The 230,686-nt window shown below is 57.8% G+C and carries 214 protein-coding genes, 7 tRNA genes and 1 pseudogene (1 of these 222 running past the window's edge); 111 read left to right on the top strand and 111 right to left on the bottom strand.

What is annotated here, in order from left to right:
* The first annotated feature begins 78 nt into the window (after window positions 1–78).
* The 3 genes from HY010_22690 (at window position 79) to HY010_22680 (ending at window position 2,687) form a co-directional block, all read left to right on the top strand.
* A complete protein-coding gene (locus HY010_22690; GenBank protein ID MBI3478545.1) occupies window positions 79–642 on the top strand; it encodes an NAD(P)H-dependent oxidoreductase in 564 nt (187 codons plus the stop codon).
* Between the two features lie 59 nt (window positions 643–701).
* Complete coding sequence (locus tag HY010_22685; GenBank protein ID MBI3478544.1) at window positions 702–1,877, top strand: beta-lactamase family protein; 1,176 nt, start codon at window positions 702–704, stop codon at window positions 1,875–1,877.
* Between the two features lie 141 nt (window positions 1,878–2,018).
* On the top strand, window positions 2,019–2,687 hold the full coding sequence (locus tag HY010_22680) for a DUF2306 domain-containing protein (GenBank protein ID MBI3478543.1): 669 nt from the start codon (window positions 2,019–2,021) through the stop codon (window positions 2,685–2,687).
* Window positions 2,688–2,872: 185 nt separating this feature from the next.
* On the opposite strand, the gene HY010_22675 is transcribed toward HY010_22680, so the two are convergent.
* The 3 genes from HY010_22675 to HY010_22665 all read right to left on the bottom strand — a co-directional run bounded on the left by HY010_22675 (window position 2,873) and on the right by HY010_22665 (window position 5,012).
* Window positions 2,873–3,223 carry a hypothetical protein gene (locus HY010_22675; protein MBI3478542.1) on the bottom strand — a complete coding sequence of 117 codons (351 nt, stop codon included), beginning with the start codon at window positions 3,221–3,223 and terminating at the stop codon, window positions 2,873–2,875.
* 104 nt (window positions 3,224–3,327) lie between these two features.
* Window positions 3,328–3,404 (bottom strand) — tRNA-Pro (locus HY010_22670).
* Between the two features lie 144 nt (window positions 3,405–3,548).
* Window positions 3,549–5,012, bottom strand: a complete 1,464-nt coding sequence (locus HY010_22665; protein ID MBI3478541.1) for a sigma-54-dependent Fis family transcriptional regulator — start codon at window positions 5,010–5,012, stop codon at window positions 3,549–3,551.
* Between the two features lie 112 nt (window positions 5,013–5,124).
* On the opposite strand from HY010_22665, the gene HY010_22660 reads away from it, so the two are divergent.
* Window positions 5,125–5,853, top strand: coding sequence for a class I SAM-dependent methyltransferase (locus tag HY010_22660; GenBank protein MBI3478540.1), 729 nt, complete (start codon window positions 5,125–5,127; stop codon window positions 5,851–5,853).
* Window positions 5,854–5,858: 5 nt separating this feature from the next.
* On the opposite strand, the gene HY010_22655 is transcribed toward HY010_22660, so the two are convergent.
* Window positions 5,859–7,061 carry a glycosyltransferase family 2 protein gene (locus HY010_22655; GenBank protein ID MBI3478539.1) on the bottom strand — a complete coding sequence of 401 codons (1,203 nt, stop codon included), beginning with the start codon at window positions 7,059–7,061 and terminating at the stop codon, window positions 5,859–5,861.
* Window positions 7,062–7,185: 124 nt separating this feature from the next.
* Here HY010_22655 and galE point away from each other — a divergent pair, with 124 nt between their 5' ends.
* Both galE and HY010_22645 read left to right on the top strand, forming a co-directional pair.
* On the top strand, window positions 7,186–8,154 hold the full coding sequence (galE, locus tag HY010_22650) for a UDP-glucose 4-epimerase GalE (protein ID MBI3478538.1): 969 nt from the start codon (window positions 7,186–7,188) through the stop codon (window positions 8,152–8,154).
* Window positions 8,155–8,251: 97 nt separating this feature from the next.
* Window positions 8,252–8,683, top strand: a complete 432-nt coding sequence (locus HY010_22645; protein MBI3478537.1) for an SMI1/KNR4 family protein — start codon at window positions 8,252–8,254, stop codon at window positions 8,681–8,683.
* Window positions 8,684–8,736: 53 nt separating this feature from the next.
* Here the strand turns inward: HY010_22645 and HY010_22640 are convergent, their stop codons facing one another.
* Window positions 8,737–9,138: a ribonuclease HI family protein gene (locus tag HY010_22640; GenBank protein MBI3478536.1), complete on the bottom strand. Its 402-nt coding sequence runs from the start codon at window positions 9,136–9,138 to the stop codon at window positions 8,737–8,739.
* A 672-nt stretch (window positions 9,139–9,810) separates the two neighbouring features.
* Here HY010_22640 and HY010_22635 point away from each other — a divergent pair.
* From HY010_22635 to HY010_22625, 3 genes are all read left to right on the top strand, one after another.
* On the top strand, window positions 9,811–10,461 hold the full coding sequence (locus HY010_22635; GenBank protein ID MBI3478535.1) for a tetratricopeptide repeat protein: 651 nt from the start codon (window positions 9,811–9,813) through the stop codon (window positions 10,459–10,461).
* Window positions 10,462–10,503: 42 nt separating this feature from the next.
* Window positions 10,504–11,169: a hypothetical protein gene (locus HY010_22630; GenBank protein MBI3478534.1), complete on the top strand. Its 666-nt coding sequence runs from the start codon at window positions 10,504–10,506 to the stop codon at window positions 11,167–11,169.
* Window positions 11,170–11,357: 188 nt separating this feature from the next.
* Window positions 11,358–13,679, top strand: coding sequence for a hypothetical protein (locus HY010_22625; GenBank protein MBI3478533.1), 2,322 nt, complete (start codon window positions 11,358–11,360; stop codon window positions 13,677–13,679).
* Between the two features lie 67 nt (window positions 13,680–13,746).
* On the opposite strand, the gene HY010_22620 is transcribed toward HY010_22625, so the two are convergent.
* From HY010_22620 to HY010_22590, 7 genes are all read right to left on the bottom strand, one after another.
* The gene (locus HY010_22620) at window positions 13,747–15,558 is read right to left on the bottom strand and encodes a hypothetical protein (GenBank protein ID MBI3478532.1); all 1,812 of its coding nucleotides are present in this window, start codon (window positions 15,556–15,558) and stop codon (window positions 13,747–13,749) included.
* The gene (locus HY010_22615) at window positions 15,555–16,529 is read right to left on the bottom strand and encodes a 6-bladed beta-propeller (protein MBI3478531.1); all 975 of its coding nucleotides are present in this window, start codon (window positions 16,527–16,529) and stop codon (window positions 15,555–15,557) included. Before HY010_22615 ends, HY010_22620 begins: the two co-directional genes overlap by 4 nt.
* A 116-nt stretch (window positions 16,530–16,645) precedes the next feature.
* Complete coding sequence (locus HY010_22610) at window positions 16,646–18,487, bottom strand: hypothetical protein (protein MBI3478530.1); 1,842 nt, start codon at window positions 18,485–18,487, stop codon at window positions 16,646–16,648.
* Window positions 18,488–18,500: 13 nt separating this feature from the next.
* Entirely contained in the window at window positions 18,501–19,553 is a 1,053-nt protein-coding gene (locus tag HY010_22605; protein MBI3478529.1) for a peptidyl-prolyl cis-trans isomerase, read from the bottom strand.
* A 67-nt stretch (window positions 19,554–19,620) separates the two neighbouring features.
* Complete coding sequence (locus HY010_22600; protein MBI3478528.1) at window positions 19,621–20,622, bottom strand: hypothetical protein; 1,002 nt, start codon at window positions 20,620–20,622, stop codon at window positions 19,621–19,623.
* A 550-nt stretch (window positions 20,623–21,172) separates the two neighbouring features.
* Window positions 21,173–22,399, bottom strand: a complete 1,227-nt coding sequence (locus tag HY010_22595; GenBank protein ID MBI3478527.1) for an SMP-30/gluconolactonase/LRE family protein — start codon at window positions 22,397–22,399, stop codon at window positions 21,173–21,175.
* On the bottom strand, window positions 22,396–23,871 hold the full coding sequence (locus HY010_22590) for a hypothetical protein (protein ID MBI3478526.1): 1,476 nt from the start codon (window positions 23,869–23,871) through the stop codon (window positions 22,396–22,398). The genes HY010_22595 and HY010_22590 overlap by 4 nt, the downstream gene beginning before the upstream one ends.
* A gap of 533 nt (window positions 23,872–24,404) precedes the next feature.
* Here HY010_22590 and HY010_22585 point away from each other — a divergent pair.
* Genes HY010_22585 through HY010_22575 form a run of 3 tightly spaced genes read left to right on the top strand, consistent with a single transcriptional unit; the run spans window position 24,405 to window position 28,419 of the window.
* Window positions 24,405–25,886 (top strand): cytochrome c biogenesis protein ResB, encoded by a 1,482-nt coding sequence (locus HY010_22585; GenBank protein MBI3478525.1) that lies wholly within the window; start codon window positions 24,405–24,407, stop codon window positions 25,884–25,886.
* 24 nt (window positions 25,887–25,910) lie between these two features.
* Entirely contained in the window at window positions 25,911–27,311 is a 1,401-nt protein-coding gene (gene ccsA / locus HY010_22580) for a cytochrome c biogenesis protein CcsA (GenBank protein ID MBI3478524.1), read from the top strand.
* Window positions 27,304–28,419 (top strand): HAMP domain-containing protein, encoded by a 1,116-nt coding sequence (locus HY010_22575; GenBank protein ID MBI3478523.1) that lies wholly within the window; start codon window positions 27,304–27,306, stop codon window positions 28,417–28,419. The genes ccsA and HY010_22575 overlap by 8 nt, the downstream gene beginning before the upstream one ends.
* 78 nt (window positions 28,420–28,497) lie before the next feature.
* On the opposite strand, the gene HY010_22570 is transcribed toward HY010_22575, so the two are convergent.
* From HY010_22570 to HY010_22560, 3 genes are all read right to left on the bottom strand, one after another.
* Window positions 28,498–29,196 (bottom strand): pirin family protein, encoded by a 699-nt coding sequence (locus HY010_22570; protein MBI3478522.1) that lies wholly within the window; start codon window positions 29,194–29,196, stop codon window positions 28,498–28,500.
* Window positions 29,197–29,385: 189 nt separating this feature from the next.
* Window positions 29,386–29,844 carry a hypothetical protein gene (locus HY010_22565; protein ID MBI3478521.1) on the bottom strand — a complete coding sequence of 153 codons (459 nt, stop codon included), beginning with the start codon at window positions 29,842–29,844 and terminating at the stop codon, window positions 29,386–29,388.
* 148 nt (window positions 29,845–29,992) lie between these two features.
* Window positions 29,993–30,328: a zinc ribbon domain-containing protein gene (locus HY010_22560; protein MBI3478520.1), complete on the bottom strand. Its 336-nt coding sequence runs from the start codon at window positions 30,326–30,328 to the stop codon at window positions 29,993–29,995.
* A 285-nt stretch (window positions 30,329–30,613) separates the two neighbouring features.
* Here HY010_22560 and HY010_22555 point away from each other — a divergent pair, with 285 nt between their 5' ends.
* Genes HY010_22555 through HY010_22545 form a run of 3 tightly spaced genes read left to right on the top strand, consistent with a single transcriptional unit; the run spans window position 30,614 to window position 33,892 of the window.
* Window positions 30,614–31,777 (top strand): beta-propeller fold lactonase family protein, encoded by a 1,164-nt coding sequence (locus HY010_22555; protein ID MBI3478519.1) that lies wholly within the window; start codon window positions 30,614–30,616, stop codon window positions 31,775–31,777.
* Between the two features lie 50 nt (window positions 31,778–31,827).
* Complete coding sequence (locus tag HY010_22550) at window positions 31,828–33,432, top strand: multicopper oxidase family protein (protein ID MBI3478518.1); 1,605 nt, start codon at window positions 31,828–31,830, stop codon at window positions 33,430–33,432.
* 49 nt (window positions 33,433–33,481) lie between these two features.
* On the top strand, window positions 33,482–33,892 hold the full coding sequence (locus HY010_22545; protein ID MBI3478517.1) for a hypothetical protein: 411 nt from the start codon (window positions 33,482–33,484) through the stop codon (window positions 33,890–33,892).
* Window positions 33,893–33,905: 13 nt separating this feature from the next.
* Here the strand turns inward: HY010_22545 and HY010_22540 are convergent, their stop codons facing one another.
* The gene (locus tag HY010_22540) at window positions 33,906–35,504 is read right to left on the bottom strand and encodes an FAD-dependent thymidylate synthase (GenBank protein ID MBI3478516.1); all 1,599 of its coding nucleotides are present in this window, start codon (window positions 35,502–35,504) and stop codon (window positions 33,906–33,908) included.
* Between the two features lie 92 nt (window positions 35,505–35,596).
* Here HY010_22540 and HY010_22535 point away from each other — a divergent pair, with 92 nt between their 5' ends.
* Window positions 35,597–36,061 carry a GNAT family N-acetyltransferase gene (locus HY010_22535; GenBank protein MBI3478515.1) on the top strand — a complete coding sequence of 155 codons (465 nt, stop codon included), beginning with the start codon at window positions 35,597–35,599 and terminating at the stop codon, window positions 36,059–36,061.
* Here the strand turns inward: HY010_22535 and HY010_22530 are convergent.
* From HY010_22530 to HY010_22520, 3 genes are read right to left on the bottom strand one after another with little or no spacing between them, the layout of a single operon-like run.
* The gene (locus HY010_22530) at window positions 36,053–36,928 is read right to left on the bottom strand and encodes an OmpA family protein (GenBank protein ID MBI3478514.1); all 876 of its coding nucleotides are present in this window, start codon (window positions 36,926–36,928) and stop codon (window positions 36,053–36,055) included. The genes HY010_22535 and HY010_22530 overlap by 9 nt on opposite strands.
* Window positions 36,925–37,704 (bottom strand): flagellar motor protein, encoded by a 780-nt coding sequence (locus HY010_22525; protein MBI3478513.1) that lies wholly within the window; start codon window positions 37,702–37,704, stop codon window positions 36,925–36,927. The genes HY010_22530 and HY010_22525 overlap by 4 nt, the downstream gene beginning before the upstream one ends.
* A gap of 8 nt (window positions 37,705–37,712) precedes the next feature.
* Window positions 37,713–37,976 (bottom strand): flagellar FlbD family protein, encoded by a 264-nt coding sequence (locus HY010_22520; protein MBI3478512.1) that lies wholly within the window; start codon window positions 37,974–37,976, stop codon window positions 37,713–37,715.
* A gap of 269 nt (window positions 37,977–38,245) precedes the next feature.
* On the opposite strand from HY010_22520, the gene HY010_22515 reads away from it, so the two are divergent.
* From HY010_22515 to HY010_22490, 6 genes are all read left to right on the top strand, one after another.
* Window positions 38,246–40,210, top strand: coding sequence for a hypothetical protein (locus tag HY010_22515; GenBank protein ID MBI3478511.1), 1,965 nt, complete (start codon window positions 38,246–38,248; stop codon window positions 40,208–40,210).
* A 69-nt stretch (window positions 40,211–40,279) separates the two neighbouring features.
* Window positions 40,280–40,678: a hypothetical protein gene (locus HY010_22510; protein ID MBI3478510.1), complete on the top strand. Its 399-nt coding sequence runs from the start codon at window positions 40,280–40,282 to the stop codon at window positions 40,676–40,678.
* 2 nt (window positions 40,679–40,680) lie between these two features.
* Window positions 40,681–42,123: a flagellar filament capping protein FliD gene (gene fliD / locus HY010_22505; GenBank protein MBI3478509.1), complete on the top strand. Its 1,443-nt coding sequence runs from the start codon at window positions 40,681–40,683 to the stop codon at window positions 42,121–42,123.
* 4 nt (window positions 42,124–42,127) lie between these two features.
* Complete coding sequence (fliS, locus tag HY010_22500; GenBank protein MBI3478508.1) at window positions 42,128–42,595, top strand: flagellar export chaperone FliS; 468 nt, start codon at window positions 42,128–42,130, stop codon at window positions 42,593–42,595.
* Entirely contained in the window at window positions 42,595–42,945 is a 351-nt protein-coding gene (locus HY010_22495; protein ID MBI3478507.1) for a hypothetical protein, read from the top strand. Before fliS ends, HY010_22495 begins: the two co-directional genes overlap by 1 nt.
* A gap of 246 nt (window positions 42,946–43,191) precedes the next feature.
* Window positions 43,192–46,812 carry a hypothetical protein gene (locus HY010_22490; GenBank protein ID MBI3478506.1) on the top strand — a complete coding sequence of 1,207 codons (3,621 nt, stop codon included), beginning with the start codon at window positions 43,192–43,194 and terminating at the stop codon, window positions 46,810–46,812.
* An 82-nt stretch (window positions 46,813–46,894) separates the two neighbouring features.
* Here HY010_22490 and HY010_22485 read toward each other — a convergent pair whose 3' ends face one another.
* The 4 genes from HY010_22485 to HY010_22470 form a co-directional block, all read right to left on the bottom strand.
* A complete protein-coding gene (locus tag HY010_22485) occupies window positions 46,895–47,647 on the bottom strand; it encodes a glucose 1-dehydrogenase (GenBank protein MBI3478505.1) in 753 nt (250 codons plus the stop codon).
* A 157-nt stretch (window positions 47,648–47,804) separates the two neighbouring features.
* Window positions 47,805–48,248 carry an SRPBCC family protein gene (locus HY010_22480; protein ID MBI3478504.1) on the bottom strand — a complete coding sequence of 148 codons (444 nt, stop codon included), beginning with the start codon at window positions 48,246–48,248 and terminating at the stop codon, window positions 47,805–47,807.
* Between the two features lie 19 nt (window positions 48,249–48,267).
* Window positions 48,268–49,113: a rhomboid family intramembrane serine protease gene (locus tag HY010_22475; protein ID MBI3478503.1), complete on the bottom strand. Its 846-nt coding sequence runs from the start codon at window positions 49,111–49,113 to the stop codon at window positions 48,268–48,270.
* An 85-nt stretch (window positions 49,114–49,198) separates the two neighbouring features.
* Window positions 49,199–50,602 carry a M20/M25/M40 family metallo-hydrolase gene (locus tag HY010_22470; GenBank protein MBI3478502.1) on the bottom strand — a complete coding sequence of 468 codons (1,404 nt, stop codon included), beginning with the start codon at window positions 50,600–50,602 and terminating at the stop codon, window positions 49,199–49,201.
* Between the two features lie 86 nt (window positions 50,603–50,688).
* Between HY010_22470 and HY010_22465 the strand changes: the two genes are divergently transcribed.
* From HY010_22465 to HY010_22450, 4 genes are all read left to right on the top strand, one after another.
* On the top strand, window positions 50,689–50,904 hold the full coding sequence (locus HY010_22465; GenBank protein MBI3478501.1) for a hypothetical protein: 216 nt from the start codon (window positions 50,689–50,691) through the stop codon (window positions 50,902–50,904).
* Window positions 50,905–50,975: 71 nt separating this feature from the next.
* Complete coding sequence (locus tag HY010_22460; GenBank protein ID MBI3478500.1) at window positions 50,976–51,347, top strand: carboxypeptidase regulatory-like domain-containing protein; 372 nt, start codon at window positions 50,976–50,978, stop codon at window positions 51,345–51,347.
* A gap of 55 nt (window positions 51,348–51,402) precedes the next feature.
* The gene (locus tag HY010_22455; GenBank protein MBI3478499.1) at window positions 51,403–51,768 is read left to right on the top strand and encodes a carboxypeptidase regulatory-like domain-containing protein; all 366 of its coding nucleotides are present in this window, start codon (window positions 51,403–51,405) and stop codon (window positions 51,766–51,768) included.
* A 235-nt stretch (window positions 51,769–52,003) separates the two neighbouring features.
* Complete coding sequence (locus HY010_22450) at window positions 52,004–52,582, top strand: LemA family protein (GenBank protein ID MBI3478498.1); 579 nt, start codon at window positions 52,004–52,006, stop codon at window positions 52,580–52,582.
* 80 nt (window positions 52,583–52,662) lie between these two features.
* Here the strand turns inward: HY010_22450 and HY010_22445 are convergent, their stop codons facing one another.
* Together HY010_22445 and HY010_22440 are read right to left on the bottom strand one after the other, a co-directional pair.
* A complete protein-coding gene (locus HY010_22445; GenBank protein MBI3478497.1) occupies window positions 52,663–53,760 on the bottom strand; it encodes a hypothetical protein in 1,098 nt (365 codons plus the stop codon).
* A 96-nt stretch (window positions 53,761–53,856) separates the two neighbouring features.
* Window positions 53,857–55,683, bottom strand: coding sequence for a 30S ribosomal protein S1 (locus HY010_22440; protein MBI3478496.1), 1,827 nt, complete (start codon window positions 55,681–55,683; stop codon window positions 53,857–53,859).
* A 357-nt stretch (window positions 55,684–56,040) separates the two neighbouring features.
* Between HY010_22440 and HY010_22435 the strand changes: the two genes are divergently transcribed.
* From HY010_22435 to HY010_22420, 4 genes are all read left to right on the top strand, one after another.
* Window positions 56,041–56,532, top strand: a complete 492-nt coding sequence (locus HY010_22435; GenBank protein ID MBI3478495.1) for an HIT domain-containing protein — start codon at window positions 56,041–56,043, stop codon at window positions 56,530–56,532.
* A 131-nt stretch (window positions 56,533–56,663) separates the two neighbouring features.
* A complete protein-coding gene (locus HY010_22430) occupies window positions 56,664–56,918 on the top strand; it encodes a hypothetical protein (GenBank protein ID MBI3478494.1) in 255 nt (84 codons plus the stop codon).
* Between the two features lie 78 nt (window positions 56,919–56,996).
* The gene (locus tag HY010_22425) at window positions 56,997–58,148 is read left to right on the top strand and encodes a class I SAM-dependent methyltransferase (GenBank protein MBI3478493.1); all 1,152 of its coding nucleotides are present in this window, start codon (window positions 56,997–56,999) and stop codon (window positions 58,146–58,148) included.
* Between the two features lie 115 nt (window positions 58,149–58,263).
* On the top strand, window positions 58,264–59,358 hold the full coding sequence (locus HY010_22420; GenBank protein ID MBI3478492.1) for a glycosyltransferase: 1,095 nt from the start codon (window positions 58,264–58,266) through the stop codon (window positions 59,356–59,358).
* 44 nt (window positions 59,359–59,402) lie between these two features.
* On the opposite strand, the gene HY010_22415 is transcribed toward HY010_22420, so the two are convergent.
* On the bottom strand, window positions 59,403–61,505 hold the full coding sequence (locus HY010_22415) for a prolyl oligopeptidase family serine peptidase (GenBank protein ID MBI3478491.1): 2,103 nt from the start codon (window positions 61,503–61,505) through the stop codon (window positions 59,403–59,405).
* Between the two features lie 276 nt (window positions 61,506–61,781).
* Between HY010_22415 and HY010_22410 the strand changes: the two genes are divergently transcribed.
* Window positions 61,782–63,335, top strand: coding sequence for a hypothetical protein (locus HY010_22410; GenBank protein ID MBI3478490.1), 1,554 nt, complete (start codon window positions 61,782–61,784; stop codon window positions 63,333–63,335).
* A 27-nt stretch (window positions 63,336–63,362) separates the two neighbouring features.
* On the opposite strand, the gene pgeF is transcribed toward HY010_22410, so the two are convergent.
* Window positions 63,363–64,148 carry a peptidoglycan editing factor PgeF gene (gene pgeF, locus HY010_22405; protein ID MBI3478489.1) on the bottom strand — a complete coding sequence of 262 codons (786 nt, stop codon included), beginning with the start codon at window positions 64,146–64,148 and terminating at the stop codon, window positions 63,363–63,365.
* A gap of 241 nt (window positions 64,149–64,389) precedes the next feature.
* Here pgeF and HY010_22400 point away from each other — a divergent pair, with 241 nt between their 5' ends.
* Complete coding sequence (locus HY010_22400; protein ID MBI3478488.1) at window positions 64,390–66,450, top strand: family 20 glycosylhydrolase; 2,061 nt, start codon at window positions 64,390–64,392, stop codon at window positions 66,448–66,450.
* On the opposite strand, the gene HY010_22395 is transcribed toward HY010_22400, so the two are convergent.
* Window positions 66,447–67,850, bottom strand: coding sequence for an FAD/NAD(P)-binding protein (locus HY010_22395; GenBank protein MBI3478487.1), 1,404 nt, complete (start codon window positions 67,848–67,850; stop codon window positions 66,447–66,449). The two genes, HY010_22400 and HY010_22395, sit on opposite strands and share 4 nt — an antisense overlap.
* 274 nt (window positions 67,851–68,124) lie before the next feature.
* Between HY010_22395 and HY010_22390 the strand changes: the two genes are divergently transcribed.
* Window positions 68,125–68,421 (top strand): antibiotic biosynthesis monooxygenase, encoded by a 297-nt coding sequence (locus HY010_22390; GenBank protein MBI3478486.1) that lies wholly within the window; start codon window positions 68,125–68,127, stop codon window positions 68,419–68,421.
* Window positions 68,422–68,596: 175 nt separating this feature from the next.
* The gene (locus tag HY010_22385; protein ID MBI3478485.1) at window positions 68,597–69,205 is read left to right on the top strand and encodes a DNA starvation/stationary phase protection protein; all 609 of its coding nucleotides are present in this window, start codon (window positions 68,597–68,599) and stop codon (window positions 69,203–69,205) included.
* A 109-nt stretch (window positions 69,206–69,314) separates the two neighbouring features.
* On the opposite strand, the gene HY010_22380 is transcribed toward HY010_22385, so the two are convergent.
* Complete coding sequence (locus HY010_22380) at window positions 69,315–69,716, bottom strand: MerR family transcriptional regulator (GenBank protein MBI3478484.1); 402 nt, start codon at window positions 69,714–69,716, stop codon at window positions 69,315–69,317.
* Between the two features lie 524 nt (window positions 69,717–70,240).
* Between HY010_22380 and HY010_22375 the strand changes: the two genes are divergently transcribed.
* The 3 genes and pseudogenes from HY010_22375 (at window position 70,241) to HY010_22365 (ending at window position 72,034) form a co-directional block, all read left to right on the top strand.
* Complete coding sequence (locus tag HY010_22375; GenBank protein ID MBI3478483.1) at window positions 70,241–70,516, top strand: oxidative damage protection protein; 276 nt, start codon at window positions 70,241–70,243, stop codon at window positions 70,514–70,516.
* A gap of 164 nt (window positions 70,517–70,680) precedes the next feature.
* Window positions 70,681–71,313, top strand: a pseudogene (locus HY010_22370) (UDP-2,3-diacylglucosamine diphosphatase).
* Complete coding sequence (locus HY010_22365; protein ID MBI3478482.1) at window positions 71,306–72,034, top strand: glycosyltransferase; 729 nt, start codon at window positions 71,306–71,308, stop codon at window positions 72,032–72,034. Before HY010_22370 ends, HY010_22365 begins: the two are co-directional and overlap by 8 nt.
* Before the next feature lie 83 nt (window positions 72,035–72,117).
* Here HY010_22365 and HY010_22360 read toward each other — a convergent pair whose 3' ends face one another.
* From HY010_22360 to HY010_22350, 3 genes are all read right to left on the bottom strand, one after another.
* Entirely contained in the window at window positions 72,118–72,618 is a 501-nt protein-coding gene (locus tag HY010_22360; protein ID MBI3478481.1) for a hypothetical protein, read from the bottom strand.
* Between the two features lie 98 nt (window positions 72,619–72,716).
* On the bottom strand, window positions 72,717–74,174 hold the full coding sequence (locus tag HY010_22355; protein MBI3478480.1) for an AMIN domain-containing protein: 1,458 nt from the start codon (window positions 74,172–74,174) through the stop codon (window positions 72,717–72,719).
* Window positions 74,175–74,255: 81 nt separating this feature from the next.
* A complete protein-coding gene (locus HY010_22350; protein ID MBI3478479.1) occupies window positions 74,256–74,588 on the bottom strand; it encodes a PilZ domain-containing protein in 333 nt (110 codons plus the stop codon).
* A gap of 96 nt (window positions 74,589–74,684) precedes the next feature.
* On the opposite strand from HY010_22350, the gene HY010_22345 reads away from it, so the two are divergent.
* On the top strand, window positions 74,685–75,266 hold the full coding sequence (locus HY010_22345) for an aminodeoxychorismate/anthranilate synthase component II (GenBank protein MBI3478478.1): 582 nt from the start codon (window positions 74,685–74,687) through the stop codon (window positions 75,264–75,266).
* Window positions 75,267–75,298: 32 nt separating this feature from the next.
* Here the strand turns inward: HY010_22345 and trpE are convergent, their stop codons facing one another.
* The gene (gene trpE / locus HY010_22340; protein MBI3478477.1) at window positions 75,299–76,804 is read right to left on the bottom strand and encodes an anthranilate synthase component I; all 1,506 of its coding nucleotides are present in this window, start codon (window positions 76,802–76,804) and stop codon (window positions 75,299–75,301) included.
* Window positions 76,805–76,864: 60 nt separating this feature from the next.
* Here trpE and HY010_22335 point away from each other — a divergent pair, with 60 nt between their 5' ends.
* From HY010_22335 to amrA, 8 genes are all read left to right on the top strand, one after another.
* Complete coding sequence (locus tag HY010_22335; protein ID MBI3478476.1) at window positions 76,865–77,695, top strand: class I SAM-dependent methyltransferase; 831 nt, start codon at window positions 76,865–76,867, stop codon at window positions 77,693–77,695.
* Between the two features lie 19 nt (window positions 77,696–77,714).
* Entirely contained in the window at window positions 77,715–79,028 is a 1,314-nt protein-coding gene (locus tag HY010_22330) for an MFS transporter (protein ID MBI3478475.1), read from the top strand.
* Between the two features lie 72 nt (window positions 79,029–79,100).
* On the top strand, window positions 79,101–80,366 hold the full coding sequence (locus HY010_22325; protein MBI3478474.1) for a Glu/Leu/Phe/Val dehydrogenase: 1,266 nt from the start codon (window positions 79,101–79,103) through the stop codon (window positions 80,364–80,366).
* Window positions 80,367–80,546: 180 nt separating this feature from the next.
* Entirely contained in the window at window positions 80,547–81,353 is an 807-nt protein-coding gene (locus HY010_22320; protein ID MBI3478473.1) for a hypothetical protein, read from the top strand.
* Between the two features lie 11 nt (window positions 81,354–81,364).
* Window positions 81,365–81,682: a helix-hairpin-helix domain-containing protein gene (locus HY010_22315; GenBank protein MBI3478472.1), complete on the top strand. Its 318-nt coding sequence runs from the start codon at window positions 81,365–81,367 to the stop codon at window positions 81,680–81,682.
* 106 nt (window positions 81,683–81,788) lie between these two features.
* A complete protein-coding gene (locus tag HY010_22310) occupies window positions 81,789–82,214 on the top strand; it encodes a DUF937 domain-containing protein (GenBank protein MBI3478471.1) in 426 nt (141 codons plus the stop codon).
* A 348-nt stretch (window positions 82,215–82,562) separates the two neighbouring features.
* Window positions 82,563–83,213 carry a CDP-diacylglycerol--glycerol-3-phosphate 3-phosphatidyltransferase gene (gene pgsA, locus HY010_22305; protein ID MBI3478470.1) on the top strand — a complete coding sequence of 217 codons (651 nt, stop codon included), beginning with the start codon at window positions 82,563–82,565 and terminating at the stop codon, window positions 83,211–83,213.
* Window positions 83,197–83,784, top strand: coding sequence for an AmmeMemoRadiSam system protein A (gene amrA, locus HY010_22300; protein MBI3478469.1), 588 nt, complete (start codon window positions 83,197–83,199; stop codon window positions 83,782–83,784). Before pgsA ends, amrA begins: the two co-directional genes overlap by 17 nt.
* Window positions 83,785–84,175: 391 nt before the next feature.
* Here amrA and HY010_22295 read toward each other — a convergent pair whose 3' ends face one another.
* Complete coding sequence (locus tag HY010_22295) at window positions 84,176–85,120, bottom strand: hypothetical protein (protein MBI3478468.1); 945 nt, start codon at window positions 85,118–85,120, stop codon at window positions 84,176–84,178.
* Window positions 85,121–85,336: 216 nt separating this feature from the next.
* Between HY010_22295 and aroE the strand changes: the two genes are divergently transcribed.
* Window positions 85,337–86,896, top strand: a complete 1,560-nt coding sequence (aroE, locus tag HY010_22290) for a shikimate dehydrogenase (protein MBI3478467.1) — start codon at window positions 85,337–85,339, stop codon at window positions 86,894–86,896.
* A gap of 270 nt (window positions 86,897–87,166) precedes the next feature.
* Entirely contained in the window at window positions 87,167–87,913 is a 747-nt protein-coding gene (locus HY010_22285) for a GvpL/GvpF family gas vesicle protein (protein ID MBI3478466.1), read from the top strand.
* Window positions 87,914–88,038: 125 nt separating this feature from the next.
* Here the strand turns inward: HY010_22285 and HY010_22280 are convergent, their stop codons facing one another.
* The gene (locus HY010_22280) at window positions 88,039–88,962 is read right to left on the bottom strand and encodes a LysR family transcriptional regulator (protein MBI3478465.1); all 924 of its coding nucleotides are present in this window, start codon (window positions 88,960–88,962) and stop codon (window positions 88,039–88,041) included.
* Between the two features lie 99 nt (window positions 88,963–89,061).
* Here HY010_22280 and HY010_22275 point away from each other — a divergent pair, with 99 nt between their 5' ends.
* The 9 genes from HY010_22275 (at window position 89,062) to HY010_22235 (ending at window position 101,860) form a co-directional block, all read left to right on the top strand.
* Window positions 89,062–89,631: a DUF4142 domain-containing protein gene (locus HY010_22275; GenBank protein ID MBI3478464.1), complete on the top strand. Its 570-nt coding sequence runs from the start codon at window positions 89,062–89,064 to the stop codon at window positions 89,629–89,631.
* 552 nt (window positions 89,632–90,183) lie between these two features.
* Window positions 90,184–93,366: a cadherin-like domain-containing protein gene (locus tag HY010_22270; GenBank protein ID MBI3478463.1), complete on the top strand. Its 3,183-nt coding sequence runs from the start codon at window positions 90,184–90,186 to the stop codon at window positions 93,364–93,366.
* Window positions 93,367–93,454: 88 nt separating this feature from the next.
* Entirely contained in the window at window positions 93,455–95,173 is a 1,719-nt protein-coding gene (locus HY010_22265; protein MBI3478462.1) for a peptidase U62, read from the top strand.
* Window positions 95,170–96,843: a peptidase U62 gene (locus HY010_22260; GenBank protein MBI3478461.1), complete on the top strand. Its 1,674-nt coding sequence runs from the start codon at window positions 95,170–95,172 to the stop codon at window positions 96,841–96,843. Before HY010_22265 ends, HY010_22260 begins: the two co-directional genes overlap by 4 nt.
* An 80-nt stretch (window positions 96,844–96,923) precedes the next feature.
* Window positions 96,924–98,357: a M20/M25/M40 family metallo-hydrolase gene (locus HY010_22255; GenBank protein MBI3478460.1), complete on the top strand. Its 1,434-nt coding sequence runs from the start codon at window positions 96,924–96,926 to the stop codon at window positions 98,355–98,357.
* 228 nt (window positions 98,358–98,585) lie between these two features.
* A complete protein-coding gene (locus HY010_22250; GenBank protein MBI3478459.1) occupies window positions 98,586–98,951 on the top strand; it encodes a TraR/DksA family transcriptional regulator in 366 nt (121 codons plus the stop codon).
* 116 nt (window positions 98,952–99,067) lie between these two features.
* Window positions 99,068–99,502 carry a hypothetical protein gene (locus HY010_22245; protein MBI3478458.1) on the top strand — a complete coding sequence of 145 codons (435 nt, stop codon included), beginning with the start codon at window positions 99,068–99,070 and terminating at the stop codon, window positions 99,500–99,502.
* Window positions 99,503–99,836: 334 nt separating this feature from the next.
* Entirely contained in the window at window positions 99,837–100,913 is a 1,077-nt protein-coding gene (locus HY010_22240; protein MBI3478457.1) for a hypothetical protein, read from the top strand.
* A 221-nt stretch (window positions 100,914–101,134) separates the two neighbouring features.
* Window positions 101,135–101,860 (top strand): tetratricopeptide repeat protein, encoded by a 726-nt coding sequence (locus HY010_22235; protein ID MBI3478456.1) that lies wholly within the window; start codon window positions 101,135–101,137, stop codon window positions 101,858–101,860.
* Between the two features lie 14 nt (window positions 101,861–101,874).
* Here HY010_22235 and HY010_22230 read toward each other — a convergent pair whose 3' ends face one another.
* Both HY010_22230 and HY010_22225 read right to left on the bottom strand, forming a co-directional pair.
* A complete protein-coding gene (locus HY010_22230; protein MBI3478455.1) occupies window positions 101,875–103,017 on the bottom strand; it encodes an aminotransferase class V-fold PLP-dependent enzyme in 1,143 nt (380 codons plus the stop codon).
* Window positions 103,018–103,066: 49 nt separating this feature from the next.
* Window positions 103,067–103,939 (bottom strand): alpha/beta hydrolase, encoded by an 873-nt coding sequence (locus HY010_22225; GenBank protein ID MBI3478454.1) that lies wholly within the window; start codon window positions 103,937–103,939, stop codon window positions 103,067–103,069.
* A 75-nt stretch (window positions 103,940–104,014) separates the two neighbouring features.
* Between HY010_22225 and HY010_22220 the strand changes: the two genes are divergently transcribed.
* Window positions 104,015–105,163, top strand: a complete 1,149-nt coding sequence (locus tag HY010_22220; GenBank protein MBI3478453.1) for a glycoside hydrolase family 5 protein — start codon at window positions 104,015–104,017, stop codon at window positions 105,161–105,163.
* Between the two features lie 7 nt (window positions 105,164–105,170).
* Here HY010_22220 and HY010_22215 read toward each other — a convergent pair whose 3' ends face one another.
* From HY010_22215 to crcB, 3 genes are all read right to left on the bottom strand, one after another.
* Window positions 105,171–106,595 (bottom strand): MATE family efflux transporter, encoded by a 1,425-nt coding sequence (locus HY010_22215; protein MBI3478452.1) that lies wholly within the window; start codon window positions 106,593–106,595, stop codon window positions 105,171–105,173.
* A gap of 229 nt (window positions 106,596–106,824) precedes the next feature.
* A complete protein-coding gene (locus HY010_22210) occupies window positions 106,825–107,154 on the bottom strand; it encodes a DUF190 domain-containing protein (GenBank protein MBI3478451.1) in 330 nt (109 codons plus the stop codon).
* A gap of 1 nt (window position 107,155) precedes the next feature.
* Window positions 107,156–107,506, bottom strand: coding sequence for a fluoride efflux transporter CrcB (crcB, locus tag HY010_22205; protein MBI3478450.1), 351 nt, complete (start codon window positions 107,504–107,506; stop codon window positions 107,156–107,158).
* A gap of 377 nt (window positions 107,507–107,883) precedes the next feature.
* Between crcB and HY010_22200 the strand changes: the two genes are divergently transcribed.
* The gene (locus HY010_22200) at window positions 107,884–109,035 is read left to right on the top strand and encodes a hypothetical protein (protein ID MBI3478449.1); all 1,152 of its coding nucleotides are present in this window, start codon (window positions 107,884–107,886) and stop codon (window positions 109,033–109,035) included.
* A gap of 120 nt (window positions 109,036–109,155) precedes the next feature.
* On the opposite strand, the gene HY010_22195 is transcribed toward HY010_22200, so the two are convergent.
* Together HY010_22195 and HY010_22190 are read right to left on the bottom strand one after the other, a co-directional pair.
* Window positions 109,156–110,850, bottom strand: a complete 1,695-nt coding sequence (locus tag HY010_22195; protein ID MBI3478448.1) for a 30S ribosomal protein S1 — start codon at window positions 110,848–110,850, stop codon at window positions 109,156–109,158.
* A gap of 101 nt (window positions 110,851–110,951) precedes the next feature.
* Window positions 110,952–111,197 carry a hypothetical protein gene (locus HY010_22190; protein ID MBI3478447.1) on the bottom strand — a complete coding sequence of 82 codons (246 nt, stop codon included), beginning with the start codon at window positions 111,195–111,197 and terminating at the stop codon, window positions 110,952–110,954.
* Window positions 111,198–111,370: 173 nt separating this feature from the next.
* On the opposite strand from HY010_22190, the gene HY010_22185 reads away from it, so the two are divergent.
* The 4 genes from HY010_22185 (at window position 111,371) to fabD (ending at window position 114,235) form a co-directional block, all read left to right on the top strand.
* Window positions 111,371–111,922, top strand: a complete 552-nt coding sequence (locus HY010_22185) for a DUF177 domain-containing protein (GenBank protein MBI3478446.1) — start codon at window positions 111,371–111,373, stop codon at window positions 111,920–111,922.
* A 97-nt stretch (window positions 111,923–112,019) separates the two neighbouring features.
* Window positions 112,020–112,205 (top strand): 50S ribosomal protein L32, encoded by a 186-nt coding sequence (gene rpmF / locus HY010_22180; GenBank protein MBI3478445.1) that lies wholly within the window; start codon window positions 112,020–112,022, stop codon window positions 112,203–112,205.
* A gap of 26 nt (window positions 112,206–112,231) precedes the next feature.
* Window positions 112,232–113,257, top strand: a complete 1,026-nt coding sequence (gene plsX, locus HY010_22175; GenBank protein MBI3478444.1) for a phosphate acyltransferase PlsX — start codon at window positions 112,232–112,234, stop codon at window positions 113,255–113,257.
* 24 nt (window positions 113,258–113,281) lie between these two features.
* Window positions 113,282–114,235, top strand: coding sequence for an ACP S-malonyltransferase (gene fabD / locus HY010_22170; protein ID MBI3478443.1), 954 nt, complete (start codon window positions 113,282–113,284; stop codon window positions 114,233–114,235).
* A 29-nt stretch (window positions 114,236–114,264) separates the two neighbouring features.
* Here the strand turns inward: fabD and HY010_22165 are convergent, their stop codons facing one another.
* Window positions 114,265–114,726, bottom strand: coding sequence for a hypothetical protein (locus tag HY010_22165; GenBank protein MBI3478442.1), 462 nt, complete (start codon window positions 114,724–114,726; stop codon window positions 114,265–114,267).
* Between the two features lie 89 nt (window positions 114,727–114,815).
* Here HY010_22165 and HY010_22160 point away from each other — a divergent pair, with 89 nt between their 5' ends.
* The 11 genes from HY010_22160 to HY010_22110 all read left to right on the top strand — a co-directional run bounded on the left by HY010_22160 (window position 114,816) and on the right by HY010_22110 (window position 123,280).
* Window positions 114,816–115,343: a chemotaxis protein CheX gene (locus HY010_22160; protein MBI3478441.1), complete on the top strand. Its 528-nt coding sequence runs from the start codon at window positions 114,816–114,818 to the stop codon at window positions 115,341–115,343.
* A gap of 202 nt (window positions 115,344–115,545) precedes the next feature.
* Window positions 115,546–116,280 carry a flagellar hook basal-body protein gene (locus HY010_22155; GenBank protein MBI3478440.1) on the top strand — a complete coding sequence of 245 codons (735 nt, stop codon included), beginning with the start codon at window positions 115,546–115,548 and terminating at the stop codon, window positions 116,278–116,280.
* A 43-nt stretch (window positions 116,281–116,323) separates the two neighbouring features.
* A complete protein-coding gene (gene flgG, locus HY010_22150; GenBank protein MBI3478439.1) occupies window positions 116,324–117,115 on the top strand; it encodes a flagellar basal-body rod protein FlgG in 792 nt (263 codons plus the stop codon).
* A gap of 10 nt (window positions 117,116–117,125) precedes the next feature.
* Window positions 117,126–117,764: a flagella basal body P-ring formation protein FlgA gene (locus tag HY010_22145; GenBank protein MBI3478438.1), complete on the top strand. Its 639-nt coding sequence runs from the start codon at window positions 117,126–117,128 to the stop codon at window positions 117,762–117,764.
* Window positions 117,765–117,789: 25 nt separating this feature from the next.
* Window positions 117,790–118,470 (top strand): flagellar basal body L-ring protein FlgH, encoded by a 681-nt coding sequence (locus HY010_22140; protein MBI3478437.1) that lies wholly within the window; start codon window positions 117,790–117,792, stop codon window positions 118,468–118,470.
* Window positions 118,471–118,488: 18 nt separating this feature from the next.
* The gene (locus HY010_22135) at window positions 118,489–119,619 is read left to right on the top strand and encodes a flagellar basal body P-ring protein FlgI (GenBank protein ID MBI3478436.1); all 1,131 of its coding nucleotides are present in this window, start codon (window positions 118,489–118,491) and stop codon (window positions 119,617–119,619) included.
* Window positions 119,619–119,936, top strand: a complete 318-nt coding sequence (locus tag HY010_22130; GenBank protein ID MBI3478435.1) for a rod-binding protein — start codon at window positions 119,619–119,621, stop codon at window positions 119,934–119,936. The genes HY010_22135 and HY010_22130 overlap by 1 nt, the downstream gene beginning before the upstream one ends.
* Before the next feature lie 108 nt (window positions 119,937–120,044).
* Complete coding sequence (locus HY010_22125) at window positions 120,045–120,368, top strand: flagellar biosynthesis anti-sigma factor FlgM (GenBank protein ID MBI3478434.1); 324 nt, start codon at window positions 120,045–120,047, stop codon at window positions 120,366–120,368.
* 175 nt (window positions 120,369–120,543) lie between these two features.
* On the top strand, window positions 120,544–121,011 hold the full coding sequence (locus HY010_22120; protein ID MBI3478433.1) for a hypothetical protein: 468 nt from the start codon (window positions 120,544–120,546) through the stop codon (window positions 121,009–121,011).
* Window positions 120,999–122,363 (top strand): flagellar hook-associated protein FlgK, encoded by a 1,365-nt coding sequence (gene flgK, locus HY010_22115; GenBank protein MBI3478432.1) that lies wholly within the window; start codon window positions 120,999–121,001, stop codon window positions 122,361–122,363. The genes HY010_22120 and flgK overlap by 13 nt, the downstream gene beginning before the upstream one ends.
* 29 nt (window positions 122,364–122,392) lie before the next feature.
* Window positions 122,393–123,280 carry a flagellar hook-associated protein 3 gene (locus HY010_22110; GenBank protein MBI3478431.1) on the top strand — a complete coding sequence of 296 codons (888 nt, stop codon included), beginning with the start codon at window positions 122,393–122,395 and terminating at the stop codon, window positions 123,278–123,280.
* Here HY010_22110 and HY010_22105 read toward each other — a convergent pair.
* The 20 genes from HY010_22105 to HY010_22010 all read right to left on the bottom strand — a co-directional run bounded on the left by HY010_22105 (window position 123,248) and on the right by HY010_22010 (window position 142,495).
* A complete protein-coding gene (locus HY010_22105; GenBank protein ID MBI3478430.1) occupies window positions 123,248–123,988 on the bottom strand; it encodes an alpha/beta hydrolase in 741 nt (246 codons plus the stop codon). The genes HY010_22110 and HY010_22105 overlap by 33 nt on opposite strands.
* A gap of 46 nt (window positions 123,989–124,034) precedes the next feature.
* Window positions 124,035–125,528: a pyruvate kinase gene (gene pyk, locus HY010_22100; protein ID MBI3478429.1), complete on the bottom strand. Its 1,494-nt coding sequence runs from the start codon at window positions 125,526–125,528 to the stop codon at window positions 124,035–124,037.
* A gap of 159 nt (window positions 125,529–125,687) precedes the next feature.
* Window positions 125,688–126,641 (bottom strand): YihY/virulence factor BrkB family protein, encoded by a 954-nt coding sequence (locus HY010_22095; protein ID MBI3478428.1) that lies wholly within the window; start codon window positions 126,639–126,641, stop codon window positions 125,688–125,690.
* A gap of 73 nt (window positions 126,642–126,714) precedes the next feature.
* Entirely contained in the window at window positions 126,715–130,902 is a 4,188-nt protein-coding gene (rpoC, locus tag HY010_22090) for a DNA-directed RNA polymerase subunit beta' (protein MBI3478427.1), read from the bottom strand.
* A gap of 216 nt (window positions 130,903–131,118) precedes the next feature.
* The gene (gene rpoB / locus HY010_22085; protein MBI3478426.1) at window positions 131,119–135,585 is read right to left on the bottom strand and encodes a DNA-directed RNA polymerase subunit beta; all 4,467 of its coding nucleotides are present in this window, start codon (window positions 135,583–135,585) and stop codon (window positions 131,119–131,121) included.
* 432 nt (window positions 135,586–136,017) lie between these two features.
* Window positions 136,018–136,398: a 50S ribosomal protein L7/L12 gene (gene rplL, locus HY010_22080; GenBank protein ID MBI3478425.1), complete on the bottom strand. Its 381-nt coding sequence runs from the start codon at window positions 136,396–136,398 to the stop codon at window positions 136,018–136,020.
* 249 nt (window positions 136,399–136,647) lie between these two features.
* Window positions 136,648–137,181, bottom strand: coding sequence for a 50S ribosomal protein L10 (locus HY010_22075; GenBank protein ID MBI3478424.1), 534 nt, complete (start codon window positions 137,179–137,181; stop codon window positions 136,648–136,650).
* Window positions 137,182–137,267: 86 nt separating this feature from the next.
* On the bottom strand, window positions 137,268–137,981 hold the full coding sequence (locus tag HY010_22070; protein MBI3478423.1) for a 50S ribosomal protein L1: 714 nt from the start codon (window positions 137,979–137,981) through the stop codon (window positions 137,268–137,270).
* A 136-nt stretch (window positions 137,982–138,117) separates the two neighbouring features.
* Window positions 138,118–138,549, bottom strand: coding sequence for a 50S ribosomal protein L11 (gene rplK, locus HY010_22065; protein ID MBI3478422.1), 432 nt, complete (start codon window positions 138,547–138,549; stop codon window positions 138,118–138,120).
* Window positions 138,550–138,654: 105 nt separating this feature from the next.
* Complete coding sequence (gene nusG / locus HY010_22060) at window positions 138,655–139,281, bottom strand: transcription termination/antitermination protein NusG (GenBank protein ID MBI3478421.1); 627 nt, start codon at window positions 139,279–139,281, stop codon at window positions 138,655–138,657.
* Window positions 139,282–139,319: 38 nt separating this feature from the next.
* Window positions 139,320–139,568 carry a preprotein translocase subunit SecE gene (gene secE / locus HY010_22055; GenBank protein ID MBI3478420.1) on the bottom strand — a complete coding sequence of 83 codons (249 nt, stop codon included), beginning with the start codon at window positions 139,566–139,568 and terminating at the stop codon, window positions 139,320–139,322.
* Between the two features lie 39 nt (window positions 139,569–139,607).
* A tRNA-Trp gene (locus HY010_22050) sits at window positions 139,608–139,683 on the bottom strand.
* Window positions 139,684–139,758: 75 nt separating this feature from the next.
* A complete protein-coding gene (rpmG, locus tag HY010_22045; protein ID MBI3478419.1) occupies window positions 139,759–139,911 on the bottom strand; it encodes a 50S ribosomal protein L33 in 153 nt (50 codons plus the stop codon).
* Between the two features lie 139 nt (window positions 139,912–140,050).
* Window positions 140,051–141,238 carry an elongation factor Tu gene (gene tuf / locus HY010_22040; GenBank protein MBI3478418.1) on the bottom strand — a complete coding sequence of 396 codons (1,188 nt, stop codon included), beginning with the start codon at window positions 141,236–141,238 and terminating at the stop codon, window positions 140,051–140,053.
* A gap of 30 nt (window positions 141,239–141,268) precedes the next feature.
* Window positions 141,269–141,607: a hypothetical protein gene (locus tag HY010_22035; GenBank protein ID MBI3478417.1), complete on the bottom strand. Its 339-nt coding sequence runs from the start codon at window positions 141,605–141,607 to the stop codon at window positions 141,269–141,271.
* Between the two features lie 22 nt (window positions 141,608–141,629).
* Window positions 141,630–141,704 (bottom strand) — tRNA-Gly (locus HY010_22030).
* 99 nt (window positions 141,705–141,803) lie between these two features.
* Window positions 141,804–141,879 (bottom strand) — tRNA-Thr (locus HY010_22025).
* Between the two features lie 27 nt (window positions 141,880–141,906).
* Window positions 141,907–142,077 carry a hypothetical protein gene (locus HY010_22020; protein MBI3478416.1) on the bottom strand — a complete coding sequence of 57 codons (171 nt, stop codon included), beginning with the start codon at window positions 142,075–142,077 and terminating at the stop codon, window positions 141,907–141,909.
* A 25-nt stretch (window positions 142,078–142,102) separates the two neighbouring features.
* Window positions 142,103–142,191, bottom strand: a tRNA-Tyr gene (locus HY010_22015).
* A gap of 228 nt (window positions 142,192–142,419) precedes the next feature.
* Window positions 142,420–142,495 (bottom strand) — tRNA-Thr (locus tag HY010_22010).
* Window positions 142,496–142,845: 350 nt separating this feature from the next.
* On the opposite strand from HY010_22010, the gene HY010_22005 reads away from it, so the two are divergent.
* The 4 genes from HY010_22005 to HY010_21990 all read left to right on the top strand — a co-directional run bounded on the left by HY010_22005 (window position 142,846) and on the right by HY010_21990 (window position 146,020).
* Entirely contained in the window at window positions 142,846–143,883 is a 1,038-nt protein-coding gene (locus HY010_22005) for a hypothetical protein (protein MBI3478415.1), read from the top strand.
* A gap of 268 nt (window positions 143,884–144,151) precedes the next feature.
* A complete protein-coding gene (locus HY010_22000) occupies window positions 144,152–144,874 on the top strand; it encodes a cytochrome c biogenesis protein CcdA (protein ID MBI3478414.1) in 723 nt (240 codons plus the stop codon).
* 64 nt (window positions 144,875–144,938) lie between these two features.
* Window positions 144,939–145,448, top strand: a complete 510-nt coding sequence (locus HY010_21995; protein ID MBI3478413.1) for a TlpA family protein disulfide reductase — start codon at window positions 144,939–144,941, stop codon at window positions 145,446–145,448.
* 38 nt (window positions 145,449–145,486) lie between these two features.
* The gene (locus tag HY010_21990; protein ID MBI3478412.1) at window positions 145,487–146,020 is read left to right on the top strand and encodes a disulfide bond formation protein DsbC; all 534 of its coding nucleotides are present in this window, start codon (window positions 145,487–145,489) and stop codon (window positions 146,018–146,020) included.
* A gap of 106 nt (window positions 146,021–146,126) precedes the next feature.
* On the opposite strand, the gene HY010_21985 is transcribed toward HY010_21990, so the two are convergent.
* From HY010_21985 to HY010_21945, 9 genes are all read right to left on the bottom strand, one after another.
* The gene (locus HY010_21985) at window positions 146,127–146,606 is read right to left on the bottom strand and encodes a DoxX family protein (protein ID MBI3478411.1); all 480 of its coding nucleotides are present in this window, start codon (window positions 146,604–146,606) and stop codon (window positions 146,127–146,129) included.
* Between the two features lie 9 nt (window positions 146,607–146,615).
* The gene (locus tag HY010_21980) at window positions 146,616–147,041 is read right to left on the bottom strand and encodes a CBS domain-containing protein (protein MBI3478410.1); all 426 of its coding nucleotides are present in this window, start codon (window positions 147,039–147,041) and stop codon (window positions 146,616–146,618) included.
* A gap of 1 nt (window position 147,042) precedes the next feature.
* Entirely contained in the window at window positions 147,043–148,365 is a 1,323-nt protein-coding gene (locus tag HY010_21975) for an amidohydrolase family protein (protein MBI3478409.1), read from the bottom strand.
* Window positions 148,366–148,426: 61 nt separating this feature from the next.
* The gene (locus tag HY010_21970; GenBank protein MBI3478408.1) at window positions 148,427–149,110 is read right to left on the bottom strand and encodes a HAMP domain-containing histidine kinase; all 684 of its coding nucleotides are present in this window, start codon (window positions 149,108–149,110) and stop codon (window positions 148,427–148,429) included.
* Window positions 149,107–149,790, bottom strand: coding sequence for a response regulator transcription factor (locus tag HY010_21965; GenBank protein MBI3478407.1), 684 nt, complete (start codon window positions 149,788–149,790; stop codon window positions 149,107–149,109). Before HY010_21965 ends, HY010_21970 begins: the two co-directional genes overlap by 4 nt.
* Before the next feature lie 199 nt (window positions 149,791–149,989).
* Entirely contained in the window at window positions 149,990–151,357 is a 1,368-nt protein-coding gene (glmM, locus tag HY010_21960; protein ID MBI3478406.1) for a phosphoglucosamine mutase, read from the bottom strand.
* A 95-nt stretch (window positions 151,358–151,452) separates the two neighbouring features.
* A complete protein-coding gene (locus HY010_21955) occupies window positions 151,453–151,851 on the bottom strand; it encodes a hypothetical protein (protein MBI3478405.1) in 399 nt (132 codons plus the stop codon).
* The gene (locus HY010_21950; GenBank protein ID MBI3478404.1) at window positions 151,851–152,723 is read right to left on the bottom strand and encodes a TIGR00159 family protein; all 873 of its coding nucleotides are present in this window, start codon (window positions 152,721–152,723) and stop codon (window positions 151,851–151,853) included. The genes HY010_21955 and HY010_21950 overlap by 1 nt, the downstream gene beginning before the upstream one ends.
* Before the next feature lie 59 nt (window positions 152,724–152,782).
* Window positions 152,783–154,159: an exodeoxyribonuclease VII large subunit gene (locus tag HY010_21945; GenBank protein ID MBI3478403.1), complete on the bottom strand. Its 1,377-nt coding sequence runs from the start codon at window positions 154,157–154,159 to the stop codon at window positions 152,783–152,785.
* Between the two features lie 95 nt (window positions 154,160–154,254).
* Here HY010_21945 and HY010_21940 point away from each other — a divergent pair, with 95 nt between their 5' ends.
* Window positions 154,255–154,800: a GNAT family N-acetyltransferase gene (locus HY010_21940; GenBank protein MBI3478402.1), complete on the top strand. Its 546-nt coding sequence runs from the start codon at window positions 154,255–154,257 to the stop codon at window positions 154,798–154,800.
* Between the two features lie 100 nt (window positions 154,801–154,900).
* Here the strand turns inward: HY010_21940 and HY010_21935 are convergent, their stop codons facing one another.
* Window positions 154,901–156,529: a hypothetical protein gene (locus HY010_21935; protein ID MBI3478401.1), complete on the bottom strand. Its 1,629-nt coding sequence runs from the start codon at window positions 156,527–156,529 to the stop codon at window positions 154,901–154,903.
* Between the two features lie 226 nt (window positions 156,530–156,755).
* Here HY010_21935 and HY010_21930 point away from each other — a divergent pair, with 226 nt between their 5' ends.
* The 3 genes from HY010_21930 (at window position 156,756) to HY010_21920 (ending at window position 159,449) form a co-directional block, all read left to right on the top strand.
* Window positions 156,756–157,718, top strand: a complete 963-nt coding sequence (locus HY010_21930) for a hypothetical protein (GenBank protein ID MBI3478400.1) — start codon at window positions 156,756–156,758, stop codon at window positions 157,716–157,718.
* 59 nt (window positions 157,719–157,777) lie between these two features.
* Window positions 157,778–158,812 (top strand): metal-dependent hydrolase, encoded by a 1,035-nt coding sequence (locus HY010_21925; GenBank protein MBI3478399.1) that lies wholly within the window; start codon window positions 157,778–157,780, stop codon window positions 158,810–158,812.
* Window positions 158,813–158,915: 103 nt separating this feature from the next.
* A complete protein-coding gene (locus HY010_21920; protein MBI3478398.1) occupies window positions 158,916–159,449 on the top strand; it encodes a hypothetical protein in 534 nt (177 codons plus the stop codon).
* Between the two features lie 120 nt (window positions 159,450–159,569).
* On the opposite strand, the gene HY010_21915 is transcribed toward HY010_21920, so the two are convergent.
* The 6 genes from HY010_21915 to HY010_21890 form a co-directional block, all read right to left on the bottom strand.
* Window positions 159,570–160,214, bottom strand: a complete 645-nt coding sequence (locus tag HY010_21915; protein ID MBI3478397.1) for a DedA family protein — start codon at window positions 160,212–160,214, stop codon at window positions 159,570–159,572.
* 128 nt (window positions 160,215–160,342) lie between these two features.
* Entirely contained in the window at window positions 160,343–160,837 is a 495-nt protein-coding gene (locus tag HY010_21910) for a MogA/MoaB family molybdenum cofactor biosynthesis protein (GenBank protein ID MBI3478396.1), read from the bottom strand.
* Window positions 160,818–161,573 (bottom strand): response regulator, encoded by a 756-nt coding sequence (locus HY010_21905; GenBank protein MBI3478395.1) that lies wholly within the window; start codon window positions 161,571–161,573, stop codon window positions 160,818–160,820. Before HY010_21905 ends, HY010_21910 begins: the two co-directional genes overlap by 20 nt.
* A gap of 6 nt (window positions 161,574–161,579) precedes the next feature.
* A complete protein-coding gene (gene moaC, locus HY010_21900; protein ID MBI3478394.1) occupies window positions 161,580–162,071 on the bottom strand; it encodes a cyclic pyranopterin monophosphate synthase MoaC in 492 nt (163 codons plus the stop codon).
* A gap of 77 nt (window positions 162,072–162,148) precedes the next feature.
* A complete protein-coding gene (locus HY010_21895) occupies window positions 162,149–163,414 on the bottom strand; it encodes a molybdopterin molybdotransferase MoeA (GenBank protein MBI3478393.1) in 1,266 nt (421 codons plus the stop codon).
* 95 nt (window positions 163,415–163,509) lie between these two features.
* Window positions 163,510–165,774, bottom strand: a complete 2,265-nt coding sequence (locus HY010_21890) for a PD40 domain-containing protein (protein ID MBI3478392.1) — start codon at window positions 165,772–165,774, stop codon at window positions 163,510–163,512.
* A 225-nt stretch (window positions 165,775–165,999) separates the two neighbouring features.
* Here HY010_21890 and HY010_21885 point away from each other — a divergent pair, with 225 nt between their 5' ends.
* The 3 genes from HY010_21885 (at window position 166,000) to HY010_21875 (ending at window position 170,816) form a co-directional block, all read left to right on the top strand.
* Window positions 166,000–167,802, top strand: a complete 1,803-nt coding sequence (locus tag HY010_21885; protein ID MBI3478391.1) for an aryl-sulfate sulfotransferase — start codon at window positions 166,000–166,002, stop codon at window positions 167,800–167,802.
* 139 nt (window positions 167,803–167,941) lie between these two features.
* Window positions 167,942–168,769, top strand: a complete 828-nt coding sequence (locus tag HY010_21880) for a hypothetical protein (protein ID MBI3478390.1) — start codon at window positions 167,942–167,944, stop codon at window positions 168,767–168,769.
* A gap of 112 nt (window positions 168,770–168,881) precedes the next feature.
* A complete protein-coding gene (locus tag HY010_21875) occupies window positions 168,882–170,816 on the top strand; it encodes a DNRLRE domain-containing protein (GenBank protein ID MBI3478389.1) in 1,935 nt (644 codons plus the stop codon).
* A 105-nt stretch (window positions 170,817–170,921) separates the two neighbouring features.
* On the opposite strand, the gene HY010_21870 is transcribed toward HY010_21875, so the two are convergent.
* The 5 genes from HY010_21870 to queD all read right to left on the bottom strand — a co-directional run bounded on the left by HY010_21870 (window position 170,922) and on the right by queD (window position 175,516).
* The gene (locus HY010_21870; protein ID MBI3478388.1) at window positions 170,922–171,980 is read right to left on the bottom strand and encodes a PilT/PilU family type 4a pilus ATPase; all 1,059 of its coding nucleotides are present in this window, start codon (window positions 171,978–171,980) and stop codon (window positions 170,922–170,924) included.
* Between the two features lie 273 nt (window positions 171,981–172,253).
* On the bottom strand, window positions 172,254–173,390 hold the full coding sequence (locus tag HY010_21865; GenBank protein MBI3478387.1) for a tetratricopeptide repeat protein: 1,137 nt from the start codon (window positions 173,388–173,390) through the stop codon (window positions 172,254–172,256).
* Window positions 173,391–173,525: 135 nt separating this feature from the next.
* Window positions 173,526–174,230 carry a 7-cyano-7-deazaguanine synthase QueC gene (gene queC, locus HY010_21860; GenBank protein ID MBI3478386.1) on the bottom strand — a complete coding sequence of 235 codons (705 nt, stop codon included), beginning with the start codon at window positions 174,228–174,230 and terminating at the stop codon, window positions 173,526–173,528.
* A gap of 110 nt (window positions 174,231–174,340) precedes the next feature.
* Entirely contained in the window at window positions 174,341–175,024 is a 684-nt protein-coding gene (locus tag HY010_21855; protein ID MBI3478385.1) for a radical SAM protein, read from the bottom strand.
* Between the two features lie 114 nt (window positions 175,025–175,138).
* Window positions 175,139–175,516, bottom strand: coding sequence for a 6-carboxytetrahydropterin synthase QueD (gene queD / locus HY010_21850; GenBank protein MBI3478384.1), 378 nt, complete (start codon window positions 175,514–175,516; stop codon window positions 175,139–175,141).
* Between the two features lie 254 nt (window positions 175,517–175,770).
* Between queD and HY010_21845 the strand changes: the two genes are divergently transcribed.
* The 6 genes from HY010_21845 (at window position 175,771) to HY010_21820 (ending at window position 182,011) form a co-directional block, all read left to right on the top strand.
* On the top strand, window positions 175,771–176,190 hold the full coding sequence (locus tag HY010_21845) for a GNAT family N-acetyltransferase (GenBank protein MBI3478383.1): 420 nt from the start codon (window positions 175,771–175,773) through the stop codon (window positions 176,188–176,190).
* Window positions 176,191–176,307: 117 nt separating this feature from the next.
* Window positions 176,308–177,018: a sigma-70 family RNA polymerase sigma factor gene (locus HY010_21840; GenBank protein MBI3478382.1), complete on the top strand. Its 711-nt coding sequence runs from the start codon at window positions 176,308–176,310 to the stop codon at window positions 177,016–177,018.
* Between the two features lie 88 nt (window positions 177,019–177,106).
* Window positions 177,107–178,054, top strand: coding sequence for a HEAT repeat domain-containing protein (locus tag HY010_21835; protein ID MBI3478381.1), 948 nt, complete (start codon window positions 177,107–177,109; stop codon window positions 178,052–178,054).
* A 99-nt stretch (window positions 178,055–178,153) separates the two neighbouring features.
* Window positions 178,154–179,356 (top strand): hypothetical protein, encoded by a 1,203-nt coding sequence (locus tag HY010_21830; protein MBI3478380.1) that lies wholly within the window; start codon window positions 178,154–178,156, stop codon window positions 179,354–179,356.
* Between the two features lie 42 nt (window positions 179,357–179,398).
* Window positions 179,399–180,451: a PDZ domain-containing protein gene (locus HY010_21825; protein MBI3478379.1), complete on the top strand. Its 1,053-nt coding sequence runs from the start codon at window positions 179,399–179,401 to the stop codon at window positions 180,449–180,451.
* A 201-nt stretch (window positions 180,452–180,652) separates the two neighbouring features.
* A complete protein-coding gene (locus HY010_21820) occupies window positions 180,653–182,011 on the top strand; it encodes a TonB family protein (protein MBI3478378.1) in 1,359 nt (452 codons plus the stop codon).
* Window positions 182,012–182,029: 18 nt separating this feature from the next.
* Here the strand turns inward: HY010_21820 and HY010_21815 are convergent, their stop codons facing one another.
* The 5 genes from HY010_21815 to HY010_21795 form a co-directional block, all read right to left on the bottom strand.
* Entirely contained in the window at window positions 182,030–182,590 is a 561-nt protein-coding gene (locus HY010_21815; GenBank protein ID MBI3478377.1) for a cytochrome c, read from the bottom strand.
* A 128-nt stretch (window positions 182,591–182,718) separates the two neighbouring features.
* On the bottom strand, window positions 182,719–183,693 hold the full coding sequence (locus HY010_21810; protein ID MBI3478376.1) for an alpha-ketoacid dehydrogenase subunit beta: 975 nt from the start codon (window positions 183,691–183,693) through the stop codon (window positions 182,719–182,721).
* 112 nt (window positions 183,694–183,805) lie between these two features.
* Window positions 183,806–183,961 (bottom strand): lmo0937 family membrane protein, encoded by a 156-nt coding sequence (locus HY010_21805; protein MBI3478375.1) that lies wholly within the window; start codon window positions 183,959–183,961, stop codon window positions 183,806–183,808.
* Window positions 183,962–184,007: 46 nt separating this feature from the next.
* A complete protein-coding gene (locus tag HY010_21800; protein MBI3478374.1) occupies window positions 184,008–184,562 on the bottom strand; it encodes a DUF3341 domain-containing protein in 555 nt (184 codons plus the stop codon).
* A 41-nt stretch (window positions 184,563–184,603) separates the two neighbouring features.
* Entirely contained in the window at window positions 184,604–184,996 is a 393-nt protein-coding gene (locus tag HY010_21795) for a BON domain-containing protein (GenBank protein ID MBI3478373.1), read from the bottom strand.
* A 213-nt stretch (window positions 184,997–185,209) separates the two neighbouring features.
* Between HY010_21795 and HY010_21790 the strand changes: the two genes are divergently transcribed.
* The 9 genes from HY010_21790 to HY010_21750 all read left to right on the top strand — a co-directional run bounded on the left by HY010_21790 (window position 185,210) and on the right by HY010_21750 (window position 191,313).
* Window positions 185,210–185,935 (top strand): PEGA domain-containing protein, encoded by a 726-nt coding sequence (locus tag HY010_21790; GenBank protein ID MBI3478372.1) that lies wholly within the window; start codon window positions 185,210–185,212, stop codon window positions 185,933–185,935.
* Between the two features lie 130 nt (window positions 185,936–186,065).
* Complete coding sequence (locus HY010_21785) at window positions 186,066–187,073, top strand: 4-(cytidine 5'-diphospho)-2-C-methyl-D-erythritol kinase (GenBank protein MBI3478371.1); 1,008 nt, start codon at window positions 186,066–186,068, stop codon at window positions 187,071–187,073.
* Window positions 187,074–187,155: 82 nt separating this feature from the next.
* A tRNA-Gln gene (locus HY010_21780) sits at window positions 187,156–187,229 on the top strand.
* Window positions 187,230–187,320: 91 nt separating this feature from the next.
* Window positions 187,321–188,349, top strand: coding sequence for a ribose-phosphate pyrophosphokinase (locus tag HY010_21775; protein ID MBI3478370.1), 1,029 nt, complete (start codon window positions 187,321–187,323; stop codon window positions 188,347–188,349).
* 135 nt (window positions 188,350–188,484) lie between these two features.
* A complete protein-coding gene (locus HY010_21770) occupies window positions 188,485–189,201 on the top strand; it encodes a 50S ribosomal protein L25 (GenBank protein MBI3478369.1) in 717 nt (238 codons plus the stop codon).
* Window positions 189,202–189,261: 60 nt separating this feature from the next.
* On the top strand, window positions 189,262–189,843 hold the full coding sequence (locus HY010_21765) for an aminoacyl-tRNA hydrolase (protein MBI3478368.1): 582 nt from the start codon (window positions 189,262–189,264) through the stop codon (window positions 189,841–189,843).
* Window positions 189,844–189,879: 36 nt separating this feature from the next.
* On the top strand, window positions 189,880–190,302 hold the full coding sequence (gene rpsF, locus HY010_21760; protein MBI3478367.1) for a 30S ribosomal protein S6: 423 nt from the start codon (window positions 189,880–189,882) through the stop codon (window positions 190,300–190,302).
* A gap of 77 nt (window positions 190,303–190,379) precedes the next feature.
* Entirely contained in the window at window positions 190,380–190,733 is a 354-nt protein-coding gene (locus tag HY010_21755) for a 30S ribosomal protein S18 (GenBank protein MBI3478366.1), read from the top strand.
* Window positions 190,734–190,860: 127 nt separating this feature from the next.
* The gene (locus HY010_21750) at window positions 190,861–191,313 is read left to right on the top strand and encodes a 50S ribosomal protein L9 (GenBank protein ID MBI3478365.1); all 453 of its coding nucleotides are present in this window, start codon (window positions 190,861–190,863) and stop codon (window positions 191,311–191,313) included.
* 129 nt (window positions 191,314–191,442) lie between these two features.
* Here HY010_21750 and HY010_21745 read toward each other — a convergent pair whose 3' ends face one another.
* Complete coding sequence (locus tag HY010_21745) at window positions 191,443–193,353, bottom strand: ATP-dependent DNA helicase (protein MBI3478364.1); 1,911 nt, start codon at window positions 193,351–193,353, stop codon at window positions 191,443–191,445.
* A 296-nt stretch (window positions 193,354–193,649) separates the two neighbouring features.
* On the opposite strand from HY010_21745, the gene der reads away from it, so the two are divergent.
* The gene (gene der / locus HY010_21740) at window positions 193,650–195,077 is read left to right on the top strand and encodes a ribosome biogenesis GTPase Der (GenBank protein MBI3478363.1); all 1,428 of its coding nucleotides are present in this window, start codon (window positions 193,650–193,652) and stop codon (window positions 195,075–195,077) included.
* Window positions 195,078–195,100: 23 nt separating this feature from the next.
* On the opposite strand, the gene HY010_21735 is transcribed toward der, so the two are convergent.
* The 9 genes from HY010_21735 to HY010_21695 all read right to left on the bottom strand — a co-directional run bounded on the left by HY010_21735 (window position 195,101) and on the right by HY010_21695 (window position 205,663).
* A complete protein-coding gene (locus HY010_21735) occupies window positions 195,101–195,526 on the bottom strand; it encodes a PaaI family thioesterase (protein MBI3478362.1) in 426 nt (141 codons plus the stop codon).
* A gap of 29 nt (window positions 195,527–195,555) precedes the next feature.
* The gene (locus tag HY010_21730) at window positions 195,556–195,996 is read right to left on the bottom strand and encodes a biopolymer transporter ExbD (GenBank protein MBI3478361.1); all 441 of its coding nucleotides are present in this window, start codon (window positions 195,994–195,996) and stop codon (window positions 195,556–195,558) included.
* A 185-nt stretch (window positions 195,997–196,181) separates the two neighbouring features.
* Window positions 196,182–197,300, bottom strand: coding sequence for a hypothetical protein (locus tag HY010_21725; protein MBI3478360.1), 1,119 nt, complete (start codon window positions 197,298–197,300; stop codon window positions 196,182–196,184).
* A 75-nt stretch (window positions 197,301–197,375) separates the two neighbouring features.
* Complete coding sequence (locus HY010_21720; protein MBI3478359.1) at window positions 197,376–198,632, bottom strand: ABC transporter permease; 1,257 nt, start codon at window positions 198,630–198,632, stop codon at window positions 197,376–197,378.
* A 6-nt stretch (window positions 198,633–198,638) separates the two neighbouring features.
* Window positions 198,639–199,898 (bottom strand): ABC transporter permease, encoded by a 1,260-nt coding sequence (locus HY010_21715; protein ID MBI3478358.1) that lies wholly within the window; start codon window positions 199,896–199,898, stop codon window positions 198,639–198,641.
* Window positions 199,899–200,036: 138 nt separating this feature from the next.
* On the bottom strand, window positions 200,037–201,470 hold the full coding sequence (gene trmFO / locus HY010_21710) for a methylenetetrahydrofolate--tRNA-(uracil(54)-C(5))-methyltransferase (FADH(2)-oxidizing) TrmFO (GenBank protein MBI3478357.1): 1,434 nt from the start codon (window positions 201,468–201,470) through the stop codon (window positions 200,037–200,039).
* On the bottom strand, window positions 201,467–201,946 hold the full coding sequence (locus tag HY010_21705; protein MBI3478356.1) for a GNAT family N-acetyltransferase: 480 nt from the start codon (window positions 201,944–201,946) through the stop codon (window positions 201,467–201,469). Before HY010_21705 ends, trmFO begins: the two co-directional genes overlap by 4 nt.
* Window positions 201,947–202,076: 130 nt before the next feature.
* Entirely contained in the window at window positions 202,077–203,972 is a 1,896-nt protein-coding gene (gene selB / locus HY010_21700; GenBank protein MBI3478355.1) for a selenocysteine-specific translation elongation factor, read from the bottom strand.
* A 119-nt stretch (window positions 203,973–204,091) separates the two neighbouring features.
* Window positions 204,092–205,663, bottom strand: coding sequence for a glycosyltransferase family 39 protein (locus HY010_21695; protein ID MBI3478354.1), 1,572 nt, complete (start codon window positions 205,661–205,663; stop codon window positions 204,092–204,094).
* A gap of 133 nt (window positions 205,664–205,796) precedes the next feature.
* On the opposite strand from HY010_21695, the gene HY010_21690 reads away from it, so the two are divergent.
* The 3 genes from HY010_21690 to HY010_21680 all read left to right on the top strand — a co-directional run bounded on the left by HY010_21690 (window position 205,797) and on the right by HY010_21680 (window position 210,284).
* Entirely contained in the window at window positions 205,797–206,420 is a 624-nt protein-coding gene (locus HY010_21690; protein ID MBI3478353.1) for a hypothetical protein, read from the top strand.
* Window positions 206,421–206,511: 91 nt separating this feature from the next.
* On the top strand, window positions 206,512–208,821 hold the full coding sequence (gene purL / locus HY010_21685; protein MBI3478352.1) for a phosphoribosylformylglycinamidine synthase subunit PurL: 2,310 nt from the start codon (window positions 206,512–206,514) through the stop codon (window positions 208,819–208,821).
* A 17-nt stretch (window positions 208,822–208,838) separates the two neighbouring features.
* Window positions 208,839–210,284: an amidophosphoribosyltransferase gene (locus tag HY010_21680; GenBank protein MBI3478351.1), complete on the top strand. Its 1,446-nt coding sequence runs from the start codon at window positions 208,839–208,841 to the stop codon at window positions 210,282–210,284.
* A gap of 107 nt (window positions 210,285–210,391) precedes the next feature.
* Here the strand turns inward: HY010_21680 and HY010_21675 are convergent, their stop codons facing one another.
* The 8 genes from HY010_21675 to HY010_21640 form a co-directional block, all read right to left on the bottom strand.
* Window positions 210,392–212,515, bottom strand: a complete 2,124-nt coding sequence (locus HY010_21675; GenBank protein MBI3478350.1) for a TonB-dependent receptor plug domain-containing protein — start codon at window positions 212,513–212,515, stop codon at window positions 210,392–210,394.
* 338 nt (window positions 212,516–212,853) lie between these two features.
* Window positions 212,854–213,792, bottom strand: a complete 939-nt coding sequence (locus tag HY010_21670) for a hypothetical protein (GenBank protein ID MBI3478349.1) — start codon at window positions 213,790–213,792, stop codon at window positions 212,854–212,856.
* Window positions 213,792–214,220, bottom strand: a complete 429-nt coding sequence (locus HY010_21665) for a BlaI/MecI/CopY family transcriptional regulator (protein ID MBI3478348.1) — start codon at window positions 214,218–214,220, stop codon at window positions 213,792–213,794. Before HY010_21665 ends, HY010_21670 begins: the two co-directional genes overlap by 1 nt.
* A 96-nt stretch (window positions 214,221–214,316) precedes the next feature.
* Complete coding sequence (prmC, locus tag HY010_21660; GenBank protein ID MBI3478347.1) at window positions 214,317–215,201, bottom strand: peptide chain release factor N(5)-glutamine methyltransferase; 885 nt, start codon at window positions 215,199–215,201, stop codon at window positions 214,317–214,319.
* 16 nt (window positions 215,202–215,217) lie between these two features.
* Entirely contained in the window at window positions 215,218–216,297 is a 1,080-nt protein-coding gene (prfA, locus tag HY010_21655; GenBank protein ID MBI3478346.1) for a peptide chain release factor 1, read from the bottom strand.
* Between the two features lie 35 nt (window positions 216,298–216,332).
* Window positions 216,333–216,707 carry a four helix bundle protein gene (locus tag HY010_21650; GenBank protein ID MBI3478345.1) on the bottom strand — a complete coding sequence of 125 codons (375 nt, stop codon included), beginning with the start codon at window positions 216,705–216,707 and terminating at the stop codon, window positions 216,333–216,335.
* Window positions 216,708–216,846: 139 nt separating this feature from the next.
* Complete coding sequence (locus HY010_21645; protein MBI3478344.1) at window positions 216,847–217,833, bottom strand: DUF1385 domain-containing protein; 987 nt, start codon at window positions 217,831–217,833, stop codon at window positions 216,847–216,849.
* Between the two features lie 160 nt (window positions 217,834–217,993).
* A complete protein-coding gene (locus tag HY010_21640) occupies window positions 217,994–218,926 on the bottom strand; it encodes a cation transporter (GenBank protein MBI3478343.1) in 933 nt (310 codons plus the stop codon).
* A gap of 101 nt (window positions 218,927–219,027) precedes the next feature.
* Here HY010_21640 and HY010_21635 point away from each other — a divergent pair, with 101 nt between their 5' ends.
* Window positions 219,028–219,594 (top strand): YceI family protein, encoded by a 567-nt coding sequence (locus HY010_21635; protein MBI3478342.1) that lies wholly within the window; start codon window positions 219,028–219,030, stop codon window positions 219,592–219,594.
* Between the two features lie 59 nt (window positions 219,595–219,653).
* Window positions 219,654–220,172, top strand: coding sequence for a DinB family protein (locus tag HY010_21630; GenBank protein ID MBI3478341.1), 519 nt, complete (start codon window positions 219,654–219,656; stop codon window positions 220,170–220,172).
* A gap of 29 nt (window positions 220,173–220,201) precedes the next feature.
* Here HY010_21630 and ligA read toward each other — a convergent pair whose 3' ends face one another.
* Both ligA and HY010_21620 read right to left on the bottom strand, forming a co-directional pair.
* The gene (ligA, locus tag HY010_21625) at window positions 220,202–222,232 is read right to left on the bottom strand and encodes an NAD-dependent DNA ligase LigA (protein ID MBI3478340.1); all 2,031 of its coding nucleotides are present in this window, start codon (window positions 222,230–222,232) and stop codon (window positions 220,202–220,204) included.
* A 101-nt stretch (window positions 222,233–222,333) separates the two neighbouring features.
* The gene (locus tag HY010_21620; GenBank protein ID MBI3478339.1) at window positions 222,334–222,759 is read right to left on the bottom strand and encodes a DUF488 family protein; all 426 of its coding nucleotides are present in this window, start codon (window positions 222,757–222,759) and stop codon (window positions 222,334–222,336) included.
* Between the two features lie 60 nt (window positions 222,760–222,819).
* Between HY010_21620 and HY010_21615 the strand changes: the two genes are divergently transcribed.
* The 4 genes from HY010_21615 to HY010_21600 all read left to right on the top strand — a co-directional run bounded on the left by HY010_21615 (window position 222,820) and on the right by HY010_21600 (window position 226,965).
* The gene (locus HY010_21615; protein ID MBI3478338.1) at window positions 222,820–223,197 is read left to right on the top strand and encodes a cytochrome c; all 378 of its coding nucleotides are present in this window, start codon (window positions 222,820–222,822) and stop codon (window positions 223,195–223,197) included.
* A 77-nt stretch (window positions 223,198–223,274) separates the two neighbouring features.
* A complete protein-coding gene (locus HY010_21610) occupies window positions 223,275–224,696 on the top strand; it encodes an L-seryl-tRNA(Sec) selenium transferase (protein ID MBI3478337.1) in 1,422 nt (473 codons plus the stop codon).
* 92 nt (window positions 224,697–224,788) lie between these two features.
* Window positions 224,789–226,177, top strand: a complete 1,389-nt coding sequence (locus tag HY010_21605) for a VCBS repeat-containing protein (GenBank protein ID MBI3478336.1) — start codon at window positions 224,789–224,791, stop codon at window positions 226,175–226,177.
* Window positions 226,178–226,398: 221 nt separating this feature from the next.
* A complete protein-coding gene (locus HY010_21600) occupies window positions 226,399–226,965 on the top strand; it encodes a hypothetical protein (protein ID MBI3478335.1) in 567 nt (188 codons plus the stop codon).
* A gap of 12 nt (window positions 226,966–226,977) precedes the next feature.
* On the opposite strand, the gene HY010_21595 is transcribed toward HY010_21600, so the two are convergent.
* Complete coding sequence (locus tag HY010_21595) at window positions 226,978–228,357, bottom strand: TldD/PmbA family protein (protein ID MBI3478334.1); 1,380 nt, start codon at window positions 228,355–228,357, stop codon at window positions 226,978–226,980.
* A gap of 204 nt (window positions 228,358–228,561) precedes the next feature.
* On the bottom strand, window positions 228,562–230,019 hold the full coding sequence (gene tldD, locus HY010_21590) for a metalloprotease TldD (protein ID MBI3478333.1): 1,458 nt from the start codon (window positions 230,017–230,019) through the stop codon (window positions 228,562–228,564).
* Window positions 230,020–230,246: 227 nt separating this feature from the next.
* Here tldD and HY010_21585 point away from each other — a divergent pair, with 227 nt between their 5' ends.
* Window positions 230,247–230,686: the start of a hypothetical protein gene (locus HY010_21585; protein ID MBI3478332.1), read on the top strand. 1,117 nt of this gene lie beyond the right edge of the window; 440 of the gene's 1,557 nt are visible here — the first part of the coding sequence; the start codon lies at window positions 230,247–230,249; its stop codon lies beyond the right edge, outside the window.

Genomic DNA, 230,686 nt, shown 5'->3' with positions numbered 1-230,686 from the left:
CGCTGTTTGACAGCGCAAAACCGTGTCCCGCATGATGGCCTCACACGCTCGGAAAATATTCGAAAAGAAAGCGACCCCATGACACGTGCTGCGAATGTAGTCGTCCTCGTTGGGAGTCTGCGAAAAGACTCTCTGAACCGTAAGATGGCGCACGCGCTGGCGGCCTTGAATGCCGCCCCGCTGAATTTCGAGATTGCCGAGATCGGACAGTTGCCGCTCTACAACCAGGATCTCGAGTCCGAGAACCCGCCTGCAGCCTGGGTCACGTTCCGGCAGCAGGCGAAGAAGGCGGACGCCGTTCTTTTCGTGACGCCGGAATACAACCGGTCCGTGCCCGCCGTTCTGAAGAATGCCATCGACGTCGGGTCTCGCCCCTACGGAGCGAGCGTGTGGGACGGCAAACCGGGAGCGGTCATCAGCGTTTCTCCCGGAGCGCTGGGCGCGTTTGGCGCGAATCACCACTTGCGGCAGTGCCTGGTGTTCTTGAATGTGCCCGCCATGCAACAGCCCGAAGCCTACATCGGCGGCGCAACGCAATTGTTCGACGAACACGGCAACCTGACTCAGCAGAGCACGCGGGACTTGCTCGTCAAGTTCGTGCAGTCATTTGCCGCATGGATCGAAGCGAATCGCAAGAAGTGACGCGGAGAGGAATCGATCGGCACGAAGACACGGTTCACCGTTTCGAGAAAGGTCGCAGAGTGGGACATGTATTAACCAGAAGAACTGCTCTCCAGCAGATCGCACGCGGAGCGGCCGTGATCGTGCCTGCATTGCTCGGGCGAAAGCTGCTTCGCGCGTCCTCGCCGGACAATGGGATTCAGGAATCCGAACGCAGCGCGATGGCGGACGTCGCCCAGAAATTCAGGCACGATTTCAATGCGCCCGGACTCTCCGTGGCCATCGCTCTCAACGGCCAGCTGCTCTACCAACAGGCTTTCGGAGAGACAGGTCGCAACTCTCGCCAGCCGTTCACGACCTCGAGCCTCTTCCGGATCGCCAGCATTTCCAAGCCGATCACTTCTGCGGCAATCTTCCATTTGATCGAAACCGGAAAAATCAAAAGTGATGACCTGGTTTTTGGAGTCCACGGCATCCTGGGCAAGAAATACGGCACGAAAGCCTATGGACCGGGTATTGCAGAGATCACGATCGATCACTTGCTCACCCACACCTCCGGCGGTTGGGATTTGCAGGACGATCCGATGTTTTCCAGTCCCGCCATGAGCCAAGCCGAACTGATTTCGTGGGCGTTGGACACAAAACCGCTGAAAAATCCCCCGGGGAAAATATTCGCGTACTCGAATTTTGGATACTGCGTGCTTGGCCGAGTGATTGAAAAAGTCACCGGACTTCCCTATGCGGACTACGTTCGGAAGACAAGTCTCTCGCCTTCAGGAATCGAGGACATGCGTATTGCGGAGAACTCGTTGGCCAAGCGGGCTGCTGGAGAAGTCACTTACTATGGCCAGCAAACCGAGCCCGGCCATAACGATGATCCCTATGCAATCAACGTGAAAAGAATGGACTCGCACGGCGGCTGGATTGCGACTCCCACGGATCTGGTTCTCTTCGCGACCCACGTCGATGGATTCGATGCGAGCCGCAACATCCTGAAACCAGAAACGATTCGCAGGATGACGACACCCAGTGCCGCGTCGCCGAACTACGCTCGGGGATGGATGGTCAACGAAAAGGGCCACTGGTGGCATGGCGGCGATCTGGGTGGAACCAGCGCAATCCTGGTTCGCACGGCCAGCCATTTCTGTTGGGCCGCTCTCACCAACACCCGGAGCGGATCATCCGCCGAAGCGCTGGACGACATGGTCTGGGAGATGGTTTCGAAAGTCAGCGCATGGAAGAGCGCGCTCGGATAGGCGTGTAGCCCACTTCACCCACAAAGACTTCGGGGTGCCCGGCCGCCCGGCGCCCACAGAGTTTTACCATCTTAGATCCAGAATCGGACCCCAGACTGGGTTCCTCTTCTGCTATCCTCGTCGCAATCCACGGGGTGATCAATGTCTACTCCGACCGCGTCTGGCCAACGCTCGCGTTCTCAAGCCAAGCTCGTGTTCTTTGTCGTCTTCGGTCTACTGACCGTGTTCGTTACGTACATGAAGAACATGCACATCTTTAACCCCACCTCGCCTATCGCGCTCCACTTCGCGCCCGTCAAGTGGTACCTCGTCGCGCACGGTTTTTTTGGCGCGCTGGCTATGGTGCTGGGCGCTTTCCAGTTCTCCAATCGTCTGCGCGCACGCTATCTGAGGATCCATCGCACACTGGGGTACGTTTACGTCGTGAGTGTGTTCACCTCCGTCCCATTCGCAATTCCCATCGCGATGAAGATCGGTTCCCTGTCCCTCGTCGCCGCTTCGGCCGTGCAAGGGTTTGGATGGATCGTGACCACTGCGATCGCGCTCTACTGCATACGCAATGGCAACATCGCGCAGCACCGCCGGTGGATGATCCGCAGCTATCCCTTCGCCATGGTATTCACCGTCGCGCGCATGATCATTCCCATTCCTCCAGTCTTCCAGTTGGGCTCCGCCGGCGTCGAGATGGTGGTGTGGACCACCATCGCTCTTGCCGCCTTCTTGCCGAACATCTTCCTGGATTGGAGGACGATCTTTCCACGTGCCGTCGTGAAGGCCGCTGCCGCACGGTCGGAAACAGCGCTGGTGTAACTGGAGGAGACTGCAATTCACCGGCTGACTAGATAACCGTGTCGGGCGGGTGGCCCACTTCTCCCACAGACACTCGGGGTGCCCCATTTCTCGCGGGGTTCGAGACGTGGGAATCACGGATGACGACTGCGCAGGGTTGAGTCGTGATCTCAACTTTCCATCAACACGGCCACCCGCCATTGGCCTCAACGATTCTTGTACCTGCCCCAAAGCAGTGTAAGACCGATTCCCGCCAGCACAGCACCGGTCAATTTCCATTTGTCTGAGATTGCAACGAATCTCGTGTGCTGGCTGGTCACCTCGATCACGCCAACCGGTACTGCCTTCACTCCGCCGCCACCTCCGCTGCCCTCGCCGCTGGAGTTGCCCTCGCCCGTGCGTCCAGAGCCGGCGCCCGCGCCGTAACCGTATAGGATTTTTGCCACCGGAATGATTGTCTTGTCGTGCACGGTGATCGGCTCGCCGTACACGGCCTTCACCGACGCTTGGCCGAGGATACTTTCTTTTAGGGAATGGAGAAGAGTCAGGCTGCCCATGATGAACTCCTTCAAACCACATGATCGTACCGTAAGCCGAGCGCCCGGGCTTCGCGTTCTTCGAGATGTGAGAGGAATACGACCGGGAAGAATCAGGAAATATTTGGTCGGGACGGCGAGATTTGAACTCGCGACCCCTTGCACCCCAAGCAAGTGCGCTACCAGGCTGCGCTACGTCCCGACACGAGTACGCTACCGAGGCCGGCAGCGCGGGGTTGACTTGAAGATATTACCACTATGCGGCGGGAGACGCGGCAACCCGCGTCTCTACGGCAGCATTTACGCAGGATTTTCGGCGTAATTTCTCTTCTAGGCTTGTTTGCAATCAGGCTTCTTTCGATTCGTCCTGCGCCTCGGGTTCGTCGCCGGGTACCAGTCCAAATTTTTTCAGCTTGTAGCGCAGAGCGTCGCGGCTGATGTCGAGCAGGCGGGCGGCATGCGTCTGTTTGTGATTGGCCTGCTTCATGGCGAGTTCAACCAAGGTCCGCTCCACTTCTTCGAGAGACGTGCCGCCTTCGGGGATGTACAGGCGGGGCAGGAACCGTCCGTTGGGCAGGGCCTGGCCGCTTTCCGGCGTTGCCGTGCGCTCGAAGGCGGTAAGTCCGGCGCTGGCTTCGCTCACGGAAAATGGCAGATAAACGGGACGCAGCCGCGATTCTTCTTCGAGGATCATCGCCCTCTCAATCGAATTTTTCAGCTCGCGGACATTGCCCGGCCAGTTGTGTTGCAAGAGCAAGCGGCGCGTTTCGTCGGCGAGTCCGCGAACGGATTTACGAAAGCGGCGGTTATAGCGCTCGATGAAAAAATCCACGAGCGGGAGAATGTCGTCTTTGTGCTCGCGCAGCGGCGGGATGAAGATCGCGATAATCGCCAGGCGGTAGTAGAGGTCCTGCCGGAAATTTCCTTCGCGAACTTCTTTTTCCAGGTCGCGGTTGGAAGCTGCGATCACTCGAACATTGACCTGCATGTCGCGAATGCCGCCTACGCGGCGGATAATCTGATCCTCAAGTACGCGCAGTAGTTTCGCTTGCAGCAGCGGCGACAGTTCTCCGATCTCGTCGAGAAACAGCGTGCCGCCGTCGGCGACTTCAAACAAGCCTTTCTTCAACTGCTTGGCATCGGTGAAGGCACCTTTTTCGTGGCCGAACAACTCGGCTTCCATCAAAGTTTCAGGGATGGCGGAACAATTGATGGCGACGAAAGGCCGCTCCTGGCGGAAGCTTTCATAGTGAATGGCTTTCGCGATCAGGTCCTTGCCGGTGCCGCTCTCCCCCTGGATCAGGATCGTCGTCGCTTCGCTGGCGGCAACCTTGCGCACGAAATTCATCAGCTCCGTCATTTGCGCGGACGTCGAAACAACTTCGTGATATCCGGTGGTGCGCTTGACTTCTCCGCGTAACGACTGCACCTCGGAACGCAGGCGCGACGCTTCCAGCGCATTCTTGATGGTGACGTGGAGTTCTTCGAAGTCCAGAGGCTTGCCGACAAAATCGTACGCACCCAGCTTGAGCGCAACTTTTACGTCGTCGACCTGCGGATCGGCAGTGATCATGATCACGGCGCGAGCTTCGCCATTTTTCTTGAGCTGCTCGAGGACTTGCAATCCGTTGATGTCGGGCATGCGAACGTCGAGCAACACCAGGTCGGGAGACTCCACCTGGGCCAGTTTCAGTCCGGCTTCGCCGCCGTCGGCCTCAAATACCTGGAAGCCCCATTCTTCGCACTTCTGGCGAAGAGACCAGCGCACCAGGCGTTCGTCGTCGACGATAAGGATTTTGTCTGCAGGCATGCGGAATCCATCATTCTAGCGCACTGGCGCGCGACTGCCCCGTTTGGAAAGTGTTGCTCTGGAGCCGTCGTGCCGTATACCAGCCGATGGTTCCGTGAGTAGGATAAGTCGTATGGCGTCGTCCTCAGAACGCACCAGCCCGGAGCGACACGGTTTCGACCAGTATGCAAGCGGCTATGACTCCTATCTGAACCAGGCGCTCGCCGCTACCGGGGAAGACTCGGCCTTTTTTGCCCGGGGACGGGTTCGCTGGCTGGCCGATTGCCTGGTGCGGCTGGGCATGCAGCCGGCAACCGCGCTTGATTTTGGCTGCGGGATCGGTTCGACGGCTCCCCTGCTGCTGGCGGAGTTACGGTGCGCCTCGGTGATCGGAGTGGATTCCTCTCCCGAGATCATCAAGCAAGCGCAACGGACCTATTCGACAGACCAGATCCAATTCCAGATGCTCTCAGAATTTCGGCCGCCCGGTAATCTCGACTGCGCCTACAGCAATGGAGTCTTCCATCACATCCCCATTGAGGAGCGCGCTGCAGCATTGCGATCCATTCGAGCGGCCTTGCGTCCCGGAGGAGTCTTTGCCTTGTGGGAAAACAATCCCTGGAATCCCGGGACGCAGTACGTGATGTCTCGTTGCTCCTTCGACGAAGATGCGATCACAATTTCTCCGGTTGAAGCAGGCCATATGTTGCGAGATGCGGGATTCGAAATCCTGCGCACGGATTACCTGTTCTTCTTCCCAAAATCTCTCTCCGCTTTACGTCCTCTCGAAGCTTTGCTGAGAAAAATCCCACTGGGTGGTCAGTATCAGGTGCTGTGCCGGAAAACCCGGGACGCTGAGTAATTTTGCTATTTCCGCCGTAGTCCGAGAATGCTCAGGAAGAAGCTGGCAAGGCAGATTTCAACGCCGATCGTGAACAGGACGATGGTGCTGGCCACCACGCGCACCAGGCCTTCTGGATCCATCGGCCCAAAGCCGTGCGCATTCCACAAGAAAAGTGAATAGCCAGCGAGACCCACCCCAGCCGCCATCAGGAAGCCGCCGATCAACAATCCGGTTTCGAGCTGAAAATGGCGGAACAACCAATTCAGGCGCGTGTCCTCCGGCATCAATTTTTCCGTGATCGCAAATACTTTTGTGAAGATCGAAAACGTCACCATCTGAAAACCGATCAGGATTGCCATGACCGCGTACAGCAAAGTATGGATATCGATGGTGATCGATCCCACAGTGCGAGGTCCCGGCAAGAGCCACAATGCGAGCGCCGTGCCGGCGACCATCAGGGCCGCACCGGGATAGAGGAACGACCAGCGCGGGCTGTACATCATGAGAAAGCGCAGATGGCGCCAACCGTCGCGCCAACTGCGGAGGTGCGGCGGGCGATCGCGTCCGGCAGGCGAAAGCGTGGTCGGCACTTCGGCAATCTTCATTTTGAACAGCGACGCCTTCACCACCATCTCGCTGGCGAATTCCATCCCCGTGGTTTGCAAATCCATGCGGCGATAGGCCTGCATACTGAATCCGCGCAGGCCGCAGTGAAAATCTCCGCAGGGAGCGTGGAAGAAAAGGCGTCCCAGAAAACTCAGCACCGGGTTGCCGAGATTGCGGTGGAGAAACGGCATCGCGCCCTTCTGTAGGCCTCCGCGAAAACGATTACCCATGACCAGGTCTGCGCCGGCGCGCAGTTGCTCGATAAATTTCGGGATGTCACCGAAATCGTAGCTGGCGTCGGCATCGCCCATGATGACGTAGCGCCCGCGGGCAGCAGCGATGCCGCCCATCAATGCGCTGCCATAACCGCGTTCGGGGACAGCCACAACCCGGGCACCCAGTGAGGTCGCGAGCGCGGGAGAGCCGTCGGTGCTTCCGTTGTCCGCCACGATGATCTCGGCGTGGATGCTGTGTTCCGCGATGGCGCGCTGAATCTGCGCGATGCAGGCCGGCAGCGTGCGCGCTTCGTCAAGGCAGGGGAGAACAACCGACAGTTCGGGCGGCGTATCTGTGGACGCCACCTGGTTGCGGATTTGTTCGTCCGGAGTGATTGGGAACATGGGCCAGCCTTGGGGCTCTCCGATTGAAAATCGAAACCCGGCTCCTTGCAAGTCATGTTTCCATCCGCTCAAATAGAATGATTTGTTCAGGCGGTAGTTCAACACAGGAACGAGGGCCAATCCATTGGCAATTCTGGTAGTAGGCGGGGCAGGTTATATCGGCAGTCATGCGGCACGCGCTCTGCGGCGGGCTGGATACGAAGCGATCATTTACGACAGCCTGGTGAATGGCCATCGACGGCTGGCTCAGGGATTTGAGTTAGTCGAGGGCGACATTGCCGATGAGGCGAAGTTGCGGCCAGTATTGAAGCGGGTCGAAGGAGTGATGCACTTTGCCGCAGCCGCCTATGTCGGCGAGTCGGTCGAGAACCCGCGAAAATATTTCCGCAATAATGTGGAAGGCGCGCTAAGCCTGTTGAATTCCACACTCGATGCGGGGATTCGTCGCTTTGTTTTTTCGTCAACCTGCGCGGTGTATGGCGAGCCGGCAAAGGTGCCGATCACGGAGGACAATTCGCGGCAGCCGGTGAATCCATACGGAACGTCCAAATTATTTTGTGAGTACGCGCTTGAAGCCTACGACCACGCGTATGGATTCCGGTCGGCACGCTTGCGCTATTTCAACGCCGCCGGGGCGGATGAAAGCGGCGAGATTGGCGAGATGCACACGCCGGAAACCCATCTGATTCCGCTCGCTCTCGCGGCCACGCAAGACGGCGCCGAACTGAAAGTCTTCGGCACCGACTATCCAACGCCGGATGGAACGTGCGTGCGCGACTACGTCCACGTGAACGATCTGGCGGACGCACACGTGCGGGCGCTCCAGCATCTGGAGAAAGGCGGCGAGTCGATCGCTCTCAATCTTGGATCAGGCAATGGGGATTCCGTGCTGGCGGTGATTCATGCGGCAGAGGCGGCGACTGGCAAACCTGTGCGGCGCACCATGGGGCCAAGGCGAGCGGGAGATCCGCCGGTGCTGGTAGCGGATCCTACCCTGGCAAAAAAAGTATTGGGATGGAAAGCGACTCGGGGACTGCCGGAGATTGTTTCGAGTGCGTGGAAGTGGATGCAGAGGGTTCAGAGCGGGGCGTAAGGGAGATGGCAGTGATTTGTCTTCGTTTGCTCAGTAGAGTGAAATCGCTAGATTTCGTCAGTTATCAAGTGAACTCTTCTGCCGAAAGAGCAGTTTAATGAGCGTGTGGGACGTCCTCAGCCAACCAAAACGCGACTGGCAGGCTAATGGGCCAGCTTCACAAGACGAAATCGCACTCTTGGAATCGAGGGCAAGAGCAGTTCTACCAGCGGAATATCTTGAACTCTTGCGATTCAGCAATGGGGGAGAAGGGCCTGTTGCATTGCCGCCTTTATGGTTTCAGCTCTATGCAGTGAAGGATTGCATCGAACTCTGTCACACTAATCAGCAAGTTCTTGAATGTTTTCCGACCTTCATGTTCTTCGGCAGCAACGGCGGACTTGAGTCTATTGCATTCGACCTACGTATCGGGCCACCTTGGCCTATTGTGACGATTGACCAGGTTGCAGGGCCAGAGAGCGCGAAGGAAATTGCGCCCAACATGGCGGCCTTCATTGAGGCCATCGGCTTGGAGGCCGAAGGGGATTAGCTGCTGAAAGCTCGCGATTACACCAACAATGCCACTCCGGTGACTAGTTCGGGCTAGCAGTTCTGCCGGCGCGCGCCCGCGTTCGCCAGTCGGTTAGCTTCAAGATTATCTTCGCGCGACACGTGGTTGATGGAAAAACTCAGGGAGCGAGCTAGCTTGCGGCAAATCCAATGCAGGGAATACAGGCGCGGGCTGCGGCAAACATATTCGCCGCGCATCTGGCGGACAACGACCTGGGAATCGGAATAGACCTGCAAGCCACTGGCGTTGAGATTGAGGGCGCACTGCAAGGCTTCGAGCAGGGCGATGTACTCGGCTACGTTGTTGTCCTGATGGCCGATCCACTTGGAAATTCGGATGGGATCGCGTTCGGGAGAGTCCATGACGACGCCAATCCCGGATGGTCCAGGATTTCCCAGCGAGCCGCCATCAACGTAAGCTACGAATACTGACATTGCTACCCTGTGCTCCTACCAACATGCGCGAGAAGAAGGCGTCGCGTCAAGAAGATAACTTTTTGGCGAATATCGGCCGTAACGGGCGCGCGAAATTCTGTGCGAAATTCTGTGCAAAACTAGTCCCGAATTAATTTCTGTTTTGCCAAATGTTTCCGATTCATCCACTTGTAACATTCATCGACGACGTTTTTTTATTCTTCAATTGCACCGAAAAGCGGCATTGACTTTTTATGGGGTTGCGCTTAACTTGGGTCCCGTCGACGGCTGAAAGGGAACGCCAAAATAAACCGTGGCGGACCTGAAGTAGGCTGAGTGACAGGCAAGCTGGGGTGACTCGGCGAGCTGCCAGACCCGAAAAAACCGACTGTTCTGCGAGGTTCAGCCGGGGTTTGGAACTGCGAAAGCAGTGGTCACATCGAGGGTCGTGACGGTGCATGTCTCCACGTTGTTAGCTCCCTCGCAGGAGCGAGCAGCTAGAGCATAACCAATGTCACGGCCCTTTTAATTTTGCCCCCGCTTTTCCCTCCGATTCTTCTCTCGTTGTGATTTACGTCACAAACTCATGTGATCCCGCTTATTGTCCCGCTTGGCCACCCAGCGATACGTTAGAAGTCACAAGGATGGCTCGGTGGCGGTTGTGTCCGTCACCTTCGGGAGTTCCTAATTCTTATGGCAAATGATGCCGCGCCGCTCGCTTCGGGAACGAACTGGGAGAAGAAACAAGTGTTCGTGATGGCATCGGTTTGCCTGGTAGTTGGCATGGCGATCGGCTACCTGTTCCGTGGATCGCAGCCTGCCGCACCCCCGGCCGCTTCGGCGGGCCCGGCTGAAACAGCCACACGTGCAAGCATGGCTGGCGGAAGGCCAACTCTCGAGCAGATGAAGCAGATGGCTGACAAGAAGGCGGAGCCGCTACTCGAAAAGCTCAAGAGCGATCCCAACAACAGCGCTCTGCTCAATCAGGTGGCACTGGTCTACAAGTCCACTCATCAATTCAAGGAAGCGGCCTCGTACTTCGACAAGGCATTGCAATCCGACCCCAAGAACGTTGCCATTCGCACTGACCTCGCTTCGTGCCTGTATTACAACGGCGATGTCGAAGAAGCGATCGCACAGCTGAACCAATCGCTGCACGATGACCCCAAGGATGCGAATACATTGTTCAACCTTGGCATGATCAAGTGGCAAGGGAAACAAGACGGCAAGGGAGCAGTAGCCGCCTGGCAGGAATTGCTCAAATCAAATCCGCAGTTGAGCGCGGACCGTAAGGCCGCAGTAAAAAAGTTGATCGCTGGTGTCCAGGCGCAAGGTAAGAGCTAATCAGACCAGAGACCGAAACGGGCTCTAAGGGAGTACCTGACCATGACAGTTGAAAATCGGACCTCTACCCAGCAGTGGACCAGCGTGCAGGCCTATGTTCTCGCCGTGATCTGCCTGCTCGTTGGAATCGCTGGCGGCTGGCTGATTCGCGGATCACAGAGTCCCGCGGCGGCCGCTCCGGATATGGCGAGCGCACCGACGACGCAACAACCCGCGTCCCAGATGCCAAGTCCCGCCCAATTGAAGGCCATGGCCGACACACAGGCGGCGCCACTGATCGAAAAACTAAAAGCGGATCCTACCAATGCAGATTTGCTGGCGAGTATTGGCAACAGTTATTACGACGCACAGCAGTATCCGATCGCAATTGACTACTACGGACGTGCCCTTAAAACAAGGCCTTCGGACGCCGGTGTACGTACCGACATGGGCACGGCGTACTGGTACATGGGCAACGCCGATTCCGCAATCGCGGAGTTCAGCAAGGCGCTCACTGACGAGCCGAATAAAGCGAACACGCTCTTCAATCGAGGACTCGTAAAGTGGCAGGGCAAGATGGACGTTACTGGAGCCGTGGCGGATTGGGAAAAGCTGCTGGCGACGAACCCCAACTACGAAGCAAAAGACAAAGTCGAACAGATGATCGCTGAAGCCAAGAAACACTCGGAAGTGAAGCCCGGCACCAAGGGAAAACCACTGGCGGAGTAGTGATCCGAGGAGATATGGAGTGGCTTGTAACCTCGCCTCACGCCCCAGGTGAAGCGAATCTGCTCACACTTTTTGTGAGTGTTGCCACGAACCGGCTAAAGGATCGGCTCAGGTCAGGTTGATTGCCCTCACATTCTTCGGCCCGGCCGTCCGGGATACAGCCACACGCTCCGCGAGTCGAGATGGGCATGGGAACGAATAACCGGGTGACTGTCACCGATGCAACACCAGCATCGGTGGGCGCCACAACACTGCTGCTCTTTGCGGTGACTTCATTCTTGAGTGCGTTCCTTCTCTTTCAAGTGCAGCTGATTGTGAACAAACACATTCTGCCGTGGTTCGGTGGTTCGCCGGCAGTTTGGACAACCAGTATGCTGGTCTTCCAGTTGCTGCTTCTGGCGGGCTATGTCTATTCCCATCTGGTTTCGACGCGTCTTCCGCTTTCCGGACAATTCAAACTGCACGCGCTTCTGATGTCGGCTGCGATTCTCCTGGTGTTAGCTCTGTCGGTTGTGTGGCCTTCTGCCATCACTCCCGGCGCGAACTGGAAGCCGCCGCAAAGTGATCACCCGGTGGCAAACGTCTGTTTGATCATTCTGGTCACCACCGGCCTACCTTTTTTTGTTTTGTCCACGACGGCTCCGCTGTTGCAATCCTGGTTCAGCCGCATTGGTGCCGGAGAAAGGGCATATCGGCTCTACGCTCTCTCAAATCTCGGATCGTTGTTCGGACTCTTAGCTTTTCCATTTCTCTTAGAGCCGACTCTTCGCCTGAAGACACTAGGGCAATTGTGGGCAATCCTGTTCTGCGTCTTCGTCGCTGCCTGCCTGCTGTGCAGCCGCAAAACCAGGGACTACGGCATCGCCGCCATTGCCCAATCGCAGGAACTCCCGGATTCTGCGGCCACACCTTACAGCCGTCTCAATTTCTTGCTGTGGTTTGTATTGGCGGCATGCGCCTCTTCGTTGCTGTTGGCAACCACCAACTTGCTGTGCCAGGAGGTAATTACTGTTCCACTTTTTTGGGTGCTGCCACTTTCCATTTATCTGTTCAGTTTCATTTTTTGCTTCGATCATCCACGCTGGTATCAACGAGCCGTCTTTCACCCGCTCTTTGGAATCGCACTCTTCCTGACTTGCGCTGCCCTGCAAACACATCTGAGCGTCTTTGCTCGTTTGTTGTTCCCGCTAGTGGTCCTGTTCGCAACCTGTATGATCTGCCACGGCGAGCTGGCCATTACGAAGCCTGCAGCCAGTCACCTCACGTCTTTCTACCTCTCGATTTCGGCAGGCGGAGCCGCCGGCGGCATATTCGTAGCATTGATCGCCCCTCGCCTGTTTACATCGTTCGTTGAATTCGAGTTGTCACTTGGACTGGCTGTCTTACTGCTGCTGATTACGCTCTTTCGCGACCGGGGATCATGGATATTTTCCGGGAGTTTAATCCTGCCTGTGGCTGTGGTTGCAATCACGATCGTAGTAGCCTACGCGATTGGCATTTGGGATCCCGAAGTAGCCGGTGTTCTCGCCGTGGTTAGGTTTTATCCGATTGTTTTTCTAATTGGAACGATAGTTGTATTAGGTACGCTCGTTTTCGAACAATCTCCCACCCCTCCAAAATCCACGTTCCGCTTCGTACAGATCCTCGTGGCTCTGCTGGCGTTAGGATCGTTCGTGGTACTTGGCTACAACGCGCGGCCGAAGCCTGGGATGGTGTCAAGCGCACGCAACTTCTTCGGATTGGTTCGGGTTTTTCGCGACCACAACATGCAGATGCTCGTTCATGGGCAGACCACGCACGGCGCACAACTCGATCCTCCCGATCAACGTGTCCCGCTCGCGTACTATGGCCCGGATAGCGGCATCGGAGTGGTCCTTCGCAATCACTCCAAGAGGTCGGGTTGGACCAGCAATTTGCGGATCGGAGTGGTTGGTCTGGGAGTAGGTACGCTCGCAACCTATGGACACTCCGGCGATTCGATTCGCTTTTACGAACTCGATCCCGATGTAGTCGCGCTCTCGAAAGGCGAGCAGCCAATTTTTACGTTTCTAGAAGATTCGCCAGCTTCTGTAACAACTGTGCTGGGAGACGCTCGTCTTTCTCTTGAGCGCGAGTTGGCGGAAGGCCGGTCCAGACAATTTGACGTCCTCGTGCTCGATGCTTTCAGCGGGGATGCGATTCCCGTGCACCTGCTGACAGAAGAGGCATTTGAAACTTATTGGAAGCTACTGGACTCTGACAAAGGGATCATTGCGGTTCATATTACGAGCAGACACGTCAATCTCGTTCCGGTTCTCCTCGGTGCCGCGCAACATTTTCATTCTCAATCGCGCATGACGATGAGCCATGGCCAAGGCCTCACCTTCGATAGCGGCTGGTTTCTGATGTCGAAAGGCCCCGATTCCTTGAACATTCCAGGCCTGGAGTCGATTACTGTTCAATACGTCTACGAAGTCGGCCCACGGCTGTGGACGGACGATCATAGCGACATCATTCGTTTGATTTACTGAGGATTGTTCTTTCGCTCGGTGTCTGCAACTCCGAAGAGTGCCTTACCTGTGCAACGCTGCCCCATCGTCAATGGGTTTGATTGTGGCAAACCAATGCGCACGAATTGGTGGCCCGGTTGTAGGAGACGGGGACTCCGGTCTTGGCCGCAACTACGCCCGCGTCAAAATTCACCAGGCGTTCTCCACTGATCGAGGCCGATACTGTTCCCATACCGTGCGCGGTGTGGCACGCCGAACAAGAAAAGCCCGCGTTGATGTGACGCTCATGCTCAGTGAAACTGCTATTGCTGATCAGTTGCGCGAGGTCGTGGCACTTGGCACACATCGCGTACGGACCGGCCACGCTGAGATCAGGTGTGGGAAACAGATTGGTAATCGTCCCGCCCGGAACGACAGCCTGACTGAACTCGTAGCGTCGTTCGAGGAGATGGAACCACCTCGACCCATGGGGACCGCTTGGACCCGTACCGCCGAATTCGCGGTTGTCGTCGCTGTTGTGGCAGTCGGTGCAGAGAATACGACTCCCCATCGCTCGCCCAATCGTCGCGCCATCCTGATTGAGCATGTTCGCACGCAGGCTTGTCTGAGGAAGCGGGCTGGTCCGATCGTGGGTCACGGGATGGCTGGACGTTGAAGTAAGGCTGAATTCCAGAATCACATTCAATGGATCCGGCGCGGCCACAACCCGCACCGGCAGGTATCCGAATACCACCGGGTTCGTGGTCTTGCCGGTACTGGTTCCGTGGCACCGCAGGCAATTTTCGAACTGGTTCGCGGCGGGCTTCAACACGGTGACGCCGTCCGAAGAGCTAATTCCCGGAACACCATCCTGGGACGCGCGCAATGTCGGCGGAAGCGGAAAGGTCACAACCTGGTTGGACGTGTGCGGATTGTGGCAGTCGGCACACGTGGCATGCCGGTTCTGATTGAGAAGCACGTCCTCGCTCGCATCATGCGATCCGGTGGGAGTGTAAAAAGGATGCGCTCCCTGCTTGGCAAACTCTGCAAAAACATTCGGGGCCGCTGGCGACAACGCTGAGCCACCGTTATGGCAGGTGATGCAATCGGCCTCGTTGCTTCCCCGCAACAATCCCTTGGCACCGCTCCCGGCGTGCGGGATATGACACGAATTGCACGCGAACTCCGCCACCGTGCTGTATCCGCCCAATCCCGCATTCGGATTGACCAGGTTGCCGGCAGTGGCGTGGATCGTGACCGGCCAGGTTGCGAGCACATTATCGTGGCCGTTGACGGTCCGCGGATTTATTTCATGGCAGGCCAGGCACACTGCCCCCTTGACGTTATCCTTCACTAGAAAATTGAGGGAATGCTTGTCGATACTTTGATTGTGAGGTTCATGGCAACTTGTGCACTCCAGGTTGCCCCGGATCAGTTTGACCGCTTGCGTGGGGTCGTTAGTGGTTCCATTCGCCGCCAGGGTAGCCACCAGGTTCGCTGCATCCTTAAGCGGAAGTTGAAGGCTGAAGGGGTGAGTGCTCTGCAGTTCCGTGGTCATCTTGGGCATCGTGCCCGTCATGGCGTAGGGCCCGTATGGAATCACTTGCCCAACCGCGACCGTCCCATCGTGGCAACTGAGGCAGAGCGAGCTTGCCTGGCCAAGTTCCGGTTGGATGGCTGCATTTTGCTCGGTGCCGCTGGTGTAAGTTGAATACAGCGCAGTCGAGAACGTTTGCCCCCACAGCGGGCCCTTGCCGAGTCCCGAGTGCGGTACGTGGCAATAGAGGCAGGCGGCGGACATCTGGCCTTTAATCCGCGACGTGCCGCTCATCGAAAGGTCATGCGATCCGAGCACATCGCTCGATTGCGCCCATGCGAGCGAAGCTACGAAGCAGAGGAACAGCATCACTCTGGTTTTCATGGCCTCGCTCCTTGCGCACTCAATTTCACGCCGTGATATTGGAAGATCTGCACGCGGCGGTTGTATGAATCGACTACATACACACGATCGGTCTTATCAATAAACAATCCCGCGGGAAGTTGAAACTCTCCCAAGTTCCGTCCGCGCCTGCCGAAGTAGTAGAGCAACTGTCCGTCGCGGTCAAATACCTGGATGGTGCTCGACAGGCCCTCGACCAGGTAAATGTGTTTTTCCGAATCGAGAGCAATCCCCTTGGGGCGAAACAGCGCCTCTTCGGAATCACCGAGGTCTCCAATCGCGCTCTGAAAATTTCCCTTAGCGTCGAAGGTCTGCACGCGGAAGTTCATCGCATCGACGACTGCCAGGACGCCGTTCTTGATCATCAGTTCGGTGGGGAGATTGAATTCGCCGTTCTTCTCGCCATGCTGCCCGAAACTGTTCAACACCTGTCCGTTCGCATCCAGGATGTAAACCTTGTCACGAAGAGTGTCCGTGACGTAGATCTGTCTTGTTTCGCGGTCGATTGCGATTCCGGTCGGCCGCTTGAAATATCCTTCCCCACCTTTCAGGCTGCCGAACACGCCTTTGTATTTGCCACTGGGCTCGAAGACGAAAATCTTGCCCGCAGTTGAGTCCGTGACATAGATATTGTCCTCGGCATCAACGGCGATGCACTGCGGCTGCAGCATCGGGTCTTTTGATTTCTCTCTGCGCTCGACGAACTTGTACTTGTGCTGCTCTGCGTCAAATATGTGAATCCCGTTCATCCCGGGATCGGTAACGACGACGCGTCCGTGCGAATCAACTGCAACACCGTAGGGCCGGACCATCCTCTTGTAGTCCGGTTCGCCGGCCACCACATCCACCAGCTTTCTCCAGAAACCGGGCTTGCCGCGGATCTCGCGTTCTGAACCGAGAACCCGCTCGAAGCTGAGCTTGCGGCCCCCTTCCAGTATGAGATCGGGGGGCATGGGTATGGCGGGTTGCGATTTCTTGCTGCTGGCACAAAAGAGAGGTTGTACGAGGAAACTGAAAAACAACAAGAGGATCCACGCAGCACTGCGCAGTCTTCTCGCGCACGTGCGGATTAGAATACGTTGAACCATCGGGAGATGTTGAAGAAATACGTATTGACCGTTGTGGGTGGATGCCCGTCGGCGCTGATGCCCTGATTCACTCTCCAATAACCCGCCCGGAACGAAAGCTTGCGCAGATTGTACTGCATCTGACCGTAGAGGCGTTCGCTGTTGTTGGCTGAGAACACGCTTGCGGTTTCTGTATCCGAACGCGTCCGGTACCAGTTCACGTTGATAATCATTTTTCTCATCGGCACGACACTGATGCCGGCACCGTACACTTCTCCGCTGTAGATCGCCTGGTCGGGCGAGATCAAGGGAGACAGCACGTTAGGTGTGAGTATGCCGCCCGAAGACAAGAGTGCAGTCCCGTGCGACTTCGCATAGCTTCCGGAAAAACCGTACCTTCCCCGGTTCAGAAGCGCCATAAACGTGTCCGAGCGATTGCTGTATCCGGGTAATTGAGTCAGCCCGCTCTCCATGCCCCGGTACGACGTTGTAAAGGATGAACTCGCACCAAATCGCCGGCGAAGCATTCCACCGTAGCTGTAATTGCTGGTGGTGTAGTTCGCGATAATAGTTTGGACATTCTGTGCATAGCTGAAATCGGTATCCACCTGCCAATGCGCGATTTGTTTCTTAAGTGACACGTTGCCGACGTACCCGAGACTCCCTCCGCCATAATTGCTGGCGTTGTTGACCAAGCCGAAGCTGAAGTAGAGCATGCCGAATAGGGGTTGCGAATACCGGTAGGTGAGTGTCCCACCAGCCCGGTTGCTTGTGGTGTCAACGCCCTCGAAATGCTGCGTCTGCCGGTTGGCGTATCCGATCAGGATGAAGCCGCGTCCCAGGTTGTAACTCCCATAAGTGCTGACGGACACGGCATGCGATGCCTGGTCATTCGTCGGCAAAGGCGGTGGCGCGCCCGGCAGCTGAGACTGCTGCAGAGCTCCAATCAGATTCCCGGTGTAGCGGATTTCTCCATTCACGGTCAATCTCTGCGTAGGCTGGAACGCCACCATTGAGTCCGCTGTATCCGTCGTGCCGTTGTTGGCATACGCTCCGCTCTCGCTGCTGTAGTCGGTCCGGTTGTACCCGGCCGTGAAGACCCCGGAGAAAGGCAGCGGATGATTCGCCGAAAAACCGTACGATGTGCCCGAGGAACTGGATGTGGCGTTGGTTGGCGAAAGAAAAGCGGGTAATTTTACGCTGAAATTCTGATGCATCAGAAATGCGTTGAGACCGAACCCTGCGATTCTGTAGTTCGACATCGCATTGAAAGTGCGGGACGCCGAATCCGTCGTTCCTGTTTCGCCTTGCAGGGTGGAGGAACTGGCATTATCTGCAAAAGTTGCGGTTAACGAGGGCATGTCGGGAAGCAACTCGCTCCACGTCACATTGAAATTCCGGTTCGAACTGTCCGAGGTTAAACCTCCCGATCCCGGAATTCCGTACTGGCTGCCTTTGATGAAGGATTTGCTGTAGCCTACCGAGCCCGGAAATCGGCTTCCGCCAAAGAGGTTGACGTTCGCATCCACGCCGGTATCACTGAGAACAGAGGTAAAGGAGGCGTTGTCCTGATTGCGGTTGTAGAACGGGTTCACGGTGAACGAGAGAAATTGGGGGTTGTAGAAGAAACCGGAGAGCTGCCCCGCGCCCGCACCATACGTGCCGTGGCCCGAACCGCTATCGCCGTAGTCACCGGAATACCCGACAGCGAGGTTGCCGTTCAGGTTCATCTTCAGGTTGTCGCCGACTTCGACCTGGGCTTGGGCGAGCGTCGCGGACACCGGCAACGCCAGAAGGCTCAGTACCCAGATCCTTCTGACCGTTACCAAGAATTGACGGTACATCGTCCAGTCCTGACTACAGCGTCTCGACCTTGGCATTCTTGCGCAACTTCTGCGCCAGCGCCGAGCGGAGCTGCTCGGTATTCTTCTTTTGCAGATCCGCCTGCAATTTGGTTTTCACTTCAGCGAACGGCGTCACGCCAGCGGGAGTGCGTGCCTGCAGCCGGAAGATCGTGTAGTAGTTGCCCAGCTGAATCAGATCGCTGACCTCCCCCACCTTCATTTTCGCCGCTGCCTTCACGACGGGAGGCGGAAATGCTCCCGCATCCTGTGGCCGATGATCCCCCATGTTCACGTGGAAGTCGTCGTCGGAGAGCTTCTCCGCGAGAAGCCCAAATTCCCGGTACGTCTTGGCTTGCTTTGCCTGCTTGAAAGCCTCTTCCGCCCGCCTCTTCCCTTCCTCCAACACTGGCTTGGTTTCGTTGGGAGGCACAATCGAAATGCTCTGGATGTGCAGCGTTTCTCCGTGTTTGTATTGCGCGGAGGACTTTGCGTACTCTGCCCGGACCTGCACCGCAGTGACGCGCGCCGGGGCATTGACTTCCTGATTCAGCAATGCTTCTATCAGCAAGGAGCGCCGGATTTTTCCCCGCATGGCAGATTCCGAGCCGTTGACCTCGGTCTTCAGAAAGTCCTGGTAGGCCGCCGGGTTGGCAAACTGTTTTCGAAATTCCGTTTCCGCCTTGGCCAGGACCGGAGCGGGAATCGTCATCTTGCGCCGCTGCGCTTCCTGGTAAACCAGTTCTTCAAAAATAATCATCTGGAGCGCGCCGCGCCGAATGTCAGGTTCGAGCTCCTTGGGAAATCCATTGTGTTGCTGTGCATACGGGAAGATGGTGAACATCTCGCGCAGCAAATCGCGGTCGATCAACTCAACACCATTGACCCGTGCGATCGGCTTGCCCGTTACCGTCAACGCGGGCGCCATCGAAGCCTTTGCGCTCGCATCCGTCTTCGCGGCCGGGAGTGCCGGAGCGTGCGAGGCGACCAGTTGCGCCCCTGCGGTAGCGTTTCCCAGAATCATGACTGAGACAACTACCGCGATCGCGATGTGGAACCGGGTTTTCATATCCTCTCCTGAGTTCAGTCTCAAAAAAAATAGGGGAGGGATGTCCCTCCCCTGTGGGGTCGAGCAATTAGAAAGCGGTATCCACGGTCAGGATTCCGCTGGCTTCGTTCGAACCACCCGCACCGGAGTAGTGGCACTGGCGGCAGAACTGCGTGGCGGAAGAGGCCTGCGTCGGGCCCGGCTTCGAACCTGGGTTATAGGGCGCCGCGAGGAAGAAATACGTCGGGAAGGTGCCCTTGGTCAGCGTGTGGATTGGGGCGTCAGCATTGGCGCTGGCGACGTACATGCTGTGCGGGGTGTGGCACGTGGTGCACAGCAAGAAAGCATCAGCAGCATTGGTTGTCGGCAGCGCAACCGGAGAGCCGTGACCATTAGAGGTGATGTTGGGCAGGCCGTAGTGTTGGGTAAACGCTGTGAAGTTGGCATCGGTCCCGGTGCTCTTCAGGCAAGGGCTCGCTACACCGTGGAAAGTGCAGCCAGTTGGCAGGTACTGCAGTTTGGTGGCGACGCCAACCGCTCCCAGTGTGGCCTGCGGACCGATCGGGTGGTCGTTGTAGTAGTTACCTGCGGCCGTACCGTCCTGGCCGAGCAGCGTTGGGATGGCGTTCGGGCCGTACAGGCCGGCGGGCAGAAGACCGGTTGCCTGCTCATACGACTTGTTGGTCATCATTGCGCCCGTGGCGATATTGCCGTCATGGCAGCTTAGGCACATCATCACGCCCGGGATCTCTTCCGGCATGGAGGCGAAATCGCCCGATGTCGGCAGCGTTGTCGTGAAAGTGGAGCCGCCGTTAACTTTGTCGCCCTGGGTGATGACGTAGCCATACAACGGTCCAAGGTCTTGGCCCCAAAGAGCATAGTTACCAGCATTGTCCTTGTCCTGTACTACGCCAGTAGCGTTGCCGCCGGCTCCGAACGCGCCGCTGTGCGGAGCGTGACAGCCCGTGCAACCGCGTCCGCCGTTCTGGTGGGCGCCGAGTTTATCAACCCCGGTGATCCCGGAGCCGAGTGTGTAGGTCTGCGCCATCGCGAACGCCGCGACGAACAGAACCATTGCAATTAAGAACATAACCTTCTTCATGTAAGGCCTCCGAATGAAATAAGAAAACGTTTGTCTTGCCTGTGCCTCTACTGCGCCTACAACGGAGCTGGTTGCTCCTTGACTCTTGGGTAGGTCTTGTCGTTCTGCCTTGCCAGCGATTTGTGGAAGGTTGACCATCAAAATCCCCATCTCCAAGGGTGCACGAAAGTAGCCGCTCTACTAGATGGCGATAAATTCCGCATCACTCATGTAAGTTGTTTTGTTTTATATATTTAGAGTTTTCTAGCAGGACTTGTTGCGAAATGCATCATCCTCGCTGCGGCTAGAAGTGAGTGTTCTCCCACACCCGATTGGTGAAAACACCCATGTGGCAGTGATGAAAAAGACCACGTCCCACTATTTGCGAGTCAGTGGATACCCAAACAGGGCCGAGGCCGGGGCGTTGATCACGGGCGTGATCGATATGACTACGCCTCAGAGGCCGCTTGGGGAGCAGTGAGGCTCAACTTGGTTATCGGGGACGATCGGAACTCGGCTCCGGAAGATTCGGAGGGCTCGCCCGAGCTTTCCATTCCACCTATTTGGCGGTCGACTTTCCAGTCTTCTTTTCCTGTGCGGCATCCCGCCGATCTTTCTCGGCCTGGGCTTCCTGGTCGGTAAAGTAGCGGAAGATCTGCACGCGCCCCGGATACTGTTCCGAGGTGAGCACACGGTTGTTCTTGTCAATCGCCAACCCCGCGACCGTACTGAACTGACCGGGGAGCAAACCATGCCCGCCGAGATGGATGAGCAGGTCGCCCTCGGGCGTAAAAACCTGAACGCGGTCCTGAACCGCGTCTGCGACCCAGACATGGCCGTCAGCATCAATCGCAATTCCCTTCGGCCGTGCGAAATATCCGGGGCCGTCGCCGGCTTTGCCGAACTCACGGATGAAATTGCCATCCGCATCGAAGATCTCGACGCGATCATTGAAGGTATCGGAAACGTAGAGATTTCCGTCTTTGTCCACGGCAACATTGGTGGGTCGAGAGAAATCGCCGGGCGTAGTCAGTTCATGCTTGCTGCCGGGCTTGCCGATGGTGCGCAGGAGCTTGTAAGGCGGATCGGCGTCGAACACCAGAATCTGGTCGCGTTCGCTGTCGGCCACGTAGAGAAAGCGGTTTTCGTTGTCGACCGCGAGGCCGGCTGGGACCGCTATGCCCTCGCTGATGCTGGCCTGGACCTTGTGCTCCTTGTCGAATACCAGCACGTGCTTCAATGCGCTATCGGAAACGAACAACGTGTCAGCATCATCCAGAGTAAGGCCGGTAATGAGCTTGAAGCGGGCGTGCTGCCCGTTCTTGAGCAGTTCGACCTTGCCGTCCTCCGGGTTGAAGATAAAAACCGCGAGCACCTTTTCGTCGGCGATGTAAACCTTCCCCTGGGTATCCACGCCCACGCCGTACGGCCGGACCAGTTGGAAGAACAATCTCTCATTCGGCGATGCCTGGCCTACTGCGGCGCCAGAGAGCCGGTCCATCCAGCCAGTCTTCTTGGCTGCGGCCACGGCCTCGCGCTTCTCGCCGGAGAAGTAGCTCAGGAACTTGATGCGAGTGATCGCCGGCGGATTAGGCCAGACGATCTTGGAATAATCCAGCATCTCGAGCACGTTTTTCTTTGCCGGCGGCTCAGGGGCCTTCTTCTTTTCCTTGGCGTCGAGCGAAACCGCGCTGGCGAAAAAGATGGCGATCGCACAGATCCATGCGACGAGCACTGCGCTTGTCCGATTCGAAAGTTCACGGGTACGAAGTCTTGTTCTTTTCATTTCGCAAATCCAACGCTCTTGTGGCACGAATCGCAAAACGCGGTGTTGGCTGACTGATCCTTTACCAGCAAGTTCGCCTGCGCCGAAGAATGCGGCTGGTGGCAGGTAGCGCAATTCAGCACAGTCAGAACTTTCTCCGGGTTCGCGGGATCAAGCTGGTCGACAACCGGGTGACGCTCGACCGGATGCCCCAATCCGTACTTGAGCGGGAGCCGCGGCACACGGGCGAAGTAGTTTTCCGGCAACTTCACCTTGCCGTCAAAAATTGTGACCACATGCTCGCTCTCCAGCCTCTTCTGTTTCGGATCCGGGCCATGACATTCCAGGCACAGCGGATTTGGGTTAGCCGCCCGAAGCAGATGCGGGTTGTCGCCGCCGTGCGGTTCGTGGCAGGTCGCGCATCCCGTTTCGAAGGCCGGCTTGTGCACATGAGCCTTCTTCATCTGTTCCGCCTGCTCGCTGTGGCAGGCTAGGCAAGCACTCACCGGGTCCGGTTGCAGAAAGGCCTGTGTCTTGCCGCCGTGCGGATTATGGCAAGCGATGCAATCGCCCTGAGCGCCCGGATGTTGCACTTTCGCCTTGTCGATTTTTTCCGCCTGATCGCTGTGGCAACCGATGCAGATCGCGCGCGTGTCGGATTGCGTCAGCACGACCTTGCCGTCCTTCGCTGCCTGATGGCAGGTGTCGCACATCTTATTTTCGAAAGGATTGTGTATGAAGGCCTGCATCAGCTTGGGGCGAGTAGATTGGTGCGGATCATGGCACTGAATGCAGTTCGCCTTGCCGAAGGGCTGCCCTTCGTGGGCTTTGATCAGGTTCGCGTCCTTGGGGTCGTGGCAGTCCACGCATAGCGCCGGGATAGCTTTGGTGAGGTGCGCATCGAATTCAATCTTGCCGCGTTCCCCGGTTCGATGCGTCACGTGACAGGTATCGCATCCCATGTCGAGGGCAGCGTGCCGGCTGCCGCCTTTCGGGACATCGGTGCCTACTGTGTGGCAGGACAAACATAGGTTCTGGTCCTTGGTTTCTCCCGCAGTCGCTTTCAGCAATTGATTCTTGTTATCCGAGCGATGGGGATCGTGGCACTTGAGGCAATCACGCACTGCCGGGGGATGGACCTTTCCCTTAATGTCGGCGGCTTTCTTATCTGCGTGACAGGTGACGCAAAGAGCAGCCGCGGTGGTCGTAATCAGCTTGACGCGCGTGACGTCCTTGTTGACTCGGACTTCGTGACAACTGGTACACCCCATCGCGATCGCCGAGTGGACTGCTTTGCCTTTCGTCTTGTCCTCGTGGCATTCGAGACACTTGGCGGCATCGAGGTTCTTCTCCAGGGGAACGGGATGCACGGCTCCAAAACTGGCCGGCACAAAAAAGTAGGAGAGAATCACCAGCAACGAGATCAGCAGACTCGATGAAACGAAGGCATGGTTCTTAGGACTTGCTTTCCCAATCTCGAGACAGTGGTTCACTTAGGATCTCCGACTCTGGTATTGCACGATAGTAGCCGACCTTTCAATCTCTGATGAAATTTTCGACTCCTCGACAAGTGACGTGAATTGTTTGAGTTGTACGCTCGGCATCGGATGAGTTGCATAGTACTTTTTCGAGCGTGCTTTCCATTTGGGCTTTCTTCCGCACTGGAAAAGGGTGAGATCACCCATAGGGAGCGCCGCAAGATGGGGAGGGCGAGGAGCATTTTGAACCACCGCATTCTATTCGACTTTCAGTCCTGTCGGTAAGGTTGCGGATGAATCGCTTCGTCATACGATCTGCAGTTCGGAATCAGCAGAAATTGCTGGAACTCGCTGCGTGAACCCAGTGTAGTCACTCATTCCAAATGGGTGAAATCCCGAAAAGACCACGTTCAACTGTGTGATTTGGCCCAAACAGAGCTGGACATTCGCTCGGCTCGGCTCAGTTAACTAATTCAAAAACAGACAGTTACCGTATATGGAACCGTGGCGTAGAACGTGCACCCTCGAAACGGAGAACGAGGATGACTATGGCACTGAAGCTTCGCTCCCTGGCTCGGAAGACGTGGCAGACAGCTGCTTCGATCAAAACGGGCGTGGTTCTACTGATTCTGGTGGTAATCCTGTCGGCGGCAGGCACGATCGTATTGCAGCGCCCGGTTACCGAGTCTGAGGAAATGCAACGGGCCTATTCTCCGCAGACACTGAGCATCCTCGATGGCATCGGGCTAACGGACGTGTTTCATGCCTGGTGGTTCGTGGTGCTGATGGTGCTGGTGAGCGTGAGCATCATCGCCGCGTCGATTGAGCGCTTTCCGAATTCATGGCGCTTCTACTCCCGGCCTTACAAATATCCCGATGAGACGTTCCGCCGAGCGTTGTATCCGCAGTGGCAGCTAGCCATCCCGGATGAAGAAACAGGATTAGTCGCGGCCGAGCGGGCACTCCACTCAGTTGGATTCTCGCCGGAGCGGGTCGTGCGTACCGATCACTTTTCTATTTTTGCGGAGCGCAACCGTCTCTCAGAGATGGCGGTGTATATCGTGCACGCCAGCCTGCTGCTGATTTTCGCGGGCGGAATCGTGGACGGACTCTATGGATGGCGCGGCACGCTGAACCTGAACGAAGGCGAAACCTCGAACCAGGTGGAATTACGCGATGGCGCAATCAAGACACTGCCATTTGCGATCCGGTGTGATACCGCAGGGCAAGAAAATTATAAAGACGGCTCGCCGAAAAAATGGTGGTCGAAGTTGGCAGTGGTAGCCAGTGGACAGGATGTACAGAAGAAAGAAATCGTCGTCAATGATCCGCTGGTTTACCAGGGTATCCGCTTCTATCAGTCCAGCTTCGGTTCCAGTGGAAAGTTGAAGAGCCTGGTACTGGTTGCGGCGGAGCGAACTGGCGCCGGCGCACAAAGGCAAGTTTCACTCGGCATGAATGAAACAGCGTCACTGGATGCTGACACGACGATCCGCATCGCCGCCCTCATTCCTGACTACTTCGTGAAAGATGGGCAAGTTTTCCGGCGCTCGAATCAAATGGCGAATCCCGCAGTGAGGCTGGAACTTGAATCGAAGGCCAGCGGGAGCACGCTGAATGTCTGGCTTCCACTCACGCAGGAAGTTGATCCGGCGCTCGCGGCGGTGTCCGAAGAGGACAAAACGCCTTATCAATTTGCCATCGCCGGGGGTGAAATGGGCCACTTCACCGGGCTCCAGGTGTCGCATGAACCGGGACAGTGGGCCGTGTGGGGCGGGGTCATCCTGTTAGGGATCGGTTTGGCGTTCGTGTTCTACATCGTGCATATGCGGTTCTGGGCCGTGCCGGTGCTGGACGCAAAAACCGGCAAGTACTCGCTCTGGATCGGCGGCACCGCTAACCGCAACCGCGATGCTTTCGGGCAGCAATTCAACGATCTGGTTCGCGCGGTGGAAGAAGAATTGAAATCGATTCAGTCGGTTCACAAGTCGGCTCCGCAGGAGCTGGTTGCTACCGGGGCCGGACGCTAATCCGGCATGTGGGGGAAATCGAATATGGCACGAGCAAAGGCAGAACAGCCGCAGGCAGCTACGGGCACGACCCTAATCGTGCTGGTGGGCTTGGGGGTCGCTTTTCTTCTGTTCATGGCGTTTCTGAATGTAATGAAGAGTGGGAACCTGGTGAACGAAGAAAACCTGCTCTATGCAGCATTGATCTTCTACGCCGGGGCGGGGGCACTCTACCTGGGATTTGGCGTAACCGGGACCGACTCGTATTTGAAATTTGCGTCGCTTGCGACTTGGATCGGATTGATCGCCAACACCGGCGCCGTCGCACATCGCTGGTATGAAGCGGGACATCCTCCGTTCGCCAGCGTGTACGAGATGTTGCTGAGCTTCGTATGGACGCTCGCCGTCCTCACCCTGGTCGCCGAAAAAAAATATGGAGTGAAAGTCATCGGCACCGTGACCATGCCGGTCGCGATCGTTGGTGTCGTGCTGATGCAATTACTGCGCAGCGATGTGCATCCACTGGTGCCGGCACTCCAATCGACATGGCTTCATGTGCACGTGACGTTGGCAATGCTGGCCTATGCGGCATGCGCACTGAGCTTCGCACTGGCCATGATGTTCCTGATCCAGGACAAGATGGAGACAGAAACCTTCCTGGCAGTGACCAGTCTCTGCTCGGTAGTGATCTACGCAGGAATTCTGACTCGCTTTGAAAAGTGGGGCGGGCTGAATCTGATTGCCTGGAATGCGGAAGAGAAATCGGAAGTATTCCTGTCCAAGGGCGTGCGTCTGTTCGTGACCGTGCCCGATCTGGGATGGGTGATGGTGCTGGCGCTGCTGGTGGTAGTGACGCCGCTCGTGTTTTACGGATTGGCCCGTCTGAAGAAAGACGACCGTTTCCTGGCCACGGCGAATCGCGCGGTGTTTGTCAGCATTTTGATTCAAGTCATGGCGCTGGTAATGTTCCTGTTGCGCGCTCGCGACGGGCGCTACGGCTCACTGGACGCAGCAGGAACCTTTCAAACCAGCCTGGCCGCCAGCCCGTTCCTCCTCTCCGGACTAGTGGGAGGTATTTTCATTTCTCTTCTGTACCTGCTGCTGTTGTGGCGGCGGCCGGACCTGGAGCGCTTACTGCCCAGCACGGACGATCTGGATCGAATCACCTACAAGACTATTGGCATCGCGTTTCCTTTACTCACCCTGATGATTGCTGCCGGTGCCTATTGGGCGAATCAAACCTGGGGCTCCTACTGGAGTTGGGATCCGAAAGAAACGTGGGCGGCCATTACCTGGCTGATCTATGCCGCGTACCTTCACATGCGAGTCACGCGCGGGATGCGTGGCCGGGTGGCGGCGTATTTCGCCATCGGAGGGTTTGTGGTGGTGATGTTCACGTTCTTCGGCGTGACATATTTGCTGTCAGGACTACACGCCTATGCCTGAAATCGCCTTTGCCCCAGAAAGTGTCGCCGTCGTGGAATCCAAGCCTTCGCGAATCCGCGTGAATTGGCAGCTGAAAACCATCTGGCCAGTCGCGGTCGTGTTGCTGGCGGGCATGATGCTCTTCCTGCTCTCCACGCTTTCGTTTCGCGATCCCGATCGACATCGCGTGCTGGTCATTGCCGGCGCGGGGGCAGTAGCAATCTGCGGCGTGGTGATTGTGGTGCTGGCGTCAACGATTCAGCGCCCGATGATCGAGTTGCAGGAGCAGATGGAAAAGGTGGGCGACGGCGACCTCACGGCGACCGTAAGTTTTGCGAAGAACAACGATGAGATTGGCGACCTGGGTCGGAACTTCAACCGGATGGTCCAGCAACTACGCGAAGGCCGCGAAGAAATCGAACATCTGCATCGCACGCAGATGTCGCGCGCGGAACATTTCGCGACGTTGGGAGAACTAGCGACCGGCCTCGCACACGAAATTCGCAATCCGCTGGCTGGTATTGCGGGAGTGATCGAAATTGTGGGACGCGACCTGCCTGTGACCAGTCCAGCCAAGGCCGTTGTGAAAGAAGTGCGGCAGGAGATCAGCCAGATCAACCGCATCCTGACCGATTTGCTGGAAACGGCGCGGCCGCGAGCTCCCGAGATCCGGACAAGCGATTTGAACACGACCGTTGAACATGCCGTCATGCTGGCCAGACAGCAAGTCATCTCCAAACCGATCAAGATCGAATTCACGGCCGGCCAAGATCTACCGGAAGTGGAGCACGACAGCGATCAGATCCATCAGGTCCTGCTCAATCTTCTGTTGAACTCCGTACAGGCGATTGAGGGCTCAGGATTGGTGAGGGTCTCGCTCCTGGAACACGACGACGCGGTAGCAGTCACAGTTTCCGATACCGGTCGGGGTATTCCCGTCAGTCATCTGCCGAATATCTTTCGGCCGTTTTATACGACCAAGGGAAATGGCACTGGCTTGGGACTGTCACTCGCCCGTCGGATCGTCGAAGATCATCACGGGCACATCGAAGTTGCCAGCAGTTCCGAAAAAGGAACGACATTCTCTGTGTCGTTGCCCGTACGACAGCCGGCTGAGGTAGCTTCCTAGGAGGGCTCTCCAGCTGTTTCGACGCCCGAGATTTGGAACCAGACGGGCGTCTAGTCTGCAACGCCCGTCCGCGCCCCGTTATGCCAAATCGAACAACAAGATTTCGGCGTCCTTTATTCCTTTAATCGTTAATTGCCTTTCGTCGCTAACTGCGGCACCATCGCCTTGAAGAAGCTTGTGCCCGTTAACTTCAACTTCACCCTTCGCCACTTGGAGCCAGGCGTGGCGCTTGCTTTCCAACGGGTGGATCGTTTCGTCTCCGGGCGCGAGGAGGCTCACGAAGAGCTTTGCATTCTGATTGATTTTCACTGAGCTATTGGCGCCGTCGTTCGAGGCAATCAGCCGTAGCTTTCCGCGCTTCTCCGATTCCGGGAAACTCTTTTGCTCGTAACTTGGTTCGAGGCCCGGCTTCTCGGGTGTGATCCAGATCTGCAGCAGGTGCACGGTCTCGGTCCTCGAGGGATTGAACTCACTATGCCGGATGCCGCGCCCGGCCGTCATGCGCTGTCCGTCACCGGGACGAATGACGGAACCGGTTCCCAGACTGTCCTTATGCTCAAGTTCACCCGACAAGACATAGGTAATGATCTCCATATCGCGGTGCGGATGCGTCGGGAATCCGGAGTTCGGCGCGACGAAATCTTCGTTGATCACTCGGAGCGAGCGGAATCCCATCCACTTCTCGTCCCAGTAATCACTGAAGCTGAAGCTGTGGCGGGTCTTGAGCCAGCCGTGGTCACCGCCTCCCCGTTCCTGACTGCGCCGGATGGTAATCATCGTGTCCTCCCGATATATTCGTTATAACGACCATTCTCCTTGTTTAGATGCCCGGAGGCACGAAAGGATTCGGGGCGCATTTCCCCCGAAGACACAGAAGGCAAACCGGGTTCCTCCAGATAGGAATGCCCCTCCGCCCGACTCTGGGCGGAAGGGCATCACGGATTGCGGCGGGGCGAAGAAAACGAACTACTGCTTGTCGTACACTCCAACGTTTTCCATCTTCATGCCCATCGAATCGGCCCCGCTGGTCGTCACCGTGCGGACCTTGCCATCGGCCGATACTACGACCTTGCCGGTCAGTGTGACTTTGCCACCCTTCTTGGCGCTCAGTTCAAGCGTGTGGTCGTCTACCTTCTTGTACGAACGCACATCGGACGTCGGATCGCCGGTGACGGGATAGTCTTTGCCGTCGAATTGGCCGGTCCACTCATTGTGCGACGGCTTGCCTGCCGCATCCACGCCGTCGACTGTGACTTTGATCTTGTCTCCCACCACTTCGTACACCACGGTTGAATTCTTAGCCGCGGTGGCGAGTTTCGACTTGCCCTCGTTCAGCTTCCATGTCCCCATTTGCGGACTACCTGCAAAACACACTGCAGTGATCAGGCACAACACTGCGGTTAGAGCGATGGATCGTAGTTTCATGTTCCCTCCTATTGGGAAGCAAACTGCTGTCGAACTCATGAGCGCGGCAATTTTAGTGCTGGGGGTGAAATTGAGCAACTGGCAGTCGTCGCCCAGCACAATTCACCTGGCTGATTGTCTGAATTCGGAAGAAGGCCGCAGGATGCGGTCAATCCTTCTTATGTTTCTTGGAGGATGACTCAGTTTTCGGTGTGGCGTCTTTCTTCGTTTCTTTGGAGTCCTTGGAGTCCTTCGAGTCCTTGTCTTTCGAGGAGTCTTTGGACCCGCCGTCGTGGTCTGAGGATTTCGCGGAAGACGCAGACGATTTCTTGGCGTAGTCGGTTACGTACCAGCCCGCACCTTTGAACTGTACCGTGGGAGCGGAGATCAACTGTTCGACCACTCCCCCGCAGTCGGGGCATTTCTTCATGGGCTTGTCGGAAAACTTCACGATTCGTTCGAAGCGGTGTCCGCACTTCTTGCATTCGTATTCGTAGAGGGGCATCGGTATGCAATTTTAGCAGGAGAAGGAGGACCCGTAGGGCGGGCCTCAGCGATTCCAATTCATCCGGGACAATCCAGTCCCTGGGGAAAAGCACGCCAGCGATGGCGCAAAAACTCCCTTAAACTGTCGTATTCCTCCCCCAAATAGCGTGTGAATGCGCACCCTGACTAACTACTTGCAGTAGTATTTTCTTTATTCGATCGAGTTCGGCCGATAGCGCTTGAATCCCCATTCTGCCTGTGGTCTACTGCACCAACAGTTGAGTCCCCCCTGAAGGAACAAGGTATGAACAAACTCCCAGACCCCTTGCTACGTGCGGCATTTGCGGTGATGATTCTTGCCCTCAGCGGCGTTGCCAAAGGCGCGACTCCCTACATTATCGCGAATGAGGACGCATCGTTTCCTTCCACGGGCGTCACTTTTTTCGCGGTCGGTCCAAATGGGGGACTGACTTTCCGGAAACAAGTGCCCACGGTCGGAGTTGGAATCGGCGGCGGTTTTTTTGGAGCCAATCGGATCCGCGTCTTGAGCAACGCGAACCAGGATTGTGTCTTCGCGTCGGAAGCCGGGAGCGGTGACATTGTAGGCATCGATATGAACACTCTCGAGGTGGGAGGAAGCGCTTCGGGATCGGACACGGACGATGGAAGCGCCAACGGCATTGGCATGGCTGTGAACGATCAATACCTGTATGCCAGTTTCGCGGAATCGAACACGATTGGAACATTTCACGTGTTGAGCGGTTGCGGGCTGACCTTTATTAATGACACTGCGGTCGTTGGCATGGAGAACGGTTTCATCAACGGCATGGCGATCCACGGCGACATGTTGATCGCGACCTACACCGACGGCACCATTGAGTCCTTTGATATTTCCGGTGGGACGCCGCAGTCTCACGGCGACCGGCAAATCTCGAGCGGTACCGTGCGAGCGCGAGGCGCGACCTTTCCCAATTCCATCGATATCACCAGTGATGGACACTTTGCGATCTTTGGTGACACCTCAACTTCGCTGGTCGTGGAAGTGTCGGATCTCTCCTCGGGCAAGCTGGGCAAGCCGAAGGTTTACACATCAGCGGCCAGCATCAGTTCGAGCAATGTGTTGCTGAGCCCGGATGAAACGATTCTTTATGTGGTCAACACGCAAGGCGACTCCGTGAGCGCTCTATTCTTTGATCGCGCTACGGGTAAGCTCTCACCCGGCTGCACCTCCGATCCCATCCGCGGTCATTCGACGGACTGGTCGTATCTCGCGAGTGCTGCGTTGGCGAGTCCCACCGGAAATGGCGGAGGAGTCTATGTCGCTGAATTCCCGGCGGGGATTGCGCGCATCAAGCTCAACGTGAAGGGCAAAACCTGCACGCTGCGGGAAGCCGTGCAATCGCCGTTCACCGACAAGAATGCAGCAGGATTGCTCTCGATCGGCGCCTTCCCGCCGCGATCGTTCTAAGACTTTGCAGTGAACCGATGTCACCAATGCGACTGATGAGGAGTTTGGATATGTGTTCCCGGTTGAGATGGATGGTTTTGATCGTGGTATTGGTATGGTCGGTCGTCAATGTTGTGGCACAGTGCCCTGATCGTCCTCCGACCGGTTCGATCGTGGATGATCCACTCGCGCTGACTGCGCAGAACGGCGTTCTATCGGCCCAACTCGTAATGCAGCACTCGGTGGATGGAAGTGGCTATACCCACTATTGCTACAACTACAACACGGGCAGTGGGATTGCCGAGGCCCCGACGCTCCGCGTAACTCCTGGGGATGAACTGGATCTCGAGGTCGTGAACCGCATCCAGGAAGACGCGGAGACCAAGAAGCAGATGAAGCTAAGGCCGGGGATGGCGATGCCGATGCCAATGGCCATGCCTGAATCGCGCGGCGCAAACTGCGCCGATGGCGGCATGATGACCATCAACTCCACCAACGTCCACTATCACGGCATGAACGTCGCGCCCATCTGTCGCCAGGACGACCTCATCAACACCGTGATTCAGCCGGGGACTCCCGGGTACAAATACAAGATTCCAATTCCCGCTACGCAACCGCCGGGATTGTATTGGTACCACCCGCATGTCCATGGTTTCGCGGAATTTCAGGTGAACGGCGGCGCTGCCGGCGCGCTGATCGTCGAAGGAATGGAAAAAGTTCATCCCGAGGTCGCCGGACTTACGGAGCGAGTCTTCATCGTGCGACAGCAGTTCCAGGTGCCGTGGATTCCCGGCCCATACCAGTTGACTATCAATTACCAGGTTGTTCCTGGGATTGGCGGCGCGAAACCAGTCATTCAGATGAAGCCGGGAGAAAAGCAGTTCTGGCGAGTTGCCAACGCCACCAACCAGGATTTCCTGCCACTTCAGGTGATCATGAACGGCAGCCCGCAGCCACTGCAACTGGTCGCACTCGACGGGTATCCTCTCGCTCAGATCCGGACGCAGGATACGATTCTGATCCCGCCCGCGGGCCGAGCCGAGTTCATCGTGCAGGCTCCCCCCACCGACACAGGCATGTTTTTGTTCGTACAGGATTACTCGACGGGTCCCACCGGCAACCCGGACCTGCAGCAATCTCTCGCTGCGATCCAGATCAGCAGCAACAACGCGAACTACTCGCACATGCCGAAAGCGGCGTCTTCGCCGTCTCCGGTGAAATTGAAGTATGCCGATCTCGCCCGGCAGCCCGTAACTGCGGAAAGAAAGCTTTTCTTCTCTGAAGAATTCGCGGGAACGAACGGGCCAATCCAGTTTTACATCACGGTGGAAGGTCAAAAGCAAAGAGTCTTCGAAGGCAACGAGAAGCCTGTGATCACCACGAAGGTAGGAGCCGTGGAAGACTGGACGATTGAGAACCGCGCGCTCGAAACGCACGCATTCCACATCCATCAGATTCACTTCCAGGTTTTGGAGGTCGATGGCAAGCCGGTGGAGAATAGCGACCTGCGCGATACCATCGAGGTCCCGTTCTGGGAAGGCAAGGGGCCATACCACAGCGTGAAGTTGCGCATGGATTTTCGCGATCCGACGATTGCAGGCACATTCATGTTCCATTGCCACATCCTGCTCCATGAGGACCTGGGCATGATGCATAAAATTCTAGTCGAACCTTAATCGTCGGATTTCACTTAAGGATTCTTAGCCCACGGAGGTCATACCACTCATGCGGAAGCGAATGCTGATCGTTTCTTGCAGTGCGCTCTTATTGCTTGCCGCATACTTTTCCGGAGTTCACGCCGCGCTCGTCGCTCACGCCGAAGAAGCGGAGCCAGGCGTGGTCCCGAAATCCTACGGGAAGTTGGTCACCGCGATTCCAGACTCGATTGGTACGGGCGTGATCTTCGAAGACAAGGAAGGCACGATTCGGTTCGTCAGCGTCACGGGCATGAAAGAAGGCGAACTGCCGCGTTACGATTCCAAGCCAACCCATGGCGGAATCCCGCGATCGTACGGGCACCTCGTGTCCGCGGTCGTGAACCATGGACTGACCGCGCTGGTCTTCGAGGACAGCAAGGGCGTGATTCGCTTCGTTACCATGACCGGCGAAATGGAAAAAGAGCTACGGCGGGAGTAGTAGCTCCAGCGCCCTACCGCTTCAGCAAGTCCACCGGCTCGCGCACGTCGTGCACTCGGAAATATTTCGCGAGCGCTGGATACTTCGCAGCCACTGCCTCATACATCGCATAGGCCACGTTACGGTACGACGCATGCCCTGCGGGCGTCGTGCGCAGTTCGGAGATGTAGACGGCTTCGGCAAAGTCCATCTTGAAAAGCGTACGCTTGCGGAAGGCGAGCGGAATTGCGTATTGCGCATTCTGGCGGGCTTCCGTGCCGCTGCTTGCGGCGATCTTGTTTACAGTCGACGCTACCCTCTGCAAAACAGATTCGTACTCCGAGCGCTGATTCGCGGCATCCACTTCAGGCGGTGTGTCAAAGCCGTGGACGGTGGTGAAGTCCTGCATGATCTGCACGCAGCGGCGATGGCGGTGCATATCGCGAAAACCGCCGATGTCCATGAGAATGTCGAAACGAAATTGCTGGCCGGCCGAGAACGGACGCAGCATTTCGTCGTGCTTGCCGCGATGACGCAGTCCCAATTCGATAATTTCGCGGCGGCGCACATCTCCCGCCGCAGCCACGGTCTGCCGAAGCTGGCGGTAGGAATAGTGACAGTGCTCATAAAGAAGAGTGGTGGCGAGTTCCACCTCCAACGGCTCTTCATCGAGCAGATCAACCAGCGGAGCGCCTGCAATCTCCGCGCCCCGCATCAGATCGGCAGCAGCCTGCCGAAGTTCGCGGCGCGTCTCGATTTCATACGCGTTGGGATCCGCATATTTGACCAGGGTCGGCGCAACTCTTACTTCGCGCAACAGTTCGCGCTCGGCGCGGCCTGCCATTTCTGGAGAATGGGAGCGAATCTCATCGACCAAAGCGCGCAGTGATTCCTCGTTGGGGTTGTAAGCGGGGGAGAGCGCCGCATTCTTTAACAGCGAGCCAAGGTTACGCACTTCTTTATGTGGTTGAGAGAGCAGGTGCGCGACCTGCGTTTCCAACGTCCGAGCGTTGACAATTTCTCCAAGCGAAGTATTCGTGGCCAGCGGGAGGAAATAGCGTGAGATATCGAAGGCGCGGGCACGCAGCGTGCGTTCGTACGCATCCTGCTTCATGTCGTCGGGCTTGGGTGTAATTCCGCGAAGATGTTCGAACATCTTCTCTGACAACCGCTCGTAGTCTACAAACAGTTGGTCGAGAGCTTGCCGATACAACGATCGCGCGGCAATGTCGTCGCCGAAATCGGGCGTGAAGTATCCGCTCTTGCGAAAATCCTGATACCGCGTGGAGCGTTCCTGCCCATCCCAGCGCGTCTCGTCCGCAACTACGATCGCCGCCAGGATCGACAGCCGCTCAATGGCAAGCGCGATGTGGGCCAGGTCGGCAATCGACCGGTGTCCGTACTGAAAGTAGAAGGTGTTCAGAAACTTCTCGGCCTTCTGCGAGGTGATTTCTTTCAGCGATTCCTTCATCGACAGCGAAGAGCGTGAGTACTTCGCCATCGCATAGGCCTGGATCTCGGGTTCCGCACCATAGACGGCGAAAACCTCGACCAACGGTTCGCCGCCATTGCGCTGATCGGTGATGGGGGAGTGGTTCACAGTTGCGGGCTCGCTTAGAATTACTTCAGACATGGGAGTTCAGAAATCTTAATCGTCTGCGACACACTGTGCAATTTATTTGAATTCCAGGTGGAAGATTTGTGACGACGTTTCCGATTCCCGGCGTGACCTTGCTGCAGGCTACCTCGGCTGAAGAAATCTCCGAGGTTCGCCAGCTTTTCCTCGAATATGCCGAGTCACTCGGCTTCAGCTTATGTTTCCAGGGCTTTGACGAAGAAGTGAAGAATCTTCCTGGCGCGTATGCCCCGCCCCGCGGACGATTGCTGCTCGCATCGCTGAATGGCCAGGCTGCTGGGTGCATCGCGTTGCGGGAACTTGAACCGGCGATCTGCGAGATGAAACGCCTTTACGTTCGCTCGGATTTTCGCGGGAAAAGCGTAGGGCGGGTGCTAGTGGACGGCATCATCGCCGAGGCCCAGAGCATCGGCTACGAACGAATGCGTCTGGACACGATTGGATCGTCTATGCAGGATGCGATCGCACTCTACCGGCGACGTGGCTTCCGCGAGATTGCGCCTTACCGGACGAATCCGATTGAAGGCGCCCTCTACCTCGAGTTGTTACTGTAGCGGTCGTGGCCCGGGGGTCGCGGGCGATGGCTTTTGCAGAAGATCGGGGACAGAGGGTGCGGGTACCGCCACTGCACGCAGCGTCTCGCCCAGAATCACAATATCCACACGCCGGTTCATGCTGCGTCCCTGCGGCGTGCTGTTGGATGCCGCAGGATGATATTCGGCGTAGCCAGCCGCGCTGAGATGGGAAGCATCGAATCCGTCCCGGACGATCAGCAAACGCACAATCTCGGTTGCCCGCGAAGTGGACAGTTCCCAGTTCGATGGGAACAGGGCGGTGTGGATGGGAATGTTGTCGGTGTGACCTTCGATGCGCAGGCGGCAATTGCGTTTGCGCAACAACTCGGCGATGCGGTCAAATGCGGCTTCTGATTCCTGTTTCATCTGGCCGGACCCACTTTCAAAGAAGCCCACTTCGCGCAAGCTGATGACGAGCCCGTCCGGTTCACGGCGCATGGAGATTTCCTGCCGCGAGATTTCGAGCGCCAGCGCACTTTCCAGTTCGCGTTGGAGCGCAGATAGATCGCCGTTTTCCACCCCACCCCCTCCGAGCGCGCTACTGTCATGCGCAGCAATCTGCGCGAGGTTCGCGTTGCGTTGCACGCTGTCCACCGATTGCACGGTATTGAACGGCATAGGATTGTCAAAGTCGACGGGAACGCGGGTCGAGGAGGTTTCGAAAACGCCCATTTCCTGAAACGCAACTTGTATGGCCAGAGCCAGCTTCCCAACTTTCTTCTTGTCCACCTGCGACGAAGAATAAAGAAGCACAAAGAATGCAAAGAGCAAGGTAATGAAGTCCGCGTACGAAACCAGCCAGCGTTCATGATTGCTATGGCTGCGAATCTTCTTGCGGCGGCTCATGTCGGTTCCACTTCGGGGATGGCGGTGGTTTCACGCGCTTCCAGAAAGCCGAGAAGCTTCTCTTCGAGCATGCGCGGATTCATTCCTTCCAGGATCGATACCACGCCCTCGAGCGTCATTTCGCGGATGATCTGTTCGTTACGGAGACGAATCTTTAACTTGCCGGAGGTTGGCAAGAAAACAATGTTTGCAGCACCCACACCGTAGATGGTCGCGACGAATGCCACGGCGATCCCTTTGCCAACCTCGTCGATCTTGTCGAGATGCTGCATCACCTGGATCAATCCCAACACAGCTCCAATGATGCCGATGGTCGGAGAAAACCCTCCGGCCGCTTCGAAGACCTGCGGGATCTTCTCGTCTTGTTCTTCGATGTTGTCGAGCGCCAGTTCCATAATCTTGCGGAGCTCCTGCGGCTCTGTTCCGTCAACTGCCAGCATGAGGGCGCGGCGAAGGAACGGCTCTTCGATATTCGGCAGTTCGGAGTCGAGCGAGACAATGCCTTCACGGCGAGCCCGGTTTGCGTACTTTACCAATGCGTCGATCGTGGACTGCGCATTCTCGCTTGGCTCCTGAAACATGTTGGCCAATCTTCGGAAGGCGCCCCAGACAACCACCAGCGGGAAGTTAATCAGGACCGCACCGAGCGTTCCCCCAAACACGATCATGGCGGCCGTGGGCTGGATCAACTGGCCCACATTGCCACCTTCCAGAATCAAACCCAAAACGATGCCGCCCACGGCCAGTACAAGACCGGCGAGGGTTGCCTTATCCACGTCATCTCCTACTCTTCATCGCTGCTCGTGCGTTTATCACTCGCCAGTAACGGCGACAGAGTGGCGCGGTTATCCCACCACAACATGATTCCCTGGAGCACGGATCGCCGGAACTGAATCACCCGCTCCATCACTTCGTCCGCGTTTTCCAGCACGATGATCTTCTCTCCCGTCAACAACGTGATCACCGTGTCCGGAGACTGCTCGACAAACTTGATGAGGTCGGAATTTACGGTGAGCGGATGGTTATTGAGGCGGGTGAGTTGGATCATGATTGGCTCCTGGACGGAGACCGCCGCCCTTATTACAGGTCCATTCAGAGAGATCGGCAGAAATTACGAGGACAGAGAGATAAGGGGTGGGCGGGCAACAGTTACCTAGGACCTATGACTGGTGGTGCTTGTGGAAATAAAGCCCGGACGCAGTGCGCCGATGGATGGTTTGAAGTGCAATTGGGTTCCGCACAAAAAACGGTCACGTGCTCCGGAGAAGGTTTCGGGGACGGATCCCAAAATCGAAACCGCATTTAAAGGAGCATCATATGGCGCTGAGCGTACTGAATAACATCGCGTCACTGGCCGCACAGAACCAGTTGACGATCACCAACGGTAACCTGCAGAAAGCCCTCTTTCAGCTGTCCTCTGGTTCACGCATTAACACTGGAGCGGACGACGCTGCCGGCCTGGCAATTGCAGACGGCTTGCATGCCAACATTACCGCCCTCACGCAGTCCGCCCGGAACGCGAATGATGGCGTCGGCGAACTGCAAGTGGCGGATGGCTCGCTGGCAGCAGTCACCACACTGCTTAACCGCGCGGTCACGATCGCGACCGAAGCAGCGACCGGCACCGTATCCGATCCGCAGCGCGTCGCGTTGAACGACGAATTCACGGCGATCAAGGCCGAAATTGATCGCGTCGGTTCCAAGACGAATTACAACGGTGGAAAGGTATTCACCGCGAATACTCTCAATGTGTTCCTGAGCGATTCCAGCGCCAACAGCAACAGTTTGATCGGCGTGGCAACGGGAGTGTTGTCCTCGATTGACCTTGGGCTGGGCGGAGCTGTTGCCGCCACGGGCACGCTCGCGCAAGCGGCGGGATCGGCTGCGGTTGCCTCTTCTGACGTGTTTACCGGAGGCGCATTCGTAGCGTCCGCGGTAGCAACCACGACTCTCACCGTGAACGGCGGCGGCGTCCTTGATGGGGACCAGGTAGCGATTGGTGGCAAGACCTACACATTCAAAACCGCTCTCACCGGCGGAACCGGACTGGCCAATGAGGTTGCCATCGGGGGCAGCAACGCCCAAGCGCTCCTCAACTTGAAAGGTGCAGTCAACGCCGCCCCTGGTGGCGCCGGAACTGCCTACGGCGTTGGAACTGTCGCCAATGTCAACGTCAACGCCGTGACTGCCGGAGCCACGACGCTCACCTTCGCAGCCAACGTCAATGGAACCGGCGGAAACGCGATCACGTCAACCACCACGGTGGCGGCAGACGAGACCTTTACTGCTGGCACGTTGGCTGGCGGCACGGCGGGCAGCACGGTCACGGTCGGCGGACAGACCTATACATTTGTCGCGGCTCTCAGCCATACAGCCACGGCGAATGAAGTGATCAGCAGCAGCCAGGCGACCGGCTTGGTCAACTTGACTGCCGCGGTCAACGGCGCGGGCGGGACCAACTACAGCAGCACGACGGTTCGCAACGCCAACGTCACCGCGGCGCCACTGGTTGCGGGAACATCGCTAACCTTCACAGCCAACGTCGCTGGTGCAGGCGGCAACTTCCTGTCCGGCACTGCTACCGTCGGCAGCTTTGCAACCTTGGACTTCACTGGTGGCGCGGATGCCGGCGCTCCGCCCGTTGCCAAAGGTGGCGACACCGTCACCGTGGGCACACAAACCTACACGTTTGTGACGGCGCTCAATAGCACGCCTACTGCCAATGAAGTACTGATTGGTGCAACCGAAGCGGCCAGCCTAACCAATCTGGCCAACGCCGTTAACGGGGGAAGCGGCGCAGGCGCAACCTACGGAAGCCCCACTGTGAAGAATACCTCTGCCTCGGCGGCGGCCACACCAACCAGCGTGATCTTCACCGCACTCGTCAAGGGCACCACCGGCAACGGCATTGCCACTGCCGCAACTGGAACCTCGAACACCTTCGCAGGTACCAGCCTGGCGGGTGGCACGGCCGGATCGATCAACGACTTGTCGAACATCGACGACGCGACCGCGGCCTTGACCACCATTAACGCCGCTATCGCATCCGTAGCTGCACTGCGTGGCACAATCGGCGCCACCGTCAACCGCCTGCAGAGCGCCGCAGGCGTCATCACCAACCAGGTGCAGAACCTGACGGGTGCTGAAGACGGTGTCCGTGCCGCCGACATTCCGTCGACGGTAGCCACACTGGCGAAGTACTCCATCCTGGAACAGACCGGTATCTCCTCTCTGGCTCAGGCCAACCAGCAACAGCAGCTTGTACTGAAACTGCTGCAATAGTCGCGCGTTCGATCGGAGGCGGGCTCGATCCCGCCTCCTTTCGACTTTGCACAGAAGAACAGGTGAGTTATGAGCGTTGACCCGGTGCATAACAATTCGACTGGGATTGAGCGAACGACTCCCGAACCGAAACAGCACTCCACTCCAGCCCCGCGGACTCCCCCTCCGGTGGACGACTCCGCGGAAAACAGTGCAAAAGTTGAAATTTCAAAACCGAAAAATATCCCGGTACCGCTCGCGATTCCGGTGCACGAAGTCAAAGTGATCCTGGATACGCCCGACAACAACACGCTGGTCTATCAGGTGCTGAACAAGCAATCCGGCGAGGTCATTCTGCAAGTACCGAGCGAGGACCACCTGCGCGGCATTCACGACTCGCAGGAATTGCTGCAACGGATCGCAGCCCGCGGCAAGGACCCCGCATCAGCTGAAGAGCCTTTGCCGGGCGTGAAGAATAGAAGGGAATAACCATGGCAATAAGCTTCAATGCCTCGGCGCTGCTGAACGGCAACGGAATTGATGTGAAGTCCGTGGTCAATGCAATTCTGGCCCAGCAAACGGGCCCCCTGACGACCTGGCAGAATCAGCAAACCGATTTGTCCACGCAAGCTGGACTGCTCGCCGGCTTGAACAACAATCTGACGAGTCTGGCTGCTTCTGTACTCTCGCTCGCAAATCCGCATGGGCCACTCGCGTCGCAGTCGGCATCGTCATCGCAAGATGGCATTCTGACAGCGAGTGCCCAGAACACAGCAGTTGCGGGCAATCACCAGATCGTCGTCTCCAGCCTCGCGACCACTGGGACGCTCTATACCAACCCCCTCGCGGACGGCAACACCTCATTCCTCGCCGATGGCGTCACCACTGGCGATATCAAGCTGCAAATTGGCGGTCCGGACGGCACCACTCATGACATCGCAATTACGGCGGGTGTCAACGACACGATCAGCACTCTGGCGAGTTATATCAACGATCAGAAATGGGGAGTTACCGCGAATGTCGTAACCGACGCGGGTGGCTCGCGACTGGCCCTTTTCAGCCAAGCCACCGGCATCCCAGGCGCGCTGTCGATTGCAAGCAACGACACGGGCCTCACCTTCAATGCGCCCGTGGGCGGGACCAACGCCTCATTGACCATCGACGGCGTCCCGATCAGCAGCACGTCGAACACGGTAACCGGGGCAATCAGCGGGGTCACATTGAATCTCGCCAGCGCGTCTCCGGCCACGACTGTGCAGCTCGCGGTTGGACCGGATGCGAACGCTGCCACTTCAGCGATCAACAACTTCGTCGATGCCTACAATTCGGTGATTGGAATTATCAACCGGCAGTTCACCGTAAATCCGGCGACGAACACGCAAGGCCCGCTGGGATCCGACAGCACTTTGCGAGCGCTGCAGTCCCGTCTGCTCAGCGACGTCACCTTTTCCATCGCCGGAAACAGCGGCCTCGTCAACCTGGCTTCCCTCGGCATTGACCTCAATAATGACGGGACGCTGTCCGTGAATACCGTGGCCACCGATGGGCATCCCACACTCAGCAATGTGCTGGCGGAAAATCCGGCAGCCGTGCAGAGCTTCTTTACCAATAGTTCGACGACTGGCTTTGCCAACAATTTCAACAATGATCTCTTCAGCCTTACGGACACGACCGACGGGATCGTTAACCTCGACATTGCCGGCAACAAGGCCCAACAGAAATCGTTGTCGACTCAAATCACGAATCTGCAGGACCGTCTTACCGCTCAACAAACCCAATTGACCGCCCTCTATGCCCGCGTGAACGCGACGCTGGAATCGTATCCATCACTTTTGTTTACGGTGACGGCAATCATTGGGGCGTTAAACGGCAATTTCAACGTTGCACCACCGTCCACCAACACGACGCCGAACACGGGCACGATCACCAAGTAAAATCATGACTAGTCCTCGCACGGCCTATCGCGAAAACGATGTACGGGGAGCGACCTCAGACCGTCTCGTGGTCTTGCTATACGACCAGATCATTCTGGATCTCGTTCAAGCTGCGCACGCGATCGAGCGCGAGGATGTGGAGCGGCGTACGAAGATGCTGAACCACGCCATCCTTGTGATCGCTCACCTGCAATCGCCGCTCGATTTCGCCAATGGCGGCAAAGTCGCGAAGGATCTGGATCATTTTTACAATGTGCTGCGACACAATCTATTACAGGTCCAGTTCTATCCGTCATTACAAGGGATTCGCCAGCAGATCACGGACGTACAGGTTTTGCGTGAAGCCTGGATCGAAGTGGAGCGGTCAAAAGAACCAGAGCCGCACCTAGCAACAAAGGCCGCTGCTGCTGGGGCAACTTCGTCCTCGCCGGCTGCCGGGACGACACATCGGCGTGTCGACTGGGAGGGTTAATGCTTCCCGACACCCTGACCATCTTGAATCGGGCAAATATCAGTCTCCGTTCCGCGCTCATCCGTTTTTGTTCGGAACAAGAGCACTGTTCGGCAATCACGGCTGAAGATTTCTCCAACTTGTTAAGCGAGATTGTTCATGCCGCCGACTGCCTGCGCCACCAAACTGTTCCGGGCGAAGAGGCCGTCCAGCAAGCAGCCCAGGAATACCGCACCAACCTGGAAAAGCTGAGAGACCTTCTCCCGGAACTGCAAAGCAACCTCCTCGCCGAAAAATCGCGGCTGGAAGCAGCCCAGGCTCATATCTCGTCCGCATCAGCTTGGGCGCGGAGCAGCACCAGTACCCTCTGATCGGCTCAAGAGCGGCTTGGCCCCGAATCGTTCATGCGTCGCGAGCCGCGTCAATGCAGGAAAATGGCCTAAGGCACGCGCCCAGGACCAGTGGCGTCGAAAATTTCCCCACAACCATGACGGTTTTCCCTGCCCAATTGCGCATTGCAAACTAAATCGGCTAGGACTCGACCAGCCGAAGTGAGGCTTCCCTGATTGCCCTCACTCTGTCCCTAAGACGGAAATCTCTGGAAATGGAGTACACATATGTACAGTCACGACTCAAAAACTGACAAACTTCAGCTTCTCCTTGCCGTTCTAGCGGTGGCATTGGTTTTCGTGTTTGCCAGCCCGACCCAGGCCCAGACTTTCCAAACCGTTCCAGCACTTGCATTTACGAAAGCATTCGCGGGAGCCGAGCCGCTTCCCCAGGTCTTGACGATTGCCTACACCGATCAAACGGCAGTGCGCTTCAGCACGGCTGCGTCCACCAACAGTGGCGGCGCATGGCTCTCCGTTTCGCCGGCGGGAGGGGGGTGCTGCTTTACCCCACTGGCCGTGCAGGTGATCGTGACCGCCGGCAACCTCGCGGCGGGCACTTACACCGGGCAAGTGGTGATCACGAACTTCTCGAATGGCGCGATCACGATGACAATCCCTGTAACCCTGACGGTGGCGGCATCGGGTGCGACCTTCTTCGACGACGCTCCGGGGAAGCTTAGCTTCTCCATGAAGACGAACGGCACTCCAACCGCGCAGTCATTTCAGATCCGTAACGCAGGAGCCGGCACTCTGAACTGGACACTGACGAAGAGCACCGCGGATGGGGGCAACTGGCTGAACGCATCCATCTCGACCGGAACGGCCCCGTCGACCGTCGCAATCAGCATCAACAAAGCGCAACTACCCGGCGGCGGCGCTTCCAACGGAACATTCGTAGGCCAGCTGTTATTGCAGGGATCGGGTGACAGCGTGACCATCCCCGTCGCTGTTCATGTCGGCGCCAGCGTGTTCGAACAGATCAACCCACTGAACTTCACCATGGCGTTTGGCGGAGACAAACCACTCGAGCAGTTCTTTAACGTGGCGATGAGTGACAACGCCAGTGTCCGGTACAGCGTATCCGTTTCCAACGCGAAAGGTGGCAATTGGCTTTCCATCACGCCCACCGGCAACGGATGTTGCTTCACGCCGTTAGCGGAAGGGGTCATCATCACCCCCGGCACGATCCCGGCGGGTACCTATACCGCGCAGATCGTGATCACCGAGTTCGCCAACCCTGGACGCTCCATGGTTGTACCGGTCACCCTGACCGTTCTGGCGTCGGGACCGTTCTTCTCGGATTTGCCTGGCCAGTTGACCTACTCTCTCAAGACAAATGGCGCGACCGTGACCCCGCAAACGATTCAGGTTGGGAATAAGGGTACCGGCACCCTGAATTGGACTCTCGCGACCAGCACCTCCGACGGCGGCAATTGGCTGACGGCAACTCCCGCCAGCGGTACCGCCCCCTCGACTGTCTCGGTTGGAATCAACGTGGGCCAACTACCCGGAGGCGGTGCGTTAAACGGCTCGTTTGTGGGCCAACTTGTGTTCCAGACCAGTGGTGACACGACCACCGTTCCGATTACCGTCACCGTAGGCCCGGCGGCATTCGTCCAGTTGAATCCGATCAGCTTCACGATGCCGTTCGGCGGGGCGAACCCGCTCGCGCAGACTCTGAATGTAACCACGATCGACAATTCCTCGATCCGATTTTCCGCGCAGGCGACAACTGGTACCGGAGGCAACTGGCTGAGTATTTCTCCCTCAGGCAATGGCTGCTGTTTTACACCTCTGGTCGTGGCGGCCAGCATTAACGCGAGCACACTCCCGGCAGGTACCTATACCGGCGAGATATACATCACCGAGTTCGCAAATCCGCAGCGGTCGATGTCCATTCCGGTCAACCTCACGATCGTGGCCAGCGGCCCGTTCTTCGACAACCTCCCTGGCGGAATGAGTTTCTCCATGAAACCGGGCGGAGCTATCACGCCGCAGATCGTGCAGGTCGGTAATGGCGGATCCACCGGCACATTGAACTGGACCGCCACCACCAGCACAGGCGACAGCGGGGCCTGGCTGACTGTCACGCCCGGCAGCGGAACGGCTCCGTCCATCGCGAGTGTCTCGGTCACCCCGGCGAACCTGCCGGGCGGCGGAGCGCTGGCCGGAACCTTTACCGGACAGGTCGTATTCACAGCCCCGGGCGATACCACCACCATTCCAGTCACGGTCACGGTCGGAACCGCTGTGTTCACGCAGATGAATCCAGTCGGCTTCGCCATGCCGTTTGGCGGCACGAATCCGTTGCCGCAGGTGCTGAATATCTCCACCGTGGACGGATCCGCCGTGCGCTTCAGCGCGAGCGCAGTAACGGCCAAGGGCGGGACCTGGCTCTCCATCTCACCGTCGGGCAATGGATGCTGCTTCACTCCACTGGCGATCACGGCGAGCGTCAATGCCAGCGCCTTGGCCGCCGGCACCTACACGGGCGAAATCATCATCACGGAGTTCGCCAACCCGCAACGCTCGATGACCATTCCGGTAACGCTCATTGTGTCCGCATCCGGCGCGTTCTTCGACAACCTTCCTGGAGGATTGACGTTCTCCATTCAACCGGGCAAGAAGGCGACGCCGCAGGCTCTGTTCGTCGGCAACGGCGGTACCGGGAAATTGAAATTCACGGTCACTCCGCTCACCGAGGATGGCGGCCTCTGGTTGACGGCCACACCTCTAATCACGACCGCTCCCAAGTCGATTACGGTCGGAATCAACATCCTCAATCTACCGGGAGCAGGCGCGATCGCTGGAACATACAACGGTCAACTTCTGCTGCAAGCACCCGGAAGCATCACAACCGTGCCGGTTACCGTTACGGTGGGCAAAGCGGTGTTCGGCCAAGTTAATCCAATCAACTTCGTGATGCCGTTCGGAGGGCCAAATCCTCTGCCCCAGGTCATCAGCATTCCGGCCGCCGACAACTCTGCGATCCGGTTCAGTGCCAGCGCTGCAACCAGCAAAGGTGGAGCCTGGCTCAGTCTCTCGACCTCGGGCAACGGCTGTTGCTTCACCTCGTTCCCGGAACGTGTGACGGTCAACGCTACGTCCCTGCCCGTCGGAAACTACACTGGCGAGATCAGCATCATCGAGTTCGCCAACCCCGGACGCTCCATGCTCGTTCCCGTGAACCTGACGGTTGTCTCTTCCGCGAAGGCGTTCTTCGATAACCTGCCCGGACAGACCAGCTTCTCGTTCACACCGAACACAAAGAATCCGCCGGTGCAAACCATTCAGGTGGGTAACGGCGGCGGCTTGTCGCTGAGCTGGTCGGTTGCTGCCAGCACGGCAGATCCTGGCAAGTGGATCAAGGTAACTCCGACCAAGGGTGTGGATGCCGGGAGCTATACGGTTTCCGTCACCGCCAGCAAGCTACCCGGCAAAGGGCTGATCGCCGGCACATACATCGGGCAGCAAGTATTGAAAGCGAAAACCGGCAACGTGACGATTCCGGTCAGCGTAACGGTCTCAGACCCGGTCTTTGCTCAGCTCCCGACCGTCACTTTCAACACCACTCGGGGCGTGAACCCTGCTAACCAGGTGATCTCGATTGCCAGCACTGGCGCTGTGCTGCGGTTCACTCCGATTGCGGCGTCGGGCAAGGGAGGGAACTGGCTGGGTATCACTCCATCGGGCAATGGCTGCTGCAATACGCCCACCAACATCACGGTGAGCGCCAATGCCAGTGCTCTCGCGGCGGGAACTTACGTCGGAGAGATCAACATTCTCCAGTTCGCGAACCCGGGACAGTCGATGACGATTCCGGTTGTACTTAACGTCGCGCCCTAGAGTTCGCGAGCCGTAAAAACGCTCGGGGTAGTCGTGCCGAACCCACGACTACCCCATTTTTATTGAATGATCGCGCGTTCTTTTAGCGAAGACCGCCCGCAATGACCAGGGATTCGCCCGTGATCCACGAAGCGTCGTCGGAGGCAAAGAACACCACCGCCGGAGCGATATCGTCGGGCTGCCCAACCCGGCCAAGCGGAGTGGTCGCCTCGATGTTCTTGCGAAAATCTCCTTCGGCCATTCCTGCGCTGTGCAAGCCTTCCGTTATCACCAGCCCCGGATTCACTGAGTTCACGCGAATCTTGCGCGGCCCCAATTCCTTCGCCAGAATTTTTGTGACCGCGTCGACACTTTCTTTCGTAGCGGAGTACACCGAGGAAGAAGGCGGGGTGAGAGTGCTCACCACCGAACTCACGTTCACGACACTGCCACCCGCGGCGCCGAAGTATTTGGATGCTTCTTTCGTGGGCAAGAGTAGACCCATGACATTCAGGTTGAATTGCTTGTGGAAGCTTTCTTCGGAAACGCTTTCCAGCGGCGAAAACTCGTAGATTCCTGCATTGTTGACCAGAATGTCGAGTTGGCCAAAAGCCTTCTTCGTCTCCGCCAGCAGACGCGTGATGTCAGCCTGCTTGGCGACGTCGGCCTGCACAGCAACAGCTTTCCCGCCTTTGCCGACAATTTCCGTCACCACCTGGTCAGCACCGCTCTTGCTAGATGAATAATTGACAATGACAGATGCGCCCTCCGCGGCCAGATGCTTCGCGATTGCGGCGCCGATTCCTTTGGATGCGCCGGTGACGAGCGCAACTTTCCCTGCAAGTTTCCTAGACATTGTTCCTCCGTGAATTGTGTTGTTCGGTACGGTACAGATGCGAACCGGGACGGGCAGGATTCAGGAACCGAATCTCACCGGCAGCGTTGCCACGCATCGAGCGACGATAAGTCTTGTGAATTGATTGACGTTCAAGAGAAAGGGGACCGCGCGGAATTTATTCCCCGAACAATCGGCGTACGACGGAGCGACGGTAGGCGAAGATGGATTCAACATCTTTCTTCACTTTCAAGTTGTGCGCAAGCGAACCAATAGGTCCGAGCGGGACACGGTATTGCACTTCATCCAGAATGCGTGTTCCGTTGCCTTCGACGACGAACCGATGTTCATGACTCCACAAGCTGTACGGTCCCTTGAGTTGCACGTCGACGAACCGATATGGAGGCTCCCATTCGGTGATCTCAGTCGTCCAGCGAATCGGGAATATTCTCCAACGCAGCGCATATTGGATCAGCGTCCCTTGGCGCAACGGGCCTGGAGATACGCTCAAGATGCGGAAGTGAAGCCAGGGCGGCGTGAGTTCTTCCAGGTTCTCGGCTTTCGCAAAGAACTCAAATACTTCCTGCAAGGGACGCGGTACGAATTGTTCGACGCGAAAAATGTGGGGAACGGCAGGCAGATCAGTTCACCCAACCCGACTTCGATCCACCGTTAGGCTTGTCGTTTTCATCGGGCGGGACGTAGTTGCCGTGCTCGTCAAATGTAACTTTGCGGTCGTGATCGCGCATGTAGACTTCAAATTTCTTGGCCGCTTTCTTGCGCTTCCAACGGTAGTAAGAATTTCGCAGGCCAAAATATTTTTCCGTCGTCGCAAAGCTGATCCCACGCTTTGGCAAGAGTTTCAGGTAAAGAAAACCAAAGAGCGCTCCACCCAGGTGAGCGAAATTGGCGACTCCGCCCTGGGAAGGCTGGAACGCGGAGATCAAGACGATGAACATCAGGATGGCGACTAAATACTTCGCCTTGATCGCGACCGGAAGCGGGAAAAGGAAAAGTTCGCGATCTCCGTAGAGCATGCCAAATGCAATCAGGAGACCGTAAATCCCGCCTGATGCACCCAACGTAATCGTTCTGGGAGTCATACCCCATCCCAAATAGGAGACGCCCATCGTCACCAGTGCTGCGCCCACTACACAAAAGAGGTAGAACTCGATAAATCGGCGGGAACCCCAATCCTGTTCTTCCTGCGAGCCGAACATCCAAAGCGTGAGCATGTTGGTCAGCAGATGCCAGAGTCCGCCATGCAGGAGAGAATACGTAGCTAACTGCCAGACCCTCCCATGCTCCACCACAGCTGCGGGCATGAGGCAAAAGTAGTCCTGCAAGAATTCGCCGAAGCCGAGATTCGGCGCCACTCTCCCCAACACTTCCTGGAGGAAGAAAATCCCCGTGCACGCGATCACGATCCTCTTCACCCAGGGTGTGAAGGGAGGGAAACTCAGCGAGACCGTTTTTCCGCGGTACATAGAATCAGTGGCTAGTGATTAGTGGTTGGTGACTAGGGCGGCTTGAACTGACCACTAATCACCAAACACTAGCCACTCGCTCCTATTATCTTTCCGGCTCCGGCACTACCGGCAGGCTGCGATGTCCTGCTGCATCGACGGCGCGCACGGCGAATATGACATTATCCTTCGAAACCTTGAGCGCTGCACTGGTCGTGCTAACCGTTTGGACGTGCTCCCAATCCGGACTGCTGGTCGCGCGCCACAGCACCTCATAGCTCGCCACTCCGTCCGCGGGCTCCCAGGTAAGATGCGTGTCGTTCTCCAGTTCCTTGGTCAACATCTTTACTTTCGCTGGAGGCGCCGGACTCGATGCCAATGACGCCAGCGTGGCGGCATTCAGTCGTGCGACCTCGGCCATGTAGTCGAAATTCACGAATTTCGGTAGATCGCCATATTCGATGCCGTTTTCGGTCCGCACGTTCTGATGCTGATGGTTGTAATCTTCGCGAAATTCGGTGAAGCGCACTGCTGTAAATCCATTTTGATTGAACGCGTAGTGGTCACCGCCGCGCAGAAACCGGTCAAGCCGAAAAACCGCCATGGGCTTCACACCCGAGGAATACGTCCGTCCCACTTCCAACACGTAGCGAGCCAGTTCGCGCGATGGCGAATCACTTTCCCCGCCGAGCCCGCGAATCCGTCGGATGTCCTTCTCTGTCGCCGCGTTGGGCAGGCCTTCGGAAAATACTCGCACCACGCTCGCATCCTGTTGCGCACTGCGATCGCCGCCTACGATGTCGTTATTGAGAACGGCCTCCAGCTTCCAACCTTCTTTTTTCGCCATCTCGGCGAAATGCGTGCTGCCGTTCAACCCCTGTTCCTCTCCGGCTACGGTGAGAAAAATAATTGTGGCGGGAAACTTCAGCGTGATCAGGACGCGCGCGCACTCCAGGCTGACGGCCGTCCCACTGCCATCGTCATTCGCTCCTGGCGCGGGGTCGGTGGTGTTGAACGTGTCGCTGTTCCGTGAATCGTAGTGGCCGGTAACGAGCACGATGCGGTCAGCCTGCTTTGGATCTGTGCCGCGCAATACGGCATAAACATTCGTGATCTGCGTCGGCTTCGGAATCCGGTCGGCTGGCTTTTCGAGGAAAGAATCGGTTTTTACTTCGAGACATCCGCCACAGTCTTTGGAGTAGCGTTCGAACTCGCTCTTAATCCACTCCCGCGCCGCGCCGATGCCTTTCCCAGCCTTAATGGCATCATCATCCTGCGCTGAGATCGTGGACCGATTTCCAAAGCTGACTAGTTTTTGTATGGTTTGCTGCACATGCTCGGCAGATACCTGCTTCAAAGCGGCCGCAATCTGCGGATCGACTGCGCTTTTCGGCGATCCCTCCTGAGCCTTGCAGATAGAACCGGGTTGCACCATTGTCAGTGCAATCAGCGTGGAGGCGAGAGCCAAACGGCCGACTTCTCGATGCGACCAACGGAATGTTTTCAGCATCACAACAAAATCCTACGCGAACCTCTTGACCTTTGGCTTGCGAAGAAACTAAATATAACAGGGGTATCCTGAACTTGGAGGCATCAATGGTGAACTGTCCTGAATGCGAGACCGATCTGGACATTGAGGAAGATGAGGTCGACGAAGGTGAAGTCGTGTCCTGCCCGGAATGTGGCAGTGACTTCGAAGTGATCACGGCGAATCCCATCGAACTCAAGCCGGTCGACGACGAAGATTACGACGACGATGATGAGGACGATGAGAAGGTCGTCAAAGAATCGGACGACGGAGACGACGCCTGACGTCTGACACTCAGCTCACGCCCTCTGCGCGGCGCCTTGTCCGTATTACGGCGGTCCTGCTTCTGGGTGCGTTGTCTGCATTTCACGCCTGGGCGGCCACTGCACCGGGCGACGAGAAGAATCCAGCGAAGAAAGCTCCCGACAAAGAAAAGCCCTACGCGCTCATCTTCGGAACCGTGTTCGCACCTGACGGCCGTCCGGTCTACGGCGTGAAAGTCAGGATCCGGCGTGCCGACCAGAAGAAGGCTCACTGGGAACTCCTTTCCGACCATCGCGGTGAGTTTGCCCAGCGCGTTCCTGCCGGAAAATCGGACTATATTGTGTGGGCCGACTTGAAAGACTTTAAGTTGCCGGATGGCAAGCACTTAAAGGCGAGTACGGAAGTAACCGTCCATATCGACAACGAGGAGCGTTCGGATATCGGTTTGCATCTAATCTGGTAGGGTATTTGTTGCAGGAATTTTGGTGTAAACCCGATACACCGAGGAAGGGAACTCTATGAAGAAGACGATTGTCGTGACCGCGCTTCTGCTTCTGTTCTCGGCTTTGGTACTGGCGTCTCCTCCGCCGCAGTTTGGCTCGCGCCCGAAAGCCGACAATACGCGCCTGCTTACGGGCAAAGTGCTCGATCGTGGAGATAGCCCCCTGCCCAACGCAGTGGTCTACCTGACCAACACGCGCACTCGTGCGGTCAAAACCTACATCGTGAGCCAGGATGGCTCCTACCGCTTCCCAGCGCTCCAGCCGAACCTGGACTACGAAGTCTATGCCCAGCACAACGGCCACAAGAGCGACGTAAAGACGGTCAGCCAGTTCGACGACCGCTCGCAAGTCTCCATCAACCTGAAAATCGACGCGAAGTAACTACTGCCTTCTGTGGGGCGGGCGCCCTCGCCCGCCGCCGTTGGTGTTGGAGTTGATCTTGGGGTTGGTGTTGGATCTTGGCGTTTGACCTTGCTGTTCCGCTCTAGTCCAAACAAGTCCACCCTAACCCCAACTGCGGCGGGCGAGGGCGCCCGCCCCACACCACACTGCCCCGGCACACCACCAGTAACTTGTCCCAGTTCCGGCCTTTTGGCACCATTCCCATAGAGAAGCCATGACGCTCTTCGCCACCGCCACGCTCGCCCTTTTTCTGGCCGGAGTCGCCATCTACGCCGTCATCCTCTACAACGAACTCGTCGGACTACGTAACGAAAACGACCGCGCCTTCGCCAACATCGACGTCCTGCTGAAACAGCGTCACGACGAAATCCCTAACCTGGTCTCCTGCGTAAAAGGCTACATGGACCACGAGCGCCAGACTCTGGAGGCCGTCACTCTGGCCCGCACCGCTTCAATCGGCGCCGCCAGTATCCCGCAAAAAGCGCAGGCGGATTTGCGTTTGACGGGAGCGCTGCACACGCTGTTTGCCGTGGCCGAGCGTTATCCCGACCTCAAGGCCAATCAGAATTTTCTTGCCCTCCAGAAACGCATTTCGGAACTGGAAGAGCGCATCGCCGACCGCCGCGAATTCTTCAACGACGACGTCGCCACCTACAACACGCGCATCGCGCAGGTTCCCGAAGTCGTCCTCGCGCGTAAGATGGGACTGCGTCCCCGGCAGCTATTTCAGGTGACCGAAGCGGAGCGGCAACAGGTGGAGCTGAAGCTGGCCCGGGCGCAGGGCACGGCGTGACTTCTGTATCGATCGCATGACTCAGTCATCAACCCGTAGCCGATGATCCATTACTATTCCGGAAATGCTGACTCGGGGGCTCAGGGGAGAGGCCCTGTCTTGGCCGGCGTGATTACTGTCCAGGAAACACCGCCATCGCTCGTTGCCAGCAAGCCGCTGTGAGTGGACGCCCAACCATGCGACAGATCAGCAAAGCTCAAATCCGGAATTTCCTTAAAACTATTCAGTACGATCCTCTTCATATCGCTGGCGGGAGAAAGTACCGTCAATGTGACCTCGCCGCTTGACCTTGTTGCGGCTATAAGAGATGAACCGCACACGGCGGAAGACACCATTTGTCCCTGGGAGGTCTCGTCCAGTTGAGACAGCGTGACGCTCGGCTTCCAAGTACGCCCTGCGTCATCGCTCGAAAGTAAGACTAGTGCCGACTTAGCACTATCCGGACCCGAATATGTCACTGGCAAAAAGCCGGTCTTGCCAGGCCCACATTGGGGTCGGCCAAAGGTGGGAAATTCTGCTGGGGCGATCGCAGTGGGAGCCTTCAGCGACAGTTGCTGCCAAGTCTTCGAGCCGTCGTGGGTGGCCCAAAGTTCGGAACTATCGACCCCACCAGCCAGCAGACCATCGTTGAGGCTGAAAAAACACAGGTACCCCGCCTCGCCGGAATCTCCTAGAGGAAATTTCCACGTCTTTCCCCCATCATCCGATACCAGCAGGTCGCCAATTGCAAAAGCGGAACTGCTTTTTCGATCTACTTTTATCCAACCGTGGAGTTGATCCAGGAAAAAAACGTTCGCTCCGCCCGCATAATCATCGGCCATCCGTTTCCCGGGAAACCGAATCGGGGACACCGACCAACTCGCTCCCGCGTCACGGGTTGAAGCAACGCGAAATTGCGCCAGTTCCTGATCGTCCCCGTGAACCAGAACCGCCCATCCGCTGGAACTGTCCAGAAAGAACACACCGGTGAGAAACTCTTGCGGCGATTTCGGGGGCGTGATCTCCTTCCAGTGAGCGCCTTCGTCCGTCGTCCAATACAAGTGATACAGATTGCTTTGTACCCACCCCGTAGTCGGAGTGAGCAACTTCATTGCAGACACAGCTTGTGCGGAGCTTGCTACCGGATACAGGAGCATAGCCGCCAGTAGAAGGCAGAGTCGCTTGGAGATCAAGTTCATCGTTTAGAACTCCGATCTGCAAAAAAGGCCACCGTTACCGGTGGCCCTTGTTCGTTTGTTCTCCGCGAAAATCCGCGTCGATCCGCGGAGAAGAAGTTAGTTGTTGTCCCCGCCCGCCCGCTTCCAGTTAATCAGCTCGCCAATCGTCGAACTGGTGGAAGATGCCGGGTGCTTGTAGGACTCCACTTCCTGGCGAGAAGCTTCCTCGCCAACCGCCTTGATGCTCAGGCCGACTTTTTTCTCTTCCTGATTCATCTTGATGATCTTGAAGTCGAACTCAGCATTCGGCTCGAGCGCGACCGGCTGGCCCTTGTCGTCAACCGCTTCCGAGTTGTGGCAGAGGCCTTCGACGCCATCCGCGATCTCCACGAATGCGCCGAAGTTCGCCACCCGCAGCACTTTGCCGTGGACAATGTCGCCCACGCGATGCTGCGCGAAGAAGCTGTCCCAAACGTCGGGCTGAAGCTGCTTCACGCCCAACGACAGGCGGCGCTTATCCGGTTCGATCGCGAGAACGATGGCCTTGACCTTGTCACCCTTCTTCAAAACTTCCGAAGGATGCTTCACACGCTTGGTCCAGCTCAGGTTGCTGACGTGGACCAAACCGTCGATGCCATCTTCGATCTCGATGAACGCGCCGAACTCAGTCAGGTTGCGAACCTTGCCTTCGACCGTCATCCCAACGGGATACTTATCGTGCAACGTGTCCCAAGGATTCGACGCCAGTTGGCGCATGCCCAGCGAGATACGGCGTTCAGTCGGATTCACACTCAGTACCACGCACTCGACCTGATCGCCGACGTTGACCAGCTTCGACGGATGCTTCATCCGCTTGGACCATGTCATTTCGCTGACGTGGACCAGGCCTTCGATGCCCTGCTCCAATTCGACGAACGCACCGTAGTCGGTGACGCTGATCACGCGTCCGGCAACGTGCGCGCCCACCGGATAACGATGCTCGGCATCGAGCCACGGATCGGGCGTCAGTTGCTTGAAGCCCAGCGAGACGCGTTGCTTGTCCTTGTCGTACTTAAGAACCTTGACCTGAATCTGGTCACCGACGTTCACCAGGTCGCGAGGATGCGTGAGGCGTCCCCAGGACATATCGGTGATGTGCAGCAGGCCGTCGATCCCACCCATGTCGACGAATGCGCCGTACTCGGTGAGATTTTTGACGACTCCGGTCAGGATCGCGCCTTCTTCCAGGTGCTCGAGCGTCGCGCCGCGCTTTTCGGTCTGTTCTTCTTCCAGCAGCTGTTTACGCGAAACCACGATGTTGCCGCGTTTCTTGTTCAGCTTGATGACCGCGACTTCGATGGTCTGGCCCTTCATGCCGTCCAGATTGCGTACCGGACGCAGATCCACCTGCGAGCCCGGAAGAAACGCCTGCGCGCCTTCGATATCGACCGTCAGGCCGCCCTTGATGCGATCGACGACGATGCCCTTGATGGGCTTCTTTTCGTTGAACGCCTTCTCGATGTCATCCCAGGCGCGCAAACGCGCAGCCTTCTGGTGAGAGAGGTTGACGTAACCCTCGTCCGTCATCCCTTTTTCCCGCATCACATCGATGGCATCGCCGGGCTGGAACTTGGGCTTGCCCTCGTGATCCATGACTTCCGCGATCGGCACCATGCCTTCGTTCTTAGTGCCAATGTCGACCACGACGTGGGTCGCAGTAAGCTTCACCACGGTACCGTGGATCACATTGTCTTCACCGGCCGCTTCCTCGGATTCGGTCGTGAAGTTTTCAAGCGCAGTAGCGAAATCGTCGCTGGCGGCTCCGTCATCGGAGGCAGAAGCCTGCGGATCGGTGGAGTCGGCATGCGGCGCTGCTGCGGGTTGAGACGCGGTTTCGGGTTGTACGGACTCCGGATGTTCCTCTACGGCCGGGCCGCTGGTCATAGTTTCGGTAGCGTTTGTCATGGGTTCAAGGTTGCGGGCTGTGCTGTCATCAAACAAAGTCGTAAGCCTCTCTGGCGAGCCGCACACTTCGGTGTGCGACGGATGCGGGACGGTGTGTAGCGGACTGCTGGCGTGGTCTTTGGTTGTGTTGAGGCTGCCCTGGCGGACAACCCTAATGACAATCCCAGCTTGCCGGAACGTCGCTTCGAACCCGCGTCCAAAGGGGACTCTTGGACTATAGCAACCGTCTCCGAACAGTGTCAAACGCGAAACCGGGTTCAGAGCACTCTGGCCATGAAATTTACCGTTCCTTTACATTCTCGGAATCGATTTCAGTAACCGTTACCTGTTGCATGTGGCTTCTGCTACGCTGCCCGCATGGACTACCTTTGGACTCCGTGGCGTTACGCCTACGTCACCGGCGCCTCTTCCGCCTCAGGCTGCATTTTTTGTATTGCCTCTCAAGAGACGGATGAGAAAGCGCGCATCGTTCATCGCGGCGCGCACTGCTTCGTCATCCTGAATACCTTCCCCTACACCAATGGCCACGTGATGATCGTGCCGTACGCTCACCTCGACAGCCTCCACGGACTTCCCTCCGACGCCTCGCAGGAGATGATGATGTTGACGCAGCGCATGGAAGTGGTTCTGCGCGAACTCTATCGGCCCGACGGGATCAATCTGGGGATGAACCTGGGAAAGGCGGCTGGCGCGGGCGTCGCAGGACACATCCACATGCACATCCTGCCCCGCTGGCTGGCCGATGCCAGTTTCCTCAGCGTGATCAGCGAAACGAGAGTGCTGCCCGAAGACCTGGAAGTCACCTGGGAGCGGATCAGAGCTGCGCTCCGGACTAACCTCGAATCCTGACACGGACCTTGGCTCACCTTGGTAAGAGTCTCGGAAATCCATGAGTCGCAGTTGTTAACGAGAAATAACTCGCTGCAAGTCAAGAAAGACGGTTGACAGCCCCTTCCGGCAATGCTAAAAACGCGGCCAATATGATGAGGCTAGCCAAAGTCGGCCTAGCTATCGTCATCGTGGTCTCGGTCGCAAGCATACTCATCACTCCAGACCCTTCCGATGACGTAAATGGCGTTTTGCAACAGCGGCACGCCGTAAAAGCGGCGAGCATCACTGTGTCTGTCGTGCCGTTGCACATCGTGCCCCGCATCAGCGTCAGGCTCGCACCTGAAAGCTTGCGACCGATGGTCCGCTCCAACCTGCTCGATCTGGTTTGTGTCTTGCTCTGCTAGCTCTCCTGAATAAACAAAGACGGCTCCGTACTAGTTATCCGGTATCAACCTCGTCTTTTATTTCTATGGAGAGATCATATGGAGAGGCTTGCATTACAGAACCATGCGAGTGTTGCGCCCTTCGTGCAACCGAGAAGGCTTGCTCGCAAGAGAGTATCTTCGGCCCGGAAGGATTCGTTCAGCCCGTCGAATCCTGTAACGAGTAACAAGAATCCAGCGCTTCCGCGCTATCAACCTGAACCGGTGCAAGCAGCGACGGGAATGCTCTCTCCACTCAAGACACAAGTGCAGAGTTTCTGGCAGAAGTCTCCTTGCGATTCGTGGTTCACCGACGAAAAGCAAGGAACGCCTGAGTTTTACCAGACCCTCGATCAACATCGCTACCAGGTTCATCCGCGTCTGCACGAGGCGGCTGGCTTCGAGAAAGCGCACGACAAGCGCGTCCTCGAGATCGGTTGCGGCTGCGGGAGCGAGGCGGAGCGCTTCGCGCGCGCGGGAGCAAGTTACACAGCCGTCGACCTGACCAATGCTGCGGTGAGTATCACCCAGCGGCGCTTTCAGCTGAACGGACTGAAGGGCTGTTTTACCCAGGGAGACGCTGAAAACCTTCCCTTCGCGGACGGTTCCTTTGACGTGGTCTACTCCCACGGCGTCCTGCATCACACTCCGGATACCCCGAAGACAATCCGCGAAGTGCACCGTGTGCTGGCGCCCGGCGGACGAGCGGTGATCATGCTGTACTACGAGAACTCGTTTAACTACCAGGTCAACTTGCGGATCGTGCGCCGCCTTCGCGCTCTGCTGTTGAGGAGCGAGTTGGGTATCAAGATCTCTCGCAAGATGTGGCATGAACCGGAAGAGGAACTTCGGCGACATGCGGAACTGGTCAAGCAGGACCCCGACGCCTACCTCGACATGCAGAACATGCTGAACCGGAACACCGACGGACCCGACAACCCTTTGTCTCAAGTGTTCTCAAGAGAATCGGGCAGCGACATGTTCTGGCAATTCAAGAATGTGCGAACCGAGGTGATGTTCTGGAATCCGAATTATCTGCCGGGAATCGGAAAACTTCTTCCCAAGTCGATTGAAAACTGGCTGGCTTCGCGCTGGGGATGGCATCTGTGGATTTATGCGGACAAGAGCCCGGCGGAAAGTACCGAACAGTCCGTTGCTCGTCCGGAGAAAGTTGGGATCCCACACGTTCAGTCCGAAGCTTTCGCGGGCTGAAGGAGTCAGATTAGAGTCAACGGTTAGCTCGAAGGAGGGTTCCGAAGAATCGTCCCCGTCGCCCCGCTTTGTACTTCGCTACACTCTGATGGCGGACTGGAGCATTGGAATAGCAATGGCGGTAAGAAATGGCAGGGCAAGCAAAGTTCTCCTGGTTGGGAACTATCCGCCTCCCATGTGCGGATGGGCCATCCAGACCTACCTGGTGACGGCGGAATTGCGCCGCCGCGGGCAAGTTTGCGACGTGCTTAAGATCAACGAGAACCGCAAGGTGAAGAGCTCGGCCTATATCGATGTCCAGGGCGGGTTGGATTATTTCGCCAAGGTCGTTCGCTTCACGCTGCGCGGTTATCACGTGAACGTCCACGTGAATGGTAAATCCAAGAAGGGATACACACTGGCACTGCTCGCTACCCTTGTCGGCCGCCTCGCGTTTCGGCCTGCCTCACTGACTTACCACGGAGGTATCCCGCAAGATCACTTCCCTCGCCATGATTCGTGGAAGCTTTACCACGCGTTCCGATTGTTATTTCAGACTGCCGGCAAGATCGCCTGCGACAGCGTCGAAATCAAGCAGGCGATCGTGGACTACGGGATTAGTCCGGAAAAGGTTTCGGCGATCGCAACGTTCTCCCCGCAATATGCGCAATTCACACCGGCTGGTCCATCGGCTGCGATCGAGGAATTCCTATCTGCGCATGCGCCTGTCTTTTTTTCTTACCTCGCATTTCGTCCGGAATACTACCTCGATGTAGTGCGCGAAGGGATGAAGCAATTCCGGGAAACATACCCGGGGGCTGGTTTCCTCTGGCTGGGCTTCACCGAAGGAGAACTACCGGCGGCACGTGCCTACGCAGCAAGCTGGACCGAAGAGGAGCGCCGCTCTCTCCTCTTGCTCGGCAATCTCTCGCACGACGAGTTCCTTACATTGATGACGCGCTGCTCGGCGTGTTTGCGCTCGCCTGCCTGCGATGGCGTCGCGGCTTCCGTTCTGGAAGCCTTGGCGCTGGGAGTACCCGTGGTCGCGAGCGAAAACGGCCGCCGGCCCGAAGGAGTGATTACCTATGGGGAGCAGGACGCGGACGACATGTGCGCCAAGATGATCTACGCGATCAAGAACCGCGACTCGATCCAAGGCAAGGGCCCCTCAGCAGATCGCAATCTTCGCGAAGACAACGTCGCCTGCATGGCAGATTGGCTCACTCAGTAAACGACCGAGTGAGATCTACCCCCGTGCTCCCCGACGTAAATCCGCTATCGAAGCTGTCTCCCAAAGAACTCTTCGGTCGCTGAGTACGCTTTGATCCAATTTTTCCAAAGCAGAAAATCATGAATCTCATCCGGATAGATCAGTTCCTCCACGTGCACGTTCTGCGCTCGCAGCTTCTGAAGAAGATCCACCGTCTGCGAGAACTCGACGTTGCGGTCATCATCGCCGTGAATGAGCAGTACGGGAGACTTCCACGTCGAGATCGCCGCATTGGGAGATGACTGAAACGCCAGTTGCAAAGCCGCTTCGCGATCGGGAGCATCCTTGGGAAAACTTTCCGTGAACGCCGCCCAGTCATGCACGCCGTGCGCGTCGACGCCTGCGGCAAATAGTTCGGAATTGTGCGCCAGGCCCATGGCAGTCAGATAACCGCCATACGATCCGCCCCACAATCCGATTTTTTTCGGATCGACGTTGGGCAAGCTTTGGAGGTAATGCCCTGCCGCGACAATGTCCTTGTATTCCGCCCCACCGCGAGGACCGCCGTCTGCCGGTTCGCGGAAGGGGCGGCCATACATGATTCCAGTGCGATAGTTGACCGCGAGGACGACATAACCACGGCTCGCCAGGTATTGATTCATCGCATAGGCGTTGTGGTAGTAGTCCATGTAGTGGAAGCCCAGCATCATCTGCCGGATGGATCCGCCGTGAATGAAAATCAACGCCGGCCTGCGCCCACTTTCTTTCGGCTGAAATAGCTGCCCGTGGATCTCCCATCCGTCTGCCGCTTTGAAAATTACTTGCTTGGGCGTGACGAGTTGCGTTGCCGGGAAGTCCGCAGGTAGCGCGCTCTTCGCAATCATGTCGCGGCCTTGCGCTGTGATCGCGTACGGCATGGCAGGCGAAGTTGCAGTAGATCCGATGCAGACGACTTTGCCGCCCACTTCAAGAGGCGCCCACTCCATCGTTTCACCGTGCGCCACGGCAACTGGCGTTCCACCTTCGACGCTGACTCTCCAAAGATGACGTCGATCATCGTCATCCTGATTTGAAGAGTAGAGAACAAAGTTGCGCCCCGACGTTAGCGCGACGTCTTCGGTCTCAAACTTGCCGGGCGTGAGGAGCGCTGCCGGTCCGCCCGTGGTGGGTACCGAGTAAAGGTGATTCCAGCCATCCTGCTCGGAGGCAAAGACGATTCGATTCCCTGCTGCAAAGTGAAACGATGCATCCGCAGTCAGTCCGGGGAGAGAGTCGTCGAGTGCGCCACCGCTCTTCCAGACTTCGCGCGCAGAATCTTTCGCGACATCATACACCCAGATCGACCATGGCTGCGGAGTCAGAGGAATAAATGGCTGCTTCATCTGCCGGCCGACCAGACGGATAAACGCGATCTGGCTGCCGTCGGGCGACCAGCGCGGAGACTGATCGCGATCAGCACTGGGCGATACGTAGCGAAGTTCGTTCTTCCCGAATTCGTAGATTGCAATAAAGCTGTGGTCGCCGCGATCGCTTACAAATGCGATCTTCTTACCGTCCGGCGACCACTTAGGCTGCGCGTTATTGCCGCGCACGTAAGTGAGCGCTTTGGCTTTTTCTTTCCCGGAGACAGGAGCGATCCAGACCTGCTTCTTCGCTGACCAGAGTGCATACTCGCCGCTGGGCGAAATCTGGATGTCCTCGCACCCCTCTTCGTCGCAACCCATCTCACCCAACAGGCGCGGCTCGCCCTTGTCGGCGTCAGCAGCCCAAACTTGTTGTGTGCGTTTTTCTACTCCGCTGGTCGGGTCGGCAATTTCGCCCGCGCCGTTTGCTTCGGTTCCCCGCGCATAGACAACCGTGTGGCCGTCGGGCGTGAGTTTCAATGCTGCCAGCGGTAAGCCGTCATCGCCCGCGTAATGCGTAACTTGCCGCGCTTCGAAGTTTGGAGCATCAGCAATCCAGACGTTGTGCTCACCCTTAGCGCTGAAGATCCAGGCGATGCGCGCGGACTGCGACGCTCCGACAAGGTTGGTGGGAAACGGCGAACTCATCACCTGCTGCAGTGAGAATCCCTGTGCAGCAGCTTGCGCACAACACAACACCGATTGAATGCCGATCGCCAGCGCGCACAGGAACAATACAACGGTCGCGACCTTCCTATTTTCCATGCGCGCAGCCTACTTGAAAACATGGCCGCCTGACAACCGGACACAAGCCGGATTTCCTCGTGTTCGCCCCTTGAAAATCGCCGCCCGCCCCCATCGTGGGCGACAAGAAGGCCCTGTATGTATGCCCTTTCGCGTTTGACCGGCACGCTTTTTGCCCACTATTATCCTCACCAAGAGCTCCCGTCCAGCGGCCTGTTTGCCTCACTTAGTCTCTGAAATAAGACCCATAGGGCGTTGCCAGATTTAGAACTGCGTAATTTTCACCCAGGAGTGTGTATGTCGTTTCGCTCATTTGCAGTCGGTTCACGCGTGGCCATCATTTTCATGGCGCTGCTTCTGCAAACGGTTTTGGCGTTTCCGCAATCCGCGGTGACCACATGGCATTACGACAACGCGCGAACTGGCGCCAACACCAGTGAGACAAAGCTGACTCCCGCGAATGTGAACCAGAACTCCTTCGGTAAACTATTCAGCCAAACCGTGGACGGCGCGATTATCGGCCAGGCACTGTATCTGCCCAACGTCGCGATCCCGGGCAGCGGAACGCATAATGTCGTTTACGTGGCGACCATGCACGACAGCGTCTACGCATTTGACGCCGACAGCGCAACCGGCAACAACGCAGCGCCACTATGGCATACCAGTTTTCTCTCCAAGGGCGTAACTCCCATCCCGGTTAAGTTGCAGCGCTGCGGCGGGACGACACGTTGGAAAGAGGTTGGAGTGCTTTCCACTCCAGTGCTTGATCCGGCGACCGGCACGCTCTTTGTGGTGGCAAAAACTCTCGAGAACAATGTCCAGGCACACCGTCTGCATGCGCTCGATGTAGCGACGGGACAGGAAAAACCCCGCAGTCCCGTGAAAATTAGTGCGAGCTTCCTGAGCGACGGTCAGAAGTATGTTTTCGCGGACGCCATGCAGGTGAACCGTCCAGCATTGATGCTCCAGGACGGGCGCGTCCACATCGCCTTCGGCTCGAACGGCTGCCGTGGCGGACAGGAACAGGGGTGGGTGATTTCTTATGATGCGTCCACCCTGCAATACAAGGGCACCTTTGACACTGAACCAGGCAATGGTGGCGCTGGATTCTGGCAAAAAGGAGGCGGCCTCTCCGCCGACGCAAGCGGAAATATTTATGGCGAGACCGCGGATGGCCCCTTCACAGTGGGCAAGAATTTTGGCCTGTCCGTCCTTCGCTTCAAGCCAATGGGGAACAACTTGAAATTGACCGACTGGTTTACTCCCTACAACCTGGACTACCTCGACTCAAAGGATCTCGACCTCAATGCTCCCGTCTTGATCCTTCCGGACCAGCCCGGCCCTCACCCTCACTTGGCACTCGCCGTCGGAAAAGAAGGCACGGTCTATGTTCTCGACCGTGACAACATGGGCCATTTCTGTTCGACTTGCACCAACGGCAACACGCAGATCGTTCAAGACCTGCAATCGCTGGTCGGGGACGAAACAGGCGCCTTGGTTTACTGGAACAACATGATCTACTCATCGGCGGTGGCGGGGCCGATCCAGGCATACCCGATTGTCAACGGCCTGATCGGGACGACTCCTCTATTCGAATCACTGCGCGCAGCCGGTGAGCATTCGCCCATCCTGTCAGCCAGCGGCAATACATCCGGCGTTTTCTGGCAACTCAATCACGAGAACTTAACCGCATATGACGCGCTCACACTTAAGAAACTCTACACGTCGAAAGACGCGGCGAACGATCGCGACGTTCTGCCCGATCTTCCTCACTTCGCCAATTTCGTTGTGGCGAACGGGAAGCTGTACGTCGGGACCAATTCTTCGCTGGTGACTTACGGCCTTTTCTGAACCAGTGGAACGCTTTACGTTCGACCGCTAGCGCGGCCGCACTCCGGCGACGGCCATGAGTCGCCCCGTAACGCCTCTTTCGGCGCGGTGACTGAAGAACATCTCGCTATGACAGGCAGTGCAAGGAGAAGAGGCGTCAATATTCCTGGCGGGAACTCCCGCATCGATCAACTGGCGGCGATTGGCCTCCACCAGGTCCAGAAAAATGTTGACTGGCAGCTCACTGTGTCCCGGGGCACGAGCCGTCAGGAAAAGCAGCGGATACTTTTCACGGACCGGGTCGGACTCTTTCACTTCACGAAATAGTTCGCCGGCATATTCGAACTGGGTTTCGAATTTCTGACGGACCTCTTCCCCGACCTTGTAACAGCACCCCTGCACTCCCGGCCCGATCGCTGCCAGCAAGTTTCTCGGAGAGGTGCCGAAGTAGCGGCGCATTTCACCGATACCTTTTTCAACGATTCGTTTGACTGTTCCGCGCCAACCGGCATGAAATACACCGACTGCTCGAGTTTTCTGGTCGACCAGGATCACAGGCAGGCAATCGGCAGTTTGGACCGCCAGCAACAAGCCCGGAGTGTCCGTGATGAGGCCGTCGCCGGCGAGTGCATGTTCGGGCTTGCTATCAACGGGAAGAACCAGATCGGAATGAATCTGTCGAAGCGTGATCGCGGGCCAGCTCTTACGCCCGTCGGCAACACCCAGGGACTTCAGAAAAAGCTCGCGGTTACGTTCCACCGCGGCGCGCGAATCATCCTTTGTGAATCCCAGATTCAGAGCATTCTTGCCGTAGACGCGCGAAACTCCGCCCATCCGCGTCGAAAAACCGTGGACGAGCCAGGGAAATTTGGACAGCTTCTCCGAGTGAAGAATCTGTAGTTTGGCCTTGGGTTTGGTTTTGGTCACCACCTTTTGATCATACTTTGAAAAACGGACCCAGGTGAGCGGACGCTCATTTTCGCCAGAGACTCATCCCTGGCAACCAAATGTGAGTTCCGTCATCGACAACGACCTCCTGTTCCTGCCAATATTAGTGCGATCTTTTCACCACCCTATGCGAAATATATTTTTGCTCATCAGCGTATTCCTGCTTGCCAGCTCCTTCACCGCAGCCCAGACGACTCCCGCTCTCAACCTGATGCCTGTTCCCGCCAAACTGCAATCTGGCGCGGGCCAACTGGGGATCGACCAACTGTTCACCGTCGCCGTCACCGGCGCTAAGGATGCGCGCCTCGACGCGGGTGTTCCAAGATTCCTCGACCAGTTAAGCCGTCAAACCGGGATGCCCCTGAACCGCGAGCTTGCCGACGCAGGCAAAGCTACGCTCGTCATCCACTGCGACAGTGCGGGCCAGAGAGTTCAGTCGCTCACTGAGGACGAATCCTATTCGTTGGAGATTGCAGCCACGCGCGCGACTTTGAGCGCGCCGAATGCGCTCGGCGTATTGCACGGCTTACAGACCTTCCTGCAACTCGTTAATCCATCGCCGACGGGATTTGCCGTGCCAGTGGCGACGATCCAGGACCAACCGCGCTTTGCATGGCGCGGTTTGTTGATCGATGTCAGCCGTCACTTCATACCGCTCGACGTCCTGAAGCGCAATCTCGACGGCATGGCCGCCGTAAAACTTAACGTCCTGCACTGGCATTTGTCGGACGACGAGGGCTTCCGCGTTGAGAGCAAGCGCTTCCCGAAGCTGCAGGAACTCGGCTCCGAAGGCCAGTACTACACGCAGGCGGAGGTTCGCGAGTTCATCGGATTTGCTCGAGATCGCGGAATTCGCGTCGTCCCGGAATTTGATATGCCGGGACACAGCCGTTCCTGGGTTGCCGCTTACCCGGAACTCGCCAGCATGCCCGGCCCATACCGGGCAGGCCGCATTCAGGACTCCGACACCGTGCTCGACCCCACTCGGGACGAGACTTATAAATTTCTCGACAAGTTCATCGACGAAATGGCTGGGCTCTTCCCCGACGCTTATTTCCACATTGGCGGCGATGAGGTCAACAACAAGCCTTGGGACTCGAGTCCCAAGATTCAGGCATTCATCCACGCGCACGGCATGAAGAACAACCAGGACTTGCAGGCGTTTTTCAACGAGCGCCTGGAAAAGATCGTCACCAAACATGGAAAGATCATGATGGGTTGGGACGAAATCCTTCATCCCAATCTGCCGAAGCCGGTTGTGGTCCATTCCTGGCGTGGACAAGAATCGCTGGCGGAAGCAGCCCGCAACGGTCACGGCACGCTGCTTTCCAATGGCTACTACATCGACTTGATCTGGCCCGCGGCTCGGCACTATGCCGTGGATCCGATGATCGATCCAAAAACAGGTGGAGCTGTGAACCTCACTCCGGAAGAGGCCAAGCGAATCCTCGGTGGCGAGGCCTGTATGTGGGCCGAGTATGTCACTCCGGAAACGATTGATTCGCGCATCTGGCCGCGCATGGCTGCGATCGCCGAGCGGTTCTGGTCCCCGCAAAGCGTCACCGACCCGAAGTCGATGTATCGCCGCCTCGATGAAATCAGCGTGCGCCTGGGATGGTTAGGCCTGACGCACGAATCGAACTATGTCCCGATGCTGCGTCGCCTCGCGGGCGGGGAAGATATTCGCGCCTTGCGTATTTTCGCCGACACCGTCGAGCCGACCAAGGACTACACCCGTACGGAGGTCTGGCCGCAACCACCAGTGAAGCGCGTGCCGCTCAACCGCTTGGTCGACGCAGCGCGGCCGGAAAGCTCTGTCGCTCGCCACTTTTCCGAGTTCGTCGATGCGTATCTGGCGAGCGGATCCAAAGACCAAGACACCGAGTTGCAAATGCGGTCGTGGCTCCTGCGTTGGCAGAAAAACCATGCCAGCCTTAAGCCTCTCCTGGAAGGCTCTTTTCTTCTGAGCGAGGATCTGCCGCTGTCGGAGGATCTGGCCGCTCTATCCGGGGCGGGGTTGCAGGCGCTTGATGCGCTCGCAAAAAATCAGCGGTTAGAGGAAACGTGGAGAACCGAGCAGATGGTGGTAGTGCAACGTTCCATGCAGCCTCGGGCAAACTTGCTGATTATGATTGCTCCGCCGATTCAGAAGCTGATCGAGGCGGCGGCACCAGGCTCGAAGCCCTAGACGGCGGTCCCCAGGACGTCGCGAGACTGAAGATTGTGGCTGGCGAGCGTGCTGCCAACATACTCGGCCACGTCCGCCGCCTGCTTGCGAATTTCGGGGACTGCGGTCGTCTCCCACAAAGATCCTTTGCGGGTTGGACCCACGGCAAGTAGCGTCGTCGAGGCAGCACCGTTGTAATCGATCAGACCACCGTGCCTGTCGGTGTCGAGTCCCAGAAAGAGCGGGTCCGGCCGGGCGAGCCCCTGGGCGAAGAGGCTGACGATGAGGGAATCATCGATGCGGCGGCAATCGGTTTCCGAGCCCGTGCAATTCACCACGCGATTCGCTTTGACAGTTTTTTTCCGGCGGCTTTGACGCTCCCGATACGACACTTTGGCGATACCAGCCTTCTCCGAGTAGCGGATGATCCGCCCCGCATAGGTGTGCACGATCCCTTCCGCTTTCATGTCGGCGAGAACGTCGCCAATCTCGGGCGCAATGCGATGGCGATGTACTTCCCAGTGCGAACGAAGATGGCGCAGGAAGCGGCGCTGCTCGTCGCGTGGCAACGATTGCCAGATTTTCTGGGTCACCGGACGCAGGCTGTCGATCACTCCGCGCCAGGTCACATCCCGTTCCTCTGCAAGTTCGATCTGTTCGCGGACCATGCGTAGAAGACCACGAGTCGTGCGGGGAGCATGCTCGTCCCAGAAAAGTGGCCAGGGCTCGGCCGGCCGGGAGCGGCGCGGCAATAATCCCTTCCTGGACAGCACGTGGACGGTACCTTTGAATTTTTTCGAGCGCAGGGCCATGACGAGATCCACGCTGGTGAGGCCCGATCCGATCAGGAGGATGCTGCCGTGGGCGGGCAAGTCTTCCAGAACCTTGCTCGCCCAGGCAAAGGGAAAATAGAGAGTGCTGCCGGGATTCAGCCCCGGCATTCGCGGATCCGCGGGAGGAAAATTCCCCAGTGCCAGCGCCACGGCACGCGCCGTAATTTCCGTGCCGCTTTTTCCTTGGACTGCCCAGTGGCCATGTCGACGCTGGAGCGAGAGCGCCTCGTCCTGAATCCAGCGGAAATGTTCCTGATTGCCGTCCGCGATCGCCTGCTCAAGCAGGCTTCCAACATAGTTGCCATACAGGTTCCTGGGGAGAAAGCTCCGCGGCTGCACGGACGCGTCATGGTTGCTCTGCGCCCAGCGCAGGAAGTGTCCGGGATCCTCGGGGAGGGCGCTCATTTTCGCCGCCGGGACGTTCAACAGGTGAAAACGATGCGGAGAGCTATAGGCCAGACCGCGTCCCGGCTGCGACTTTCGTTCCAGAACGCCGATCAAAAGGCCCTGGCGGCGCCGCAGCAGATGCGTCGCGACCATCGTGCCACTGAATCCCCCGCCGATGATGAGGACGTCCAAGTCTGCCATAATCCCTAGTAATACAATAGACATTATCGCCATGCAAGCTTCGGGCCATTCGACGAGGGGGGAAACACGGCCTAAATCCTTGACTCTGGTGAAGAACATGGCGGGCCTGGCCAATCCATTCGCATTTGGGATGCAATGGCTTGCACCTTTACGCAAAAAGCGTGAAGCCTCGGGCTACCAATGGCAGCTGTCACAAATTGGCTGTGATCCCCGTCCTTGCATTTCCCGGCGGTTTGGAGCAACGTGAGGACGTTCAAAAGGAGCACCCACCCTCATGATCAACGTGCTGATCCATCATGAAGTGGCCGACTACCCGGCATGGAAATCGTCGTTCGAGTCCGTTCTCGACTGGCGGCAGAAGAATGGGGAACGCAGCTATCGTGTGTTTCACAGCGCCGGCAACTTCAACGATCTGACTCTGTTGTTCGAATGGGACAGCCTGGAAGCGGCGCGGAAGTTCCTGGCATCGGACGAACTGAAAGCCCGTATGGCGAAAGCTGGGGTCAAGGGCGAGCCGAAGATCGAGTTCCTCTCGGAATTGCACAACGTTCGCCGCAGCGCTGCCGACTAGCGCGCGTACACCCGCCGTCTCTTGATGACGACTCCTGCGCCATCGCGGAGTTCGTCTGCCTTTGAGGAATCCCTTTTGCGGGGCGCGCATCCAAGCAAGCGTCGCCTAGCTCCTGCACGCGCACATCCCTGCCTGATGTTGGTCCGGGCCGACTCTGAATCAAAAGGAGAATCTCATGGCCAAAAAATCTCTTAGCCCACGCAAGGTCTCACCGAATCCCCTGTATCACCAGAGCGCCCCGGAAATCCAGGCGTTCGGGACGGTTTCCAGCCGGATTCCCCTGCAACTGGAAGAACCCGTCCGGCTCGAAATGACGGAACGGTTGAATCAGCTGCTCGCCGATACGATGACACTCCGCGATCTCTACAAGAAATCGCACTGGCAGGTTTCGGGACCAACCTTCTACCAGCTGCACCTGCTTTTCGACAAGCATTATGAGGAACAGGACGAAATCGTCGACACGATTGCCGAGCGCATTCAACTGCTGGGTGGAATCAGTATTGCCATGGCGGCAGACGTTGCCGAAACGACACGGATCCCTCGCCCTCCCAAGGGACGCGAAGAGGTACCCGTACAGTTGTCGCGACTGCTGGACGCGCACCAGGAAATCATCGTCTATTGCCGCGAACTGGCAGAGCGGGCACAAAAAGAAGGCGACGATGGCACCAATGATCTGGTCGTCAGCGATGTGCTCCGGACGAATGAGTTGCAGGTTTGGTTCTTGAGCGAGCATCTGGTCGAAGAACCTCTGGTGAAAGCAACGTCCCGATTAAAGTCGGCCTGATCGGGAACATGAGAGCCGCTTGGCATGAGGAAGGTCCACTCGCGCCTCATGCCAAGCCACAGTCATGCGCGAGCCCAGCAATCTGCCTCACACTTTTGACTTCGGGTTTCTAGTGTCGCGGGGATAGCAGTTGCAGGATTTCCTGAAGCTCGTGGCGCAAGTGAGCCACATTGACTTGCGACCGCATCGGGAACGGGAGCGCACTTTGATTGCGCTCGGATTTGGATTCTTCTTTCAGTTGGCTGCGCGCACCGGCAATCGTAAAGCCGTCTTCATAGAGCAGCTTCTTGATGCGGATCACCGACTCGACATCGCGCCGGCGATACATCCGTTGACCAGTGCTGCTCTTGACTGGCTTCAACTGGGGAAACTCAGTCTCCCAAAACCGCAGAACATAGGCCTGCAGCCGGCACAGGCGCGCGACTTCGCCAATCCTGAAATACAGCTTGTCAGGAATAATGATTTCCGTGCTCCGAATCTTTCTGGCGGCGGACTTGGTTCGGGGACTCATCGCTTGCTCACCGGGGCAACGAAAACATCTGTATCGCGTTTCTAGCACGGTTGCCCTCAGCGAAACAACTGCTTTTAGTACATTCGTGGTTCGGAACCGTCATTCGTCGTTCGCTGATCGTTCTTCGCCATTCGCAAGACGCCTCCTGGTACCGAGGGCGAATCGCGAAGCACACAAGAAAAAACCTCCGGAGAGGTGCTTCTCTCCAGAGGCTTTGGGGAAACTTCTGTATTCGAGCGTCCTGCTCACTTAGTGTTTCTTTTTCTTGGCGGCTTTCTTCTTGGTTGCCATGAAGTATATCCCTCCGTTTTGAACGATTTTGTTCTCCCAAGGTTCTCGACAAGGCACCTTGATGCCTGCGCTACTCAACTTGTGGTATGAGCAGCTTGCCTACCACAAGATATTGCCATCCGTATCTCAATTGTCAACAAAAATCTGCAGGTCGACGACGAATTGGGTGACCCCGTGCTCCGGGCTCAGGTCCCCGTGGCGTGTGCGATAATTTTTCAGGGACCTCAAAAACCATGTCAGAACACAAAGTTCTTTGCGCGAAGTTGAAACAGGAACTGCCCGGATTGGCTGAACCGCCGTTCGATTCCGAGCTGGGACAGAAGATCTACAACCAAGTCTCGCAGCAGGCCTGGAGCCAGTGGACGGAGTATTGCAAGATGCTGCTCAACGAATATCGCCTGAATCCAGCGCGCAAGCAGGATCAGGAAGTGATCGTGAAACAGATGGAGCAGTTCTTCTTCGGCGAGGGCGCCGCTCCGCCTGAGCAATACGTTCCACCCACCCACTAGCGGCCAGCCATGGGGCATTATTGGCAGGTTACTGCCTGGTTACCCATGGCGGCCCCGTCGTTTTCTGATTCATCACCTCGTAACATCTTTCGCAAATAATCGAGGTCGTGGGCTCGCATGTCTACGACACGCTGATCCTGTCGGACTTGCACCTCGGCGCAGACATGAGCCGGGCGCGCGAGGCGCTTCGCCTGCTGCAGCAAACCAGCTACCGGCGCCTGATCTTGAACGGCGATATCTTCGCCGACCTGAATTTTGCCCGCCTGAAAAAAGAGCACTGGAAGTTTCTCGGATACATCCGCAAACTCTCCAACCCCAAACGCAACGTGGAAGTGATCTGGGTTGAAGGCAACCACGATCACGGCCTCACCGAGATCATGTCGCACTTGGTGGGAGTACGCGTGTTTCAGGAATACCGTTGGGAATATCAAGGCATTCTCCACATCGCCGTCCACGGACATCAGTTCGACGGCTTCGTGGTGAACAATGTGCGCTTCAATTATCTGTTCGGCACGCTGCTCTACCTGCAACTGCAAAAGTGGGATTCGAAGAGCAAGGTGCTGACCCGTTTTCTCGACCGCCTGAACACCCGCTGGCTGCGCTTGTCACCGAAAGTGGCGGCAGGAGCACTGGCGCACTCCCGCCATCATCACGCAGGACGAATTTTCTGCGGGCATACTCATGCGGCACTGCACCGCCATGAGGGTGGCGTGGACTACTACAACTCCGGCAGTTGGATCGACGAACACCCGGCTTACGTGACCGTGGGCGAACAAGGAGTCCAAATCCATGAATACATCGAGCGAACTGACGATCGTGATTCCAGCGAAGAACGAAGCGAAGCTGATTCCGACTTTGCTGAATTCGCTGGCGAGGCAGGACTATCCGCAGATGCCGAATACGAGGGTGTTGGTCGCTGACGCCAACTCCACGGACGGCACTCCTGAAATTGCCCTGAGCTTTCGCGATCGAATGAAAGTGGAAGTAATCCCCGGCGGCATGCCCTCCGTTGGCCGCAACAACGGCGCAAGGCTGGCCGATATGAAGTATGTCCTGTTCCTCGATGCCGACATCGAACTTGCGTCCGATTCGCTGATCCGCCGCGCGCTCGATGACGCGCGGGCAAAAGATCTTGAGTGCTTGACCACCAACATCCTCTGCCGTGAAGGCAGCCTCACAGACAGGCTCTTCTACCGCGCCAATGACTTCTTCCAACATCTTTCCTGCCTGCATCGTCCCTTCAGTACCGGCATGTTCATGATGTTCGCGAACAGGAAGTTTCGTGAATTGGGCGGCTTCGACGAACGCGTTCACTTCGCAGAAGACTATCGATTAAGCAGCCAGGTGGCGCGCCGCAAGTTCAAGATCGTCCGCGGCGGCGCCTATACGACAAACCGCCGCTTCCAGAAAATGGGCCACCTGCGCGTGGGCTGGCTGTTCCTATGGACAGCGATGAATTTCTGGAATGAAGATCACTTTTTGCGGGATCACCATTACTGGGCGGAGCGGAAGTCGTAGGGCGTCGTTCGCGAAATGCGCGCCCTTCGTCCGTCGCTTTGAAGGCGAATCGCGAAGGACGGCTTTTGCGAAAGACGTAACTCTTAGAAGTGCACAGCAATTCCAGTAGAGAACCGCACGTCGTTTTGTCCCTCGCTGAAGAAACGCGTGTGGATCCAATCCAGTTGTCCCCGCACGGATACCGGTCCCCAGACCTGGTAATCAAGCCCGCCGCCGATGGCGTTGGCGAAGGATGTGTCGGTGGAAGCACCATTGGCGACGTTGATATGCGCGGCACCGATCAGTAGCTCCGCAAACGGACGGTATTTCCCAACTCGCAACGACGCTCGTGGTCCAAACAGATAGTTGTGCTCGCCGACATGGTGTCCATACGTGCCACCGATGTCGCCGACAATTCCGATCCACGGCGCAAAGTTGCCTTCCAGCGATGCATTCCATCCGTTGAGGTTCACGGAGTCATTCGAAGCCACTTCGGCATGATTGTAGGAATAGCCAAAGAACACGTTGCCCTTGGTCGGCAGTTGAGCAAAGGCACCGGCCGTCATCAGCGTGATAAAGAACAGAACTAACGAAAGTTTTCGCACAACAAATCTCCTTACATATTTGAGGGATTTCACTTCACGGTAGGATGCGCGATGCGGGAAAGGTTTTGCCTGTCTGCAATACCACCGGACTACGAAATCTAACGGAAGATGGCAGCAAAAAATCCGCGTAGCTTGCCGAAGAATCCATGGCGCGGCGCAGGATCAGCGGCCGCAGTCTCGGTGCCCGAAGGCTTCTGGCCGGGACTGGGAGGAGGAAGCGGGCTCAAGTTCGCAACTGGCGAGGGACGCGCATCCAGAGGCAACGCCCGTACATCTTCCACCGGCGCGGGTGGCGGTCCGGTAGCGCGAAACACAAAAGGCGCTTCCACTCGTACGTGCAATTCGTTAGAAGACAGTGGCGTATTGGCGGGCGCCGCCGCTGATTGATCTGGCGAGGCATTCTCGGTGGGACGTGCTTCTGGTGCACTCACAATTTGCCGTGTGTTGGCCGATGTTTGTTCATCGATGATCACGGGGGCAATGTTCTCCGCTCGCAGCACAGGCTGGCGTGGCGGAGGACATCCACACTCGAGCGGCACCGCCATATCGACGCGATCGAGTTGTCCGGAGTGAAACACCAGCTGATCGGTCGCTTTCACCTGATAGCTGCGGTCGCCGATCAACTCAGACACGATTGCAGACGCAGTATTTCCCGGCAAAGAGCGCACGCAGGTGTTGCCATGCGTATCCGCGCTGATTGCGAAGTGGAACTCGCCCGGACCCGAGAACAGGATGCGGAAGTCCGGAGTCATCACCGAATCAGAAGACGCGTCGAGCGTGTAGTGCGCCTCGAGTGCGCCTGTATTTACACCCAGCATGACGTTGTGGCCACTCTGCGAAGGCGTCACCGAGACCGTCGTGCCCGGGCAAACATGGACTTCTCCGCCACGCGCCAGGTTGAGCACGGCAGTGTCCGCTCCGGCCGTAATCGACGATCCTGCAGCTAGGCTGTTGCCCGCGACAGCCAGCGGACCGGTCGGGTGAGCGACAACGGCAACCGGCTTGGGCGCGGCAGTCAGGCTCGGCACAGAGGGTGGCTGAAAGGGAGTCTTGTTCGCGTCCGTCGGCGGATTCTTCCCCAGATGGACGACCAAGCGATTGCCCGCAGCCGCCCACGTGTACGCTCGTGGAGCGAGCAGATCCACGACCACGCGCGCTACCGGCGGATTTTCCTGAAACTGGTCGGCACGGAGCGTGCTGATCTGGTTGGCCTGAATGCTGATCCGTTTCTCGCGAGTGTCGAGGCGCGCATTCGGTAAATCAATCACCAGACGAGACGGATCGCTCAACAACTGGATCGAAGGAATCAAAGGCCGAGTCGAGAGAATCTCTACTGCTGGACCATCTTTTTCCTGCACGATCCGAAAACTCTTGATCGACGAATAGACCGGCGACTGCCCGGCAGGCGGGGCGCTAGTTTGGGAATAGACTGCCTGCACAAAAAAAAGAAATGTCCCCGTCACCGTCAGTCCCGCAAGAACCAGGACGGCTACTCGAGCCGCGGCTCGCCCGCCACGCGGACAATAACGGGCAAGGAATCCAGGCTCGGAGTTCATTCGGAGACACTTCACTGGGGCACTCGGGTGTTCTTTCCACGATACCACCCGAGCGCGAGCGAAAAGAAGTGTCGAACAGGGTCAGGATTCCGCCAGAAACTCGTACTCGTCGATAACGGCAGCGACAGCCATCTTGCCGTTGGTAGGACCGCCTTCTACGCGCAACACACGCCCTTTGCAGCGCACGCGAATGCTTTCGGTGAGGGTGATTTCAGGAGGCAAGGTCAACGTAAAATCAATGCCGGAACCGGCCTGGATGGCCGAGTCGAGATAGAAACACACGCCCCGGGCGCTGACGTCGCGGGTCTGCGCATCGCGTTCCATCTCAGGGTCTCCGTAACGGACGCTGACGGGCAAATGCAATGCAAACCGTCGCGTGGCCCGTTTGTCTTTTTCCTGCTGCGCCTCGGCCATGCAACCTCCACAAGAGCTGTAAGCATGGCGTTTGGGCATGGACCTGTCAAGAGTCGGGTGAAACCGATGCCTTGGGAAAACAGCTAGAATGAAACCGTGGTCTTCGTCCTCGACAATTACGATTCGTTCACTTACAACCTCGTCCAGTATCTCGGAGAGCTGGGTGCGGAGGTCGAAGTTCGCCGCAACGACCAGGTCAGCGTGGGCGAGGTCGAACAGATGCGTCCCGAGCGCATTCTCATTTCCCCCGGCCCGTGCACGCCGCACGAAGCCGGCATCAGCATCGACCTGATCCGTCACTTTGCCGGCAAGGTACCGTTGCTCGGAGTATGCCTTGGACATCAAGCTTTGGGAGCGGCATTCGGAGGAGAAGTCATCCGCGCAAAGAATCTAATGCACGGCAAAACCAGCCCGGTCGAGCACGATGGCAAGACCATTTTCCGCGGCCTGAATTCACCGATGACTGCCACCCGCTATCACTCGCTGATTGTTTCCGAGAAGGATCTACCCAAGGAGTTGGAAGTCAGCGCCTGGACTACCGAGAAAGATGGAACCCGCGTCATCATGGGACTCAGGCATCGCAAGTTCCCGGTAGAGGGCGTGCAGTTCCATCCGGAGAGTGTGTTGACGGATCAAGGCAAGAAGCTGGTGAAGAACTTCATGTCACTGGCTATCTAAATCATTTTCTTGACGGCGCTTGACGGCGTCTTCTACGTCCTCGATCTTGCCATCTCTACCGCTCTCAATACGGCTCCTGATTTGTTCTGGCTCTCCTCAAACTCACGCTGCGGATCGGAGTCCGCCACAATTCCTGCTCCCGCTTGCAAGTACGCCTTCTTACCTTTCATCACCAAAGTCCGGATCACGATGCAGGAATCAAGATTGCCGGCGAAGTCGGCATACAACACCGCTCCTCCGTAGACGCCGCGCCGCGTCGGTTCCAGTTCTTCGATGATCTGCATGGCGCGCACTTTCGGAGCGCCGCTTAGAGTCCCGGCTGGGAAGCACGCAGCGAAGGCGTCCATGGCATCGAGTTCAGGACGGAGCTTTCCTTCGAGCGCCGACACCAGATGCATGACGTGGGAGTAGCGCTCGACATACATCAGGTCGCGCACTTTCACCGAACCGTACTCGCTGACTCGTCCCAGGTCATTGCGGCCGAGGTCGACGAGCATCACGTGTTCCGCCCGTTCCTTCTCGTCGTTGCACATCAATTTTTCAAGCGCTAAATCTTCGGCCTCGTCTCGCCCACGTGGATGTGTCCCTGCAATCGGGCGATATTCGAGTTTTCGTCCGCCGACTCGCACCAGCATCTCGGGCGAGGAACCGAGCACGTGCATGCCGCTCGACTTACTCTTCTTACTCGTTCCGCTTGCGCCCGAGCGCAAGAAGAACATGTAAGGCGAGGGATTCACCGTGCGCAGCGCCCGGTACAAATCGAAGGGCTCGACTTCCGGCTCAAAGTCCCAACGTTGCGAAAGCACGACCTGAAAAATATCTCCGGCCGCAATGTATTGCTTCGCCTGCTCGACGCTCTTCAGAAATTTTGCCTGGGAAGTACGCGCGTGAACTTTGAGTTTGGATTTCTTTCCCTTACGCACACGTTCGGCCTTGTGTCCGGCGGCGAGCTTCTTTTCAATGCGCGCAATTTCGGCCAATGATTTCTTATAGGCGCGTTGTGGCGACTCTCGCGTCACATCGGCAGACGCGACGATGTGAATCTGGTGCCGCAGATGATCGAACGCCAGCACGCGATCAAAAAACATCAGCACGCAATCGGGAACATCAAGATCGTCGTCGGCATGTTCTCCGATGTTCTCCAATTGGCGAACGATGTCGTAGGCGCAATACCCAACTGCTCCGGCGGTGAACGGTGGCAAGCCTTCCATCGCGGCTGGGCGATGTGCCCGCAGTAATTCCTTCATCGCCTGAAAAATTTCGCCGGTGCGCCGCTCGACTTTGCGCCCGCGCTGGATCGTAATGTTCGATCCGCGCGATTCCAGCCGCAAGAACGGCCGCACACCCACGAACGTATAACGTCCGATCTTTTCACCGCCCTCCACCGATTCGAGGAGGAATGCGTCCGGCTCTCCTTCCGCGATGGCAAGAAACGCGGACACCGGCGTCAGCAGGTCGGCGGAGATTGACTTGGCCACCGGCACCAGCGTCGCTTCGCGCGCCAACCGGGAGAACTCTTTGAAGTCGGGACGGATCATGATTCCTCGAAGCTCTATTATAGGGAAGCACCCGATTGCCCGGGCCATTGCGAGGATCGCATGAGCGAAGGAACTCCATCCAGTTTGCGAGCCGCCAGCCGGCACTACGATGCCAACTACGGAAATTTTCAGACCGAGCTTTACGCCCAGATCCGCCGTGAAGCCTTTGGCGAGGATATTGGTCAAAGCAGCTGGCTCACCTCCGATGAGCAAGATCGGTTCTTGCACTCGCTGAATCTGTCTCCCGGCAAGAGCTTGCTGGACGTCGCCTGTGGATCGGGCGGTCCCGTGCTTCGTATTGCCGACCGCACGGGCTGTTCAGTAGTCGGAGTCGATGTCCACGAGCAGGCTGTTGCGACGGGGAACGACCTGGCCGCCCAGCGCAATCTGACGCCGCGTGCGAAGTTTCAGGTCGCCGACGCGACTACGTCTCTACCTTTCCCCGACGCCAGCTTCGACGCGATCACCTGTATTGACGCTATCAATCACCTGCCGAACCGTCCCGTGATCCTCGCCGACTGGGCCCGCCTGCTCAAACCCGGCGGACGCCTGCTCTTCACCGATCCCATTACCGTGACCGGGCCGCTGACGAACGCGGAAATTGCGGTGCGCAGTTCGATCGGCTTCTTTTTGTTCGTCCCGCGCGGATATGATGAGCGCGTCATCGAGCAGTCCGGACTTCGTTTGCTGGTGAACGAGGATGTGACCGCGAACATGGCGGAAGTTGCCGAACGCCGCCGTGCTGCTCGTGCTTCCCGAGCCGCCGACTTGCGTGAAATTGAGGGCGACCAGACCTACGAAGGGCAACAGGAGTTCTTCGCCGTGGCATCGCGTATTGCGAAAGAAGGCAGGCTCTCACGCTTCCTGTTCGTCGCCGACAAACTCAGCTGACAGGGGAACGGAAACGCGCATGAATGATCGGATTGCGATCAGCGAAGTAGGCCGTCGTGCCCGTCGAAGAATCTCCCTGCGCCTGCTTCCCCTGGTCTTCTCGATGTATGTGGTCTGCTATGTCGATCGCGCGAACGTGGCGTTCGCCAACCTGCGGATGAGCGCCGAACTCGGAATGAGTGCCCGCGCCTACGGTCTTGGCGTGGGCATATTCTTTCTCGGTTACGTTTTGTTTGAAATACCGGGCGCGCTCATCGTCGAGCGCTGGAGCGCACGGAAGTGGATGGCTCGAATCATGATCACCTGGGGAGTGATCACGATCGGCACCGGCTTCATTCATACGACGCGACAATTTTATCTGGCCCGTTTTCTGGTCGGAATCGCAGAAGCCAGCTTTTTCCCAGGGATCATCGTTTACCTCACACACTGGTTCCAGCATTCGGATCGAGCGAAAGCAATTGGATTTTTCTATACGGCAGTCTCGACGGCGACGGTGGCCGGCTCCCTCGTTGCGAGCGGGCTGATTGGAGTGCATTGGCTGGGGATTGCAGGCTGGCGGTGGCTGTTCATCCTGGAGGGGATCCCGCCGATCATCTTGGGAGTCGTCGCATTTCTCTACATGACCGATTGGCCGCAGCAAGCACGCTGGCTACCCGATGATGAACGCGCATGGATCGTTACCGAACTTGAGGCCGAGGCCAAAGCTAAGAAGCAAGCCCGCGATTACACGATCGGTCAGGCGTTTCGCGACCGTCAAGTCGTGCTGCTAACGATCGCCTGGTTCCTGGCATTGGTCGGATCGCTCGGCAGTTTGTATTGGATTCCTATTTTTGTCAGAAGGCTTTCTGGTCTTCCCGACAGCAAAGTCGCCCTGCTGGTTACATTGCCGGGAATCCTCGGCATAGCGGGAACCATGCTGAACGGCTGGCACTCTGACAAGGCTGGAGAACGGCGCTGGCATGCCTCCCTTCCGTTGCTCATCACGGGTCTGCTCTATCTGCTGCTGCTCGTGCCGAGGCTCCCCTTTCCAGTCGCCATGGTTCTGATGACATTCGGTGCGGGATTTTATTACTCGTTTCAGCCCGTGTTCTGGTCGATACCAACCATGATTCTTTGCGATTCCGCCGCAGCCGCTTGCTTCGGGCTGATCAATTCAATGGGACAAATCGGAGGATTTGTCGGCCCCTACGCTGTCGGATATCTCAACGAAAAAACGGGCAACTTGACGGCGGCGTTCGCATTAATCGCGGGTTGCTTTCTGCTAGCAGGGAGCGTGATTCTCTTGCTGGGTACCCGCAAGGTGACGGTACCGCACCCCACTCCGCTTGCCTAGGGTAGGGGGCAGCAATATACTTTGCGAGGCCTATTCTCAGATACGGCCGATAGCAATCATGCGGAGACTTTTATGAAGACGGTCGATCTAGAGCAGGAAACTAATCCATGGGAGGCGCAAGCTGCGCGCTTTGACCTCGCCGCCCAAAAACTCAATTTGGACGAAGGCCTCTGGAAAGTCCTCCGCAGTCCCAGCCGCGAGATTATTGTTCACATCCCCGTCATGATGGATGACGGCCACCTGGAAGTGTTCACCGGATTTCGTGTACAGCATTCCATTGCTCGTGGCCCGGCGAAAGGCGGCTTGCGCTATGCGCCCGATGTAAATCTCGACGAAGTGCGCGCTCTGGCCAGTTGGATGACCTGGAAATGCGCGGTAGTCAACATCCCATTCGGTGGCGCCAAGGGTGGAATCATATGCGATCCGCACAAGATGTCGATGGGCGAACTGGAACGCATGACGCGCCGCTACACTGCCGAACTCTTTGAGTTCATCGGCCCCGAAAAAGATGTGCCCGCGCCTGATGTCAACACCAACGAACAAACCATGGCGTGGATCATGGACACCTACTCCATGCACATGCGGCAGACCGTCACCGCCGTGGTCACCGGCAAACCGATCAACATCGGCGGATCCCGCGGCCGCCGTGAAGCTACTGGACGCGGCGTGCTAATCGTCTGCGAGCAAGCGATCAAAAAGCTTGGATTGAATCGGGCTACGACTCGCGTCATCGTGCAGGGATTCGGCAATGTGGGCTCGAACGCCGCGCGCCTGATGTCCGAAGCTGGGTACAAAGTGATCGGCATCGTGGAAGTCGGCGGTGGTCTTTACAACAAGAATGGCATCGACGTGGAAGCCCTCTGGGAGTTCCGTCAGCGCAATGGCTCGATTCACGGATTCCCGGGTGCGGACAAGCACGATCCCGCGGAACTGATGCTGACGGAATGCGACATCCTGATTCCGGCCGCGACCGAAAATCAGATCACCAGCCAGAATGCTGATCGCGTGAAATGCAAGATTCTTGCGGAGGGCGCGAATGGTCCGACGACGGCCGCCGCGGACGATATCCTCTCCGAGAAAAAAGTCTTCGTCATTCCAGATATTCTGGCGAACGCAGGCGGCGTCACAACGTCTTACTTCGAGTGGGTGCAGGACCGCCAGGGTTACTTCTGGAAAGAAGCGGTGGTCAACGAGCATCTGGAAGACATCATGATCACGGCCTTTGACGACGTCGTGCGCTACGCCGAAACCCACGGCGTGAACAATCGCATTGCAGCTTACATGCTGGCAATTGATCGCGTGGCTTACACCATTCGGCAACGCGGGATATACGCCTAGTTATCCAATTTACGCATTACACCCAACGGACTCGCTCGCGGGTCCGTTTCTTTGTTGACCACAGGGCCGCGCGGTGGCATGATTTTGTGCGCAATTCAGTCTAAGACCGCTTGTTTGCCAACAAGACGGTAGTTTCCGCTCTACACCTAAGGGGCTTCGGCCTCTCACTGCGAGGAAATGATGAACAGGTTCAAAATGATGCTGTGGGCGCTGAGTTTCTGTCTCGCGTTCACAATCGCTGGTTCGCCGGCTTTCGCCAAGACGCAAGCTGATTCCAGCGACGCAGCTGATACCACTAAGAAGAAGTCGAAAAAGAAATCGAAGAAGGCGAAAGCCGCTGCCGACGATCAGGCTGCGGGCGACAAGACTGCCGCCAGCACCATGCCCAGCAAGAAGAAATCGTCGAAGAAAGCCAAAAAAGACGACACGGCTGCCGCGACTTCGGATGCAGCGGCGCCTGAGTCGGGGAAGAAATCGCGTAAGAGCAAGAAAAAGTCCGAGACCGCTTCGGAAGCCCCAGCGGCGGATACATCCGCTGCCACTGATGCCGGAAGCAAGAAACGTAGCCACAAGAAAAAGACTGCCGACGCCGCGGATGCAACTTCTGCGAGCGCGGCTCCCGCAGCGGAGGCTCCCAAGAAGAGCCGCAAGAAGAAATCAGATGATTCCGCGATGGCGCCTGCTGCCAGTGCACCGGCGCCGACTGCAGTTGCTCCAGCACCGGCCGCTCCGGCGAAGTCCAGTTCCAGCGGCATGGCTCCAGCTGCGGACAGCCCAGCGGCTCCCAAGAAAACAAAAGCAGCGGCGACTCCCGCAGCTTCCACCCCGGAAATCGCAGCGGCGCAATCCTCTGGCAAAGTCTGGGTCAACCTCGACAGCGGCGTTTACCACAAGGGTGGACGCTGGTATGGCAAGACCAAGAGCGGCAAATTCATGACCGAGTCTGAAGCCAAGGCGGCAGGCTACAAAGAATCCCAGAAAGATTAAGGAGACAACAAATGCGTAAGAATCTGATTGCAAGAATCCTGGTAGCGATCTTCGCGCTCGCGATGATGAGTGGCATGGCGTTCGCCCAGGCCAAGGAGACCAAGGCACCAAAAGCAGCCAAGGCAGCAGCTCCAATGGCCGATTTGCTCGATATCAACTCCGCCACGAAAGAGCAACTCGACGCCCTGCCTGGAATCGGCGAAAAGTTCTCGCAGAAGATCATTGACGGACGGCCCTACGCGAAGAAAACGGATCTGACCAGAAAGAAAGTGATCCCTGCGGCCACCTACGCGAAGATCAAGAACCTGATCATCGCAAAACAGAAATAACCGCATTTACCGCCGAGAAGCGTAGTCCGCGGAGAACCAAAAAATCTCCTCGCACTCTGCGTCTCGGCGGTACGTGTTTTATGCTTTCATCTTTAAGGAGATCATTATGGGCTTACTCGACAATCTCGAAAACCAGGCGCTCAGCAGCTTGCTGGGGGGCGGAAGTGGTGGTTCTAATCCACTGGCCGCAAGCATCCTCCAAATGATTCAGAATCAGCCGGGCGGCCTCTCCGGCATGGTGCAATCGTTTCATGACAAGGGACTGGGAGGCTTAGTGTCTCAATGGGTCGGCACAGGCCCGAATCCGCCAGCTTCCGGTGATCAGATTAACCACGCATTGGGCTCCGACAAGGTGAAGGAACTGGCTGCAGCGGCCGGAATCTCTCCGGACATGGCGAGTTCTGCCATCGGACAGCTCTTGCCCGGCATTATCGACAAGCTGACTCCCAATGGACAGGTGCCCGAGCACAACAGCGTCATGGACATTGCTTCCGGCCTGCTCAAGAGTCTGACGCAGGCGAAAGCGTCGTAGGACGCTTCGATTCCTAACCGCTGAGTCAACAAGTTGTGGCACAGATTGCAGGACGAGTCGGTGTTGCCGTTGATTTTGGGTGGCGCAGCGGTTTACCGCTGCGGTAACCCGCCTTGTTATGAGAAAGGCTTTAGCCGCCGAGGCCGAGTTCCTGGCAATGCCAAGCAGCTCTTTCCGCAGCCTGGCAAAACGCTTGCGTCTTCGCACTTCGGGGCATCGCGGAAGCGATGTCCTGAGACGAATCGATTGATCCTCAAATTGAGGTACCACGCTTCCGTCCGTTGCCTTCCCTCGCCGGGTGGTGGATAATCAGCATGGCCGCCCTGCGGGCGCATCAGTTGCCATCGCGTGAATCTCCCCAACTACATCACGCTCACTCGGATCGCCAGCGTCCCACTACTCATCTGGATCCTCATCAGCCCGCGTTTCTCCAGCGTGCATGGGGAAAAAGAGTTGCTCGCTTCTACCGTTTTCATCCTGGCGTCGATCACGGACGGTATCGATGGCTATCTGGCCCGCAAACGTGGGCAGATCACGACCATGGGGATGCTGCTCGATCCGCTGGCCGATAAGCTGCTGATTGCGGCTGCGTTCATCACACTGGTGCAGTTCAACCCGGCGATGGTGCCCGCGTGGATGGCGGTCGTCGTCATTGCGAGAGAATTTCTGGTCAGCGGGTTGCGTTCGATTGCCGCGTCAGAAGGCTTTACGATTGAGGCCAGCGAACTTGGCAAGTTCAAGATGCTGGTGCAGATCATCTCCGTGGTGGCGGTGATTCTCGCGCATCGCTGGCACGAGTGGCATTTGTTCAGCTTCTACATTCTTCCCGTGTATTGGATTGCCCTGCTCGCGATCTGGTTCATGGTCCTGCTTTCCCTGGTCTCGGCGATCGATTACTTCATTGCCTTCTGGTCCAGGATCGACCGCAAGTCGGAGCAGCGCCGCCGGAGGAGCTTCGTCCTGTCGCGGCGGAGGAAGCGCGATGTCCAAGCTGTCTGATCTCAGCGAAAACCGCACTACTACTCCCGCCGTATACTCTCCCGACGATCGCCAGACCCTGTTACACATCGCGCATGAGTCCATCGTGTCAGCTTTTGGCGACCGCGCTTTGCCGAAGACACCTTCCTCTTCGTGCCTATCTGAGCTGCGTGGCGTATTTACGACGCTCTATCTCCACGGCCATCTTCGCGGATGTGTTGGATACGCTTTACCCGTGACTCCCTTGTATCTGGCGGTGGCGGAAACGGCGCGGGCTGCTGCCTTCGATGATTCGCGATTCCAGCCTGTGACCCTTCCCGAAGGTTCCCTATTGGAAGTTTCGTTGAGTGTGCTTTCGCCGCTCTTTCCGATTCAGCCTGAAGAAGTAGAGGTGGGCCGGCACGGACTGGTGATCACGCTTGGACATCGCCGAGGACTTCTCCTGCCACAGGTTCCTGGTGAATATGGATGGGACCGCGAGACCTTCCTGCAACAGACTTGCCGCAAAGCTGGGCTCGCTACCGATGCGTGGCGACAGGGAGCTTCTCTTGAAGCCTTCACTGCGGAAGTGTTTGGCGATCGCAATATTTGATTTAAGCCTGCGGGCAGTTCGAGCCGTAGCCTTCCCACGTCCAGCTCTTCAGGTCAACCCCAAATGCTGCACCCGCATCTCACTGCCTGGAACGGCGGAGTGCACTGAAGTAATTTGGCGCTTCTCGTGCAGGCAAGTAGGCTGAGTGGAATGTTCGCCCGGGAGGGCTCTATGGAACTTGCTGCGTTGATCGTCATGCTGCTGTTGGTTGGATCGATGATACCGGGCGATTCTCGAATCATGTACTACCGCTAAGCTGGCAGATACTTGCCGCGTTCCCCCGACGTTCTCCTCGCACCCTCGTTTGTCCTTCGCATTTCGCTTTCGCCCAAAAATAGAAAACGGGGAAGATTTCTCTTCCCCGCTCATGCAAGAAGTTTCGGTTGCTTGCTTACTGTTGCTCGTCGAGTTCGACAGCATCGCCCGGATGAATGTCTTCCAACGAGAAGACAACCATGCCAGTCGCGGTCGTCGGTGAAACGGTAAGGATCACCAATTCTCCGACAGCGCGCCGCGGAAGGTCTGCGACGTGAATGTTCGGACCCTGTGTGCGAGTGAAGCGCTTGGCCTCGAAGGTGGGCAAACGCATCTGGGTGTCTTCCGAGGTCGATGCCTTGAAAGACAGTGAATCCACCGGATCTTTCAGGTCGAGGTTATAAGGGCGCACCGCTCGGAAGTAGTCACCGACCTTCGCTCCCTGGTTGGATCCAAAATTCATGTACACCTTGGATCCGGTACCGATCGTCCCGTCGAAGTCTTTCCCTAGCAGGATGCGGCCCGTGAGTTTTCCATTCGGAGTCGAGAAGCGGTCGAGATGAATGGGCGGATGGAAAGCAATCGGAGTCTTTTCGACGAAAGGAACGGCTACGTCGCCAGGGTTGATCGGATCGCAGCTGAAGACCACTTCCGCGACCGCGCTGCGACTGCGCGCATCGAGCACGCGCACGCGTCCCACTTCGCTATACGGGTGGCCGCTGCTGCGGACCAGCTTGCGCTGTCCTTCAAAGAATTCGTACTCGTTGACGTCGCGCAGTTCGCGAACAATGGTAAATTCCTGTCCCGTTTGATAGCCAGTCCCAGAAAGGTAGACCATTTCGCCGTTGGTGAATTTGGTCGTATTGGGTGTTTGCAGGCCGCCGTTTACATACTTCGCGTCCGGAACACGTTCCTTGCTGATGAAGCCGGCACAATACAAGTCCGCTGCGGTGGGCGTCTGATAGCGCGCAACTGGCACGTTGCCGGTGGTGGCGATCACGCCAGCGGGATCGGACGGACCAGCCTGCTGAGCCGCTGCCGCGGTTACCAGCAGTAGCACTAACAATCCTGTTTTCTTCATGTTACCTCCGGTTCGATAGCGCCGTAATTCGTGGCAGCCTCGACCTATCTCTCTCTGAGAAAAGGGGTTACAGCCGGAAGGTAACAAGCGCCGGGGGTCGGGTCAAGGTTACGAGGGTGTCAGGCGCCCTGCTCCCAAAGTGTTTCCGGGAGCTCATTATCAATCCCTTGTTGCATCTACGCTGACGCCCCTGTAATATCGCGCCGTTCTATAACAATGGCCTTGGCTCTTTCACACAGTATCGCTTCCCGTCTTTTGCCGCTCCGCTTGCCCAAAGTCTGTCTGGCGCTGGCAAGCGATAGCGCCGAGGACCTGGTCAATTCCGCGGAAGCGATGGCGCGCGATAACCCCTTTCTAGAATTCCGTTTAGACTATCTGAAGCAGCCGGCCTCGGCGCTTCTCAAGATCAAACGCTTTCTGGATACCCACCAATATGTGACCGCGATCGCCACCTGCCGGCGTTCGGAAAATGGCGGCAACTTCAAGGGATCACTGGCAGCCCAACTCGAAATTCTCACCAAAGCGGTCTCCGCTGGATGCCAATTCGTGGATCTCGAACTGGAGAGCGGAATTCGATGTAAGCCAGACGTGGTTGCGCGTCTCCGCACGCACGCGGGGCTGATCCTCTCCTTTCATGATTTTCGCGCTACCAAGGGGTTGGAAAAGACACTGGAGAAAATGCTCGCCGTCCCGGCCGATTATTACAAGATCGTCACTACGGCGACTACCCTTTCCGACAACGTCGCGATGATGAAGTTCCTGCAGACGCAGAGCGACAAACACGCCCTCGTCGGCCTGTGCATGGGCGAGCAAGGCATCATCAGCCGCGTGCTGGGCGTGCGCGCGGGCAGCATGTTTACATTTGCGGCCGTCAGCGCGGACCAGCGCACTGCGCCCGGACAAATCAGCGCGCAGCAGTTGCGCAACATTTATCGCATCGAACAGGTCGACGTCGCGACCCGCGTATACGGCGTGGCCGGAGATCCTGTGGGACATTCCCTCTCGCCCGTGATCATGAACACAGCCCTGCGGCGGGAGAACGTCAACGCTGTTTATCTCGCCTTGCACGCCAAGACACTCAAGGATCTGCTGCACTGCGTGCGCGAGATTCCGCTCCATGGTCTCAGCATTACGATGCCGTACAAGCAGGCCATTGTGGAACATCTCGACAACACAGACGCGCATACCAGCAAGATTGGCGCCTGCAACACGGTCGTCCGCGGACAGGATGGCAAGCTCTACGGCTTCAACACCGACACAGCTGGGGTGGTTCGACCTCTGGAGCAACGGATGACCATCGACGGCGCCAAAGTCCTGGTCCTGGGCGCTGGCGGAGCCGCCAGGGCCGCTGTGTTCGGACTCAAAGAGCGCGGTGCCGATGTCTGGATCATGAACCGGACTGCCGCAACCGCTCAGAAACTAGCCAGGCAGGCAAAGGCGCATACGATCAAAAGACCTGACCTCCGCAAGATGGCTTTCGACGTCATCATCAATGCAACGCCGGTGGGCATGACTGGCTCAGAAAGCCCTTTGAAAGAGAGTGAGATGCAGGCGAAAGTCGTGTTCGACATGGTCTACGACCCGGTCGAGACCCCGTTCCTGAAGATCGCTCGCGCAAAGGGACTCTCGGTCATACCCGGCGTCGAAATGTTCGTCCATCAAGCCGCCCGCCAGTTTGAAATCTGGACCGGTAAGCCCGCACCCGCCGATGATATGTTGCGCGCTGTAACCATTGCTCTTCAGGATCGCGCAGCGGCGCGAAAAAGCAGCACTTAACCCCAAACCAGCGGCCCATTCGCCGCGAGCGAGCGTCGGCTGAATGCTGATTGCTGTCACTTTGAGACGGCCAAAATGCATTTTCTCGATGCAATTTTTGCAACAAAGGTTGCAAAATCCACAGGCCTCGAATAAACTCAATCAATGGACGTTGCATGTAACGTTCATCTCGTCGCAACAATCACTTACTTCCAGGTAGGAAACGCACAGCCCTAAGTTCAAAAATCTAAAGGGGTGCAAGAAACCCCCGGTGCAATTCGGAGAGAATGCATGGCGTGGTACGCGTACTGCCTCACAGAACACCCGACCCTAGCCAATGGTGTTCGAGCCCGTCGTCCTTACGTGATTGAAGGAATCCAGGGAGTTAGTGGTGCCCCGGTCATGAGTTACCCGAGCGGCGAATTCGCGGTCATCGTCAGCGAATTCGATCGCACAGCGAACAAGCTGGAAGAAAAATCTGTGTTGGAACACGCTCGCGTGGTCAGCATGGCTTTCCGCACGGCCGTCGTATTGCCATTCCGTTTTGGGACGATCTTCGACACCGAAGATGCCATCCGTCAGGCTGTTCGTTCGAATCGCCGCACGTTCTGCGAGAGTGTCGCACGCCTGCGTGGCAAGTCAGAAATGCGGATCAAACTCGTAGTCCGCGACGGCACGTTTAAGGGCGCCATGGAAGAGATTGTCCTGCCGGACACCGTGGGCCGTGAATACCTCGCCAAGTTACGCGAGAAGGCCTCGCGTGATCGCGAGCGCCAGACCAAGGCTCGTGCGATCTCGGTGCAGGTGCACAAGCTTTTCAACCCGCTTGAGGAAGAAGTCAGCTGTAAAAAGGTCAACGCCGAAGGAATGCTCCTCGACATTGCCCACCTGATCGACACCAAGCACATTGAGAAGTACCAGAACCGCTATAGCGCCGCCGCCAAGCAGCTTAAGAACTGCGAACTGGTGGTGACCGGTCCCTGGCCGCCGTACCACTTCCTGCCAGAAAAACTGCGGACCGTCGCCGGCAACAGCTAGCCCTTTACTTGGTTTAGAAGGCCCCTTGCGAGGGGCCTTTTTGTTCCCCTATCGAATGTGCTGGAAGCGGCGGACGGCGACAGCTGTCCCCCAGCGCTGAGTGCCGCAAAGTGCGGCTTGCGCTCCTAGCTTGTCGTATTGATTTGCGACAAACCACTCGCGATGCGTTTCGCTGTCGCGTGGAAATGGGCCAGAAAATCCTTTAAATACCCAGGTTGAAAGGCTTTTCGATTCCAGGCCATTTCGTAACGGATCCGCATCGCGCCACTCGAGTTCTGGAGGACGCGCGCGCTCCGGTTCGTCGTCGAGACCTTGGACTTCGGCACTATGGCGGACGCGACGCCCAGCCCAGCCCAGTCCTCAAGCACCTTATAACTGAGTGCCTGGCCCGGGTATTCCCGCATTTTCAGCCGGTGCTGCCGGAAACTCCGCCGGATCGAATCAGCCAATCCGCAGCCTGCGGACAAGGCGAATGTTTCCGAGGCAATCTGCTCCAACTGAACGGGCCCCAATCCATGCTGGTCATTTGGTGATGGATTGCCCGGCAAATAGAAAAGTTCTTCGTCATAGAACGCGTGGCGTCCTATTCGTTTGTCCGCCGCTCCACAAGGCCGAAACGCAAGATCGAGCGTACCTTCCAGCAATCGCTGTTGCAGGTCGTTCAGATAGCACTCCTTGAAGATGATGTCGACATCAGAGTGGCGACGCTTGAACGGCTCGACGGCCGCGGCCACGATTCGCGAGTCGATGAGCGGAGTGAGACCGACTCGAATAATTTTGTAGGCAGGATTGAGACATTCCTGCGCACCCTTGCTGAGTTCGCCGGCCGCACTGAGCACACTGGCGATCAAAGGCAGGATGTGGTTGCCGAACGAGGTAATCCCAACCTTGCGAGTGGTTCGCGAAAAGATGCGCCCGCCGAGCCGGTCTTCCAGTTGTGAAATCGCGGTGGAGAGACTGGACTGCGTAACATGACACTTCTCCGCCGCGCGGCTGAACGAAGCCAACTCCGCGACACTTTGCGCGAATTGAAGGTGGGTCAGGTTCATATTATTTATCGTATCAGACTATGAAATATATTTATTAATAGACTTTGTCACTTCATATAGGGTCGGGCACACTATGCAGGTATCCAAAAGGAGATTCAAATGAAAATGCTGCATGCTTTCACTACCACTGTGTTTCTCGTCTTAGTTGGTGTTATCGCCCACCCGTCTCTTCTGCCGGCGAGCCCGCAGCCTGCCGCCGCCATGCCCGCTGCGCACGCGCTGGACGACGCCGAGATTTTCGCGATTTTCGATGAAGTAAACGCGGCAGACATCTGGGCCGCCCGACTCGGAGCCAAGAAAGGCCACTCTGCTGAGGTCCGCGAACTAGCGCGGTCGGTTGTGAGTGATCACGAACAAGCCCAGCAGATGATGCGCGACCTGGCTCGTAAGCTTGGGGTCACACCGATCCCTCCGGACAATGACAACACCGCGCAAGATCACGCCCAGACCATCGCACTGTTGCAAGAAAAGTCTGGCGCCGATTTTGACCGTGCCTACCTGCAGCACGAGGTTGAATTCCATAGCGCTGCGGTCAAGGCCGTGAAAGAAACCCTGCTGCCAGCAATTCGTAATCAGGAGTTTCGAACCCTGGTTCAAGGCGTTCTTCCCGGTTTTGAACACCATCTCGCCGAAACGACTGAGACAGCCCGCAAACTTGGGTACAAGTGACCTCGCACAGTTCTATGAAAACAAAGGTCGAAATGGGATTTCCAATGCGAATTATTCAGGGGCCGCGAAAGTGACTGAGGGCCAAGGGCTGCAGCCAATGTGCAGGATTGTGCATTCGGGGCGCACCCAGGAATACCGCTTCCACGTCCGCAAGCAACTAAGGTATTCGCCCTAAGCGATTGATTTTGTGCAAGTTATTGCGACTGACGGGAAGACTCGGTCGGTGTTTACCATTTTGGTTCCGCAAGTGCACATTCACAAATAACCGAAGAGGCCGCAACCGTTATGAGCCACGTCACTTTCTTCAACGTTCTCGACATCTCTCGTTGCCGCTGCAGCAGGTCCCCCAAGCGGCGCCAATCCAGTCACCTCTGACTTCCTGCCAACTTTGCCTCTTTGAAAAGGGTGGCCCCAAAAGGGGCCGCTTTTTTTTGAGGTCACGTCGACATGTGACATCAATCACAGTTTGCCGTGGTTGCGGTGGCTTATAAAGACTGGTCATACCCACCTCCGATTCATTTAATCGTAAAAAAAATCCCCGAGGAGGCCTCTGTGCGTTTGCGAGTACCTGTGCAGCGATTGATGTTCGCTTTGTTGATTACGGTTTGTTCGAGTGCTCAGAGCCTTCCCGTCGCTACTCGTCAGGTGAGTCTTGGCGAGCGCATCGCCTGTCAAAGCGCCATTGAACAGGTGTATTGGCAGCACCGCGTGGCGCCGGGAGTCGCGGGACCGACGCTCTCATTTGCGGAGGCCGTTCCGCGAGAAGTGATCGACCGTAAGGCGGAAGATGCCGTGCTGGAATCAATGGCACTGCAGCGATTTTGGAATGTGACGGTCGGCGGTGAGCAACTGCAGGCGGAATTGAATCGCATGGCAGCCCATACCAAATCGCCCGACATACTGGCGGAACTGTTTGCCGCTGTCGGCAACGATCCGCTGCAGGCGGCGGAGTGTCTGGCGCGGCCGGCGCTCACCGAGCGTTTGATTCAAAGCTATTACGGCAGCGACGCGCGTTTCCACGGCGATTTGAAATCCCGTGCGCTATCTGAACTCGCGTCGGGCGCCGCGCACACAGGGAGTGGACACTATACGGAGATGGAGTGGCATCGAGGCCGGGATCTGAACGCCAAGCGTGGCGCAATCGGCATGGAGCCGGCGACATTCGACGAACGCGTAAGAGAGTTGAAACAAGCTGTGGGCGGGACCACCGGCAGTGTCACTCCGGGCCGATTCAGTACTCTTCGGGAAGATTCGCATCGCTTCTATGCGATTTCCGTGCTGAGCATCGATGAGACAAGCCTCCGCGTTGCTACCGTCGAGTGGGCCAAGGTTCCATTTGAAACGTGGTGGATGCAGACGCGACAAGAGCTACCACTACAACTTGCCGGCGACAACTACAGCTATGCAATGCCGGTCGTAGCGCCAAACGGAAACTGCCGCGACGACAGTTGGAAACCGACCCTGCAGTTGGTGGATGCCCGGTACTGGCATACCGCGGTCTGGACAGGAAGCGAGATGATCGTGTGGGGCGGCATGGCAGTGGTCGGTGTGAATTACAACGACGGCACGCGCTACAACCCCGCCACCGACACCTATGCGCCGGTTGCGATGTTGGGGGCTCCCTCCGCTCGCGCGGCTCACAGCGCGGTCTGGAGTGGAAAAGAGATGGTGATTTTTGGAGGGACGGGCGACCGCACGGGAGGGAGATATGATCCCGTGACCGATACTTGGACTGCAACGCGCCAACTCGGAGCGCCGATCGGCCAACAGTATGGCTCCGTGGTCTGGACGGGGAAGGAAATGATTGTGTGGGGCGGGATCATCGACGTTCCCGTCCATACCGGCGGCCGCTACAATCCGACAACCAACAAATGGAAGGCAATGGCGCCAGCGCCACTAGCCGGACGCGCGTATATGCCGGCGGTATGGACGGGCACCGAGATGATTGTGTGGTCTGGCTACGACGTCACGATGGGCCAGATGTACCAGGACGGTGCTCGCTACAACCCGACCACCAATACGTGGAAACAGACAAACCCAGCGGGCGCTCCCAATGCGCGCTATTGGCATTCGGCGGTCTGGACGGGAACGGAAATGATCGTATGGGGCGGCACGGTTGATACCACTGGCGGCCGCTACAATCCACTCACTGACACGTGGCGCCCAACCAGTCTGGCCAATGCGCCGTCGCTGCGCTGGACTCACTCGGCCGTGTGGACGGGATCGGTCATGGTCATCCAGGGCGGGGCCGGGAGCGACCCGGTGGGAGGAATTTACGATCCGGTAACGAATCAGTGGACACGCACGAGCGCCATCAACGCCATCGCCAATGGCGAAGGAGCATCGGCGGTTTGGACGAACAAAGAAATGATCGTCTGGGGTGGGCTCGACCAGAATTTTTCCTTTCACAACGACGGCGGCCGCTACAACCCAAGCACCAACTCCTGGTTACGCACCGCGACTATGAATGTGCCCCACGCGCGCGGCCTGCACTCGGGGGAATGGACGGGTAGCGAGATGGTCATTTGGGGGAGCTTTTACGCGGTAGGCGGACGCTACGATCCCGCCACTGACAACTGGAAGACGACCAGCACGGTGGGAGCGCCGCCAGTTCGTGAGAACGCCACCAGTGTCTGGACCGGGACAGAAGTGATCTTCTGGGGCGGCGAGCCCGACGGAAACCCATTTACGGCGGGCTCCGGGGGCCGCTACAACCCGGTGACGGATTCCTGGAAGCTGGTCAAGAAAACAAACGCGCCGTTCACCACCTACGGGCACACGGCGGTCTGGACCGGCACGGAAATGATCGTGTACGGCGGAATCAGTTCGAGCCTCAACGCCAAGCGGTACAAACCCTCAACGGATACCTGGGCGAACGCGACCATGGTCAACGATCCCGGTCATCGCGATCATCACGCCGCCGTCTGGACAGGAAAGGAAATGGTTGTTTGGGGTGGTTCCATTGACTCGGGATTCGTTGGTCCGGAGGGAGGACGCTACAACCCCACCACCGATACCTGGACTTCGATGAGTGCGAGCGGCATCGACGCTCCTCGCATGTGGCCGGTGGGAATATGGACCGGTACCGAAGCAATTTTTTGGGGAGGCCATGACCAGCTCTTTGGTCGTGACTACAACGATGGCGGACGTTACAACCCGCAAACTAATTCGTGGACGTTGACCAATCTCGCCAATGCTCCAACTCCGCGCGTGGCACAAGGAGTGTGGACGGGCAAGGAGATGATTGTGTGGGGCGGCGCCAACAATCCCAGTGGCGGACGCTACACTCCGGCCTCAGACTCCTGGCAAAGCACCACGCTGTTGAACGCTCCCGCAGTGCGCTACGGTGGACGATGGTCCACGGTGTGGACTGGCAACCAGATGATCATTTGGGGAGGCATTGAGGAAACGCAGCAGGGCAGCCTCTACTGCGCGTCCGGCCAGCCGAATATCGCGCCTCTCGGAGTGGACGATGCTTACGTCGTAAAGTCGGCCAAGAAAGTTGTATTCGGCACGGCGAGGGGAGTGTTGACCAACGACACGGACAGCAACGGGGACCCATTGACGGCTAAGATCGTTAGCAAGGCCACCCATGGAACATTGACGTTCAACGCCAACGGGTCATTCATCTATAAGTCGGCCAAAGGATACGTAGGCACCGACAGCTTCATGTATCAGGCCAATGATGGATTAGCCAACAGCAACGTGGCCACAGTGAATGTGACGGTGCAGTAACAGAACTCGGTGCCGGGGCCCGTGTAACGACGGTACCCGGCACCAGGCTTTTCTTGTGGGCCGCAGTCCTGTACACTCGCCCCTTCTGATGAAATCCGCAAGCGCTGTTGCCGTGCTCTCCCTTTTGCTGTCAGTCTTTCTGACCGTACCGCAAGCCCAAGCCAAGCCACCTGCGACCCCCCAGACAGACGTTCTACTGACCACGATGGAGCGGGAATTGCACCGCGGCCAGGCGGAACTAGCGAAGCAGGATCCGGCACCCTATTTCACGAGCTACGCGGTCGACGACGACGATTCGCTATTCGTGATCGCATCGCAAGGGGGATTGCTGAGTTCGAATCGCGCGCATCGGCGCACCGCCGACGTCAGCATGCGCATCGGTTCGCCGGCTCTCGACAACACACATGACGAAGAACGCCGCTCGGGCCTCAACTTTGGGCAACTGCCGTTGAAGGACGATCCCGACGCCATCGCTCGCGTTCTGTGGAAGCTGACGTACCAGCAGTATCGCCAGGCTCAGCAGGCCTTCACCAACGTGAAGACCAAGAGCGCGGTGCGTGCCAAGGACGATGACGACTCCGCTGATTTCTCCGAGGAAAAATCCTCCACGTATTCGCAAGACACCTCTTCCGCCGCGCTGCCGCAGCAGAAGGTTTGGGAAGACCTCGCGCGCCGCTACTCAGGATATTTCCGTCCCTACCCCTACCTGCAGGAAACGGGCGCGATGATCATTGCTCAGAGAGCGCGCCACTACCTGGTCTCGACGGAGGGTACAAAAGTCGTCACCGAAGACACCATCTTTCGAGTCATGATCTCGGCGGAAACTCTTGCCGACGACGGCATGCAATTGATGCGCGTCGAGACTTTCCAATTTTCCGATCCCGCCAAAGCTCCCCCCGAAGCGGAAGTGGCGGCACGGGCGAAGAAGATGGCCGAGGATCTGCTTGCTCTGCGCAACGCGCCGCTTGCCGAACCGTACAACGGTCCCGCGATGTTGTCCGGGCGTGCCGCTGCCGTCTTTTTCCACGAAGTGCTGGGTCACCGCATCGAAGGGCAACGCCAGCGCGGGCGCGACGAAGGCCAGACCTTCGCGAAGAAAATTAACGAAAAGATTTTGCCGGAGTTCCTCAGCGTGGTCGACGATCCCACGCAGCGCATCCTCGGCAGCACCGAACTTTCCGGCTGGTATCGATACGACGACGAAGGCGTGCCGGCCGAGCGCGTAGAAGTGGTCAAGGACGGCATTCTGAAAAACTTTCTGATGGGACGCATGCCGGTAAAGAACTTCAGCCATTCGAACGGCCACGGCCGCTCTCAACCCGGACTCATGCCCGTCGGGCGCCAGGGCAATTTGATCGTGACCTCAAGCAAGACGATCCCCGACGCAGGCCTGCGCACGCGCTTCGTCGAAGAAATTAAGAAACAAAACAAACCCTACGGGCTTTACTTCGAAGACATTCAAGGCGGATTCACTCTGACCTCGCGCTCCCTGCCGCAATCGTTTCAGGTGTTACCAGTGATGGTGTGGCGCGTGTACGCGGACGGCCGCCCCGACGAACTGGTGCGCGGTGTCGACATCGTGGGAACACCCCTTACTGTTCTCACAGGCATCGTCGCGACTGGACAGACGAGCAGCGTCTTCAACGGCATCTGCGGCGCGGAATCCGGCAACATCCCCGTATCGGCAGCGGCTCCAGCCATGCTGTTTTCTGAGATCGAAGTACAGAAGAGGAAATACGGCGACACGCGGCCTCCCATCCTGCCGCCTCCTCCCGGTGCGAGTTCCGGCAAGGGCGGTGCGCAATGACCACAATAAAGGCAACGATGACGATTCGAAAAATCTTGCTGGCTGCAATCTCCACCGTTCTGCTGTTCTGTTTGTCTCCCGCCTCGCGTGCGGCCGATTCCGCGGCCGACGATGTCCTGTTGCGCGCGCTTCGCGAGGAGATGGAGCGCTCGAAAGACAAGCTCAAGATGGATGGCTTGTCCGCACCGTACTACATCGAATATCGCGTCAGCGCCTTCGACCAGTTCGAAGCGGGCGCCACCTTCGGTGCCGTACGCACGCAGCAACGCATGCAGGCACGCCTGCTCCGAGTCGTAGTCCGACTCGGAGATTACAAGCAAGACAGCTACTTCGGCACTGGCGAGGGAACGACCGACCTGGTGGCAACCGATGACGACATGTTTGCTCTTCGCGATCGCGTGTGGCTTGCCACCGATCGCGCATACAAAGCCGCCGGGGAAGCACTCTCCGCCAAGCAAGCGGCTCTCAAACAGTTCAAAGTGGACGAACCCGTCGATGACTTCGCCAAGGCCCCAGTTGTGGAAATCATTGAGCCTCTGGCCCGACTTTCCTCCGCTGACTTCACTCCCTGGCTCCACCTGATCGAAGAGGCATCCAGCCAGTTTCGTGCCGACACGAAACTCGAGTCGGCGGACTCCGGCATACGCTTCGTCGCGGAGAATCGCTATTTCCTCAATTCCGAAGGGAGCGTTGCGCGCACCGGCATTACCCGTTACCAGATTCATGTCGAAGGATCGACGCAGGCCCCGGACGGGATGCTGCTGCAGCGCTCCTACGGCGACATCAAGCGCGAGCTGAGCGAATTACCGGCGCGTGACACGTTCTTGAGCACGACTACCAAACTGTTCGAAACTCTCAAGCAATTACGCGACGCTCCGATCGTCGACGAAGATTATCGCGGCCCCGTGCTACTCGCCAACGATGCAGCCGACACAGTGTTCGCAGAGCTGGTCGAGCCTAACTTGCTGGGGAAGAAACCCCCTCTCGGACAGAACGCGCGCACCACGGGAAGGTGGTCCTCCAGTCTGAACAGCCGTGTCCTTCCTGAGTTCATCACCGTGTTCGACGATCCGACCATTTCGTCGATTTCTGGTCATCCGTTGCTTGGAAATTATGTCGTGGACGACGAAGGAGTAAAAGGGCAGCGCGTTTCCCTCATCGAAAAAGGGCAGCTCGTCTCTTACCTGGTTGGACGGCAACCGATTCGCGGATTTCCCACGTCGAATGGGCACGGACGATCCGGGCCGGGAGCTGCGCCTCTCCCCACGCCGGGCAATCTGATCATTCAATCGAGCGATCCGCAGGCTGACTCCGAACTCAAGAAGAAATTGATAGGCCTCTGCAAGCAGCGCGAGCTTCCCTACTGTTTGTATGTGGGAACGATGGGACCACGTCTGTCGCCGCGCCTCCTCTACAAAGTCTGGACCGCGGATGGACACGAAGAACTGGTACGCGGCGGAGTTTTTGGCGATCTCGATGTGCGGTCGCTGCGCAGTAATCTGGTCGCAGCCGGAACCGAGCCTGCGATTGAGGATCACGCCGATCTGGCGACGTTCAGTGTTGCCTGTCCGGCATTGCTGTTCGACGAACTGGAAGTGAAACGTTCGGAAGCAACCAAGCAGAAGCTGCCGGTCTATCCTCCGCCTCCGCTCACCCAAAATCGTGAATGATCCTGTATCCTCGGATGGATCTCGCACGCAGAAATTGAAGGGTAGAATCGAAAGCGCACTAACAAATCACAGAACCTGACATGAAAAAACTGACCCGAACCCTAGTCGTTTTTGGCTGTCTGACTGCTGCGGTCTGGCCGCAAGCCCGCGCAGCGAGCAACCTGGCCACTCCGGCCCCCTTACCCAAGGAATTGATCGAGCAGCTGCAGTCGATTCGCGATGCGGCTCTGTCAAGCGATTACGCGTGGCACCAGCTTGCTCATCTGACTGAGAATATCGGGCCGCGGCCATCGGGATCTCCGCAAGCCCAGGCGGCGTCGGAATACGTCGGTGCCGAACTGCGCAAACTCGGACTCGATGTTCACCTTGAGGAAGCACGCGTTTCTCACTGGGTACGCGGCGAAGAAAAAGCTGAACTCGTCGAATTTCCCGATCAGCCGCAGAAGGTGACACAGAAGATTATTCTGACCGCGCTCAGCGGAGGCACGGCCACACCCTCCGAAGGCATCACGAACGACGTGATCGTCGTGCATAGTTTTGATGAACTCAAGGATCTGGGCCGTGACAAAGTTGCCGGCAAGATCGTGCTGTTCAACGTTCGTTTCGACACTCGCAAAGCGCAGGCCGGCCTTGCCTTTGACGCCTACGGAGAAGCGGTAATGTATCGCGCAAAAGGTGGACAGGCGGTGGCCGAAGCAGGCGGTGTCGCGGCTCTCGTGCGTTCAGTCGGCGGCGCGGAGTATCGCGTGCCGCACACTGGATTCAGCTTTCCCGCTCCCGTGCCAGCCGCGGCGGTCGTTGCCGAGGATGCCGACCTGATCGACCACCTTGCTTCGCAGGGACGCGTGCGCATGCATCTCACGCTGACTCCGCAACACCTGCCGGATACTACCGGCTACAACGTCGTCGCGGACATCAAGGGCAGCGAACATCCGGAACAGATCGTCGTCGTCTCCGGCCATCTTGATTCCTGGGATCTCGGACGCGGAGCCATCGACGATGGAGCCGGCGTTGTCATTTCTATGGCGACAGCAGAAATTCTTCAACGCCTGCACATCCGCCCGCGGCGCACACTTCGCGTGATCGCCTGGATGGATGAAGAAAACGGAGGCGGCGGTCACGAAGCGTACGGAAAATCGCACGCCGCTGAAATGGTGAATCACATCGCAGCCATTGAAAGCGATGCGGGCGCCGGACATCCGCTTGGATTCTCCGCGAAGCTCTCGCCCGCGGCAATTGCCGCTCTGCGTCCAGTCATGAGCGTTCTGCTTCCGGTTGGTTCCACCGCGCTGCGAGCTACCAGCGTCAGCCCCGGATCGGATATCGAACCCCTGGTCGACGCGGGAGTGCCTGGCCTTGGCATCATTCAGGATGGCCGGAAATATTTCGACTACCACCACACTCCGGCTGACACGCTCGACAAAGTCGATCCCCAGGAACTGCGCGAAAACGCCGCAGCCATGGCTGTCATGGGATATGCAATCGCCGCCATGCCTGATCCTTTGCCCAGATAGGTCAAGCGCAAAGCAAGGGCAGACGCAAAACAAGGTCAGAGGTATGAGGTGAGATTGAAGAGGGGAACACCTCGCGTGGAAACGGCCACTTGGGGTTGTACGTTTTGTGACCTCTACAATCTAACCTCAGACCTCTAACCTCCCCTGGCTCCAGTTGACGCACCTGCGCACCGCGCATACCATATTTGTTTGGCTTCATGAGAACTACGGGCTCTGAGAGTGGGCATCATGGATAAGAAGAAGTTGGAGTACTTCAGAAAGAAGCTGGAAACGCGGCAGGGGGAACTACGTCACATGGTGACCCGCAACCAGCAGGATGGCCGCAGCGCGGACGACGAGGCCACCCAGGATGTCGCCGATCGCGCCGCCAGTTCCTATAACAAAGAGTTCCTCTTCAGCCAGAGTAATAACGATCGACAGCTGCTCCTGATGGTTGACGGAGCTCTGGGCCGCCTCCGCGAAGGTACGTTCGGAGAGTGCGTTTCCTGCGGCAAGGAAATCAACGCCAAGCGCCTGGAAGCTGTGCCATGGACACGCCACTGCATCGAGTGCCAGGAAAAAGCGGAGCAGGGACTGCTCGAAACCGCCCTCTAGCTCGGCATTCGGTAGGATCTCAAACCTTCTATTTTTTCTTGGCGGAAACTTTTCCCTTCACCCAGGGTTAGACTCTCTAAAGCCGAATGAAGCAATTCCCTCAGGAGCCAGCCCTCATGTCGAAATTTGCCATGCTCATCGTTGCCAGTCTGCTCGCAAGTTTGAGCGCATTCTCGCAAGACGCGCCCCAGCCTGCAGTCACAACTCATCCGAAGCACAATCGCATGCAAGGCAATCGGTCGGAACAGAAGCTGAAGCGTCTGACAAAAAGACTCGGTCTGAGCGACGAGCAAAAGGAAAAGCTTCGCCCCATTCTGCAGGACGAAGAAAAACAAATGTCCAGCCTGGACAGTGACACGACCTTGACTGCGCAGCAGAAGCATCACAAGATGCGGGAAATCCGCAGGGCCTCGAAGTCGCAAATGGATGAGATCCTGACGCCGGAACAGAAAGAAAAAATGCCGAAGATGCGCGCCGGAGCCGGCGAGCATCACCATCGCAAGTCCGGCGCCGCACCTGCGACCGCCGACCCTACGACGACTCCCCAGTAAGTCCACCGCTAACGAACGGTGCTGCGCTGGCCGTTCGCGCCGAGCCGTGAGCACTCGTGTTGCAAAGCGCAACGCCAGAATTTCTGAACGTTTCTCGCACATAGTTTCGGAATCTTGACACCATCGCATTGTTCCGACGCCGAAGGATCACTCTCCTCCGCATCGCACCTCACAGACAACGAACAACTTCCGGCGATACCGTCCTCTTGGTCGGTCACGTGCATCTCTACGGACTGACGCTCACTTTACAAAGTCGGAATCTCACGCCGGAGCAGCGTCTATGCAACCTGCCCCGGGAACCATCAGCACACCAGGTATTGAGAGGACCCTAGTTATGAATCGCAGTCGCATTCCAGCAATCGTGCTCGCTAGTCTTATTGCAATTGCCGTGCCCGTCGCCGCGTTCGCGCAGGGTTCGGGATCATGGGCCTACACCGGTCCCGTCGCCAGGGCGGCCACCAGCGCCAGCTCTACGCTCATGCAAAACGGCAAGGTACTCGTTGCCGGAGGAAACGTCGGAGGAATTGGCGCAGTCTTCAAATGGGCGCAAGTTTACGACCCCAACACCAATACCTGGACCGCCACACCGAACATGAAGGCGGCAAGAAACTGGAGCACCGGCACTCTGCTACCCAGCGGCAAGGTACTGCTCATCGGCGGCAGCAACGGACAACTGAATGGAAACTATCTCGGCATTCTGAAGACTGCTGAACTCTACGACCCTGCCTCCGGAACGTTCACACTGGCAGCCGGCAAAATGAAAACCGCGCGCGCCAGCCATACCGCTACGCTGTTACCGAATGGGAAGGTGCTGGTCGCAGGCGGCATGAATGTTTACGTTCCGCGGATTCGCTGGGGATCGTGCACCAATACCGCGGAAATGTATGACCCCGCTTCCGACTCGTGGTCGTCTGCCGGAGTCATGAGTGCCGTCCATTGCGGCCACACTGCGACCCTGCTACAGAACGGCAAGGTATTAGTTGTCGGCGGCACAATTGCGGAATTGTACGATCCCACAACCAACAACTGGACTTCCGCCGGCACCATGAACGCCTCCCACAGCGGCTCAGCAGTGTTGCTTCCGAACGGAAAAGTCCTATTGGCAGGAGCAACTGTCCTTGCTGAACTCTACGATCCGGTCTCGGGTACCTTTACGGTCACGGGAAGCCCCGCGAATCTCTATGGCTCCAATACCGCACTGCTACTCGCGAACGGGAAAGTCCTCATGGCAGGCGGTCCGACTGGACAATGCGAACTTTATGAACCAACGTCGGGCACGTGGTCGCCGACTGGAAATCTGAATTCGCTTCGCTTCGGATTCGGAATGAGCTTGTTATCCGACGGCCGTGTGTTGGTCACCGACGGCAGCAACGGTTATCAGATCATGAGCGCCGAAATCTACACGCCATAGTTCACGCCAATCGTCACTCTCCTCCCCGGTGCCGCAAAACTTAAGTGGCACCGGATTTTTTTGGGCCTGGCCCGCCTAACTCCTCACCGGGTAGTGAATCATTTTGAGTCCACTTGCAGAAACATCACCACGAAGGCCACGAAGGTTCGCTTTGACGCTCCCAAAACGGCCCTGCTAAACTAAAGGATTGTCACGCGAATCTTGAGCGAAGAAGGAACCCTGTGCGCGCAGAAACCCGGCACCAAATGAAGGAAGACCGCTTCAGCAAAGCAACTCTCCACGCGGCCGAACAGACCGTCCACTGGACGGTCGAGCACCAGTCTAAACTCGTGATTGCAGGCATTGTGTTGGCCGTGGCCGCTCTGATCGGCTTTGGCGGCTGGTACTACATGAATGGGCAGGACGAGAAGGCAAGCCTGGAGTTTGGCAGCGCCAACCGCGTGCTCGAACAGCCCGTACGTCCGGCGGGAGTACCGGCACAGCCCGGCTATCCCAGTTTCGCCTCTTCGCAGGAACGTGCCACCGAAGCTCGTAAGCAGTTTCAAGCCGTCGTCGACAAGTATCCCCGGACTCGTACCGCCGATATGGCTCGCTATTTCGTGGGCCTGACCGCGGCGCAACTTGGAGACAACGCGGCTGCCGAGCACAATCTTCAGGAAGTTGCGAACTCGTCCAACAAAGATTTGGGATCCCTCGCAAAACTGGCCCTGGCTTCCGTGTATCGAGCGGAGAATAAGGATTCGCAAGCCAGCGATTCTTACAAACAGCTGATCGACAAGCCGACCACCTCGGTGAACAAGGTCACAGCGCAGCTGGAGTTGGCAAGCTTTTATGAAGTCCGGCAGAAGCCGGACGAGGCGAAACGCGTCTACGATCAAATCCAGAAGGAAAATCCTTCAACGGACGCTGCTTCAATAGCTCAACAACGCGCGGCAAAACTAAAATAGACTCCCGGCGCGCATCACGTAGCGCTGACAATTTGTTTCAGGCAAGCAATCAAGCGCTCCGCATCCTGCGGAGTGTTGTAGACGTGCGGAGTCACCCGCACCGAACTTCCACGTACGCTGACAAATACTTTCTGCCGCGCCAGGATTTCGGGTAATCCCGCAGGAATTCCGGCTTTCCGGCGCAGGCACAAATAATGCGGAGCACGCAGGTTTTCCGGCGGGGACGAAAATCCAATTTCAGCCGCTTCGGCCGCCAACTGCCGATTGAGTGCACCGGACGTCTCCGAGATTTCTGTCACCTTCCATTGCAGCAGTTGCTTCATTGCTTGCGTGGCAGCGGGTAGCAGCCCGAAATTCGAGCGCTCTCCCATGTCGAAGCGCCGTGCACCGAGGTCGTAGTCGTTCGTGTACTGAATCAGACTGGCAAAATCGTGCGCATTCGCCCGCACAATCCAATTCTCTTCGAGCGAACGTCCGCCGTGCCACTTGGGCGCGACATAGAGCACTCCGGTCGTGTACGGCCCCAGCAGCCATTTGTAGTTGGCCGCGACCATGAAATCAGGCTGCACGTCGCGCACGCTGAAAGGAAGTGCACCCAATGATTGTGTAACGTCTAGCGCGAGCGCAGCGCCAATTTTTCTGCAAGCTTCGCCGATTCGCACCAAATCCAATTTCCCACCGCTTGTCCAATGGACATTCGGCAGCGCCGCAATCGCCACATCCTCCGTCAAGGAACGAAGAACAGCTGCCGTCCAGTCCTCGTCTTCGGGCCACGGCACAACCTTGAGTGAAGCACCCTTGTCATCCGCCATTCTTTGCCACGGATAGTAATTCGAGGGAAATTGCTCATCGAGGACGAGAATTGTTTGCCCTTTGCGGATTGGCAAATTGAGCGCTGCCGTCGCGACACCGTAACTTGCCGACGAGACAATGGCCACGCAATCCGGAGATGCATCGATGAACTGCGCCGCAGTGCTGCGAAATTCGTCGGCTCCTGTGAAGAACTTCTGCGGAGTAATCTCCCAAGGACGCGCTTTGCGAGCCAAACCCTCGTGCCCCGCATCGACTGCCGACCGCATCAGCGGCGACATATAGGCACAGTTCAAATACGTGACGTCTTCCGGAATATCAAAAAGATGGCGCTGGGATGCAAGCATGAATGAACGGTTGTCGTCGACGTTACCAGGGATTTCAGGCGAATCGGTATCACTTTTTCGGTGGTACGGGTCTGGCCTGAGAGGTTCGTTGGTTCACAATATCATGAATGGCGTCGACGACCAGTTGCGGCTGATCATTCTGAATGTAGTGACGCGAGTTCGGCGCAAGCACGTGTTTACCGTCATGAATTTTCGCCAGCAGTTCCTTGTGCAGTTCCAGCTTGAGATCCTGCTCGAGCGGGTTTCCAGGGAATTCAGGATTTTTTTTCGTGCCGGTCAGCAAAATCACGGGTACGTCCGGTAACGGAATGACTTGCTCTTCTGCATGATTATTTCTTGTGAGCGCGTTCATCTCCGCCTGGACCGCGGGAGGCATTTTGGGCATGGCTTCGTCCAGCGCTTTTTGACGGGCAGCCCAGTCTTCAGAATTCATGTGGGCATGCAGGCGATCGAGCAATTGTCCGCCTTCTGGATCCACAAGTACCAGCCCCGCAATTTCTTTTGGATACGCATGCGCGAAAACCTGAACCAACATTCCTCCGAGGGAATGACCAACCAGAATGTAAGGAGGAGGAATGTTGGCCTTTTGCAGAAGGGAGTGCAGATCTGCGGCCATCCCCGACAACGTGGTGGGTTGCACGGGCTGATCTGACTCTCCGATTCCGGCGCGGTCATAAGTGACGGCGCGCGCGAAACTCGCAACTTGAGGCGTCACGTTGTCCCATGTAGACACATCCTCGCCAAGGCCCGACTCAAATACGACGGTTGCCGCACCGGTGCCAGACTCAACGATGTGCAGCCGGCGGCCGCCCATGTCGATCATTTTCCCCGGCTGTGCTTGTGCAATGCAGAATGGCGTCGCCAATCCAAGAAGGATGATTGGGATGATCAGCCGCGTCCTTGGTAAATTACTAGAGATCATTCGGGTTCCTTTCCAGATGGTTGGTACGCAGCTACGCTCGAATAGTTCGCATCATCGAACAAAGGACGGCATTCCATGACGGCATCCCGCAAGGTGCGATGTATAGCGGCTTTGTTTCTTGTTGTTGTGTTGACGTCCTTCGCTGTTTCCCAGACCGCTCCTCCCCCGACTGTTTCGCCGGCCGTTGCACGGGCGCAACATTTGCGCCGCGGCATCAATCTCAGCGAATGGTTCGCGCAGGTCTGGGACAAGCGCGGCTACACGCGCGAGCATTTCGAAACATGGACGACCGTCGACGACATTGCTCTGATCAAATCCATGGGCTTCGATCACGTGCGATTGAGCGTCAACCCGCAGCCCATGTTCACGATGAACCAGCCGCAGAAGCTCCCGCCGGAATATCTGTCCTATCTCGATGCCGCGGTGAAGATGATCCTCGACCACGGCCTGGTCGTCGTCATCGACATGCATCCCGAAAGTGACTTCAAGCAACGCCTCGCGAAAGATGACTCGTTCGTCGAACAGTTCTCTGACTTCTGGCGCGCCGTCGCACAACACTACTCCGCATGGGATCCCGACCGGGTCATTTTTGAAGTTCTGAACGAACCCGAGTTAGGCGACCGCTACCGCTGGGTGGGCGTACAGACGAAACTCGCGTCCGCGATCCGCGAAGGCGCTCCGAAGCACACGATTATTGCGGCTGGCGCACGATGGTCGGACGACGACGACCTGCTGTTTCAAGAACCCCTGCGGGATCCGAACGTGATTTACAACTTCCATTTCTACGAGCCGCACATCTTCACTCATCAGGGGGCGACCTGGGGAGAATACTACTGGCACTGGCTGAAGGGACTGCATTATCCCTCGACGCCGGAAACAGCGGAACAGGTTGCGATGCTTGTGCCAAGCGAAGTGGATCGCTTGCGAGTCATCCGCTATGGACGTGATCACTGGGATGCCGCCCGCATGGAGTCAGAAATGAAGCAAGCCGCCGAATGGGCTGACCGGCGCGGCGTTTCGCTGGTCTGCAATGAGTTTGGCGTTTACCGTATGGCCGACCCGCAAGACCGCGTTGGCTGGATTCATGACGTCCGCGTCGCTCTCGAACACAATAAGATCGGCTGGACGATGTGGGACTACTCTGGATCGTTCGGCGTGGTGACGAAGAAAGACGGCCGCGCGATTCCAGATGACGGCGCGTTGAAGGCGCTGGGGCTGAAGTGAAGCTCACTCAGATCGTCTGTGCCTTCCATTTCCCGCGCTTGAACAGCACTGCGCTCGACGCTGCAATGGCGCACTCCGCGATCACAATTGCGTAGAACACTCCATCCGAATGCCATCGCATCGGGATGGCCAGCCAGTACGCGAGCGGGATCTCCAGCAGCCAGAAGCCGAAGAAATTCACGATCGTGGGCGTGACTGTATCCCCGGCCCCGTTAAAGGCCTGCAGCATGACCATGCCGTAGGCGTATCCGATATTTCCGTAGCTGACGATGCGCAGGCATTTCGCCGCCAGCGGAATCACTTCCGGATCCTGCGTGAACAACCGCACTATTGGTTCTGCAAAAAAGATGAACAACAAGCCGATCGATCCCAGGAACAGCATGTTGTAGAAGCCAGTGCGCCATACGGCCTGCTCGGCGCGCTCCGGCTTCTTCGCTCCCAGGTTTTGCCCGACCAGCGTGGCGGCAGCGTTGCTCAGTCCCCAGGACGGCAGAATGAGAAACACGACGATGCGAATTGCGATCGTGTATCCGGCGAGCGCATCAGCGCCAAAGATGCTCACGATCCGTACCAGGCCAATCCAACTGGTATGCGCAATGGCAAACTGCAGGATGCCAGTCAACGACACGCGTACCAACCGCAAGAGCACTTTGAGGTCGACGCGAATCTGGCGCGTGAGAATGCGGATGCGTTCACTCCCGCGCAGCAAGCGGTAAAACTGATAGCCAACGCCGATGCTGCGTCCCGTGAAAGTGGCCAGAGCAGCGCCGGTGACACCCATGCGCGGAAATGGTCCCCAACCAAAAATCAGGCAGGGATCAAGCACCAGATTGATGATGTTCGATACCCATAGCAGGCGCATCGCGATCGCCGCATCACCTGCGCCACGAAAGATCGCGTTGTTCAGGAAGATCATCAGGATCGCGCCACTCCCGCCGAGCGCGATGCGGGCGTAGCCGCTGCCCATCACCACGATGTCGTTCGACGCGCCCATCAGGCGAAGCAAGTCCGGTGCGTAAATGAAACACGGGATCCCGATCGCGATTGAGGTGACCAGCCCCAGCACAATCGCTTGCACTCCGGCAACCGCTGCACCTTCGGGATCTTTTTCTCCGATACGACGCGATACCATCGCCGTGGTCGACAAGCTCAACCCGATGCCCACCGCAAATATCAAACTCAGCAGCGATTCCGTGAGGCCGACGGTGGCAACCGCGTTGGCGCCGAGCCGTCCGACCCAGAACACGTCGACGACCGCGAATAGCGATTCCAGCACCATCTCCAGAACCATGGGCACGGCGAGCAACAGGATCGCCCGGTTCAAACTTCCGGTTGTGTAGTCCTGATGAGATCCGCGGATGGCTTCCCACAGCGACTCCCACAAATTCTTAGAGGCGGGCTGTAGAGTATCGATTGTCGACACTGATTCCATAAATACCTGACAAACTTTCTACCCGTCGCTTTCTCGAAAAGCGAATGCAAAACGGCGTGGCTGGACAAATTGAAACGTAGAGATGATCCGCACGGGCGGGATCAAAAGGCGAGCGATTTAAAGGCGGACAAGCATCGGAAGTTTCCTTCGCAGATCGGCGGCAGTCAAATCAACCCACCGAGTTCAAATAGTCTACCCGGACACAGCGGTCCTCGGCAACGGGAATGGACTAGTCCAGACTCCCCTGCTCGATCACGACGTTCTCGCGCACAATCAGCCGATGGGCAGCCATCTTCCGCAGGTGCGGGATCACGCGACTGACATGTTCGTCGGTGTCCACGAACGTAAGGACTACGGGTAGCTCTCCTCCGGCTTCCACCAGGTGCGCGGTCCGGACACGGCTTCGTCCTAAAAATCCAGCGACCGCATGGAACACGACCGCTCCGAAAACATTCTCTTCCCGCAGATATTTCAATATCTCGAGATGCAGCGGCCGATGCTGCCAGGAGTCGCCTTCGGTCAAGTAAAGGGTAACTTGGACTGCCATTTCGCCTGCCATTCTACAACCCGCGAGCCAGAGCAGCACCCACCATCACCGCCACCAGGCACAGCACGGTACTGGTTAAGATGTTGAAACTCGCCAAGGTCCACTGGCCTTGCTCCATCAGCGCAAAGCTCTCGAAGGCGTAGCTCGAAAACGTAGTGTACGAACCGCAGAAGCCGATCGCGATCAGCAACCGCCAGCGCGGATCAAGCAGCACACGTTCGGAGGAGTAAGCGAGGAAGAAACCAAGCACAAGACTCCCTGTGACATTAATGAGCAACGTGCCATAGGGAAATGCGGATGAGACATTTCGTGCGACCAGACCATTCAGAAAGTAGCGGGTAGACGCTCCTGCCACGGCGCCCAAAGCGATCCAAAGATAGTTCAAGAGGGAATCCTCTCACAGAAATTTGTCGACACTTCTGTAGGAGTCATCAGCCCAAAGGGCGGTTAATGGCGAACCCCATCACCGAAACCCAGTATAGCGGAAGGCCTGTGTTCACTGGCGATTAAAGCGCACCGAGGCCCGGACGGCGATGTATTGGAGATGAAGTCTCCGCCACGTCTGCTGGCGCAGAAATCTCTGGCGCGGACTTTTACAGACCTTTGACGTGCACATGACACTCGGCACTCGTGGCGTAGATAAGCTGCCCCTCAGATCGAAACTGCGGAACCAAATCACCGCACCATCAATACGATTGGAGTGTAAAAATGGCACGCGAAATCCTCCCAGCCACTACACCGATAGCACCTGAATCTACTTCCCACAGCGAATCCGCATATTCAGCGCCGAGCGTCCAACGGCGTTCTTTCCTCAAGGGACTGGGCGTTGTCGGCACAGCACTGTCGACGAGCTCACTACTGTCAACCATGGCTCAAGCGCAGGAACGCAGCGATATCATTACAGTCGGAGACGTAGCCATCCTGCGTTTTCTGGCTGCGGCGGAGATTCTTGAGACCGATCTCTGGCAGCAGTACAACGAACTCGGCGGCATCCAGGACAGCGAGGTTCCGGGCGGCAGCGGCAGCAAGCTCTATACCAGCGGACTCGAAATCCTCGACGAAGACATGCCCCAGTACATTCATGACAATACCGAAGACGAGCTAACTCACGAGGTCTTCATCAATGCCTATCTGGTTTCGAAGGGCGCGGAGCCGGTGAGTCTCGAGCAATTCCGGAATCTGCCCAGCAGCCAGGCCACGGGCGCGCAGCAGATTGGCCGCCTTACAAACCTGATGCAGCTTTCCGTCGATACCACCTGGTTTACCCGCTATCGCAGCCGCACCGGCAATCCCGATCTCGGCGACACCTTCATGCAAGCCGTTCCGAGTATTGCCATGGGGCAGCACCCGGCAATTCCACGGACGGATGACGACGTGCAGCCGGATCCCTCGAAGCCACACCACATCTCGGATCTCACGCAGGCGATCGCGAACACTGCGGGGTTCCACTTTGCGACGATCGAACAGGGCGGCACCAGTCTCTACGCCATGCTTGCACAGAGAGTAACCAGCCTGGAAGTGCTGCGCATCGTGCTCAGCATCGGCGGAACGGAGATCTGTCATTTCCAGACATGGTCCGACAAAGCAGGCAACGCGCCGCCTTTGAGCGTCGTGGATCCCGTGACTGGGCTAACCGTGACGTTCCCCGACCTGAATGCTCCTCCGCTGGGCGGCGAAGATTTTCAGACCAACCTGATCATGCCCGAGCCCACTGCTTTCCTAAGCAGGAAGCTCCCTGCATGTTCGATCATCCGTCCAACCGCGACCAAGGGCGCGGCCATGGGCGCGGTGAGAGCTTTAACGGCAGACGGTCTGTTCATTGGCCAGTCGAAGGAGTTCTTCAAATTCATGAAGACGTTGGCGACGCAAGCGGATCTTGCCGTGCGGCAGTAAAGAAGATCAGTGGAATCGGGTCGACCGTAGCGGCGGCGTCGTCCCGGCGGCAGTTGTGGGGGCAGAGTATCTCGCCCCCACCTGCCGGCAAGATACCCGTGCTACGCGTGGGATTTGGTCCTACGCAAACTCCAATTCAATCTTTTTGGCTTCTTTGTCGAGTTTCGTGATCTTGAATTTACGAATCTGCCCGCTCCGAGCGCTCTCCGGCTTGGTCTCGGCTGCAGGTGGACCGGTCTTCCATCGTGCCTGCAACATCGAGCCCAACGAAGATAAATCTGCCTTCCCTGACGACGGAAGCGCCGCCGGTGCCGCTTTCGCAGCAGGGTTCGAATCCATGCGACAAGCTGCCAGAACGCCCTCCCCCAATTCCACTTTTGCGTGTTCGCCCGACACTTCGACCATCCGGCCCGTCACAACATCGCCTTCCTGATGCTCGACGATGTACTCATCCAATCCCGAGGGCACCAACTGCTTCATGCTCAACCGGATGTTTCGTTTCTCCAGGTCGATGGCGAGCACCTGCGCCTTGACGACCTGTCCAACCTTCAGCACATCCTGGGGATGATTGATGCGCTTCTCGGCGCTGATCTCGCTGATGTGGATCATGCCCTCCACACCTTCCGCCGTTTGAACGAATGCGCCAAACTTGGTGATGTTCGTAACTGGTCCTTCGATCACGGAACCGGGGGCGAGTTTGCGCGCGACCTCGGCCCAGGGATCGCCGAGCGCCTGTTTCAATCCAAGAGCAATGCGGCGCTCAGCTGGATTTATGCCAAGGATTACGGCCTCAACCGTCTCACCCGGTTTCACAACATCGCCGGCTGTGCGCACGCGCTTCGCCCATGACATTTCAGAGATGTGGATCAATCCTTCAATGCCGGGTTCGATTTCGACAAATGCACCAAAATCCATCACGCGTGTGACGGTGCCGCGGACGCGTTCGCCGGTCTTGTATTTATCCGGCACGACATCCCAGGGATGCGCCTGCAGCTGCTTCATGCTGAGCGAAATGCGCCGCTTGTCCGGTTCGATTTTCAGAATTTTCGCTTCGACCTGATCGCCTACGTTGAGGACATCAGCGGGCTTCGCAATCCGTTGCCACGAGATTTCGCCCACGTGCAGCAGGCCGTCCACTCCACCGAGATCGACGAACGCGCCGTAATCGGCGAGGCTTCGCACCGTGCCCCGCACCGTGTCGCCTTCTTTCAATTCCGAGAAGCGGCGCTGCCGAGTAGCGACGTCCTCCTCTTCAGAGATGATGCGACGGTCAACCACCACATCTTCTTCGGTGACGTCGAGCTTGGTAATCCGGCAACGAATTTCCTGTCCGACGAGCTTCTCCATTTCCGTAGCTTCACGCGTCCCGGTGCGTGACGCCGGCATGAACGCTCGGACCCCGACATCAACTGTCAGCCCACCCTTCACCACACCGGTCACGGTCCCGACAATCGTCGTCTTCTCGTTGAATGCTTTTTCGAGCGCGTCCCAGTCCGCCGGACGTTCCACTTTTCCGCGCGTGAGTTCGTAGTAGCCCTCCGGATTGCGCCCTTTGACCGAGATCAGCAGCTTGTCACCAGGCTTCGGCTGCTCACGGTCATTTGCGAACGCGGCCAGCAACATGATGCCTTCGCTCTTGTATCCAATGTCGACCAGCACGGAGTCTGCAGTCACGGCCACCACTGTGCCTTCGCGCGGCTTGCCAGAGTCTTCCGGCTTCCGCTTGTGACTCTTCTCGTACTGGGAAAATGCGTCGGCGAACGATTCGGTCGCCTCTGGAATGGGCTGGTTTTCAGGTGTATTGGAATCAGACATGAGAAGTAGATCCTTACCGCAGCAACGCTTCTAAGATAACACCGCCACACGTGGGCGATTTGAACCAGATTTTGCGGCGCTTTCGGCGCGTCTTTCTTCCGTCAGGCTTTGAACACGGCGCCGGCAAGAAGAACCATCATCAGCAGGATGCCGTCCGTAATCACGACCAGGGACGCGATCCAGATCACCGCCACGGTGCGCTCCTTGTCGGCGGTGGGCAAAGTAATTCCGATCATCTTATGGAGAACGATGACCGCCCCGCTGAATGTCCTGGGAGGGAGTATCCCGCTCGCAATTCCAATCGCGAACAGGACCATCACAATGTTCGTTCCCACGATGACAATCACTCGCTTCCTCGGTTCGGCGTTACTCTTAAATCGTAGCATCGACCGCCTTTGTCCCTGCCTTGACACCCTGATTTCAGGCCGTTATTCTTAAGTATTGCTCCCAGTGAGACTTACGTCTCTGTGCGCACTTCCGCGGGCCTTTGCGGTATGGAGTGGGGGCGGCGGAGGTTCCGATGTTCATCGAAATCAAGGATTTAGAGACAAACCCGATCGATTTCCGGGAGCAATACAGCCCCGGCGCGATCGACCTTGGACCAGAGTTGCGACAACTGACTCCCCTGCACACCGAGGGACGGGCAGATCTGGTCGAGGAACATCACGGCAAGCATAAGATCATCCAGGACATCCGGCTGCAGGGCAAGCTGGCGACGAGCCTGCAAGCAGACTGTGCCCGGTGCGTTGAGCCGGTGATTCATGAACTGACCAGGGAGTTCGACTTGCTGTACCGGCCCCTGGGTTCCGACGCTGGACGCGACGAACTTTCGGTGACCGACGCGGAAGCCGAGATCGGCTATTACCAGGGCGAAGGGTTGCTGCTGGAAGATGCCGTCCGCGAGCAAGTGTTGTTGGCTTTGCCACTCAAGATGGTTTGCCGCGAAGACTGCAAGGGCTTATGCCCGCAATGCGGTCAGAACTTGAATGAAGGTGCGTGCGCCTGTGTACCGCCGGTTCAGGACTTACGCTGGTCGGCGCTGAAAGAAATACGGGACAAATTGAATCAATAATTGAGTTCTCAGTTCTCTGTTCTCGGTTCTCAGTGAGGTCGTTCTGCTGAGAGTCGGGAACTGAGAACTGAGAACCAAGAACTGAGAACTTCCACAAATGCCAAATCCAAAACGACGACATTCCAAGATGCGCACGGCCAGCCGGCGCGCTCATGACTCGCTCTCCAAGCATTCCCTGTCGGAATGCCCCAACTGTCACGAGAAGAAGATGCCGCATCGCGCCTGCGCGAAGTGCGGACACTACAAGGGCCGCGAAGTTCTTGAGGTCAAAGAGAAGTCCTAGTTTGCTCCCGCAATGCCTAGCTTGATATGCCTAGCGTAATCGCTCTGGATGCGATGGGCTCCGACAAGGCGCCCAAGCCCGAGATCGAAGGCGCCCTGCAAGCGGCGCGTCATCACGGCGCGCGCGTTTTATTGGTCGGACCCGAGCAAGTCCTCAAGGCCGAACTGGAGCGCTATCCCGGCGCACGGCGGCCAGCCATCGACGTCGTCCATGCCAGTGAAGTCATCACCATGGACGACAAAGTCGAAGCCATCCGCGCGAAACGCGACTCGTCAATCCGCGTCGGCCTGCGCCTCGTCCGCGATGGCAAAGCCGACGGTTTCGTCACCGCCGGCAATACCGGTGCTGCGATGGCCACGGCTCGCATGGTACTTGGCTCACTTCCCGGCGTGGATCGTCCTGCCCTCGCTGCCGCGTTTCCGACCGTTCTGAACACCGCCGCGGTCTTGATCGACGTCGGCGCCAACGTAGACTGCGAACCCATGAATCTCGCGCAGTTTGCCATCATGGGTGACATCTACTGTCGCGCAATTTTTGGCAAGAAACGTCCGCGGGTTGGACTGCTTTCCATCGGCGAAGAGGAATCCAAAGGCAACGAACTCACGCGCGAAGCGTTCAAGCTTCTGAAGCAACTACCCATCGATTTCATCGGCAACGTGGAAGGACGCGATCTTTATAACGGCGAAGTCGATCTGATTGTCGCCGATGGCTTTGTCGGCAATGTCGCGCTGAAGACTTCTGAGGGTGTAGCGAGACTGGTCCGCGCTGTTTTGAAAGAAACGCTAAAGAGTACGATCACGCGGCAGGTCGGCGCTCTGCTTTCGCGCAACGCATTTTCGGACTTCAAGAAGCGCCTGGATCACACCGAATATGGCGGGGCACCGCTGCTCGGCGTGAAAGGCGTGTGCATCATCACGCACGGATCCTCGAACACGAATGCCATCAAGAACGCCATTCGCGTCGCTTCTGAATTTGCCGAAGGCCAGGTAAACGAAACCATCGCACGCGAACTGACAGGCCTGCAAGCGGCAACAGCGGTTACAACTCCGTAACTTTTCTACATTCTTATCTCAACTATGAGCTCATCATCTCCTATCGCGTTTCTCTTTCCCGGACAAGGGTCTCAGGCCGTCGGCATGGGCAAGGAACTGGCTGCCAACTATCCAGTCGCCCGGCAGACCTTCGAGGAAGCCGACGACGCCCTGCGCTACAAACTTTCGCAACTGTGCTTTGAGGGACCGGAAGACAAGCTCAAGCTGACCGAGATCACGCAACCCGCGATCTTGACCGCGTCCATCGCAGCGTTTCGGGTGTTGCGCGAACGAAGCCCCAAACCAGACTTCGTCGTCGGACACAGTCTCGGCGAGTATTCCGCTCACGTCGCTGCCGGCACATTGAAGTTTGTGGACGCCTTACGCGCTGTCCGTAATCGGGGACAGTACATGCAGGAAGCTGTCCCGGTCGGTGTTGGTGCGATGGCCGCCATCCTCGGCATGCCGCTCGACAAGGTCACCGACATTTGCCACGCATCCGCGCAAGGCGAAGTCTGCCAGCCTGCCAACATCAATTCACCGGAGCAGATCGTCGTCTCCGGACATGCGGCAGCGGTCCAGCGCGCCATCCATCTGGCCACGGAACGCGGTGCCAAGAAAGCTGTCAGCCTTCCCGTAAGCGCCCCCTTCCATTGCGCCCTGATGCAGCCCGCGCAAGACCGCCTTGCAATTGATCTGCAGAAACTGGACTTTCAGAATCCCGCTTGCCCGGTGGTTTGCAACGTAGATGCCGCCCTCATCACCGAGGCGGAACCTGCGCGAGCCGCATTGATCCGCCAAGTGACAGGATCGGTGCAGTGGGAACCCTCGATCCGCCTGCTGATCGAAAAGGGCATCAATATGTTTGTCGAAGTCGGTCCCGGGAAAGTCTTATGGGGACTGATGCGGCAGATCGATCGCTCGAAGACCTGCTTGACCGTGGGCGATGAAGCATCGCTTCAGAAGACCTTGTCGCAATTTTCCGACACGTCGGTCTGATGTTTTCGGAGCCGTGGCCTGCTCCACGCCTAGTACGGATAGACCGTCAGCGTTTTATCCGATTTTTGCACGAAGATACGGGCGTGATCGGCGCGATCGTTGACGATCACTTCCACCAGCACTCCTCCGTTGGTGGATACCGGACATCCAATCAAACGCAGCAGCACGGGACAGTCAATGCTGTGCGACTTCACCACTCCCCATTCGCCGCCCGGCCCCCAGTCACGATAGAAATCCGAATAGCTGTACTGGGAGTACTTCTGCATGTGTTGCCGCCAGTCCGGGTCGTGGAAATAGATGCCATACGCGCCTTCGTAATTCTTGTTTTGCAGGGCCGAAAAGAATCGGTCGACCGCATGTTCTTCGGGCCAGTTCCGGTACATCCATCCGAGTAGCGCCATAACAATGACGGCCACGACGGCCACGATGTTCCTGATCTTGCGTCGTTTCTCTTTCGCGGGATCGTACTGCTGCGCGTCGAGCAATGTCATCCTCTAAGCATATCGGAACCCGGAGCCCTTGAAAAAGTTCCCGACGCGCCTTTAAAGGTTCCTCTTGGTTCTGCCGATGAATCCCCCAGATGAATGACCTTGGCTCAAATCCAGCTGCAGCCCAGAGTGCTTTGAGCGCAAAACCGCAGGCCACAGCTGCTTCACACCAGCAGGAATGGCCGCCTCTTCTTGAATTGGCCGCACAGGAAGTATTCGACATCATGCTGGATGGGCCGCTGGGACAGGCAATGCCATCCCAGGCCGAAGCGGGAGAGAATTTCACCGCCATGGTCGGGCTGGCGGGCTCGTTGCGTGGAGTGGTCACCTTCTTCTGCGGAGCCCAACCGGCACATCAGATTGCCGCCCGCATGCTGAGACTCGATGCTGCTTGTTCCGAAGAACAAGTCTGTGACGCGATTGGTGAGATTTGTAACATGATTGCCGGAAATTTTAAGAATAAACTTACCGGCCTCGACAAGCCTTGCCTGTTGAGTGTGCCCGCCGTCGTGACCGGCCGTGCGTACCGCTTTCATTCCCTGGCAGGCGGCGAGTCCTTGGAAGTCATGCTCACATTAGCCGGCTGGCCGCTCATTGTCCGGCTCGATATTCACGCCTGAACGATTCCCCGATGTTTTGCCGTAAATCTTTGCCCAGCATGCCCCGGCAACATTTGCCTGCGCGACTGCATCCTCCGATTGATTCCGCATTGTGGTTGACTGTAAATCACACAAGGCATGAGTCCTCTCTCCCGGAGGATCGTACTTGGAGAGCGCTGGAGCCCGGCGTGCATCTCCCTTCTCAACAAGGGAGAAACACACTGTGGACAGCGGATTCTATGCAGCCTGCGCCGGACTGCGAGCCCAGGGTCAGGCGCTCGAAGTGGCGGCTCACAATCTCGCCAATCTGAACACAACGGGATTTCGCGGTCAGCAGACGTCGTTTCAAAGCCTGGTCGCAACCGCGCGGCCCAGCCTTCCCAATGTGCTCAATGTCGCCACCAATAATTTCGGTGTGCTCGAAGGCACCGATCTTGATCTTCAGTCCGGCAGTCTGCTGACAACCGGCAATCTGCTCGATGTTGGCATTGAAGGGAAAGGCTTCTTCGCCATTCAAACCGCCCAAGGGACGCGCTACACCCGCAATGGCAACTTCCGCGTAGCACGGACGGGCGAACTGATCTCCGCGAACGGCGATCCGGTCCTCGGAGAGAACGGAATCATCCGAGTCCCGGCAGGCGCGATTTCGATCAGTGCGGACGGAACGCTATCCGTGAACAGCGCGGTGGCGGGGAAGATTCGGGTCGTGGATTTCGCTCCCGGTACTCATCCGGTCTCCGAAGGCGACATGCTGATCAACGCCCCTGCAGCCAGCGTGGTGCCGGCGCGCCAAGCTTCTCTTCGCCAGGGTGTATTGGAATCGTCCAACGTGAATGCCATTGGCGCCGTCATGGCGTTGATCGCCGTGCAACGCGAAGCGGAGATGATGCAACGCGCGTTGTCGTTGTTTCATACCGAATTCAACCGCATTGCCGCAAACGATTTGCCCCACGTGTAGCTGGTTGTGATGAGCGTGATGAGTTCAACTTTCAGGAGGCGCGATGATCCGGGCTTTATATACCGCTGCCAGCGGGATGCAGGCACAACAGTTCAATCTGGATACGATCGCCAACAACCTGTCAAACTCCAGCACCGCCGGCTTCCGGCGGCGGCGACTGCAATTCCAGGACTTGCTCTACCAGAACCTGGTCATGCCGGGCACGGCCGCAACCCAGCAGACGACCGTGGCAGCCGGGCTGCAAATTGGCCTTGGCACCCGTTCGGCAGCTTCTGAAATTATCCAGTTGCAGGGTGACATGAGCGCCACCGGCAATCCGCTCGATCTGGCGATCGAAGGCCAGGGATTTTTCCAGGTCACACTGCCTTCGGGGGAAACCGGCTACACGCGCAGTGGGACCTTCCATCTCGACGCCCAAGGCAATGTCGTTACGGCTGACGGCAATGCCCCGGAACCTTCGATCACGATTCCGCAGGGCGCGACCTCGATCACGATTGGTTCCGATGGCACGGTTTCGGCGACGCTGGTCGGACAGCAGGCGGCGCAACAGGTAGGAAATATCCAACTCGCGCTGTTCGCAAATCCGGGCGGGCTGAATAGTATCGGCAAAAATCTGTTCCTCGTCACCACCGCGTCCGGCGACCCCACGGTCGGAACGCCCGGCGGCACCGATGGTCTGGGAGAAGTACAGCAAGGATTTATTGAAGGATCGAATGTCAGCGTAGTCGATGAATTTATCCAGATGATTGTCGCGCAGCGTTCGTACGAAGCCAACTCGCGGGTCGTGAAAGCCGCGGATGAGATGTTCCAGCAAATCAACAACCTGGGAAGGTAGAGGGTAAACCGTGAAGAAAACAACCATGCTGTCCGCAATTTCCCTCGCTGCCGGAATCGTCCTGACCCTCGGAGCGAGCACGTCCCTTCCGGCACAGAACGCGCGGCCGCAGCTGACTCCCATAACTCGCGAGGAAGTGTGGCAAGCCGTCAGCGGAGAACTCCGGCAGCGCGGTGTCCGCGAAGAGCAACTGCTCGCCATCGATGAAATCGAACTTCCCACCGCCGTGCCTGCTGCCTCCAGCCGAACGTTGCGGGTTTCGATGGTTTGCTGGGACGCGGACCTCGAGCGCGCCCAATTCCAACTGGAATGCCGCCAGCCAGGAGAATGCGTCCCCTTTCTGGCCTACGCAGACGCTGGCCGTTCCACCGCGATGGGTTCGGCCAGGATTTCCGGCAGTGCGTGCCGCGCCGCATCCCGTCCGCGAACGGCTGGCGCTGCGCCCCATAAAACCCTGATTCGGGTCGGGGATCAGGCCACGGTCGTCTTTCGTGGCAGCCAACTGAACCTGACCGCGCTCGTGACCTGCCTGGAACGCGGAGGCGAAGGGGCCATCGTCCGAGTACGCAGCCAGGATGGGCAGATCTTTCGAGCTCGCGTGGCCGCGCCGGCACGTCTCGAAGCACTCACCCAATCTGCGACGCGGTAATCCATATCGCAGCCGAAGGAGAAACATGAGAACAGCCTGGTGTTGCCTGCTGATCGCGAACGCAATCCTGGCGAGTGCCTCGGCCCGCAAATCCACCGAGAACAACCTCGCCAAGTATCTGGCCCACGTCCAAATGGCAGAAGGTGCGGCGACCGCGCCCACACCGGGCAGCCTCTGGATCGATAACGGGCGCATGGCCGCTCTCACTACCGACTACAAGGCTCGCATCGCCGGAGATCTCATTACCATCCTGGTAGTGCAGGACCTGACGTCTTCGAATACCGGAGCGGTCAGCACCGATCGCAGTTTCAAAGCCAGTTCTGGGATCGATTCTCTGCCCGGCCGTCTCAAGACCACGGGCGTCGCCAACTTGCTGGGCTTGCACTCTGCCGAGACACTGGCCGGCAAGGGCCAGGCCACTTCCACGTCGAAGCTTCGCACCAGTCTTTCCGGGCGCATTGTCGCCGTACTGCCGAGCGGCAACCTGGTGGTTGAGGCCGAACGTTCAATCATGATGAACAACGAACATCAGAGCATTATCCTGCGCGGCGTGGTTCGCCCGGGCGACGTCACATTCGACAATACGGTCATCTCTAACGCGCTCGGCAATCTGGAATTGGAAATCAAGGGCAAAGGTGTCGTCTCCGATGGCACGCGGCCACCGCATTCGATCTTGCGCATGATTCTGCGAATCTTGAACTTCTAGGAAAGACTCGGCGAACTTATGACAGTCGCACTTCGACTCCAAAATACATCGGTTCTGCTGGCAGTGATCCTTGTGATCCTGACCGCGAGGCCCGCCATCGCCGTCGAACCTGTGGAAATCAAGATTCGCGATCTCGCGACGGTTGAAGGCGTGCGCGACAATCCTCTGATCGGCTATGGCATGATCGTGGGACTGAACGGCACCGGGGACAAACAGCAGACCGTGTTCGCGATCCAGACGCTGGCCGGAATTCTGCAACGCATGGGCGTGCAGATTCCAGCGAGTGCTGTACGGGTAAAAAATGTCGCCTCCGTCTTTGTGACGGCCATGCTTCCTCCATTTGCGCGTCCCGGCGCGCCTGTAGACGTGACTGTTTCTTCCATTGGTGATGCCAAAAGTCTCGAAGGCGGAATGCTGCTGCTCACCGCTCTTTACGGCGCTGATGGCCAGGTATACGCCGCAGCACAGGGCCCTCTGGCCGTTGGCGGCTACTCGGTGGGCGGGTCCGGCAATGGCAAGCAAGTCAACCACCCTACCGTTGGACGCATCCCCTCCGGCGGCCGTGTGGAGCGCGCCGTGCCTTTCAACTTCGATCGTCTTCAACCACTGAACCTGCTGCTCCGGGAACCGGACTTTACAACTGCCGGCGAAATTTCGGACGCGATCAACCTCGCTTTCGGGCACAATGTGGCCATCGCCCGCGATGGCGGCCGAGTGGAAATCAATGCTGCCGGCACAGGCGTTCCGAACCTCTCGAACGTGGTGGCAAAGATCGAAAACCTGGCGGTCGTCGTTCACCGCCGGGCACGCGTCGTCGTCAATGAACGGACCGGCACGGTGGTCATGGGACAGGATGTTCGCCTGGGTGCGGTTTCCATTCTGCACGGCGGATTCTCGGTGCAGATCACAACGGAAATTCAGGTGTCTCAACCCGAGCCGTTCTCGCAAGGCAAGACTGCCGTGGTTGGACAACAAGACCTGCAAACGAAAGACGCTCCAGTGCGCCGGGTCGAGATCGCGGAAGGCGCCAAAGTCGAGCAACTCGTCAATGGATTACAGAACATGGGTGCGACCGCTCGCGATGTAATTTCGATCCTGCAGGCCATCAAGGCAGCAGGAGCGCTCGACGCGGATTTGGAGGTGATCTGATGAGTGTTTCGATTCCGTTTGCGATCCCCGCGCTGCCTTCTACCCATCCGGCAGGGAAAGTGAAAGCTGCAAAGGCAGCCCAGGATTTCGAAGCCGTTCTTCTCAGTTCCTTGCTCGAATCGTTGCAGAAGAGCTTCGCCGGGGCAGCGGGAGAGTCCTCAGCCGGCAGTGATAACTATGCTGCCATGGGCACGCAGGCCTTGGCATCCGCGATGTCCGCGCACGGGGGAATCGGGATCGCCCGGATGATCCTGCAGCAGTGGCAGCAAACGAAAGTACCCGGCTTGAACGAACCGCCGAGTGGGCCAAAACAGTGAAGCCATTGAGCAATTTGCCGATCCCTATAGCAGCCTTACGTGTATGCAGATTCCAAGCAGCATTAAGGTTTGCCAAGAATCTGCCGATGATAGCGCAGAAGGGAACCGGTGAGCACCATGAGAGTAGATCTAACAAATTATGGGACGAAGTCAGTGGACGGCGGCAAACCCGATCGCGCCCGTGTCACTCCGGATCAGAACGATCACGGAAGCGCCCTCGCCGCCCAAGACAAGACGCACTTTTCCTTCGATCATGCCCGCGTGCGGGCACTCGAAAGTCAGGTGCTGGCCCAACCAGAAGTCCGGCAGCAGCGCGTGGATTTACTTCGCCAGTCGGTGGGAAAAGGCGAGTATGCAGTCAGTGACAATCAACTGGCAACGGCGATCATCGCCGACTTGACCAACGGCAGCGCTGGCCAGCCAACGGGATAACGCGTGGATCCGCTCATCACAAACCGGCTTGATCCAACCATGCGCGTCAGAGAAAAACAGTCTGGCGAGTACGAGCCTCCTCCACGCCGTCGCCGGCCGTCTCCGCCTGTAAAGCCGGATGCCGACGAAGAGAATACGGAACCGAACCCGCATCAACTTGACGATTTGGCCTGATATGGACGCAGTCCTAACCCAGCCCGGCGACCTGATCTCGACCAGGCTCTTTCTGCTGCGCGATCTCGCGGCCAGCCTCGAAATGAGCCAGCTCGCACTCTCCGAGAATGATGCTGAAAAGATTGCCCGCGGCGCCGCCCATCAGGCCGAACTATGCCGCCAGTGGAGTTTGCTCGAAGACCAGTTGCGTCACGAATCCGAGCGAGGGTCATTGTCGCTGGTCGATGCGGCCTCTCGCTCTTCGATGCCACCCGCCCCTTCGACGGATCATAACCGCGAGTTCGAGGCCCTCACGGTTCGCATCCGGCATCTCACGCGCGTGCACTGCTCCCTGCTTCGTCATCTCCAACGGAGCCTTGCCATCGTGGCGCACATGGCCGACACGCACGCAACCACCTACGCACCCGAGCTGAACCTGCTGCACATGGCCACTCAACCGCAGGCAGGAGTGCAATCATGTCCGGACTAAATGGTTCCCTTTCGATTGCCTTAAGCGCGCTCCTGGTCAGCCAACAGCAACTCGAAACCTCCGCGAACAATGTCGCCAACGCCAACACCCCGGGATTCTCACGGAAGCGTCCCGACCTCACACCCGGCGACCCGGTGGTGCTTGGGAGACTCAGCATCGGCACGGGCGTGGTATTAAAACAAATTCAAAGCCTGCGCGATCCGATTCTGGAATTGCGCATCAGCCAGGAAACACAGACGCAAGGCCAACTGGACACGACTCTGGGCGCGCTCCAGCAAATTCAAGTCGGATTCAGCGGAACGGATTCCGGCATCGGCGACGCAATCAGCAAATTCTTTGACAGCCTGCAGCAGTTGTCCACCGACCCGACCAGTCTCTCCTTGCGGCAAGCGGTTCTCACCGCAGCGGGCAATCTGGCAACAACGTTCAACACGGAAGCGCACAACCTGCAGGCGCAGCGCAGCAATCTCGACTTGAACGTGGTGGACACCGTCGGTCAGATCAACACGCTCACCGCCCAAATTGCGGGCCTTAACAAGCAGGTCTCTGCCCTGGAAAACGTGCATGAGGACGCTGGCATCTTCATTGACCAGCGAACCGAAGCAATCCGCCAACTGTCGAGCCTGGTTGACGTTTCGGTCATTCAGACAGAAAGTGGGATCGCGCTTACTACTTCCAATGGCACGCCGCTGGTTGCCGGAGAGCGAAACTTCCCTCTCACCACTCAAATCGGAACTGGCGGCATCCACCAGGTCTTAGCCGGAACGGTTGACGTCACCGGACTGCTCACCTCCGGTAAGCTCGGTGGCCTGTTGCAGGTGCGTGACACGACTATCCCGACCGTACTGGGCAATCTCGATCAACTCGCGACCGGACTAGCCACTGCCTTGAACACCGCGAACCGCACCGGGTTTGACCTCAACGGCGTACAAGGAACTGACCTTTTCGTTCCTCCGGTTGGAGCGGGCGCGGCCGCCGCCCTCACCGTGTCCATCACGGATCCCGCACTGATCGCTGCTAGTTCCGACGGCACACCGGGCAGCAATGGGAACCTCGCGCTCTTGTCGGCCGTTCATGATCAAGCGATTGTGGCGGGACAAAAACCTCTCGATTTCTATTCCCGCCTGGTTTTCACAATTGGTACCGACACTGCCAATGCCGGTTCCGATCTCGAAGCATCGTCACTGATTGTGCGCCAGCTCGGCGACCAGCGCGCCTCGGTCTCGGGCGTGTCGCTCGATGAAGAGGCCGCCAGCATCATCCGCTATCAAGCCGCCTACCAGGCGGCTGCCCGCGTCGTCACCACCGTCAATACCATGCTTGATCTCGCGGTCAATCTCGGACGAGACTAACTGGCGAGCGTTCGCTGAGGAGTATATTAATGCGCGTCAATCCAAACCTCACACCCGACCTGCTCGCAGCCCTGAATTCTACGCGGCAGACCACGCAGGACGCGCTGCTGCAACTCGCTTCCGGCAGAAGAGTGAATCAGCCTTCGGACGATCCTTCTGCGTCCGCAATTCTCGTCCAGAATCACGACCAAACCGTCTTCACAAACCGTTATGTTCAGAGCCTGGGCTCCATTCAAGGCCAATTTCAGACCGCGGATTCCGCCCTCAGTTCCATAGTCCTGACTCTCACCAACGCCATCACGCTCGGGGTGGAAGCCGCAAATGGCCCGCTGAACGATGCCAACCGGGCTGCAATTGTCGTGGAACTGCAAGGCATCCAGGCACAACTGGTTTCACTCGGGAACACTTCGTTCGAGGGATCGCCGCTCTTTGCCGGAACGAAAACAAGTTCACCGCCGTTTGTCCTTGACAATACCGTTCCCTCCGGCGTCCGTTACGACGGCAACGACAGCGTTAACAACGTGCAAATCGGAGACGGATACCAGATTGCCGCCAACAAGCCGGGCTCACAACTCTTTACCGCTCCCGGCCATGACGTCTTCCTGGCTTTGAACGGGCTGATCCAAGCCGTCCAGTCGAACACTGGATACGACACAGCCATCACTTCGTTGCGCGATTCCTTCGACAACATTTCGAGCCAGCGCGTTTTCTATGGAAACACTCTGAACCAGGCGCAGGCGCAAATCACCAACCTGGGCAACACAAAAGTGCAACTCAGCCAGCAGGAAAACACCTTGGCCTCCGCTGACATCGAGTCGGCCGCCAGCCGCCTCGTCAATTCGCAGGCCGCAACCAACGCCACGTTAGCCGCCATCGGGAAGATTTCACAGGTGAGTTTGTTTGATTTTCTGAAGTAAGTCCGGGGACTGGTCGCCAGCAGACACTGGTATCTCCGGAAACATCGCGACCCACGCCCTGAACACGCGATCTGGCAGTTCCTGCGCGGATTTCTTGCCGGAAAATCCCAAATCGTGCCCGGCACCTTCTACCGCCAACAATTCCTTGCGTCCGGGCGCCAACTGCAACGCCTTTTCCATTTCTTCAATGCTTCCGAACGGATCCCGCGTGCCGTGTACAAAGATACTCGATGTTCGCAAGTCAGGCAGATGCTGCGTTCGCATCTGTTCCGGCTTGCGCGGTGGGTGTAATGGATACGAGAGCAGCAGGAGTCCGGCAACGAGATCCGGTTCGGCAGCACAGAGCATCGTCGATTGGCGGCCCCCATAAGAATGGCCGCCGAGGAACAATCTCCCTGAATACAACTCGCGCATCGCGCCCACGGCATTGCGCAGACCGGCGCGGTCGCGTTCTGCATTGCCGGGAAACGGCGGGCCTGTGCGACGATCTTGTCGAAATGGGAGGTCGCAGCGCAAGACGGCATATCCGCGTGCCGCAAACGATTCCGCCAACGCAATCAGCAGCGGAGCATTGCAATTTGATCCCGCGCCGTGGGCGAGCACCAACGCGTTACCGTTCGGATTCGCTGGTGAGTGCAGAAATCCACGAACGGAAGGAGTGAGCGCGGCATCCTGAAATGCCGCTATGCCAGCTGGTTTCGAAGCCATGCGTCTTACCAGTAGCGCGTGAGATTGTTACCGCGCCTCGTTCAGGTTACGACTTCTTTTTCGATCGACGCTGTTTCTTTTTTACCGGACGCTCACTCGCCACCGTATGCAGGCGCATGAAGTTCGTCGCGCCCGAGGTCAGCCTCGTACCTGCCACCAGGCCCAGCACATCGCCTTCGCGGATAATGCCTTTCGGCAACAATTCCTTTTCCGCGGTTCGCACCATCTCCTCGGCGGAGCTCCATTCCGTTTTGTGGATAGAAGTTACGCCCCACAACGCGTTCATCCGGTTGCAGACATCAATATTCCGGCTGAACCCGTAGATGCACGCCTTCGGCCGATGTTTGGACAGCATGCGCGCGGTATTTCCACTTTCAGTAAATACCGCGATCGCTCCCATGGGCAGCTCTTCCGCCGCATGCGCGATCGACTCGCAAATTGTTTCCGCAACCGAGTACGTTTGATTTTCGCGGCGGCGGCGTGGTGCTTGCGGCATCTGGGCCATGCTGGCTTCCGCTTCCAGAATGATGCGAGACATCATGGCGACGGTTTCGCGGGGATATTCGCCGCTCGCCGTTTCGCCGGACAGCATCACGATATCCGTGCCGTCGAAAATCGCGTTGGCCACGTCGCTGGCTTCCGCTCGCGTCGGACGCGGACTGTGCGTCATTGACTCCAGCATCTGCGTCGCCGTGATCACCGGCTTGCGCCACACGCTGGCACGCTGGATCACCCGCTTCTGAATCACCGGAACCTGCTCCGGCGGCAATTCCACACCAAGATCTCCGCGGGCAACCATAACCGCATTCGCGGTCTCAAGAATTTCTTCCAGGCGCTCAATCGCCTGCGGCTTTTCCAGCTTGGCAATGACGGGCACCGACCTGCCGTACTTGCGCATCAACGCTTTGGTCGCGCGAATGTCGTCTGCCGAGCGCACGAACGAGAGCGCGACGACATCCACGCCTTGCTGCAGTCCGAACTCAAGATCGATTTTGTCTTTCTCTGTCAGTGCAGGAATGGAGAGCGCGATGCCGGGCAGGTTGATCCCTTGCTGTTCGGCAAGTACTCCTCCGTTCACGATTTCGCACTCCACATCATTGCCGTGGACAGCAATCACCTTCAACTCGATGCGGCCGTCGGACAGCAGGACGCGGGCGCCCGGCTCGACTTCTCGCGCCAGTCCCGGAAAATCGGTGGAAAGGAGTTCAGCTGTACCCGCCACTTCGCGCGGAGTGATAGTCAGGCGCGCACCCGTTTCGAGCATGACGCGCTCGCCACCTTTCAGGCGGCCGGTGCGAATCTTCGGGCCCTGCAAATCCTGCAGGATGCAGATCGTTCGCTTCATCCGGCGCGCTGCTTTGCGCAGTCGCTTGATGCGGCGAGCATGTTCGGCATGAGTTCCATGAGAGAAATTCAAGCGGGCGACGTCCATGCCGAGTTGCATCAGTTCGCGAATGCAGGCTTCAGAATCGGAGGCTGGGCCAATCGTGCAGATAATCTTGGCGCGTCGAGACCGCGCGGGACCGCCTTCCGATGGCAGAGTGACTGTGGGTAGAACTCCTGCGACGAGATCGGGCTTTCGTGGCGACAAGTGTTCTGATTCCTTTGCAGTAGATTCGGGACACTATCCCGCGGATAAACGTCAGCGCAACAGAAGGTTCGTGATTATCCCCGTGTCTTAGTAGCTATGATCTCACACTCATTGATCGGAATCGTCCGCAGGTGGGGATAGGCATTTCGTAACTCCGCGCGGGAAGAGCATGGCATTGAATTCGGACCCGATCAGCACAACCAGCGAAATCAAGTACATCCAGACCAGCAGCGCGATACTGACGCCGAGCGATCCGTAAATGATGCTGTAGTCCGCATAACTCTGCAGATACCAGCCAAACAGCGCTGTCGCCCCCAACCACATCACCGTTGCCAGCACGGCGCCCGGGATCACGCTATGCCAAGGTTGCGTGCGCGGAACCGCATTGTGATAGATCAGGGCAATGACGGCAATACTCGTGAGGATAGCGATAATCCACCGCATCGCGATCCAAAGCAGCAAGACAAGCGGGCCAAGTTCGTGATCGATGTGGAACAAGATGCGCGTTTCGATGCGGCTGCCGAAAGCGACCAACACGGTTGCGAAGATCAGCGGCAGTCCCGTCATCAGCACAAGAGAGATGGCGATCAACCGTTCTTTGAGCAGTCCCCAGGTCTTGGGGAGCTGGTAGGCACGACGGAACCCTTCCATCCAGGAAATGATGACGCCCGAAGCGGTCCAAATCGTCAGCAGAGAAGTAGTAATCAGAAGACCCACTGGCCGGTGAGCCGCGCCCTTGAGGTATGCGAGCGCTGTGGTTGTTCCTGCAGGGAGTATCCGGCCGAGTGCGTAGGAAATTTCCCGCATGTAAACTTCGCCGCGCCGCACCGTGGCGAGCACGGAACCGAGGACGAGCAGTGCGGGAAAAAACGTCAGAATCGAAGAATAGGCAGAAGCCTTGGCGGTGGCGAAGGCGTCGTGTTCAAACGCCCGCCAGACAGAAATGCGGAACAAGCGCCAGAATCGCGCCAGTGCAGGAGCGACGATCAACTGCCCGGGAAAAGGGTCGGGCTTGGCTTTGCGTTCCTCGGGCTCCAGCAGTGGATTAACCGCAAAAGACATTGTTGTTCACGAAAAGCGTTTGACAAAAGCAAGGGGCGACTCTCGTCGCCCCCTGGGATAGACAAAGTTCGAATTACTCTGCGGCGAGTTCTTCCGTTTCGCCTTCATGGCGCATGAGTTCGAGCGCACGCTCGGCCTCCTCGTAAGCTTGCGAGACTTCTTCCTGCACCTTTTGCGCAGCCTCTTCCATTTCTGGAGAGAGCCGCACGTTGCGATAGTACTCCATGCCGGTGCCGGCGGGAATCAAGCGTCCTACGATCACATTTTCCTTCAGGCCGCGCAAGTGGTCCACCGCTCCCTGGATGGAAGCTTCGGTGAGCACGCGCGTGGTCTCCTGGAACGATGCGGCCGAAATGAACGAATCGGTCGAGAGCGACGCCTTGGTGATGCCGAGCAGCAACGGACGTCCCGTCGCCGGCTTGCCACCATCGCGGATGACGCGTTCGTTTTCCTCGCGGAAGCGGAACTTGTCGACCTGCTGTTCGAGCAGGAACGTCGTATCGCCCACGTCCTCAACCTTTACCCAGCGCATCATCTGGCGCACGATCACTTCGATGTGCTTATCCGAAATGTTCACGCCTTGGAGCCGGTAGACTTCCTGGATTTCGTTCACTAGGTAAGACTGCAGTTCCTTTTCGCCGAGTACAGCGAGGATGTCATGCGGGTTGAGCGGGCCGTCCATGAGCGGTTCGCCCGCCTTGACGCGCTCGCCTTCCTGCACGTTGATGTGAACGCCGCGCGGTACGGAGTATTCCTTTTCCGTTCCGTTGTCGGCAGCCACGTAGAGTTTGCGTTGACCTTTCGAAACCTCGCCGAAGCGAACCACGCCGTCGATTTCGCTGATGACGGCTGTTTCACGCGGCTTGCGGGCTTCGAACAATTCGACGACACGCGGCAGACCGCCGGTGATGTCCTTGGTCTTGGTGGTTTCGCGCGGGATCTTCGCCAGCACGTCGCCCGGGAACACCGTGTCTCCGTCCTGCACCATCAAGTGAGCGCGTGACGGCATGAGGTAGCGCTTGCTGGCCTTACCCTTGATAACCAGCGCTGGTTGCCGCTTCTCGTCCGGTGCGTCGGCCACTACGTGCCGTGATAGGCCGGTGACTTCGTCCACTTCTTCGTGGAGCGTGACACCTTCCTGCAAGTCCTTGAACTGCGCCGTGCCGCCGATTTCCGTGAGGATCGCGAAGGTGTACGGATCCCACTCGACCAGAACCTGGCCTTGTGTGACCTGATCGCCTTCGGCAACTTTCAGCTTCGCGCCGTACACGACCGCATAGCGCTCGCGTTCGCGGTTCTTCTCGTCCACGATCGCGATCGAGCCCTGGCGGTTCATGACCACGAAGTCACCGGTCTTCGACTTCACGGTCTGCAGTCCGATGAACCGGACCGAACCGACGCTCTTGGCATCAAGCTTCGACTGTTCCGAAACTCGCGACGCCGTACCACCGATGTGGAAGGTACGCATCGTGAGCTGCGTTCCAGGTTCGCCAATCGACTGCGCAGCGATCACGCCCGTTGCTTCGCCGAGTTCGACCAGTCTGCCAGAGGCCAGGTTGCGTCCATAACACATCACGCAAACGCCGCGTTTCGATTCGCAAGTCAGCACCGAGCGGATCTTTACCCGTTCGATACCGGCCGCCTGAATCGCGCCCGCCAGGTCTTCCGTGATTTCCTGGTTGATGTCGACGATCACGTTGGTGTCGTAGTCCTTGATCTTCTCGAGCGAAACGCGGCCAATGATGCGGTCGCGCAGCGGCTCGATAATCTCGCCCGCTTCCACGATACCGGAGACGAAAATGCCGTCCACGGTGCCGCAGTCGTATTCGCTGATGATGACGTCCTGCGCCACGTCGACCAGACGCCGCGTCAGGTAGCCCGAGTCAGCGGTCTTCAACGCCGTATCCGCCAGACCCTTACGAGCGCCGTGCGTCGAGATGAAGTATTCCAACACGGTCAAGCCTTCGCGGAAGTTGGCCGTAATCGGAGTCTCGATGATTTCGCCGGTCGGCTTCGCCATCAAGCCGCGCATACCGGAGAGCTGACGGATCTGCTGTTTCGATCCGCGAGCGCCGGAGTCGGCCATGACGTAAATCGGATTGAGTGCACCGACCTTGTCAGCCTGCTGCATCTGCCCGAACATTTCATCGGCAACTTTTTCAGTAATCGCCGACCAGATTTCGATGACTTTGTTGTAGCGTTCACCGTTCGTGATCGCGCCGTCCAGATATTGTTGCTGAACGTTGATGACCTGTTTATCAGCATCGCGGACCAGCGTCTTCTTGTTGTCCGGAATGACCATGTCGTCGATGCCGATCGAGAGCCCAGCGCGCGTGGCGTACTTGAAGCCAAGCGACTTGATCTGGTCGAGCATCTTGACGGTGGTTTCAAGTCCAAACCGCAAGTAGCCGTAATTCACCAGCTGGCCAATGCCCTTCTTCTTGAGCAAGCCGTTGATGAACGGCATGCCGTCGGGCAGATTGTCGTTCAGGATCGCGCGTCCAACGGTCGTATTCAGGAACTCGCGCTCCACATGAATCGGTTCCGCGTGCGTGACATCCTGATCGTCGTAGGCAGCAGCGAGGTCCATGACTTCGCCGGTGTAGCGCAGCCGAATCGGACTCAGTGTTTCCACTTCGCCCATTTCGAGCGCAATCACGACTTCATCGATGTTGGCGAACGAGCGGCCTTCACCCTTCGCGCCGGGCTTGGCTTTGGTCAGATAGTAGAGACCAAGAACCATGTCCTGCGTTGGCACGGTGATCGGCTGTCCCGAGGCGGGCGACAGAATGTTGTGCGAGGACAACATCAGCACGCTGGCTTCAACCTGTGCTTCCGGCGACAGCGGAATGTGTACCGCCATCTGATCGCCGTCGAAGTCGGCGTTAAACGCCGTACAAACAAGCGGGTGGATCTTGATGGCCTTGCCTTCCACCAGCACCGGCTCAAACGCCTGAATACCCAGACGATGGAGCGTAGGTGCGCGGTTCAGCATGACCGGATGGTCCTTGATGACTTCTTCAAGGATGTCCCAAACGATTGGTTCCTGCTGCTCAACCATTTCTTTCGCTTGCTTGATGGTCGTGCAGTGTCCAGTTTGTTCGAGGCGGTGATAGATGAACGGCTTGAACAACTCAAGCGCCATCTTCTTCGGTAGCCCGCACTGGTGCAGTTTGAGTTCAGGACCAACCACGATGACGGAACGGCCCGAGTAGTCCACGCGCTTGCCGAGCAGGTTCTGACGGAAGCGTCCTTGCTTACCTTTCAGCGTGTCGGAGAGCGACTTCAGGGGGCGATTGTTTGCGCCACGCAGAACACGTCCGCGTCGTCCGTTGTCAAACAGCGCGTCGACAGCTTCCTGCAGCATGCGCTTTTCGTTGCGCACGATGACTTCCGGAGCGTGCAGGTCCATCAACTTCTTCAACCGGTTATTACGGTTGATCACGCGGCGATACAGGTCGTTCAAATCCGACGTCGCGAAACGTCCACCGTCGAGGGGAACGAGAGGGCGCAGTTCCGGCGGAATGACCGGAATCACATCCAGAATCATCCACTGCGGCTTGTTACCGCTCTTGCGGAAAGCCTCGACTACCTTCAGACGCTTGGCATACTTCAAGCGCTTCTGCAGTGAAGTCTCGTGCTTCATCTTCTCGCGCAATTCGGTCGAGAGCCCCTCGACTTCCACGCGCTTGAGAAGTTCCTTGATCGCTTCCGCGCCCATCATGGCCTTGAAGCCGGTGGGACGGAATTGCTGATCGAGTTCGCGGTACTTGGTTTCGTCCTTGATGACTTCGTGATCTTTTACCGGAGCATCGCCGGTTTCGATCGTGACATACGCTTCAAAGTAGAGAATCGCCTCGAGATCGCGGAGAGAGATATCGAGAAGATGCCCGATACGGCTGGGCAATCCTTTGAAGAACCACACGTGCGAACACGGAGAAGCGAGTTCGATGTGACCGAGACGCTCGCGGCGAACCTTGGAGAGCGTGACTTCCACACCGCACTTGTCGCAGATCACTCCACGGTGCTTCATGCGCTTGTACTTGCCGCAGAGACACTCCCAGTCCGTAACCGGGCCAAAGATGCGGGCGCAGAACAGTCCATCGCGCTCCGGCTTGAAAGTGCGATAGTTGATGGTTTCGGGTTTGGTTACTTCCCCATGCGACCAGCTCCGGATTTTTTCCGGCGACGCCAGGCTGATGCGAATGGCGTCAAAGTCAGCTACGGGATTTGCCATGTCAAACGGGCTCGAACGAAACATGTGCCTCCGCTTTCCTGCGATCTAACGCGACCGCCAGCGGCTCTCAACTTCAGTTCTCAGTTCCCGGTTCTCAGTTCCCAGTCAAACCGGTCGAGTCTCTTCGCCAGATTGCGGCACTGAGAGCGTGTGCCGCGCTGGCTAATGGTTCAAAATTTGTGAGCGAATCTTCGTCTCAGCCCGGCTCTCAGCTTTTAGGCTTTTCCTGAGAACTGAGAACTAGTCCGCAGCTACCGCCACCGGCTTCTTCTCCGTGGCCTTGATCAATTCCACATCTAGGCAGAGCGACTGCAATTCGCGAATCAGCACGTTGAACGATTCCGGAACGCCCGGCTCCATCGCGGCCTCGCCTTTGACGATGGCCTCGTAGATTTTGGTGCGTCCGTACACGTCGTCCGACTTCGCGGTGAGCAATTCCTGCAGGATGAACGCCGCGCCGTACGCTTCAAGAGCCCAAACTTCCATTTCTCCGAAGCGCTGTCCGCCGAACTGCGCCTTGCCGCCCAGCGGCTGCTGGGTGATCAGCGAGTACGGACCGATGGACCGTGCGTGAATCTTGTCGTCCACCAAGTGCGACAGCTTCAACATGTAGATATAGCCGACCGTAACGGGCTGTTCGAATTTCTCGCCCGTCATGCCGTCGCGCAAGCTCGTCTTGCCCGAGGTGGGCAAGCCCGCGCTCGAGAGCAGCGCTTTGATTTCCGATTCACGAGCGCCGTCAAACACGGCCGATCCCATGAACACACCCTTAGCAAGCGTAGGAGCAACCGCTTCCAGCTCGTCTTCGCTCATGTCAGCGATCGTTTCCGCAAGCACCGTGTCTTTAAACAGCGCCTTCAAGTCACGCCGAATCGCTTCCGAACGAGTGTTGTGCTTTAGGAGTTCGGTGATCTTCTCGCCGAGTTCGTGACCCGCCCAACCGAGGTGAGTCTCGAGAATCTGTCCCACGTTCATACGGGAAGGAACACCCAGCGGGTTCAGAACAATCTCAACCGGCGTGCCGTTTTCGAGGTACGGCATATCCTCTTCCGGCAGGATGCGCGCGATCACTCCCTTGTTACCGTGGCGTCCGGCCATCTTGTCGCCGACGCTCAGCTTGCGCTTCATGGCGATATAAACCTTCACCAGCTTGATCACTCCCGGTGGCAGTTCATCACCCTTGGTGAGTTTGTCCTTCTTCTCGTTGACGATCTTCTTGAGCACGTCGATCTGGCGAGACGTCATTTCTTCGATCTCGTCGATCTGCTCGTTGACACGCGGATCCTTGTCGGCGTACTTGATGCGCTTCAAATTGCGCGTCGAAATACGTTCGATGGTGTCGCGGTCCAGAATGCCGCCCTTGGTCAGAAGACGCTTGTTGGTGCGCTCGTCGTGCAGATCAGCCTGCACTTCTTTGCCACCAAGAATCGCTTCCAGGCGCTTCAAACGCTCGTCGGTAAGAATTCGGATTTCGTCCGAAAGGTTCTTTTCCAACTTCGCAATCTGCTCGCCTTCAATCGACTTGGCGCGTTCGTCCTTTTCCTGACCCTTGCGGGAGAAGATCTTCACATCCACCACTACGCCTTCGATTCCAGGCGGGCAGTAGAGCGAAGCATCGCGGACGTCGCCAGCCTTTTCGCCGAAGATCGCGCGCAACAGTTTCTCTTCCGGAGTCAACTGGGTCTCACCCTTGGGCGTAACTTTGCCCACGATGATGTCGCCCTGCTTGATGGTCGCGCCGATGCGGATGACGCCCGCTTCATCCAGATTGCGCAGCGTGGTTTCGCTGACGTTCGGGATGTCGCGCGTGACTTCTTCCGGACCGAGTTTCGTATCGCGGGCTTCGAGTTCGAATTCCTCGATGTGGACGGAGGTGTAGTAATCCTCCTTCACCATCTTTTCCGAAACGAGGATCGCGTCTTCGAAGTTGTAGCCGCGCCACGGCATGAATGCCACGAGCACGTTGCGTCCGAGCGCCAACTCGCCGAAGTCCGTGCAGGGACCGTCCGCAATGACTTGTCCCTTCACTACGCGCTGGCCTTTTTTCACGATCGGCTTCTGGTTGATACACGTGTTCTGGTTCGAGCGCTTGAACTTGGTGAGCTGATAAATGTCGCTGCCCACTTCGCGCGAAAGCTGCATCGGATGATGCTCGCCTTCCACGCGCACAATGATGCGCTCGGAATCGACTGAGTCAATGATGCCGTTACGCTTGGCCAGGATGACTGCGCCCGAATCGCGCGCCGTCACGCCTTCCATACCGGTTCCAACAATCGGAGCCTGTGCACGGAGCAGAGGAACGGATTGGCGCTGCATGTTCGCGCCCATCAGCGCGCGGTTCGCGTCGTCGTGTTCAAGGAACGGTACGAGTGACGCAGCGACCGAAACCAACTGCTTCGGGCTGACGTCGACGTAGTCCACTTCCTCGCGGTTGACGAGAACGAAGTTGCCCGCCTTACGAGCGTTGACCAGCTCAGAAGCGATGCGGCCCTTCTCATCCAATTCAATGTTCGCCTGCGCGATCGTGTGACGATCTTCTTCCCAGGCGGACAAGTAGAACGAGAACGGCTCAATCTCGACCGGCTTTTTGCGGCGTTCCTTCAAGTCGGCATTGATCTTTTCGATTTCGCTCTTTTCAAGATGATCGCCAACCTTGAAGTCAGCGTCGCCCGCATTTACGACGGTCACGTAGTCGACCACCCGCGCGTTCTTAATCTTGCGATAGGGCGACTCGATGAATCCGTAATCGTTGATGCGCGCAAAACAGCTGAGCGACGAAATCAATCCAATGTTCGGACCTTCCGGCGTTTCAATCGGACAGATACGTCCATAGTGCGTCGGGTGCACGTCGCGGACTTCGAATCCAGCGCGTTCGCGCGACAAGCCGCCCGGCCCAAGGGCTGACAGACGCCGCTTGTGCGTGATTTCCGACAGCGGGTTCGTCTGATCCATGAACTGGGAGAGCTGCGACGATCCGAAAAATTCGCGGATCGCAGCCATCACCGGCTTGGCATTGACCAGGTCGTGCGGCATCGCCGTCGACATTTCCTGGTACACGCTCATCTTTTCCTTGATCGCCCGTTCCATGCGGACCAGGCCGATACGGAACTGGTTCTCGAGCAGTTCGCCAACCGCGCGAACACGGCGATTACCCAAGTGATCGATGTCGTCCACCGCGCCGATGTTCTTGCGCAGCTTCAGCAGGTACTTGATGGTCGCGTAGAAATCCGTCGGATCAAGCGTCCGCTGTTCCAGGCTGGTTGCTTCCTGGTTTTCGAACAGCTTGATGTTGAACTTCAGGCGGCCCACCCGCGAGAAGTCATACTTCCGCGGATCGAAGAACATGCCCTGGAACAATGCCGTCGCCGTATCCAGCGTTGGCGGATCGCCCGGACGCAGCTTGCGGTAGATCTCGATCAGCGCTTCCGAAGGAGTCTTGACCGAATCGCGCCGTAACGTCTGGCTGATGACCGTGCCCACGTCGTCGCGCTCGGGGAAGAACACGCTCATCTCGACAACGCCGCCCGATTCCAGAATCTTGGCAACCTTGTCAGCAGTGATTTCCGAGTTCGCTTCGAGCAGCACTTCGCCCGTCGTCGTGTCGACGATATCGCTGGCCGACCACGCGCCTTCAAGATCGGTCGTATCGATTTCGATCTCAGTGATCTTCGCTTTCTGAATTTCCTTGAGAATCGCGGCGCTGATCTTGCGGCCGGAATGTGCCACTTCTTCGCCGGACTTCGACTTGACGCTGTGCGCCAGCTTCATGCCCAGCAGGTTCGTCGCCTTGTCGCTGGTCGGATCAAGCGTCCAGAACAACTTGTTGTCGCGGACCGCCAGCCGATCAACGGTGTAGAACGTCCGCAGAATGTCCTCGCCCGCCCGCAGTCCCAACGCGCGCAGGAAGATCGTGCCCAGAAATTTGCGCTTACGGTCGATACGAACGTAGAGCACGTTTTTCTGGTCGTACTCAAACTCAACCCACGATCCGCGGTACGGAATGATCTTGCCGAGGAAGTAGGTGCGGTTGTTGGCGGTCTCGAAGAACACGCCCGGCGAGCGGTGCAACTGGCTGACGATTACGCGCTCGGTGCCGTTGATGATGAACGTGCCGTTCTGCGTCATCAGGGGAACGTCGCCGAAAAATACTTCCTGTTCCTTGATATCGCGAATCGAACGGTTGCCGGTCTCGGGATCCTTGTCCCAGATCGTCAAGCGCATTGTGACTTTAAGCGGCGCGGAGTACGTCATGCCCCGCTCTTCACACTCCGCTACGTCGTACTTCAACTGCAATCCAACCGGGTCGCCGCACTTGTTACAAAAATCAGGCGTGTTCGCGTTGTACGTGCCGCACTTGTGGCAGAGCACATCGCCCGGATGAAACGGATCGGTGATGACGGTGGATCCGCAATTCTTACAAGTGGTGCGCAGGTGATGCAGCCCTTTCAAGTGGCCGCACTTGCACTCCCAGTTGCCGATCGCATAGTCCACGAACTCGAGCTGCGAGACATTGCGGAAGTCGGTGATTGGAAACACAGACTGAAATACAGCCTGGAGACCGCCGTCTTCGCGCTCGCTGGGCAGCTTGTCCATCTGCAAGAAGCGTTCATACGATCGCTTCTGAACCTCGATCAGGTTCGGGATCTGGATGGTGGCCGGAATTTTTGAAAAATCAAAACGTTTGCGGAAGGTGTTATGCTTTGCCATTCTCAGGGACTCCTGCTTTCAGGCAGCCTGGGGGCTTGCCGTGCAACGCGGAACAAGAGGCGCGATGAAGCGCCGAAAGACTACTCGTGGGCGGTATGCGCGGAAAATAACAGCGGGCACCGGCAGGGACAAGTCTGTCCCCCGGCGCCTCGCTCGACGCTTGCTGCTAATCCTGTTGTAAAGTTCCGCGCCAGTTCAAAAGGCCTGTTCCGTCCCGCCGCCCGCGGGACCGGCTGCCAAACTTGATTGAGCGATCCGCTTTCCTGGTGATACCTGGTTTGCCTTAGGAGAACAGGGTCGCTACCACCTCGAAGTCAGAATACCGGGTGAGTATATAGATACTAACACCCTCACCCGGGATTCATCTACTTTTTCGTCAACGGTTGCCTGTGGAAGACTGTGGAAACCACAGCTCTTCCGGCACCTCGAAGCCTACTTCACTTCGACAGTTGCGCCAGCTTCCGTGAACTTCTTCTTGATGGTCTCCGCCTCTTCCTTCGAGACGCCTTCCTTGATGCTCTTCGGTGCGCCGTCGACCAGATCCTTGGCTTCCTTCAAGCCCAAGGCGGTGACTTCACGTACCGCTTTGATTACATTGATCTTATTGGATCCAACGTCCTTCAGTACGACGGTGAATTCGGTCTTTTCTTCCGCCGGAGCTGCTGCCGCCGCTCCGCCTCCGCCGGCAACCATCACCGGGGCCGCTGCCGCCGCCGAGACGCCCAAACGTGTTTCCAGTTTCTTGACCAGTTCCGCTGCTTCCAGCAAAGACAGGCCAACGATTGACTCTTCCAACTGCTGCAGATCTGCCATTTTGTCTCTCCGCTATTTAAATTGGTGATTTCGCCATCCCATCGCCGGGTTTCCAGTGCGACCAGGCCTACCTCTCGGCGCCAGACAACGCCAAGTCTCAGCCGCGCAACCCCCGCTAAGGACAGCCAAATCTTTTCTGACCAGCTCGCGCCAGTCGAAACTTGTAATCGCTTCTAGCTTCTGGCCACTCGCATCCAGCAAGCAGAACCTGTTCGCTAGTAGCTAGCAGCCAGTAGCTAATAGCTGCCTTTACGCTTCTTTGAACTTTTTCTGCTGCACACCCTGGTCGATCACCACCGCCAGGTTCCGTCCCACCGCGTTCATGGCCGTAACCAGACGCTGCGACGGAGCATTCAGCATGTACAGAAGTTTCGCGTAGATTTCTTCCTTCGACGGCATGGTCGCGAGCGCTTCGATGTCCTTCACCGTGACTACGCGGCCTTCGACCACTCCAGCCTTAAAGGTGAACTCCGGATTTTCCTTGGCGTACTTCGCAAGGACTTTCGCTAACGCGACCGGATCGCCTTCCGTGTACGCAATCGAAGTCACGCCCGACAGATTCGTGAGCGCCTGCTCGATCTTGGTGCCCTTGCCGGCGCGTTCCGCCAGCGTGTTCTTGACCACGCGATATTTCGCGCCGGAGGAGCGCAGCGTCTTGCGCAACTCGAAATCCTTGGCAACCGTCTGCTTCGTGTAGGTAGCAACGATCACGCTGGACACATTCTTCAAATCGCCGCTGAGACTCTCAACTTGCTCTTTTTTTCGTGCTCGAGTAACCGCCATATCCAACCCTTTCTTATGTGGCGCCGGCGTCTCGCCGGCCCGAAAGCCGAGCAAAGCTCGGCAGTTCTATCCCTAGCCGGCCGAACTTAGACCGCCGTCTTGGATGCAGCTTCAATCGCCGTCGTGTCGAGCGAAATCCCAGGTCCCATCGAGGAACTCAAGTAGCAGGCCTTGATGTACTTGCCTTTCGCCACAGCCGGTTTCGCCTTGATCACGCTCGAAATCAACGTGGTCGCGTTATCGACCAGCTTGTCGGGCGTGAAGGAAATCTTGCCCACCGGCACATGGACCAGCGCTGTCTTGTCGGTACGGAATTCCACTTTGCCGGCCTTGACTTCCTGCACCGCGCGTGCGACGTCGATCGTCACAGTGCCCGTTTTCGGGTTCGGCATCAGCCCCTTCGGACCAAGCACTTTACCCAGGCGGCCCACCGACTTCATCATGTCGGGAGTAGCGATGAGCGCGTCGAAATCCGTCCAGTTTTCCTTGGTGATCTTCTCGACCATGTCTTCGCCGCCGACAAAGTCCGCGCCTGCTGCTTCCGCTTCGCGAATCTTGTCGCCGCTGGCAATGACCAGGACTTTTTTCGATTTGCCCAGACCATGCGGCAGAACAACCGTCCCGCGCACCATCTGGTCTGCGTGCTTGGGATCCACTCCCAGGCGCAGCGTCACTTCTACGGTCTCATCGAATTTTGCGTATTTCACTTTTTGCAGGAGAGGAACCGCTTCCTGCAATGTGTAAGCACGCGCTTCAATCGCTTTGCGCGACTTCTCGATATTCTTTCCAGACTTCTTCATTTTTCCCTCGTCTCCCACCGCTGAACGTTGTCTCGATCAGCCGTGGTAATTGTGACAAAGCTACTAGCTTCTAGCCTCTCGCTACTAGCTACCAAACCCATAGCTTGCTAGAAGCTAGTGGCTAGAAGCCAGATCTCTACCCAACTACTTCAATTCCCATCGACCGCGCCGTTCCGCGAATGCTCTTGATCGCGCTATCCACGGTTGCTGCGTTCAGATCCGGCATTTTTTGCTTCGCGATGTCCTCGATCTGCTTCGCGGTCACCTTGCCAACCTTATCTTTGTTTGGAGCACCGGAACCTTTGGCAATCCCGGCAGCGCGCTTCAACAAGATCGAAGCCGGAGGCGTTTTCGTGATGAACGTAAACGTACGGTCGCTGAACACCGTAATGACGACCGGAATGATCAGGCCTTCGAGTTCTTTCTGCGATGTACGTGCGTTGAACTGTTTGCAGAACTCCATGATATTGACCTGCGCCTGACCAAGCGCCGGACCAACCGGAGGCGCCGGCGTAGCCTTGCCTGCCGCAATCTGGAGTTTTACTGAACCTGTAGCTTTCTTTGCCATATTCTCTTTTTCCGCCCCGCCTGCGAGCCTAGGATTTTCGACTCACCAACGCGAAGCTCATCAAAACTAACTTCTGCAACAAACTGCGAAGGACGAACGACCGCTCTATGCCACTTTCTCCACTTGTCCGAATTCCAATTCCACCGGAGTCGAGCGTCCGAAAATCGTCACCATAACTTTCAAGGTCTCACGATCTTCGTTCACTTCATCAACCACTCCCGTAAACGTTGCGAATGGACCTTCGCTGATGCGCACGGTTTCGTTCTTCTCGAATTTGACTTTGAGTTTCGGTTTCTCGCGGCTGTCGGCAACTTTATAGACGATGTGGTTCACTTCATCCGCTGACAGCGGCGTCGGCTGCTGTCCGGTGCCGACAAATCCCGTGACGCGCGGCGTGGCTTTGACCACATGCCACACGTGGTCGTCCATATCCATTTCGACCAGCACGTAGCCGGGATAGAACATGCGCTCAGAGGTGTATTTCTTGCCGCCGCGAACTTCGGTGACCGACTCGGTCGGGATCAGCACTTTGCCGATTTTGTCCTGCAACCCGAAAGCCTGGACCCGCGATTCCAGCGATTCCTTGACCTTGCGCTCGAATCCTGAATACGCGTGGATGATGTACCACTTCATATTCGGATTCTTGGGAGGCTCCCCAGCCGCGGTTGCATCAATCGGCGGTGGCGGATTGCCGTCGCCCGCTGCGGCCTGGTTCTTTTCTTCGTCCGGCATAGATGACTTCTTTCGCTCGGCCTGCTGGCCCGAGAAAACTACCTGCGCGAGAAATAATGGAGCAAGCGATCCAAGCTGCTGCTGATCGCCAGGTCCACGATCCAGAAATAAAAAGCAAACAGGAACACGGTGATGATGACCACGGTGGTCGTCGCCTGCACTTCCTTGCGGGAAGGCGAGTTCACCTTTCGCATTTCCGTGCGCACATCGCTATAAAAACTCTTAATGCGCTCCGGCCAGGACTTCAACGTGGTCGTGATTGCATTCTGCTCTACCGCTGTCGCCATACCTCTCCCACTTTCCTCGACTGCTTCCCGCTCCAAATCTGGCAGGGGCGGAGGGATTCGAACCCCCAAGTTCGGTTTTGGAGACCGACAGTTTAACCGTTGAGCTTACGCCCCTGTAAACAGTGGTCAGTGGCTAGTGATTAGTGGCTAGTCTCGCTGCCTTTACTAATCACCAAACACTAATCACAAATCACTTCACTTCCTTGTGCGCCTGGTGCTTGCGGCACCGCGCGCAGAACTTCTTCAGTTCAATGCGATCCGGCGTCGTCTTACGGTTCTTCGTCGTCGAATAGTTCCGCTCTTTGCACTCACCGCACTGCAACGTAATAATCTCTCGGGGCATATCAAACAGCTCCTGGCTTCTGGCTCCTGGCTTCTAGCTCGGAACCTCTTCGTCCCCAGCGATTCTTGTCGCCGGGAAATCTGCAATCATCGGCAGCGATTCTAGCTACTAGCCAGAAGCTAGTAGCTAGAAGCTGCATTTATTGAACAATCTCCGCAATCGTGCCGGCGCCGACCGTATGGCCACCTTCGCGAATCGCAAATCGCAAGCCCTTTTCCATCGCCACCGGAGTGATCAACTCGATCACCAGGCTCACGTTGTCGCCCGGCATCACCATCTCCGTGCCCGCCGGCAACTCCGCAATCCCCGTCACGTCCGTCGTTCGCAGATAAAACTGCGGACGATAGCCCTTGAAGAACGGCGTATGTCGTCCACCTTCTTCTTTCGTCAGAATGTAGACTTCCGCCTTGAACTTGGTGTGCGGCGTGATCGATCCACCCTTCGCCAAGACCATCCCGCGCTCGACATCTTCTTTCGCGATGCCGCGCAGCAACAGTCCAGCGTTATCGCCTGCCAGACCTTCGTCCAGTTGCTTCTTGAACATTTCGACGCCCGTCACCACCGTCTTGCGCGTCTCGCGGAAGCCAACGATTTCTGCTTCTTCGCCAACCTTCACCTTGCCACGCTCAATACGGCCCGTAACGACCGTGCCACGGCCCTGAATCGAGAAGATGTCTTCGATCGGCATCAGGAACGGCTTGTCCAGTTCGCGTGCCGGTTGCGGCACGCTCTTGTCCACCGCTTCCATCAATGCGTCGATCTGCTTTTCCCACTTCTCTTCGCCGTTCAGGGCACCCAGCGCCGACAGCCGAACTACCGGCACGTCGTCGCCCGGGAACTTGTAGGTCTTCAGCAGTTCGCGTACTTCGAGTTCAACCAGATCGAGCAACTCGGGATCGTCCACCGCGTCGCACTTGTTCAAGGCAACGACGATGTACGGCACACCGACCTGACGGGCCAGAAGCACGTGCTCACGCGTCTGCGGCATCGGACCATCGGTCGCAGCGACCACGAGAATCGCGCCATCCATCTGCGCCGCGCCGGTGATCATGTTCTTGATGTAATCCGCGTGACCCGGGCAATCCACATGTGCGTAGTGCCGGTTCGCCGTCTCATACTCGACGTGCGCGGTCGCGATGGTTATGCCACGAGCCTTTTCTTCCGGCGCGTTGTCGATCGAATCGAACGACCGGAACTTAATGTTCGGGTTGTGCTTCGACAATACCTTCGTGATCGCCGCCGTCAACGTCGTCTTGCCGTGGTCGATGTGACCAATCGTCCCTACGTTGCAGTGCGGCTTATTTCGATCAAATTTTTCTTTCGCCATGTTTTAGCTTTGCCTCGCTTTTCAGCTATGTCAGTAGTACCGGTAAAGTTTCGGGAAACGGGTGCGTAGCGCGATGTCCACGTCTTCAATCTTCGACAGGTAAAACTCGCGTATCTGCCCTTGATCGGAAACGGTCAGCGACTGGTACAGCAACTTCGCCGCTCCCAGCTTGATTTCCGCGATCACGTCAATCGTACCGGCCGCCAGGATCGCATCCCAGTCTCGAATGCGGATACTCTGCGCGCCCAGCTTCTTCAGATACTTCGTGATGCGGTCTGCCGCAAATACCTTCTCGACTGCCGCCTTCAGTTCTCCGAAGGCCTGTTCGTTATCTACTTTGATTGTTGCCTGCTCAAATGCCATTGTCATTCAACCCTGCAGTTCTAAATCCTGGAGCGGGAGACGGGAATCGAACCCGCGACCAACAGCTTGGAAGGCTGTGACTCTACCACTGAGTTACTCCCGCGCTTCCGCAGCGGCTAAAGCCGCTTCTTCTACGACTCTCAGCGGCACGGCTAAAGCCGTGCCCTTCCACAAAACCTTCCTACATGCCTTCTTGAAACTCTGGAGCCGATGATCAGGATTGAACTGATGACCTCTCCCTTACCAAGGGAGTGCTCTACCAACTGAGCTACATCGGCTCGCAAAACTCAGCAAACTCAACTTGGCTACTTGCTACCGTCCGGATGAATCGCATCTTTGCGCCGGACAATCGTCTTTACCGCAAACAACGCCAGAATTGCCAACGTTGCCAGACGAAGTTTTTCGTCCGTCAGCGTGATCCACGACAAAACCGCAATCACCGCGTATGCGACCATCGCCAGGCTGAAACGGCTCATCCGCATCTCGCTGCCAACTCAACACTGGTGCACAGGGAAGGATTCGAACCTTCGTACCTCGCTAGGAGGGACAGATTTACAGTCTGTTGGCTTTAACCACTCACCCACCTGTGCGAAAACTGAAATCGAGCCAACATCCAAAACAAACACACCTTCGTTACAGCCTTGCTCATTCGGGAAACGAAATGCAGGAGGTCATGCCCGACGAAAACTGGCTGGACACGAACTTGCTAAACACCTGCGACCTGCCGGAAAGTGCTTTGGTGGAGTGCGTTTAACTTTTCGCTACTCGCGCGTAATCTCCGCGCAAACCTTGCTTTTGTTTCCGGAAAACCGTTTTCCTGGAGCTGGCGAAGGGATTTGAACCCCCGACCCTCTGATTACAAATCAGATGCTCTACCAACTGAGCTACGCCAGCAAAGTCGGAAGCATGCCGTAGGCACAATACTTCCTGTCCGATGCCGTGGACAATTATTTAAGGTATCACAGGGGTTAGGGGCGCGCAACCGTGGGCGGGAGACTGACGCAGGCGTTTGTAAATTCCGTACGCGAACTCTTCTTTCGCCCCACTGGGGCTAGTCACATTCCGCTTCTTACCCACGGCTCGCGCCGTGGGCTGCATTCTCTGGCCGCTTCGCGGCTGGAACCCCGACGCCTTACTCGACGTTTCGACAAAATCCCGGCTCTCTAGCCTCCAGTTCTGAGAACTGAGAACCGGCAACTGAGAACTGCCTCAAAGTGCTATCATGCCAAACTCATAAGCCCTTCATGCGGATCAAACGCGCCCTCCCTGTTCTGATCGTCGTGCTCGCCATTGCCGCCGCGGTAGTGGCCATCGTCCAACTCCGCAAACGCGCGCCTCCGGAAGCGGTTCGCCTGCTTCCCGGCGCCGACGGATTCTTCTATATCAACCTGAAGTGGATTCGCACTTTTAACGCCACCAACCAGCTGCCGCCCGTATCCCACGATCCGGAATACCAGAAGTTTGTCGAGGAGACGGGTTTCCAGTTCGAGCGCGATCTGGACGAGGCCGGGTTTGCGGTGCACTATCCGGGAAGTTGGGGAAATGGCGCCACCGGCGGCGAGGCAACCGAGGCGCGTTTCTCCGAAATCTTCGTCGGCAAGATCGATTCGGGACGATTGACAACATACCTCAAGAAGATCGCGTCGTCCGTGGACAACTACAAGGACTTCGAAATCTATAACGTTCCCATCGAGGGCCGTACGGTGCGGGTCGTCTTGCTTTCATACGACAGCGTGGCGGTGTCGAATCATCCGGATGAAAACGTGATTCGCGGCATCCTGGACCGCTCCCGCAAACTGGCTTCCCCGTTCGGCGGACCACAGTTTCTGCGGCAGTATTACAAGAAAGTGCCGTTTGCCAGCCTGTCCTGGGCTATTTTGCGGGTCGATCCGTCGCAACCGATTTCGTTCAGCGGGCCGAGCGGATGGGCGCTGCTGTTTCCCAATCCCGCGGTCGCGGTGGTTTCCGGACGCTATCTCCGCGCCCTGCATTTGCGCGCCGAGGCCTTTACGCAGAGCGAGGATGACGCGAGCGAGGTCGCCAGCCGGATCGGAACATTTCTAAATGTCTTTCACTCCGCCGAAACCAGCATCGGCGCTCAGGGCACCGATGTCGATGTGAAGGCGTTTTTCGAGAGCCTGAAAGTAGAACAGTCGGGAGATCGGGCGATTCTGACCGCTACTGTTCCCCCAGGGTTCATCAAGAAGGCACTGGCTGAGGCACAGACGGAAACGCCTGCTCCGGCGGGTGGGCCGAAAGAACCGCGCAAGAAGTCGCGGTAAGTAGAGTGGGGCATGAGATCGTCCGGCGACTCTGGACTGCAATTTTCTTTTTGAGCTGTCATCCTGAGCGAAGCGAAGGATCTGCTGTCCTCTACTGCACAAGAAAGCAGGACTTTCACTTCGTTCAGGATGACAGTTTGTTGAGGGAGGAGCCAGAAGAACCGAAGCTCCGGCCTGCAACGATTCACTTGCTTCCTTGTAACGATTTGTCCGGATGCCGCATCTCTTCAAAGAGCGGCATTGCCGTTGCTGCCGCTACAATGAAACTATGTCCGCCTCTCCATCGCCGCTCGCTGCGTTTGCCGCGGGATTAATCTCGTTCCTCTCACCCTGCGTCCTTCCGCTGGTGCCGGGATACGTTTCCCTGATCTCCGGAGTGGGTGTGGAAGAGTTGAAGTCGCAAGAAGGACATCTCTTCCGCAAAGTGATGCTGAATTCCGTGGCGTTCATTCTCGGGTTCAGCATCGTATTCGTTACGCTGGGCGCGGCCGCCACGGAGCTGGGAGAATTGCTGCGGATGTATCAGTCGGTGATAGCCCGCGTCGCCGGGGTCGTTATCATTCTGTTCGGACTACATCTGACCGGTATCTTTCAGATCAAGGCTCTTCTCGCTGATACCCGCATGCACGGACTCAAAGGTGGTTCCACTCCTTGGGGTGCCTTCGTAATCGGATTCGCATTCGCCTTTGGCTGGACACCGTGCGTAGGACCGATCCTGGCCGTGGTGTTGGGGATGGCGGCGACACAAGACACCGTCTGGAAAGGCATTTTTTTACTTGCCATCTACTCGGCGGGCCTGGCGGTTCCGTTCCTGCTGACGTCGCTGGGGATCGGGCGATTCCTCAAGTTCTATAACCGTTTCAAGTTTCACATGCACGCTCTCGAAGTTGCCAGCGGGGGATTGCTGATCGCTCTGGGAGTACTACTTGTCATGGGTCGGCTTACACTGATCTCAGGTTGGTTGTCGTTCCTGAACCGTTTTGCGTTGTAGCAGGAGTTAACTGGTGAAAAGAAATCCTCTTGTCCCTATCGTGGTTGCAGCGATCGTTGCTGCGATGTTGTTCGCCGGTATTCACGCTGCCCGCAAGAACCGCGCCTCCGGATCGGTCACTGCACAATTCCGCGGACAACCGGCGCCCGACTTTGAACTGCAATCTCTCGACGGCAAGAACGTTAAGCTCTCCGATTTCCGCGGCAAAGCTGTGCTCCTCAATTTCTGGGCAACGTGGTGCGGACCCTGCAAGATCGAGATGCCGTGGTTTGTCGAGCTGCAAAAAGAGTATGGCCCGCAAGGATTCCAGATTGTGGGCGTGGCCATGGACGATACCAGTACTGACGAAATTGCCAAGTTTGCCAAGGAGATGGGAGTGAACTACCCGGTTCTGCTGGGCAAAGAGTCCGTAGGCCAGAGCTATGGCGGTGTGGGCGTGCTCCCAACCACGTTCTTTATCGATCGTGACGGCAAGCTCCTGACCCGCGAATTTGGCCTGCAAAGCCGCAGTGTCTTCGTCGACCACATCAAAGAGGCACTGGGCCAGGCGCAATCGGTACAGGCGCAAAAGTAACGTCGTAGGCCGGCAGGGGTTGAGATACCTTTAACTGCATGAAATTGATGGTCGCATCTTCGCTCGTTCTGCTGCTGGCCAGCGCCGTTGCTCAGGATGCGCCAACCATGAAGCCGGTCGTAAGCATGGCCCCGGCTCCCCTGGTGACAATCACCCAGGGCAAAGCATCACCCGTGCCGCTTTCATTTCGTGTCACTCGCGGATATCACATCAACTCCAACAAGCCGAAGTCGGAGTTCCTGATTCCAACCGCCCTGAAAATTAGCGCCACCACCGACATCGTCATCGGAGGAACCACGTATCCCGACGGACGCGACATGAGCTTCGCGTTCGCGCCCGACGAAAAGCTCAACGTGTACACCGGGGATTTCGAACTGGAAGTTTCCGTTCGTCCGCTACGTTCCGTACAGCCCGGCAAGTATGTAATGCGTGGCAATCTGAAATATCAGGCGTGTGACAACTCCGCGTGTTATCCGCCGCAGCAACTTCCCATCAGTTTTGATGTAAGGATCGGCAAAGCCGCCCCCGCCGCCCGGAAGAATCCCGCCCAAAGCCCGCATTCGCACAAGTAAATAAGGTCAGAGGTCAGAGGTTAGATTGCAGAGGGAACTTCCCGCTGCGGGCCACGATTCGATGTGGTTGCTCGAGGCTCGGGGCTCGTAGCGCGTAGCCCTTTCGCTAGTCCAGGCCGCGCCGTGCCGTGAGCCACCATCCAGTTGGACCCGCGGCGTAGAAGATCATGAAGAGAAACAGCAGTGGGACGTGATCGAGTTCCGCTCCAAAGTATCGCCAGGCAGGAACACTGTGTCCGGGTCCCCACCACGTCGCCAGTGTGAGACTCACCATGTGCAACATGCCCGCCACCGAAGCCACTCGGACGAACACTCCAAAAATCAGGCTGACTCCGATGAATAGCTCCACCACGCCGACCAGATATCCGAAGAAGACAACGTGCGGAAGGATGACGTGGCTCAGCACCGGGCGGTAGAAGCCGACTGCAGTCTGCTGAATGAAGCCTTCGAGGTAGTGCGTGAATCCCGTGTGTGCGAACTCACTGCCAAATACTTTGTACTCACCAAAGAAGATGAAGAAGATTCCCACACCAACCCTGGCAACCAGTAACGCCTTGCCGAGAATACCGTCCGGTTGTTTCGTCAATATTCTCTCCTAGCGGACCACATGCATCGAACGCGCTTTGTCCAGTTGACGTGTGAGCGTGTCGATTCGAGCCTGCAAAACATTACGGATCGAAAGCATTCCCAGCAACCGGCTGTCGTCATCGACGATCGGCAGATGCCGGTAATGACGTTCCACCATCGTCGCAAGCGCCTCCCCCGGAGTGGTATCGAGCGTCGCCATCTCGACCGGAGTGGTCATCACTTCTCGAATCGGAATCTGGGCCGGCTCTCGCCCGCTCAACGCAACCCGGCGCAATACATCGCGCTCGGTAAAGATCCCTGCAATCCGGGTATTCTCGTCAAGCACCGCGACCGCGCCCACCCGGCGATCTAACATCGTTCGAATCGCCTGCTCGGCGGTAGCGTCAAGCGGAACCGACGCGCCTTCCACGTCACACATCTCCAGGATATTCATCTTACTTTTTCGCCCCCAACTCATTCTTGAAAACTTTGCCGTCTGTCATCACGAAGGCGACTGCGCCGAGGACTTTTATGTCCGCCAGCGGATCGCCGGAAACCGCGATCACGTCGGCCCATGCGCCCGGTGCGATCACTCCGATCTTTCCCTTCCTGTCTAGCAGGTCGGCGGCCCGCGAGGTTGCGCTCTGAATCGCCTGCATCGGCGTCATTCCAAATTCCACCATGCGCGGAAACTCCTGTGCGATCGGCTCCGTCCACGGAATTCCGCCAATGTCGGTTCCAAAGGCAATCTTCACTCCCGCTTTCACCGCTTTGCGAAAGGATTGCTCGTGTTCGGAAGCGCGCCTGCGATCACGCTGGCCATCGGGAGTATCCGCCGGTGCCCAGTCAGAATAATAGGGACTCAGCGTAGCGCACAGCCAAGTGCCTTGCTTGATCATTTGCGCGATCATCGCGTCGGTGAGCGCGAGCCCATGCTCGATCGAGTCGCATCCACCGTCGAGCGCCCGCTGCAGCCCTTCGCCGCTGTAAGCGTGGCAGGCGACCTTTTTTCCCCAGCCATGAGTCTCGTCGACGATCGCTCGCAGTTCCTCGACGGTCAACGTCGGCTGCGAAACCAACTCGCCGTTCTTCCCGACCCAGGACCGGTGCGTCATGTAAACCTTGATCCAGTCGGCACCGTGGTCGAGTTGCTCGCGGGCCGCTTTCCGCGCTTCTACCGGTCCATCCACGATTTCGACACCCTTCGGCACTTCGATCTCGGGCGCGTACCCTTCCAGCGGATATCCCCCGGTCGTTGAAATCGCACGCGTCGAAACAAACAAGCGCGGGCCGGGAATGTATCCGCCTTCAATCGCCATGCGGATGCCGACATCGCCGTAGCCCGCTCCTTCCGTTTCCATATCGCGCAATGTTGTGAATCCCTGTTCGAGAGCACGCCGCACCGCAACCGTTGCTCGGGCTGCCCGGTACGCCAACGGAAATTTCAACAACTGAATGTCATATCCACCTTCAGCGGGATCTTCCCCTTGAAGAAAAATATGGGTGTGGGCGTCAATCAAGCCGGGAAGAACGGTGGCCTGTGAAAGATCGACTACCTCGGCTCCCGCCGGGATGTGAGCGGTGGCGGCGTCCGAAACTTCGACGATCTGGTTCCCGCGAATGATGATGACCTGGTTGCGCCGCGGCGAACCCGACTCTCCGTCGATGAGCACGCCTGCGCGGATCACCGTTATGGCCTTCGACACCGGGCCACTCGGCTGCGCCCAGCTTGCCGCAACCGCGGCAAGTACAGTCAGCAGGATCAACCAGCGCTTCAACGGGAACCTCCGGGAAGGCTGGATTGTACTCCGGACGCTGCGCCTTACGCAGTTAAAAATGTCACCGAGCGGGCCTGGATTCGAGTGCGGGGGCGGAACGCGCGACGCGCAGCAGGAAACCAGAATGGCCATCTCCGCTAAACACAAGCGAGGCTCCGCCGGACTCAAGCAGCCGGCGCGCTACCACTCGTTGCACGTGGTGGAGCGTTCTACGAAACGAATCCTGTCGTACGGTCGTTGTGATCGGTGTTTCTCGGACATGCGCCCATAACTCAGCCCCCGACGCACTGTCCTTGAGCTGCAACGTGACATCCCCATGCCGTGGTTGTTCTTCGATCAGGCGCCCGACCAGGTATTGCAGCGCGAGTCGCAGCCGCGGCTCGGCAAGTTCGAGGGTGGTGTCGCAAGAACCTGTCAGAGCCAGCAGGACCTGCCGCTCATGAGCGACCGGCGAAAGCTTTTCGACAACTTCGCGCAGCACAGGCAGCAACGGGGCGGACGACTGCGAAATGTCGTCGGACTCCGCGTCCAAATACTCCCGCATCAGGCGAACCACTGCAATCACGCGATCCGTCTGTTCGAGCGCCCCTGCAACAGCATCTTGAGGAGATCCAGCAATTTCATCCGTCGAAAGCTCCAGGGAACATCGAAGCGTGGTGAGGGGCTGGCTCAACGAGTGCAACAACTCACCCAGTACCGCCTGATCCTGCTCGCGCGCCAATCGATGCTGCGAAGCAATGCTCATGCCGCAGCTCCGTTCGGCCCAAGTTCATAGCCGACTCCGCGCACGGTATGGATCAGTGCGGGAGAAAATCCGTCATCCACTTTGCGTCGCAGGTAGTTGATGTACACATCCACCACGTTGGTCGTGGAATCAAAGGTCAGGTTCCACACGTGCTCAATAATCATCGCCCGCGTCAGGCGACGGCCTACGTTGCGCATCAGGTATTCGAGCAACGCAAATTCCTTGGTGGTTAAGTCGATGCGTCGACCCGACCGCTCCACCCTGCGTTCCACCCGGTCCAACCGAAGATCGCGCACGGCCAACACCGACTCCGAGGGCAGATGACAACGCCGCAACAACGCCCGCGCTCGAGCAGACAATTCCAGAAACGAAAACGGCTTCACCAAATAGTCGTCGGCTCCCATGTCGAGGCATTGCACACGGTCTTCGACGCGGCTGCGCGCCGTAAGAATCATCACCGGCAAACTGGGCTTGCGCTGCCGCAGACTCTTCAAGATCGCGAGACCGTCAATGCCAGGCAGGTTGAGATCAAGGATCAAGAGGTCGTAATCAAACTCCAGGGCCATCGTCCGCCCTTGCTCACCATCACTGGACGCGTCCACCGCGTAGTGTTCCGCCTCGAGACCCTTGCGGATGAAGCTCGCCAGCGCAATATCATCTTCCACGATCAGAATTCTCATGAGCTTGGTCTAACCTTCACCTGAACAGGATTTCATTCTCGGCTGGATCGACCCCGGACACAAGATAACGAAGCTGCACTTTAGGACGTGGGGTTCCTGAAAAGAGAAAATGAACGCAGGGAAGAAGACCAACAAGAAAGATGGCAGAAGAATCTCTCAATGGTGCGGGGCCAGGTTTACCAGGGTCCAGTTCGGATCTTCAGACGCCCAGGCTGTTGCGGATCGCCCCAACGATCGCTTCGGCCAGCCGTTCCATCTGTTCCTTCGATTCCGCTTCGATCATGACTCGCGCCAGTGCCTCGGTCCCCGAATAGCGCACGACGACGCGGCCGTTGCCATCGAGTTCGCGCTCTGCGGCAGCGATCGTTTCCTGCACCGCGGGAATCTGCGCAAACGGAACCTTTTCCCGCACGCGAACATTGCGAATCGTTTGCGGAAACACTTTCAAATCGCCAACCAGTTCTGCCAGCGACTTGCCGGATCGAATCATGATTTCCATCACCCGCAACGCCGTGAGCAATCCATCGCCTGTGGTTGCGTCTCCGTCACGAAACAGGATGTGGCCGGATTGTTCGCCACCCAGTGTTGCGCCCACGCGCTGCATTTCTTCCAGCACGTACTTGTCGCCAACATTGGCACGAAGCATTCGAATGCCGGACCGTTTCAATGCCAGTTCCAATCCCATATTCGACATCGTCGTGGCTACAACCGTGTCATTCGCGAGCACGCCGCGCGACTTCATATCCCGCGCAGCCACCAGCAAAACCGCATCTCCGTTCACGACCCGCCCGTGCGCATCGGAAAACAATGCGCGGTCAGCGTCGCCGTCGAACGTTACGCCGAGATCGAATGGCCCCGTCTCTTCGACCATGAAGCGAGCAACTGTCTCGGGATGAAGAGCACCGCATTGCTCGTTGATGTTTTGTCCATCGGGCGCGGCATGGAGAAACTTCGCCAGGATCCCCAGCGCTCGAAATAGTTCGGGAGCCTCGGCGGCGGCCGCGCCATTGGCGCAATCCACCACCAACCGCAGAGGTTTCATCTCTGCCGTGATACTTGATGCCAGCGACCGGACATACGCATGGCGAAGTTCCGCATCTCCCGGAAGACTCGAAACCGTTGAGGCTGAGTCGGGCGGCGCCTCCTGCGAATCTTGCAGGAGCGCGAAGATTTCCTTCTCGATCGCTAGTTCGTGCGAATCAGGAAGCTTGTAGCCGTCGCCAGAGAACACTTTGATCCCATTGTCGGTCCACGGATTGTGCGACGCCGAGATCACGACGCCCGCATCGAAACGCTGCGAACGCGCCAGGTAGGCAACGCCTGGAGTTGTAATCACCCCCGCGCTGCTCACGGTCACGCCCACGGATGCCAGTCCCTGCGAAACGCGATCCGCAATCCAGCGGCTCGATTCCCGTGTGTCCTGCCCGATCACCACGCGCGCGTTCGCATTTCCGCGAATCAAATCGTGGCCCAGAGCCCGTCCAATCCAATACGTGCTTTCGCGTGTCAGCGGGAATTCTCCCGCCACGCCCCGAATTCCGTCCGTTCCGAATAATTGTCGTGTCATGAAAGAGAGCTCTTAGCGTTTAGCTCGTAGCTTGTAGCGCACACCGGTCCCGTACAGGGTTGGCTAAAGCAAAGAGCTAACAGCTAAAGGCGGGATTATCTTCTTTCTCCCGACCGTTCCATGATAACGGTCACCCGGGGAGGACTCACCTGTACTACTTCGAGTCCTTGCGGTACTCGTACGTTGGTTGAGGATAGATCAAAGGTCCGGCCCCCGATTTCCATCGGCGAAAGATCCAGATGTGCGCTGACGTCAGTGGAGCGCAACCGGCTCACCAGCCGCTCGGGACCGCGCACTCGGATCTGAGCCTCGGTGAAATCGGTGGAAGCAATCTCAAGTTTCTCCGGAACATGTTGAAACACGATCGGAATCTTCATCTCAACTTCCGCAACGGGAGACCGCGCCACCGCCACCCACAACCCGATTGCAAGGCACAATGAGATCACCTTCAAGCCGAGATTCTGAACGAAGACGCGCTTATACACGCTCGGCACTAGTCATCGCCTCCCGGACGAAGAGTCGCATCGTGTCTGCGTGCCGGCTGGGAACTGGGTGGCTCGTCTTCAATCATGGTCTCTTCTACCTGCAGCGGTAACGTGGGAGCAGGAGCATAGCGGCGCAGCAACTGACTCAGCCGCTCGCGCAGACGCTCTACGCTCAGATCGCGCTCGATATTCCCCTTCACGGCCAGGCTGATTGCGCCCGTTTCTTCGGAGACGATCACGGCCACCGCATCCGTCTCTTCTGTCACTCCAATACCGGCGCGATGCCGTGTTCCCATCTGTGTCGAGAGCACGGGATTCATCGACAGCGGCAGGAAGCAGGCAGCAGCCGCAATTCGGTCGCGCTGCACAATGACCGCCCCATCATGCAGAGGAGCGCTGGGACGAAACAACGTCGCCAGCAAATCGTAGGAAAGACGCGCATCCAACGGCACTCCACTTTCGATGTAGGTGCGCAGTCCGATTTCGCGTTCAATGATGATGAGCGCGCCGGTTTGGTTCTGGGAGAAAAGATTTGCCGCCAGCACGATGTCGTCATACACATCGCCCGCCGTGTTCGAAGATCGTCCGAACGAAACGCGCGTGCCCAGGTTTGCCAGCGCGTGACGGATTTCCGACTGGAATACTACAATCAGCGCGAACACGACATACGGAAGGAGTGTACTCAGCAGCCAGTTCAGAGTGCGCAGTTCACCCAGCCGCGCGAAGTAGAAGGCCAATGCCAAGACTGCCAGCCCAAGCAGCATCGGAGCCGCACGTGTTCCACGAATCAGTGCCAGCAACTGGTAGATGAGAATCGCGACCAGCAGAATGTCCACGATCGAGACCAGCGAGATGTGTGGCCAGGCCGGGGACGGCGTCACGCGATCCTCACAGTGATCAGGTAGTCAGCTGGCCTTCATTCTAATGCAGCACCACGCATTTACGGTGCCGGGTCAACCGAATTCACCTTCGCCCGCACACTTCCTCTTGCGACCCGGGCGGTAACGTCGTCTCCCTGTTTGAGGCGAGACGCATCGGTAACCAGCTGACCTTTTCCATCGAATACCAGCGCGTATCCCCGATTGAGGATCGCAACTGGAGAAAGCGCTTCCAACTCGGCGACACGACGATCAAGAATAGCCCGGCCCGCAAGCAGCCGGGCATGCGCGGCCGCCGCCAGGCTCGCAGTGTGAGCAGCCAGCTGTTGTGCGATTGCTCGCAAACGCTGCCGGGCGTCATAGTGGCGTACTGTCGACGAAGCGATTTCCCATCGGCGACGGCACCGTTCCACGAGCTGGCGTTCCGCGCGCTCCAGCCGGAAGCTGGCTTCATCCAGACGTTGCTGGCGGCGGTTAATCCCGTCCATCATGCGGGCGAACGCCCCCTGCTGCGTTCTCTCCGACAACTCCTGCCGTGCCATCAGCAGCCGGTAGCGAATCGCACGGTCCAACCGGCGATAAATGTCTTCTGCCTGCGCTTCAATTTCCTGCCGCGACCGGATCACCAGTTCCGCCGCCGCCGAAGGCGTTGGTGCTCGCAAATCGGACACGAAGTCCACGATCGTGAAATCCGTCTCGTGCCCAATTGCCGAGATCACCGGAATTTTCGATGCCGCCACCGCGCGAGCCAGTCCCTCGTGATTGAAAGCCGCCAAATCCTCGGCCGAGCCGCCGCCGCGAGCGATGATGATGACCTCGACGTCGCGCGTGCGATTGAAATATTGAACACCCGCTGTCACTTCGACGGGCGCGGACTCTCCCTGCACCTGAGCTGGATAAATCAGCACGCTTGCGGAATGATGGCGGCGCGCAAGAATATTCAGGATGTCCCGCAGAGCCGCTCCCTGCGGCGAGGTAATGACTCCAATCCGGTGCGGCAGCGGCGGAATCTCTTTCTTCCGAGAGCTATCGAACAGCCCTTCCGCTTCCAGCCGAGCCTTCAATTGCTCGAAAGCCAGCTGCAATGCGCCCGCGCCTTGCGGCTCCATGAACTCTGCCGAGATTTGCAGCTCGCCCCGATCTTCATAGACCGTGATCCGTCCGCGAACCGTGACGTGCAGCCCGTTCTCCGGACGAAAGCGCAACAACTTCGCCGAAGACCGGAACATCACGACTCGAATCTGCGCGCTCTCTTCTTTCAATGTGAAATAGAGATGCCCGGAATCAGGAATGCGCAGATTGGAAATTTCGCCTTCCACCCAGCAGTCGGCGTACTCACGCTCCAGATGCGTACGCACCGCCGAAACCAGCGCGCGCACCGTCCAGATGCGGCGTTCCGGCGCACGAAACTGGAAACCGAGTTGATCGTTATCTTCCACGAAGCACCTAGTGTATCGTGTCGAAAAACTTCAATGTAGAGACGCGGCTTGCCGCGTCTCCCCTGAAGAGATGGACCGGCGCTAAACTTTATTCGATGAAACAGATCCTTGAAACCGCCCGCCTCGTCTTGCGGGAGTTCGTCAAAGATGACGCCGCGGCGCTAGGGCTGGTCGTGTCCGATCCTGAAACCATGAAGCACTATCCCGCGCCCCTCGATCGCGCAGGAACCGAACGATGGATTGAACGCAACCTCCATCGCTACGCTGAGGACGGCGTCGGCCTCTGGGCGATGGTCCTGCAATCGTCCGGCGAAATGATCGGCGATTGCGGCATCATCCGCCAAAATGTCGAGGACGAATACTTCTACGAAATCGGATACCACCTGCGGCGCGATCACTGGGGACAAGGCTTCGCCACCGAAGCCGCCGTCGCATGCCGCGAATGGGGATTCGCAAACTTGAAAGTCGATCGCATGATCTCATTGATCCGCCCCGAGAATATCCCGTCCCGCCGCGTAGCCGAACGCAACGGAATGACTATTTGGAAGGAAGTTGACTGGCGAGGATTGCGACACTACGTCTATGCCGTGGAGCGATCCGGAAAGACTTTCCCTCCAAATAAATTGTCATCCCCAAAATAAATTGTCATCCTGAGCGAAGCGAAGGACCTGCTTTTTCGAACGATGAGAGGAAAGCAGATCCTTCGCTTCGCTCAGGATGACAAACTTTGATAGTTAATCCTTAGACCAGATCTTCCATCTTCATCGCCCCACCCTTCCACGAGTGGCGGAACTGCTTCTCTACAAAGCCAGCATCGTAGTTGCGGTCTTGCGCCTTGAGCGACTGATGCAATCCGAATAGCGATCGCGGGTTACGCGGATTTTTGTCGAGGTCCTCCCGAAAGACCTGCTCCGCACCTTTCGCGTCGCCACTCATCAGCAGCACGCCGCCCAGGGACTCGCGCACCGGGAAGAACCAGTCGGGTGGCTCGCCGTACTTGAGCGTGTCCTGAATCTTCACTGCGTCGCGCAACATCGCCATCGCACCGGCCGTATCTTTCTTCGCGAGAGCAATCTGAGCGCCCAGTACGTTCTCGGCGATCGCGAGGATGTCCTTTGCCTTGTTGTTAATTGGCATCGCGAAAATCACATCTTCCGGAGTTGCCTTCTCCGCCTCGGACACGATCTTGAATTCCGCCTCCGCCTGATCAATCTTGTTCTTCCCAGCAAAGGCCATGCCTCGGGAAAAATGCCAGAAAACCGTGGCAACCTTCATCGCCGGATCTGGCGCCTTCGAAGCTAGAATCGCGTCCCACTTATGGAAGCGCACATTGACCGCCATCGGGATCGTCACAAATCCTTCGAGCGGCGGCATGTCCTTCACTGCCGGTCCAACGTGCGCCGCGAGCATGTTTCCGGCCTTGATCGCCTCGAGATAGTCGCCGTTCATCGCCGAGCACATCGCGATGAAGTGCAGGTTGTGGCTGTAGTACATCATCGGGTAGATACCCTGCGCGCCGCTTGCTTTGATATACGCGCGATCAACCGCAGCCGCATCCTGATTGGTCTTCACAGCAGCCGCATAATCTCCCGTGCGGATGTAGACATGCGCCGGCATGTGGACGATGTGCCCTGCTGCCGGAGCCATGGCGGCCAACCGGTTCGCTCCCGCCAGCGCACGCTCCGGAGAGTTCGACGCTTCCACGGCATGAATGTAGTAATGGATCGCTCCCAGGTGATTCGGATCGCGTTTCAGCACCGACTCGAGCGCTGCAACAATCTCCTCGGTCCCCTCTTGAGGCGTGCCATCCTGATGCCACAATCCCCACGGACGCAGGTCCATTCCTGACTCGGCGAAAAGAGTCGCGGCATCCAGGTCGTCAGGAAAAGCCTTCACTAGGTCGCGCATCGCATCGCGATATTGCTCGGCTGCCGCGTGTAAGTCCGATTTCGGATCCGCAGGAAAGCGCAACGCCATCGCCTTGATATATCCCTGCTCGCTGGGCGAAGCGCCATCGCTCAGGTCGGCGCCTTTCTGAATCGCCTCGTGCGCCTGTTTGAAACGGTCTTCGCTCGCCGGATCGTTGTAGTTCGGCCCTACCGCTTCCGCGATACCCCAGTACGCCATGGCGAGTTTCGGATCGAGGGCCGCGGCTCTCTGAAACGACCGCGCCGCTTCGTCATGATTGAATGCGTAAATGAAACGCAGGCCCTGGTCGAAGAACTTCTGCGCTTCCACGTTCTTCGTCGACACTGCATGATGCGCATCTCCCAGTCCCGTCACCAGCGTGGCCGCCTTCGGCGCCGCCATCTTGGCGTGCTGAGCTAGAGCAGAAGCAACACAAAGCAAAACCATCCCCACGACTTTCAGTTTCATACACCACCTCCAAAAATGATTGCGTGTCCCGAACGAAAGGAAAGGACTATGACGTGCGCCAATTATGATTCCAATCGATGGCTGCGTGACACTATTTTTTTATTGCCCGAGCCGTTGTAAGACCAGTGTCCCGCCCGGCTGCCGTCCCAGCGCCCTCGCTGCCGCTCTTCACAATCGTGATTCGGGCGTGCGATAGACTCAATCTCTAGCGATCTGGCAGATGCAAAAAGCCACCATCCTGTTCAATCCGAACTCTGGTCCGCGCCGGCGCGATGCGGAACTGGACCGCGCAATTGGAATCATTCAATCGGCCGGTGTTCGAACGGAATTGACCGTCTGTCGTTCCAGCCACGAAGCTACCATGAATGCCCGCTTCGCAGTGGCCGCCGGCAGCGACACTGTATTCGCCTGCGGCGGCGATGGCACGATCCACGACGTCATCCAGGGACTCGCCGGCACGCAGGTCGCGCTCGCCATTCTTCCGTTTGGCACCGCTAACGCCCTTGCCCACGATCTCCGTCTCCCCCTTCGACCCAGCGAGGCCGCCCGCGCAGCCGTCGACGGCAAGAGCACCGTTCGCCGGATTCCGCTTGGCCGCATCGAGTATCAGGATTTTGAAGGCAAGTCTGCCCAGCGCTACTTCACGGTTGCGGCTGGAGTGGGTGTGGATGCCCATCTTTTCTACAAACTGAATCGCGATCTGAAAAAACGAGCCGGCATGGCTGCGTACTATCTGAAGGCCTGGAACCTTTGGGCCTCGCATCGCATGCGCAGATTTGAAGTCGAGTACGTCAATGGAAGCGGGATCAAGCAGCAGGCATCGCTCACTGAGTTGCTGGCAGTGCGGATCGGCTTCTTTGGCAATGTTCTTCGCGAACTTGTGCCCGGAGCTTCTCTCGACTGTCCTGATCTGCGCGCCGTGATGTGCCGCACGGATCGCCGCGGGGCCTATCTGCGCTACGTCGCCAGCGCTCTGCTGGGACGCCGATGGAATATCGACGGCATCGATCTCGTCAGCAGTTCCGAGATCGTCTGCCAGCTTCCCGAACCGGCCCGGAGCAGCGGCGACCGTGAGGATCGCGTCTATGTCGAGGCCGACGGAGAACTCCTCGGCCGCCTTCCCGCCCGCATGACCATGCTGCCGGACGCTCTCTCACTAGTCGTACCCGCTGCAAAGAACTGAGGCGGGAACAATTCTGATTTCTCGATTCGCCTGTCTGCCGATACACTCTTAGGACCTTCGTGGAACCCATCACCCATTTCCTGTTCGGCGCCACCATGGGCCGCGCTGGCCTGAATCGCAAGACAGCGCTGGCGACCGCAACGCTCACTCTTGCCGCCGAAGCTCCCGACCTTGACGTCTTCAGCCGTTTTAACGGATCGGTCTTCGGATTCGCGCATCACCGCGGTTTTACTCATTCTTTCTTAGGACTGCCTGTCACCGCCGCAATCGTGGTGGGGTTCATGTACGCAATCTGGCGAGTCCGCGGACGACGGACGCGAGATCCCAATCTCCCGCCGCGCTGGGGGTTGCTGTTTTTCTACGCGTGCCTGGCCGGAGTCAGTCACATCCTGCTTGATTTCACCAACAATTATGGAGTGCGTCCGTTCTGGCCGTTTTCCGAACGCTGGTATTCCTGGGACATCGTGTTCATCATCGAGCCCGCGCTGCTCGTGATCTTGATTCTCGGGCTGATCCTGCCCAGTCTCTTTTCCTTGATCAACGAAGAAATTGGTGCCCGCCGGAAAGGTCCTAAGGGAAAGCTTGGAGCGATCTTCGCGTTGCTCGGCGTTTTTGCCTGCTGGGGTGTTCGCGATTACGAACATCGCCGTGCCGTCGCAGTATTGGAAACACAAACCTATCAAGGTGCGGACGCGTTGCGCCTCTCCGCCTATCCGTACATGCTGAATCCGTTTCGGTGGTATGCCGTCGTCGAAACGCCTACTGCCTTCGCAATGATGAATGTCGATTCCCTGACTCCGCTGGTTGATCCAGCAGGCAACATGAAATTCCGCTACAAGCCGGAAGAGACTCCCGCCACCCTCGCCGCGAAGCAGGGATATCTCGGCCGCGTGTATCTGGACTGGGCGAAGTATCCGGTCACCGAGACTGAACGGGTTCAGGCGAACGATGGTTCCGCCCGGTACATCGTTCGCTTTATTGATTTGCGTTACGCATATCCCGGACGCGATCCGCGATCCGCACTCGGTGCAACGGCTGTGCTCGATCAGAACCTGCGGATTGTCGACGAGTACTTTGGCATGTCACGCCACTAGTCGCGGCGAATTCCGTCGGTTGACAACAATTCACGCGCTGATCGCTTGACCATTGCCATCCCTAAGCGCCACAATCCTAGTTCGCGTATTTTACGAGGTGACCATGCTGGCCTATTTATTCGTTCTCTTTGCCGTCGCGTCCCGTTTGCCGTTCTTCCCGCATCCGTGGAACTTTACCCCGGTAGTCGCAGCTCTTCTCTTTTTCGGCGCGCGCGGTTCGCGACGCCAGATGTGGATGCCGCTGGCCCTGCTGATCGCTTCCGACCTGATCCTCGACAAGTACGTCTACGCCTATCCCTTCTCCTGGGATCTATTTCTCACCTGGGGATGGTACGCGGCGATTCTCGGACTCGGCACTCTCTTGCGGCCGAACTCGAAACCTTTGCGGATCGCAGGCGCAGCCCTGACCGGATCGGTCACGTTCTTCCTGATCAGCAATTTCGGCGTGTGGGCTTCGACCAACATGTATCCCAAGTCGTTTTCGGGACTTATGGTCTGCTACACGGCAGGAATTCCATTTTTCCGGCGCGCGCTTGAAGGCGACATGCTCTACACCGCAATCATGTTCGGACTCCCGGTCGTCGTCGCAGCGATCGCTCGCTCGATGAGCAAGCCACACGGAACCGCCGCAGCCTGATCACCCATCGACCTGACCAAATTTCACCGTAGAGACGGGGCTTGCCCCGTCTCTCCTTAGCAAGAAGATTGTTGTATAGATACTGTCATCCCGAGAGAAGCGAGGGATCTGCAGTTCGCGCTACACAGCGGTTGTATTTTCCGCACCCATCGCGGTCGACTTCTTTGCAGCCTGCCTGCGCCAGATCAGCCAGATCGCCAAGCCCACCGCCACGGCAAGCAGGACCCACCTGAAGTGACTCGCAACGACTTTTGCTCCCAACTCCACGACCGTCGGGCCGAACTTGAGGGTCAGCAATCCAAGGATCAGGAATCGCAACATGCGTCCTGAAAAGATCGCCAGCAGGTACCGCCACAGGCTCATCTCAAAGACAGCAGCCGCCAGCATCACTGCCTTGAGCGGAGTCGGAGGCGGCATCATGACGGGAACCAGCAAGGCCAGGAATTCGTGCTTCTCGAACGACGCATGAATTTTCTGGAAGCGTTCGGGAGAAAGCCGCTTGCGGAGCAGCACCTCGCCCCCGGTGTATCCGATGACGTAAAGCACGATGCTCCCAACCGTTGACCCCAACGCCGCGAGCAGCACATACAACAGGAACCGGTGCGGGTCTTTATAAATGTAGCTGGCCACGATGGCATCGAGGGGCAGGCCCATGAAAGCGCCGTCCACCGCGGCGAACGCGAACACTCCCCATATTCCGAGCGGAGCCAGGATTGCCCCGATCCACTTTCCGTAGGCACTGATGATGTGTTTGATGGTTTGCAAGCGGTGTCAGCAGTTTACTTGGAACACAGTCGTTGGTCGATGGTCGCTAGTCGTTCGCTATGCCGGAAGTCCTGGCAGTCTCGGCAAGGAATGAATTTTGCAAACGACCACCGACTAACGACAATTCCCTACCCGTGCTCCGTCTTCCCTTCCAGCAAGTCGAGTGCATGCGGCAGCACTTCGATCACGGCAGCGAGCGCTTCCACCGCGCCCGCGGGACTACCCGGCAAATTCAAAATCAGACTTGTGCCGCGCGTTCCGCACACCGAGCGACTCAGGCTCGCGAACCGCGTCTTTTTCAATCCTTCCGCACGCATCTGCTCGGCGATGCCTTCCACCAGACGATCGCAAACCGCGCGCGTAGCTTCAGGAGTGACATCGCGCAGCGCAACACCGGTCCCACCCGTGGTCACGACCAGCCGCGCGGAACGGCAGAGTTCGATCAACTTTTCCTGGATTGCAGCAGTCTCGTCGGGAACGACGCTGCGCACGACCACTCGAAATTTTCGGTTCTCGAGTGCCTGCGCAACCGCAGGACCCGAGAGATCTGTCTTTTCACCGCGCGAGCAAGAGTCGCTGACGGTGAGCACGGCCGCAGTCCGCTCAGGTGTCGAGGAGGACATCTTCTCCCTCGGTAGAATCGCGTTGCGCCTCATCCAACTGGCGCAAGCCTTCCATCAGCAAGCCTTGCGTGTTGAGGGTCGTGCTTTCTTTCGCGGTCTTTCCATCGAAATCCACTTCGAAGCTTCCGTCAGTCCAGCGGAGAACTTTGAAGACCGCCTCATCGCCTGAAATGGAGCCATAGGCGGCGTGCTTCACTTGTCCCTGGCTGAAGAACATCTCACATTTTTCATCGGCCCGCGTCATGGTCAGCGAGCCGCTCTTGCGGCCCATCTCGAGCGACTGCACGAGGTCGACGACATTCATCTGCGCCAAACTGCCGCGCAGAATGCCGTCGGAAGGCGCCGCTTTCGCCATCTTCTCCAAAGCAATGCGATCGATCACGCGTTTGATGCGCTGCGTCGCCTGCTTCAGGAAAAACGGCTTTTCAATGTAGTCTTCGGCTGACTCGTGTACCGATAGCCGTTCATTGATGTCCGACTTGCTGGCCATCAGGATGACCGTGATTCCCGCGGTCGCCGGACGGCTCTTCAACTTTTCCAGCAACTGCCGCCCGTCCATCCCCGGCATACGGTAGTCGCAGATCACCATGTCGGGCGCTTCATCCACCGCTTTCAATAACGCATCCGCGGCATCGCCGGCCGTAGAAATTTCCGCCAGCGGAGACAGAGCCTGCTTCAGCATCCCCAGCACCATCGGGTTGTCATCCACCAGCAGGAGTTTTACGTTGCTCGGCATAGAAAGCTACTTGCGCTTCTTGTTGGGCTTGCCTGGGCGGCGATAATCGCCGCTCTTGCCGCCCGATTTCTTTTCCAACATCAATTCCCGGATTTCAATTCCCTTGTCGAGCGCCTTGCACATGTCATAGACAGTCAGCGCCGCGACTCCTGCCGCGACCAGTGCTTCCATTTCCACGCCGGTCTCGGCAGTGGTCTTTACTTTTGAGGTAATAGCCACGCCATTTTCGCACACGCGCAATGTCACAGCAATGTACGACAGAGGAAGTGGATGACACATCGGGATCAGATCGGAGGTACGCTTCGCCGCCATGATCCCGGCCGTGCGCGCGACCTCGAGTGGATCGCCCTTGGGATTCGACGGCAAGGCCCGCAACACTGCCGCTTTCATCCGGACAAACGCGCTCGCCTCCGCTTCCCGCACGGTCGCCGCCTTGGCGGAAACATCCACCATTCGTGCGCGACCTTTGGAATCGTAATGTGAGAGTTTCTTAGGCATTACCGTAGCGCCGGCGACTCGCCGGCAATACAGATCCATGCAAGCGCCTCGTCAATCTTACCCTGCGATTCATCCTGTCAACGCATCAGCAGAGGTACCCATTCTCCTGCACTGATCAAGTCGCGATCTGGCGGAATCACCAAGTAGCAATTCGCTGCCGCCAGAGCCGCGATGTCGCCCGATCCTTGCCAGCGCCCCAACTCAATTTCCGCGTTCTCGAATTCCCCCGAAAGCACCGCTGGAAGAAAGCGCTTCAGCCCAGTCTTCGCGCGCACATCAGACTTCAAGCGAGCCTTCAGAAACACCAGCGACTGCGCCTTACTCCCAGCCAGCGCTTGGATCATCGGCTGCACGAAGAGTTCGAACGTCACCATGGTTGACACAGGATTCCCCGGCAACCCGAAAAAATATTGCCTATGTGGCGCGGGCGCCCCCGCCCGCGTCGGCCGCATGCAGGATCCGAACACAATAGGTTTCCCGGGCTGGATCTGCGCGCCCGTGAAGTAGAACTCAGCTTTCAATTCCTCGAGCACCTGCTCCACCAGATCGTACTTGCCCATCGAAACTCCGCCTGCCATCAAAAGCAGATCGGCTTCCAACCCTTCTTCGATTAGTGATCGCAACCGCACCCGCTCATCCGGCGCGATGGGCAGCAGCACTGGTTCCCCGCCCGCATTCTGTATCTGCGCTGCCAGTGAATAAGAATTCGAGTTTCGAATCTGCGTTGGACCAGGAGTAGTTTCGATCGCAACAATTTCATCACCGGTAGCCAGTACTGCGATGCGCGGCTTGCGAAATACTCGCACCGCACTCTTGCCGACCGACGCCAGCAATGCAATCGCTGCGTGATCAAGGCGAGTTCCGGGATCCAGTAATCTCTGGCCCTGGCGCGCCTCCGATCCTCGGGGAACGAAATTCTCGCCCGTCTTTACGCCGCGGCTGATTGCAATCGTACTTCCTGTCTGGGTCGTGTACTCGACCATCACCACCGCATCCGCGCCGGACGGCAATGGAGCGCCGGTCATGATCGAGGCTGTCAGCCCGGAACCCACCTGGAAGGAAGTCGCTGGGATATCGCCAGCCTTGATCTCGCCAATCAGTTCGAGTCGTGCCGGCGTCGTAGCCAGATCCGCTGCCCGCACGGCGTAGCCATCGCGAGCCGCGCGCGCAAATGGAGGAAAATCGCGATCGGCATCGATCGACTCTGCAAGGATCCGGCCCGAGGCACCGAGCAGAGTTACGCTCTCAGGCTCACGCGGCGAGACCGTTCCGGCGTGCCGCTCCACAATGTGACGGGCTTCTTCGAAGCTGACTACTCCGGGAGTAGACGACGCGGCGCACATCCAGCGATCATACCCAGAAATCCCGCTGGCGGAAAACTTGCCCTCTCGCCTGCGAGGCAAGGCGCGTCTTTAATTCCTGCTCTCTTGAGTGCGCTTCAATCCTTGCCCACGCGACGGTGCTTGAGTTCTTCGGTCCAATTCAATACCACCCGCAACTTCTGGCTTGCTCTTGTTTCGTCTACTTCCTTCAACATGAGAAAGCGATCGCCATTTCTGGACAGGTCATAGTTAGTCCAGAAATCGCTGCGCGGGTAAATCCCTTCGAACAGAAGCCGCGGGGCGTGCCCCGGAAGCGGCCTTCCGGCTTGCATATCGACGGCCATCATTTTATTGCCCTGCCGATAGAACAATTGCCGGCCGTCTCGCGACCAGCGCGCTTCTTCGCCGCCGCCGACCGAGATGAGCCGTTTGTCGCCAAGTGTTGGGAATGACTGCACGTAAACTTCGGGACGCCCGGACTCGTCCGATGTGTAGGCGAGCCGGCGACCGTCGGGAGCGATCTGTGGATAGGTCGTCATGAAACTGGTCATCAGCAGCGGCGAAAGTTTGTGATCGCCGGCGAGGTTCAATACCCACAAGTTGAAATCGCGCGTATCTCCCCGCTGAAAAACGAGAAACCGGCCATCGGGCGAGCAGGACGTCGCCAGAATCATTCCGGAAGGGGAGAGACTACTGGAGAAAAGTAACTCCGCTTTGCCACTGCCATCGGCTGCCTGCCAGAACAGCGACCTTCCGTGAAAGCCGGAGGCGTAGATGATCCGCTTGCCATCCGGTGTCCATAGGGGAGCAGTCGCGCTCTCACCGGCCTGGGACGAAGTGACCTGCCGGGCAACGTTCTGCTCCAGGTCCAGGACCCAGATGTCAGACTGGCGAAGGGGATCGCCGATGGCTACGGCGATGTGTTTCCCGTCCGGCGAAAGACTGGGCTGGCTATATTGACGTGCGGGAGTATTGATCGGCAGCGCCGCTCCCGTGCGGTCCACCCAGTTCAGCGTACGATTCCCCACACTCATTTCGCCACTGTTAACAGAGACGAGCAGACCGTCTCGCGAGATGTCATAGGCAACGTAACCGCCGGGGCCTCGCCAGAGGTCTTCCGCTACCGGGAAGGCGGGTCCAGTTATCTCAAGGCGATCCACGTCAAACGGGGCAGCAAGCAGGGTGCCGCCTTGGGCATAGACGAGGTGGCCGGTGGAAACATAGCGCGGACACGTGGCTCCCTGAATCAGAACCTTGCGCTCTCCGGTCTTGAGGGATTGCGCGACGATCGTCGCATCGTCTGAGTATGCAGCCCACGTGCCGCCCGTAACGTAGAGAATTGCGTTCCCGGTCGGCAGCACTTGCGGCCACCGTGGAGGGAATTCCGTCAGCGTCTTCTCGGCAAGCGTGATCGCCTGGGGCGTACCTCCAGTTGCTGCGACGCGCATGAGGAATCTCGCTTCTTCGTCGCCAGCCGATCCTTGGCTGAAGAATATGGTGCCGTCCGGCCCCCATGTTCCGGGGAGTGCATTTGACTTGGCACACACCGTGATCGGCGATCCGCCATGCAGCGGAACCTTTCTCAATTCGCCGCCGGCGGTGAAAGCGATCCACTGGCCATCCGGAGAGAAGAACGGCCCGATGGCCCCGTCTGTCCCCGGAATTGAAACTGCTTCGTTTTGATCCAGGGGCCGCAAATAGAGTTGTCGGGCCTTCGTCTTCGACGTCGTGGCGGAATAAACAAGATAGCCACCGTCGGGTGAGATGACCAGTCCGCCGCGTTTCATGAAAAATTCGTCCGAAGGCGGGAGAGGAATGGTGAACCGAGTGACCACGCGCGGCGACGGGCGGGAGGGCCACCAGTGCCACAGTGCGATTCCGGCCGCAACCACCAGAATCACGACTACCGCCCAGCGGAGAAGCCCTCGCCGCTCACGTTGCGGATCCATCTTTGCACTCGGGGCCGTGCGCACCAGACTAGGTCCTGCAGCCGCGTTCGATTCGCTTTGGGAATCTGTGACGGTTCGACTCGAGACAGAGACGACATTGTCGACCTGCCCGACAAATCGATAACCCCGTCGGGCCAGCGTCTCAATGAACCGGGGATTGTCGGCGGTGTCGCCCAGGGCGATGCGCAGCTTTTTCACGGCCACGTTCAGTCCGTGCTCGAAGTCCCCGAATGTGCCGGACGGCCAAAGTCGGCTTTGCAATGCTTCCCGGGTGATGAGGTCACCCGGCCGTTCCAGCAGCATGGCCAGAACTTGAAAAGGTTGGTCCTGCAGCTTGATTTTGACCCCGGCCTTGCGCAGTTCTCCGGTGCCGAAGTCCACTTCGAAGACGCCAAAACGAACTACTCGCCGGGCTGCGGCGCCTTCCGCCATCGCGTCTTCCTTCCTTGAGCAGGCAGTTTAGCACGGTAAATGCGGGCTACGAGCTACGCAGCACATACTCTGACCCCTGATCCGCAAGCTACATCTCCCGCTAACTCACTTTATATCTGCAACCTCGCTGGCTATTCACGGTTCATGCACGGACGACGCTCTGTGCCTTGAAGGTTTCCGGCGGGCACGAGAAAGTGCGGCCAACAAACGCACAGGAGGTGCGATATGAAACCTTTGAGATTCGCGGTACTGGCAGCCTCAGCTGCCGTCCTCGTGCTCCTCTCCCCGGCAATCGGGAGGGCGGAGTCCAACAGTTGCACAATTTCACTGACGCCGAGCAAGCCGTCTCCCCAACTCCTCGGAGAACGAGTGGTCTGGACAGCCGTCGCCGCAAATTGCGGGGCAGCACCCGTCTACCAATACAGAGTGTCTACCACCGCTGGCTTCAAAGTGGTGCGCGACTTCAATCTTGGCAACACCTTGGCTTGGGCGTCCATGCAGGAAGGCCCCTATCAGGTGAAGGTCACGGTCAAAGACAACTTCGGCGCGACGGATTCAACATCCTCGGTCGTAGCCGGCGAGATCAACTCGCGTGTGAGTGGGACGCAGGCGGTGATTACTCCCGCGCTGAATCCACTGGTGGCTCTGTACAGCGCACCTGCCTGCAATAGTGGATCAGTCCACGTGCAGTTCAGGCCGGTCTCCGACACGAATGCCTGGACGAACACTAACGAGCTACCCTGCACACCCGGCCAGAGCAGAAACTTCGTGGTGGCGGGAATGTTGGCCAACACTCAGTACGAGATGGCGCACGTGACCAGCGACGGAACTACGTCCCCTTCGCAGGTCTTCACCACCGGCGCTCCGCCACCCTCGCTGGATTTTCCCACCTTCGCCGTTCGCCGCGGACCGAGCGCGCAAAGCGACGTCACCCAGGGCATGGTCTATCACAACTTCACAGCACGAGGCGCGCCCAATGCCGTCAACGTGATCGCGACGGATTTGAGCGGCCGCGTGCAGTGGTATGTCGACCCAGTGGATTCGGGTATTCAGAACGGCGCTCCTGGAGTGCTTGAGCCGGGAGGCACGGTCTTCTTCCTGGGCCGCGACAAAAATCGGACGCGTGGTTTCAACGTGCTCCGGGAAATCGACCTGGCCGGCAATTCGCTGCGTGAAACGAACATTGATGCCGTCAACACCCAGTTACAGGCCAAAGGGCAGGAGATTATTTATGGATTTCATCACGACGTTCTGCTCCTCCCCGATGGAAATGTCGCCACGCTCGGCTGGACTCTGAGAACAGTGGACATCAATGGGAAGCCAAAGCAATACGTCGGTCAGATGCTCCTCGTGCTCGACCATGATCTTCAGGTCATCTGGACATGGGATGCGTTCGATCACTTGGACGTTAATCGTGGCCCGATCCTGCACGACAAATGCACTGGTGCGCCCTGCCCGATCCCGGGTGCGGTGGACTGGCTGCACACCAATTCCATTGCCTGGTCTGCTGAGGACGGCAACCTCTTGATGTCCGTTCGCCATCAGGCCTGGGAAATCAAGATCGACTACCGCAACGGCTCGGGCGATGGACACATCATCTGGCGCTTGGGTAAAGACGGAGATTTTGCGGTTGTCTCCTCGGATCCCAGTCCGTGGTTTTCCTATCAGCACAACGTCCACTATCTCGATAACAAGACGCTACTGCTCTTCGACAACGGCAACGTCCGCTGTAAGGGAGTCACACAATGCCGTAGTCGCGGTCAGACCTGGACCATCGACGAGCACACGATGACGGCCACGTCAGGGCTCAACGTTGACCTAAATCGCTCCGATGCTCTCGGAAGCGCCGAGAGACTACCCAACGGAAACTTTGTCTTCACGTCAGGTGCGCTCGCCCGGCAAGGTTCGCTGATCGGCAAATCCACTGAAGTGTCTCCCGATGGCACCAAGCAGTACGTGCTCGAAGGCGGGGCGTGGGAATACCGGACCTATCGCATGGTCGGGCTGTATGGCGGCATATCGAAATGAATCGACCCAGCATCCGGTAACTATTCTCGAGGGCGTGAGTCCGGCAGTCGCGGTCTATTCAAGGATTCCCGCCGCCCGAGGCAGCGTCGAAGTATTCGACACCAATCGCAAGTTCAATCAACCATTTTGGAGAAATGTCATGTCGAAAAAAACAATTCCTCTCGCTATCGTCCTCGTGTTGTGCGTGGCCGCCTTTGGCCAAAAGTCCATTCCAGTCGCCGTTCAATCAGCGCCCGCGAGCCAGAATCCCGATTTATCCCTTGGCCCTGATTCGACCGACGTCTGCACCTACCAGTTCACGTCGGGCGGCACCGCGACCAAACAATTCCTGCAATACTGCGTGTCCGTCAACGGCAACATCGTCGAGTTTCAAAGTCCCGCCGGCGTCGAGCACATCAAGCACGGCATTATCGGTGAGGGATACGCCGTCTGCGACTTTTCTTCCGGCGTGGGCTACCACGATTACGCCGGCTTCGGCGACGCGGACAACGGGAGTTGGGGTCCGGCCACGAAGCTCAGTCAGACCGCCACCACCGTGAAGATTGCCCGCACTACCACCGACGGCAGATTCACGCTCACCCAGACCATTGCGCAGAATGCTACTGATTCCAGTGCGAAGGTTACGATGGCGCTGAAGAACAACTCGAGCGGCGCCAAAACGGTCTGGTTCGCCCGCGTTGCCGACGTGGATGCCAACGATGCAACCAATAACATCCTGGACGGCACATACAACTCTGCCTTCGGCTACAGCGCCTCGGCACAAAAAGGGTTGCAGCTCTCCCTGGCAGCGGCCAACACCTTCGACCACGTTGGCTACGCCACCCAACTAGCCAGCGCCGGTTGTTCCATCAATGTCGGCTATACCGGACTGTTGTCCGGTGCGGACGGAGTCATCTATTTCAATCACGGAATGACCATCGGAGCCGGGAAGACTGCAACCGTGGTTCTCAAATACCGCGGGATCTAAGCCGTGGTGGCTCGGGAATCGGGCGCAGTTCGACGCTGCGCCCGTTCCGATCAATCCAAACTTGCCAACCCATTCGATGGGATTGCAGAACCATGAGGAGCAGAGGTGCGTTATGAAGAACTTCAGGACACAACCGTTATTTGCAGTCGTGCTGCTCATGATGAGCGCGCTGACTACTGCGTATGCCCAGATCACGCCCAGCGACGACTCTTACACCAGCACCGCGACGCCAACTACAAACTTCGGCGCGAAAACGACGCTCGGCGTCGTCAGTCCATCACAGTCGGCCTACATCCAGTTTGACTTGTCGTCTATTCCGGCTGGCTACACCAGCGCCAGCATTGCCAAGGCGACGCTGAAGCTCTACGTCAACACCGTGCCCTCCGCTGGGAGTTTCAATGTGGACTTTGTCAACGGCACGTGGTCGGAAAAGACGATCACCGCCAATCTTGCGCCCGCTTTGGGTAGCACCATCGCGCCCAGCGTGCCGCTGACTGGTGCGAACGCAAAAGACTACCTGCTGATTGATGTGACTGCGGCCGTGGGAGCGTGGCTCAACGGCACGCAGGCCAATGACGGCATCGCGCTGGTGGCGAACAGTCCACTTTCGGCGACATTTGACAGCAAGGAAAACACGGCGCAGAGCCATCCGCCGGAATTGGACATCGTGTTCAGCGGCGGTGGCACGATCACCGGCATCACCACTGCTTCAGGCAGCGGCCTGATCGGCGGGACAAACAAAGGCGTCGCCAATCTGAGCCTGCTGACGAGTTGCAGTTCCGGTCAGATCCTCTCCTGGAATGGGACTGCCTGGGCATGCAAGTCGGTGAGCGGAAGCGGGACGGTGACCAGCGTGGGGTTGAGCGCCCCCGCTTCCGACTTCACCGTGAGCGGCTCGCCAGTCACGACCAGCGGAACGCTGGGACTGAACTGGAAAGTGTCCCCGAGCAGCGCGAGTGCGGCCAATGCCATCGTTAAGCGCGACGCCAACGGCGACTTCTGGGTGAACGCCATCACTGGCACGGGAACGTTCGTGACCGAGACAACAAACCCGTACGGTATGTTCGCTTTGTCTACGAGTCCGACTGGAATCGGTTCTTACGGCGAAGCCAATTCCGCCACCGGTCTGACTATCGGCGTGAAAGGCGTCACGGACAGCTTGGGGACTGGCGGCGCCGCTGGAGTGTTCGGCGTCGCATCCAGCGCCGACCCAAGCGCCGGACCCTCGCAGGGAGTTGCGGGCCAGTCCAACAGTAGCCGCGGTATCGGCGTGATCGGGTTTGGCTCGAGTTTAAGCGCGACTCTGAGCAGACTGATTGGGGTCGTTCCGGTTGGCGTTTGGGGTGATAGCGCGGGTGGTTTTGCGGGTGTTTTTGCCACGAACGACTCTGGCACGGCTCTCCAAGCTACCAACAATAGTCCGGGGGCCCCGACAATGGAGGTGGTAAACGATACAACCGCTCCTTCGGGCCATGTGTTCACTACGCTTGGAACAACGAATTTTTGCGATATTGACGTCCTTGGAAATCTTCACTGTTCCGGCACTCTCAGTGGAGCCGCCAAGAATTTCAAGATTGACCATCCGCTCGATCCTGCAAACAAGTACCTGGTACACGCCTCGATCGAATCTCCGGACATGAAGACCGTGTACGACGGCGTGACGGTGCTGGATGCAGACGGCCAAGCGTGGGTCAAACTGCCAGCCTACGTCGAGGCACTGAACGGCGAGTTCCGCTACCAACTCACGTGCATGGGATCGTTCGCCCCAGTTTATGTTGCGCAGGAAATTTCCAACAACCGGTTCCGCATTGCCGGCGGGACAGGCGGCATGAAGGTTTCCTGGCAAGTTACGGGCACTCGCCACGACGCCTACGCCAAAGCTCATCCCCTGGTGGTCGAATCCGAAAAACAGGGAGACGAACGCGGCCACTATTTGCATCCGGAAGAGTTCGGACAGCCAAACGAACTCGGGATCACCGCGGTCCATCGCGCCAAAATGCGACCGCGCCCTGCCGATCAGGACCATTCCTCAGCAGTGGCTAAGTAGCCGGGTGCGTTCTAGATTTGCGAACCGGGAGTGCTGATCGGCGCCGTAGGCCTCCCGGTCCGCGACCTATGCTCCGCTTCAGTTGTGAGGTATCGGATGCGGCGCTTAGTTCCGCGCGAGTTCTTGTCCCAGGACGGTGGCGTTGCTGGCGAAGCACAATCCTGTTTCCAGATCGACGACTCCAGTGCGCACGAGTTTAGCTATCTCGCCGTCGAAGTGCTGCATCCCTTCGTTCTCGCTCGACTTCATCGCGTCGAGCAAGGTGCGGCCCGGACGTTCGCCTTGTTCAATGCAATCCCGTGTGCGCGAATTCGACTTGAGGATTTCGACAACTGCGGCGCGCCCTCCGTTATCCGTCCTCGGGACAAGGCGCTGCGCAATGATGTAGCGGAAGGTTTTTGCCAGCCGGTCGCGGACCGATTGATGATCCGTTGCTGGAAAGCTGGTCACAATACGCTCCACCGTCTTCGAAGCGTCGACCGTATTCATGCTCGACAAAACCAGGTGTCCGTTCTCTGCTGCTTCCAGAACAATTTCAAGCGTCTCGCGATCGCGAATCTCTCCCACCATGATCACGCGCGGCGCTTGCCGCAATGCCGCCCGTAAGGCGAGCACGAAGTTCGGCGCATCGCTGTGCAGTTCGCGCTGGTGAACCGTCGACTTCTTGTGGTTATGCAGAAACTCGATCGGATCTTCCACTGTCAAGATGTGATAACAGTGCTGGTTGTTGATGCGGTCGAGCAGCGCCGCAACGGTGGAAGATTTTCCCGAACCGCTGCCTCCTGCAACCAGGACAATCCCGTTGCGAACCTCGGCCACCCCTTCCAGCTGGGCCGGCAAACGCAGCGAGGAAAAACTGGGAATCACAGTGGGAATCACGCGCATGACGATCGCGCAGCTGCCGCGCTGAATAAACACGTTCACGCGAAACCGCGCCATGCCAGGAAGTCCGTAGGAAACATCGCAGGAGCCTTGTTCGCGAAGCGTGTTAATGGCCTGCTTGTTGGTACCGATCAGATCCGCGGCAATACGCCGGGTATCATCCGCAGTGAGAGCGCTGGCGCCGGAGATTTCGACGGCCGTGAGCTGGCCATAGATTTCCACCTGTGGCGGTCGTCCCGGCGAAAAAATCAGATCACTGACTTTTTCATGCGCCCGCAGCATGCCGGATAAAAGCACCGGCGTCGACACCAAGCCCGATCCGCTTACGCCCTCGAAGGCAATCGCAATCGGGGAACTCCCCGGAGCTGCCATTTCACACTCCCTGCAAAATTGGATTGACGCCACAGAACAATCAAGGAGGACGACGGAATGCTATGCAAGCAATGTAACGCGAACAGAGAGGGAAGCGAAGGACAGCAAGGCCATAGACCTAAGTAACTGAAAGGAAAAGAAAAACGGCCCCGCAGGGCCGTCTTCGTGCAAACCCTGTGAATGCTACTTCTTAACCGCTTTCTTCTTCGTGCCGTAGGTGGTTTCGATGTTCGCGCCAATGCTCGCCAGCATGTCTTTGGCAGGCTGGGCAAAGGTACCGGTGGGCTCGATTTCGAGGTACTTCTGGAAAGCATCGGCTGTCCCTTCCGGCGCAACCATCTTGTCGCCCTTGAGGGTAGCTTTGCCGATCATGTTGACGCCTTTCCAGTAATAAGCCGCCGCTTTGGTGGGATCGGCAGCAATCACTTTGTCGAAAGCCACGATCGCGGCGTCGACTTTGCCGGCATTCGTCAACACGGCTCCGGTATTGAACATGTATTGTGCAGTGTGAGCAGGATCGAGTTCAGCGGCCTTCGCATAGGTGGCCACGGCGTCGTCGATCTTGTTGGATTTGGAAAAAACTTCCGCCAGGTTGTTAAGGTAGGCCGCAGTCTTGAGGTTGTTGTCCGCTTCCTTCTTGGCCGCCTCGGAATTCGCGCGCAGTTCGATCGCCTTCTGATAGTTCGTGACCGCGGATTCAAAGCGCTTCTGTTTTTCCGCGGGATCGGTCTGCTTGGGCGCCGACATCCTATACGCATCGCCGAGCTTGAACCAGAGCAAATCCCGGCTCGCGTCCATCTGGGTTGCTTCCGTCAAGGTCGTGATCGCAGTCTCGAAGTCGCCACCATCGCTTGCGGTTTTGGCAATATTGAGCTTGTCATTGAGGGCCTTGACAGTATTTGTTTCCTTGGCCGCCTGCGCTTGCCGCTCCTGCATCTCCTTGACCTGGGCGGCGGTCATGCCCTGACCCTGGGCGGCTTTTTCAGCTTCCTGCTTGAGATCGACGTCCTGTACTACTTCATCCAGCCCGACTGGAATGCCGTTCAGAAAGAAAATCTGCTGGCCGTCTCTGGTGACCGTCACTTTGTACTTGCCCGGACTGATACCCAGGGAAAAATATTCGCCCTTGGCGTTCGTCTTGAGAGTGTACTTGCGTCCGGTTTCTATTCCCGCCCATTCGACTACTACTCCGACCAGCGGCTTACCTTCTGCATCCCGGCACACGCCCTTCACGGTACCCGTCGCCTGCGCGAACGCAGCGGGAGCACTCAGGACCGCCGCCAGCACGAGCAACAGGGGAATGATGAATAACTTCTTCATAGCTTGCCTCCCGGCACAAAACCCGAATTTACAAAACCTGACTTGCGAAAATCCGACATCGACGATTTCCGCTTTTCATCTGCCGGAATGCCGCAGTTCCGGTAATTGAGAAACAGAAATTTTCTGCCATCAGGTTCACACCACTCCGCCGGCCGCCTTCGCATACGGGATCGGATCCCGCACACCTGCTTCGCGAAACGCTCGCAGCCGAAGCACACAGCTGTCACAAACGCCACAAGCCAGGTCCTGCCCCTGATAGCATGACCACGTTAAATCGAAGGGCGCGCCCAATTCAAGGCCTTGCGTCACAATCTCCACTTTTCGCATCGCGATCAATGGAGTCACAATTTCAATCCCGCCATCCTTCGTCCCGGCCTTCACTACCTCGTTGAAAGCACGATAGTAAGCCGGACGGCAATCGGGATATCCCGAACTGTCCGGCTCGACGGCACCGATATACACTTTCTCCGCTCCCAGCACTTCCGCCCAACTGACCGCCACCGAAAGAAAGTGCGCATTACGGAAAGGAACATACGTAACTGGAACGCCCGTTCCGATGGCATGCGACTCCGGCACCGCGATGTTCGTATCCGTCAACGCCGATCCTCCAATTGCCCGCAAAGCATCGTTCCGCACCGCCAGCCGCGCGCGGATTCCCAGCCGATCACAGATGCCGTCGAACGCGCGCCTTTCCCGCGCCTCAGTCCGCTGTCCATAGCTGACATGCACGGCTGCCGCGTCATGGTCGCGCACCGCCAAAGCCGCGCACACGCACGAGTCCATCCCACCGCTCAAGAGCACGACAGCACGGGTTTTTCCACTCGTAGTATTAGATGGCATGAATCGAATCGGTGGTTGGGGTCAAGGCCTTCTACTTGATTCTATGACAGTTGGATAGAATCGGGCGAACCGTTCAATCAGGTTGACTCAAGCACTCAATGAGCCAATCCCTACACGCCCTTCGCGGCAGGATCCCAGATCAGCTTGTGAATCTGGAGGCTCAAGCGGGCTGGCACATCGTCGGCGAGTATCCACTGTGCGAGTTCTTCCGGATCGAGCAGGCAGTGTGAAGAGTCCCGAGCGCCCGACGCATCTTTCCGAAACGCAGGCGAGAACAGGATCGCATGCACCCGCTGCTCAAGCCGGTGCCGGCGCACAAACTCCCGCGCATATTCATAATCCGTGCGATCGCTCAGCACAAATTTTATTTCGTCATGCGGCTGGAGCACTTCCAGGTTTTCGATTGTGAATGTGTCCGGCTCGCCCGAATGAGGGCATTTCACATCGACAATCTTCACCACCGGCGTGGGCACCCGTTCCAACGGACGTTCTCCACTCGTCTCCAACAGAACTTTGTACTCTGCATTCAGCAGTTGCTGCATCAGCGCAACCACTTCGCGCTCTTGCAACATCGGCTCGCCACCCGTGATCTCGACCAATCCGCCATTCGGACTCAGCCGCTCCACTTCGCTGAACACCTCGGCGGACGACATCTTCTTCCCACCTTGGAAACTGAACTCGCTGTCACACCACGAGCAACGCAGGTTGCATCCCGTCAGCCGCACGAACACGCACGCCAAGCCCGCGTGGGTCGACTCGCCCTGCAACGATTTGTAGATTTCCGAAATCTGCATGGGAAGAAGAGGTTTCCTGTCGCCAGTTTCTGGTTTCTCGTTCGCCGACTGCCGAGCACAGGATGTTGCTCCTGTGACAAGAAACAAGCAACTCAGACACTAGAAACTCACGTGCTACTCCGAGTACTTCGCGGTAGTTGTGTCCGTCTCGAAAATCGTCACATCTCGCACTGCGACTCGTCCGTTGGTGACGCTCTGCAGCCGCGAATTGGTTTCGTCGTAAAAATATTTTGCGAGATTTTCGGCCGAGGGATTCAGGACCGTGAACGGCTCAATGTCATTGATCATCTGATGATCCAGTCGGTCGATGACGTGTTTCATGACTTCTTTCAGATCTTTGAAATCAAGCAGCAGGCCAGCCTTGTCGAGTTCCGCGCCCGCCAGCGTTACCCGGACTTTGTAGTTATGACCGTGCGGGTTCTCGCACTTGCCCTTGTAGTTGCGCAGATAGTGCCCCGCAGCAAACGTATCGTCGACAGTGACTTCGTACATGAATCCCCTTAATTCGTCGTTGGTCGTTCGTCCTTCGCGAAAGCTCAGCCGTTCCTCACCGCACAAATCGCGAAAGGCGAAGGACGAACAGCGAATGGCGTCTACCCTCTAGCGACCATCGACACTTCCGATATTGTACCCTTTCAAAATCAGCCCGACTTATTGATGGGGAACTCGACATGGTTTCAAACGACATCACTTTTCGTCTCGCCACACCGAACGATCGCGACGTGATCTTGCACCACCGGCGAGGGATGTTTCGCGACATGGGCAAAGGCACCAAACAAGAACTTGACGCCATGACAGAAGTGACCTCTCCATGGCTGGCAACAGCCCTGGCCGACGGCTCGTATCGGGGCTTCCTGGCCGAAGACAAGAACCGCAGAGTCGTTGCCGGTGGCGGCGTGCTGATCGCCGGGTGTCCGGCTCGTCCCGGAGACCTCAACACCCGCCGCGCCTTGATCATCAACGTCTTCACGGAACCTGAGTTCCGCAAGCGGGGTCTGGCTCGGCAGCTCATGTTGTTGATTATCCAATGGTTAAAAGATCAGGGCTTCCTCTCCGTCGTGCTGCATGCCAGCGACGAAGGGCAGCACCTATATGAGTCGATGGGTTTTGTCCCCACCAACGAGATGCGCCTCTGGCTCGGCAAACCCGGGGAGACACAGGCTTAATGTTTTACTGTGAAGCAAATAAAGGACTAACCCCTATAATCTGCTAACCATCTGGTTGCTGCCTCGTCTACTCCTTGCAAGACAGGTTGGTTCACTTGTAAAGGAAATAGAGGCACAATGCCGGCCGACTCGTACGCAGCTACAATTCCGGTTGGCGAGCTTTCTCGGGGGCAGACAAGCGGGGCCCGGGGAGAGCGGGGCAGCGGTACCCAGAACCCCAGCTTGAGGGGCTCCGTGGCAGCACAGGGCAACCGCATTGACGACACGACTCTGATACGGGAGGCGCAGCAGGGTAACCGTGCGGCCTTCGAGGTCCTCGTTCGTCATTACGATCAGTCCGTTCTGCGACTGGCTCTTCACCTCACCGGATCCGAAGCCGACGCGCAGGACATCCATCAGGACGCTTTCCTCAAGGCCTACAAAAACCTCGGCAGTTTTCGCTTCGAGTGTTCGTTCTACACCTGGATTTACCGGATCGTCACCAACCTCTGCCTCGATCACCTTCGCAAGAGAAATGTTCGTAAGGAAGATGCTCCGGTCGCAACCGATCGTTCGGGCGAAGAGTACAGCCTGATCGAGCAAGTGGCGGATGGCCGCTCTGGAGCCAATCCCGAACGCGACCTGATGCGTCGCGAACTGGGACGCAAAATCGGCGCAGCCCTTTCGCGCCTCACTCCTCGCGAGCGCATGGTTTTTGAGTTGAAGCACTATCACGGCCTGAAATTGCGGACCGTTGGCGAGATGTTGAACACGACGGAAGAGACCGCAAAAAATACGCTGTTCCGCGCCACGCAGAAACTGCGCAGCGCGTTGTTGGAGATGCGATGAGAATCAAAAACGCTGCGAGCTCCGGGCAACCGGTATGTGGGTTGTTCGAAGCTCGAAGCTCGTCGCTCGAAGCTTTCTGGAGTTGCAAATGAAGTGTGATTGGGTAAAAGACAATATCGTGTTCTACGTTTACAACGAGCTCGAAGACGATGCTCGTTATGAAGTAGAACAGCACCTCGCTCGCTGTCCGGAGTGTGCCGCGGAATTGAAGGCGGCCCGCAAGTTCCACGCGACGCTTTCGCAAGCTCCGGTTGCAGAGCCCAGCCCGAACCTGCTGGCGGCTTCGCGGATGCGCCTGCAGGAAGCGCTCGAAACCACCACTCAGGGTGGATGGTGGCAACGCCTGGTCTTCGATCCGGGCCACTGGCTGCGGCAAGTACGCATGGCTCCGGCGATGGTCGCAGCGATCTTCATCGTGGGCTTCGGCGGCGGCATCGCCACGACCTACAACTTCATGGGAGGCCGTTCTACTCCCACCGATCTGACGGCCACGAACTCGTCCTCGACTGTTTCGCCGCTCGAAGCTTCCATTACCGGCATTCGTTCCATCACACAGGACCCGGGCTCGAATCAGGTCAACATCAAGTACGACACGGTTTCCACCAAAGACATTCAAGGATCGCTGAACGACCAGCGCATTCAGCAACTTTTGCTGTTCGCGGCCCGCAATAACTACAACTCCGGCGTGCGCATGGATGCAGTAGAAAAACTGACGCAGGCGCCCAACGAGAACAACGTTCGCGAAGTACTGATGTACTCGCTGCAGAGTGACACGAACCCCGGCGTTCGCCTGAAGGCGCTCGATGGATTGAGTGGCTTCGTTCGCCAGGACGTACGCGTACGCGATGCCGTCCTGCAATCGCTAATCAACGACACCAATATTGGCGTACGCATGCAGGCACTTCATCTGGTGGAACCGATGAAGGCCGACAGCAGTGTTCGAACCGTCCTGACCAGGCTCTCGCAATCGGATCAGAACACCTCGATCCGGTCGCAAGCCAAAGCCATGATGGCGCAAGTTCCGGAAATGGATTAGGAACCCCGCCGTTCGCTGCGCGTCCTTCGCTGTTCGCAACCGCAGCGGGCCGCAGGAGCGAATAGCGAACGACGAACGACGATTTTTAGGAGCAATGAATTGACACGCATTGTCAAACCAGCCGGCATCGCGATTGTGCTTCTGACGCTGGCTTCCCTGGCGATAAGCCAGGAAGCGCGCGTCTATCGCGAAGGCGGCAACTGGGTCCAGGAAATTACTGGCAGCCTCGGCGCTGCGCGCACGTTGCACGTGAAAGTGGACATGGGATCGGTGCGGGTCGAGGGTGGACCGCAGCCTGGGATCAGCTACGTCATTCATAGTCGGGCCTATACTTCCTCCGAAAAGCAGGCGCGTGGCGAATTCGAACGCTACAAGATCAGCACCTACTCCAAGGGCGACACCGCATGGGTAGTCGGCGACTGGCAGGGCGGCCGCAATCGCGACCGGAAATTTTCCGGTGAATTTATCATCACCGTCCCCCGAAATCTTGAGCTTGCAAAAATACAGACCGATGGCGGCAATGTCCGCACCTCCGGCATTGCCGGGCGGGTCGAGATCCAGAGCGGCGGCGGCACCATTCACGCCGATGACATTGCCGGCGCGATCGACGTAGAGACTGGCGGCGGCACCATCGACGTCGGAACCGGGGGCAGCGACGTAACCGTTCGCACCGGTGGCGGCAACATCAAGGTCGCTTCTGCCAAAGGCAAACTGACAGCCGAAAGTGGCGGTGGCAGCATCGTCGTCGCTTCTTGCCTGCAAGGTGCAAACCTCGACACCGGAGGCGGCAACATCCAGGTCGATCGTTGCCAGGGAAGCGTGCACGTAACCACCGGCGGCGGCGGAGTCGAACTCGGCGACATTGGCGGTCCAGTCCAGATTGAAACTGGCGGTGGCAGCATTCGCTTGAGTTCCGCCAAGGGTCCCGTGAAAGCAGAAACGGGTGGCGGTTGCATCGAGTTGAACGGAGTCCCTTCTGCGCGAGCCGAAACGGGCGGCGGAGGCATCATCGCCAAGTTCCTCACATCCAGTGAGCGAGTTGATTCAACCCTGCAGACCACGGCCGGTGATATCACCGTGTACCTTGCCGGCGATCTGTCCATCTCGATTCGAGCGAATATCGAACTCGCGAACGGCCACAACATTCAAGCCAGTGAGTTCCCGGACATCCACGTAAACAGCGAAGGTGGACAGTGGGGACCGCGAACCGTTACCGCCGAAGGCCAGTTAAACGGGGGAGGGCCAGTGCTCAAGGTTCGGACCAGTTCTGGAAATATCAAGTTCGTCCGCGTCAGCCGTTAGCGGAGATCATGTTTTGACGATCGCTGTTTTTTAGGAGGCCCCATGTCATCTCGAATCCTGCTGTGTATCTCCATTTTGGCGCTCGTTGCCGGCGCCCAATCAGCGGAGGTCCCTTTTGACCGTCCCGGAGAAAACTGGAATTGGGGCTACGGAGTGGAAGAAGGCGGTGGTGGTTCCTCGTACCTGGGAGTCGACATCGCCGACGTCACCACCGAGCGGCTGAGCACGCTCAAGCTGAAAGAAGAACATGGCGCCGAAGTCACGATGGTCGATCAGGATGCACCTGCCGGCAAGGCTGGCTTGAAACAGCATGACGTCATCGTCAGCCTCAACGGCGCCGCAGTGGAAAGTGCCGCGCAGTTACGCCGGATGATCAAAGAAACACCAGCCGGAAGAGTCGTCACTCTCGGCATCAGCCGCGATGGCCAGCCTCAGTCGCTTAAAGTGCAGCTCGCGAACCGCAGCAAAAGTAAGGATTGGCCTGTGATCCCCGAGATCAAACTCGCGATGCCCGCCATGCCCGCTTTGGCAGACTTCGACATGCCAGTCTCAGTCGTAATCGCCCACTCCTCGCTGCGCAGCGGACTGATGGTGGAAAATATCACTCCTCAACTGGGTGACTTCTTTGGAGTGAAAGGTGGCAGCGGAGTACTCGTGCGTTCCGTGGAGAAAGGCAGCCGCTCCGAAAAAGCCGGGTTCCACGCTGGAGACGTGATCGTCCGCGTGAACAAAGAATCGGTGCACGATACTTCCGACTTTACCCGCGCTATCCGTGCGACCGCGAGCGGTACCGCCGCCGTGACCGTGATTCGCGACAAGCGCGAGCAGAACTTGACGCTCACTCTCCCCGACAAGAAAGACTCCGGCAACCTTCTCGAAGAAAGCCTTGATGCGCCTCTCGCCGCGGACACCCAGATGGAACTCAGCCGCGTTGGCGATGAAATCGCGCGTATGGCTCCAGCAATCGAGAAAATGCAGCTCAACAAACCCTGTTTCGACAAGCTGCAACACCGCCTGGAGGACTCCAAGAAGATGCTTCAGGAACGTACCGAGAAGATCCGGCACGAATTTTCCGGCGAGTGGACCGAGATCTAACTCGATTCCCTTGATGGCCCTGAAGTTCGCCGTAGGACGCGGCTTCCGCGTGTCCCTTTGCTCAGAAACGCGCAGGTGACTGAAGTAATGGCCTAACGGTACAAGTCCCTTCTCGCCCAATCATTTCCGAAACCTCCCCTAGGTGCTGTGCCACTGGTTACCTGCCCCCGTTGCAGGAATCCCGATAGGCTTATACGCAGAATGGCTCTGCGCGCGTTGCTGTTTTCAAAGAGTCCCGAAACGACGGATGCCTTGACCGCGGTCCTGCAGGAGGCCGGTATTCGTGCCGAGCTTTGCACGGATATCTTCGCGGCCATGGAGAAAGGCACCAAGCAGCCGTTTTCGTCCGTGATCGTGGACTGGTCGGAACAGCCGGAGGCAGGTTTCCTGCTGAAACGCGCCCGCGAATCCGGAGTCAATCGCACCGCCACCGTGATTGCGATCGTCGGGGATGATCCAACTCCCGAAGAAGAACGCGAACATCGCCTTGATTTCCTGATCTACCGCCCGATCGTCGCCGACGAAGCCCGCGCTGTTCTCGCGAAGGCCTGTCAGCAGATGCAGGTGCACGGGACCGCCTACGCTGGCGATGCTGGCGCTCTCGACCGCCCGGAAATCTCCGAGCCAGTGGAGCCAGCCTCCGAAGAACCTGATCTCGTTTCCATCGCCAGCGAATTGCCCGACACAAATCTGCTGGCTAACACCGAGGAACAGGGCGAGCAAAGCGTCTATGACGACTCTCGCGACCGTGGATCTTCGTCGCCTCTGAAATTCAAGAGCGCACTCGCCGCCGCACTCGTTCTCGCCGCCGTCTTTTTCTTCTGGAGATCGCGCGATGCATTCCAGTATTTGAACCACACTCCGGAAGGAACGAAACGCGTTCTACAGGAATCCGTGGCCGCACTCTTCTTCGCGGACAAATCAGGCACCCAGTCGGTCGGCACCGCCATGACCGATTCGCAACAGGATGCGTACTTTACCAGAACTCCCTCAAACGGCAACTCTTCGCCAAGCAACTTGGGGGTGGTCGCGTCCGACATCAACTTTTCCGATGCGCCGATGCGTTTGCCGCCTCCCTTTGACTTCCCTCTCCCGACACCGGAGCTTCACGTCGATCCGGTTGCTGCCCGTCCCCACCGCTCTGCAGTACCTGACAGCATTCGAGCGTCGGCTCCCGTTGCTCGCCCCGTTTCCATGACTGTGAACCCGGCGCAGATGATGCCGGTGTCCACTCCACCGCCACCAGCATCCTGGCAACAGACTGGAGAGCCGATCCAACTAAGCGAGCCTGCCGCTCGCGCGCTGATGTTGCAGTCGGTGAATCCGGTGTATCCGCCGGAGGCGTTGCCGCAAAAACTTCAAGGGGCGGTCGTGTTACAAGTGGCCATCGGACGCGACGGCAGCGTGCAGGAACTGAAACTGGTGCGGGGATATTTTGTGCTGGCGAAAGCGGCCATCGCTGCGGTCAAGCAATGGCGATTCAAACCCAGCGTGAGCGGCGGCCATCCGGTGGAAGCACAGACCGTGATCACCGTGAATTTCGGCTATCCACCCAGCTGACGACTGGTCCTACTCAAACTATTCGTGGTGCGAGTGATCGTGGTGGTCTTCGCCCTCGGCGGGAGGAGCGACCCCGGCCGATTTTTGCCAATAGTCCTGCGCAGCGGGCGGCAGCTTCTCGACACGCGTTAGAAACGCGACGACTTTCCACATATCCGTTTCGGACATAGTCTTGTTCCACGCCGGCATGCCAGTGTTCCGGACACCCGTCTGGACGGTGTAGAAGACCTGCCACTCCGGATCATCAAGAGGACGCACGATAAGGCTGGGAGCGGGCGGGTAGAACGAATGGGCCATCGCGGAGGGCTTGCGATCCAGTCCTCCATGGCATTCCGCACAAGCCATGACGTAGGTTTTCATGCCATCGATGAGGTTGGCATCGGTGGGAGGGATCGGATTGTTAACGCGCGGGGCATTGCGGTCGATAGCACGGTCCAGGGCGGTATGGGCAAGGCGCATTTCCCAGCCAGGGGGTGCGCTGTCGGCACGCGTGGGCGCCATTCCGAGAAGCACAACTCCGGCCAGGCCAATCGCTATAAGGACAAGAGTGACGATCACCCCAAGCAGGAAATTGCGCATGAATTACCTCCGACGTGCGAAACAACAAGTATATCGAACATAGGTTGGCGGCGCAGGCGGCGGGAAATGCTGCTCTGGAGCCTATTTTCGACGCACCAACGATCGTGCTGATGCCAAGCAGCCGGGCGTCAGTACGCGTGCAGGCGGCGTGCTTCGCGAACGACGTCGCTCACTTTCGGCAGAAAGAATTCTTCCTGCGGCGGCGAGAACGGCACGGGCGTATCCAGCGACGTGATCCGCACAATGGGCCCGTCGAGATCGTCAAAGGCTTCTTCGTTGACGATCGCGGAGATTTCTCCGGCCAGGCCGCCGGTTCGTGCGTGCTCGTGAAGGACGATCACCTTGTTGGTCTTCTTTACGGTCGAAGCGATGGCTTCGCGGTCGAGCGGGGACACGGTGCGCAGATCGATGATTTCAATTTCGATGCCTTCTCTACTTAGTATCTCTGCCGCTTCGAGCGCGACATACACCATGGCGGCGTAGGTGATGACGCTCAGATGGCGTCCTTCACGGGCGACGCGCGCCTTCCCGATTGGGACAACGTAGTCATCGGACGGAATTTCTTCCTTGATCCGGCGATATAGATATTTGTGCTCGAAGAAAATCACGGGATTGCTGTCGCGAATCGCTGCCTTCATCAGCCCCTTAGCGTCATAGGCCGTCGCCGGGCAGACGACTTTCAGTCCGGGTGCGTGCACGAACCACATCTCCGGATTCTGCGAGTGAAACGGCCCGCCATGGACGTTGCCGCCGCTCGGACCGCGAATCACCATGGGCGCAGGCGCTCCCCAGCGATAGTGCGCTTTGGCAACCATGTTCACGATCTGGTTGAAGGCGCAGCCGATGAAGTCCATGAACTGAAACTCGGCAACGGGACGCAATCCTGTGAGGGCCGCGCCAAACGCCGCGCCCACGATGGCAGACTCTGCGATGGGAGTGTCGATGACACGCTCAGGACCGAATCGATCGATGAAGCCGTCCGTGACTTTAAACGCGCCGCCGTAAATGCCGATGTCTTCTCCGATACAGAAGACCGTAGGGTCGCGCTCCATTTCCTCCCAGATTCCCTGGCGGATGGCTTCGAGATAGGTCACGGTTGGCACGTGAGGAGTGTAACAAGGGAGGGCGGAATGACGACAGCACGAGCGCGAACGACCCGCAATGGGCAACGCGTGCCGGGGGACAGGTTCTTCCCCCGACCGCCTTGCTCTCTCTCTAAACGGTGCGCCGTCCCATGACAAAGTGCAGGATTAGGGAGATCACCGCGAACACCAGCAGCAGATGAATGAGTCCACCGGCTACATGGAACACCGTGAAACCGCCCAACCAGGCGATCAACAAAATCACGAACAGGATTGTCCAGATACTCATCGTTTTCTCCTTTGCCGCTGCTGTTGAGGATGAATGCGAGCTGCCCTTAGGCAATTCGCCGTTCGAAATTCCCTTCCTTGGCGCCACTGGCTTCGCCGGTGGAGGAAATATCCTGCGCGCCGGTCTGCTCCAGGATCTCCTTGGCGCGCTTGGTCTCGTCCGAACTCTCCGAGTGAACCGAGACCAGGATGCCGCCGTCTTTCACGCGGCCTTCGTAGCGCTTGGCTTCGTATTCCGGAATGCCCATACCGACGAGTGCGCCCGTGAGACCGCCGAGCGCGCCTCCAACACCCGCGCCCGCCAACGCGGCTACGATCGGGCCGGCGGCGATGAAAGGTCCGAGGCCGGGGATGGCAAGCGCCCCGATGCCCATTAGCCAGCCCAAGCCTCCGCCGAGAACCGCGCCGGTGCCCGCACCTGCGGTTGCGCCTTCTGGAGCCTTGGTGCTCTTTTCGGTGGCAAAGTCCCGAGTGCCTTCGTTCTCGGGGAACAGGGCGGAAATGTCCGCATTGGAAAATCCTGCGGCCTTCAGAGAGTCGACGGCGCGTTCCACACCCGCGCGATCCTTGTAGATACCGAATACTGACGTGTTGTTACCCATATTGAAATCTCCTTTATGTTTGAAACGTGGAGCGATTGAAACTACTTCGCCGGTTTAACGTCGAGTTCGCTGGTGACTTTGTCTTTGCCGACGACTTCCGCAGCCTTGGCTTCGATCAGTTGCTTTTCGTCGTCGGATCGCACCACGCCCTTGAGCGTGACCATTCCGTTCTGCGAAATGATCTTCACGTTGTGTGCGTAGGTGGAGAGCGATTTGTCGCTCATGATCGAATGGCGAATCTGCTTGGTGATGTCGAGGTCGGAGCGATTGTTTTTCTGTTGATCCGCCGTGGGCTCGGAGGCGGCTTTGTCGCGCTGGTTGACCTTCGTATTATCGGGAGCGGGCGCCGGCGCGGAGGAATCCTGCGCACTGGCCCAGACCACCGAACCCGCGAGCAGACATCCGAACGCAACCCGCTGCAAAACGATTTTCATGTTCATGTGTTGACTCCTTTCAAAGACCCCTGGGAAAACCAGACTCAGCGTAGGCGGTCGGCGCGGAGGTGTCTGTACAGCCAAGGGTGTAGTTGGAGGGAAATATTCCGGGACAGGGCACGATGACTTGATCCCAAGAATGCGGAAAAAAGCGCGAGACCAAGTTCCTGCTAGAAGCCTGCTTCCCATACCTTGTAAACTGGAAAAGAAGAAATGAAGCGGACTTTTCTTATCTTGCTAGCGCTGGTCGGATGCGCGGCGATCTGTGTGGCGCAAACGCCCTGGCAATATGCCCGCATTGTCGACGTTCGCAAGTCGGTGGAAACCAAGACCAAGGCTTGGGTTGTGAACACCCCGATCACCGAGGATCTGATCACTTACACAATCTCCGTGCAGGCGCAGGACAAGATCATCATGGGGACGTACGAGCTGACTCCGGAAGAGTCCGCACCGCCGGAGGAGTGGACGACCAATTATCCGGTGAAGATCCAGATCGCGGCGGATCGGCTGTTTGTACGTGGGCCAACGGGCGAAATCCGGCTGCATATTACTCGCCGCAAGGCGGGCAAGATCATGACGCCCCTCACCGCCGATGAAAAGAAACAGCTGGAACAGATAGAAGCGCCGGCTGGATCGATGGTTGGATTTTCCACCGAAAAGACTGCTGGAGCGGCTGCTCCTCCCGCGGAAAACACTCCGCCGCCAGAGCCGGTCGCCTTGCCGCCAACAACGGGCGTGGTGACGGTGCGGTCTACGCCTTATCTTTCCGAAGTCTTCGTGGACGGCGATTCGATGGGATACACGCCGGCCAAGGTGAGCCTGCCTCCCGGGAAACATTCGTTTCGAGTGGAGAAGGCCGGATACAAGCCCTGGACGAAAGAGATCGCGATCACAGTTGGATCGGAGTTGACTCTGGACGCTAATCTGGAGAAGAAGTAACGTCCTTCGCTGTTCGCCGTTCGTCGTTCGCTTCTAGCGTGCCCAGTCCAACGCCTCGAAGTCCCGTTGCTTGCGTTCCCGCCGAAGGACGAACAGCGAACAGCGTGTTTTCGCTTACAATTCCTCTTCCATGCCAGTCACGATCCGTTCGTTCGCGAAAATCAATCTCGGCCTGTACATCGGTCCGCCACGGGCGGATGGATTCCATGATCTGCGCACGGTGTATCAGACGATCGCGCTGCATGATGTGATCCGGGTACGGATTGGGCGCGGAACCGGGATTGCGATTACCTGTGCAGACCCGCGTGTGCCTTGCGATTCGTCCAACACCTGTTACCGGATGGCGGAGCGGGTGTTGGAGGAACTCGATAGTTCGAAGCGAGTCGAGATCGAAATCGAAAAGCGGCTGCCGGTGCAAGGCGGCCTGGGCGCCGGATCGTCGAACGCGGTCGCAACCATGATCGGGATGGAGCGCGCGCTCAAGAAACGGATGACGCAAGCGCGACGGCTGCGCGTGGCGGCGGCGGTGGGATCGGATCTCCCGCTGTTCCTGGTGGGCGGGACCGTGCTGGGAGTTGGACGCGGGGAAGAAGTGTATCCGCTGGCGGATTTTCCGGCTACGCCGATGGTGGTCGTCACTCCTGATATTGGCGTCTCGACACCCCGGGCGTTCGCGGATTGGGATGCGCTGGTTAGCAACGGAGAGCCTGCCGAGCTGCGCTCGGCTTGGACAGGTCAGAGACCTGTCCCCACGCAATTGACGGCATCGGATGGGTCCGATAGACTACTTGAGGTTGGCCGCGCGATGTCGGCGTGGCTCGTTTCACCTAACACCGGTGCTTCTGCGTTAGGCAGGAGCCGGGCCGGGAGCCTGCTTCCCGACCTTGTCCGTACCGGGATTGAAAACGACTTTGAACGAGTCGTCTTTCCGCAATATCCCGAACTGCGAGACATGAAAGGTGCGTTGGAACGAGCGGGAGCGGTGTATGCTTCCCTCTCCGGATCAGGGTCAACTCTGTATGGGTTGTTCCAGAATCGTGCTGCGGCTACCCGGGCAGTGAGTCGCCTGCGAAAGCAGGGTCTGCAGGCGGTGGCGACGACCACGTTGACGCGCAAGCAGTATTGGAAGAGTCTCTAGTTTTTAGTTGCGAGTGAAATCGAAATTGCATGTTGCGGGCTCGGTCTGCAAAACTAGAAACCAGCAACTAGAAACTGATTTTTGGGCCGTCGACTAATGGTAGGTCAAGTGCCTTTGGAGCACTTTGTCTAGGTTCGAATCCTAGCGGCCCAGCCAGAAAACAGTTCTCGGTTCCCAGTTCTCAGTTCTCAGAGAGAAACTGGAGCCCAGAGACTGAGAACTGAGAACCGGGAACTGAGAACTGCATATGGCCACTGCGACAACGACCGCGGAAAAAACGGAGAAACTGCCGATGGCGGACGAAAAGCCGGAGCGCAAGCCCCAGCGCGTCCGGGTGGATGACAAGTTCAAGATATTTTGCGGAACGGCCAATGAGCCGCTCTGTGATGAAGTCTGCCATTTTCTAGGTATGACGCGCGGACAAGCGATGGTGACTCGCTTTGCCGACGGCGAAGCCTACGTGCAGATTCAGGAGAATGTCCGCGGCGCTGACGTCTTCGTCATGCAGCCGACCTGCCATCCGGTGGACATGCACCTGATGGAAGTGCTGCTCATGCTGGATGCGCTGAAGCGCGCGTCGGCACGGCGCATCACCGCGGTCATCCCGTATTACGGGTATGCGCGGCAGGACCGAAAAGATAAGCCGCGAGTGCCGATTTCGTCCAAGCTGGTGGCGGATTTGCTGACCGCCGCGGGCGCGCACCGAGCGTTAGTCATCGATCCGCACACGGCGCAGTTGCAGGGATTTTTTAATATCCCGGTCGACCACTTATTCGCTTCGCCGGTGCTGGTGGACTACTTCAAGAAGTTGAGCCTGCCGAACCTGACCGTGGTATCGCCGGATGCAGGCGGCGTGGAGCGTGCCCGCTTCTTCGCAAAGAAGATGGACGCAGCCTTGGCCATCGTCGACAAACGGCGCGTCGAGATGAACGTGGCGGAAGTGATGCACGTCATCGGCGATGTCCACGGACGTACTTGCTTAGTGATTGACGATTTGATTGACACGGCCGGGACGCTGGTAAAAACGGCGCAGGCTTTGCTGAACAACGGCGCGCTCTCGGTTTATGCGTGCTGCTCGCACCCGGTGCTGTCCGGGCCGGCGGTGCAGAATATTGTGAACTCTCCGATCACAGAGGTGGTGGTGACCAATACCATCCCGCTGACTGAGGCGGCGAGGCAAGTCCCGAAGATCAAGGTGCTGACGATCGCGGGATTGATTGGACGGGCAATCCAGTCCATTCACGAAGAAACTTCGGTCAGCAAACTGTTTCTCTAGGTAGAGCGTCGTTTGGTCGCTCGTCGTTCGCGGGACAGCAACGCTGTCAACAGTATGGAACGTCGCGAACGACTAACAACCAACGACTAGCACCTAAGACAGATCAGCAGGCTGTTTAAAGGACGGAACGGAATTATGGCTACAGCAACGGATGTGAACATTCTGGAAGCGCAAGAGCGCGAGCCAGGCAACAAGAATGCGGCGCGCCGAGTACGCGTGGCGGGCAAGGTCCCGGCGGTAGTGTACGGCGCCGGAAAAGATACGGCCGTCATTTCGGTCGATCCTCGCCAGGTGATGCGCATTCTCAAGTCAGAAAGCGGACACAACACGATTTTCGACCTGGCGCTGGGCAGCGATCGCGTGAAAGCGATGATCGTGGACTGGCAGTTCGAACCGATCAAGGGAAAGCTCCTGCACATCGATCTCTTACGCATCGCGATGGACAAGAAGCTGAAAGTCACGGTGCCGATCGTCCTGAAGGGCGAAGCGGTGGGCGTGAAGACCGACGGCGGCATTCTTGAACAGTTGCTGCGCGAAGTCGAACTGGAATGCTTGCCGGCCGACATCCCGAAGTCGATCGAAGCCGATATCAGCCACCTTGTGTTCGGCGTCGATTTGCGCGTGAAGGATCTGGCGCATGGCGACAAGCTGAAGTTCCTGACCGACGAAGATCGCATGGTCGCGCACATCACGACCGTGAAGGAAGAAGTGGTGGCGGCTCCGGAAGCAGTTGCCGACGCTGCGGCGACTCCGGCTGAGCCTGAAGTTATCAAGAAGGGCAAGCAGGATGCCGAGGGTGCCGAGGCCGAGGGGAAACCCGAGGGCAAAGCCGAGAAGAAAGATAAGAAATAAGAGCTACTGGCTTCTAGCTGCTAGCTAGGAGCCAGCGGCTAGAAGCTAAGAGCTGACTTCGTGAAACTGATTATCGGTTTGGGAAATCCTGGAATCGAGTATCAGTTCACGCCGCATAACCTCGGCTTTCTGGCGATCGATCGGATCGCAGCAAATCTGGGTGTGGAAATACGGAATCGTCAGTGTCGCGCGTTGACGGCGCGGGCAGAAATCGCTGGACAAGCGGTGCTCCTGGCCAAGCCAGAAACGTTCATGAACTTGAGCGGGCTTTCGGTAAGCGAACTGGCTGCGGAATATCAGGCGGACGTGAAGTCAGACCTGATCGTAATTTACGACGAACTGGATTTTCCGCTGGGCACGATGCGAGTTCGCCAGCGGGGCAGCTCGGCGGGGCATAACGGGATCGAGTCGATCCTGGGTGCTTTAGGCACCGACGAGTTTCTGAGGATTCGGTTGGGGATTGCGCCGGAGAAGAAGATTTCAGACTCGGTGAAATTTGTACTGACACCGTTTCGCAAGGCGCAATTGAAAGTGGTCGACGAAATACTGGACTCGGCCGCGAATGCAGTCGAGATGATTTTGAAAGACGGGCCAGCGGCAGCGATGAACAAATTCAATCGCAAGCCGGATTCGCCCGAGTAAGTTGCGGTTGGCAGTCCGAAAGTTTGGAGACAACGAATGAATCGTACTTATGAACTGATGTTTATTGTTCGTCCTGACATGGTGGAAGACGACCTGAACAAGCTCCTTTCCACATTGGAAGCGTCGGTTGCTTCGGCACACGGGACGATGAAGAGCGAAGTCTGGGGCAAGCGTCGGCTGGCCTACAGCGTGCGGCGGTTCAACGACGGAATTTTCGTCCTGCTGTTGCTGGAAGGCACGGGTGCGATGGTTCACGAACTGGAACGGCGCCTGCGCGTAACAGAACCCGTGATCAAGTTCCTGACGGTTCGCACCGACGAAGAATTGAAGCGCCTGGACAAGGTCAAGAAGCTTCGGGATTCGAAGAAGAAAGCCAGCGCGGCGCCCCCGGTTCCCGCGGCGGCTCCAGCGCCGCCTGCACCAGAAGCGGGCACGGAACCTGCGCCAGCGGCGGTTTAGGCAGTTCACGAGTGAGGGACTGTTCGCAGCGTTGAAGCGTTGCGCCACCCCAAAGACAATCAAGTTTAAGGAGCACTATGGCAGAGGAAACGAAAGCACCATCAAGCGATTCGCGCCCGGAACGAAGCGGCGGCGATCGGCCGGATCGTGGCGGTCCGCGTGGCCCGCGTCCGGGCGGCGGTCCCGGCGGTTCTCGCGAAGGCGGTCGCAAGTATTTTCGGCGCAAGAAGGTCTGCAAGTTCTGCACCGAGAAGATTGAATCGATCAACTACAAGGACGTCCGGCTACTGGCAGGGTTTGTTGCCGAGAGCGGAAAGATTGTTCCGCGCCGCCTGACGGGCGTTTGTACGCGGCACCAGCGCAGGCTGTCCGCCGCCATCAAGCAGGCTCGCAATATCGCGCTGCTGCCATTTGCAGGACGCGCACAGTAATTTCAAGAACGTCGTTGGCCGTTCGTCGTTGGTCCTTCGCAAAAGCCGCGCAGCGCGGTTGAACCTGGGCCCGGCGAATTGCGAACGACGAAGGACGAACGACTAACGACGAGTTACGGAGTCATTCATGGAAGTCATCCTGAAAGAAGACGTGCCCAAGCTGGGCAATCGCGGCGACGTAATCAAGGTCGCCGAAGGTTATGGACGGAATTTTCTGCTTCCGCACAAGCTGGCGATCGAAGCGAACGCCGCCAACAAGGCAGTCATCGCCCAGATGAAGGCTGCTGCTGTGCGCCGCTCGGCTAAGGAAAAATCAGAGGCCGAATCACTCGCCAAGCAGTTTGACGGGCTCGAGGTTTCGTTCACGCGCAAGTCGGGCGAGAATGATCAACTCTTCGGGTCGGTCACGTCGGGAGACATCGCGGACGCGCTGGAGAAGAAGAGCTTCCACATCGACCGTCGCAAGATCCAAGTGCACGAACCGTTGAAGACGGTTGGTGAATTCACCATTCCGATCAAACTGCACAAGGACGTGACCACGCACCTGAAAGTTGTGATCGGGAAAGAAGCCGCAGAGTAGGCTTGTCACCGGCTTTTGGGCGGCGCAGCGGTTCACCGCTGCGACCAAACGATAAATGTTGACGGCTTCAGCCACTGTTATGACTTCAGGAGCTGAAGCCGTTCCCTTTTCCACTCTCAGGTAGTCCGGTTAGGAATCCGCACCGAAGAATTCTTCCACTTTCCGCAAGTCAGTTGTCCGGCTGTAACTCGGCAGACTCTCTACAAACACTTTCCCATATTGCTTTTTCAGGATGCGGTTATCGAGTAGTGCCAGCAGTCCGCGATCGTGGAGAGAGCGGATCAACCTTCCAAAGCCTTGTTTCAGCGTAATCACCGCGCTCGGCACCTGGTAGTCGAAAAACGCGTTGCCGCCGCCGGCGTCGATGGCTTTTACTCGCGCCGCGACCACCGGATCGCTTGGCACCGCGAAGGGCAAACGGTCGATGATGACGCAACTCAGTTGCTCGCCTTGCACGTCAACGCCTTGCCAGAAGGATGACGTGCCAAACAGGACGGCGTGCGGCGTGATGCGGAACTCCTCGAGCAGCGCGGACTTCGGCGCATCGCCTTGCCTCAGTAGGGGGAAGTCCAACACCCCCAGCAGGCGGTCGTAAATTTCGTTCATCTGCGCGTAGCTGGTGAAGAGGACGAATGCCCGCCCGCGCGTGATTTCCAGCAGGCGCTTCACGCGGTCCGACGCTTGCGTGACAAATTGCGGCGTGCGCGGATCAGGCAGGTCGGGCGGCACATAAAAAATGACCTGGCTCTGATAATCGTAGTGCGACGGTACGACCAACTCGCGCGCATGGTCCAGCCCGAGACGTTGCCGGATGTATTCAAATCCCCCGCCGACGGCGAGCGTGGCCGAGGTAAGGACAGCAGTCTCCATCTGCGACCACAGGCACTCACGCAGGATAGGCCCGACTTCAATCGGCGTGGCCTGCAGAAAGACGTTGGTGCGGCCGCCGGCATGGCCTTCGTCCGAGGATCGGCGGGAGCGAACGGTTCCGCGAAAACCTCGGCGCTCGATCCAGAACACTGTGTTGGGATTCTCGTCTTCCATCACGAAGCTAAGCTGCACCTGCAACTGCTGCGCGCGACGGGCGATGCTGAAGACCTGGTCCGGCTTTTGCGGAAGCTGCTCGAGCTCCGCGCCGATGCGGCGTAGCGCATTGTTCAGCGCGTCATATTCTTCGCCGTTTTCTTCGAGAAATTCACGGCGCGCGTCGAAGGCAAACCGTCCATCGCCCGCGGGCATCAGGGAGAAAAAGAGTTGCGAGCGCTCGCGCAACGCCTTGATAGCGCCGGAAACGCCTGCTGTGTAGAGCTTTTCGCGCTGCAGGAGACTTTCGAGGTCACGCGCCAGTTCGTCCATGCGCGTGTTGCTGACGGAGATGCCGAAATAGTTGCCGGCTACTTCTTCCAGTTCGTGGGCTTCGTCAAAGATGACCACGCCACAATCGGGCAGGATCCCAGCGTCGGGCGCCTTGTCGGCTTCGAGTTTGATGGCGAGGTCGGCGAAGAAGAGATGGTGATTGACGATGACGATGTCACTTTCCGCAGCGCGCCGGCGCATCTCGGTGATGAAACAACGCTCAAACTCGGTGCACTTCTGGCCCGTGCAAGTGTCGGCGCGGGCGTCGAGTTTATGCCAGAGGGGGCTGGCCTCGGGCAGTTCGGCGAGTTCGGATTTGTCGCCCGTCGAGGTTGTCTTCTCCCAGGCGGCAATGGCGCCGAACTGTTCGATCTCTTCCAGCCCGCTGAGGATGGGCTCGTTGGTCTGGTCGTAAAGCTTCTTGCGGCAGAGATAATTGTTGCGCCCCTTCATGTAACAGACGTTCAATTTGCCGCTGCCATCGCCGAATAGAGCACGCTCCAGAAATGGGACGTCTTTCTGAAAAAGCTGCTCCTGAAGATTCTTGGTGCCGGTCGAAATGATGACGCGCTTGCCGGAGCGCAACACGGGCAAAAGGTAAGCGAGAGTTTTGCCTGTGCCGGTGCCCGCTTCCACGATCAGGTGCCGCTTTTCGGCGATGGCTTCTTCGACGGACTGCGCCATCTGGAGTTGGCCGCGGCGGAATTCATAGGCGGGATGCGTCTTCGAAAGTACCCCGCCGGGTGCAAAAAACTGGTGGAGCGAGAACCCGGCCGCGGGAGACGCTGGATGAGAAGTGGAAGGCACGAATTCCTATCATAAGGCCTGGGAGCGCCGGCGTAAGCGCCCGGCCGGGGACGCGGCTGGGCGCTCGTGTTCTAATCATCACTGAGAAGAATCCAGCATTGAAGAAAACCAGACGTAAACTCGCTCATCAATCAGAAGCACGGCGGCCAGCCCAGGAACTCGCTGACGCCGGAATGCTGCCGCTGCTCGCCATCGTCGGCCGCCCCAATGTGGGGAAGTCCACGCTGTTTAACCGGTTGACAGGATCGCGGCGCGCGATCGTCGGCGACGAGCCCGGCATCACTCGCGACCGGCTCTACGGTCAGGCCGAGTGGCGGGGCCGCGATTTCCGAGTGGTCGATACGGGCGGCATCGTTCCCGATGACAAAGAATTCATCCCGGCCGAGATCTTCCGCCAGGCGCGGGTTGCGCTGGATCAGGCCATCGCCATCGTAATGGTGGTCGATGGCCGGACCGAACTCGCGGCTCCGGATATGGAGTTGGCGCAACTCCTGAAGAGGAGCGGCAAACCCCTTTTTCTGGCGGTGAACAAAACGGATTCCGCGAAGGAGATGGTTCTCGACGCCGAAATTCACCGGCTAGGCATTCACAAATGGTTCCCGATTTCCGCGGAAAATGGAAATGGGATTGATGACTTGCTCGATGCTTTTCTTGCGATTGCACCCGAAGTCAAACTCGTAGTGCCTGAGGAGCTGAAGGTCGCAGAGGAAGGCACCGGGGAAGATGCAGGGACAGACGCGCCCGCGCCGGCCCCACAACCCCGCGAGATCAAGGTGGCGATCATTGGGCATCCGAACGTTGGCAAGTCGACCCTGCTGAATCAGCTTACGGGCACGTCGCGCGCGATTGTCTCGCCCATTCCCGGGACGACGCGCGACTCGGTGGACGAAGTGCTCGACTACCACGGCCAACATATTCGCTTCATCGATACGGCGGGCATCCGGCGTAAAGGCAAGACGCACTTGATGGCGGAGAAGCTTTCCGTGGTGATGTCGCGCAAGAATCTCGAGGCTGCCGACATCGTCCTGTTCATGGTGGACGCGACGGAGGGCGCGAGCGGCCTCGATGCGTCGATCGCTGGATACGCGCACGAGAGCGGGCGATCCGTAATCATCGTGGTCAATAAATGGGACCTGATTACGAGTGGCGAAAAGCGTGCCATCAGCCAGGCCAAAGCGGCACGCATTCAGGATTCGAAGCGTCCGCATGACCGCGCGCTGTTTGAAGAGCGATTGCGCTATGGATTGAAATTTCTGGCATATGCTCCGGTACTTTTTATTTCTGCCCAGACCGGGGCTGGCACCGACAAGATCCTGCCGCTGATCGAGAAGGTTTCTGCTGAACGTAACAAGCGCATCTCGACAGGAGAAATGAACCGCTTCGTGAAGCGCGTTGATTTCGATCGAGCTTCGGTTCCGATGAGCAAACGCGTCCGGATTTACTACATGACGCAGGCCGGCGTGGCTCCGCCAACATTCGTGCTATTCACCGACCGCCAGGTAAAGCTGCATTTTTCCTTCGAGCGGTTTTTGGAAAATCAGATTCGTGAAGCGTTTGGTTTCATGGGGACGCCGATCTGGATCAGAAGCCGGGCGAGCTAGCAGCGCCGTCTCACACCCTCTCATTATTCTTGGTTGGGATTGATCGTAATAATGGTTGCGAGCATCGTCGCGACCAATTTTTCTTCTCCCGCCTTCACGGCAAACACATCTGCCGCGCACACCGTAATATTTCTTCCCGCTCGCTTCACATGGGCACGGGCCACGAATTTCTCTCCTACCGCGGGAGACAACAGGTTCACCTTGAACTCCACGCTGAGGACGTCGGCATTTTCGGGCGCAACGCTGAGGGCGGCATATCCACAGGCTGAGTCGAGCACGCTGGTGATGGCTCCCGCATGCAGAAAACCGTTCTGCTGCGTGAGGTCAGCGCGAAATGGGATCTCGATTTCAACCGCGCCGGCCTTCACGGCGAGTAGCGATGCGCCCAGCGTACCCATGAATCGTTGCTGCGCGAAATTCTCGTGAACGCGTTGCAATGGATCTGGCATGCGCTCCATTTTATCGTTGACGGGCAGACTCAGTGCGCATGCGCTGCGGCCGCTTCATCGTGGAGCAGGCCGAGGCGGTCAATGCCCGCTTCGTGGGCGGTATTGATGACCTCAGCCACTTGCTGGAAATCAATGTCGTCGTCGGCTTCGACGTACGCGATTCGCTCGACCCGGCTACTGAAGATGTCGAAGAGCCGCTGGCGCAGGTTGCTCCAGAGGACCACTTCATCGTTGATCTTGATGTCAGGATGGTCGACAGCTTTCCCATCGCGCACCTGGATCACGATCGTGCGATCGGGCGGCGGGATGGAATGATCCTTGGGGTCTGGTTGCTGCGGGATCTGCGCCTCCAGCCCGGCCGGCTTCTGCTCGATCACGACAATCATGAAAATAATGATGAGTACCAGGAGAACGTCGATCAAAGGAGTGACGTTCATCTGCGGACCACCGCCTGCCGTTGAGAATGACATCGTATGACTCCTGGCTGATTCATGCTCAACGATTAGAGCCGTTCTGCAGTGGGCTACGGCGGCATGGCGAGACCATGTCTTTTTCCGAGCCTCGCCAGCTACCAACGGGCTGAATCAGGTTTGCGTTCGGCACGCGCGTGTCTTGAGGGATTTGACACTGTCGGCGGCGCGCGAGTTCCCGAGCGTTATCCGATGGGTGCCGGAGAAGGAGGCAATGGTGGCGAGAATGGCGGCGGCTCGGATGTGGGCGTGGCCTCCGGTGCAGGTGGAGCCGGCGCCGGTGCTGGGTTGAGCAGTGCGCCGAGCTGCGGATAGCGAGCCGCAAAAAAATACATCGCGTAGGCCGGAAAGAACACCGTGGCGGGAGAAGCGACGAGCGCAATCAGGTACATCAATACTACAAATGCGATGGTCCCGAAGATGACGGTCAAACTGATGGTAGCTACGTTCCACGTCAGCCCGGCCGCTACAGCGGCGATCACGAGCAAGACCGTCGGAATGATGATGATCAGAGCGGGAATCATGGCGACGATCGTGAACAGGATTCCAGCGGCAATCAGCAGGGCAAACTTCAACAGGATGTAGACCACATAGCGGCCGGGCTCGGTGCGAATCATTCCGATCAGGCGGCTCCAGCCGTCCGCAAAATCGAGGCCTTCGAGCGCCATGATGGGGACGAGAAAATCTTTGGCGGAGATCTGAATGGCGACCAGCGCCAACGCAACAATCAGCAGAACTCCGAGGCCAAGAACGATGGAGACCGCGATGCCGGCGACATGATGACTGCCGTCTTTCAACCAACCTGCGGCACCCATGAAGAGCAAAGGAATGCCGATCAGCAACCCAAAAAACAGCCACGTGGAAACTGCCAGCACAAGTTGCCACAGGAAATAGCGCTTTCCAGCACCATGCCAGCGCTGCCAGCCGTCGCCAATCGAGCATTCCCGGCGCAGCACAGACTCAAACAGGATGAACCGGAAGACGCTGTTAATGTACAGAAAGATAAAAAACATCAAGATCGCAAGCAGCACCAGCACAGCGATCAGGCCCGCAAATTGTGCGATGCGCGCTGGATCGATGTGCGGAAATGCTTGCGCCATGAATTCCTGGCCGCCGCTTTTCTGCCGCGGCTGCGCAAGTTGTGCCCAGTTGCCGAAGCCTCCACATCCACCGACGTGCAGTTCTCCGGCCAGAATGCCAACCAGCGCCAGGCGGGACCACTGCCCAAATCGAAATCCTGTAAACATCTGCTGGCGGGTGTGTTGAATCGCAGGCTGGACGCAATCGACGGCGGATACGGACACGGAGCACTCTCCTCGACACGCGCAGGTTAATTCGGCGGGGCGTGGGCGTCAACCGCGAATGTAGACCTGCCGCGCCTACTCGTAGCGCAGCGCCTCCACGGGATCGAGATTCGCAGCGCGGGACGCTGGAATCATGGCACTCATCACTCCGACCACCAGCAACACCACGGTGGAAATCATGAGCGTGAACAGAGAAATTTTCAGGTGGATATCGGCTTTGCCGGAATCGTCTTCGAACAGCGGGCCCATGAGCGGCAAGGTACCGACCGCCGCCGCAACAACGTAAGACACAACGATGCCGATCAATCCGCCGAGCAACATGATCAGCAGCGTCTCGGCAAGGAATTGTGCCTTGATGTGCCACTTGCGGGCTCCCAACGCTCGCCGCAGTCCGATCTCGCGGATTCGCTCGTCCACCGAAACCAGCATGATGTTCATGACGCCGACCCCGCCGATGCCAAGCGTGAGGATACCGATGAAGATCAGCAGCACTTGCAGTCCGATGGTGATGCCGTTGATGACAGGGCGAAATTCCTCGCGGCCGAACATCTGAATCGCTTTTTTGTCGGTAGGAGAGAACTGCTGTCGTGTCGCGACGGCCGCGAGCACCTGCGCCATGGCGCGCTGTTCGAATTGCGGGGCGACAGGTTCGAACAGGAGTACGGCGGCCTGCTTGGTGTTCCACAGGTCGCCCGCCGCGGAGTAGGGGATCCAGACGGACTCGTCATCGCTGGAGAAATAGTTGCTGAGCTGAATCTTGCGGCCCATCGTGCCGATGACTGTGAATCTCACGCCGCCGATGAGGACGGTTTCCCCGATGGCGGGGCGTCCCGAGAATAATTGTTCGCGCACGCGGGCCCCCATGAAGACGACGCGGCGGCGTTCGAGTTCGTCGAGTGAATTGATCCAGCGGCCTTCGGAGGCTTCTTCGTTGCGCATCTCGCCGTATTCGGGGCAAACGCCTCGGACGGCAGCGGTCCCCACCATGCGGTCACCATAGGCGATGCCGGGCCGCCGGACGGTTTCGAGGCACGCATGTTTTACGAAGTTGGCGGTTTCCTTGACCATGTCGAGGTCAGCTTGCTCGAATATCACTTTCTTGCCGGCGCGCTGGCCTCCCGGCTGCTCGCTGGTCTGCTGCGGCCAGCAAATCACCGCGCCCTTGCCGAAGGCATTGAAGCCGCCGACCAGAATCGCCCGGAAGCTGCCGCCATAGGCGATCAGGAGCGTTACGGTCGCGATGCCCCACACGATCCCGAGCATGGTGAGAGCGGTGCGCGTGCGGTTACGGCTAAGCGCGGCCCAGGCTTCGTTGAAGATTTGGATCAGCATCGCCGGCTAGCCTCCCGCCTCGTGCCGCAGCGCCTCAATCGGATCAATGGCCGCCGCGCGCCGTGCTGGATACAGTGCCGAGAGAATGGCGATCGTCCCAAGTACGCCAAGCGATAGGACTCCCGTCTGCCATGTGGGCAGAAGTCCCGCGAAGAAGTCCGGCATGGGAAGCAAGTTGACGAGCGCGCAGAAACCGAATGCGAGGATCAGACCGAATCCTCCGCTGACCAGCGCGACGATCAACGCCTCCAGGAAGAATTGTCGAAGGATGCTATGCGAGGGCGCTCCCATGGCTTTGCGCACGCCAATTTCACGCGTGCGTTCCCGGACCGCCACCAGCATCACGTTCATCACTCCCAGTCCGCCCAGAAACAACGTCACGATGCCGACCGCGCCCAGGAAATATTTCATGCCGTCGGTCATGGTACGGAACGCCTTGGCTTCCTGGATTGTGTCCCAGATGGGGCAGGCTTCTTTGTCCGCAGGATCGTAGTTGTGCAGCCGGGCCAGCACGTGGCGAACCTGCGACTTGCAGGCTTCGTGTTGTTCCACCGAGCGGGGCGCGACCAGCAGTTGATCGAAGGTTTCCGGTGTGCCGGGCGGTTTGTCGGGAAAGTCGCGGCGCATCGCGGCGTACGGCAGGAAGATCTTGTTCACGTCCCATCCGTCGTAACTGGAGTTCTGCTTCTTGGCCGACATGACGCCGATCACAGTAAAGGGAACGTCGTTGAGATAAACGAGTTGATCGACCGCCGGCCGGCTGCCGAACAATTGCTTCTTCGCGTCGGAGCCCAGGAACGCTACGCGACGGCCTTCCTTGATGTCATCGAAATTATAAAAACGCCCTTCCCCCACCCCCAGGCTGCGGATTTCCGCGAATTCCGGCATGGAGCCAGAGACGGTGAAAGCAGCGGCGTTATATGCGGTGTGAGAGCGGACGTCGTTCTGCTCGAGTTCGGGGATGGCATGCTGGCAGTCGGGCGCTTCTTCCCGCAGATACGGCAGATCGGAGTCGACCCAGTGAACCAGCCGTCCCGCGCGAGTTCCACCGGCTTGCAGGCTGGTGCGGCCGTGGAAGACGATCATCAGGTCTTTGCCAAGAGATTCCGCTTGCTTGGCCTGCCCAACCCGCAGACCCTCTCCGGCTGCCGTCATCAGGACGATCGACACCACTCCCCAGGCGATTCCGAACATGGTGAGCAGGGTCCGAACGCGATGTGCCCACAGAGTACGAAAGACATCGTAGATAAGGTCGCGGAACGACATGCAAGATTCGACGCAGCCAGCACGAATACGAAAGCGCAACTACTCTGCGCAATAGATACGAGCGGAAACGGGAAATGGTTCCCTGGGGAGATGGGAGTTTTCAGATACTTGCGTAAAGCTATGCCCGTCAACAAAAATTCAGGGACCTGGGACAGTGGCGGCCGACACACGATCCCACCAGCCCTGGAAGCTATTGAGCGCGGCCGCGCATTGCAGGCGATGCCGTTCCTTGCGATCGCGGACACGAGTCTCGAGAGCAGGCAGGAGATCAAATGTTATGTTGGTCGGCTGGAAATTCTTGGGATCCGCCTGGGTTACGTAGTGGACCAACGATCCGAAGGCGCTGCTCCGAGGCGGAGGAACCGGTTCGCTGTCGGCAGCGAGGGCGGCGGCGTTCACTCCGGAAAGCAATCCCGTCGCGATCGATTCCACGTAGCCTTCGACTCCACAAATCTGCCCCGCGAAAAATACCGCAGGATGATTCTTCATCTGCAACGTGGGAGTAAGCAGCGTAGGCGAATTGATGTAGGTGTTGCGGTGAATCTGTCCGTAGCGAAGAAAGCGAGCCTGTTCAAGACCTGGGATGAGGCGCAACACGCGCGCCTGTTCTCCGAATTTCAGGTGATTCTGGAAGCCAACCAGATTGTAGGAATCCGCCCGCAAGTTCTCCTGCCGCAATTGGACGGCAGCGTAAGGAATGCGTCCCGTGCGCGGGTCTTTCAGGCCAACAGGCTTCATTGGACCAAAACGCAAAGTGTCGCGGCCACGACGTGCAATTTCCTCAATAGGCAGGCAGCTTTCGAAATAGTTGAGCTTCTCCCAATCCTTTTCTTCGACCGACTGCGCGGCCAGTAATCCGTCGTAGAAATCGTCGTACTCATCTTTTGACATCGGACAGTTGATGTAATCAGCAGACCCTTTGTCGTACCGCGCAGCCAGGTAAACCTTGCTCATGTCGATGGAATCCGCCTCGACAATAGGGCTGATCGAATCGTAAAAAAACAGTTGGTGGCCGCGTGGCTCATGTGGCGCGGGCGCCCCCGCCCGCGGAACGTCCGGAGCGGAACGGTCGTCGAGGCCCACGGCTGGCGCATCCGGGGACAGCTCATCGGGCGGCGCACACAGTTTCTCAATCTCTCGGGCCAGTGCGTCGGACGTCAGCGGCCCCGTGGCGATGATCGTGATCTGCCCTGCTTCGATAGCCACGGCCTCTTCGCGACGAATGCGAATCAGGGGCTCGCGGGAAATTGCCTCGGTCACCTTGCGCGAGAATTCTTCGCGATCGACGGCGAGTGCGTGACCGGCCGGGACGGCGGTTGCGCGCGCAAGTTCGAGAAGAAGCGATCCAGCGCGGCGCATCTCTTCTTTGAGCACCCAGGGTGCGGTGTTCTCGCTTTCGGACTTCAAGGAATTCGAGCAGACGAGTTCGGCGAAATCGGCCGTCTGGTGGGCGGGCGTAGTCCGCACGGGACGCATCTCAAACAGATCGACGGAGATGCCTCGCCGAGCGCATTGCCACGCGGCCTCCGATCCGGCCAATCCGGCACCGATGACTTGGATTCTGGTCGTCAAGAGGCTTTGTCCGCTAGTTTCTGCAGAGCGTCTCCCGTCAACAGAACGCTGCGCCACTCTTCCATGAACTGCCCGCCCATGGTTTTGTACAGGTCGATAGCCGGCTGGTTCCAGTGCAGGACTTCCCATTTCATGAGGACGCAGTTTTCCTGACGGGCGATGCGCGCCACTTTGGCGAGCAGGGTGGTGCCGATGCCGCGTCCGCGATAGGTGGGCCGCACGAATACGTCTTCGAGATAAAGACCGGGGCCGCGCCAGGTCGAATAGTAGTGGAAGAACAGAGCGTATCCGGCGGGATGGCCTTCCCACTCGGCGATAAGGGCGCGAAATTTTGGAGAAGGACCAAAGCCGTCGCGGGCGAGGTCTTCGGCGGTGACCCGGACTTCATCGGGCTCTTTTTCGAAGTCGGCGAGTTCCCAGATGAGGGCGCGGAGCAGGGCGGCATCCTCAACGGTGGCGGGTCTTATTTTCAACATGGTCGGTGGTTTCGGGGAACCCAGGATTTCTGACACCCATTATAGAGGCGAGTGGGTGCAGACAACCGAGGGCAATTTGCCCTCGGGACTGCCGGCAAGGTGCCGGCGCTACGGTTGAGGGCGTTGCTGATTACAGGATGACCCGTTCGTCTCCGACGCGGCGTGTGACTCGTTCGCGATCGAGATATTCGAGCAATGGGATAGCGTATTTGCGGCTCACTCCGGTCAGATCCTTGAAGCGGGCGACATCGATTTTGGGCGTGGTGCTCTTGAGTGCGGCAATTTTCTGGCGAAGATCGCTGAGCGCGCTTTGATGGAAGACAAGATCGTCCGATATTTTCACCAGAAGCTTTTCGCGCAGCAGGAGAGTCACAATTTTTTGCGCTCGGACCTTGTCGACTTTGAGGCCGGCGAGCACTTCCTTCAGCGCCGGTACTTTCAATCCCGCGGAAGCAAAAGCATTCTCGATGATCTGCTTCGATTCCGACTCTTCGTCTTTCATGACAACACCGCGTCCGGGAAGATGGACGAGTTCACTGGAGACTGACAGCTTCTTGTCTCGAACCAGCAGGTCGAGGGCAGCGGAGAAAACCTCTGGGCTGACTCCACACTTGTCGCGCAGTTCTTCTTTGCTGATTCCCGCAACCAGCGGATTCGCCTTGTGAAATTCTGCGGTCAGATTCTTTAAGGACGACGTAAGCGCTGAGAATGCCGAGGCGTGCATAAAAGTGTCCGCAATACGGATCACGGTACCCGTTTGTAAAGCTCGGGCCAGTTGCTGGAGGATGAAATCCCTGCGCCAACCGGTTTCAATCGTGGCTTGGGACAGCGAGAACCCGCTGGCGCTGCGTCGAGCGATGCGCGCTTCGAGTATCGCTTCGGCGGAAGCTCCCGAGAGTTGTTGCAAAAAATTCGGCACGTTCTTTGCTTTCAGCTGCGGACTTGCGTCCAGCACAGCTCCGCCTCCAATGGTCACGACCGGCGAAAACTGCCGCAGAATAAAGCGATCGCCAGGCAGCAGCAGCGTCGGTTCCGTCAATCGGAGCTGCGCATAGCCCTGCGCCCCCGGCGCAATTTGCTTCGCTCCGTATAGACGAACTTCCGCCAAGGCCTCCATGGTGTAAGCGTGAAAGTGCACACGGGCGCGGTCTTTGAGAGCTTTGGCGGTCGGAAGCAGGGTGAGTGAGACGTCAAGGCGCGATGTAGATTTGAAAGTGTTGGGCGGAGCGAGAGTCATGCCGCGCGCCAGCTCTTCGGTGGCGACGGCGGCCAGGTTCAGTGCCGTTCTCTGACCGGCGCTGGCCTGTTCCGCTGCAGATCCATGTACTTGCACTCCGCGGACGCGCAGAAGTTTGCCCGATGGAAATACTTCCAGTTCCTCTTCTTTCGAAATTGTTCCCGAGACCAGCGTGCCCGTCACAACCGTGCCGAAGCCTTTCATCGTGAAGACGCGGTCGATCGGCAGGCGTGCAAGCGCGGTAGAGTCTTTGGCGGAAACTTCCACTGCAATGTTGGCGAGCTGCGAGCGCAATTCGTCGAGGCCGGCGCCAGTCAGCGAACTCACGGCAACGATCGGCGAGTGGGATGCTTCGAGAAATGATCCGCGCAGAAAATCCTCGACTTCGAGGCGGACAACTTCGAGGGTATCCGCATCAACGGCATCGGACTTGGTGATCACGGTGATGCCGCGCCGCACTTCGAGCAGGCGGCAGATATCGAAGTGCTCGCGCGTCTGCGGCTTGATGCCCTCGTCGGCGGCGATCACGAGTAGCACGAGGTCGATCCCGCCCACCCCGGCGAGCATGTTCCGGACAAAGCGCTCGTGGCCGGGGACATCGACGAATCCAAAGCGCAGCACATCGCCGTTGGGAGCTGGCAACTCCAGATGCGCGAATCCAATGTCGATCGTGATGCCGCGGCGCTTTTCTTCCTCGAGCCGATCGGCGTCGATACCGGTGAGCGCCTTCACCAGCGAAGTCTTGCCATGATCAATGTGGCCGGCCGTGCCGACGATGACGGACTTCATTGCGGACAAGTATAGCTGCGAAGCTTCGAGCCTCGAGCTACGAGCTACGATCTTCGAACCACGGGCGATCCGGTTGCGCGGGGCTCGTAGCTCGGGGCTCGCAGCTGTTTCTCAGCAGCCTACCGCCACTTCTTGAGTCGGGGCCACAGTTCGGCCCATGTGCCTTGTTTGAATCCGTGGCAGATGAAGATCGGCAGTTGTTTTTCCAGCGCGTAAGGGTTGTCAGGCGTGAGGCCGACGTATTCCACGCTGGTCCAATATTTTTCCAAAGTCTGTTGATCGTCATCGAGCACGATCATGCAGTTTCCGGAGTATTGACGCGGTCCCCAGAGCCACCATGTTTGATGTCCGCTGAGCGATTGCGGCAGGCCATATTGCGGCCCGAGAAAATCGATGGCCCCGGCTTGACCGTAGTCCTGCGCGAAGATGCCGCAATCGGCCCGCTCGGCGGCAGGAATACGATTCCATGCGCCGACGACTCCCATCACAACTTCGTTCCACCCGAACTGGTCCGCATAGTGTTGCGGTAAAGCCGCACGCGCATGGCTGCGCTCCGTGCGCGGAACCTTGATGGGAAGCTTGGTCATGTAATTCAGAAAGGAGTCGACCGGCAGGACGGGCACGACGAGCGGCGCGAAGTAGGCGCCGGCGGCCAGCACGACGATTGCGAGCGCGGGCTTCAGCCACGACTGGCGAATGCGGTCGATCGCAGAATCGATCACGATACAGCCGGCAGCGAAGTACACGGGATAGATCGGGCCGAGGTAGTAGTTCTTTCCTTTCAGGATGACGAAAGTTGTGAAGGCAACGACGTAAGCCCATCCGAGAAAGCGGTACGGACGGAACCGCGCAGCCACCAGCAACGCGACCACACCGGTGATCCAGAGCAGCGCGTTCACAGGATGGACGATCAGTATCTGTTGCGAGAAATATTCCCACGGCGAAAGGACGACGTCGCGGCCGTCGGCTTTGATGTTGCGCATGAGCTGCACAAAAGGCCAGTCGTGGGCCACGTTCCAGAGCAGGTTGGGCAGGAAGATCAGGAACGCGGCAATGCCGCCGAGCCAGATCCATTTCTCGAGGAAGACGCGACGCTGCGCGGTCAGGAGCAGGCCAACCACGATTGCGAATCCGAAAACTCCGATGGAATATTTTTCCTGCATGCCGATACCGGCAACCACTCCAAACCACAGCCAGTAACGTGGGTTGCGCTGCACGGCTAGGATGGCGAAGAACGCGCAGCCCATCCAGAGCAGTGGCTCCAGGCAATTGCTGGTCAGCAGGCTCGCATTCGAAAGATAAATCGGCGCGATGAGTACCGCGATCGAAGTGAGAATCACTCCGAAACGCTTCCCTCCCAACTCGCGCGCAATCATGCCGCTCAGAACGATCACGGCCGACACTGCGAGGGCTGGCATCAGTCGAACCGCGCGCAGGGATTCTCCAAACACTGCCACGAATATGCGGCTCAATGCGGGCACAAGCGGAGGCTGGTCCACGTATCCCCACGCCAGGTGACGTCCGCACATGATGTAGTCAAACTCGTCGCGGAAATATCCGTAACGGTTATTGAAGATCATGTGCATGACAAAGCTTGCGGCGGCGATGGCGATCACTGCGAGCATCCCGCTTGCGGCAAGGCCCTTTTGCTCGACGCGCTCCTGGTGCAAGTTAGGTGTTGTGCTGTTCATGGCAGGGAAAGCATAACAAAGCGGCGGATGTGTCATGCCACAGCGCGACGGAGTATCATTGGAGTGTCGCTCCGTTACGTCGAAGCTAACCAATCATCGAGTGGCAGTACAACCTTCTTCCTAGGAGGGTGTCATGATTCTCTTAAAATCCAGCCGTAGCTTCATTCGGGCCAGAGTCGTATGGGTCGTTCTGGTTTTCGCATCTCTCGTTCTGCTTTCGGGTTGCTGGGTGTCCTCAACGGAAGGGCTCCAGGAAGGAGACTATCTCCACCGTGACGCGGATATCACGTTCGACCCGAGCTTGATCGGAACATGGGAGGTCAGGGAAGACAAATGCACAACGACCCTAACCGTGACCACCGAACATCAAGGGTATGATCTGAAGGCCGATCATCGAGGAGCGGGCTGCAGCGCGGCCGAGAGCAAGCCCAACTACTACAGCGCTCAGCTCTTCAAACTCGACGATCACCTCTTCCTTGACGTGTCTCCAAAGCCAGATGACGTTTGTGAGATGTGCCTGCCTCTGCATTCGATTCTTCTCGCCAAGCCCGAAAAAGACTTGCTGTCGCTCACTCCGATTAATTCCGAGTGGCTGAATAGTGCCTTGGAACAGAAGACCGTGACGCTGGCCACAAGGCCAGGCGACACGGATATGTTGACCGCATCACCGAAGGATCTCAAAGCCTTCTGCCGTAGGTATGCCGACAATCGCGAGGTGTTCAAGCCAAACCCCAGCTTCATCTTTGCCCGTAAATAGATTCGCGCGGCGATAAGAACTTTGAATCGCCCCTATAGCGGAATCCTTCTGCGCAAAATCGACGAAAATGCGACAATAGAACTTCCCCGTGATGACCACTTCTGCGATCCCATCTATTACCCCGGAGATGATACGGGAACACGGCCTGACTCCGGACGAATTCGAGAAAATCAAAGAGCTGCTCGGCGGACGCGAACCCACGCGCACCGAACTCGGCATCTTCAGCGTGATGTGGAGCGAGCACTGCTCGTATAAATCGTCCCGCGTGCATTTGAAGCGCCTGCCGACTCGCAGCAAGCTCGTGCTGCAAGGTCCGGGAGAGAACGCCGGCATCATCGATATCGGCGACGGCTGGGGCTGCGCCTTCAAGATCGAGTCGCATAATCACCCGTCCTTCATCGAGCCCTTTCAGGGTGCGGCCACAGGTGTAGGTGGCATCCTGCGCGACATTTTCACGATGGGCGCGCGTCCGGTGGCGGTGATGGACTCGCTGCGCTTCGGCCCGATTGAAGCAGGCAAGACGGCGACCACTGCGGAACTGCACAAGAATCATTCCGTTATGGAAGGCGTCGTCAGCGGTGTCGCGTCCTACGGAAATTGCTTCGGCGTGCCGAACCTAGGCGGCGAAGTGAAATTCGAGCCCTGCTATAACGGCAACCCTCTGGTGAATGCATTCGCGCTCGGCCTGGTGAAGAGCGACGAAATTTTCTACGGGCGCGCTTCCGGCGAAGGTAATCCGGTGATTTACATCGGCTCGAAGACAGGGCGCGACGGGATCCACGGCGCGACCATGGCCAGTGAAGAATTCAGCGAAGGTTCCGAGGCGAAACGTCCCAACGTGCAAGTGGGCGATCCGTTCCTCGAAAAACTATTACTTGAGGCCTGCCTTGAAGCGATGCAAACCGGCGCCATTGTCGGCATTCAGGATATGGGCGCGGCCGGGCTCACGTGTTCGACTTGTGAAATGGGCGCGCGTGGCGGGACAGGCGTTGAAATCGAACTGGATCGCGTTCCGCAGCGCGAGACGGGCATGACTCCATACGAGATCATGCTGAGCGAATCGCAGGAGCGCATGTTGCTGGTCGCGCAGAAGGGCCGCGAGGACGAAGTGTTCCGCGTCTTCGAAAAATGGGGACTGGACGCGGTAGAAGTCGGCCGCGTCACCCGCGAAGCGAAGATGCGCGTATTGGAACACGGCCAGGTTGTCGCGGAGATTCCGAACGCAGCGTTGACCGATGACGCTCCGGTCTACAAGCGCCCGCTGGCGCGGTGGGAGCCTCCCGTGGAGCGGGAGATGCCGGGCACGGTTCGACTCACTGCGGGCGGCGACTTCACTGCGAATTTCAAGCGCCTACTGGCAAGTCCCAATATTTGTTCGAAGCGCTGGGTGTGGCAGCAGTATGACCACATGGTACAAACCAATACAGTTAATGCGCCCGGCGCTGGTGATGCGGGCGTAATTCGCATCAAGGGTTCCAACCGCGGCCTGGCCATGGCCCTCGATGGCAACGGGCGCTGGTGCTATCTCGACCCGCGACTCGGCGCGATGCATGCGGTGGCGGAAGCGTCCCGCAAGGTGGCGTGCTCAGGTGCGACCCCCGTGGCGGCGACGAACTGCCTCAACTTCGGCAATCCCGAGAAGCCGCACATCATGTGGCAGTTCTCACAAGTCATCGACGGAATCACGAAGGCTTGCGAAGAACTCGAAGTCCCGATCACGGGCGGTAATGTCAGCTTCTACAACGAGACTTTAGGCGAGGGGATTTATCCGACGCCAGTTCTGGGAGTAGTCGGAATTCTCCAGGACGTCCACAAAGCCGCGAAGATGCATTTTTCGCAGCCGGGACGGAAGATTGTGCTGTTGCGGGCCAGCGAATTCGGCGACGCGGTGGACGCGGAATCAGAATTTGGCTCGTCGGAATACGCGAAAGAAATTCTCGGAGCGGTGTGGGGCTATCCCCCCGAGCTTGACCTCGAAAAGGAAGCCACTCTGCAGCGCGCGCTGGTCGCGCTGATTCAGGATGGGCTGGTTGAATCCGCGCATGACTGCGCCGATGGCGGGCTGACGGTGGCGCTGGCGGAAGCAGCCATGCTGAAAGGTGTGGGCCTCAACGTCCAGTTGGCATCCCATAAACTTCCGGCTGAGTTTGCGCTGTTCGGCGAAGATGCCAGCCGCGTCGTATTGTCTTGCGACCCGGCGAAGCTGGCCCGAATCCAACAAGTGGCCCAGGAATACGATCTGTTCGCCGAAGTACTCGGCGAGACCGGCGGCGACCGGGTCGAAATTGCGCTCGACGGAAAACCCGCCATCTCCGCCAGCATCACCGAGTTGAGCAAGGGATACGAAAGCGCGCTGGAAGTGGCGCTGCGAGCGGAGCCGGCGACGGCTGCCGCCGACTGATAAGTTGTTTTAGCTGAATGCTGAAGGCTAAGAGCCAATTGCTGAATTTCGATAAATTTCGTGAAGAGTGCGGGGTCGTCGCCATCCATGCGCATCCCGAGGCGGAGAAGCTCGCTTACCTCGGCTTGCATGCCCTGCAGCATCGCGGACAAGAGTCAGCCGGCATGGTCACGTCGAACGGCGAGCGTCTGCACGTCCATCGGTCCATGGGACTGGTGGCAGACATCTTCACCGAAGATGTCCTGGCTTCGTTGCGCGGCATTCTTGCCATCGGACACACCCGCTATTCCACGGCAGGCGACTCGGCATTGCTCAATGCACAGCCGATCATGGTGCAATCGAACAAGGGTGCGATTGCGATTGCCCACAACGGCAACCTGGTCAACGCCCACGCGATTCGGGCGAAGCTCGAAGCGCAAGGTTCAATTTTCCAGACCAACAGCGATACCGAAGTCCTGGTTCACCTGATCGCGCTTTCACGGGAACAGACTCTGCCGGACGCGATAGCCGACGCATTGCGGCGCGTCGAGGGCGCATTCTCCCTGGTCATGATCAGCCGGGACCGCATCTTTGCAGCCCGTGATCCGCGCGGCTTTCGCCCGCTGGCCATGGGGCGGATTCCAGCCCTGACCGGAGAGAAAAAAGACACCGTCGTCTTCGCTTCAGAAACCTGCGCATTCGATTTGCTGGGCGCGCATTACGAGCGCGACGTGAAGCCCGGAGAACTCGTAATCGTCGGGCCCGAGGGAATCAGTTCGCGATTCTATTCACCGTCCCCGGCACAATCGAGCTGCATTTTTGAGCACGTATATTTTTCGCGTCCAGACAGTTACGTCTTCGGAAGATCCGTCGACCAGAGCCGCGACCTGATGGGCCGGCAACTGGCCATTGAGTCTCCGGCAGATGCTGACATCGTTGTGCCGGTTCCCGATTCCGGCAACACCGCCGCTTTGGGATTCTCCACCGAGAGCGGCATCCCGTTTCGATTGGGCCTGATTCGCAACCACTACATTGGTCGAACGTTCATTGAGCCGAGCCAGTCGGTCCGCGATTTCGGCGTGAAACTGAAGCTGAATCCGGTGCGAAGTTTGCTGGAAGGCAAGCGGGTAGCGCTGATTGACGACTCGTTGGTGCGCGGTACAACCAGCCGGAAGATCGTACGCTTGATCCGCAACGCCGGCGCCAAAGAAGTCCACATGCGGATTTCCTGTCCGCCCACGATCTCGCCATGTTTCTATGGAGTGGACACTCCGTCGAAGAAACATCTGATTGCAGCCAACAAAAGCATCGAAGAAATTCGCGAATTCATCGGCGCGGATTCGCTCGCGTATCTATCCCTCGAAGGATTGAAGAAAGCCTGCGGTGAGGGCGAGACAGCTACCTACTGCTCCGCCTGTTACACGGGAAAATATCCAACCACCCTGGTCGATGTGGACGACATACAACCCGTTCAAGTGGAATAAACACCAAGATCATCTGTAGAGGCGGGCTTGCCCCCGTCTCCCTCGCGAAGCCCATGCGCGTTGCAAAGAGACACGGCAACACGCCGCATCTCTTTGCAAGCAGTGTTCTAGAAGTGGACTGTGAATCCACCTTCCACGGTTCGGCTGTTCATCAGGTAATACTGTGCGTCGCCAAACTCGCTTTCGGCCACTGGGTCCCGGCGGTCGCTCAGGTTACGGGCATCCAAACGGATTTCCCAACGAGGCGTGCGGTATCCGGCGGTCAGGTCGACGGTTGCGAAGCCCTCGGCGAGCGCGGTATTGCGTTTGTTCAGGAAACGACTGCCCGTGTAGTTCATCGACACTCCACCCGTGATTCCGCGAGTTGGCGTGTAGTAGAGGCCAACCGCCGCCAGGTTGTGGGCTGACATCTCAATTCGCTTGCCGGCAAGTTGCGTCAGACCACCGTCGCCAAAATCGAACAGGACATTAATGAATCGTGCATCGTGGTAGCTGTAATTCGCACGCGCGATCACATCATGAGGAAGAAAGAGCGAGACCTCGGATTCAAACCCCTTGAAGTGCTCGACGCCCGCATTGACCAACCCGCCGGTTTCGGTTGGAACCACGAGGTTGGAGAAGTCCATGAAGAAGCCGGATGCTTCCCACTCCACACGGCGTTTCCAGAACCTGCCCTTAGCCCCGCCTTCGACGCTGCGGGACGTTTCAGGCTTCAATATCGTTGAGGCGCCCTCGGGGCCGCCTTCGTCTTCGCCAATTCCGAAATCGATTGCGGCGGGCTTATACGTATCGCGATAGTTTACGTACAGATTGAGCGCATCCAGGTCGTGTTGCCACACCGTTAGGATAGCGCCCACGTTGGCAGAGGCGCGAACGTTGGTGTCGCTGAAATCGGAAGAAGTTTCCGCGCCCGGGTCAGCGTCTTTCCGATTTTCATGTGTGACGTTCAGTCGGATTCCGGCGTCGATACGAAGCCGGTCCAGGGGCTTCCATTCCACAGCCGCGTAGGGTCCGAAGAAGTCACGACGATCCTTGATGGTCACGTCAAGAACATCAGGCTTGGGGACCGGCGTATCGAAGGTGCCGTTGAGATGCACGGCGTAGTCGAAATCGGCTCCCTCGGCATTCCCCGTTCCGTGGATGTAGTCAGCGCCGGCCAGGAAGGTGACGGCATGCGGCAACTTCCATGAAAGGTGTGAATCAACATAGACGTCGGTGAAATGAATCCGCTCTTTGACGCCGTGAGCGTTGTCGGGAAGAACCTCGGGATCAGGCTCCGCAAGCGTCGTAATAAAACCCCGGAAGCTATCGAATCGGTTGTGCGATACGCTCGCCGAGGTAGACCACAGGGCTCCTGCAACTTTCCTGTCAAATCCGCCCGACCCGGTAAATCGATGGTTGTCCAGGAAAGCGCCCTGGGGGTTGTAATTTGTGTCCACAGGATTGTTGGGAGAAAGTGACGTTCCCTCGCGCACTCGCGGGCTGGCCGGGTTCTGATCCAGCCAGTTCACATCGATATTGAACCAGGTGCGATTTTCTTCAACAGGCTTCGATCCCAACCGCCACAGGGCATGACCGCGGCGATAGTCGGTGCGATCGTCGTTGAATCCTACGTGATCTCCGTTCACGGTCAGGCGCGAGGACCAATTGCCTAGCAGAGGAATGGGCGTGGAGAACGAGCCCCCACCGCTGCCATAGCTTCCGCCATGCAAACTCAATGATCGGCCATCGGCCGCTGCGTCTTTGTGGACAACCTGGATCACTCCCACAAACGACGTGGCCCCGTAGGTTACTGGGGCAGGCCCACGCAACACTTCGATACGGTCGAGGTCATTGAGGTCCAGGTTCGTCAATGCCGGGTTGAAGGCGCCTCCCCAAGGCACGCCATCGACGACGAGAAGAAACGCGTCAAACTCCTTGAGGCCCCAAAAATCAGGAACGGAACTGGCTGGCCCGGAGTCCCCGCCTGGTGCAATCTCTACCCCTAAGGCTGCCGCCATCGCGCCGCGCAAGTCGCGAGCACCTCGAGCCTGCAACTCCTCGCCCGAGAACACCTCGATCGCCGTGGGAACAGTTTCGGGATCCTCCGGCAGCCGGGTCGCGGTCACTTCCACCGACTCTTTTACGACCGGGAGTTCTTCTCCCTGGCTCTTGGGCGCTGGAGTCGTGGTCTGAGCAAAAACACACGATGTAAGAAGGAGGAAAGAAATCAGGAAATGCGGCCTATTCATGGGTGGCAGCTTACAGAGGAAGCCATTTCTACTACCAGTAGTAGTAGTTTTGAGCAGGAGCTCAGTCTGAAACCGTCCCGGAGGGACAGCTGACAATAGCCCGGCGTTTCAACGCCGGGTCAGGCCCGCGTAAGGATGAAAAAGTCCCGAGAGGGACGACTGATCTCGGGGATGCGGCCAGTGAAAATTCAGTCGTGCCCACGGCACTTGACTTCAGAAATGGCCCCAACCCGCCAGTAAACTGGCGGGTTACTTTCAATTGTCCCTTCGGGACATCTGCTTGAAAATTGAGGCACCACTTAGATTTGAGCAAGCCTAACGGGAAAATAAAGCGCGCCTTAGCGGACCAGCCACTCCGTAATTCGGTGGGTCTGGGCGAGCGCAGGACTATAAACAGCGGCGGCGCAAACGATCGCCGCGAGCGCCACGGGAGCGGCGTAGTGCCAGCGCGTTTGCACGGCGTGGGGCCGCAAGCGGTTCCAGGCCAAAAGACGTTCCACTCTGCTCGTGACAGAGCCGGGCGAGCCCACCAGGGTCATCGTAAAAGCGGGCGCGTTGCCGACGGGCAGCAGGCGCGAAAGCTTGATCAGAGCGGCGGCCAGGTCGAGGGCATCGCTCAGGCTGGCAACCGCGCCATCATCCGCGGCCAGTTCCGCAGCTTCGTGCCATGCACTTTCCAGGCCGGCCATCCCTGGGAATGGGGAACAATGAAAGGCCAGCTTCTTCAGGTTATCGCGCGAGCGCATGTGCGCGACTTCGTGTCGCACGGCAACCCGTAGCTCGTCGGAACTCAGCAAAGCAACGGTCGTCCCCGAAACGACTACTCGGGGTGAGCGTACGCCGACGAGCGTAAGGGGCGGTGTCCCCCGGCTGGTGCAGAAGGTGGGCATATTCACGCCGGCGTCAACCACGGTCGCTCCCCTCAGCCAGCCTGCAATCACATGCGTGGCTTTTCGCTGTGCCGCGATAACACGGTATATACCCAAGGCAAACAAGAGCAGACATCCGAGGCCGAGAACCAGAGGCAATGCGATGTCTTCGTCGATCGAGCGGGGTTCAAAAATAATGAAGGAAGGTACCGCAAAGACTAGCGTAATCAAACCAGCGGCCAGCAAGGGAAAGACTCGCGTCCAGAACAGCAAGCTCGCTTGGGCATGCGCCGAGATTCCACGCAAGAGATTTACAACGCGCCACGAAGAAACCACGATCAGAGACAACAGGCAGTACAAAACGACGAAGAACGTCAGCGAAACGGCGATGCCGCGAAGAGCGAACATTATTCCTGCTCCGCTTTCCTCAGTTCTTTGCGTTTGCGTTCGACCAGGATCTGCAGTTCATCGAGTAACTGCGCGTCATGCGTGCTGAGAGCTTCGACCAGATAGGAAAGCGGCAACGAAGACGCTTCGGCAGATCCGATCAGCTGCCGGATGCCTTCGACCGCAGCAACGCGGCGAAGTTCATCGGCGCTTTGACACGGAGAATAGCGGAACGCCCGGCCTTCAGACACGCGATCGAGAAACTTCTTCTTGTACAGGCGGTCGAGCGTGGTCATGACGGTGGTGTACGCCTGCGTGATTTTTTCATCGTCAAGCAGTTCGCGGACCGTGGCATTGCCGCGCATCCACAGCGCTTCCAGCAGCTGTTGTTCGAGAGGTCCCAGCTGGGTACCGGACGCCGCTCCGAAAAATGGGAAAATTCTTTTCAAACGCTTAACCTCGTGAAGCCTTTGCATTATGGCAAATTCAGGAGCGCTGGTCTATGGCAAAGACGGGTGAGTCACGCGAGATCGGGCGAGACCGAACTACCTGCGGGCCCTTGCCACACGTGCAATTCCTTGCAGATCATTTGTAATTTTGATGTCGGTCCAACCAGTGAGCAGCGCCCGCACCCGCTCGACGATGGTGCCGCTGATTTCGAATACAAGCCACCCCCCAGGGCGAAGCGCCTCGCGGGCCTGAGGAATCAGCTTTTCAATGACTTCCAGACCCGTTCGCCCGGAAAACACAGCATTTCGGGGCTCGAACTTCCGCACTTCGAGCTGCACTTGTTCTTCTTCAGACTCCCCCACATAGGGCGGATTGGAAACCACGAAATCGAATTCTCCACGGGGCAGTCCGCTCAACAGGTCCGTGTGATGGAAAGTAGTTCGCAAGGTGAACTCGTGACGCGCAGCGTTGGTCTGCGCTACCTCGAGCGCCACCGCAGAAATATCGGTCGCGTGGATTTCGGCGTTCGGAAGTTCCTTGGCCAGCGCCAGCGCGATGGCTCCGGAGCCAGTGCCAACGTCGACGACGCGAAAAAGTGGAGCGGGCGCCCCCGCCCCCTGGAGTTGATCCTGCTTTGTCTCTTCGTCCCTCATCCGTATCAGTTCCAGAACCGTCTCAACCACATGCTCCGTCTCTGGCCGTGGAATCAAGACAGCGGGAGAGACGATCAGATCCAGTCCCCAGAATTCCTGATGTCCAGTGATGTACTGCGCGGGAACACCAGTGGCGCGGCGGGCAATCGCCTCGTTGTAGCGCTCGCTTTCGTTGGCCGTTAGTTCGCGCTCCGGATGCGCGTAGAGATAAGCCCGATCGCAATCGAGCGTGAACATGATGAGCAACTCGGCATTCATGCGCGGCGAAGGAACATGCTCCGCGGTCAGGCGGGCGATCGCGGAAGTTAGGGATTCGCGGAGCTGCATGAATTACGTCTCACGCTCATACGGCGACTTCGGATTCCTGTTTCATCTTCTCCGCCTGGTAGTGGCTGATGAGCGCATCGATCAGTGGCTGGATCTTGCCGTCCATCACTTGCTCGAGCTGGTGGATGGTGAACCCGATGCGGTGATCGGTGAGACGGTTCTGCGGGAAGTTATAGGTGCGGATTTTCTCGGAGCGATCGCCGGAGCCAACCATCTGCTTGCGTTCCTTGGCGAGCGCATCCTGCTGTTTCTGCATTTCGATTTCATACAGGCGCGAACGCAAAACGCGCATCCCTTTTTCGCGGTTCTTGATCTGCGATTTTTCGTCCTGGCAACTGACAACGGTATTGGTAGGGATATGCGTAATGCGCACGGCCGAATACGTCGTGTTCACCGACTGTCCGCCCGGACCCGAAGAACAGAACGTGTCGATACGAAGATCCTTGGCTTCGATCTTGACGTCGACATCTTCCGCTTCCGGCAGCACGGCCACGGTGATCGCGGAAGTATGCACCCGTCCCTGCTGCTCGGTGGCGGGTACGCGCTGCACGCGATGCACGCCGCTTTCATATTTCAGACGCGAATAGACCCGGTCGCCCTCGATTAAAGCGATCACTTCTTTCATGCCGCCCACGCCTGATTCCGACGTAGACAGCACCTCAACTTTCCACTTCTGCGCTTCCGCGTAGCGGTTATACATGCGAAAGACTTCGGCGACAAAGAGCGTCGATTCGTCTCCCCCGGTGCCGGCGCGGATTTCGAGGATGACGTTCTTTTCGTCGTTAGGATCTTTCGGCAGCAGCAGGACCTTGAGTTCCTCTTCAACACCGCTCACACGCGGCTCGAGCTTCGCGAGTTCCTCTTCAGCGTAAGCGCGCATCTCCGCATCGGATTCATCCGCGAGCATGGCCTTGCTTTCAGCGATGCCGCGTTTCAGATCCTTGTACTCGCGATACTTCTCGACGATGGGCGCAACTTCGCTGTGCGCCTTGGCAGTCTTCTGGAATTTGGCGGAGTCATTCATCGTCTCCGGCAAGGAGAGTAACTGCGTCAGTTCTTCGTACCGCTTCTCGGTTTGGTCTAAGCGTTCAAACATCGTCCTTCGTCCTTCGTCGTTCGCGATTCCGAGGGCTAAGCCGCTTTTGCTCCTCGAACCGATTGGATCAAACCGTTCAAGCCGCGGCCCAGCCTGTCGGTGACCAATGTGAGCTTCGATATGTCGTCTTTCTGCAAATATTCTAAACCGCCCGCGATCACAATCTGAGTCTGAAGCTCCAGTAGCGACCCGCGCGCATGAAACAGAAACCGTCCGAAATCTCCGTCAGAGTTGTAGCCCTTGCCCTCGGCTATGTTACTCGATACAGAGACCGCCGCCCGCCGCATTTGAGAAGTCAACCCATACAGCTCGTGCCTGGGGAACGTCGCCGTAGCACGGTAGATCGTTAGCGCTAGTTCGACCGCCTCTTGCCAGATGCGCAGGTCTCGATACGAACATTTTGTCGCCATGTACGCCTCCGCTCAAAAAGTAAGCGAGCCGTGCCATGTTCCGCAGCGACATCTGACCACGCATTTTGTGATGAATCAGTTCCGAGTTGGAGACGCTAAGTCATTGGGCGAATAGCGAAGGACGAACCGCGAACGACGCCTAAGCAATCACCAACTCGCCGCCGCGCTCTTTCTCAAGCGCCATAGCTTGATCGAGGGCGATGATCGCGCATTCTACCTGGCGGTCGTCGGGAGGTTGCGTGGTGATTCGCTGCAGCCAGAGGCCGGGAGCCGTCATGAGCGCGAACAGCGATCCGCGATGCTTGGCGGCGAATCGAATGATCTCGTAGGACGCTCCGGCAATCAGCGGCAACAGCGCGATGCGAATTCCAAAGCGCGCCCAGAATGTATGGACCGGAATCGCCATGTACACCAGCATGGAGATGATCATCACGGTCATCAGGAAGCTCGTCCCGCAGCGCGGATGGTAAGTCGAATATTTCTGGATCGCGCCCGTATTCAGCGGATCGCCATTTTCAAACGCAAAAACAGTCTTGTGCTCCGCCCCGTGATATTCGTAAACGCGGCGGATATCCTTCCACAACGACACACCCCAGACAAAGAGCAGGAAGAGCGCAATCCTGATCATGCCATCCACGAAGTTGAAGACAAACTGCTCGCCGAAGATCGGATTGACTTTCTTCAGTTCCGTGGTCGCCAGCAGGGGCAGAAATTTGTACATCAAAATGAAGAACGCCACCGAAAATGCGATGTTGATGCCCGCGACCCAGCCGCTGATTTCAAACTTCTTGCCATCTTCATTGGGAGGGATTTCATCCAGGGCAGCATTCGCCGAAAATTTCAGTGCGCGGAAGCCGAGCGACATAGCGTGCCCGAGCGTCATTACGCCACGAACGACGGGCCAGCCCATCCACTTGTGCTTTTCGGAAGGTCGTTCGAGCGGCTCGCTATGCGTCACAATTTCGCCGGAGGCCTTGCGGACAGCAATTCCCCAGGCGTGCGGGGAGCGCATCATCACGCCTTCCATCACGGCTTGACCGCCGACGAGGATTTCCTCGCCACTCTCAAGCGCAGGAAGGAGTTGCACAGCCGCCAGAAACCGTAAATGTTGCCGCCAACGACGCATGGAAATTAGATGATCCTTCGGGGAGGAACGACTCCTAGTGAGGGTACCACACGGAGGCCGATTTTTCGCAACGCGATCTCGGAGAAAATGACTTGGCCAAACAGGGCTTCGGCCAGCTATCTGGTTGTGTTTCAGATGCTTAGGCGAAGAAGAAGCAACATCAACTTCCGTGGCTGTGCTCGTGCTGCTCGCTCACCACGCCCACGCAGCCGTGAACCGTTTCACACGCCACATGTTCGAACTGGATCGTCGTGTGGTGAATTTCAAATTCGTGTCCCAGCCGATCGTTGATGGCGCGCAAAATCGTGTCACTCTCGGAAGTGGTGATGTCGGCAATTTTCACATGCGCCGACAGCGCATAATTTTCCGATCCAATACACCACACGTGCAGATCGTGAACGTCACTCACTCCGGCAATCGATCGCATCGCCTGCTCCACTCCACGCAGGGACATCCCGCGGGGCGTGCCTTCGAGCAGAATGTTAAGCGTCTCGCGAACGATCCCGAAACTCGACCACAGAATGAGCGCGCCGATTCCGAACGACAGGGCCGCATCGATCCAGTATTGTCCGGTGAGCAGGATGGCCCATCCACCCGCGATCACGGCGGCGGTCGATAGCGTGTCGCCAATCTCGTGGATAAACGCGCTGCGCAGGTTCACGTCGCGTCCCGCTCGCCACAACAGGATGGCAATCGCGCCGTTCATGACCACTCCGGCAGCAGCTACGCCGATCATGGTTTCGGCGTGAACATGCTCCGGCGTCCGCCAACGCTGGAATGCTTCGTAAAAAATAAAGAACGCGACTACGATCAACGAGAGCGCATTGACGAGAGCCGCCAAAACACCGGCACGGCGGTATCCGTAGGTCTTGGTGGCGCTGGGCGGACGGCCTTCGAAATAGACGGCGAGGAGAGAAAGCAGCAATGCGAGAAAATCAGAGAGGTTATGTCCAGCCTCGGAAAGCAGCGCCAGAGAATGGGCGCGGATTCCGGCCACAACCAGCAAGACAATGTAGAGCGCGGTCGCGATCAGGGAGATACGCAGTACTCGCCCCGTCCGCTCGGAATGTCCGTGGCCGGCATGGACATGCATGTTTCAAGTCTAAGGCGTGGGAAGAGTGTCATCAAGCCTATGTCAGGTAGATGCATCCAACTGGTCAGAGGTGCCGTCCAATGAGAATAGACTTAGCCATCATGCGAAATTTCATCTGCGGTGTAGTAGTAGCCATGGCGTGCCACTTCGCTGGCGCGCAGGCGGTTGACATTGACCATGCGCGCTCAAGCATCACGGTGAAAGTGGAGAAATCAGGATTGTTCTCAGCCTTTGCCCATAACCATACGATTCAGGCGCCGCTCGCTACCAGCCGCATGGACGCACAAAAGCGAACCATCTCGTTGACACTCAACACGAAAGACATGAAGGTCATCGACGAAGGTGTCAAGGAATCCGAGCGCGCCGAAATCGAGCAGACCATGAAGAGCGAGAAAGTGCTCGACGTCCAGAAGTTTCCCGAGATACGTTTCGCCTCAACTTCCATCACGCCGCAGGACGGCGGCCGCTACCAGGTGAAGGGCGATCTCACCCTCCATGGAACGACACATGCTATCGAGTTCCCGATTGCCGAGTCTAACGGCCGATACACCGGATCGGTAAGACTCAAACAGACGGATTTTGGAATTGCTCCAGTAAGCATTGCCGGTGGAGCAGTGAAGGTGAAGGACGTAATCGAAATCGTATTAGAAATCGTCGCCGGCAAATAGCCCATGTGGCGCGGGCGCCCTCGCCCGCGTTATCCTGTCCCGGCCCATCGGAGGATTCTATGAAGAAAACTGGTTGGATTTCCGCCCTAGTATTGATCGCAGCTGCCACCGCTTTCGGCCAAGTCAAAAATCCGGTCAGCACCGCTCTGCGCGAAGGCCTCACTGGACGCCAAAAAAATATCGTCGCAGCTGTGGAAGCCATGCCCGCCGACAAGTTCAACTACAAACCCACTCCTGACCAGATGACGTACGGACACCTGGTCGCGCACATCATCGAGGCCAACTACACCTTCTGCAGCAAAGTTTCCGATGTCCCCGCTCCCAAGGTCGACGAAGCCAAGGAAACCGACGCCAAGGACAAGCTTCTGTCCGCAACAAAAGCGTCGTTCGATTTTTGCTCCGATGCGCTTGCGAAAATGGACGACTCCAAACTCGGTGACATGACCGAAGCCTTCGGTCAAAAAGTCACGCATGCGCGGGTGGCCCTCGGCCTGGCCAGCAGTTGGTCGGATCACTACGGCGCACAGGCCATGTACCTGCGCCTGAACGGCGTCACACCGCCGTCGGCCAAGAAGTAAACGTAGCGCCGGCGACTCGCCGGCATTTCCTATCCCCGAGGCGGGGCGCTCAATAGCGCCTCCATCTCGTCTTCATCGATCACTGCCACGCCAAGTTCCCGCGCCTTATCGAGCTTTGATCCTGCATCGCTGCCGGCGACAACGTAGTCCGTCTTCTTACTCACCGACCCCGACACGCGGCCGCCGGCGTCTTCGATCTTCATCTTCGCTTCATCGCGGGAATGGCGCGCCAGCGTCCCCGTCAGAACGAAGGTCTTGCCAGCCAACTGCGTGCCCTTTTCCTTCTTCTGTCCAGTGAGCGTGAGACCCGCCTTGCGCAGATCGTTCACCAGTTGGCGATTGTGTTCGTCGCTGAAGAATTCAGCAATACTCTCGGCGATGCGCGGCCCGACTTCGTTCACTTCCTGCAGTTCATCCGCGGACGCCTTCATGATGGCGTCGAGCGATCCGAAATGTTCGGCGAGAAACTGCGCGGTGCGTTCGCCAACGAACCGGATTCCGAGGCCGTAGATCACACGTTCCAGCGGCGCACTCTTCGACTTTGCGATCTCATCCAGAATGTTCTGCGCCGATTTATCACCCATCCGCTCCAGTTTCAGTAGATCGTCTTTTGTCAACCGGTATAGGTCGGAGACTTTGTGTACCAGTCCGGCGGCGCTCAGTTGATTAACGAGCGCGTCGCCGAGGCCATCGATGTTCATGACATGCCGCGACGCGAAATGCAGAATCGTCCCTTGCAGTTTCGCCGGGCAATTCGCATTCACGCAGCGATGGTCGGCTTCGCCCTCCGTCCGCACTACTTTGCCGTCGCACACCGGGCAGTGCTCGGGCATCTCGAAATTCTTGCGTCCGCGCGGATGTTCCTTGTCATCGACGACCTTTACGACCTTGGGAATCACATCGCCGCCGCGCTCGACTTCCACCCAGTCGCCGATTTTCACCCCGAGCCGGTCGATCTCATCCATGTTGTGCAGCGTCGCGCGCGAAACCGTGGTGCCTCCAATCGGGATCGGCTTAAGCCATGCCACCGGAGTCAGTTTTCCGGTGCGTCCGACCTGCGGAACGATATCTTCAATCTGCGTGACGCCCCCGCGAGCCTGGTACTTATAGGCAATCGCCCAACGCGGAGCTTTGCCCGTGAAGCCCAGGCTTTGTTGCAGCGCAGTGCGATCGACCTTGATGACGATCCCATCGATTTCATAGGGCAATGACTCGCGCTTCTCTTCCCAGCCCTGAATGAATTTCCAGACTTCGTCGAGATTCTTTGCCAGCTTCCGATTTGTATTCACCTTGAAGCCGGCGGCTTCGAGCGCGTCCATCGTCTTGGAGTGGCGGTCGAAATACGTGCGGCCCTCCTGCAGCAGCATGTAGGGAAAATAGTCGAGACGGCGTGACGCGGTGACGCTAGGCTCGAGCTGACGCACCGTTCCCGCAGTGAAGTTGCGTGGATTGGCAAACGTCGCCAGCCCCTGCTGCTCGCGCTCCTGGTTTAGTTTGCGGAAAGCAGCGACCGGCATCAGCATCTCGCCGCGAGTTTCGAAATCTTCGGGGATGCCGGCCTTCTTTAGTTTTTCCTTCGCAATCGAAAGCGGAATCGAGCGCACCGTGCGGATGTTCGCGGTGACATCCTCCCCGGTACTGCCATCGCCGCGAGTAATGCCTTGCGCAAGCTGTCCTGCTTGATAGTGCAGCGCCAGCGACATCCCGTCGAGCTTCAGCTCGCACATGTATTCGACGTCGGTGCGTCCACTGAGTTCGTGTACCCTGCGCTCCCAGTCACGCAGCTCGTCCTCGTTATAAGCATTGTCGAGTGAGAGCATCGGCGAAGAATGCCTCGCTTTGACGAAACCCTCGCGTGGCTTGCCGCCGACGCGCTGCGTGGGCGAGTCGGGCGTGATCAACTCCGGATGCTCGGCTTCGATTTTCTTCAGCTCATTGATGAACTTATCGAATTCCGCATCCGTGACTTCGGGATCGTCAAGAACGTAGTAACGGTATTCGTGATGCCGGATCTTGTCGCGTAGAGCTTCAATCTTTTTCAGGATGGCAGCCGGGGGCATGACGAGAAATTATAGTCAGTTCTCACTGGCGGCGTAGGCACAGCGTCCAAGGACACGATCTTGTATCACTGAGAACTGAGAACCGGGAACTGAGAACTGGTCTACTGCTTTTTTGCCTTCCGAATCCGGCCACGTCCCGCCGCAGCAGGACCGACGCTGGATGGAGGTTTCCGTCCGCCCTCCAGAAGTTCTTTCAGTACGGTCGCGTTGTTGCGTTCTTCATTCCGGGATGCATAGACGAGCGTCAGTTTTTTCGCGGAAGTTGCGGCCGCGTAGAGTTTATCCAGCGCTGCCCCAGCTTCCTCCGAAACCAGTTCTTTGAGGTACCGCCGGCGGAACATTCGCCACGCTTCAGGATTCGCATGAAACCACTCGCGCAATTCCGTCGAAGGGGCGAGGTCGCGTAGCCAGAGTTTGACCGCGGCGGCATCTTTGGTCAGACCGCGGGGCCAGAGGCGATCGACCAGGATGCGCACTCCATCGGACGCAGCCGGCGCTTCGTAAACACGTTTCACGGCCACTGGCATAGCATCCGTATTATCCTACTTTTGACCGCGATTCGCGTGCGGCTTCAGGTTTCGATCCTTATGACTTTCATCCATCGCTCTATTCTGTGCGTGTGTGCTGGCCTGATTTTTCTGGGCCTCTCGATCCTGACCGCGTGTGATGCCGAGCGGCGCAAGTCCGATGCCGAACTCGGGCTCAATCCGCAACAGGCCGAGGGTCGCAAGATCTATGACAACTACTGCGACCGCTGCCACGAGCCTTATTCCTCGCGCGGCAAGAAAGGCCCTCCCTTAAAAGGCGTCTTCAAGCAGCAATATCTGCCGCTCAGCGGACTGCCTGCGAACGATGACCGCGTAAGCGACATCGTCAAATTCGGCCGCAGCAAGATGGAAGGCTTTGGCCGCGTCATGAGTGATCAGCAACTCAAGGACTTACTCGCCTACATGCACACCCTGTAGCCAGTGTGGAGCGGGCGCCCCCGCCCGCTGGCGGCCGGCGGTCAGAAGAGCCGCTGCGTGTGGCATAATCGCCCTCAGTGTCCCCAACTCTAAACTCGGCCCTGTTTCAGAAGCTCCCCTCGACGGACGAACTCCTTCGTGACCAGCGAATTCTGGCCCTGGCAGAACGGGATGGCCACACCGCCGTCACGGAAAGTATCCGCGCCGTGCTTGCCCGTCTGCGCCAGGAAATTGGAGCGCAGCGGCTGGATGAAAAATCGCTCGACCTGGCTCTGGGCGGACTTTACGCAGCGATCGAGTCCCAGATCCGGCAATCGCTGGGATATTCCCTGCGTCCCGTGATCAATGCCACGGGCGTCATTCTGCATACAAATCTTGGACGCGCTCCGCTTGCGTCTTCCGTATTCGATCACATCCGCGAAACGGCCTCTTCATACTCAAATCTGGAATTTGAACTTGCTACCGGCGAGCGAGGCAAACGCGATGTCCACGTCGAGCGGCTCTTTCAAAAACTTCTGGCAGAAAATGTCGGGGAAGCAATGGTCGCCCCAGTATCGACCATCGTCGTCAACAACAATGCCGCCGCGGTCCTGCTGGCGCTGAATTCGCTGGCGGAAGGCGGCGAGGTAATCGTGTCGCGCGGCGAACTGGTCGAAATCGGCGGATCATTCCGTATTCCCGATGTCATGTCGAAATCGCTGGCGACTTTGCGCGAGGTTGGCACCACCAACCGCACGCGCGTTGCCGACTACGAACGCGCCATCAACGACCGCACTCGGGTCCTGCTCCGCGTTCACCGATCGAATTTTGAAATCTCAGGCTTCACCGAACAACCTGCACTTGAAGAATTGGTGGCCCTCGCTCGCCGCAAGAATATTCCCCTGTTGGAAGACCTTGGCAGCGGCGCGCTCTTCGACTTGCGTTCGGTCGGCGTCACCGGCGAACCAGGCGTGCTGGACAGCCTGCGCGCCGGCGTCGATGTCATCACCTACAGCGGAGATAAGTTGCTGGGAGGTCCCCAGGCAGGCCTGATTAGCGGCCGTGCCGATTTAGTCGCTCGCATGAGGTCGAATTCGCTGTTCCGTGCACTGCGTGTCGATAAGCTTACTTACGCAGCGCTCGAAACAACTTTGCTGGCGTACGTCAAACATGATCACGACAGTGTGCCCGCTCTGCGCATGATGCGTCTCTCGAAGGATGAGATTGCCCGGCGAGCCGATGCGCTAAAAGCTGCGATCCAAACGTCGACCCTCAACGTGGAGACTCGCGACGGGGAGTCGATCATCGGTGGAGGCGCTGCGCCATCGGCCGTTCTACCAACGCGCCTGCTCTCAATCACGCATTCCAAGCTGAGCGCGGACGAACTCTGCGCGCGCCTGCGAGCTTATGATCCACCAATTATCGCCCGCGTGGAAGAGGGTCGCGTCTTGCTCGATTTGCGAACCGTGTTCCCGCATCAAGACGCATCGATTGCCACGGCCCTGGAGTCGATAGAGTAAGGCGCGGGCCTTCGCAATTCCTCAGCTCCAAGGTGTAATTGCTTCCGCGAACGGTTAGAGATACTCTAGTTACCCGATTCGTGGAGGTAGTTATGCGTGATCGCCACTTACTCCTGGTAACCCTTCTAGTCGTTCCACTTGCGGTAACTTCGTTTGCGCGACCCATCAAGTTCGCTTCCGCTCATACCTTCCCCAGCGGGATGACGCAGTCCGGTCATATTGCAACCGGGGATTTCAATGGCGACGGTTTTCCCGATCTCGCGGTTGGGAATAACTTCAACACCGTGGCCGTCTTTCTTGGAGCGGGAGACGGAAGGTTTGGCGATCCGAAAATCTACACGCTGACTTTTTATGTGAGCGGCTTTATCGCCGCCGCCGATTTCAATAAGGACGGCAAACTGGATTTGGCCATCGTGGGTGGAGATACCAATGGCAATGGTCTCGCGCTATTACTGGGAAAAAGCGATGGTACTTTCAAGAATCCGGTCTACTTCAAAACCGAGGCTGCGGGAAGTTCGATTTTTCCGGGCGTCGGGGATTTCAATAAAGACGGCAATCTTGATATCTACGCGGGCGGAAATGGTAACGGCGAAGTCTTGACCGGCGACGGCAAAGGCAAATTTGTTGATGGCGAGTTAGAGCCCGCGAGCGGTTTCAGCGTTGCAGTGGGCGATTTCAATGGGGACCATAACCTTGACGTGGCTGTGACCGTTCCCTTCGGGCCATCCGTCGCCGTGCTGCTCGGCAACGGCAACGGAACGTTTCAGGCGCCCCAAATCTATAGTGGATTCAACCAGCCGATTGGGATCGTGGCGAGCGACTTCAATGGTGACCAGAAGCTTGACCTGGCCGTTTCCGATGGATTGGGCAGTTTCGTAAAGATTCTAATTGGAAATGGTGATGGAACATTTGCCGATGGCTCATTGCTATTCAACCTTGTTGCGCCCGATGCATTGGTGACTGCGGACTTCAACGCAGACAAGAAAACCGACCTGGCGGTATCCCAGTTCGGCTCCAATGCTGTCAGCGCATTTCCTGGCGACGGGAAAGGACACTTCCGCGCAGCCAAAAGCTTCGTGGCTGGCGGTCAACCCGCCCAGGTAGCGGTGACGGATTTCAATCGGGATGACGCGCCCGATTTGGCGGTCGCTAACTTTGGCGATGGTACGGTCAGCGTCCTGTTGAACGCTGCAGGGACACTGGTAGTGCTGAACAGTTCCAAGAATCCGTCGAATTCCGGTGATTCGGTAACCTTCACGGTTTCCGTGCAAGGCAGCGTCGTACAGACGCCCCTGCCTGCCGGAACGGTCGTGTTCAAGGATGGAAGTACCACACTGGGCCGCGTGAAGCTCAGCCAAGGACAAGCGTCCTTGACAACGTCAGCACTCGCGAAGGGCAGCCACAATGTCACGGCGAGTTACATGGGGAATGCAAAGTTCAATCCCAAAATCTCGAACGTGGTCGTGCAGTTGGTGAACTGACTGTCGGCATTCGAAAGCGTCAGACGAGCAGATAATATAGTCGAATGCTGCAAACTCCGGAACTCTCTACTGCAATCGAGAATCTTTACCGGGTGTTCGAGAGCTACCGGCTCCAGTCCGGCACTCAGCCTTGTCCCTGTTGCCATTCATCGCAAGATGATCAGCGCCTTCGTTCCAAGTTGCTCCGCAAACTCAGTTCCGAAGACCTGTTCAGGTATTCGATGGATGCTTTGTACACTTGGGGGGACGAAAATGGTTTCAAGCATTTTCTGCCACGCATACTTGATTTGCTAACCAAGGCGGACGAATCGCGGAGAGATTTTGTCGATCCGGAGAGCGTATTCGTCAAGTTAGTCTATGTGTCCTGCGGTTCTACTAGTTGGCGCACGTGGCCGCAATGTGAACAAAATGCGATTTCGAGCTACACATGCGCCGTATGGAATGCCGTGTTAGAAACCGCCCCGGAAGAACTAACGGACGGTCCGTACCGCTGGCTCGGGGCTTTTGCTCAGGCAGAAAATGACTTGTCAGTCTATCTTGATCATTGGCTGATCGCTCCATCGGAGAATGCGCATCGGAATCTGGCTCGGATGATCGTGTGGGACGGTGTTCCGAATGCGCCGCGGCCTGATGGTGGCTATTGGGCCGGCCGGAAAGAACAATGGCGACAGCTCGTCGAATGGCTTAGAAAACCCGAGGTCAAGAGCAAACTGGCAGCCTCTCTGGAAAAATGGAGCAATATGCCCTTCGGAAATGAATTGTTTGACGCTGCTATTTTGCTTCCGTAGAAACCAAGGCGCCTACTCTCCGCCCACAGTCAGGCCGTCGATGCGGATTGTCGGTGAGGCCACGCTGCCGCGGAATTCCAGGTCGCTGCCGATCTCCGAGATGTTCTTGAAGATGTCTTTCAAATTTCCCGCGACGGTAATCTCTTCGACGGGATAGGCGAGTTCGCCGTTGACGATCCACTGGCCGGACGCGCCGCGCGAGTAGTCGCCGGTGACCAGGTTCACTCCCATGCCGAGGAATTCGGTGACATAGAGACCGTCTTTGATGTCGCCGATGATCTGCTCCGGTGATTTTTTTCCCGCCTGCAGAAAATAGTTGCCGGGGCCGATGCCGGGCGTGCCGGCGAGTCCACGGGACGCGTTCGCAGTCGTCTCCAGGCCGAGTTTCTTGGCGGTGTAGGTGTTCAGCAAGTAGGACTTCAGAATTCCGTTTTCAATGACGACAGTGCGGCGCGTGGGAATACCTTCGCCATCGAAGGGCGAGGTTCCAAAGCCGCCGACAATGGTGCCGTCGTCGATGACGGTGATGTTGCCGCCGGCGATCTGCTCGCCGAGCTTTCCGGCTAGAAACGATGCGCCGCGGTAGACGGAATCCCCGTTCACGCCTTCAAAGATGTGTTCCAACATCGAGGTCGCCACCATCGGGTCGAGAATGACAGGGACGTGCGCGGTCTTGGCCTTGCGAGCCCCCAGTCTGCGGAGAGTCCGGCGGGCCGCTTCTTTTCCGACCTGCTCGGCGGGATCGAGTTTCGCGAGGCTGCGTGCCACGGAGTACCAGTAGTCGCGCTGCATGTTGCCGGCGTCGTCCTGTGCAATAGGCACGGCGGAGACGGAGCAATAGGACCGCTGATACTCGCCGACGAAGCCGTGCGAGTTCGCGAGGACCTTTCGTCCGGTGGCGGCGTCGAAGGATCCGCCCTCGGAATTCTTGATTCGTGGATCGCTATCGAGCGCGGCCTTTTCAGCGCGGCGGGCATAGTCGATGCGTTCGGCGCCGGCGAGTGAGTAGACATCTTCGTGATAGAGATCGAGGTCGCCGGGGAGTGATCCGAGTTTGCCAGCTTCGGGAATGCCCGAGAATGGATCCTCGGAAGTGATCTTTGCCAGTTCGAGAGCCGACTTCAACATGCGCTCAATGCCGGCGGGCGAGAAATCGCTGGAGTAGGTCGAGGCAGCGCGTTGTCCGAAGAAGACACGCACGCCGACGGATCGGGATCCCGCTTCCTTGAGAGTCTCTACCTGGCCGAGGCGGACGACGGTGGAGAATTCATCGCCCTCGCGGGCTACACACTCTGCGGCCGTAGCGCCGCCTTGCATAGCGCGGCGAACCACATCGGTCGCGAGGGATTTGAGATCGGTGGCTTGTTGCGTTGTTCCTAACGTCGTTGTCATGTATGGGGAAATCCGAATCGTACCGTCCCTGTCGGGACTCTATTTCATGGCTGAACTACCCGGCACTACCGTGCCGGGCTTTCACATACCGCCGCTTCGCGGCTGCTTCGTTGTCGCAGGAAGGTTCTGTTTCGTCGATCTGCCTTCCAAGTTCTGCAATCTGAGATCTTAACCTCTGAAATCTGACCTCTAGCCTTAATAGCCCTACTGCATGTAGCCGCCGGTTTCGCGGCGCGCGGTTCCGCCAACGGTAAGGCGATCTACCTTTAAGGTCGGAATGCCGACGCCTACCGGCACCGCCTGTCCATCTTTACCGCAGGTGCCGACGCCTTCGTCGAGTTTCAGATCGTTGCCGACCATCGAAACGCGAGTGAGAACATCGGGGCCGTTGCCGATCAGAGTTGCACCTTTAATGGGCGCAGTGACCTGGCCGTTTTCAATCAGATAGGCTTCCGATGCGGAAAATACGAACTTGCCGTTGGTGATATCCACCTGGCCGCCGCCGAAGTTCACCGCGTAAATGCCGTTCTTCACCGAGCGGATGATGTCTTCGGGATTGTCCTGTCCAGCCAGCATGTAGGTGTTGGTCATGCGGGGCATGGGGATGTGAGCGTAACTCTCGCGCCGTCCATTACCGGTGTCGGCGAGCCCCATTAGCTTCGAGGAAAGCTTGTCGCTCAGGTAGCCCTTCAGTATTCCGTTTTCGATGAGCACGGTTTCCTGCGTGGGCTGGCCTTCATCGTCGACATTGAGCGATCCACGACGCCAGGGCATGGTGCCGTTATCGACGACGGTGCATTTCTCGCTGGCGACGCGTTTGCCGATCAATCCAGCGAACGCTGATGTCTTCTTGCGATTGAAGTCGGCTTCCAGACCGTGGCCTACAGCTTCATGCAACAGGACGCCGGGCCATCCCGGACCGAGGACGACTTCCATGTCTCCGGCAGGAGCTTCGCGGGCATCGAGTTGGAGAATCGCCTGGCGCGACGCTTCTTTCGCGAAGTGCTCGGGATTCTTTTCGCCCATGAAGAAGTCGAGGGCAATGCGCCCGCCACCGCCGGAAGTGCCGCGCCCGGAAACGGTTTCGGTCTTTGCGATACAGGAAACGTTCATGCGCGCGAGCGGCTGCGAGTCTTCGGCAAACGTCCCGTCAGAGCCAACGATCAAAATCGTGCGGAGTTCGTCTGCGTAGCTGGCGCGTACTTCCTTAATGCGCGAATCAAATGCGCGAGCGGTGCGGTCTGCGCGCATGAGTAATTCAACCTTCGCGGTAATCTCTGCGTCGACCGAAGGCAGCGTTACGGGATACAGGCTGCGCGCGGGCTTCTGCTGGAATCCGGTCACGGTCGTTTTCGCGGGCGCGCTCGCGATCAGTGCGGCAGTGCGAGCGGCGTGCAAAATTCGCGCGGGAGTCAGATCGTCGGTGTAGGCATATCCGGTGCGCTCACCGGAAACGACACGGACGCCGCAACCCGCCGAAATTCCCTGCGAGGCCGACTTGACCATGGACTCGTCCACGCTCAAGGAAGTGGAGGACAGGTATTCGAAATAGATGTCGGCGTAGTCGCCGCCAGCCGAGAGGGCGGCTGCCAGATACTTTTCAAGGTCTTGATTCGAAAGGCCGTAATGTTCGAAGAAGAAATGTTTCTTATTTTCCGTCACGTAGTTTTGATGCCCCTCTGCCGGGAAAGGACTCGGCCAGCGCTAATCCATTATCCCACGAGGGGAGGGAGCGAGATTGCAGAGTCAAAAGTGAGATTGCAGAAGTAACCCAGTCCCGAAACGGCACCTCGTTATCTTCAAAGACTCCTGGAGCATCCTCGATTCGACCAATCGGACAGTTCACTAATCACAGACGGGAGCGCGGGAGGCATTCACAATCGGGCGTCATGACCCCTGAGTCACTGGGCAAAATGGTTTCCGATTTTCTGGCTGGAGCGCAGGCCGCGTTGGTGATCGAAGACGGGGCCGTCGCTTTCGATCTGGCGAATTCGAAATATTCCATCTCCGGCGAACACAACAAATGTCTGCTGCATTTGTGGTCGAACGAACGCAACGTCGTGCGGCGGGTGCTGGACGCGGAGTTGAAGGGAACGACCTTGCGGCTGCAAGTACAGCGCATTGGGCAGAGCCGTCCCACCAAGCTCGATTTCTATCGCGACCGCGATCAGCGCTCCACGGCGGCGCGCCAGACAGCGCGGGTAGCGTACGCTGCGGTCGTGCAGCGTGCGCTGGAACGGAATTTTCCTGCCTGGAAGGTGGCCCGGCTCACCACCAACATGGATCTGCATCGTTCTTTCGGTCCGGCGTATCTCCGCGGAGTCTTGCA

The organism is Acidobacteriota bacterium, from assembly GCA_016196065.1.
Taxonomy (GTDB): Bacteria; Acidobacteriota; Terriglobia; order Terriglobales; family Acidobacteriaceae; genus Acidiflorens.
This window is presented reverse-complemented; position numbering and strand designations above follow the sequence as displayed.

Excerpts from the sequence above, each read along its gene's own strand:
- HY010_22330 (MBI3478475.1), top strand. The coding sequence starts at position 77,715 with ATGAATGATCGGATTGCGATCAGCGAAGTAGGCCGTCGTGCCCGTCGA.
- rpsF (MBI3478367.1), top strand. The coding sequence starts at position 189,880 with ATGAATCGTACTTATGAACTGATGTTTATTGTTCGTCCTGACATGGTG.
- rpmF (MBI3478445.1), top strand. The coding sequence starts at position 112,020 with ATGCCAAATCCAAAACGACGACATTCCAAGATGCGCACGGCCAGCCGG.
- prmC (MBI3478347.1), bottom strand. The coding sequence starts at position 215,201 with ATGCAGCTCCGCGAATCCCTAACTTCCGCGATCGCCCGCCTGACCGCG.
- HY010_21650 (MBI3478345.1), bottom strand. The coding sequence starts at position 216,707 with ATGGCGACAAAATGTTCGTATCGAGACCTGCGCATCTGGCAAGAGGCG.
- HY010_22490 (MBI3478506.1), top strand. The coding sequence starts at position 43,192 with ATGTACAGTCACGACTCAAAAACTGACAAACTTCAGCTTCTCCTTGCC.
- moaC (MBI3478394.1), bottom strand. The coding sequence starts at position 162,071 with ATGCCTAAGAAACTCTCACATTACGATTCCAAAGGTCGCGCACGAATG.
- fliD (MBI3478509.1), top strand. The coding sequence starts at position 40,681 with ATGGCAATAAGCTTCAATGCCTCGGCGCTGCTGAACGGCAACGGAATT.
- HY010_21705 (MBI3478356.1), bottom strand. The coding sequence starts at position 201,946 with ATGTTGAAAATAAGACCCGCCACCGTTGAGGATGCCGCCCTGCTCCGC.
- fliS (MBI3478508.1), top strand. The coding sequence starts at position 42,128 with ATGACTAGTCCTCGCACGGCCTATCGCGAAAACGATGTACGGGGAGCG.
- fabD (MBI3478443.1), top strand. The coding sequence starts at position 113,282 with ATGAGCTCATCATCTCCTATCGCGTTTCTCTTTCCCGGACAAGGGTCT.
- HY010_21690 (MBI3478353.1), top strand. The coding sequence starts at position 205,797 with ATGATTCTCTTAAAATCCAGCCGTAGCTTCATTCGGGCCAGAGTCGTA.
- HY010_21840 (MBI3478382.1), top strand. The coding sequence starts at position 176,308 with ATGCCGGCCGACTCGTACGCAGCTACAATTCCGGTTGGCGAGCTTTCT.
- HY010_22425 (MBI3478493.1), top strand. The coding sequence starts at position 56,997 with ATGGAGAGGCTTGCATTACAGAACCATGCGAGTGTTGCGCCCTTCGTG.
- HY010_22335 (MBI3478476.1), top strand. The coding sequence starts at position 76,865 with ATGAGCGAAGGAACTCCATCCAGTTTGCGAGCCGCCAGCCGGCACTAC.
- aroE (MBI3478467.1), top strand. The coding sequence starts at position 85,337 with ATGGCCTTGGCTCTTTCACACAGTATCGCTTCCCGTCTTTTGCCGCTC.
- HY010_22160 (MBI3478441.1), top strand. The coding sequence starts at position 114,816 with ATGAATGACCTTGGCTCAAATCCAGCTGCAGCCCAGAGTGCTTTGAGC.
- HY010_22445 (MBI3478497.1), bottom strand. The coding sequence starts at position 53,760 with ATGAACTTGATCTCCAAGCGACTCTGCCTTCTACTGGCGGCTATGCTC.
- HY010_21920 (MBI3478398.1), top strand. The coding sequence starts at position 158,916 with ATGCTGGCCTATTTATTCGTTCTCTTTGCCGTCGCGTCCCGTTTGCCG.
- HY010_21630 (MBI3478341.1), top strand. The coding sequence starts at position 219,654 with ATGAAGAAAACTGGTTGGATTTCCGCCCTAGTATTGATCGCAGCTGCC.
- HY010_21595 (MBI3478334.1), bottom strand. The coding sequence starts at position 228,357 with ATGACAACGACGTTAGGAACAACGCAACAAGCCACCGATCTCAAATCC.
- purL (MBI3478352.1), top strand. The coding sequence starts at position 206,512 with ATGACCACTTCTGCGATCCCATCTATTACCCCGGAGATGATACGGGAA.
- HY010_22680 (MBI3478543.1), top strand. The coding sequence starts at position 2,019 with ATGTCTACTCCGACCGCGTCTGGCCAACGCTCGCGTTCTCAAGCCAAG.
- HY010_22575 (MBI3478523.1), top strand. The coding sequence starts at position 27,304 with ATGCCTGAAATCGCCTTTGCCCCAGAAAGTGTCGCCGTCGTGGAATCC.
- HY010_22565 (MBI3478521.1), bottom strand. The coding sequence starts at position 29,844 with ATGAAACTACGATCCATCGCTCTAACCGCAGTGTTGTGCCTGATCACT.
- HY010_22375 (MBI3478483.1), top strand. The coding sequence starts at position 70,241 with ATGTCAGAACACAAAGTTCTTTGCGCGAAGTTGAAACAGGAACTGCCC.
- ccsA (MBI3478524.1), top strand. The coding sequence starts at position 25,911 with ATGGCACGAGCAAAGGCAGAACAGCCGCAGGCAGCTACGGGCACGACC.
- HY010_21875 (MBI3478389.1), top strand. The coding sequence starts at position 168,882 with ATGAAGAACTTCAGGACACAACCGTTATTTGCAGTCGTGCTGCTCATG.
- HY010_21755 (MBI3478366.1), top strand. The coding sequence starts at position 190,380 with ATGGCAGAGGAAACGAAAGCACCATCAAGCGATTCGCGCCCGGAACGA.
- HY010_22280 (MBI3478465.1), bottom strand. The coding sequence starts at position 88,962 with ATGAACCTGACCCACCTTCAATTCGCGCAAAGTGTCGCGGAGTTGGCT.
- HY010_21715 (MBI3478358.1), bottom strand. The coding sequence starts at position 199,898 with ATGTCGTTCCGCGACCTTATCTACGATGTCTTTCGTACTCTGTGGGCA.
- HY010_22395 (MBI3478487.1), bottom strand. The coding sequence starts at position 67,850 with ATGGCAGACTTGGACGTCCTCATCATCGGCGGGGGATTCAGTGGCACG.
- HY010_22390 (MBI3478486.1), top strand. The coding sequence starts at position 68,125 with ATGATCAACGTGCTGATCCATCATGAAGTGGCCGACTACCCGGCATGG.
- HY010_22220 (MBI3478453.1), top strand. The coding sequence starts at position 104,015 with ATGACGGCATCCCGCAAGGTGCGATGTATAGCGGCTTTGTTTCTTGTT.
- HY010_21770 (MBI3478369.1), top strand. The coding sequence starts at position 188,485 with ATGGCTACAGCAACGGATGTGAACATTCTGGAAGCGCAAGAGCGCGAG.
- HY010_21790 (MBI3478372.1), top strand. The coding sequence starts at position 185,210 with ATGAAGCGGACTTTTCTTATCTTGCTAGCGCTGGTCGGATGCGCGGCG.
- HY010_22380 (MBI3478484.1), bottom strand. The coding sequence starts at position 69,716 with ATGAGTCCCCGAACCAAGTCCGCCGCCAGAAAGATTCGGAGCACGGAA.
- HY010_22245 (MBI3478458.1), top strand. The coding sequence starts at position 99,068 with ATGTCGAAATTTGCCATGCTCATCGTTGCCAGTCTGCTCGCAAGTTTG.
- HY010_21865 (MBI3478387.1), bottom strand. The coding sequence starts at position 173,390 with ATGAAGAAGTTATTCATCATTCCCCTGTTGCTCGTGCTGGCGGCGGTC.
- tuf (MBI3478418.1), bottom strand. The coding sequence starts at position 141,238 with ATGGCGAAAGAAAAATTTGATCGAAATAAGCCGCACTGCAACGTAGGG.
- HY010_21635 (MBI3478342.1), top strand. The coding sequence starts at position 219,028 with ATGCGAAATTTCATCTGCGGTGTAGTAGTAGCCATGGCGTGCCACTTC.
- queD (MBI3478384.1), bottom strand. The coding sequence starts at position 175,516 with ATGTACGAAGTCACTGTCGACGATACGTTTGCTGCGGGGCACTATCTG.
- HY010_21720 (MBI3478359.1), bottom strand. The coding sequence starts at position 198,632 with ATGCTGATCCAAATCTTCAACGAAGCCTGGGCCGCGCTTAGCCGTAAC.
- HY010_22105 (MBI3478430.1), bottom strand. The coding sequence starts at position 123,988 with ATGGCTTCGAAACCAGCTGGCATAGCGGCATTTCAGGATGCCGCGCTC.
- HY010_22690 (MBI3478545.1), top strand. The coding sequence starts at position 79 with ATGACACGTGCTGCGAATGTAGTCGTCCTCGTTGGGAGTCTGCGAAAA.
- HY010_22545 (MBI3478517.1), top strand. The coding sequence starts at position 33,482 with ATGCGGAAGCGAATGCTGATCGTTTCTTGCAGTGCGCTCTTATTGCTT.
- HY010_22110 (MBI3478431.1), top strand. The coding sequence starts at position 122,393 with ATGCGCGTCAATCCAAACCTCACACCCGACCTGCTCGCAGCCCTGAAT.
- HY010_22635 (MBI3478535.1), top strand. The coding sequence starts at position 9,811 with ATGGCAAATGATGCCGCGCCGCTCGCTTCGGGAACGAACTGGGAGAAG.
- HY010_21870 (MBI3478388.1), bottom strand. The coding sequence starts at position 171,980 with ATGCTGCGGGCGCATGAAAAAGTCAGTGATCTGATTTTTTCGCCGGGA.
- HY010_22325 (MBI3478474.1), top strand. The coding sequence starts at position 79,101 with ATGAAGACGGTCGATCTAGAGCAGGAAACTAATCCATGGGAGGCGCAA.
- HY010_22530 (MBI3478514.1), bottom strand. The coding sequence starts at position 36,928 with ATGAGCCGCCGCAAGAAGATTCGCAGCCATAGCAATCATGAACGCTGG.
- HY010_22570 (MBI3478522.1), bottom strand. The coding sequence starts at position 29,196 with ATGATTACCATCCGGCGCAGTCAGGAACGGGGAGGCGGTGACCACGGC.
- HY010_22655 (MBI3478539.1), bottom strand. The coding sequence starts at position 7,061 with ATGTTCCCAATCACTCCGGACGAACAAATCCGCAACCAGGTGGCGTCC.
- HY010_21885 (MBI3478391.1), top strand. The coding sequence starts at position 166,000 with ATGAAACCTTTGAGATTCGCGGTACTGGCAGCCTCAGCTGCCGTCCTC.
- rplK (MBI3478422.1), bottom strand. The coding sequence starts at position 138,549 with ATGGCAAAGAAAGCTACAGGTTCAGTAAAACTCCAGATTGCGGCAGGC.
- HY010_21785 (MBI3478371.1), top strand. The coding sequence starts at position 186,066 with ATGCCAGTCACGATCCGTTCGTTCGCGAAAATCAATCTCGGCCTGTAC.
- HY010_21730 (MBI3478361.1), bottom strand. The coding sequence starts at position 195,996 with ATGTCATTCTCAACGGCAGGCGGTGGTCCGCAGATGAACGTCACTCCT.
- HY010_22485 (MBI3478505.1), bottom strand. The coding sequence starts at position 47,647 with ATGTCTAGGAAACTTGCAGGGAAAGTTGCGCTCGTCACCGGCGCATCC.
- HY010_21745 (MBI3478364.1), bottom strand. The coding sequence starts at position 193,353 with ATGGCGCAGTCCGTCGAAGAAGCCATCGCCGAAAAGCGGCACCTGATC.
- HY010_22195 (MBI3478448.1), bottom strand. The coding sequence starts at position 110,850 with ATGTCTGATTCCAATACACCTGAAAACCAGCCCATTCCAGAGGCGACC.
- HY010_22470 (MBI3478502.1), bottom strand. The coding sequence starts at position 50,602 with ATGCTGAAAACATTCCGTTGGTCGCATCGAGAAGTCGGCCGTTTGGCT.
- HY010_22255 (MBI3478460.1), top strand. The coding sequence starts at position 96,924 with ATGAAAAAACTGACCCGAACCCTAGTCGTTTTTGGCTGTCTGACTGCT.
- HY010_22455 (MBI3478499.1), top strand. The coding sequence starts at position 51,403 with ATGAAGAAGACGATTGTCGTGACCGCGCTTCTGCTTCTGTTCTCGGCT.
- HY010_22510 (MBI3478510.1), top strand. The coding sequence starts at position 40,280 with ATGAGCGTTGACCCGGTGCATAACAATTCGACTGGGATTGAGCGAACG.
- HY010_22240 (MBI3478457.1), top strand. The coding sequence starts at position 99,837 with ATGAATCGCAGTCGCATTCCAGCAATCGTGCTCGCTAGTCTTATTGCA.
- HY010_22355 (MBI3478480.1), bottom strand. The coding sequence starts at position 74,174 with ATGAACTCCGAGCCTGGATTCCTTGCCCGTTATTGTCCGCGTGGCGGG.
- HY010_22315 (MBI3478472.1), top strand. The coding sequence starts at position 81,365 with ATGCGTAAGAATCTGATTGCAAGAATCCTGGTAGCGATCTTCGCGCTC.
- HY010_22560 (MBI3478520.1), bottom strand. The coding sequence starts at position 30,328 with ATGCCCCTCTACGAATACGAATGCAAGAAGTGCGGACACCGCTTCGAA.
- HY010_22070 (MBI3478423.1), bottom strand. The coding sequence starts at position 137,981 with ATGAAGAAGTCTGGAAAGAATATCGAGAAGTCGCGCAAAGCGATTGAA.
- HY010_22595 (MBI3478527.1), bottom strand. The coding sequence starts at position 22,399 with ATGAAAAGAACAAGACTTCGTACCCGTGAACTTTCGAATCGGACAAGC.
- HY010_22625 (MBI3478533.1), top strand. The coding sequence starts at position 11,358 with ATGGGAACGAATAACCGGGTGACTGTCACCGATGCAACACCAGCATCG.
- HY010_22540 (MBI3478516.1), bottom strand. The coding sequence starts at position 35,504 with ATGTCTGAAGTAATTCTAAGCGAGCCCGCAACTGTGAACCACTCCCCC.
- HY010_22005 (MBI3478415.1), top strand. The coding sequence starts at position 142,846 with ATGCGGATCAAACGCGCCCTCCCTGTTCTGATCGTCGTGCTCGCCATT.
- HY010_22620 (MBI3478532.1), bottom strand. The coding sequence starts at position 15,558 with ATGAAAACCAGAGTGATGCTGTTCCTCTGCTTCGTAGCTTCGCTCGCA.
- HY010_21940 (MBI3478402.1), top strand. The coding sequence starts at position 154,255 with ATGAAACAGATCCTTGAAACCGCCCGCCTCGTCTTGCGGGAGTTCGTC.
- HY010_22075 (MBI3478424.1), bottom strand. The coding sequence starts at position 137,181 with ATGGCGGTTACTCGAGCACGAAAAAAAGAGCAAGTTGAGAGTCTCAGC.
- der (MBI3478363.1), top strand. The coding sequence starts at position 193,650 with ATGCTGCCGCTGCTCGCCATCGTCGGCCGCCCCAATGTGGGGAAGTCC.
- flgK (MBI3478432.1), top strand. The coding sequence starts at position 120,999 with ATGTCCGGACTAAATGGTTCCCTTTCGATTGCCTTAAGCGCGCTCCTG.
- rpoC (MBI3478427.1), bottom strand. The coding sequence starts at position 130,902 with ATGTTTCGTTCGAGCCCGTTTGACATGGCAAATCCCGTAGCTGACTTT.
- ligA (MBI3478340.1), bottom strand. The coding sequence starts at position 222,232 with ATGCCCCCGGCTGCCATCCTGAAAAAGATTGAAGCTCTACGCGACAAG.
- amrA (MBI3478469.1), top strand. The coding sequence starts at position 83,197 with ATGTCCAAGCTGTCTGATCTCAGCGAAAACCGCACTACTACTCCCGCC.
- HY010_22615 (MBI3478531.1), bottom strand. The coding sequence starts at position 16,529 with ATGCCCCCCGATCTCATACTGGAAGGGGGCCGCAAGCTCAGCTTCGAG.
- HY010_22365 (MBI3478482.1), top strand. The coding sequence starts at position 71,306 with ATGAATACATCGAGCGAACTGACGATCGTGATTCCAGCGAAGAACGAA.
- rplL (MBI3478425.1), bottom strand. The coding sequence starts at position 136,398 with ATGGCAGATCTGCAGCAGTTGGAAGAGTCAATCGTTGGCCTGTCTTTG.
- HY010_22000 (MBI3478414.1), top strand. The coding sequence starts at position 144,152 with ATGTCCGCCTCTCCATCGCCGCTCGCTGCGTTTGCCGCGGGATTAATC.
- HY010_22165 (MBI3478442.1), bottom strand. The coding sequence starts at position 114,726 with ATGACATTGCTCGACGCGCAGCAGTACGATCCCGCGAAAGAGAAACGA.
- HY010_22640 (MBI3478536.1), bottom strand. The coding sequence starts at position 9,138 with ATGTCAGTATTCGTAGCTTACGTTGATGGCGGCTCGCTGGGAAATCCT.
- HY010_21695 (MBI3478354.1), bottom strand. The coding sequence starts at position 205,663 with ATGAACAGCACAACACCTAACTTGCACCAGGAGCGCGTCGAGCAAAAG.
- HY010_21855 (MBI3478385.1), bottom strand. The coding sequence starts at position 175,024 with ATGCAGATTTCGGAAATCTACAAATCGTTGCAGGGCGAGTCGACCCAC.
- trpE (MBI3478477.1), bottom strand. The coding sequence starts at position 76,804 with ATGATCCGTCCCGACTTCAAAGAGTTCTCCCGGTTGGCGCGCGAAGCG.
- HY010_21890 (MBI3478392.1), bottom strand. The coding sequence starts at position 165,774 with ATGGCGGAAGGCGCCGCAGCCCGGCGAGTAGTTCGTTTTGGCGTCTTC.
- flgG (MBI3478439.1), top strand. The coding sequence starts at position 116,324 with ATGATCCGGGCTTTATATACCGCTGCCAGCGGGATGCAGGCACAACAG.
- HY010_21835 (MBI3478381.1), top strand. The coding sequence starts at position 177,107 with ATGAAGTGTGATTGGGTAAAAGACAATATCGTGTTCTACGTTTACAAC.
- HY010_22225 (MBI3478454.1), bottom strand. The coding sequence starts at position 103,939 with ATGATCTCTAGTAATTTACCAAGGACGCGGCTGATCATCCCAATCATC.
- HY010_22430 (MBI3478494.1), top strand. The coding sequence starts at position 56,664 with ATGATGAGGCTAGCCAAAGTCGGCCTAGCTATCGTCATCGTGGTCTCG.
- HY010_21910 (MBI3478396.1), bottom strand. The coding sequence starts at position 160,837 with ATGTCCTCCTCGACACCTGAGCGGACTGCGGCCGTGCTCACCGTCAGC.
- HY010_21820 (MBI3478378.1), top strand. The coding sequence starts at position 180,653 with ATGGCTCTGCGCGCGTTGCTGTTTTCAAAGAGTCCCGAAACGACGGAT.
- rpoB (MBI3478426.1), bottom strand. The coding sequence starts at position 135,585 with ATGGCAAAGCATAACACCTTCCGCAAACGTTTTGATTTTTCAAAAATT.
- secE (MBI3478420.1), bottom strand. The coding sequence starts at position 139,568 with ATGGCGACAGCGGTAGAGCAGAATGCAATCACGACCACGTTGAAGTCC.
- HY010_21995 (MBI3478413.1), top strand. The coding sequence starts at position 144,939 with ATGTTGTTCGCCGGTATTCACGCTGCCCGCAAGAACCGCGCCTCCGGA.
- HY010_22665 (MBI3478541.1), bottom strand. The coding sequence starts at position 5,012 with ATGCCTGCAGACAAAATCCTTATCGTCGACGACGAACGCCTGGTGCGC.
- HY010_22400 (MBI3478488.1), top strand. The coding sequence starts at position 64,390 with ATGCGAAATATATTTTTGCTCATCAGCGTATTCCTGCTTGCCAGCTCC.
- HY010_22495 (MBI3478507.1), top strand. The coding sequence starts at position 42,595 with ATGCTTCCCGACACCCTGACCATCTTGAATCGGGCAAATATCAGTCTC.
- HY010_21805 (MBI3478375.1), bottom strand. The coding sequence starts at position 183,961 with ATGAGTATCTGGACAATCCTGTTCGTGATTTTGTTGATCGCCTGGTTG.
- HY010_22020 (MBI3478416.1), bottom strand. The coding sequence starts at position 142,077 with ATGAGCCGTTTCAGCCTGGCGATGGTCGCATACGCGGTGATTGCGGTT.
- HY010_22605 (MBI3478529.1), bottom strand. The coding sequence starts at position 19,553 with ATGAAAACCCGGTTCCACATCGCGATCGCGGTAGTTGTCTCAGTCATG.
- HY010_22420 (MBI3478492.1), top strand. The coding sequence starts at position 58,264 with ATGGCGGTAAGAAATGGCAGGGCAAGCAAAGTTCTCCTGGTTGGGAAC.
- HY010_21640 (MBI3478343.1), bottom strand. The coding sequence starts at position 218,926 with ATGCATGTCCATGCCGGCCACGGACATTCCGAGCGGACGGGGCGAGTA.
- HY010_21675 (MBI3478350.1), bottom strand. The coding sequence starts at position 212,515 with ATGAATAGGCCGCATTTCCTGATTTCTTTCCTCCTTCTTACATCGTGT.
- prfA (MBI3478346.1), bottom strand. The coding sequence starts at position 216,297 with ATGTTTGAACGCTTAGACCAAACCGAGAAGCGGTACGAAGAACTGACG.
- selB (MBI3478355.1), bottom strand. The coding sequence starts at position 203,972 with ATGAAGTCCGTCATCGTCGGCACGGCCGGCCACATTGATCATGGCAAG.
- HY010_22660 (MBI3478540.1), top strand. The coding sequence starts at position 5,125 with ATGGCGTCGTCCTCAGAACGCACCAGCCCGGAGCGACACGGTTTCGAC.
- pgeF (MBI3478489.1), bottom strand. The coding sequence starts at position 64,148 with ATGGGCGGAGTTTCGCGCGTCTACGGCAAGAATGCTCTGAATCTGGGA.
- HY010_22140 (MBI3478437.1), top strand. The coding sequence starts at position 117,790 with ATGAGAACAGCCTGGTGTTGCCTGCTGATCGCGAACGCAATCCTGGCG.
- HY010_22035 (MBI3478417.1), bottom strand. The coding sequence starts at position 141,607 with ATGACAATGGCATTTGAGCAGGCAACAATCAAAGTAGATAACGAACAG.
- HY010_22210 (MBI3478451.1), bottom strand. The coding sequence starts at position 107,154 with ATGGCAGGCGAAATGGCAGTCCAAGTTACCCTTTACTTGACCGAAGGC.
- HY010_22515 (MBI3478511.1), top strand. The coding sequence starts at position 38,246 with ATGGCGCTGAGCGTACTGAATAACATCGCGTCACTGGCCGCACAGAAC.
- HY010_22410 (MBI3478490.1), top strand. The coding sequence starts at position 61,782 with ATGTCGTTTCGCTCATTTGCAGTCGGTTCACGCGTGGCCATCATTTTC.
- HY010_21905 (MBI3478395.1), bottom strand. The coding sequence starts at position 161,573 with ATGCCGAGCAACGTAAAACTCCTGCTGGTGGATGACAACCCGATGGTG.
- HY010_22095 (MBI3478428.1), bottom strand. The coding sequence starts at position 126,641 with ATGTCTTTTGCGGTTAATCCACTGCTGGAGCCCGAGGAACGCAAAGCC.
- HY010_22250 (MBI3478459.1), top strand. The coding sequence starts at position 98,586 with ATGGATAAGAAGAAGTTGGAGTACTTCAGAAAGAAGCTGGAAACGCGG.
- HY010_22320 (MBI3478473.1), top strand. The coding sequence starts at position 80,547 with ATGAACAGGTTCAAAATGATGCTGTGGGCGCTGAGTTTCTGTCTCGCG.
- HY010_21990 (MBI3478412.1), top strand. The coding sequence starts at position 145,487 with ATGAAATTGATGGTCGCATCTTCGCTCGTTCTGCTGCTGGCCAGCGCC.
- HY010_21600 (MBI3478335.1), top strand. The coding sequence starts at position 226,399 with ATGGATGCTTTGTACACTTGGGGGGACGAAAATGGTTTCAAGCATTTT.
- HY010_22415 (MBI3478491.1), bottom strand. The coding sequence starts at position 61,505 with ATGGAAAATAGGAAGGTCGCGACCGTTGTATTGTTCCTGTGCGCGCTG.
- HY010_21620 (MBI3478339.1), bottom strand. The coding sequence starts at position 222,759 with ATGCCAGTGGCCGTGAAACGTGTTTACGAAGCGCCGGCTGCGTCCGAT.
- plsX (MBI3478444.1), top strand. The coding sequence starts at position 112,232 with ATGCCTAGCGTAATCGCTCTGGATGCGATGGGCTCCGACAAGGCGCCC.
- HY010_22135 (MBI3478436.1), top strand. The coding sequence starts at position 118,489 with ATGACAGTCGCACTTCGACTCCAAAATACATCGGTTCTGCTGGCAGTG.
- HY010_21965 (MBI3478407.1), bottom strand. The coding sequence starts at position 149,790 with ATGAGAATTCTGATCGTGGAAGATGATATTGCGCTGGCGAGCTTCATC.
- HY010_22350 (MBI3478479.1), bottom strand. The coding sequence starts at position 74,588 with ATGGCCGAGGCGCAGCAGGAAAAAGACAAACGGGCCACGCGACGGTTT.
- HY010_21970 (MBI3478408.1), bottom strand. The coding sequence starts at position 149,110 with ATGAGCATTGCTTCGCAGCATCGATTGGCGCGCGAGCAGGATCAGGCG.
- HY010_22185 (MBI3478446.1), top strand. The coding sequence starts at position 111,371 with ATGTTCATCGAAATCAAGGATTTAGAGACAAACCCGATCGATTTCCGG.
- HY010_22630 (MBI3478534.1), top strand. The coding sequence starts at position 10,504 with ATGACAGTTGAAAATCGGACCTCTACCCAGCAGTGGACCAGCGTGCAG.
- HY010_21895 (MBI3478393.1), bottom strand. The coding sequence starts at position 163,414 with ATGTGCGCCGCGTCGTCTACTCCCGGAGTAGTCAGCTTCGAAGAAGCC.
- HY010_22440 (MBI3478496.1), bottom strand. The coding sequence starts at position 55,683 with ATGACAAACGCTACCGAAACTATGACCAGCGGCCCGGCCGTAGAGGAA.
- HY010_21670 (MBI3478349.1), bottom strand. The coding sequence starts at position 213,792 with ATGTTCGCTCTTCGCGGCATCGCCGTTTCGCTGACGTTCTTCGTCGTT.
- HY010_21645 (MBI3478344.1), bottom strand. The coding sequence starts at position 217,833 with ATGCGTCGTTGGCGGCAACATTTACGGTTTCTGGCGGCTGTGCAACTC.
- HY010_22260 (MBI3478461.1), top strand. The coding sequence starts at position 95,170 with ATGACCACAATAAAGGCAACGATGACGATTCGAAAAATCTTGCTGGCT.
- HY010_21845 (MBI3478383.1), top strand. The coding sequence starts at position 175,771 with ATGTTTCGCGACATGGGCAAAGGCACCAAACAAGAACTTGACGCCATG.
- HY010_22435 (MBI3478495.1), top strand. The coding sequence starts at position 56,041 with ATGGACTACCTTTGGACTCCGTGGCGTTACGCCTACGTCACCGGCGCC.
- HY010_21930 (MBI3478400.1), top strand. The coding sequence starts at position 156,756 with ATGCAAAAAGCCACCATCCTGTTCAATCCGAACTCTGGTCCGCGCCGG.
- HY010_22675 (MBI3478542.1), bottom strand. The coding sequence starts at position 3,223 with ATGGGCAGCCTGACTCTTCTCCATTCCCTAAAAGAAAGTATCCTCGGC.
- HY010_22285 (MBI3478466.1), top strand. The coding sequence starts at position 87,167 with ATGGCGTGGTACGCGTACTGCCTCACAGAACACCCGACCCTAGCCAAT.
- HY010_22120 (MBI3478433.1), top strand. The coding sequence starts at position 120,544 with ATGGACGCAGTCCTAACCCAGCCCGGCGACCTGATCTCGACCAGGCTC.
- HY010_22555 (MBI3478519.1), top strand. The coding sequence starts at position 30,614 with ATGAACAAACTCCCAGACCCCTTGCTACGTGCGGCATTTGCGGTGATG.
- HY010_22465 (MBI3478501.1), top strand. The coding sequence starts at position 50,689 with ATGGTGAACTGTCCTGAATGCGAGACCGATCTGGACATTGAGGAAGAT.
- HY010_22610 (MBI3478530.1), bottom strand. The coding sequence starts at position 18,487 with ATGTACCGTCAATTCTTGGTAACGGTCAGAAGGATCTGGGTACTGAGC.
- HY010_22310 (MBI3478471.1), top strand. The coding sequence starts at position 81,789 with ATGGGCTTACTCGACAATCTCGAAAACCAGGCGCTCAGCAGCTTGCTG.
- HY010_21880 (MBI3478390.1), top strand. The coding sequence starts at position 167,942 with ATGTCGAAAAAAACAATTCCTCTCGCTATCGTCCTCGTGTTGTGCGTG.
- HY010_22275 (MBI3478464.1), top strand. The coding sequence starts at position 89,062 with ATGAAAATGCTGCATGCTTTCACTACCACTGTGTTTCTCGTCTTAGTT.
- HY010_22520 (MBI3478512.1), bottom strand. The coding sequence starts at position 37,976 with ATGATCCAACTCACCCGCCTCAATAACCATCCGCTCACCGTAAATTCC.
- HY010_22215 (MBI3478452.1), bottom strand. The coding sequence starts at position 106,595 with ATGGAATCAGTGTCGACAATCGATACTCTACAGCCCGCCTCTAAGAAT.
- HY010_21750 (MBI3478365.1), top strand. The coding sequence starts at position 190,861 with ATGGAAGTCATCCTGAAAGAAGACGTGCCCAAGCTGGGCAATCGCGGC.
- glmM (MBI3478406.1), bottom strand. The coding sequence starts at position 151,357 with ATGACACGACAATTATTCGGAACGGACGGAATTCGGGGCGTGGCGGGA.
- HY010_22600 (MBI3478528.1), bottom strand. The coding sequence starts at position 20,622 with ATGTTCTTAATTGCAATGGTTCTGTTCGTCGCGGCGTTCGCGATGGCG.
- nusG (MBI3478421.1), bottom strand. The coding sequence starts at position 139,281 with ATGCCGGACGAAGAAAAGAACCAGGCCGCAGCGGGCGACGGCAATCCG.
- HY010_22130 (MBI3478435.1), top strand. The coding sequence starts at position 119,619 with ATGAGTGTTTCGATTCCGTTTGCGATCCCCGCGCTGCCTTCTACCCAT.
- HY010_21680 (MBI3478351.1), top strand. The coding sequence starts at position 208,839 with ATGCTGAAGGCTAAGAGCCAATTGCTGAATTTCGATAAATTTCGTGAA.
- HY010_21605 (MBI3478336.1), top strand. The coding sequence starts at position 224,789 with ATGCGTGATCGCCACTTACTCCTGGTAACCCTTCTAGTCGTTCCACTT.
- rpmG (MBI3478419.1), bottom strand. The coding sequence starts at position 139,911 with ATGCCCCGAGAGATTATTACGTTGCAGTGCGGTGAGTGCAAAGAGCGG.
- HY010_21825 (MBI3478379.1), top strand. The coding sequence starts at position 179,399 with ATGTCATCTCGAATCCTGCTGTGTATCTCCATTTTGGCGCTCGTTGCC.
- HY010_21800 (MBI3478374.1), bottom strand. The coding sequence starts at position 184,562 with ATGGGTAACAACACGTCAGTATTCGGTATCTACAAGGATCGCGCGGGT.
- HY010_22450 (MBI3478498.1), top strand. The coding sequence starts at position 52,004 with ATGACGCTCTTCGCCACCGCCACGCTCGCCCTTTTTCTGGCCGGAGTC.
- HY010_22265 (MBI3478462.1), top strand. The coding sequence starts at position 93,455 with ATGAAATCCGCAAGCGCTGTTGCCGTGCTCTCCCTTTTGCTGTCAGTC.
- HY010_22295 (MBI3478468.1), bottom strand. The coding sequence starts at position 85,120 with ATGAAGAAAACAGGATTGTTAGTGCTACTGCTGGTAACCGCGGCAGCG.
- HY010_21980 (MBI3478410.1), bottom strand. The coding sequence starts at position 147,041 with ATGAATATCCTGGAGATGTGTGACGTGGAAGGCGCGTCGGTTCCGCTT.
- HY010_22385 (MBI3478485.1), top strand. The coding sequence starts at position 68,597 with ATGGCCAAAAAATCTCTTAGCCCACGCAAGGTCTCACCGAATCCCCTG.
- HY010_21775 (MBI3478370.1), top strand. The coding sequence starts at position 187,321 with ATGGCCACTGCGACAACGACCGCGGAAAAAACGGAGAAACTGCCGATG.
- HY010_21795 (MBI3478373.1), bottom strand. The coding sequence starts at position 184,996 with ATGAAAATCGTTTTGCAGCGGGTTGCGTTCGGATGTCTGCTCGCGGGT.
- HY010_22475 (MBI3478503.1), bottom strand. The coding sequence starts at position 49,113 with ATGTACCGCGGAAAAACGGTCTCGCTGAGTTTCCCTCCCTTCACACCC.
- HY010_22585 (MBI3478525.1), top strand. The coding sequence starts at position 24,405 with ATGGCACTGAAGCTTCGCTCCCTGGCTCGGAAGACGTGGCAGACAGCT.
- HY010_22645 (MBI3478537.1), top strand. The coding sequence starts at position 8,252 with ATGAGCGTGTGGGACGTCCTCAGCCAACCAAAACGCGACTGGCAGGCT.
- HY010_22230 (MBI3478455.1), bottom strand. The coding sequence starts at position 103,017 with ATGCTTGCATCCCAGCGCCATCTTTTTGATATTCCGGAAGACGTCACG.
- queC (MBI3478386.1), bottom strand. The coding sequence starts at position 174,230 with ATGCCATCTAATACTACGAGTGGAAAAACCCGTGCTGTCGTGCTCTTG.
- HY010_21735 (MBI3478362.1), bottom strand. The coding sequence starts at position 195,526 with ATGCCAGATCCATTGCAACGCGTTCACGAGAATTTCGCGCAGCAACGA.
- HY010_21815 (MBI3478377.1), bottom strand. The coding sequence starts at position 182,590 with ATGCGCAATTTCCTGCTTGGGGTGATCGTCACTCTTGTCCTTATAGCG.
- HY010_21615 (MBI3478338.1), top strand. The coding sequence starts at position 222,820 with ATGACTTTCATCCATCGCTCTATTCTGTGCGTGTGTGCTGGCCTGATT.
- HY010_22550 (MBI3478518.1), top strand. The coding sequence starts at position 31,828 with ATGTGTTCCCGGTTGAGATGGATGGTTTTGATCGTGGTATTGGTATGG.